The organism is Marinobacter pelagius (assembly GCF_900114925.1).
Classification (GTDB): domain Bacteria; phylum Pseudomonadota; class Gammaproteobacteria; order Pseudomonadales; family Oleiphilaceae; genus Marinobacter; species Marinobacter pelagius.
This window is the reverse complement of record NZ_FOUR01000001.1, coordinates 1-228855: the sequence shown is the minus strand read 5'-3', so window position 1 is coordinate 228855 and position 228855 is coordinate 1. Positions and strand designations below refer to the sequence as shown.

Here is a 228855-nt window from a genome sequence, read left to right as displayed (position 1 = left end):
TCATGCTCATTCTTACAGGCCGTTACGCAGGCATTACATTCGATGCAGCGCTCGGCGTCGCAAAGGAATTTTGCTCTTGCTTGTCCTTCAAGTGCCATGGTCTACACCTCTTGTTATGCCGGCATGATCGAACACAGGGTGGCTTTGGTCTCTTGCATCTGCGTGACCGAGTCATACCCGTATGTTTGAACCGTGTTAGTGGATTCGCCCAGAACGTAGGGGTCGGAGCCCTTGGGATACTTGTCCCGCAGGTCCTTGCCCTGGTAGTGCCCGCCGAAGTGGAAGGGCATAAAGGCAACGCCTTCACCCACACGCTCCGTCACCATGGCCTTGACCTTGATCTTCGCGCCCTCAGGACCATGAACCCAGACGTCGTGACCGTCACGGATATTCAGGTTGTTGGCATCGCGGGGGTTCACCTCAATGAACATCTCCTGCTGGAGTTCTGCCAGCCAGGGGTTCGAACGGGTTTCATCACCACCCCCCTCGTATTCGACCAGACGGCCGGAGGTGAGGATGATCGGGAACTCCTTGCTGAAGTCCTTCTGCTGGATGGACTCATAGAGGGTCGGCACCCGCCAGAAGGTCTTGTCTTCGTAGGTCGGGTAGTCCTCGACCAGATCCCGGCGGTTGGTGTACAGCGGTTCACGATGCAGCGGTACCGGATCCGGGAAGTTCCAGACGATGGCGCGGGCCTTGGCGTTACCAAAGGGTGCGCACTCGTGCTTGATTGCCACGCGCTGGATACCACCGGACAGATCGGTTTTCCAGTTGGTTTCCGGGCCTGCAACCGCGTCGATGGCGGCACGTTCCTCGGAGGTCAGATCGCCGTCCCAACCCAGGTCCATCAGCATCTGCATGGTGAATTCCGGGTAGCCGTCCTTGATCTCGGAGTTCTTGGAGTAAACACCGTCTGCCAGAATGTTCTGGCCGTTGTGCTCAACACCAAACCGCGCACGGAACGTCAGGCCGCCTTCAGAAACCGGCAGTGACATATCATACAGGTTGGCGGTGCCCGGGTGGTTCATCTCTGCGGTACCCCAGCACGGCCATGGCAGACCGTAGAAGTCACCATCGCAAGGTCCACCAACCGCACGCAGGGTGGTCTTGTCGAAATGGTGCTGGTACTTCATGTGCTTCTTGAGACGATCCGGGGACTGGCCGGTATAGCCGATGGTCCACATGCCGCGGTTGAATTCGAGGGTAATGTCCTCAATCGACGGCTCATCGCCATTGATGGCAATGTTGCGGAACATGCGATCGGTGAAACCGAACTTGTCCGCAAACAGCTTCATGATTTCGTGATCGACCTTGGAGTCGAACAGCGGCTCAACCACCTTTTCCCGCCACTGGAGTGAGCGGTTGGACGCGGTCACCGAGCCGTAAGTCTCGAACTGGGTCGTGGTGGGCAGCAGGTAAGCGCCTTCTTTGCGATCATGCAGCACCGCAGAGACGGTGGGGAAGGGATCGACGACGACCAGCAGGTCGAGCTTTTCCATCGCTTCCTTCATTTCCGTCATCCGGGTCTGGGAGTTGGGCGCGTGGCCCCACAGCACCATGGCCCGGGTGTTGTCCGGCTGCTCCAGGTTTTCCTTGGCTTCCAGCACACCGTCGATCCAGCGGGAAACAGGAATGCCCTTCTCGTTCATCATGGCTTTGGATTTGCCGTTCTTGTCCATGGTGGCAAACCGGCCTTTCAGCCAATCCAGGTCTTCCTCCCAGACCCGTGCCCAGTGTGCCCATGAGCCAGCAGCCAGGCCATAGTACCCGGGCAGGGTATCAGCCAGCACGCCCAGGTCTGTAGCGCCCTGTACGTTGTCGTGGCCGCGGAAGATGTTGGTGCCACCGCCGGCGACGCCCATGTTGCCAAGAGCCAGCTGCAGTACGCAGTAGGCGCGGGTATTGTTGTTACCGTTGGTGTGCTGGGTACCCCCCATACACCAGATCACCGTGCCCGGACGGTTGTTGGCCAGAGTGCGGGCTACCCGCTCGAGCTGTGCACCCGGTGCACCGGTAACGCGCTCGACCTCTTCCGGATTCCAGCGTTTTACTTCTTCACGGATATCTTCCATGCCGTAAACGCGGGTGCGGATGAACTCTTTGTCTTCCCAGCCGTTTTCGAAGATGTGCCAGAGAATGCCCCACACCAGTGCCACGTCAGAACCCGGGCGGAAACGCACGTATTCGTCGGCGTGGGCTGCGGTGCGGGTGAAACGCGGGTCGCAGACGATCAGCGGCGCGTTGTTTTCTTCCTTGGCCTTCAGCACGTGTAACAACGACACCGGGTGCGCTTCGGCAGGGTTGCCCCCGATAATGAAGATCGCCTTGGAATTGTGGATGTCGTTGTAGGAGTTGGTCATTGCGCCGTAGCCCCAGGTGTTGGCTACGCCGGCAACGGTCGTCGAGTGACAGATCCGGGCCTGGTGGTCGACGTTGTTGGTACCCCAGTAGGCAGCAAACTTGCGGAACAGATACGCCTGTTCGTTGTTGAACTTGGCGCTGCCCAGCCAGTAGACGGAATCGGGGCCGCTTTCCTCGCGGATTTGCAGCATCTTGTCGCCGATTTCGTTAATGGCCGTATCCCAGGAAATCTTCTGCCACTGGCCGTTGACCATTTTCATGGGGGACTTGAGGCGACGTTCGCCATGGGCGTGTTCACGGACCGAAGCGCCTTTGGCACAGTGAGCGCCCAAATTGAAGGGGCTGTCCCAGCCAGGTTCCTGACCGGTCCATACGCCATTCTGAACTTCGGCTTCGACGGTGCAGCCGACCGAGCAGTGCGTACATACCGATTTCTTGACGACGACTTCGCCACCCTCGGTCGAGGGCGTTGCAGCTTCAACCCTCCCCGATGTCAGCGACAGTGCCGCCAAACCACCCACTGCGACACCGGAGGTTGTCAGGAACTGACGACGATCCAGCGTCTTGGCAGCGAGAGACGAAAGCAAAGAGCCTGCACGGGGGCCTTTCGCTACCCCGTTGGTCTTCTTCCTTAACATGTCTCATACCTCTCTCATTTTTATTCTCGTTTTTTTGGAGGTGTGATCATCCAAGAGCATCACGCAACCTTGAATGAATCACGCTTCCTCAAAAGCGAGCCGATTCGAAATACTTACGTGTATGTTCGGTATCCCGTAAACCGCGGCTTTTCGGCGCGTCTGTTCTGACGACCTCCGCTGCGGCGTTCGGTGCAACCGTCATTGCCACAGCAGCCGGAGCTGCGGCAGCGGCCATTTTCAGGAAACGGCGACGGCTGTTTTCACGCTTCGGGTTGTCCATTGGACACCTCCCCCTGGGTTAAGGGATCTTCCGACCCCGGTTACTGAATCGCAAAGGCGTCGGCTTCCACGGCCATGAAGGCTCGCCCAAGCGAGCCAACCGGCGCGTAAAAGACGGCGCTTTGCGCTTCTTCCAAATCGGTAAAAAACAGTGCTGCCCACTTCGCCAGATGGGCGTCAAAGAAGGCTTTCTGCGATTGCAATCCGCTGTCGCAGGGAAATTCGCCGGTAATGATGCCCGCCATGATTTCACACAGGGTGCCAATATGGTCTTCGGGCTCTTTTACGTCGCTACGGGCTTTGATGCCCCGGGACCTGAGGTCCGTTCGCAGCTCCGCGAGGGGCTTCTCGTTCAGAAAGCCGGTGAGGTAATAACTGGCGTAGGGAAGCAGCTCGCCACGGCCGAGACCAACAAACAGGTTGTTGAACTCTCGCTCGGCATCGTAGGGGTTGGTACGTTCGGCAAGGGCGGCCAAATTTTTGCAGGCCGAACCCAGGGGCGTTTCATCACCCTGCAGTGACGCCAGCCCCTGTAACAATTCACCGGAGGGTGGGTCTGCAAGCAGAACGCCCAGCAGTTGATAGATCTGGGCCCTCGCACGATCCTCTTCGGAGACCGAGCGGGGGCACTGGATTTCCGCAGTGTTGCTCAATTCGTGTTCCTTCTAATTATTATTTGCGGTCTGTCACACTATTCTAGTACACATCCAAGAATAGTGGCCTAACCCGACTTTGATTCGCTAATAGCTGAAATGTATTTGGCTAATAGTCAAAACGCATCCGGGGCCGGAATCGTGGTTCCGGCGTCTCTTCCGACTGGCTGGTTTCATTTTCGGCAAATTGTTGCTCGGGAAGTTCCGCCGGCGTTGCCCGGTCATCAAGCTCAAGGGTGTCATCAGGCTCCGGATCCTCGGCGATTGCCGGATCAGGCTCAGCCGAGGAAATCCGCACCGGCTCGTTCGACTGGTCTTCCACGACGTCAGCGGCTTTTTTGGCTTTGTCGACAAGGCCCTCGCCGACTTTGTACAACGATGTCACGGTCTGGCCGGCCGTCGAGGCCAGGGTGTAATCCTCGTCGTAATCATTAAGTCCGTCCAGAACCGCAAGCACCGGGTTGGATTTCCAGAGCCCCCGCAGAGCCTTCCGGCGAAGGAACTCCGGAATTTCCTTGCGCATGAATCCGGTGATGTCGGTGCCGAGCTCGATGGTTTCCGGATCGGGCAGGCCGTATTTCTCGAGCAACTCGTGTTCGGGTAATGCTTCGTTGATCGCAAGCTCCTGCTCCTCCGGGGTCGGTTTGGACTCGATAACCGGAGGGGGGGGTTGTTCTGCCTGCTTGCCGGCTTCGGCTTTTTTGCGCGCCCAGCGCTGAAGACGTGACTCGGCCATTACTGAATTCTCGGCTTTTTGATGTTCGCAGGAGCACGGAATACGTCGCTTTCCTGACGTATACGCGGGTCGCCCTTGGCGCCCTCAACGCGATCGACGCGGACCTCGTCGCGACGGCGTTTCTTGAACGGCTCCTCGATGTAGTGCATGTCGATGAACTCTTTGATCCAGGCCGCCATGGATTCGGGAATCGGAACCGCCTCGACAATGCTTTCGCCACTATCGAGGGAATCCAGTGCTTCATGAGCGCTGGCTGTTACGGTGCTGACAACCCACCCGGATGGCGACTGGCCCGTTACATCTTTGTCCATAATGATCCAGACAGAAGGAACGGCCATGTTAAGGGAGACCAGATAGCCCTCCACATCAGCCCGAAACAGTTCCATTGTTACGGTACCCGCGTGGTAATCAACCACCTCTCCTTCGCGAACCATCTCTTTCCAGAACGCTTCAGGTGCCCCCGGTATGACAGCAACGGGCTTCCAGATATCCTTTGCCCAACGGGTAACGCCTGGAGACCGGCGGACGACGGCGCCCACCTTCAATTCGCGTTTCCACTGTTCTGTACGACTACTCATGGTGCTTCTCATTTTTTGTTATAGCGTAAAACTAGCAGGGCACAAACGATTATCCAATTGTCCCAAAGATAATGCCTGTGGCATGCTCGAAAAGCGATACGGATACGTATACGTATAAAAACAACGAAAGAGTCAAACTCCTGATGACGGCATACAAGACCCTACTATTATGCAGCTGCGATAAATCACAGACCTTCGATTCAGAGGCCTTGCGCAAAGCCGCGGCCGCTGAGCAGGTGGTGGCGGTTGATCAACTGTGCGGCAAGGAAATGAGTGTTGCCGCCGAGCATTTGGGCGCCAACAACGAGGTGCTTATTGCCTGCGGCCAGCAGGCGGCTTTGTTCGAACGCCTCGCAGAAGATGTTTACGCGGAGATCCAGCACTCCGCACCATTGCATACCATCGATATCCGGGATCGCGCCGGCTGGAGTGCGCCCGACGCGAAGCCCGAGCGATTGCACGCCAAACAGGCAGCCCTGATTGCCGCCGCCCAGTTGCCAGCGCCTGTGGCGCCGGCAAAGACCATCCAGTCCAGCGGTGTGTGCTGCATCGTCGGTCCGACTGAACAGGCGATAAGGATGGCGGAGCTGGTGCAGGACGAGCTGGGTGTGACCTGCATCGTGAACGATGCGGGCCCGATTCAGCTGCCATCCGCCGCTTACGACGTGGCCAAAGGTCAGTTGACGGGAGCTTACGGTGCACTTGGCAATTTCAAGCTGGAATTTGCCCACCTGCAGCCCCTGCATCCGGCCGGACGCGGTGAACTGGGTTATGAGGCCGCAAAGCCCACCGCCCGCAGCGAGTGCGATGTGTTTATCGACCTTCGTGGCGGCGCTCCGGCGTTTCCCAGCCACGAAAAACGCAACGGTTATTTCTGGGCCGACCCGAAGAAGAGTGGCGAGTTGGAGCGCATTGCCCTGACTGCCCGGGACATGGTTGGCGAATTCGAGAAAACCGTGTTTTTCCGGTTGGAAGAATCCCTGTGCGCGCACTCCCGAGCCAATAAGCCCGGTTGTACCCGCTGCCTGGATGTCTGTCCGACCGAGGCTATTTTTTCCGCCGGGGACCACATCCAGATTGATTCGGATATTTGCGCCGGCTGCGGCTCCTGCGCCGCCGTCTGTCCCACCTCTGCGGTGACCATGAACGAAACCCCGTTCGAGGCGCTTACCAAGGCCGTGGAAGTCATGGCCAAGGTTTATCGGGAGCATACCAACGAATCGCCAAGGCTGGTGTTCCACACTCTTGGTGCGGGTACCGAAGCCATTGCCAACCTCGCCCGTTACGATAATGGCCTTGCGGATGATCTCATCCCGATGGGGCTGGAGCATGTCGACCGGATTGGCCATGCGGAAATCATGGCGGCGTTCGGGGCCGGTTACGCGGAGGTTCTGATTCTGGCGGACAACGAGATCGACCGTCGGGCGCTGGCTGCGGAAGTTGAGCTGGCCCAGGCCATGCTCAAAGGTACCCATAACTCGCCGAGCCGGGTGCGGGTTATTTCCGCCATTGAACTCTGCGATGCCGGTGACAACGCCGGCCGCGTGAGCGACCCGGTCTTGCTGGTGGGCGGTCGCCGGGACATCACCCGAGTGACGGTTGCCGCCATGTCGGACAAGGTCGAAGAGCCGATTCCGCTCCCCACCGGTGCACCTTACGGTGCAATCGAAATCGATTCCGATAAATGCACGCTCTGCCTGGCCTGCGTATCACTTTGCCCGACTGGTGCCCTTGGCGATCACCCGGACCGACCGGAAGTCCAGTTCACGGAGAACGCCTGCGTCCAGTGCGGCATCTGCGACAGCACGTGCCCGGAGACGGCCATTACCCTGAAGCCCCAGCTGGATGTCTCCAAGGCGGCACTGAGTGCCCGGGCATTGCACGGTGAAGAGCCGTTCGAGTGCATAAAGTGTGGGAAACCGTTTGGCGTGGCCAGTACCATTAACCGGATCGTCGAGAAGCTGGAAAACCAGCACTGGATGTACAAGAACTCTGATAACGTGCAGCTCATCAAGATGTGTGACGACTGTCGGGTCAAGGCCCAGTTCCATGGGGACACCGCACCCATGGCGGGCGGTGAACGCCCCCGGGTCCGCACCAGTGATGATTATCTGGACAGCTGAAAACAACAGGACACACCATGGTTGAGTACACCGAAGTAGGAAAGAAGCCGAACCTGATCGGAACTGACGCCCCCCGGCCCCAGGATAAAAACCCCAGAGGGGTTGATCGGATCATTGCCATCGCCTCGGGTAAGGGTGGCGTTGGCAAGTCCACTGTATCGTCCAACCTGGCCGTTGCCCTGGCCTCGAAAGGCCTCAAGGTCGGCCTGCTGGATGCGGATGTCTACGGCCCGAGCCAGCCCCGTATGCTGGGGGTTTCCGGTCGTCCGTCCAGCCCGGATGGAAGTACCATTCTGCCTTTGAGAAACCACGGGGTAACGCTGATGTCCCTGGGCCTGATGGCCCCTGATGACGAAGCCATCGTCTGGCGCGGGCCGATGCTGATGGGTGCCCTGCAGCAGATGATGAACCAGGTGGAGTGGGGCCGGCTGGACGTACTGCTGGTGGATCTGCCGCCTGGTACCGGCGATGTCCAGATGACCCTGAGCCAGAAATTCTTCGTGGCCGGCGCGGTGGTGGTCTCGACGCCCCAGGACATTGCCCTGATGGATGCCCGCAAGGGTATCGATATGTTCAAGCGGATGGACGTGCCGCTGTTTGGGCTGATCGAAAACATGGCCTCGTTTATCTGTGATGGTTGCGGTAAAGAGCATCACCCATTCGGACACGGCGGTGCGCGGGCGGAGGCCGAAAAACTGGGTGCGCCTTTCCTGGGTGAGATTCCGCTGGATCTCGATATCCGGGTAGGTTCCGACGGCGGTGTCCCGATTGTAGTGTCGAAGCCGGACAGCCCTCAGGCGCAGGCTTTCCAGCGGATTGCCGATGAAATTGTCGCCTCTGACGTCTACGCCCGGGCTATCCAATGATCGAGTCACCCCAGTTCCCGCCGCTACTGACCGGAGAAGTGGTACCCAGGCACACCGATCCTTTTGACAAGGCTGTCAGCCGGGCCATCGCGGGTGTCGATTCCGGCACGGTTTTTTACTCCGAGCAAAGCGACACCCTGCGTGCGGCCCTGGTTCTGGCGCCGGAAACGCCCCTCGAAGAGGCGATTCAGGCGGTCTATGTTGCCCAGATAGGCCTGGCCGAGAGTCTGGGCGCACTGGCCCCGCCGGAAGTTCCGGTGCACTTTCAGTGGCCGGATCGCATCAAGGTCAATGGTGCCCTTTGCGGAAGTGTTCGTTTTGCTGCGGATGTTTCTGACCCGAAGGCGCATCCCAACTGGTTGGTCATTGGCATTGAGGTGCCCTTTATCCCGATGACTGACGAGCCGGGAGAGAATCCGAACGAAACCTGTCTGTACGAGGAAGGCTGTGTCGATATTTCGCCCATGGCATTGCTGGAAAGCTGGTCCAAGCACACCCTGTTGTGGCTGACCTATTTCATGGACAGCGGATTTGAGCGCGTCCACAACGAGTGGCGGCCACGCTGTGACACCCTGGGTAAAATGATCGACTATCCCAGGCCCGGACTCTTTGTCGGGCTGGACGAGAAAGGCCGGATGCTGTTGCGTGAGGGTGTCATGACCGAGACAGTGAGCCTGATTGAATTTGCGGAGCATGTATGAAATTGGCCCGAACCCTTCAGTTGGACATTTCTGACGAGAACGTCTTTGAAAAGCCTGCGCTCAGCGGCGAGTGGGCGATCTCCGGGGGCTTCGAATTTTCCAACTGGACCGAAGCGGATCTGAAGGGCAAGGCGCGGCAGGCCTTCAGCAATGGTTGGTACAGCATCGAGTCCGGTGGCCGCGCCAGTTTTGTGGGCGTCTGTGATATTACCGAAGCCGAACTGGAGCAGCTGCGGTTGACCCTGGCGCAAACCTTTGTCGAGATTTACGGCGCACCGGATATCGATGCGGCCTATCCCGTCGCCTGCGAAGAAATCGACCAGATGCGCAGTATGTGTGAGGACTTCGAGGACAACACCCTGCTGATGGTCAGCCGCAGGCTGACCGATCTGGGTGTTGAGGAAACCTACCGTTCCCGGGCTCCGCAGGATGCCTCACTGGAGGCGTTTGCGGTTCACGGCAGCGTTGACTGATTACAGCCCGAAGCTGCCGTAAGGAATAAACTGGACGGGGGTGCCCGGCTCTATCTGTTGGGCGCTCTCATCCAGATCCACCAGACCCTCGGACCAGGCCAGACCGGTGACCCGGCCGGAGCCCTCCGAACCAAACACCTCAACTTTTCCATCACGGACCCGGGCGCGTAACATCTCGCTGCGCCCCGGTTTCTTGTTCTTGGAAAAGTTGGCAGGTACGAGATAGCCCTGGGGTTCGAACCATTCGGCCCCTGCCAACAGCGCCATGGCCGGTGCACCAAAGCGCAACGCACAGACCCAGGCGGCAACCGGATTGCCGGGCAACCCGACCACGGGCGTGCCTTTGAACATGGCCAGCGCCAGGGGGCGCCCTGGTTTGATCGCGATGCGCCAGTTGCTGATCTCGCCATGGGCTTTCAGGGTTTTCGAAACATGATCCTCGTCCCCGGCGGAAACACCGCCACTGGTCAGGATCAGATCGCATTGCTCAGCGCCGCGCTCCAGTGCCGCTTTCACCTCTTCGGCCCGGTCCAGCGCATGGCCCAGGTCCACCAGCTCGTAGCCCAGCTGTGTCACCAGCGCGCTCAGCATCGGGCGGTTGGCGTCGTAGATCTGCCAGTCGGTAACCGGGGAACCCACGGGTTTCACTTCGTCACCGGTGGACAGCACGCCGACCCGAAGCCGCTGATAGACATCGACCGATTCAATGCCCACGCTGGCGAGCACCGAAATCTGGGTAGGGGTCAGCCGGGTACCGGCCGTCAGAATGCAGTCCTGTGCCTGAATGTCCTCTCCGGCTTTACGCCGATTGGCTCCCGCCTTTAACGTTCCATTCAGATGAAGCTGGCCATCGATGACCTCGCAATCCTCTTCCAGGACCACCGTGTCCGTGCCAGCCGGCATCACCGCGCCGGTCAGGATCCGGATCGCGTGGCCCTCGGGAACCTGCTCCATATAAGGTTCACCGGCGGCACTGCGGCCATCTACCAGGGGCATAGTGCAGGGTACCTCGGTTAAAGGTCCCGCAAACGCATAGCCATCAACCGCGGAATTGCTGCTGGGGGGATGGGCCCGAGGCGCATGGACATCGCTGGCCAGTATCCGGCCATTCAGCTGCGACAGCGGGACTTCCCGTTCCACGCCCACCACTGGATGCAAGCGTGAACGTAACCTTTCCAGGGCTTCGTCCACCGGCGTCCAGTTCACCCCGGGGGGCAGGGCAAAACAGTCGTTGCGAAGCGGTTTCATGGTGTTTCCGTTCATGGTTTTTCACGGTTCAGGATGAAGTCAGCGATTGCGGGCACATCACTTACGTCGAAAACCGGGCCCGCAAAATCGGGAGTATAGTCCGCTGCTACGGCAATGATGCTGGGGTCTTCCCGGTAAAGGGGTGAACGGGAAGACTCCTGTCGGTGCACTTCAATCTTGGGGTGTGCATGGGTCTTGAATCCCTCGACGACCACCCAGTCGCAGGGGCCCAATCGTCTCAGCAGTTCATCCAGCGTCGGCTCCCTGGCTCCCCGGAGCTCGTGCATGATGGCAAAGCGCTGACCGCCCGCCAGGATGACTTCCCGGGCACCGGCCTCCCGGTGTTTGTAGCTGTCGGTGCCGGGTTGGTCCACGTCCACCATGTGATGGGCGTGTTTGATCGAGTTGACGGTTAACCCTCTGCCGGATAACTCACGAATCAATGCGCTGGCCAGAGTGGTCTTGCCCGAATTTTTCCAGCCTACGATGCCTATAACGTTCACTTCAGATGCTGCTCCGCCCAGGCCAGATCTTCTGGCGTATTAATGTTGAAAAAGTCGCCCTCATCAAAAATCACCAGCGTCTCACCTTGGGCCTGTGTCCACTGGCGGATTTTGCGTACGCCGTCGTTCAGGGCGGCTCTCAGTTCGTGCCGAAGCGAGACCTGCCAACGGCCAAAGGTTGGCTGTGGCACCCGGCCACGCTCCGGGTCCGGCGTTGCTGCCAATACCACCGGGGTGTCGTATTCGGACAATCGTTGCACCAGGTCCAGCGGGAATGACGGGGTATCGGCGGCGACACTGATCAGCCACTCGTGGCCCTGTTCGGCCGCCCAGTCCATGCCCGCCAGCACGCCCGCCAGAGGCCCGGCATAGCCGGGGACAGAGTCGGCGACCACCGGCAACCCCAGATCGTCGAAACGGCTCAGGTCCCCGTTGGCATTCAAAACCACGGCGTCCACCTGCGGCGTGATGCGATCGATGACGCGCTGGATCAGGGACCGATCGCCCAACATCAGTCGCCCTTTATCGCCACCGCCCATGCGGTTGGCCTGGCCACCGGCCAGAATGACGGCGCACTCAGTCATGCTCTGCCCCTTTTCGACGCATTTTCTTGTCTTCATCGGGAACCTGCGACAGGTCCTGATCGAACACCAGACGGTGCTGGCCACTGAGGCAGGTGAATTTCTTACCCCGCATCCGCCCGATCAGCGTCAACCCGACCTGGCGGGCGATATCGACACCCCAGGCAGTGAAGCCGGATCGGCTGATCAGGGTCGGGATCCCCATCAGCGAGGTCTTGATCACCATTTCGGAGGTCAAACGGCCCGTGGTGTACAGCACCTTGTCGGCCGCAGAAATGTTGTTCTGGTGCATCCAGCCTGCGATCTTGTCGACGGCGTTGTGGCGCCCGACATCTTCCATATAGGCCAGGATCTGACGGCCCTGGCAGAGTGCGGTGCCATGAATGGCACCGGTTTCCATATACAGGCTCGGCGTATGGTTGATCTGGTAGGAGAGATCGTAAAACGTGCTGGTATGCACCGGCGTATCCGGCAATGACAGGCCTTCAAGGCCCGCCATCATGTCACCGAACACCGTGCCCACCGCACAGCCGGAAGTCCGGGTTTTCTTTTCCAGTTTGTCCTCGACGTCCGTGACACCGGCCGTGCGCACCACAGCGACTTCCAGCTCTTCGTCGAAATCAATCCGAGTGACCTGATCAGTTTCTTTCAGCATGCCCTGATTCAGCAGAAAGCCGAGGGCGAGATATTCCGGATGATCGCCGATCGTCATTGCCGTGACGATCTCCTGACTGTTCAGGTAGATGGTCAGGGGGCGTTCTTCGATCACACTGATCGACTTTGGTTGACCGGTTTCATCGACGCCCTCTACTCCACGGGACAGTCGGGGGTCTTTTGGATCGGGAAGTATGTGATCAATCGTCATTTTTGTTACAGCCGTTTCATGGACGCCGCAGATTGGAATATTTACGGAGATTGTCAGAGATTAGCCTATTTGCCACTCGGGAAAAACAGCTGCTTACCGGCAATAAAAAACCCCGGCAATGCCGGGGTTTTTATCACCGAGGAAAAGCAAGGGCCGGTCAGTGGCCTCTTACTTCAGAAGAGCTACTTCGCGTTGGGGAAAAACAACTGTTGTCCGTCCACCTTGAAGTCGGCAATCGCTTGTTGGCCATCCTCGGAAATCAGCCAATTGTGCCACTGCCTGGCCAGATCGTGCTTGAGATGCGGGTGCTTCTGTTCGGAGAGCAGCAGGCTTCCGTATTGGTTGAACAGCACTTCGTCGCCTTCGAAAAGCAGCGTCAGGTTCTGGCGGTTGCCAAACGCCACCCAGGTGGCGCGATCGGACATCACATACGCATCCATGGCGGCGGCGGTGTTGAGCGTCGGCCCCATGCCGCTGCCGAGTTCTCGGTACCATTCGCCCTCGGGCTCAACGCCAGCATTTTCCCAAAGGCGCAATTCGGCACGATTGGTGCCACTGTCATCGCCGCGTGAAGTGAAGGGGGCCTCGGCTTCGGCGATGGCCGCAAATGCTTCGGCGGCACTTTTTGCGTCACGGATGTTGGCGGGATCATTCGCGGGGCCAATCACCACGAAGTCGTTGTACATGACGTCGGCGCGCTCGGTGGCGTAGCCGTTTTCGACGAATCGCTGCTCGCCGGCGGTGTCGTGTACCAGAAGGCTATCGGCGTCGCCGCGGCGGGCGAGCTCGAACGCCTGCCCGGTGCCTACGGCTACCACCCGTACGTCGATACCGGTGGCCTCTTTAAACTTCGGTAAAATGGAGTCGAACAGCCCCGAGTTCTCGGTCGAGGTTGTCGAGGCCAGGGTGATGTAATCTTCGGCTTGAGCACTGAGCGCCAGGCCCATGGCAGTCACGCCTGCGAGTATCAGGTTTAACGTTTTTTTCATCTTGTTTTTTCCTTTTGTCAGGTAAGGGCATCCATCGGGCAACTACTCTTCAAAGTCATAAGAGCCGGACTAATCGACCAGCTCTCCGGCAACAAACGCCTGCGCCTCTCGCGAAACGGGCGTGTTGAAAAAGGTTTCAGCGGGCGTGTGTTCGCGCACTTTTCCACCCGAGAGAAACAGTACGTCCCCGGCAAGGCGTCTGGCCTGATGCAGGTCGTGGGTGGTCATCACGATGCGCGTTCCGCGCTTATGAAACTCGCGCACTGCGGCCTCAACGGCTTTGATCGCCGCCGGATCGAGCGCCGAGGTAGGTTCATCCAGGAACAGCACCTGGGGAGAAAGCACCCAGGCGCGTGCCAGTGCCAGGCGCTGTTGCTGACCGCCGGAGAGCACACGGGCGGGCGTATCGCTGCAGGCGGCCAGGCCAAAACGCTCCAGTGCATCAAACGCAAGCTTCGCGCGTGCCCTGCGCGGCACGTTATTCACCGACAGTGCGTGTATCAGGTTGGCCACGGCCGAGCGGCGCAAAAGCACCGGTTGCTGGAACACCATCGCCTGGCGCGGGCTCCCCTCGCTGGACCAGGACACCTGCCCCTGAGTGGGCGAGAGCAAACCGTGAGCCAGTCGCAGCAGCAGGCTCTTGCCTGCCCCGTTAGGCCCCATGATCAGGGTGGGGCCGGTGCCATCCAGGGTGAATGAGCAGGGGCCCAGCAACACCTTCTCCTCGTGGCTGAAGGTGACGCCGTCAAAGCTCAGTGCCGGTGGCGGATACAGGGCAGACGAGGCGAGAAGCGGAGCGTTCATTGAGGTCATCCTGTCCGCCTCCTGGTCAGTTCACCCACCAGATAGGCACCGGCGTTAATCAGCATGACCAGGGTCAGGAGCACAATGCCCAGCCCAAGCGCCAGGGGCAGGTTGCCCTTGCCGGTTTCCAGCACTATGGCCGTCGTCATGACCCGGGTGACCCCATCAATGTTGCCGCCCACCATCATCACCGCGCCGACTTCCGCACTGGCGCGGCCAAAGCCGGCGAGCAGAACGGTCAACAGCGCGAAACGGGCATCCCAAAGCAGGGTGGGCATCATGCGCGCCCGTGACATCCCCAGTGAAACAAATTGCTCGCGGTATTCACCCAGCATCTCTTCTACTTTCTGGCGTGAGAGTGCGGCCAGAATCGGCAACACCAGTACAACCTGGGCAATGACCATGGCGCCCGGTGTAAACAGGAACCCCAGTTCACCCAGTGGCCCGGCGCGGGAGAGCAACAGATACACCATGAGCCCGGCCACCACCGGGGGCAGCCCCATCAGGGCATTGAGCACGACAATCACGCCGCCACGCCCGGGGAAACGCCATAGCGCTACCGCGGCTCCGAGAGGGAATCCCAGCACAGCCGCGATCAGTACCGCCAGCAGCGAAACCTGGAGGGAAAGCGCCACGATCTGATACAGGGCGGCGTCGAAATTTAACAGTAGCGAGAGCGCCACATAGAACGCATTATTTTCCACAGCTGCGTCTCCTTTATCTTGAGCATCGTGGCGTTTTTAACTACGCTTTGCACAGTCTTCTGGAAAATATGCAGGATAAAACAGTCCTGTGCTTGCCCCGCACAGCAGGAGAAACTGATGCCCCTTCCCGCTTACCTCACCACGGCCGAAGCCGCCGAGTATTTGCGCCTGAAAGAAAGAAAAATCTACGACCTGGTCAGCCAGGGCGTTATTCCCTGTGTGCGGGTGACAGGAAAACTTTTGTTTCCGCGCCAGCGTATAGATCTGTGGTTGATGAACCATCTGGAGGGTGACGACGCCGTCAGCTCTCCGATCCCGCCGGTGTTGGCAGGCAGTCAGGATCCCCTGTTGGAGTGGGCCGTGAAGGAAAGCGGCGCGGAGCTGGCGTTGCTTTGTCAGGGAAGCGGCGATGGCGTACAGAGATTAGTCGACGGGCGCGCAATGCTCGCCGGTATGCATATCTGGCATGCTGAAAGCCAGCGCTACAATGACCCTGCCACTCTGGGGCTGAGCGGGATGCGCGATCTGGTTCTGATCCGGTGGGCAAAACGCCAGCAGGGGCTTCTTCTGGCGGCCGATAACCCTCACCGGCTCAAAAGACTTCAGGATATCGCGCGTCCCGGCATACGTGTTGCGCATCGCCAGCCCGATGCCGGCGTCAGCCATTTGCTGCAGGGGTTACTTGCTCGCCACCGTATCGATGCCACGCAGCTTGCATGGGCCGATCACCCGTCGCTCAGCGAGGACGATCTCGCTTTGGCCATTCGTCAGGGCGAAGCGGATATCGGCCTGGGAATCGAAGCTGCGGCCAGGCGCCAGGGGTTGGCTTTTATTCCTCTGCAGCAGGAACATTTTGATCTGGCCATGCGCCGGCGTCACTACTTTGAGCCGGCCATGCAACGGCTGCTGGCGTTTGCCGGCAGCGAGCGTTTTGTACAGCGCGCCGAGGCCCTGGGTGGTTACGACATCAGTGAACTGGGGCAGGTCGTATACAACGCCTGACTGGCGTTAACTATAAATAGACAGGTGAATCAGGAGCCTGTGAAATTGGGGTCAGAAGAAAGCCTTCTTCTGACCCCGGGGACAGGATAAAACTCGGAGCCTGCATGCCTTCAAGCCAAAGAGATTCAGTAAAAGAATTCAGCGGGGCATTGGGTGACATAGGCACCCTGCTGCCGCTGAGTCTCGGGGCTATTGGCGTGGCAGGACTGGCACCGATACCAGTGCTGTTGGGCTTTGCCGCATTCTATATTGCAACGGGGCTGTATTATCGACTGCCGATACCGGTGCAGCCCATGAAAGCAGTAGCTGCGTTGTTGCTGACGACCCAGGTGAGTTCCGGGAGCCTGGTCGCCAGTGGCGTGTTGATCGGAGCGATATTGTTGCTGCTGGGTGCAACCGGCTGGATTAACCGGGTGGCCCGTCTGGTACCGGGATCGGTACTGAGCGGCCTTCAGTTGGGGTTGGGATTGTTGCTCGCTTACATGAGCCTGGGGCTTATGGCCACGTCTTTGGCGCTGGGCGTGGTCACTCTGTTGCTCTTGGCCATTACCCTGAAAAAGTTTCCGAACTGGCCCGCTGCGCTGATAGGGCTTGGTGTGTCGGTGGCGTTGGGTGCAGTGCTGGGGGCTCAGGGGCTCTCGCTTCCAGAGGCGGATCCCGTTGCTTTCATCATGCCCCGGTTACCGGGCATCGACGAATGGCAACAGGGCTTTTCAACGTTGGTGTTACCCCAGCTGGCCCTCACGATCACCAATGCCATCGTATTGACGGCCCTGGTGGCGGGGGATTATTTCGGCGAGCAATCGAATCGCGTGTCACCAGCCCGGCTGTCGGTAAGCACCGGCCTGGCCAACCTCTTTCTGGTTCCGTTTGGTGCCTTACCCATGTGTCACGGGGCGGGAGGCGTGGCGGCACACTATCGCTTCGGCGCCCGGACTGGCCTGGCTCCCGTTTTTCTGGGAACGGGCTTGCTGCTGGTCGCTTTGATACCGGGCGGCCTCTCAATCATTGCGGCCATTCCAACCGCCGGCCTTGGCGCCTTGTTGTTGGTCGCCGCCGTTGAGCTGGCTGCGTCGAAGCGCCTCTGGACAGCCAAGCCGTCTTGCTGGCCGGTCATCGCAATAACCGCACTGGTGACTGTCTGGGCCGACCCGTTCTTTGGTCTTCTGGCCGGGGTTGCATCGGAAACGGTTCGGGCGGCCCTGGTGCGTAGACAGAAGCTTGCCTAGTGTCACCTCTGGCGGCGCTGCACTGTCGTTAGCAGCAGCGTAACTCCGCCCGAAGCCACGATCGCCCCGGCAAACGGCGCCAGTGTCGGCACCCCACCGGGGAAACTGGCGATCTGGAGCGCTTCGCTGAAACTCCCGCTCATGAGCCAGCCCGGCAGAACCGCGCCGATAACCCCAGCCACCACCCCACTCAAGGCAGCGGCCGTTGTGACCCGGGACCAGAGCCCCATCAGAATGGGAATGATGGCCGTTGCGCACAGCAGATCGGCAATCAGGAACAGCCGCAGAACCGACGCGCCCTGCAAGGCTATCACCACAACCGGCACCATCAGGGCCACCGTTATCCAGCGCGCGCCGGTGAGTGTCAGGCCCGCCTTTTCAGCGACGGCCAGAGAGGCGATGCCGTTCTGGAGAGTATCCACTGAAGATGCCACCAGAGTGACGGCCAGAACCAGCGCGACCGCGCCCAACCATTGCGGAGCTTCATTAATCAGCGCAAAAAACGGAATGGGCGGCTGCCCCAGTTCAAGCCCGGCCATGGCAGCGCTCATCCCGAGGCCGCCCACGACCGCAACCACAACGATGGTTGTGCCACCGCCGAGTAGGGCGCCTTTCCACAGTGAGCTGCTGTCCCGTGCGGCCCAGACCCGTTGCCAGTAGCCCTGATGAAAAAGGTTGGCCGCGGTTACCGCGAGCACCAGGGTAAGGGCGACACTGACTGCGCTCCAGAAGGGAATGCCGGGCAATTTGGCCGATTCTGCCACGGCAGGCAGGTGTTTCCAGTCCACGAAAAGCACGGCAGCCAGCAGCGCCATCAACAGCAATGCCTGCCAGCGATCGGTGGCCAGACTGGCCCGTAATCCGCCCCAGGTGGTGTAGACCAGTGTTGTGACCGCAACGCCGACAATGACAATCTGACCATTGAGGTCAGACAGCAGTCCGGTGATTGCGCCAATGGCCGTGAGCTCCGCGGCCAGAAAGCAGGACATGTACAAAACCGAGATCAACGAGACCCAGCGGCGCATGCCTGTGCCAAAACGTCTTTCGGCAAACTCGCTGATGCTTCGCCCTTCAGGCATCTGCCGGCGAATGACGGGGCCGAGCATGGCGAATACGATAAAAGGCAACGCCGCACCCAGAGCGTAGCCGGCGAGTGCCACCGGGCCAACAAATGCGCCCACTTCCGGTGGTGCAAACAGGATCCAGGCGCCCATGCCTGACGCCAGAAAGGAGAGGCCAATGGTGGTGGCGCCCTGACTGTTGCGGGCGGTCATGTAGTCGTCAATGCCGTTGACTGTTTGACGGGCACGCAAGCCCAGCCAACCGAACAGGCACAATGCCGCCACAATGGCGGCCATCTGGGTAATCATCATGTCGCTCTTCCTCCGCCGGAATGATCCGGATCAGGTTCCAGGGTCTGCCGAAGGCACTCTCAGCCCCGGCTGTTGCCGGGACTCCCCTGTCGACTGGGATTGTTTGTGTGGTGTTGAATGTGTGGCCCTTGAGTTAAGGGCACTAGGCATTCGTTTAAACTGTCTGCGGCATGGTAAAGGCAGGTTTTGTTCTGGGCAACTGGACGATTGGGGGATAACTTGTTGAACTGCGGGTAAGGGGGCAGTGGGTCAGGATGGACTCAGATCGCTTTTGGGCGATCTTCGGGGCGTTGCCCCGCCTTCGCTTTGCTTCGGCGCCCAAATCGCTTTCGCGATTTGTCGAACGCAGGTTCTCACCAAAGCTAACGATCAGACCGTCTTTCACAAAAAAGCCCCGCACGTGGCGGGGCTCTTTTGTGAAATATGGCCCGCCCGTCAGGATTCGAACCTGAGACCTTTGCCTCCGGAGGGCGCCTTCGCAGGTAGGCAACAACCGGTCTAAATCGGTGAAAAGTCTCAAAGATCAGATACCTAAAGCAAAAAATATCAGCCTCCAAAACCCCGATATATCAGCATTTTAAGCCAATTAACACCGAAGTGTGGCACACCTCTGTCAGGTAACCGATGTCCGGAAACAGGACATTTGATCGGTGCCCTCCAGGCACTCTAAACGGATATTTGGATCCAATTTTGTCGGGTCGGGGAGTGCAGAATTGTCAGGATTTCAGTGTCCGGAAATCGGACACGCTTTAGGGGCCGGAGAAAACTAGATCGTTGAATTAAATAAACAATAACATTCCTGCCATCATGCTATGATCAAATCTTTCGAGCACGATTCGCTCGGAGAAATGCCATCTCTGCGTGGCTTCTTGACCAGGCGAGGTCGTTTGTATTGCGACATAGTGGTGACGACTCACTGTAAGCCTTCTTCAAAAGCTTGCAGGTCTTCTTCCCTCCAACGAGTTGTCCCTGGGCCGACCTTGACCGGTCGGGGAAATCTCCCCTCTCTGACCCAGCGCCATATAGTTTTAGTTGAGACTTTGTAACGGCTACTGACTTCATCGATGGTGTAAAACATGGGCTTTCTCTCAACAGTTGGGGCGGTTTCGATTTGTTCCGCATCAAACGAACCTGTGATACTCCAGGTGACGTTGTCTGAATTGATCGATGACAGCATTGATGAATGTCTGATTGGTGGCTATGGCCTGCTTTGCCTCTAATCGTCAGACTCAATGACCAGTTCGATTGGGGGAGTGACGTGGTGGAAAGGCGATCCAGTCCCGTTGGATCTGGCGACAGATCTGATCGCCGTTGGGAGGCTTAAAGATTGATAACGACTGATATGAAGCAGTATCCAATGAAAGTCATTAGCGGTGGTCAGACTGGTGCCGACCGCGCGGCACTTGATGCGGCGATAGACCGGAATTACCCGATCGCGGGCTCGTGCCCGAAAGGGCGCCTAGCAGAGGATGGGGCGATACCGGAGCGCTACGCACTTACGGAAATCACTGGTGGCTATCGAGCCCGGACTCGAAAAAATGTTCAGACAGGCGACGGTACGCTTGTTTTCTATCGTGACGAACTCAAGGGCGGCACAGCGTTGACTGTTTCTATCGCTCTGAAGGAACGGAAACCACTGAAGCTGATTGATATTTCCGTAGTAGAGCCGGCCCTGGCCGTTAAGAAGGTCCGGGAATTTTGCATCGATAACGAGCTAGGGACGTTAAATGTTGCAGGTCCGAGGGCTTCGCAATGCGCTGGCATCTACCCCTACGTCTTTGAGGTCATTTCCCGGTTGCTAGTTGATGCGTCGGTAAGTTGATTGGGCTTAGGCTCAAGAGGCTTTTTCTGTCGGTATAGAATTGAGGCCTATAGTCTTTAGGTCAGGACTGCTAGGCGGAACCTAGCCTAACTAACCGGTGTTTGCTCTGTTGCTTCTGGAGAAAGGACTCCATTGAGGGTGAAAGCGGTGTTTCAATTGCAAAATCACCAAATGTTTCTAGGAAATAGCAGTTCCAGTATTTTTGCAGCAACCCCTGCTTTCGAGCAAATGGATGGATCCAAACCCAGCATAGTACCCAGGTGTCTTTAATCTTTCGGAAACAGCAACCTCCCATACATCTGGTTGGCATACTTTTTTGTCCATCCGTGCACATGTCTAATGCGCTGGACGTAAACAGGAAGCCTACACAATTGTTGTCATGCCCATTTGCATAATATTGAACGTTGTCATAATGCATTTCGCTTTTGAAGTAGCGAGCGAATTGCTCCAATGCTTGTCTTTCTGAAAGACGACTCTCAGGCGAGACCGCTCTCAGCCCAAGATCTCTCAAAGCGGGCCCTGAAGGGGCAACTACAGAACTTAACCACTCGTCAAAAACTGGCAACGCGATCGTGTACTTGTCGTTCATATAACCACCTGAGCAATATGGCAACCTGTGTAAGCGCCTCTTTTCATTAGCCCTTTGGGTCAGAGTCATTCCTGCCCATTGGTAAGAGGTCCCGCGAAGAACCGCTAAGAAACTGCTCCCTCGCCCCACTTGCGCAAGAGGCTCCGAATTTTTTGCACACCGGCTTTAGTTTCCATAAGGGATGCCGGATTGCGATCGCCGAGGACTTTAATCGGTGACGACAGCCACTGCTCGGCAGCAGCCCTATCCCCCTCGAATAGTTCCAGGAATTCCCGATAAACGAGATCCCGGAGTTGAGCAACCGTGTACTCTTCAGTCAAATCAAATGCCCCCCTCTGATTTCCATACCAGTTTTGCATGATCTGCCCTTGCTGCAAGCATAAAGTCAGGTTTCAAGCTGGATAGCCAGTCATAGCTGAGGATACATTGCTCTGGAGAGCATCATGAAAACAAAGTCGAGGTTTTCTTCAGTAGGTTCTTTATCCCGCAACCAACGGATCGATATCCCCAGATACCTGGCCCACTCCACTCCCTTCTTAAATCGTCGTTTTTGATCGTTTTTTGCGCAAGCTTCGAGGTATTGATTAACCAGTTTGTACTGCGCCTTACCTGCACGGTATTTTGCTTGCTCGAAAGCTTGTTCGAATAGATCCATTGCGGCTGAGTAATCCTCGGACCTGTACGCTATCGCTGCATCAATCCAGGAGGCTAACCAGGAGAGTTGGTCTTCGAGATCGTGGCTGCGCAGGTCTTGTTTGAATTCCTCCGAATCCGATGTGTTAGTAGCCGAATTGTTCTTGAGATCTAGCCCTCTGAGTAGCAACTGTTTGAAATCCTCGGTTACATTCCATCGCTTTGTCTGAGTAATTGGATACAGTTGAGATATGACAGGATAACGTCCCAGCTTCTCCGTCAGGGCATGAATGACCGGGGGCTTAAAAGGATTGGCGGGTGATGCGGCACGCAGCCTTTTGAGAGTTTCGCTTGCTTCGTGTTTTTTGAAGTAGAAAAAACTCATGTACTGAGCGTAGGCGTTATCCCAAGTGCGGGCATCGATCTCGGAAAGATCTTCCGTCCCCTTCGCATTCATCATTTCAGATTTGAATTCCGTTACCTCTGGTTTCAGGCTTCGGACAAGGTCACTACAGTCGTTCGTTAACTCGGTGAGTATCTCACGTCCATAGGCCTTGTGGATCTCCCGGCAGATCGCAGTGGATACTCGGGCCACCAACAGAAGCAGAGGGGTTGATTCCGCCAGGTCGGGATCGTCTCTTATTCCGTCTTCTCGTCCGCGAATTGATTGCGAGAAATTTGAAAGCAGTCCCGGGAGGGAGGGTAGGCTCTCACCGCTCACCCAGTTTCTCGCATTCTCCAAATTTCGTTCATAGATGAAGTTGTCAGATTGGGGTGTTTTACCTGGGTAATGAAATTGCGTTTGGCTTGAGTCTGCTTGGTGGTAAATCCACCTCATTACCCGGGCCAATGGCCAGGTGATTTCGGAGCTATCCTGAATTTCTGGTAGGAACCAATCCGGCTCTATCGGAACCAGTCCGTAGCGACAGAAAAGCCGGTGTTGTAATGAACGAAAATATGCTGACTCAATCAGCGTCACCATCGCTCGACTGAAACCGAAGTACAGAACGCTCAGATGCTTTGCTAAAAACGTCCCTTCCTCAGTAATCATGTCGTTATAGGAACGATAGAGATCACGGAGCGTGCCCGTGACCACGTCGCAAACCTCTTGGTCGGCTATTTGTGATGCCAACAACTGGTGAAATGTGCCTAGAGCTTTCTCGAAATTACCAAGCAGTAAGCCCTCCTCATCGCCAAGGCGCTGCAGTAACCGTTGAAAGCTTTTCTTTGACGTCTCATCGAACTCGTCGCTGGAATCAGATTTTCGTGGCAGCAGCCCGAAGGCATCGAACGTGAACTGAACGAGTGCGCCCTGGGTCGGAAAGCATGGATTCTCTGACATAGGGTCTCTTTGAATGATTGCCCCCACAGGGAGTGGGGGCTGTTGCGAATTACTTTTTACGTTGGCTTATTTGCTTGCTCCGGTTGCCATGCACATGGCCATTCGCAGGATTTGTTCCATTGGTGCCATAGTTTGGGTTCAGCTGGTTTGCATGGTGATTGGCGTCTTGGGTGGAGCGTTGAGCGGATTTTGACTTAGACATATGGGTCTCCTTTTGGTGATTGCGATTTCGCGGAATCACTGTATCGAGACCCAAGGCTTCTGAATGCAGGAATTTTGGCGACGATGTTTCCCCCTTTTATAACGCTCTGCGGGAGAAATGCTGCCGCAACATGCCGGCTTCGCTTGACTGAAAGCTATCGGGAAACTCTTGTTGAGTGATAGTCGTTCATGTGTGATCGCAGGGATGCCTGCGGACAAACTTACGTAATGACTCCATGCTCCAACCGGCCGATTAACGTTCGGACCTTTTCTATACCTTTCGGTGTGCTAATGAGTCCCTGAGGAGGTCGGTTGCCAAGCCCTCGCTGAGCCGTTCTCATCCATTTCATTGCAGCAAGTTCATCGCCTTCAAATAGGGCTATAGCCTCTTCTATGGCGAGCTCACGCAGTTCTTCTGTAGTTTTTGTTTCGGTCATTGGTCCGGCACTCCGTTAGCTCAGTTTGTCAGAAACACCATCCCAGCATTCCACACTTTTCGATCGATGCAAGGCATTCCAAGGGTTAAATTACATTTTTGTAATCTGGGTCAAATTACATTTTTACGGAAATTAGCCAAGAAAATGATCACCTACAGGTCGCCAGAATGACTCTCATCACTTTTGAGGAGAGCAGCATGACTGACCACACGTACACCCTGAAAAAGATCTCGCTCGATAAGCTTCAGGAATCCTCAGTACTGCGGGGAAAACACTTTCTTGAGCAGTTCGCAGCACTGCCATTCCGAATGAACGCTCTGGATGAGTTACCTGAGGCGGCCATTCTTGACTATCTCTATCGCCACCCGCTTGTGGTTCAGGCACAGAGAAAGAGTGAAAAAAGAGTCTATGTCGTAACCGGCAATCTTCGCTCTGCCGCCCTACTTTCCTGTTTGAGTCCAAAAACTCGAATTCCCGTCCTCGTGGAAGCTCCTGCAATTCCAATCGATATCTTTCTTACCGAAGTGGTCGAGAGAGAGCTGTTGAACCTCTGCCTGATGGCAATGCACGCAGGAGGTCACTCTAAAGCAGTCTCCGCCCTGTTTTCCCTCATGGGTAAGCATGGCACTGCCAGTTCGCTTTTTCCTACGAAGAGCAGGTTGGCCGTTATCTCTGGTGTGAATCGCAGAGAGATTTGAGCCGGGAATCGCCAATAATTTATCAAAAGTTACGGAGTAAATGATGTCCCCGAGTGATGCTCTTGAACGGCTGATTCAACCACCCGAAACCCGTGCTCGGATCAAAGAAGTCGCTGAGGCATTTTTGCCAATCGCAAGTCGGATGTCCTCAATTCTTGAAAAGGTGAATAGCCACACTCTTGATGACCTTCGCCACCTGTTGCCGGGCATAGTTTTGTTGTGTGAAAACATTATCGATGGTGCCGAAACCGACCATCAGTGGCATCCGACCTCCGAGGAACGGCCGAATCTTACACCGTATCCGGTCTATGCTGGGTTGCTAAACATAGGGGAGCAGGGGGCTTTACACAGCGAACAAATGTCTATTCTGGCCCATGTGTTTTTCTCAATCTGGGTTGGAGTTCCAGAGGCGCCCGAAGGCAAAGTGCCGATCTCGAACCTGCAAAAAGTTTTTCTTGAATTTCGCCGTGCTCATCTCTGGAGGGAGGGGCTTGAGAGTATTGATACCTCGGAGCCTGATAAATGCTACAAGTCTTTGGTGCGCTTAGAACGTCGCTTGAAAGTTCTTAGGGATATACGAGCTGGTCATTTATCACATACCAGACGACTACTGGGACTGTCATTACAAGAAGAGTCACTCATTGATCGGGAAGCGGGAGACGCGACTGAGGACTCAGACGAAACAGATGAGCACGAGACTTCGCTCGACAGTAACTTTGAGATGGAGCGAATTCAGGTTGATGTTGAGGAGAGTGATGAGACAGATTCCGCAGCGTTAATTGAGGCGCTCTCTTTCCCTATTCGGACTGTTGGAGACCAGGACAAACTATTCCAAACAGCAGAGCGCAATGCACTCCCATCAGATGACCTTGTTCACCGGCCCATAGTAGCCACAAGCCAAGGACCCTCAAAGCATCGCAAGTCTTGGGTTGGGAAAAACGGGGTTGCTAGAGACCGCGCAAAATCTGATCAGCTCCGACGTTCTAATCAAACGCTGACAAACCGTTGGGAGCGACCGACGGAGTACGAACTCTACGTTTACTGGTACGCGGTCACTGAGCCCGTTGATTCCGATCTTTCAGCTGCTTTGGCCCTCCTTTTGGTCCTTTTGACATCGCGAGAGCTAGATCTGATTCTGGAGACGCAACTGAAATCCCGGTTGGGTGATTTGCCGGAACGTAGGGAAAACGGGCGAATATACATTTGCTATGAGTCTGCAGTTTGGCAAAGTGCCGCCCCGCAACCAGTAAGGAAGACGCAGCTTGAAGCCGAACTGCGGCACCAATTGGTCCAGACCGTGCCGTCGGTGCGGATGCCGATTGTAGGTCCTCTTTGGGGTCTGCTGGAACGTCATGTTGGCTCTGATCCTCGTGACTGGCGTGGCGCGCTTTTCAAGAACCACGAAAAAGAGAGTGTTGCAGAACGAGCGGCTGACTTGTTTGATCGGATTAAAAAGAAGAGCGACGTCAGGCTGACGCTCAGGCGAGTTCAACGCGCGCTTTTCCACCGTTTGTCTGACGGTGCCGGTGACATGGTTACGTCAATTCTCATTGCCGGTGACCACGATGACATCAGCAGACATGCTGGAATCCATTACTACTGTGCTTATGAATCAGATCTGCAAGAACGTTACTTGCAGGCTATCTCACAGCTAGTGCCCGAATTTCGTAACACGTTGCATCCGGTAGCATTGGTGCAGTCTGATCGGCGTATCGGTTCCCCTTATTGCCCTAAGCCCCCCGTGCTGAGGCAGCTGGCGACGGATTTGAAAACGCATTTCCAGGAAACTTTGCGCCAGCCAATCGGGAAATCGACGCTTCCCGATATTCATAATGCATATACGTTATACACGGTCCTTCTGCTTTTCTTGTGCACTGGGTACCGAAGCGTTCAGGCGCCCCTATCTCGGATTACAGATGTAGATCTCAATCGCAGGTATGCTGTGATCGCGGACAAGGAAAGCGACCATTGGAGCCACTCGCGTATTGTACCTTTGACCGAAAATATCTTGAGTCACTGGGAGTATTATTTGCGCCACCGGCGCCATGTGGTGCGAATGGTCGAAGCGTATCTGGGCGAGCCTACCCCGGAGCATACCTTCTTTTTTCTCTCAACACCGACTCAGAGAATTGCGAAGCCGACCGCCGTAACGCCTGATGGGATTGAGGACCACCTTTCACCATTCTCACGTTTACCGCTAAATGTTGGGCGTCATCTCCTGCGTAGTGAGCTGATACATCGCAAAGTCCCCGTTGCATTAGTGGATGCCTTTATGGGGCACTGGGTGGCGGGTCGAGAGCCCATGGGGAGATTCTCTACGCTGTCGCCGATTGAGTACAAGAGAGTTCTGGTGCCAGTGCTAGAGGAGATCCAAACGGAACTCGGTTGGACGCCGCTGAGAGGTTTGGGCTGATGGGTGATACAAGAGCCAAAAATAAAACGCTGCACGGTGATGAGCGGCGCGAGCACGAGCGGGCAAAGCTCGTGCAGGCCGAACGTGATGCTGTGGACCGAATTCTTGCCGAGTCCTTTTCAGGTTTGGTTGCCGGTGTTTGGCCTAACCCAATCGATGAGGGAATGATCGCGCGTATTTTCGATACTGTCTGCGCTGATGTGACAGGACATGCACTGCGCATCCGTCACAATCACTTGGTGAGGCGTCTCGATGAGATCGCCAAGAAGCATAGCCTCGAAATCCCAAACCGAGATTTTATGACAGTCGTTCGAATGGATACGCCACCGATGACGCCGCGGTCCTTTGAGCATAAATCGGCTTATCAGGAGATTGAGGTAGATTTCTGGAACAGCTTGGACAGTGGGGATTTGGCTGGGAACGAACGCCTGATGCATGATGCTGGCCGATTGATATATTCCATGATTTGGTTCGGCGGGCTATGCGCCCAGAAGCGGCTCAATGCCATCTGCGAAGTCATTTGCCACGGTGTGCAAACTGCAAAAAAACAACTTGGGGCAAGGAAGTTCTATTGGGTGGAATGTGATGAAGGGGCGGCATGCACCCGTTGGTTTCCTGACCCAGTCACGCTGTGTCTCCTGCATCGCTTTAATCGTGAGCATGGTTTGAAAGCGTTTCCGAGCGCTCCAACTGATTTTCTATTGGCAACGTTTGTTAAACGGATCACATCCACAAAGAATGTTGTCTCCGAGGACAAACACGATAGGTTTCTCCGTAATTTGATGGATGCGGCTTCGACAGTAGCATCGCTCGACATCATGGGAATTGCCGGTTTCGTACAAAACGCTACCGGCGTCTCCGCCTCTATGCATCCCGACGCCTGGATTAGATTGATTACCGGCCAAATTCCAACAATCCGGCACAGCAAATCGCCCAAACCCACCTCGGAGTTGATTAAGAGGGAATCACCTTGCCCGCTTTATGGATTAAAAGGCGAAAATGCCAACGAGGCAATGGAAGCAATCGCTCAAGCGTTGGCGCTCGATAAGGGGGTGAAGCGGCTTTCCAAAAAAAGTCTGAGCTACAAGGCTCTCATGAAAATTGCCAGTGCGAATTCCTTTTCACCCATCGTTAGGGTTTTGGCCTCGTGGTGCGCTTGTTTAAGATTTTCCGTGACAGACAGTTCTCTACAACGGTACCTGTCAGAGTTTGCTGAACCACTTGTCGCAGAGTTGATTGATGAAGAGGACCTCAATGATCTGGACGAAGATGATTGGGAAGGGCTGTACGCGCAGCTGCTACAGGCCAGCTCATCAATCCAACAGCGAGCCTACCGCTCTGGCGTTCTCAGACGATTTCATCGTGACCTGGTCACACAGTACGGTTTGCCAGACACATACATTGAGGGAGTGAGCAGTAACGGTCAGGTGGATGCTGAGATATTAACGCCCGCAGAATATGTGAGGGCTATGTCTATACTCGATGATGAGCCAGACCGACGGCTAGCTGAAGCAAGACAGATTGCACTCATATTCGGCTATCGGTGTGGTTTGCGGCGAGGGGAAATCCGGCGATTGCTGCTTCGGGATTTGCAGGGATTGTATGACCCCGCCTTGGCATATCCGACTTTAATTGTTCGGGGGAATAGGTTTGGCTCCACCAAGACGGCCAACGCCAACCGGGTGTTGCCACTATGGGCTCTTCTAACTGACGCTGAATTGGATTTGGTCCGGCGTTGGTATCGCCGGCGGGTCTTGGAGCAAACATCGAAGAAACGTAACCAATTGCTCCTGTGTGAGTTGCATCAGCCAAATTTTTTGATGCCGCCTAAGGCATTGATCGAACCAGTTCAGGATGCGATGCGAATCGCCTCGGGAACGCCGGGTCTGAGTTTCCATAATCTGCGACATTCCTGTGCCACGTTTAACGCTGTGCGATTGATGGAATCCTATCCAGGAGAGCTTTTCCCCGTTGAATGGGCCTGCAGTGATGACGGTGAGATAGTCATGCCTCACTGGGGAGAGAACTGGTATGCGGTTTTGTGTGGGGAAGAGCAGTATGTGCCTGCGATCGATAAGCTCCAGTACCTAAGCTTTTTGATGGGGCATGCGTCTCCGGGGCAAACCACCCGAGTCTACACACATCTGCTGGACGTCGCGGTTGGCCTGATGCGTTGGTCGGTACCGATGAATGCTTTATCAGATAGCCGGCAAATCGAGCTCCTGGGTTTTACCCGGGCTAATTTTGATCAGCTTCGTAAACGACGAGGCCTTAAAGAGGGATCTACTCTTCCTCAAATGGCCGCCGTGTTGGGTCGTTTTAAAAAATGCGGGGAGGTGGCCGCAGACAAGTCATTCGCTGAATACCAGCCGTTGGTCTCATCAGCGGCAGGGCCCAAGCCTGAGGCACAGGAGATGCCGGAATCCCCATTGTTGGTTTATCAGGCGCTTGATCATATCTCTCAGCTCATAACGAACGGTGCAGAGTTGGAGAATGCGGTTGCCGGAACCGCAAGCTTGTTCGGATTGTCCGAGCCCTGTTTGACTCGCTGCCATAGGCGTGGTGAGTGGTTGATGGACCAATATGCACGGCATTTCAAAGAGGGGCACCTGGGTCAACGCAACGCATTTACTTTGGGCAAGCGACCGAGTGCCCACAGTATTGCTCACCGAGTTGGAGTGGGTGGAGTGGCCAATCCTGTCCAGCGCACGTGTCCGGCACCACCCAAGTTGACGGCATCGCATCCGGCCGTTGAGAAGATGTATGAAAACCTGGTCGAACTTGCTCGCTCGGACGCTAAACGCTTTGTCGCGCTTGTAGAGAACGTTGTCAATGCGGTGCAGAGGAGCCACACGCAGTTGAAATTTTCTTCGACCGAGAAGAAAGTTTTATATCTCCAGTTTCTGAAGGTTATAGGGTTTCAGAAACTTGCGTGGGTGGATGTGCGTGCGCCCGAAAACGGTCCTGATAGACAGCAAATGAAGACATATTGGAGTAAGGAGCTGTCTCTGCCCGAATCTCGTGTTCGGGTGCGTTGGGATGATCCTGCAGGCCCAAGAAATGCAATGGGTGTCGCTCAAATAGTGGTCGATCAGCCCACTAAAGGTTTTGGTGGGCGCTCTCTGCAGCATGGCATGACAGCTATTCGGTTTGTGGCATTTGTAGCGCTGATTGGATTCGCCGGACGAGTGTATGTTGATGATAAAATCCAGAAGGAGAGGGCCATCCGTGGCCGCTGAATATAGTCCTTTTCTAAGGTGAAACGAGGCGTGTCGAGGGGTTAGTCAGGTGCGTTGACGCTGTGTGCATCAGTTCTGACTGGAGTTGTGCGGCAAGCAGGTGGGATGACTGCACAACCATAGCCCTTGGATCTGGCTGTGTAGGGCTTCCGATGCGGTACATCGAGGCGATAATAAACTGAATAGTTCGCGCCGCCTCAGGAAGGTTTTGCCCTAGTCGTTTTAGGTCCTCCGCCAGCAAGCCAAGACCCTTCAAAACTACCTTTAGGTAATCGACTGGTTTAGAGTCAGAAAGCTCAATACATCCCAACCCATGAAGAAGTCCCGCAATAGCAGCCAGCCAGCGTTCCGTGTCGTTATAACCGCGGCATGCATCGAAGGATCGTATGGCTACATCAAGGCCGTGTCTTGCGAGGCTGCCTGGCTGTTGGAGGCCGTCTTCTTGCATTGCGTCATTCAAGAAGCGTAGCCCAACTGATGGTCGACCCAGTACTCGTCGAACAAAATCAGCTAACGGTTGCACCGGGCATGCGTCGATGAACAGTTCAATGTCGACCACCAGATCGGGGTAGACCAGTTGTGACTCAGGCAGATGCAGCAGTGTGTCAGGTGTGTCCAGCAGAATGACAGTGTCTGAGCGCGACACGGCGTTCCCCCGCTCACCCTCCCAGAGCACCATCTGAGCAGCACAGTCTGGGATTTGTGTGAGCTGGAGATCCCGGTGAGGTTGGAACATCACGACCTGATACTGCTCGAAAGAGTTTTCGATGGTCAGTTCCAACACCGGCAGGTCCTCCCCGTTCGGGATTTCCGTCAGGTGGGTAATGGTCCCGATGAAGATTTCTGGCTCGGTCTTCCAGGTGGTGTTGACGACAATGCTCATGCGAAGTCCTCCTGTGCGGATGTGAGGACGCGTTCCAGGCTGTTGAGCAAGGCAGGAAGCGGATCCTGCAGGTTTTCGTCGTCCATCAACCAAAGCTCGTTTTCCACCCAGTAAGTGAGAGCGGCCAGGTTCGAGCTTTCGTCGCCTTCGCCAAGGACGGCGACGAGGTGAGTTCCGTCAGGAATTTGCATTGAGAATGCGAGTGCACTGGCCAAACGACTTGCGAAAGACTTTCGGCTGATAGAAAACGGTTGAGAGTAGTTCATGAGTCACCTTCCTTCTTGGGATCAATTTTGGCGTTGAATTCGTTAATGAGCAGACGCTCGAAGGCGCTGCCATCACGACGAGTCAGATTTGGTACATAGCGGCTATAAACGCGGAAAAGCATTTCCGTGGTGGTGTGCCCCATCTGCCGGGCAATCCATTCAGGGTTCTCGCCGGCAGCCAGCCACAACGTGGCTGCGGTGTGGCGAGTCTGGTAAGGCCGGCGTTTGCGCAGACCAAGATGGCGGAGCAGCGGGTACCAAACTCTTTTTGTGACGTTGTTATGGTTCAGCGGCCCACCTGTTCTGGTACAAAAGACGAATTCATTTCCGCCAGTAGCCTTTTTCTGGTCCTCAAGTGCGTCGACGACTAGTTGAGACATCTCAACGTGACGGTAGCTACCGTCGGTTTTCGTCTGTTCGATGTCTCCGTTAACCAGGGCCTGGCGGACCAGAATCTGTCGACGTTTGAAATCGACACAGTCCCAGGGCAAACCATCGATCTCACCGGTCCGGAGACCGGTAAAGAAGCGAACGGTGTAGTAATTTCTGAAATCTTCTCGAACTGTATCCAGAATCAGCCGAACTTCTTCCAGAGAGAACGGTTCCACATCCGATCGGGGCACCTTCAGTGATTTGATCCCTTGGTAGGGTGAGGTAAACTCATATCGGTTGGCTGCCTCTCCCAGAATCATGCGCAATGGCGTCATGATGCGGTTGATACGGCTGGCGGAAAGTGGCTTTTTGCTCCGGGTCTGAACTTTGGCGAGGGACGCCCGGAACGAAAGAATTTCCTGCCTGGTGATGTGGCCAACCTCCGACTCTCCAAATTCCGGAATCAGATAGTTCTCCAGCGTTCCCTCAATCGTTGCGATGTAGGAACGGCGCCACTGAATCCTCATTTCGTCCAGCCATGTTTGTGAAAATTCACTGAACAGCGGCGTGTCATGAGCCGCCCGAGCGCGCTGCAACTCAGCTTGCCGGGTGAACTCCTGCGCCCTAGGACTGTCGGGGAAATACTTGTGGTACTCGAAAGTCCCCAAAGTGATTTCCGCTTCGATACGTTTCAGAATCGCTTGAAGCTTTTTCCGGTTAGCGGGTGTGTTGTCGAGGGCGGTCTGCTCTCGGCAACGCTTTCCGCGGTACTTGAAATCGAAAAACAACTTTTGCGTGGATTCACGCACTCGAACGCTACCCATTCATGCGCCCTCCGTTAGCCATAGGAATTGCAAGGGAGTGGTGGCCAGAGTGTTCAAACATGTCCCTCTCAATCGGCTCCCACAGATACAAAATCTTCCGGCCGCCGAACGGCCTGATGTAGTGCACACCTTCAAGCAGGACCGAATCTTTCAGACGCTCCCGGATGGTCCGAGCGTCGTAACGAATACGTTCCGCAAGCTCTTCGGTTGTAATGTATTCTGTACTTCTCATATGTAGCTCCTTTGCGCTTTATGATGCGTACACGCTACATAATATGCGAAAGATCGACGCTGTCAAGCATCTTTTGTAGATCTTGCTCAACGTTGGATGAAAGTGGGCTGCTCATTCGGTAGAATTGAGGCCTTAGCTGAGGATGCCCCAATGATTAGATTCCGCTTAAAAGAGCTGATCGCCGAGAAAGGATTCCAAGAAAATCGCAGGGTTACACTGGATGAGGTTTCGAAAGAGACTGGGATCCATAGAACGACCCTGTCCAAAATAGCGAACCAGCGTGGCTACAACACGACGACGGATGTTTTGGACAAACTCTGCAAATTTTTTTGCGTTGAGTTGCAGGAAGTAGCGGAGTACGTGGAAGAACCAGGTGTTGAGATTTAACGCATCGGAGTAGCCCGACTGGAGAAGCCCTGCTGTTCGAGAGACGAAGCCCCAAAAGATTAATGAATCGTTCCAAGGTGGGCGAGGTATCAGCTCTCGCCCACCTTGGATAAGTTGTAGCGTCATCCGCCTGGATTGACGGCCACCAATCCGCCACTCACGGAAAAGTGAATAAAAGTCTCCAGAACAGGTTTACCAGAAAGGCTCTCGATTGCCTCTTTATAGGCCTGTAGTTGCCCACTGTAATCTTGAGCGATTTCGATCCATTTCTCCTTCGGTTGTGGGTTGGACTTGTGGTCTATGACCACCCAGCCCTCACTTGTCTCGATGGCCAAGTCCACTGCTCCTAGGCGCAAGCTGCCACCGTCTAGCATCTTCAGGATCGGCAGTTCGGTATGAAGTATGGCATTTGGGTACCGGGTATTGATCCAATCTATAAGGGCAAGCCCTTGGTTGAGTATTTGCTCCCCCTGAAGAATGCCGGGGATGTTCTCATTTGCCAGACTATCCAGAATTTCAACGTCAATATCCGGTTTGGAAAGTGCCAGCGCCAAACAGTGGTGCACGATATCTCCTACCCGTTCCATATCTGGCTTTCCGTTGATCGAGATGCGAGAGCCAAAATCGTGCACCACGTTGCACGTAGCATTGCCGGTCGGTGCCTGGCTGGACGCGGACTGATAGTAATCAGCCGAAACGGTTTCGGTAAGGTTGAGTCCAGGCGCTAGCCAGTGTCTAGTTCGAACGGCCGGGGAGGCCGTTGGCGTTTCTGGTTTAATCCACGTCTTCATATCGACATTCAATGTTGCACCCGAAGGCAGCGACAGACTGCCCGTAGTTGGAGGCAGCACATTGTTGTTGATCAGCTCCAGCCAGCTTCCAATGGCATCATCTTTTCCAATCGCAGTGAGGATTAGCTGGTCCCTCGCGCGGGTGATGCCCACATAAAGCAGTTGGATGGCCTCATTGCGCGCCTGTTGTTCAGCTTCGCTCCACTCGGGCGTTTGTTGTAACTGGGCAGTCAGGACATCGTTACCCTTTTGGTCGGGGAAAGGGTTTGGCCAGTAGCAGAGTTCTCGGCCCTTCAGAGGACTGTGCCAGTCAAAAGGAAGGCCTTGACTAACAATGCGGGGGCCAAAGAGAGAAACCTTTAGCGGGGTGTCGAGGCTGTTGCAGATAACAATTGGCCACTCTAGGCCTTTAGACTTGTGGTATGTCGCAATGGTAATGGCGTCACCAGGGTTGGCGGCTTGGTTATCGCTAAAACGCTGTTCCTGATTTTTCAGCCATAAGATAAACCCAGTAGGTGTTGCCGCGAGGAATTGCGCCTGACAGTGACTTTCGTAATCGTCTACAAACTGTGAAAGCTGGGCCAAGTTGGCCAGTCGATGCTCTGTCAGTTTTGCCCCCTCATTCCACTGGCATACCGTATTGGCGACATCACCCGCCAGCAGGGCCAAGTCAAGAGCTTCTTTTGTGCTGAGTAGTCCAATATCTTTGCGGGAGTCAGCAAGTCGTTGTAGTGAGGAATGAGCAGTGTTGTTCCAGTGCCAGGACTCCTCTGCTGCAACAGCATCCAGTCGATCCTTTAGCCATTTTTCGGGGCCATGGCCAGTACTGAGAGTAAGGATTTCAGCGCTCGCAAGCGAGTCTGATGGATCAATCAGTCGGCGCAGGCAGGCCAAGGCTAAACTTACCTCTGGCGTCTCTACAAGGCCTGCTCGCTCCAAGGAAACTGGAATGCCAATTCGGGCGCAATAGCCGGCCAGCTCTGCGGCTTCCGCATTGCCGCGACACAATACCGCCAAGTCGCGCCATGTAGCGGTTCGCGGCATTTTCTGTTGTTTATCCCAGATTTCAACGCCGGCTTGAACATGTTCACGAATACCTTCTGCAAGCGCAGAAAGGGCGCGTTCGTTGCTCTTGCGACCTTCATAGGCCAGTGTCCACCAACCCAGCTCAGCGCTGGACAGGTTATAGTTGCACTGGGATGTGAGTTTTACCTGTTGTGGCTGAAGAAGATGGCCAAACGGGGCAGTAAACAGCTCATTGGTTAGTTCCACCAGGCCCGGACGAGAACGGTAGGAGTTAGAGAGTGTGCTGGTTTGCCCACCGCCTTGCTGGACGTAATTCAGAACATCCAAGGTGAGCTTCGGGTCACTGCCTCGGAATCCATAAATGGCTTGTTTCGCATCACCCACCATCAGAACGTCATCAACAAGCTCGGAAAGTTTGGAAAAGAGAGCGAGTTGTAGCGGGCTCGTGTCTTGGAACTCATCGATGATCAGGTAGCGGACTTGCTCTCTCAGTCGATTCTGAACGACAGAGTTATTGAGTGCTGCCAGGGCGAGATTTTCCTGGTCAACAAAATCGATCAAGCCTCGGGCCTTCTTGATCTCGGCGAAGGTGTCCATCGCTTTATGAACGGCCTGAAAAACTTTGCTAATGAAATCCGTGAGCTCTTGCTGAAAATCTGCAGACTTCAGTACCTGCAACCCAATGGTCATCGCCTGGGCAAAGATGGGTTCGCCCATTTTGGTGGGTCTGAGCTTGCTGACCTTGACCCAGTTTTGCCACGTGAGGGCGGGCTGTCTAAGGATTTTCTGACAGTCCTCGACCGCAGATAAAAGTCCCTTGGTCGGCTTTACCACCTGTTTTCCCTGTAGGACCGCGTCCTTTAGAGCTTGAATGAAGGTGGCCTCGTTCACACCAGCGTCCATAGGTGGCAGATGATTTTGCAGCTTGGCGATCGACGCGTGAGCAAACGTATCTGCATCGCTCGCTGGCATTGCATTGGTGCGCATCAGTTCGATGATTTTTAAAGTGTCGGCCCGCCAGTCGTCGACGCAAAGGCGATTACTCAGCTCGTTGAGCGACTTGAGTTCATCAAGGCTTAAACAATTATCTAAAGCCTCCGCGAGCACCAACTGCTTGTCCTGGTCGTCTAGTACCCGTTGCTCGGGTGAAAGTCCCAGTTCAAAGGCAAAGTCAGACAAAAAGTTTCCGAATACGCTGTGCACAGTACCAATGCGTGCTGACATAACCCCAGTAGCGAGTTCTAACTTGCCGCGCGCGATCAGTGTCTGGCTAATTCGTCCCTTGAGTTCCTCTGCCGCATCGATAGTAAATGTCACTGCAATTATTTCACTGGGCAACAGCTCGCCGCGCTCCAGCTTGTCAGCAACGTCGTTTTCGATACTGTAAGTCTTGCCGGAGCCAGCACTGGCTTGGGTGTAATTTAAGTTCATAATCAGAGCTCCTTGATGTTGCCGGTGAGGTTGCGCCAGGTGTCGACTGCCTTAAAGGTCGCTTTGTAAGACTGGGAGCTGTTTTTGCGCGCTTGCTCTTCCAAGGCAATTAGGTCAATGGCATCACCCGGGGGAAGGGAATTTCTATCCGGAGCTGCCTCACCGTAGGTCTGTTCGATATGGCCGTTTTTGAGTTGCTCTACGCGCCAACGCAGGGTCTTCTCAAACTTCTGCCAGGTAAGTTGCAGTGATGTCGGTTGATCTGGTTCGACAGCTGTTGCGGTTGGGAATACGAGAGTGTCATTGCACAGTAGCTCGGCTCGGCTCAATATGAAGTAGCCGGCGTCGGCTAACTGCCCGCTATGATTGCCTTCGGCGATGTGGGCGTAGGTCGCCAGCTGTAACGGACGGCCTGCTTTGAGTTCTTCTCGATACTTTTTATAGCCTCCCCATTTCATATCGATAATCGCAAATCGTCCGTCTTCAAATTCGCAGAAAATATCCATCGTGCCTTCTAGCTGGCTAAGAGTGTCGATGTGTTCGAAGCGACGTTCTGGCTGCAAGTTGGTGACTCCTGCGGCAACAAGCGCCTTTAGCAGTGCGTCCAACGCGTCCAGTATTTTTTGCTGAAATCTTAGCTGCTCGACCTGCATGCCCGGTTGTGCCAATGGAAGTGCGACTTTCCGTATCACCACCGGCAAGGTGGCATCCAGCCAAGAGCTGACGCTCATGCGATCAACCGGCTTGCCAGTCCAAGGGTGTTCTCTGATCCAGGCCTCGACCAAATGGTGCGCCAGGTTGCCTTTCAGTCGGGCATCAGCCGCGAGCGATTCGATTGCCCCCTCACGAATCTGAGCTGCATATTTAAGTGCATACTCATGGGGCTTAAGTGCCAGCGCCGCCAGACTGCTGTAGGACTCGGAATTGCGGGGGGCTGGAACGGCGCGGTCTGGGGCCCACCACCGCTGTGCTTGCGGCAAGGAAAACTCCTTAATGGGTTGCGCCGGAGCGTGAAGACATTGGTTAGTAAGAATCGTCTGTTCTAGTGAAGGCCAAACCTTGGTGTCAGTCAGACTGCTTATCTGGAGCTGTAAAAGCTCCGGGGTGGAGTTGGTTGAGATCAGTGTTACGAATTGCCGGGCGGCCAGCAGCGGGGCGTGCGCTCGTATTAGTGCCAACTGCCTCAGGTGAGTCTGTTGCTCGGGACCAGGCGCCAAAGGAATGCCGCGAAGTTCCGCTTGTGAGAAGGGCGGCGTTTCCACCAGTTTAGAAATCTGAGGGTTGATCCATAAGGTATGAGTGGTCGGTGCAGTCCGCAGCGGAACAACTTCTGGGCTGCTAACCACGTCAAATGCGGAAACTTCACGAGAATTGCGAAGGCTGCTGTTGCCGAGGCTTAAAACCATGGAGATCAACCGGTTCAGCTGGGTCTTGCTGATATCGGTTTCCGGCCACTCCCTCAGTGCTTGGCAAACGGAATCTGCTGCGGCGTAAGCTGCAGAATAGATGGGTTTGGCTTGTTCACGTTCCGATGTGCTCAAACATGCATTCCAGTAGCTTGCGACACGGGCCGTCAGTGATAACGCGAGCTCGATCGGCATTTTGTCATCGTAAGGGCAGATGCATAGAGGTAGCCATTCCTCTATGTCACGACGGAGACCCGTCTCGTCCAGTTCAGGGGTGTCCTGGAGGGTTGCGTTGACGAAGTTATTGATCTCCGCCTCCCAATGTTCTTGATCAAATCCTGGCAGGTCGCGGAATCGTCGTGCCAGTGACCGGCGCAAGCGTTGAAAGCGTCCGGCGGGCAGTGAAAGAAATTGGAGTAGCGCATCGGCAGGCGGAGTGCGCCAGGCAGATTGGAGCATTAGAAGCAGGAGCTGGTTCGGGGCGCGGAATGTCGAGAGATCGCCGAGGCCGGAGTCATTGCCCCCCTGTTGGGTAATGACTGTTGCCAAGCTATGTTGTCCACTGGGGGCAATGATCAGTGTTTCATTGTTGGCTTCGTGTATCGCGTATTGAGCGGCCAGCCCTTCGCTGCCGGTAGAAAGCAGACGTACTGTTCCGTCTTGCTGAAAGCGAAGAGGACCGTTGTTCTCGCTAACCAGAGCGCGCTGAAGCTTCCCCAGATCGCTGCTTGCCGGTGCCTGGGCCTGAAGGGCTTTGGGTGCTTCCGTTACCGCAACACCGGCACTTTCAAGCTGGTCGAAAAGGTGTTGATACAGCGGGGGCCAGCTAGCGCGTGAGTGGTGAAGCTCTATACCTGAAACACTAGGGCCCAGCAGCGTGAGTCGCTGTAAGAGGGCGTAAATGCGTTCGCCGAGAGAAGTGCCGTCTTTGGAAAAGCCGCTTTCCGCAGCCGCCAGGTCGACCATGCGCCCGTGGTTTTTGCTGCGCGGGTCATGGTTCCAGCCATGCAGAATCGCCCAATCACGCCATGCTAGAAGCGATTCGGCACTTGCGATCGGGTCCACGGCTAATGATTCGCTATAGAAGCGGTGACCGTTGTCAGCAGCGCTGAGCGCATTGAGATAAGCCACTGCACGTGTGGCTTGAGTTTCGTTAGGGGGGATTATGCCAGCGCGAAATTCAAGTGCGGCAATCAGACTTTGCTCGCCGCAGAGCTGGCCACTGAACAGCTCGGGTAGCTGATTGGGGAGGCGGTCGTCGTAACCGAGGCCTGCAATGATTTTCATGAAATGACTCCTGGGCTGGTTTTCTGGTTACGAGCAACTGCGTCCGTACTCGCATTGTCAATTTATCCTAGTCTGGCCATGTGTAATTGCTCAAGACAGACTAGTTATAAAAAAATTCGATTCGGCGTCTAGACTCGCAAAAATATATTTTTTGACAGGGTGACCTCCGCGGTATAGGGTAAAAACATCTAAGTACGAGGATCTGGCCTTGCTCATTCAATCCATCCCTGCATGGCAGCTGACAACTGCTGATGACTGGCGACCGGTATATCACCTGTCGCCAGCGGCTTTATTGCGTCGGGTGGGTGCTGCGTGGCCGAGCGTGGCAAGCATTGGGGCGCGCTTGCTGGATGGCTGGCGCTTCAGTGACCGGCCTGAGTCCGACTGGTATCTGAAAGAAGTCGAGCTGCGCAACCCGAGTCAACGCGATCCCGTTACCGGTGAGTATCAGGAGCTTTCGGCTTCCCCGGCTGATCATCAGCGCGCGCGACAGTACCGTGAGGCTATAAACAACGAGCGTTACTATCGCATGCGTCATGTGGGCGAAATGGAGTTGGAAGTCGACTCAGTGCGGATGGAGCAGCCATCGATAAGTGGATTAAATGCCTGCATCGAGCCGGGTGACGTGGTAGTGCGTCGGGTCGGCCATATCAGCGCTGCACTGGTCTCCTCTTATCATCGGCGTCATCCTGTTGATGCCAATATTGCGGTACTGCGTGGGCTCCCAAATCGCCAGGCGGTTTGGGTGGCGCTTTGTTTAAACCAGCCAATCTACCGCTCTTACTTTGAACAGCCCGGAGCTATCGGTTCTATGGTTCGTCTGGGGCTTAAGCAGCTATCGTCGATGCCGCTCGCGCCTCGGCCAACCTCTTTTGACAAACTCGCCGACCAGTTCTGGCAACAATACGAGCGATTGATTCAGGCTGATGATCGCCTGCAGCAGTTGCGTGAGGATGTGTCGCGTTGGGTTTCGGATAGAGTACCGGAAAGGCCGCTGATGGAGCCCACCAATGAACTGCAGGCGCAGTACTTCGACGCAAGAGATCTTGGTACCGTCTTGAGCTATGCGGCAGCTGAACAGAATCGCTTGTTTCGTGAGTTGGTCGAGGATTATCGGTGCGTTCCCTTGTCTCGCTTGGCCGAGGTCAATCCCGAAGGACTGATCGCTAAAGAACCTGTGCGTTCGATTGTCAAAATTGGAGACATTGGGGGGCAGCTGGATATACAGCTGGCCAACTCGACCTCTCAGGCGAGTCGTTGGCGTTACCACAAGCGACCGTTAAGCCCTCAGGCAGTGCTGGTCTCCAGCTTCGTGCAAGAGCCCAAAGTTGGCATGTTCACCGAGGCTCTCCCGGTTACCACTTTCGCGAGCGAACAGCTCGCGGTGTTGAATTTTTACCGTACGCCAGGCGCCTATGCGCTGCTCCTTGAGACGGCACTTGTTCGGCAGCAAATTGCGCGCTTGGCGACAGGCACTGTGCAGCGTTTCGCTCACCCAGACCAGTTCAAACAGATTGTGGTGCCGCCAATCGAAAACGCTATTGCCCTCAAGTGGCACCACCATCTTACTGAAATCCACCAGCAAAGATTGGAAGCCCGGCGTGAGTTGGTAACAATTCGTTGCGCAATGCAGCGCGTGTTTCGTCAGGTGCACCCCGAGCTGACCGACCACCCTCAGGGCGATACCCCGCAAGAGGACGATGAATGAACGACGCAGTGAACCAGGCGGCATTAGCCCAACTGCTAAAACATTTAGGCGACGAGCCGCAGACGTTGGACGAGCTCTGGCAAGCTCGACCCATGCTTTGGCAGGACTTGGGATGGGAGCAGTCTCAGCTAAAACTCTGGCTCTACTGCCAGCCAGGACTTGCAAGGACAACTGATCGCGATGGAGTTGAACGCTTTGGGCGGGAAAGCTCAGGCGCAAGGGGCGCACCGAGCCTTTCAGAGGAGATTGCCAAAATTGTCCAGAGCAACGGCAAGCCGCTGCCATTGGCGCAATTAAAAAATCGACTGCCAGCAGGCCTGCTCGCCACCGACCCTATGTTGAAGGCCGCTATTGATGATCACCCACGCCTCAAAATGATTGGGCCGATGGTTAAGCTCGATTGAAAAAGGAGAGTGCATGAGCAGCTACACCGAATTTGGTTTTTCCTACAGCGATCTGGCCGGGTATCTGGCTGCGTTAGTGCTGGAAGACCAGAAGACTAATCATTTTGGTTTTAACGGTTTTCCCGAAATCACTGTTGAGCGATGCCCGGAAGGGTTTCACTGCTATTTCGCGTTCCAAGGGCGCCGGGCAGGTCCTCTGGTCGTGTCGACAAGCGAAGCTAAGCGCAAGGTGGAGCAGTACAAGCAAGGCGGCGCGATTGATGCGGCAGACATCAGAGCCCTCCAGCCTTTTCTGGTGGCGTTAGAATCCCAATCGCTTTCCGAATAAGACTCTGATTCACAAGGAATTTAACACCGATGGCCGACAACACCGATGATTTGAATACGCGCTTCGCTGCGTTGCGTGAAAATTACCGTAGTAGGGGGTTCACCAAATTTGAAGCCCTTGAGAGTGATCATGACTTCCTGACAGCTGGCCTGGTCTGGGGAGAGGTGGAAGGGAATCTGACGCCACGGATTCTTCTGATCGCCATGGAGGAGGGGCATGGTGAGTATTTCAACGAGGCTCGACTGGATGAATTAGCTTACGAGCTGCTGGCCTCGATAGCGGGTGACGAATGGCCGGTATTCACAGAGCTGAGTGACCCCAGCAACAGCCGGTGCTATGCGCTGTTTGGGCTTGATGGCACAGACGGCACACACTCTGTGGATGAAGTGCCGAGCATCAACATCATTCGGGATTATGAGCGTCTGAACAAAGACTCCACCCTTCGTTGGTCGATGCAAATCTACACCCGGCTGATGCACAAGCTGGATGCTTTCCATGAGCAGGTGTACCAAACCGTCAAGGATCGCGTCTCCGATAAAAACGACATCATCGTCGAAGTGGCCAAGATTCTGTTCCTGGAGAGTTTCCGGGTTCACCATGAGCCTGATATTGCTTTTCCTTATGACGGACAACAGCTGACCTTCCGCGACGTTTTCGATTACAACTATGTGGCGGATAAAGGTGCGGTCGCTGTGGCTCAGATTCAGGCCGCTTTCGATCACTTTAAAGGCCACCCCGACTATCGGGTCGTAACCGACGACGGCTCCGAGAACCCCATTTTTGACGCGAAAACCCACCTGCTTTTGGAACGTCCTGAAAACTACGCCTTCTTGCTTGAGGCCATCCAGGATTTGGGCCCAGTCAAAACCAACGAAGGCAAAAAGGTTAAAGGCAAAGTGTTCGATGACCGAGGTACGCTGGCCGATGTTGCTGGCGATGTGCTGGGGCGGGTTTTCGATGTTTTCCTGCGCGCCAACTTCGAATCCAAGGGTGGCTTGGGTGTCTACCTGACGCCTAATCCGGTTAAGCAGGCGATGCTGGAGATTGCTTTCCACGACATTCAGAAAGATCAGAAAACAGTGGAAGAATTGGTGGCTGGTGAGTTCCGCTTTGCCGACCCTACTTGCGGTTCCTTTGGCTTTGGCTCCGTTGCCTTGAGTCGCCTGGACACAGTCATCGATAACATGGGCGGCCTTGCTGATCCCGACCGCCAAGCGCTGAAGCAAAAGATGCGTGATGAGGCCTTTGTTGGGGCTGATTCAGCCCCTCGCATGGTGATGCTGGCGCGGGTCAATATGGCTCTTCAGGGCGCGCCAAAGGCGAAGATCTTCTACACCGATAACTCGCTCACCACCCGTGCACTCAAGCCCAACAGCATGAACCTGATTTGCACCAACCCGCCCTTTGGAACCCCCAAGTTTAAATCGGATAAGCGGGGCAAGGAGTCCAAAGCCCATTACGAAAAGATGATGGAGCAGACTTTGGGCGGTTTCCGAGATGCGGAGCTTAAAGCGGAGTCCTACAACGCGTATTACGACCACACCAAAATGGTGTGGGAAGACATTGGTGATCTCCATACCGACGAGAATGGAGAGCCAATCTGGGCAGGCTATCGGACTGATCTCCGCAATGTCTCTACAGGCAAAAAGCCCAAGTACGAGCTTTATCCAACCACCTCCGGCCTGGCGTTGGGCAGCAAGCCCAACAAAAAAGGCGAGTGGCAACAGGTCAAGGGAGGCTCCATCGACCCTGCTGTGCTGTTTATTGACCGCTGCTTGCAGTTGCTGAAACCGGGAGGGCGGCTGCTGATCGTGTTGCCTGACGGCATTCTCTGTAACTCCGGCGACCGCTATGTGCGCGAATATATTATGGGCAAGAAGGACGAAAAAACCGGCGAGTTTGTTGGAGGTAAGGCGATTGTTAAAGCAGTGATTTCGCTGCCCGCCGATACCTTTAAGCTTTCTGGAACGGGAGCTAAAACATCTATTCTTTACCTCCAAAAGCGACACGCTCGCGACGATAACCCGGAGCAATTCCTGCCCGAACCCCAGACCGATGTGTTTATGGCTGTGGCTGAGACACTGGGGTATGTCGTTAAGAATAACGTTGAAGATTATTCGGCCGGTGTGCCTAACGATCTGGATAAGATCGTTGGGGCCTATAAGCGGGGTGATTAATGTCTGTTGATACTTTACGCGAAACATTCCATATCAACCGCATTTCGACCGCTGAGCTCGAAGACTTCTTGACTGCCCAAACCTATCGCCCAGAAGTTACAGAGGCAAGGAATAGAGTCCAATCGTTAAATCATGTGGGTTTGCAATCTGTTTGTGAAACACCAATCAGGCAGGGTAAATCCCCCAGGTACGTTGAGACTGAAGGCTTAGCTTGCATCAAACCTAAAAACACCCGGGGCCTAATTGTTGAACTAGCTGATTGCAACATGATTGACGCCAAAACGGAGAGCGAAGTTCGTAGACAGAAGCTTGAGTATGGAGATGTGGTAATCACGCGCTCGGGTTCTGGAACTATCGGGCGTGCGTCCATCTTTACAGGTGATAGTGATGTTTATATCAACGACCATCTTTTTATTGTGAGAGCTAGTAAAGCTGATGCTTTCTACGTTGGAGCATTTCTGAGGAGCTATTGGGGTGAGCGACTTTTAGAGGCAGGTATATCCGGATCTACGGGTCAGCTTAACTTGTCAAACGAGCACATCAAGCAGATCGCCCTCTATCAGCCTGATCCACTGGTGCAAAAATACATTGGCGATAAAGTTCGTCAGGCTGAGCAGCTGAGGGCTTGGGCGAAAAGCCTGGAACTAGAATTCTCAAACGCTTTGAAATCGGAGTTCGGCGAAGCTTTTGAGGATCGTCGAACAGGCCGTAAATACAGCGTTGCAAAGAAAGTGGATATCACCTATACGCTCAATCCTGGCGCTTTTGATGAGGAGCGGTTACGCGTACAAAAGTATGTCAGTGCCCTGGGTGGTGTGCTTTTTGGTGATATCGCAGACGTCTCGGGGCAAACGACAACTGATTATGATTCGGACAGTGTATATGTAGGGTTGGACGCGATAAGCTCCGGTTCTTGTCAACTATCACCGACCTCTGTCGGCGAAGCGGAGGTGTCAGGAAGCTCTCGGTTACTTCTGGAAGGGCCTGTTATTGCTAAGCTTCGTCCGTACCTAAATAAAGTCTCATATATCCCTGCCTTCCTTGCTGGTTCCGTCGGATCGACGGAATTGATGTGTATTCAACCGAAAGGCGATATCTCGGGTTGGTACCTCTACGGTTTGCTGAAATCCGAGCTTGCTTTGAAACAGCTTCGGCCAGTGGCGACTGGCGGAACCCACCCGCGCATTGATAGGCATGATGTCCTCAACTTGGTCGTGCCAATACTGAAAAATCAAGAAGAACTAGGTGAGAAACTCCAACGGGCGCAGCAGGCTTATTTCACCGCGACGGCCTGTGTGCAAGCCGCCAAGTTCCTGGTGGAGGCGCTTATAGATGGAATGGTAACCGAGCAGCACCTCATCGATGCCCAAAAAGCCTTGGAAGTTGATGAAAAGGGCTTCGACAGAGACATATTGGCACGCTTGACCAACAAAGGCATAGACAATGGTGGAGAGCCGCTCTTCCACGATCTGGACCAGTTTTACGACCTATTGACCCAAAGCCAATCAACGGATGAATAACAAGGAGCGTTGAGATGCCGCTGGATATCGCGATTAAACCTCTAAGACAATTGTTGGAAAGAGGCTCATGTCCAGCAGGCAGTGAGGCATTGAATCGGATGCTGCCAGGGCTTGCTCATCCTTGTGCAAACGGAAACAACTGGGTGATTAGCCAGCGCCTATTATTGGCTCGGGCGCAGCTTAATAGCGATTCAGAGCTGGTAGCGGCATTGCTTGCGACCGATGAGGCCTTGTGTGACGCATGGTGCACCATTATGGCTGCGCGCTGCCGAGAGGCGGGTACCCTGGCGGACCCACAGGTGCTGATTCGGTTGGTCAGTCAATTGGACGGCGCTGCAGCTTGGGTAGCGGCGCGCCTGGAGCAACAGAAGACAGCAACCATTCAACCGACGCCGTTCGTTTCACTTGAGCGCCAGTTGCTGGGTGCCAGCGCCGAGCAGAATCAGGTTTCGCCAAGTCTTACCCGGATTCTGGCCGCTGCTAGCCGGATGCGCCAATGGCAGGAGCAACCTTTGGCGGCGATCGATAAGGTGAAAGAAGATGGTTCTCGGCCAGATATCAATTGGTGCAAAGGCCGGTTAATCCAGCGCCCGGGCCATAAGGCTATCGAGTTTCAATATGTACTGAGCGGTGAGGGCTCGCGGCCATTGCCAACCAAACTCCACCATCTTGGCGATAAAAACCAGAGCCTATTGGTCTTGGAGTGGGTGCTAGCCAATCCCTGGGCTTACCTTCTGGCGCTGATCCTGTACGAACAGAATGTTTGGCAGGTGGAGAGCTCGGGTGGCCTGTTACTGGAACTTCCGCCTGGGCAGTCGCCGCAAAACCCTTCTGAGGTGCAGGTGCTGGTGGCCGGTGATGAGGGTGACGAGTTGTTGTGTGGCCATCTGGGGGAGTTTATAGGGAAGATCCTCAGTAGTCTCAATATGGACATTTTCCCCGCCGGTGTTACCGAAATCGAGTTTAACGCCGGATTGGCTCAAGTCATTGGTCAGCTGCTCCACCTGAAGGTCTGGCGTTACGTCGAGGGCCTCTCGGGTGAGCAAGGTTATTACCAGATCCACCCCGATTTTTCTGATGCCTGCTTCGGCCGAAAGGGGCAGCCTAGCTTTCACCGCTATGCTCGATCTTTGCGTCAGGCCATTCGGAGTCAGGCAAAGCAATGGCGTAGTGACCGTCGTTCGTTGGGCAGAACACATGCCTCCGCCCGTAACGCCAGTGTTGCCTGAGACCGCTGCCAACCATGCTGAATTTGGAGTGAAACGAAGATGAACGAAGTGAAAGAGGCCAACATGGCCGCTTATGCCACGAAAGCACTCAAGGAGCATCGTTGGGCAGCTACCGGTGTTTCGGACTATCCGCCCCGGGACCCCCTGGTGGGACAGAGCACGTTCTTCAATCGCTACCGAACCTTCATCAAAACCGTCGACCACGCGGAAGACAACTTTGCTCATGTATTCGCCGTAGAGGGCGAATGGGGTAAGGGTAAATCCCGCCTCGGCCATGAGCTAGTGGCGCAAATTAATGACTGTTCTAAAGGCTGGTATGTTCGCGATAAGCAGGGTGGCCTGGTGCAGGCCAAATTGTTTGACGACGAGGTTAAACGTGACGAATACCTGAGCCTCTATATCCGTTACTCGCAGGTGGCTTCGGATTACCAGAACTCCGACAACTGGTTTGGTTACGGGCTCTATAAAGCGCTGATGCCCTTGGCGACCAAAGCCTTTGATCACTCCATCCAAAGTGAGATTGCAAGGCAATCCCTTAAGCGATTGGAACCGCTGGGGTTCGACCATGAGCAACTCGCTGCCGCGCTTGAGTTGAACGAGGGCCACACGGATGAGGATCTTTACTACCACGACACGTTGGTGACCAACCTGGTGCAGCACGCCTATGACTATTTGAGCCAGTTCGGCATTAAGTACGTGTTGGTCGTGCTGGACGAACTGGAAACCGTGGCCGAGGCAGCAACTTTCGGCTTAGAGCGTGATGAGGCTTCGCAACTTGATGGCCAGGCGATCCGTTTGATCGGTAAGGCTATCAAAGAAGAGGACCCTCGCCGAAAACTACCTTGGTTACGCTATGTGGCTCTTTGTTCTCCATTGCTTGGTCAGCAGCTTCGGGAAATTCAGTCTACGGCCCGTCGCTTTGAGTTAGTGGAGTTGGAGCACAACGCTTTCGCGGATGTGTCCGACTACGTGTCTCAACTGCGCGACGACAGCCGCTTGCGCTTTGACTACCCCCCGGGATTGGTGGAGGCGGCCTATGCCATGAGCGGTGCCAACTTCGGTTGGTTTAACGTAATTATGGCCAATGTCGATTCAGTTTTAGAAAGTTACGCTCAGTCAGGGAAAGCTCCGCCGGCGGTTGGTGAACTGTTCGACGCCGTGATAGATGCTTCAGGGCGTGTGGCGAAATACGTTTTGGATGCCAACGCAATAGAGGGTATTCAGACTTCAGATCATGGCCTGAGAACCTTGGCCCGCAATCTGCTATTTGGTCAGCTGCCGGTGCCTCTCAAAGGGGCTGACCCTCGCACAAGTGAACTTCTGCCTCTACGCAACGAGTACGACGACAGCATTGTCAGTTTATATCGCCGGGTTGAGTGGCCAGAGCTGGATTGTCGCCAGGCCCTGGTGGCTGCGAAATTCCACCGCGACAAGGATGAGTGGTTTTATCCCAGTGTCGAGCAGGGGCTGAACCTCAAAGCGCTATTGCAGAACCTAAAAACCTTTGCGGTCGCTGAAACCGACCTGCCGGCCGATGGTTTATTGATCCCGCTGCAACGGAGCGAATTCCGGCAGCTGGTGACCTTGCTCTACAATCACCCTGCCGCTGAATTCGCCGCTGATGCCTTATGGTCACGGTTTATCGGCGAAGAGCACAAACTGGAGGATGACCAGGGCACGCACATTGGTCCCAGTGTTGCGATGCTGCTGAGGTTGGATCTGCGATATCGCAGCCAACAACACAACTCGATGATTTTCCGTGATCCGGATTTTGCCGCTCAGCACGAAAAGGCGATGAAAGAGGCCGGGGCCGCATGGAGCAAGAATCCACTTGAACGCGCTCAGTCACGGTTGATAGGCCTGTTCCGCTTGCTGGATCGTCAGTGGCAGTACAACGAGCCTCTTTACCCCAATAAAGAGAAGTTGGCGATTCAGATGGCGCCCCGCGGCGGCGGTCGTGGAAACGTGGGAGGCTTGCAGTTCTGTGACGGGTTGAAGCTCCATCCCAAGGGCCAGGCATGGTTCGCCTGGGTAAACAATAAAAATGACTTGCTCAAGTTGCACACGCTGGTGGCTCAGCGACGTGAAGCGGAAGGGCGTATTCCGGTGATGGCTTTCACCAGCTCGGTCGCCGTGAATGATTGGTACGTCAGTCAGGATGATGATGAGACCGAGCAGCTCAAAGATGACGTTCTTCTGTATCTCCTCAACACCAGTGAAGTAGATGTGCTGGAACGCATCGGTATTCAGCAGAGCTATGCTGGTGGCCTGATTCTTAAGGAGGAGGTGTTCACCACTAAGTTCAAGGCACGCCTTAACAGCATTCGTGACTTTGCCTATCAGAGAATTCATCAGTGGCGTTCGCGATTGAACAAGCGAGGATTGATTGCCTGGCCTTTGCGGCCAACGGCAAAAATCGGTAACGATGATCGCCAGCTCCTCTTCCGTGTTTGGAAGTTGTTGGCAGTCGATCATCCCAAACTGGGTGGCCTCCACGGACTGACGCCGGAGTATGGCGTGGATGCTGAAGATGTGAGCAGCCTCTTTGGTCGGTTGACGGTGAGTAATAAAGTGGCTGCGCAAGGTTATGGTCGCAATGAGCACGCAGGATTGTTCCGTGATCTGGATCAGCCGGCCGATGCTCAGGCAGGAATGCCCCCCTTCCTTGCGGCTATTGCCAACCCCAAGCAAGGCGAGAAGTGGACTCTGGAAAGAGCAAAGCAGCGTTGGTATTGGGGATACCTGTGGGCCGCCAATGGTCTAGGGGAAAAAAACGTTTTCGATGACTGGATGTGGTGGTGTAGCCAGCTCCATTTGCTGAAAATTGAGGACGGTGCCGCGACCAAACCTCGTTTTGTGCCAGTGCCTCGCTCAGAATTGCAGAATTCTATCGATGAGGCGGAAAACTGGCTGACAGGCACGACTGATGATTCGTATCCAGAGGTCGTAAAGCAACTGGCTCTGGTTTTTGGGCAGGGTCGTATTGCTGAGCTCTTTTCACCCGCAGGCAAAGCGCCACAAGGCACGGAAACAACCGAAGCACTTGATGCGCTCAAGCGGGCAAGGGATACGTTCGACACGCTCAAGCTGCAAGAAGAAACTCTTGGTGGCTCGCTTGATGAGTGTGTTGCTGAGTTGCCAACCATCTTGAGGCGGCGGTCGCTGATCTTGCGCGAATTGGGTAACGTGTATCCGCACCCTTTGCCGACGGTCACGCTCGACAATACCCGAAACATTAACTTGGAAGATCCGCATACCCCTTTGTATGTGAGGATCGAACGGGCCCGTTTATTTGCCGAACAGGTACAAACTTGGGCAGACACGATTCGCCAGCGCGTGGATTTTCTGCTGCGAGAAATTGAATCGGATCCACGCTCAGCGCCACCTTTCCCTCGACGACTGTTCACGCTGTCGCTGCAGACGATCTCCAATATTCTCAAGGGTGCACTGGATGGAAGCAGTGCGACTGGTACCCAGAAGAAGGAGGCAACGGGAAGCTCCGATACCCTGCTGCACTACCTGCGAAAGCTGAAGCTGGATAAAGCCTCCGAGCGAATGGAACGATTAGCTCAGGAGGTCGGATATGACATACACAGCGGTGCGGTTAAATCGCCGGATGAGATCAATGGTTACATTTTTCAGACTTATCGCGATTTTGTTGATCGGTACCAGAAGGCACTGGAATCGGTAAAGGATATCGATTCGCGTATTCGCCGAGCGCTAGACACACTGGGAAGCGATCTTCCCAATGATTATCCAAAACCGGACCATCCTGAGGGCCTGTTGAAGCTTCAGAACCAGCTTGCGCTGGTGCAGGACAGTTTTGATGACATGGATGAACAAGTGGATGCGCTTCGCGCCCACTTTGTTGACCAAACTCATCGCGGCCAATTTTCTGCCATCAAGGATGCTCCCGATCAGCTACTTAAAGCTACTCAGCAACAACTTGGTGTACTGGGAGGGAAACTGCGAGGCGATTATGAGAACGTCATCGCTCGCTACCGGACTGAACAACTTCAAAAGCTCAACACTGAGTTGCGGCCCCTGATTAACCCTCTGTTGTCAGCATTTGGGGAGGCGCCAATTGAGCCGGTTACGGAAAAGGATATCGAAGGCTATTCACTACATGACCTGGCAGTTGAGTCTGATCTGCGAAATCAGGGGTGGCAAAGCCGCGCTGAATCGTTACTTCAGGGGACGGGTATTTCCTTCTCGCGGTGGTGTGAGGTTGCTCAATCACTCATCGATGAACGGCAGCCACAACTGAGTTCACGAGAGCAGGCAGAACTGGTGGATAAGGGCATTCTTCGGGTCCAGATCACCTTTGGAGGTAAAGCGTGAACCTGTATTTAGACCCGAGTCTGGCCGCTCATCGCCACGGACGCTTTTTTGTCTCCCAGTTAGGTGCTGAGCCAATGGATGAACTACCGGGCAGTGGCTTGGTGATGATGCACGGGAAAGGTTTTCAAGGGTTGAGTGCGTCAGAACAAGAAACCCGCTGGCAATGGGCGTCTCAGCCAGGTCGTGCGCTGTTGTTGCTCCCACCGTTTCAATTAGGTGCGGTATTTGATCAAGTGGATTGGCAGATCACCTTACGGACCGAAGTGGCGAGTACTACCGATGGCATCGTACCGCAAATTCTGAGTAACGAGACAAATCAGAACCTCGTTGGAAGTGACGGTGAATTTGACCGTGCTTCGGGGCATCAATGGCGGGATTATTCGGTCAACACCCGTTACGTCAAAAAGCACCAAGGCACCGGCATTTTCGCGGCGACTTGCTTGCCTTTGTGGTCTATATCGCTACTCGACAACGCCCAAGATACTGTGGCTTGGCTAGAGAGTTTGTTGTCCTTGGCAGGTAACGCGGTAGTTGACAGTTCGGCAGAGCCTCAAGCCTCCAGTGCAGAATTAAAACCTACCGACTACACCCTATTGGTCTGTATGCAGGCTTGGGATATCCATACTGTCGAAGAGGTTTCCCAGGCATTGTCTAACGGGGCACCTTCGCTTTTCACAATACCTGAGGCTGACCTCGTCGAGGGCTTCGCTCGCTTGCGAGAGGCGGGTCTTATTGATCATAGGGGCCTGACCGAGCTCGGGCATGAGGTCTTGTACGAATCGCCTTATGGGCACTATGCGGAGCGTCTGAAGGAGGAGGCCCCTTATGAGAGAAAGTAGCCTTGCGCAGTCTCTGGCCATTGAAAGTCAGATTCGGTTGCCTGGTAGCGCCGGACGCTTGCTGAAACAGATCCGTGACATTGAATCGGTAGCGCCGATATTTCGTGATGCAGGATTGGTGAAAGCTGTACAGCGCCCTGCCACAGTCGATCTAACTGTGTCGGGGGTTGCCACGCACTCCTGTATCAAGCGGGCCTTGGGTGGATTTATCTACGCCTCAGCCGCAGTGAGGACCGACATGCTGATTGACTCGAACCGGATCAGTACTCGCGGTAGCGATTCAGTTGCTGAGCTTGATGATATTGACTTTGAGGCGCAGCGTAAGCGGCTGGATCTGGTAGAGATGCGCCAAGCCTATGCCTTAGTGGAGCGGCAACTAAAGAATGCCGAAGCTTCGCAGCTCATACTGCTGGATACACCACTGTTTATCGCCCGAGAAATGATTCCCCTCAAGCGTAACGTGAAGCACTGGCAGGAATACGAGAAAACTCGCACTGCAATATCTTCATTTTGGGAAAACTACCGAGAGCAACTTTTTCCCTGGAATCCACAGGGAGCAGTACTGGTCAGTATCCTTTCTCAGCGCTTTAGCGCCATCGTCAGTATCGCCCGCCAAGACTTGAAAACGGAGGAAGGCAGGAAGCACCTCCTTCTCACCGATGGTTTCAATCAAGCCCAAGCCAACCGCTTAGTTGATTTGGAAAGCCGTCTAAGTGGAGTGGGAGATTATCGTTTCATTAAGGGTATCTTGGGCGCATTCACTCGCACCATGGCGTTCCGTATGACTGAGAACAGGGCCCGAATGGAGCCCACCGAGCCGGTCGAATTTGGCGTGGTGGGTTTTCATTTCCGAGGAGGGCGAAGTAGTGAAATCCAGATGGCCCAATTGGCTGGAGAAGAGTCCGATTGGAACACGGAAACGCTTGACGAAGTGGCTTGGAAGCTGATGGTGCTGGATATGCAGGGGCAGCGAAAGAGCACCCCGTTACCGCAATTGTTGGGGCATCAGCAGCTGAAAATGCTGGAGCAATTTACCGCTTATTATCGCCAGGGGCTGAGTAACGCGATGAAAGAAAACCACGTCGAAGAAACCTGGCTGTCCGGACTATTTGAGGAAAATGAGCAATGAAGCACAAGGTATTAGGGAAACTAGTCGGTAATACTGGGGACGCGAACCAACTAACAATGGTTGTGGAGGATTCGTTTTCGGTTCGCCGCGGCGAATTTGTGCGCATTATGCATCGCGAAGGTCAGGATGAACCTTCGGTTCCGGTGTTAGGTCGAGTAATGAAAATTCATCGCTCCAACATGCTGTTCAACTCAGGATTTGGCGATAGTGTCACCGAACTTGAGTTACTTCCAGGAGCTAATGTAACGGGCGAAAACCTCTTTGCGAATTTGGAGCTGGTAGGTTACCGAGACCCCATTTCTCGGCAGATCAAAGTTCCCCGTCGTCCGCTGGATCCCGGTGCGCCGGTTGAAACCGTAGATTTCCAGTTCTTGGCAGATTTTTATGAGTTTAACGAGCATACCAGTTTGCACTTGGGGAATTTGATCGGTTATGAACGAGGCGAAAACACGGTACCGGTGTTTTTGGACGTGAATAAGTTAGTGACCGAGCACATGGCCATTCTGGCAATGACGGGCTCAGGCAAGTCTTATACCGTTGGCCGGATTATTGAGCGATTGGTTGCTATCAACAACGGCACTGTTGTCGTGTTTGATCCGCACGGAGAATACGGCCGGGCGATGGCCAAGGGCAAGTTGCATTTCAGTCCCGATCTTGAAGACGTGGAAGATGTGCGCGACCAAAAGGTGCTGCCGCAAATCCAGTCGATGATTGAGCGTCTTCAGGCAGCCGATGCGGGTATTCAGATTTATTCTCCGCAGCATGAATCTTTCAAACACAAGTACGCGGGTAAGAACAAACAGCTGGCTCTACAGTTTGATCGATTCGAGATGGATGATATCTCTGAAATTTTGCCAGGATTAACCGAGCCGCAGCAGCGAGTGCTGGATGTGGCCATTCGTTATTGGCGGCACAATGATCGTTCGGAACCCCGCGACATTAATCGCCTCCGTTACTTTCTTGGTGACGGAATTGAGGAAATTCGTGAGTGGGATGACCTTTCCGAGGCCGAAGCTAAGGCTCTTAACGGGCGCAGCGCGGCCGTAGCATCCATGAAATTGAGTCGTATTCTGAACGAAGCACAGAGTTTTTACTCAGCGACGATGAAAGAGCCGACTGACATTTACCAAATGATTGGGCGGCCGAACAATCGTAAAGGTCGTTTGGTCGTTGTTGATCTCCAGGGACTCAGTGATACGGCAAAACAAGTAGTGTGCGGGTTACTGAGCAGCGAGATACTGCGTGCTGCATCCAGTAAGACTGATCCGCTCCGCCCATCCTTTCTCGTGTACGAGGAAGGTCACAACTTTGCACCTGCCGGCGGTAAAGCTGTTAGCCACAGAATCATTAAAAAAATTGCGGGTGAGGGGCGCAAGTTTGGTGTGGGCTTTGGCATTGTCAGCCAGCGGCCATCTAAATTGGACCCGGATGTTACCTCTCAGTGCAACACGCTGATTACCATGCGCCTTAAGAATCCCGACGACCAGCGCTTTATTGCCAAGGCATCTGACATGGTGAGTAAAGCGGATCTGGATGAGTTGCCGAGCTTGTCAACTGGCGAAGCCCTGGTGTGTGGCCGTTCGATCCCCGCGCCCCTACTTGTCAAAGTAGGCTCAAAAGCATTGGTCCACGGTGGCGAGTCCCCCGAAGTATTGAAGGTCTGGGATAGCTTCCGTGAGTGATCTTCCTAGCCAAATCGAAACCACTCTGAAAGGTGGTTTTATAGAGTCTGCCTACCCCGTGCTCGTGCAACATGGGCTCAAAGATTCCGATGTCTTTATGCACAGCTTAGGCTGTAGTGTTTGGAATACCTTGGGTCACGAGCTGGGCTACATGGCAGTAGCGGAAGGGCCGGCCCCAGTGGCTAGTGGCGACAATATCCGCTCGGACTCGGTTTGGTATGACAAGGAAACGATTGCGCCGCGGGTGTTGATCGAGTTTGAGCGTTACGATGGCAGTGGTCGTGGTAAAGCGAAGCTGGTTGAAAAGCTCACTAACCTGATGGAAGCCTCGCTGCGTTGGGAGAACCAGCCCGACCTGTTGATACTTTCTGCTTGGAGTTCCGGGCTGGTCTCAGCACCTGATTTTCAAGAGTTAGAAGATTTATATCGACAGGGAGTATCTAACAGCAAAGGTCTTCGAATCCCGCCACCGCCATCTGGCTCACTCCTTCTTCATCGTATGGTCTTGCAACCAGGAGTTGATGGTCTCCTACGTCTAAAACTCATGAATTTTCGGTGGTCATGATGAATATTCCCAGCGCTCACTTTTTACCAGGGACCGGCAAGGAGCTTGGTAACAAGTATGTGTTACTCGATTGCCTGGGCGATGGCACACACGGTTGGGTTTACCGGTCACAGCGCCTTTCAGATGGCCAGGTGGTTGCAGTCAAGATTCCGAAGAATATTTCCTCATCGGATCGTTCGCTCGCGGAAGGGAAAGAACTGATTGGGATAGATCCTCATCCCAATGTGATCCAGATTTACGACATGGGGCGCGTGCCACCGGAGAAAGAGTGGTACGCGATTGAGATGGAATACTTCCCCAGTGAAAGCTTGGCGCAGAAGCTTGAACGGCGTTCTCATCACTTCGGTAACACCTACGACCGGTTGTTTAACATCTATGCTCAGGTACTTGAGGCCGTGGCCTATCTTGGGTCATTGGAGCATCCGGTTTCACATGGGGATATCAAGCCGCACAACATCCTCATCGGTCAGGGTGACCACGTAAAGTTGACCGACTTCGGTAGCTCGGCGTTACCAGAAGAGATCTATGTCAGAACAAGAGAGAATGGTGGGACCGTGTTGTATTCGGCTCCTGAGTTCTGTGACTGCGTGTCTAGAAAAGGGAGTTATGAGCAGCTGCTGGCAGGTGATATCTACAGTTTGGGCGTCTTGCTTTATCAACTAACGACAGGACGATTACCCCACGACACCCAGGCGCAAGTGCTACGGCACGAAACCTTTGCAAAGCCGCGCGAGATAAACTCCACCATCTGCCCGGCGTTAGAAGACGTTATATTGCAATGTTTACAGCGCGAGCCTTCGGATCGGTTCACTTCGGTTGGTGCGCTGAAAGAAGCATTTGAACGTGCTGCGGCCCAACAAAGCCGGCAAGCCCACGTCGTTCATGTGGCATCTGTGGTAACTCCATCGCGCGACTGGTCTTCAGAAGTCGTCGAGGCTTTAGAACAAACCGAATACCAAAAAGCAGCTGCGCTCGCCAACAGCGAGTTTCGCCGTTCGAAAGACCCAAACGCACTTTTGCAAGAGCTGAATGCTTTGTATCGAGGAGAGCGCTGGTTCGATTTCGAAAAGTCAGTAGCATCGCTAGACCAAAGCTTCCTTATGTTGGGCGGGACGACAGGCGGGCATATTCGTGAATTGGTCGTAAAAGTTTGGATGAAGCTGCGCAAGCTTGATCAAGCAGAGTCGGTCTTGGACAAAGCAAAAAAATTAGGTGATCAATCTTTTGACCTGAGTATGTGCGAGGCTTCTATTGAAGCGATGCAGGCTCGTTATCGTCAAGCCAGGGTTCAGTTGGAGGATCTGAACCGCGCTTATCCGATGAATCCGTTGGTCTTGAAGAGGTTGGTGCTCGTTTGTGAACAAGGCCGTGATTACGATGCGGCGGCGGGTTACCTCCGAGCGGCCTTAAGGGTGTGCCGAGACGATGGGAAACTTCAGCAGAAGCGACAGCAGTATGAACTGTTGGGGAAGTGGTGAAAGGTTGCTTTCACGATGTGTGTGCCCCGGTGTATATCTGTTTAATATGGGCAACGATCAAATAGATCGGGGGCTATCTATTGGCGATAAAATGCTTGGCACTGCCAGGGCACCATTTGGGCACGGGCGAAAAAATAGAGAAAAATTCGGTCTTTTGAGCTGGCCGTGCAAAAGTCAGGGAATTAGTGCTTAGAATTTTCGAGCACTTAAATGCAGATGACACCGACAAGGAAGATTGGGCTTTTAACTCATTGATTTGCCAAGTTAATGGCCCGCCCGTCAGGATTCGAACCTGAGACCTTCGCCTCCGGAGGGCGACGCTCTATCCAGCTGAGCTACGGGCGGATTTCAACAAGTTTGGCATGTTTGACCGTTGCCTTCGGTTCCGGATTTTTTCTCTGACCCTTGCCTCCGGAGGGCAACGCTCTATCCAGCTGAGCTACGGGCGGAAGAAATCGGGCACGGTGTGCGTCAATTTCGAGGCGCAATCTTACGTGTGATCGGGTGCTCTGTCCAGCCCTCCGGCCATCTTGATTGCATCGGCCCGGTTTCAGGTGGAACCGACTTCCGTTCTCGGGTTTTTGGGGTAGTAACGTTCGGGCAGGCGCTCGATGTGAGGAAAGAACCGGGTGTCCTTGTAGGGCATTTTCATGTAGCCGGAGACGCCCAGTCCGGCGATCTGGTCCACGGCTGAGAGGATCTCGTCGAGCAGGCGGGCAAACTCGTCTTCCCGGTCCGGGTCGAGCAGGCGGTAGTGGCTGTGGATCTTCAGGTGCCGGGGCAGGGACTCGAAGATGATCATGCCGGTGTGGTGGATGTCGTTCAGGGCCTCCAGGGCCTTGATCATGGTCTCCGGCAGTACCAGGAACTCCTCCGGGTCGGGGCCGTCCTCGAAGTAGGAGTGTACCCTGGATTCGTCTTCCACCTCCGGTGCTGCACTGACTTCGTAGCGCAGTTGCATGCCGGGATCGATCCGGAACGGCTGGTCCGGGCCGTCGCGGTCCACGTGCAGGGTGTTGCGTGCATTGAACAGGCAGCTTTTGAAGATGCCCTGACGGTAGATGGCCTGGGCCAGGCAGACCATGTTGTTCACTGCCTGGATAAAGGCGGTCTTCAAGCCGGGATCGTGCAGGTTCAGTGAGGTGTCGATGTAGACGCCATCGCTTTCCCAGCGCACGGCCAAGCCGCCTTCCACCGGGTAGCGGCCCAGCCGGCTGACGGCGGCCAGGAAGGCTTTTTCGGTCTCGCCCATGCCCTGCATGAAGTTCTTGTAGTAGCGATCCAGCTGGACGTCGTTGACGTCGCTGAGGGTTTCCGGGGCGTTCTCCTGGCGCAGGAAGGATTTGCGCGAGCTGTATACCACGGTGTCGATCTCGTGATCGGAGGCACGGGTCCACACCGGCACCATGGGAGAGATCGGTCGCTCAGGCAGGTCGATCATCACCGTGTGCGCCATTCTCGGCATTTCTTTAAGGTAGTAATCACCAGCCTTCCGGCGGGTCTCCGGGTCCGGCGACAGCATGCCGTCGAGCATGCGGGCGAATTCCATGGGTAGGCCCAGTGAGCTGGCCGGAATCGCCTGGTGGCCGAAGCGGCAGGACTGGCCGGAGGCCAGCGCATACAGGGTGCCGGCTGCGCCCTGTTCATCGAAGCGGGGGGAGGAGAGCCCGCCGTTGAGTTGTTCCTCGCCAATGAAATAGACATCCCCCAGCCGGGCGTTGGTCTGCTGCAGGTTGTCGGACATCAGTTCCATGACATTGGCGGTGATGAACTGCTGGTTGGCGTCCAGCTGGGCGAACACTGACGAGCCCCAGTCGATCAGGGCGATGTTCTCGGTTCTGGCGTCATAGACCAGGTTGGAGGGTTTGATGTCACCATGCACGATGGGGCGCCCACCCGAGCTGGCGCCGCTGCGCAGGCTGCGCAGGATGTCGGCCAGCTGGTCGGCGATGCGGATCACCAGCCTGGGTTTCAGGCGGCCTTCCCGTAACGAGACTTCCTCCAGGTTGATGCCTGCGGCCCGTTCCATCACCAGGATCGGCTGGTTGCGGGCGCGTTGGTAGGCAATCAGCCGTGGAACCCGGGGATGGCGGACCTGCTCGAGAATGAACGCCTCGTCCTCGAGCCGGTCCTGCAGGTGTTGGGGCAGGTTGATGCGGGTGAACTTGAAGACGTGTTCCGGGCCGCTGTGGCCGTGGCCCGGTAATCGGCCGGCAAACACGAAGCCGTAGGCGCCCTTGCCGATCAGTTCAATGTCCCGGTAACCCAGCTGGCGGAGCTGGGCGGCGCACAGCGCCACCCAGTCCTTGAGCTTCTTGGCATCGTCATGGCTGAGCAGATAGATCGACTGCTCTTCAGGTATGTAGAACTGCTGAAGTTCGGTCTTCTGCTCCATAACAACCCGTCAGCCCAGATGCAGCAGCATGGATTGCGGCGATTCCAGGTAGCCTTTCCAGCGGTTGCAGAAGCGCGCGATGGTGCCGCCGTCGATGATGCGGTGGTCGCCCGCCCAGCTTACCGTCAGGATCGCCCGTTCCACCACGTTGCCATTGGCATCAAAGCGCGGCAGTTTCTGGGTCCGGCCCAGGGCGACGATAGCCACTTCCGGCGCGTTGATGATGGGCGAGGCGTAGGTGCCGCCCAGGGCGCCAATGTTGGATATGGTGATGGTGCCGCCCTTGAGATCTTCCTGGCTGACCCGGCCAGAGCGCGCGGCTTCGGTCAGGCGGGTGACTTCATCGGCCACGCCCAGCAGGGTCAGGCTTTCCACACCCTTCACGTTTGGCACCATCAGCCCGGCCTTGCTGTCCACGGCCATGCCAATGTTGCAGTGAGGCTGGTAGTGGATCTCCGTCACGTCGTCATTGAGCTGGCTGTTGAGCAGCGGGAATTCCTGAATCGCCAGGGCCATGGCCTTCATGAAGAAGGGCATCAGGGTCAGGCGTGATCCCCGGGCCTCGGCCTCCGGCTTGAGCTGTTCCCGCAGGGCGAGCAGATCGGTGACATCGATGTCCTCACTGTAAATGAAGTGGGGGATCGTGGTCGCCGAGGCCACCATGCTGCGGGCCATGGCCGCCCGGACACCCCGGATCGGCTCGACCCGTGCCTCCAGTTCGCGCCCCGGTTTCCGGTGCTCGCTGTCAGCCTTGGCTGCCGGCGCTTCACTGGCCGGTTGCCTGCTTGGCGCTGACGGAGCAGGCTGCTCGAGATGGGCCAGCACGTCGGCCTTCAGCACCCGGCCATCCTTGCCGGAGCCGGCGATGTTGGCCAGGTCCAGGTTATGCTCCCGTACCAGGCGGCGCACGGCGGGGCTTGCGGGAATCCGTGGCCGGTTGCCGGTGGCGACCGGTTTGGCCGGTGCCGGCGCGCTTTCCGGGGCCGGTCTTGACTCAGCCTTGGTCTCGGCCGGCTCGTCCCGATCTCGGGGGATGAATGCAAACAGGGGGGCATGCACCCGGGCCATTTCCTGTTGCTGGTGGTACAGCTTGGTGACCCGGCCAGCCTTGGGCGCTGTGATCTCGACCATAGCCTTGTCGGTCATGACATCGACCACAGGCTGGTCTTCCTCGATCTCGTCGCCTTCGGCCACACGCCATTCCACCACCTCGCACTCGACGATGCCCTCGCCGATGTCCGGCAGGATGAAATCCTCGGTGACGTCGCCAGCGTCGGTTTTGGCCGCCGGGGCGGGTTCCGGTGTGGCTGGTTCTTCGCTGACGGTTTCCGCCGGCTTTGCGGCAGGCGTTTCGTCCTGTCCGCCCTCGCCATCCACTTCCACCAGTTCAAACAGCGGCGCGTGGACTTTCGCGATGTCGCCTTCCTTGTGATAGAGGCGGGTTACCTTGCCCTTGTACGGCGCCGGGATTTCCACCAGGGCCTTGTCGGTCATCACTTCGGCCACCGGCTGGTCTTCCTCGATAATGTCCCCTTCGGCGACCAGCCATTTGACCAGTTCGCACTCCACGATACCTTCGCCGATATCGGGCAGTATAAAATCACTCATGATTGCTCTCCTGTCCTGATATCAACCTAGAAGTCCACGCTCGACCTGATGGCCTCGAAGACCTTCAGGTGATTGGGCAGGTGCTCTTTTTCCAGCACCAGCGGGAAGGGGGTGTCCATCCCGGTGACCCGTGCGATCGGGGATTCCAGGTACAGGAAGCAACGTTCCTGGATGGTTGCTGCGATTTCGCCGGCGAATCCACCGGTCAGTGGCGCTTCATGGGTAACCACCAGGCGCCCGGTCTTGAACACCGAGTTGGCCACGGTCTCCACGTCCCAGGGCAGAATGGTCCGCAGGTCGATGACTTCGCAGGAAATGCCATCCTTCTCCGCCATGTCGACGGCCTGTTCGATCACTTCCATCTGCGCGCCCCAGCCGAGCACGGTCACGTCCGTGCCTTCCTTGAGGACTTCGGCTTCGCCCAGGGGCAGTTGGTATTCCTCGTCCGGCACTTCGCCGACGGAGGCGCGGTAGAGCCGCTTGGGCTCGAAGAACAGCACGGGGTTGGGGTCGTGGATCGCAGCCAGCAGCAGGCCCTTGGCCTGGTGGGGGTTGCGTGGCACGACGATTTTCAGTCCCGGCGTGTGCGCGAAGTAGGCCTCCGGCGACTGGGAGTGGTAAAGCCCGCCGGCAATGCCGCCGCCGTAGGGGGCGCGAATGGTCAGTCCGCCCACGTTGAACAGGTTGCCGGAGCGGTAGCGGTACTTGGCGGATTCGTTAACGATCTGGTCAAACGCCGGGAAGATATAGTCGGCAAACTGGATCTCGGCCACCGGCACGGAGCCCTGGGCCGCCAGGCCGTTGGCAAAGCCGATGATGCCTTGCTCCACCAGCGGGGTGTTGAAGCAGCGGTCTTTGCCGTATTTCTGTTGCAGGTTGCTGGTGGCCCGGAAGACACCACCGAAGACGCCCACGTCCTCACCGAAACACAGCACCCGCTCGTCGGCAGCCATGGCTGTATCGAGGGCGTTGTTGATGGCCTGAAGCATGTTCATCTGGGTCATATCAGGCACCTCCCTTGGCGTGTTCGGCGCTCTTGGGGTAGGCGTCCGGATAGCGGCGGATGTGGGCCTTCAGCTTCTCGAACTGCTCGGCCAGGGCTGGCGGCACTTCGTCATAAACATCGGTGACCAGGGTTTCCAGCGGGGGTGGCGGGCGCTTCTGGGCCCGTTTCATGGTCTCCAGTACCTCCCGGCGCATGGTTTCCTGTAGCTGTTTCTCGTCGTCCTCGCTCCACCACTTCTTGCGCTCGAGCCAGAGTCGCATGCGCAGGATGGGGTCTTTCTCACGCCAGACCGCTTCTTCGTCCTTGCTGCGATAGCCGGAGGGATCGTCCGAAGAGGAGTGGGCGGCCAGGCGGTAGCTCATGGCCTCGATCAGCACCGGGCGGTTGTGTTCTACCGCCAGGCTGCGGGCAGCTTTGGTGGCCTCGTACATGGCCAGGACATCGTTGCCATCCACCCGGATGACATCCATCTTGTAGCCATAGGCTCGGGGCGCCACACCGTCGGCGGCGAACTGTTCGGCGGCCGGGGTGGAGATGGCGTAGCCATTGTTGCGGCACAGAAAAATTACAGGCACCCGCTGGACAGCGGCCATGTTCAGGGCGGCGTGGAAATCCCCTTCCGAGGCGGCGCCTTCGCCGAAGTAGGTAATGGTGCAGTGGCCTTCGCCCGCCAGTTTCTGGCCGTAGGCGTAACCGGTGGCCTGGGGGATCTGGGTAGCCAGGGGCGATGAGATGGTCATGTAATTCAGCTTCTTGGAGCCGTAATGCACCGGCATCTGGCGGCCTTTGCCGTAGTCCAGTTCATTGCCGAACAGCTGATTCATGAACTCATCGATGGTGAAGCCCCGGTAGGCCAGGGCGCCCTGTTCCCGGTATTGCGCCATGATCATGTCGGCGTCATCGAGGGCCGCGGCACTGCCAATCACGGCGGCTTCCTCTCCGGTGCACTGCATGTAGAAACTCAGTCGTCCCTGGCGTTGGGCGGCGAGCATGCGCTCATCGAGAATCCGGGTGGTGACCATGGTCCGGTAGATGCGCAGGGCCTTGTCTTTGTCCAGCGCCGGTGCCTTGGCGCCCTTGTACAGGGAACCGTCCTGCTTCAGGACCTTGAAGGTGGGAATACGGAACTCTGCACCGTCGGTGAAAGACGGGGTGTAAACAACTCTGGATTTTGTTGTTGTCATAATCCTCTTCCTGGGGTGGTGGCCTGAGGAACACGGCTCCCCTTGTGGGGGTGCCGATCATTTAAGTGTAGACAAAACGGCAGGGTCTGGTGCGACCTTGCACAGTTGCCTGATGCTTACCTTAACGTAAACTGCAGAAATCGGGTAGTCCCTGAACAACGGTTTCGACGAACCGGTACGATCAGCTGGCGGGATACAGGCGCGAGGGCGTCAGGGTGACCAGGGTGCTCTCATTGCCTATGCCCACCTCGCCGTCCTGGATGGTGCACTGCAGGCTCATGGTGCGCTCGGCCAGGCCTGCGAGAGTCTCGGTGCCCTCCTGGGGCAGGTCGATGATGGTCAGATTATTGAAGCGGGAGAGCTTGTTGTGATTTTTCTCCCACCACAGGGAGGCCGCCCGTCCGCCATAGGTATACAGCACGACCTTCTTGGCGCGGTTGCAGGCCTTTCGCAGTCGGCTTTCGTCCGGCAGGCCCAGTTCAATCCAGAGTTCGATCTCGTCGCTGAGGCTTTTTTGCCACAGCTCCGGTTCGTCGTCAGTGCTCAGGCCACGGGTGAATTCCAGGTGCTCGTCGGCATTTAGAACAAAGGCCAGCAGCCGGACCATCATCCGTTCGTCGGTCTCCGAGGGATGCCGGGCCAGGGTCAGGTGGTGGTCCGCATAGTAGTGTCGGTCCATGTCGGCGATGTTGAGCGTGGCCTTGAAGACGGTTGCTTTGAGTGCCATGGGCGTCCTGCGTTGGTATCGATATGTCTGTTTGCGATAGTGTAATGCATTCCTTCCCGGCTGAGCGTGAACGCATGACGATGTTGCGTGGTTTTCTGGTATTGGTGCTGTTTTTTATCCTGGGCGAGTCCATGCGGATGCTGCTCGCCCTGCCGGTCAGTGGCGGTGTGCTCGGGATGGTGGTGATTACCTTTACGCTGATGGTGAAGGGCAGTGTCAGTGATGATCTGGCATCCGCCAGTCAGGGGCTGATTTCAGTGCTGGTGCTGCTGATCATGCCCGGGGTGGTCGGGGTGTTCTTCACTGCCGATCAGTTCTCGGGCCAGTGGCTGGCGGTCGCCGCAGCGCTACTGGTCGGTACCTTCCTGAGTGTGCTCACCACCCTGTTATTGATGAAGCTGGTGACGGCGAGGGGAGAGCAGCATCGTGAGTGAACTGTTTACCCGCCTCGGGGTGCTGGCGGATACCCTCGCGGCCACGCCGATTCTCGCCATCGGCCTGACCCTCGGGGCCTTCTTTGCCGGTAACTGGCTGTTTGCCCGCATTGGCCGGCCGTTGTGGCTGCCGCCGGTGTTGTTGTCCGCCTGCCTGCTGTCCGGGGTGATTGCCGTCCTGGCGCTGGATTACCAGGCCTACCAACAGGGCGCGCGCTGGCTGACCGTGCTTCTGGGCCCAGCCACAGTCGCTCTCGGCATTCCCCTGTACCAGCAGATGCACCATATCCGTGCCATGTGGCGCCCGATTGTGGTGACCCTGCCCATTGCCGCGACCCTGGCGGCGGTCTACGCCCTGGTGATTGCCTGGGCACTGGGGGCCACCCCGGAGGTGCTGGCGTCGCTGGCGCCCAAGTCGGTGACGGCGCCGATTGCCATCGGCATCACCGAACAACTGGGTGGCTCGGTGCCCCTGATGATGGGCGGCCTGCTGATCACCGGTGTGGTGGCAACCCTCTTCGTTGACCTGCTCGCGCGCCTGTTGCCGGTAAAGGATGAGAGAATCCTGGGCTTTGCCCTGGGCCTGAACGGTCATGCCATCGGCACCGCCCGGGCATTTGAGATCAGCCATACCGCCGGAGCGTTTGCGTCCCTGGGCATGGGTCTGACCGGGGTGTTTACCGCCATGATCCTGCCGTTGGTGTTCCATCTCTGAATCCTGCCCCACATCAGGTCATTCACCTGGCGAATAACCCCATGTCGCAATTTCGATTGCCGTACGGGTTTTCCGAGACTAGCTTGTTGCCCAGGCAATCGGCGCCATTTTGCGCCGATGTTCCGTGAAAATTCCTAAAACAGCGACGGAAAACGCGATGAAAAAACTGATTGCAGCATTTGTCGGTTCCATGGCCCTGGCAGCGGCACCGGTAGCCCTGTCCGCCGAGGCGACCAAGGAACTGAAAATGGCGTACGACGCCGACCCCGTGACCCTCGATATCCACGAGCAGCTCTCAGGTGGCATCCTGCAGCTGTCCCACATGACCTTTGATCCGCTGCTGCGCTGGACCAGCGACCTGGGCTTCGAGCCGCGCCTGGCCGAAAGCTGGGAGCGCGTTGATGAGAACACCATGCGCTTCAAGCTGCGCGAAGGCGTGAAGTTCCACTCCGGCAATGAGTTGACCACCGCCGATGTGAAGTTCACCTTCGATCGCCTGAAGCAGAGCCAGGATTTCAAGGCCATCTTCAAGCCCTTCAGCGGCATCAACGTGATCGATGACTACACCTTCGAGCTGGTGACCAGCGAGCCCTACCCGCTGCTGCTGAACACGGCCACCTACATCTTCCCGCTGGACAGCGAGTTCTACAGTGGCCAGACCGAGGACGGCAAGGACAAGAGCGTCATTACCAAGCACGGCAACTCTTTCGCCTCCGGGAACCTGTCCGGTACCGGGCCCTACACCGTGACCGAGCGCAAGCAGGGCGTGCGGGTCGAGTTTGAGCGGTTTGACGATTACTGGGATACCCAGTCTCCGGGCAACGTCGGCAAGATCGTGCTGACCCCGATCAAGGAGAACAACACCCGGGTGTCCGCCTTGCTGTCCGGTGGCGTCGACTTCATCGCCCCGGTGCCGCCCAATGATCTGGAGCGGATTCGCAATGACAAGAACGCCAACCTGGTGACCATGAGCGGTACCCGGATCATCCTGTTCCACATGAACCAGGAGCGGGTGGAGGCCTTCAAGAATCCGAAGGTTCGCCAGGCCATTGCCTATGCCATCAACCAGGAAGGCATTGCCGCCAAGATCATGAAGGGCTTCGCCACCCCGGCGGCCCAGATGTCTCCGGCCGGCTACCAGGGCCATAACGAGTCCCTCACGCCGCGTTTCGATGTGGCCAAGGCCCAGCAGCTGATGAAAGAGGCTGGTTACGAGGATGGCTTTACCATCACCATGATGGCGCCGAACAACCGTTACGTGAACGACGACAAGATTGCGCAGGCGGTGGCTGCGATGCTGGCCCGCATCAACATCAAGGTGGACCTGAAGACCCTTCCGAAGGCGCAGTACTGGCCGGAATACGACAACCGCGCCGCTGACATGATGATGATCGGCTGGCACGCGGATACCGAGGACTCTGCCAACTTCTACGAGTTCCTGACCTTCTGCCCGGATGCCGACAGCGGTTCCGGCCAGTACAACGCGGGCAACTACTGCAACCCGGAAATCGACGCCCTGGTGCAGGAAGCCAACGTCGAGACCGACCTGGACAAGCGCGCCGCCATGCTGCAGGAAGTGGAGCAGCGTCTGTATGACGATGCCGCCTTCGTACCGCTGCACTGGCAGGACCTGGCCTGGGCCTCGAAGAAGAACGTGAACATTGAGCCGGTGCTCAACGTCATGAACTTCCCGTACCTGGGTGACCTGGTTGTGGAGTAATTGCCTTTAATGGCAGGCCGGCACTGGAGTGATCCGGTGCCGGCCTTTTGTTTGCAAGCCTTATCCGGAAAATTTCCATGTTAGCGTTTTTGGTTCAGCGGATTTCCCAGGCGTTTCTGGTCATGTTTGTGATCAGTGTGATCGCCTTTGCCATTCAGGATGGCCTCGGGGACCCGCTTCAGGAAATGGTGGGCATGTCCGTCTCAGAGGAGGAGCGGGAGGCCATTCGCGAGGAGCTCGGGTTGAACGACCCGATGGTGGTCCAGTACCTGCGGTTTGCCGGTAATGCGTTGCAGGGCGATCTGGGCAACTCCTACTTCTACAGCAAGCCGACCCTGGAGGTGATCGCCGAGCATCTGCCCGCGACCCTGGAACTGGTGATCGGTGCCAGCCTGATCATCGTGTTTCTGTCGGTGCCGATCGGCGTCTACGCCGCGATCCGCCCCCAGGCCTGGCTGTCCAAATTCTTCATGGGCGTCAGTACCGTGGGCATCTCCATCCCGGTGTTCCTGACGGCCATCGTGCTGATCCAGCTGTTCTCCATCGGGGTGACGGTGAACTGGTTCCCGTCGGATACCGGTTGGGGGCAGTGGCTGAATGACTTCTTTACCACCGAGGGCGGCCTGCCGTCCTATGGGCGAGGCGACGAACTGACGCACCTGTTCGGCACCTGGGAGTCCGGTTTCTTCACCGGTACCGGGCTGATGCATCTGGTCCTGCCGTCGGTGTCCCTGGCCTCGATCATGCTGCCGCTGTTCATCCGCCTGATCCGGGCGGAGATGATGGAGGTGCTGCAGAGCGACTACATCCGCTACGCCCGGGCCAAGGGCCTGAGCGCCGGTCGCATCAACTTCCTGCACGCGCTCAAGAACACCATGCTGCCGGTGATTACTGTCGGCGGTGTGCAGATCGGCATCATGGTGGCCTATACCATCCTCACCGAGACCGTGTTCCAGTGGCCGGGCGTGGGCCTGATGTTCCTCGAAGCCATCACCCGCAGTGACATCCCGCTGATCGTGGCTTACCTGATGGTGGTGGGCCTGATCTTCGTGGTGACCAATACTCTGGTGGATCTGATCTACGGACTGGTGAATCCCACCGTCAAACTGACAGGAAAGAAAGCATGACAACGGCAACGGTTTCCCGCTGGGACCGCTTCCGCGAGTCCTTCTTCTGGTACAGCTTCAAGCGCGACAAGGTGGCCATTGTCAGCTTTGCCGTGCTGCTGCTGATGGTGCTGGCGGCGGTGTTTGCGCCGCTGCTGGCGCCCGCCGATCCCTACGATCTGGCGCAGATCAACATCATGAACTCCGAGCTGCCCCCGGTGGGCATGAGCGGTGCTGATCCGGCATTCCCCCTGGGCACCGACGCCCAGGGCCGGGATCTGCTATCGACCATCCTCTATGGCACCCGGGTATCCCTGATGATCGGCTTTGGCGCCGTGATTCTGCAGGCGTTCCTGGGCATCCTGTTCGGCCTGCTGGCCGGCTACCTGGGCGGCAAGGTGGATGCCATCCTGATGCGCATCGCCGACGTGCAGCTGTCGTTCTCCACCCTGATGGTGGCGATCATTGTCGGTGCCGTGTTCAAGGCCAGCTTCGGCAACCTGATGTTCGGTGAGATCGCCATCTACATGCTGATTTTCATCATCGGTGTCGCCGAGTGGCCCCAGATTGCCCGGACCGTCCGCGCTTCGGTGCTGGCGGAGAAAAAGAAGGAGTACGTCGACGCCGCCAAAGTGATGGGCTTCGGCACCCGTCGGATCATGTTCCGGCACATCCTGCCCAATACCCTGTCGCCGATTTTCGTCATTGCCACGGTGCAGATCGCCAACGCCATCATTTCCGAGGCGGCGCTGTCGTTCCTCGGTCTCGGCATGCCGGAAACCCAGCCGTCGCTGGGCTCGCTGATCAAGTCCGGCTTCGACTACATCCAGAGCGGTTCCTGGTGGATCACCCTGATCCCGGGCCTGGTGCTGGTGGTGCTCGTGCTGGTCATCAATCTGTTGGGTGACTGGTTGCGGGATGTAATGAACCCACGGCTGTACAAGGGGTAACACCATGGCACTGTTGGAAGTAAAGAATCTGGATGTCCGCTTCGCGGTGCGTGGCGGTGACCTGACCGCCCTGCGGGGCATCAGCTTCAGCCTGGACAAGGGCGAGCGGCTGGGTCTGGTCGGGGAATCTGGTGCCGGTAAATCTGTGGCGGCCTTTTCGATTCTCAACCTGATTGCCCAGCCGGGTTACATTGCCGGCGGGCAGATCCTGTTCGAAGGCAAAGATCTGGCGGCCATGAGCGAGCGCGAGTTGCGCAAGATCCGTGGCAACCGTATCGCCATGATCTTCCAGGATCCGATGATGACCCTCAACCCGGTGCTCACTATCGGTACCCAGATGGTGGAGGCCATCCTGGCCCACCGTAACATCAGCAAGAAAGAGGCGAGGGCGATTGCCCTGGACCGGCTGCAGAAGGTGCAGATTCCGTCGCCGGAGAAGCGCCTGGACCAGTATCCCCATGAGCTGTCCGGTGGCATGCGCCAGCGGGTGATCATTGCCATTGCCCTGCTGCTGGACCCGGAGATCATCATTGCCGATGAGCCCACCACCGCCCTTGATGTGACCATCCAGGCGGAGATCATGGACCTGCTGCTGAACCTGTGCGAGCAGGAAAATGTGGCGCTGATGCTGATTACCCACGATCTGGGTGTGGTCTCCCAGGTGACCCAGCGGATGCTGGTCATGTACTCCGGCCGCATCATCGAGCAGGGGCCGACCCGGGAAATCATCAACGATGCCCAGCACCCCTACACCCAGGGGCTGATCAACGCGCTGCCCCAGATGGGGGAACCGGGTGCGCGGCTGTTCCAGATACCGGGCTCCATGCCGTCCTTGAAGAATGTGCCCAGCGGTTGCCCGTTCCACCCCCGTTGTAACTTCGCCACCGAGCAGTGCAAGCAGGCCATGCCGGAGTATGTGCGCTCGGGCAATGTGGCTGTGGCCTGTTACGAAGTCGCCAACCTGATTGAGCAGGAGAAACGCATGCAGGAGGCCGAATCATGACCTCCCCCCTGGTAAGTATTCGCGCCCTGGAGAAACGCTTTGATCTGTCCGGCAGCCTGCTGGAGCAGATTACCTTTGAGGGCGGCCGCTTCCGCCGGAAACAGGAAGCCGTGCATGCCATCAATGGCGTCGATCTGGAAGTGCAGAAGGGCGAGGCCCTGTGCGTGGTGGGCGAATCCGGCTGTGGCAAGTCCACCGTGGCCCGCACGGTGATGGGGCTGCTTTCCCCCAGCGCCGGCGAGATCCATTACGGCGGTCAGCGCATCGACAATCTGGATGGGAAGGCTGCACTGCTTTATCGGCGCAAGATGCAGATGATCTTCCAGAACCCCTATGCGTCCCTGAACCCGCGCATGACCATCCAGCAGACCCTGGAAGAACCGATCCGCTTCCACCATCCGGACTGGTCCCCGACTCAGGTGCGGGACAAGATCCACGAGGTCATGCACTCGGTGGGCATCGATCCGGACTGGGGCAGCCGGTTCGGCCACGAGTTCTCCGGCGGTCAGCGCCAGCGTATCGCGATTGCCCGGGCGCTGGCGGTGGACCCGGAGTTCATCGTGGCGGATGAGCCGATCTCCGCCCTGGACGTGTCCATTCAGGCCCAGGTGCTGAACCTGCTGATGGACGCCCAGGAAAGCCGAGGGCTGACCTACCTGTTCATCACCCACGACCTGGCAGTGGTGGAGCATTTCGGCACCCGGGTTGCGGTGATGTATCTCGGCCGGGTGTGCGAACTGGCGGACACCAAAAACCTGTTTGCCACACCCCGGCACCCGTACACCCAGGCATTGCTGTCTGCCATTCCCAAGCTGGAGGATGACCGGCCCAACCACATCCGCCTGAAAGGGGAGGTGCCGACGCCGGTGAACCTGCCCTCTGGCTGTGTGTTCCACGGCCGTTGCCCCTATGCCAACGAACGCTGTCGGCAGGAGGTCCCCCAACTGATCGTCACCGACGGCGGCACACAGGTGGCATGCCACGCCGTGGAAGAGAGGCGGTTGTAACGGGTGCGCTGCGATAGGCTATGATGCCTGCAGTTAAACCCTTTTCGATACAACGTCATACCCTCAGGGAACTCCATGGAAGTACGCTGGCTGGAAGACTTTCTGGCACTTGCCCGCACGCGCCATTTCTCACGTGCTGCCGAATTGCAGCACGTGAGCCAGCCTACGTTCAGTCGGCGCATCAAGCTGCTGGAAGAGGCCATGGGCAGTACCCTGATCAACCGCCAGACCCTGCCGCTGTCGCTGACGCCGGCCGGAGAGGTGTTCCGGGAACTGTGCGAGCGCATTACCCGGGATGTCAGGGATACGAGGGACCGCATTGCGGCATTGGAAGCCGAGGCGTCGGCAAGGATCAGTGTCGGCTCTACCCAGGGCCTGTTCTCGCATTTTTACCAGGGCTGGGCGACGGACGCGGGAATCGCCGAACGCCTCCAGCTGAACCTGAAGGCCACCAGCTGGGTCGGTGAGCAATTCCTGGAAGCCCTGGAAAGCGGCGAGTGCGATCTGGTGCTGTGTTACTGGCACCCGGATCTGCCCTGGGGCGGGCGGCTGACGGCCGACAGTTTTGAGTGGCTGGTACTGGCCCGGGAAGCCCTGGTGCCGTTCAGCGTAGCTGACGAGCAGGGCCATCCCCGGTTCCCGCTGCCCGGAAGTCCCGAGCAGCCGGTGCCGCTGATTGCCTACCATAACCGGGGGTTTCTGCAGTCGGCGATTGAGGGCCACCTGGTACGCCGGAAGCTGACAGCCAACCTGTTGCCCCTGAACGAGAATACCCAGTCGGCCAGTATCAAGGCCCTGGTCAAACAAGGCTTCGGCATGGGCTGGTTGCCACAACGGATGACGGAGAAGAGCGAGCAGTTCGGCAGCCTGGTGCGAGCAGGCGATGAGCGCTGGGACGTACCCCTGGAAATCCGCCTGATCCGCCTGCGCGATGCCCGCTCGGACGATCTTTTGAACCTCTGGAAACAACTGGAAGACTAACATGCCTGATAAAGCCCTCCTGTCATTGCAGCTGGACCACCTGAAAGAGCTGCAGGCCCGCTACGAATCGGCGTTGGCGGACCAGGGATTCGACAGCCTGCTGATCGCCTCCGGCGCCGCGCCCTACCGCTATGGGGATGACCAGGCCTGGCACTTCCAGGGGTACGGCCCCTTCCTGCACTGGACCGGACTGACCGGCCGCGAGCACTGTTGGCTGTGGCTCCGTGCCGGACATCAACCGGTGCTGTGGTTGCACGAGCCGGTGGATTTCTGGCATGCCAACCAGCCGTTGGCGGAGGAACCCTGGCAGACGTTTATCGAGGTCCGCAGCAGTCAGTCGCCCGAGGCGCCGGTGCTCGATGATCCGGGCAGTCTGGCGGTGATCGGCGATCCTGCTCTGTTGGATAACGTGCCCGGGGAACCGAATCCGGAAAACCTGCTCAGGGCCCTCGATGAAACCCGGGTGCGCAAGACCCCCTACGAGATTGAATGCCTGGCCCACGCCAACGCCCTGGCCCTGGCCGGCCACCGGGCGGCCAGGGACGCCTTTGCCGACGGTGAGAGCGAATTCGGCATCAGCCTGGCCTACCAGCAGGCCACCCGGCAGCGGGAAGCGGACGCGCCCTATCACAGCATCATCGGCGTCAACGACCATGCCGGCACATTGCACTACCAGTATTACGACACCCAGCCGCCGGGCCATTCCCGCAGCCTGCTGATTGATGCCGGCGTCCGGTTCCGGGGCTATTGTTCCGACATCACCCGAACCACCGCCGGTCCGGGGGAATCCCATTTTGCCGCCCTGGTTCATGGGCTCGAGCGAGTGCAGCTCCGGCTGTGCGACATGGTGGCACCCGGTGTGGATTACATCGACATTCACCGCAAGGCCCACCAGGGCATTGCCGCCTTGCTCTCGGCCACCGGCCTGGTGACTGGTCTGGAGGACTACGAGATCATCGAGCAGGGCATCACCCGGGTATTCTTCCCCCATGGCATCGGTCACTTCCTCGGCGTGCAGGTCCACGATGTGGCCGGTAAACCCACACCCCCGCCGGAAGATGCGCCGTTCCTGCGTCTGACCCGGCAACTTGAGCCGGGCATGGTGGTGACCATCGAGCCCGGTCTCTATTTCATTCCGTCGTTGCTGGATCCCTTGCTGGAAGGGAAGGTGGGTCAGCACCTGAACCAGGAACTGATCAATCGGTTACGGGGCTGCGGCGGCATCCGGATCGAAGACAATGTGGTGGTCACCGAGACCGGAAGCCGGAACCTGACCCGCGATGGTTAAGCCCGAAACACTCCGTTGCATAAAATTGATACAACGGGGTTGCATTCTCGGATGTTAATAACAATAATTATCACTAACTTTCATAACCGTTGGTGAGTTATTGCTATGTACGTCTGCCTTTGCCACGGGGTAACTGACCGGGAAATCCGCGAAGCGGCCGAAAACGGCGTCTCGTCCATGCGCCAGCTGGGCAAGGAGCTGGGTGTCGGTACGCAATGTGGTCGCTGTGCCTCAACTGCGCGGGAAATCCTTCGCGAGAGCCGCTCGCCGGATTATCTGGCTCTGGCCAACATGCTCGCCCAGCCCGCCTGACGGGAATTCTTGCGCCGCTGTATTTTTCTCTCGCCGCGTAAGGGGCTATCCTAAGAGACTGATTCACCAAGTCATCATGGAGCCCCGCTATGAAAGGCGACAAGAAAGTCATCCAGTACCTCAACAAGGTCCTCGCCAACGAGCTGACCGCCATTAACCAGTACTTTCTCCATTCCCGCATGTACAAGGATTGGGGCATCAGCAAGCTGGCTGCCAAGGAGTACGAGGAATCCATTGATGAGATGAAGCACGCCGATCAGCTGATCGAGCGCATCCTGTTCCTCGAGGGCCTGCCCAACCTGCAAGACCTGAACAAACTGCTGATCGGTGAGAACGTCGAGGAAATGATCTCCTGCGACCTCAAACTCGAGCAGATTGCCCACACCGACCTGAAAGAAGCCATCGCCTACTGCGAGGAAATCCAGGACTACACCAGCCGGCAACTGTTCCGCAGCATCCTGGACAGTGAAGAGGAGCACATCGACTGGCTGGAGACACAGCTGGAAATGATTGCCCAGATGGGAATCCAGAACTACATCCAGCTTCAGTCATCCGCCGCGGAGTAAAACCAGACAATGGACCTGTCCTGCTTTAAAGCCTACGACCTGCGCGGCCGAGTGCCGGATCAGCTCAATCCGGTACTCGCCGAGAAAATCGGCCGCGCCTACGTGGAAGTGACCGGCGCGAAGAAAGTGATTGTCGGCTACGATATCCGCCTCTCCAGCCCGGAAATCGCCGAAGCTCTCAGCTCCGGCTTGATGGCGGCCGGCGCCGATGTGTTCGACATCGGCCTGTGCGGCACCGAGCAGGTGTACTTCGCCACCAGCCACTACAAGATGGACGGCGGCATCATGGTCACCGCCAGCCACAACCCAAAAGACCACAACGGCATGAAAATGGTCGGCCCCGAATCCCGGCCAATCAGCTCCGACAACGGCCTGAACGAAATTCGCGACCGTGTGCTCGAGCCCTTTGCCGACGCCGCACAGCAGGGCAGTTACGAGCCCCTGGAAGTGATGAGCGCCTACGTCGACCACCTGCTTGGCTACATCGATGCCGCCTCACTCAAACCCATGACCATCGTCTGCAACGCCGGCAACGGCGGCGCCGGTCTGGTGATCGACGAACTGGAGCAGCACCTCCCCTTCGAATTCGTAAAAGTGCACCACCAGCCGGATGGCCACTTCCCCAACGGCGTACCCAATCCCATCCTCCGGGAAAACCGCGCCGCCACGGCCGATGCCGTGATCGAACAGGGCGCCGCCATGGGCATCGCCTGGGACGGCGACTACGACCGCTGCTTCTTCTTCGACGAAAACGGCCGCTTCATCGAGGGCTACTACATCGTCGGCCTGCTGGCCGACCAGTTCCTGCGCAAAACCGGCGGCGGCAAAGTCATCCACGACCCCCGCCTCACCTGGAACACCCTCGACCTGGTCAAAGCCGCCGGCGGCGAAGCCATCGAAAGCAAAACCGGCCACGCTTTCATCAAACAAAGAATGCGCGACGAGGACGCCGTGTATGGTGGCGAAATGAGCGCCCACCACTACTTCCGCGACTTCGCCTACTGCGACAGCGGCATGATCCCCTGGCTCCTGGTCGCCGAACGCCTCTGCCAGTCCGGCCAGACCCTGTCCTCACTGATCGATGCCAGAATCGAAGCCTACCCGGCCAGCGGCGAAATCAACCGCACCATCGCCGATCCCCCCAAGGTCATCGCCGCGATCGAAGCCAAATACAGCGTTGGCGCCAAAAGTGTCAGCCACGTGGACGGCGTCAGCATCGAATTCGACGACTGGCGCTTCAACCTCCGGATGTCCAACACCGAGCCGGTGGTGCGCCTGAATGTGGAATCGAGGGCGAATATCCCGTTGATGGAAGAAAAAACAAAAGAACTATTGGCGGAAATGGATAGGCTTAACGAGGAAGGGTAAACAAAGAAGATCACAGCACTATCTGGGCCCAGCGCCAGCATTCTGGGGCGAGTGGGCGGGATGGGGGGGCAGAAACTGTGCGGAGCCATGGATGGCGGAGCTCAAGCGCCACAGGGATGTGCCGCAAGGAGCGGGTTTCTGACGCCCCATCCCGCCCGCTCAACCTTCTCCGCAGTCTGCCTGCCGGGGTCTTCCACCAGGACCGAGTTAAAACTCAGAGCCAGTCGTTCAGCATAATCCCGATCCCGAACCTCTCAATCCGGTGGTTATAGTCAATCAGACTCTCCCCATACCCGTTGTAATACTGAAAGAACCCCTTCAACGTCTCCCCCATCGGAAAACTGTACCCGAACTCCACAGACGTCCGGTTATCCGACCGCAGATTATTCATCAACCGCAACGAAAACGTCCGGTCCTCCGTCAGCTTGTACACCGCCTGGTAATTGGCATGGCCCAGATACCGCTCGATATCCGCATTGTCATCGTTGCTGCTTTCCGGAATCCGGTACCAGGGCTGCACCATGAACAGCCAGCGCCCGTAACTGTAGGCGGCACGACCCACGATCCGGTTCCAGCTCCGGGACCGGGGTTCCGACTGGCCATTGGACTGGTGGCTGAAGCCAATGGTCACGCCATTCAAAGTGCCCGGCCCAAGGTCCCAGTCGGTCTGATAGCGCAGAAAAATCTCTGGCTCGTAATTGGTTTCCCGGAACGGAGCCGACTCATCCTGGTTATAGACCTGCCAGAAGGATTGCTGGGTGTAGCCGAACCACAGGGTCGTGCGATCCTCCAGAAGGCCCGTCAGCAGGGGTACCTTGAAGCTGATCTGATACTTGGCCTCCTCCTTGCGCAGCTCGTAGTCGTAGCCCGTGGTGCCCAAACGCGGACTGGAAGGGAAAGGGTTGGTGTCATCGGTCCAGGTGAGAGGCAGGATATAGGTCGGACGATGGCCCACGAAACTGCCCGAAAACGAAAAGATCGCCTTTTCCGTAGCAACATACTGCTCCAGCAGTGCATTCATAACGCTGTCGTCGTCCTCGGGAAGCTCAGACTCCTCCTGGCCTTCCCCGTCCGCCAGAGGCAGCTCCTCGCTCAAGGCTTCCTCGGCCTGCTCCTGCTCACCCTCGCTGGCAGCCTGGCGCTGATCGTCGGCGCCGAACACGCGATCGAAACAGGCGAGCCTGCGAACCCCGTTTTCAATAAGCGCGCATTGCTCGGCGGACAAATCCTCGGGCGGCTCGGAGGCGGTAGGCTGGGCAAAGGCCGCAGGAGCAGTCAGGGCGGCAAGACAAACACCCAATCCGGAGTTAAGCAGCCAGGGGCGATGCGTCATGGGGTATTCCTCAGCTTGCGTTCAGGCTCAACCAGGTGTTGGTAATGCCATACACCCAGACCCCGATCAGGGTAATCGCCAACAGGGCGAAAATGATTCTGTGGCGGGTACGATTGGCTGCGTTTGCCGCCGCAACCCAGCGCAGGTACATCAGGCCGATAAAACTCACAAACACGCCCAGACTGGCAAAGGCCGGGATCAGCAGCCAGCCGGCGCTGATCTTGCTGCCGTCGGCGGTCTGGCTGGAAAACCAGGCCATGGAGCCGAGCAGAACGGCCAGGGCGGAGAACTCGAGAATCAACAGTGGCTTGCGCCAGGGATGCGGGCGGTTGCTTTCTGCGTCTTGCATGAAGCGGGTCCTGAAAGTCGTGTTGGTCGGGTTGCCGGTATGGTACCTGTATTCACAAATTCGTGCCTGATGGCTTACGAAATCGCAATTAAACCGCTTGAAATCAATTTATGATTCTGGCCTTTGGTTTTTTTGCCGGGGTTCAGTCGCTATAATGCGGCGACCAAAGATTATAACGCTCAAATGCGAGGTGCATTGTGAACATGAAGAGAGTCCTGGCTGTTGTTCTGCTCGGTTTCGGCCTGACCGCCGGCGCCGTTATGGCTAGTGTTGAAGATGAAATTCGCGCGCGCATCCAGCCGATCGGTGAAGTGTGCCTGGAAGGCGATGAGTGTGGTGAAGCCGCTGCGCCGACCGAATCAGCCAGCTCTGGCCCCCGTTCCGGCAGTGAAGTGTATGACGCCGTCTGTATGGCCTGTCACACCACTGGTGCCGCCGGTGCTCCGGTCATTGGTGATGCCGGTGCCTGGGCCCCGCGTATTGACCAGGGCATGGAGACACTGATCGACCACGCCATTAACGGTTTCAATGCCATGCCCGCCAAGGGTGGTTGTGCGAACTGCCCGGATGAAGAAATCGAAGCGGCGGTAGAGCACATGGTTTCCCAGAGCCAGTAAGTTCTCTGATTGCCGCGCAATAGCCCCCGTTAAGGGGGCTATTTTTTTCAGACTCCAAGATCCCCGAGCAGGGCGCTCAGGGTGGCTTTGCCTTTTTTCTGGTTGGCTTCCCGGTCGAGGTCTCCAAGGCCTTCCCATTTCAGGTCGTCCTCGGGCAGCTCATCCAGAAACCGGCTCGGGATGGTTTCGATCTTCTCGCCATACTGTTTGCGGGAGGCCGCGTAGGTGAGGGTGAGGGTCTCCCGGGCCCGGGTGATACCCACGTACATCAGGCGGCGTTCCTCCTCGATGTTGCCTTCCTCGATGCTGGCGCGGTGGGGCAGGATCTCCTCCTCCAGGCCCATGATGAAGACATGGGGAAACTCCAGGCCCTTGGAGGCATGCAGGGTCAGCAACTGAACCTTGTCGCTGTCGTCGTCCTCTTCGCGCTGCTCCATCATGTCCCGCAAGATCAGCTTGCTGATGGCATCCTCGATGCCGATCTCGTCCGCCGTGCCCTTGCCGTCATCGAGCATGCGCTGGATCGAGTCCACCAGGTACCAGATGTTCTCCATGCGCCGCTCCGCCTGCTTGGGCGTGCCGGAATGCTGGTGCAGCCATTCCTCGTACTCGATGTCGGTGAACAGCTGCTTGATCACCGGGATCGGGTCTTCCGAGTGCAGGCGCTCGCAGGTGCGGTCGACCCAGTGGGCAAAGCGTCGCAGCCGGTCCAGGCCTTTTTCGGTCACGTGGGCTTCCGCGCCCATGTCCCCCAGGGCCTGGAACAGGCTGACATTACGGGAGCGGGCATAGTGGCTCAGCTGCTCCAGGGTGCGCGGGCCGATTTCCCGCCGGGGCACGTTGACCACCCGCAGGAAGGCGGCGTCGTCATCCGGGTTGACCAGCAGCCGCAGGTAGGACATGGCGTCCTTGATCTCGTTTTTGGAGAAGAACGACTGGCCACCGGAGATCCGGTAGGGAATCTGGTAGGCCTGCAGTTTCATCTCAAGCAACCGGGACTGGTGATTGCCCCGGTACAGCACGGCGAAGTCCTTGAAATCCAGACCCTGCTTGAGCTTGTTGTCGATGATCTCGGTCGCGACACGGTCGGCTTCGGCATCCTCGCTTCGGCAGCGGATGATGCGCAGCTCCTCCCCGATGGTGTGGTCACTCCACAGGGCTTTCTCGAACACGTGGGGGTTATTGGCAATCACCGTGTTGGCGCTGCGCAGGATTCGCCCGGTCGAGCGGTAGTTCTGTTCGAGTTTGACGATCTTCAGGCTCGGGAAGTCTTCCTTGAGCTGGGCCAGGTTTTCCGGCCGGGCCCCGCGCCAGGCATAGATGGACTGGTCGTCATCGCCCACCACGGTGAAGGCCGCGCGCTCGGCCACCAGCAGCTTGACCAGTTCGTACTGGCACACGTTGGTGTCCTGGTACTCGTCCACCAGCATGTAGCGGATCTTGCGCCGCCACTTGGCCAGCACATCCGGATGGCTGCGGAACAGCTGCACTGGCAGCAGGATCAGGTCGTCAAAGTCGACGGCGTTGTAGGCTTTCAGGTATTCGTTGTAGCGCTTGTAGATCAGGGCGATGCGCTGTTCCCGTTCATCGGCGGCCTTGCTGTAGGCTTCCTCCGGCCCGCGCATGGCGTTCTTCCAGGAGGAGATGGTCATCTGCACGTCGTTGAGTTCATCACCGGCATCGGCACTGGCTTCGCGCAGCATCAGATCCTGCAGCAGGGCCTTGGCATCCTCGGCATCAAAGATGGAGAAGCCGGGGTGGTAACCCAGGTGCGGATGCTCTTCCCGGATCATGTTCAGGCCAAGATTGTGGAAGGTGGACACGATCAGCCCCCGGGATTTGCCCCGGTCCACGATCCGGCCTACCCGTTCCTTCATTTCCCGGGCGGCCTTGTTGGTAAAGGTCACCGCGGCAATATGACGCCCCGGAATGCCGAGTTCCTCGATCAGATAGGCGATCTTGCGCGTGATCACGCTGGTTTTGCCACTGCCGGCGCCGGCGAGCACCAGTAGCGGGCCCTCGGCGTAACGGACGGCTTCACTTTGTCGTGGATTGAGCTTGTTCACAGATTACAGACCAGAATGGAACGGGGGTCAGGAAATTCGCGTGTCATTATTCTACACCAGCAGGCGTTACTGTACCTCGATCATCTCTGGGCTATGATAGGGTTAACAGTTACAGCCTTTGCAGAGACGGATCCTTTTTGATGACATTGCCCCTGGAGACTCCGAGGCCCGATCGGTTACGCGTACTGGTGCTGACGCCACACCACGCGGACTTTCTCTGGCTGGACTCGCTGCTTTCGGGCGATTCCGAGATCGATCCGGATGTCACCTGGTGTCCGGATCTCATCGATTGCGACGATCTCATCCGCAACGCCAGTTTCGACGTCATCGTCTGGGATTGTGTGTTTCACGGCGGCAATGAAGCCGCCTTCCTGCAGTATCTCTCGGTCTCCAGTGACGACAAGCCGGTGCTGGCGCTCAGCGCCGAGCTGCCCGGTGAACGGGCATCGGAGCTTGTTGCCGAAGGGGCAGCGGACTATCTGAGCCGGCAGGGCCTCGACCGCTGGAGTTTTCCCCGGGCGGTGAAATACCTGTGGTACCGGGAGCAGCTGAATATCTCCGCCCAGGGCCATCTGGGGCGTGATGTTGCCAGCGGCATCATTAACCGGGATCTTTTCTTCGATCGTCTGCAGCAGGGCTTGCTGCGGGCGGAGCGGGGCGGCCAGAGGCTGGCTTTGCTGCACCTCAATATCGACGATTTCCGCAGTATCAACGAATCCTTCGGCTACCAGCGCAGCGACCAGCTGATGATGAAGCTGGCGGAGCGGCTGCGCCACGCCTTGCGCCGTGTGGACTCGCTGATGCGCATTGGCGGGGACGAGCTGGCGATCATTATCGAGAAGGTGGAGGATTCGCTGGATATTACCCGGATCATCCGCAAGGTGGTCACCCTCCTCGATGAGCCTGTGACCGTGGATGGCCAGCAGCTGGTGGTCAACGCCAGTCTGGGTGTCGCCACCTACCCGGAATCCGGTGACAGCGCCGAGAATCTGATGCGCCGGGCCAATCGTGCCATGTTCGAGGCCAAGCGGGATCCGGGTACCAGTTACCGTTTCTACGACCGGCAACTGCACATCTCCGCCGGCTACCAGCTACGCCTCGAAGCGGACTTGCGCAATGCTCTGCGAGGCAGGGAGCTGGAAGTGTATTACCAGCCCCGCATCGACCTGGCGACCGAGGAGGTTCGTGGCGTGGAATGCCTGTTGCGCTGGAACCATCCCCAGCGTGGCCTCGTGGGGCCGGACGAATTCATTCCGGTGGCCGAGCGCAGCGGCCTGATCGTTCCGATCGGCTACTGGGTGATCGAGCAGGCCTGTCAGCGGCTCAAGGAATCCGCGGAGCTGGGTTTCCCCGGGCTGGTGTTTGCCGTCAACCTGTCATTCCGCCAGTTCCATGACCGGAAGATGACCGAGACCATCTTCCGGATCATCTTTAACGCCAACGTCGATACCAGCCTGCTCGAACTGGAGCTCACCGAGAGCGCCATGATGCATGACCCTGAATACGCCCAGCGCTGCCTGCGGGAGCTGAATCAGCTGGGCATCAGCTTTGCCCTGGACGATTTCGGCACCGGTTTCTCCTCCCTGAGCAACCTGCAGCACCTGCCGATTTCCCTGGTCAAGATCGACAAGTCCTTTGTGGAGGAGCTGGGGCAGTCGGCAGACGCCGAACATATTATCCGGGCGATCATCAGCCTGTCCCACAGTCTGCAGATGAGCGTCGTCGCCGAGGGTGTGGAGAGCGAAGGACAGCTGGAGTTTCTCCGCCAGCAGCATTGTGACGAGGTCCAGGGCTACTATTACGCCCGCCCCATGCCCTGGAACGAGCTTGTGCAATTCCTGAACAGCCGCAGTCAGGCCGCTTGCTTGCAGAAGTAAGCCGCTGTACCTTTTCCCGTTAATTCGATTCCTATGTGATTTGCCGAGGTTGCATGAAGACGATTTCCAGCCGTATCGCGGAAGAACTTGGTGTCCGCGAACAACAGGTTAATGCCACCGTTGCCCTGCTCGACGAAGGCGCGACCGTTCCGTTTATTGCCCGCTACCGGAAGGAAGTCACCGGCTCGCTGGACGACAGCCAGTTGCGGAACCTGGAAGAGCGGCTGCGCTACCTGCGGGAGCTGGAAGACCGCCGGGCCACCATCCTCAACAGCATCGAGGAGCAGGGCAAGCTGACCGATGAGCTCAAGGCCGCGATCAACGGGGCAGACACCAAGAACCGGCTGGAAGACCTGTATCTGCCTTACAAGCCCAAGCGTCGCACCAAGGCACAGATCGCCCGGGAGGCTGGTCTGGAGCCGCTGGCCGATGCCCTGTATGACGACCCGAGCCTGGATCCCGAAGCCACTGCCGGCGCCTACATCAACAAGGACGCCGGCGTGGAGGACACCAAGGCAGCCCTTGATGGCGCCCGCTACATCCTGATGGAGCGCTTCGCCGAGGATGCCGAACTGCTGGGTGACCTTCGGGACTTCATCTGGCAGCAGGGCCAGCTCAAGGTATCCGTGGTGGACGGCAAGGAAACCGAGGGTGCCAAGTTCCGGGATTACTTCGACCATGTCGAGCCCCTGAAGAAGGTGCCGTCGCACCGGGCCCTGGCGATCCTGCGTGGCCGCAATGAGGGTATCCTGACCTACAGCATTGTGGTCGGTGACGGGGAAGACGACCGTCGACAGCCGCACCCGGCCGAGCAGCGGATTGCCGCGCGCTGGCGCATCCGGGATGACGGTCGCCCGGCCGACAAGTGGCTGTCCGAGGTGGTGCGATGGACCTGGCGGGTCAAGCTGTCCACCCAGATCGAGACCGACCTGATGGCCCAGGTACGGGAAGCCGCGGAAACCGAGGCCATCAACGTGTTTGCTGCCAACCTGAAGGATCTGCTGTTGCTGGCGCCGGCCGGCCCGCGTCCGACGCTGGGCCTGGATCCCGGTCTCCGCACTGGGGTCAAGGTGGCGGTGATCGACGGTACCGGTCAGGTGGTGGGCCATGGTGCCATCTTCCCCCATGCGCCCCAGAACAAGTGGGATCAGTCCATCGAACAGCTGGCGACCTGGTGCCGGGAATACGGCATTGAACTGGTGGCCATCGGTAACGGCACCGCGTCGCGGGAAACCGAGAAGCTGGTGGCGGATCTGTGCAAGCGCTACCCGGAACTGAAACTGGCCCGGATTGTGGTCAGTGAGTCCGGCGCCTCCATCTATTCTGCATCTGAATTTGCCTCCCGGGAGCTGCCGGACCTGGATGTCACCATCCGGGGCGCGGTGTCCATTGCCCGGCGCCTTCAGGACCCCCTGGCCGAGCTGGTCAAGATCGAGCCGAAATCCATCGGGGTGGGGCAGTATCAGCACGATGTGTCCCAGGTCCAGCTGTCCCGCAGCCTGGATGCGGTGGTCGAGGACTGTGTAAACGGTGTCGGTGTGGACCTGAACACTGCCTCGGTGCCGCTGCTGGCCCGGGTTTCCGGCCTTAACCAGAGCATTGCCCAGAACATCGTCGATTTCCGCAACCAGAACGGCATGTTCACCAACCGCAAGCAGTTGCTGAAAGTGACGCGCCTGGGTGATCGTACCTTCGAACAGGCGGCCGGCTTCCTGAAAATTGCCGGTGGTGAAAACCCGCTGGACCGCTCCTCGGTGCACCCGGAAGCCTACGGCGTGGTGGAGGCGATTGCCGCCCGTAACAACCGCAAGGTTGAAGATATTATCGGTGATTCCGGGTTCCTGCGTGGTCTGAATCCGCAGGATTACGTAACAGAACAGTTCGGGCTGCCAACGATCCGCGACATCATTGCCGAGCTGGAGAAGCCCGGCCGGGATCCACGACCGGAGTTCCGTTTTGCCAGTTTCGAGGAGGGTGTGGAAACCCTCAACGACCTGAAACCGGGGATGATTCTGGAAGGGTCGGTCACCAACGTGACCAACTTTGGCGCCTTTGTGGACATCGGTGTGCACCAGGACGGACTGGTGCATATCTCCGCCTTGTCCCACACTTTCGTCAAGGACCCGCGGGAAGTGGTCAAGGCGGGTGACATCGTCAAGGTCAAGGTTATGGAAGTGGATATCCCGCGCAAGCGCATCGGCCTGTCCATGCGTATGGATGACCAGCCCGGTGAGAAGAATGATTCCCGGGCCTCATCCGGCCGTGGACGTTCCGATAACCGTTCCGGCCAGCGCCAGAGCCGGCCGCCGAAGGGGCAGAAGCCGGCCCAGGGTGCCATGGCCGGCGCTCTGGCCCAGGCGCTTGCCTCGGCCCGGAAGGACGGACGCTAAGCTTTCAAACATCAGATTCACCGACGGCCCCGTCATGAACGGGGCGGTCGCAGCAGGAGTCAACCATGGCTGAATCCCGCCATTCGTTATTTCGGCAGTTCTCAAAATCGGAGTGGCACGGCTTTCTCAAGGGCGTGGAGAAGGAAGGCCTGCGGGTTGACCGGAACGGTTTCATCGCCCAGACCCCGCATCCGAAGGCGCTGGGCTCCACGCTCACCCATCCCCGCATTACCACGGACTACTCCGAGGCCCTGCTGGAATTGATCACGCCGGTCTGCGGCAGCACCGACGCCATGCTGGAGTCCCTGACGGATATCCACCAGTTTGTGCAGCAGAATCTCGGCGACGAGGTGTTCTGGGCGGCCAGCATGCCCTGTGAACTGGACGGGGACGAGAGCATTCCCATTGCGGAGTACGGCACCTCCAACATCGGCTACCTGAAGCATGTTTACCGTCAGGGCCTGGCGGTGCGCTATGGCCGCATCATGCAGAGTATTGCCGGTGCGCACTACAACCTGTCGCTGCCGGATGCGTTCTGGGAGAAGTGGCAGCAACTGCTGGGGGATCAGCAGTCCCTCCGGGATTTCAAGTCTGAACAGTACTTCTGGCTGATCCGCAACTTCCGCCGCCGCAGCTGGTTGCTGATGCTGCTTTTCGGAGCCTCCCCGGCGCTGGACGCCAGTTTCGTCGCCGGCGTGAAGCACGATCTCGGCCGCTTTGATGAGCGCACCTGGTACGGCGAGCATGCAACGTCCCTGCGCATGGGAGACCTGGGCTATCACAACAATGCCCAGGCTTCCCTGAATATCTGCTTCAACGAGCTCGGCACCTACACCCGCACCCTGGATCGTGCCATCCACACCACCTGGCCGCCTTACGAGGCGATCGGCACCCGCCGTGGCGATGAGTTCATCCAGATCAATACCAGCGTCCTGCAGATCGAGAACGAGTACTACAGTGCCGTTCGTCCCAAGCGCACCACCGAACGGGAAGAAAAGCCGATCCAGGCACTGGAGGCCCGTGGCGTGGAGTACATCGAGGTGCGGTGCCTGGATCTGGACCCCTTCTCGCCGGTAGGCGTGAACCGGGAACAGATCGATTTTCTCGACCTGTTCCTGCTGGACTGTCTGCTGTGTGATTCGCCCAGGATCAGTGACGCCGAATGCGAGCGCCTGGACGATAACTACAAGGATGTCGTGGCCCGGGGCCGCGACGCCAGCCTGACCCTGTGCCAGGAGAGTGGCAGGGTTCCGGTGATGGAGGCTGCCTCCGGGCTGCTGGATCGCCTGGAATCGCTGGCAGAGTTGCTGGATGACTGGACGGGCACCAGAAGCTATACGACGGCCCTGGTGGCCCAGAAGGAGAGCCTGGCGAACGGTGTGCCTTCCACGCGGGTGCTGGATGCCATGCGTTCGTCCGGCCTGGGGCACCGGGACTGGGTGATGGAAATGTCCCTTCGCCACCAGCAGGCCCTGCGGGATGAGGCGATGGCTCCGGATGTCCTGGAGGCGTTCCGGGCAATGAGTCGGGATTCCCTGGCTGAGCAGGCGCAGATGGAAGCCCACGATACCCAACCGTTCGAGCAGTTCCTGGCCGACTATCTCAGATCCTGATTGGGGATTTCGGCTACGTCACAGCCCGTTGGGGACCTGCTGCACAGAACCCGGATATCAGTTTGTCAGCAGGACCGCCCGCTGCTAGCGTCAGGTGCATCGGGATAACGGAGGATGCCGGTATGGCAAGGGACATCAAACTCGGATGGGATGTGGAGGCGCTGAACAAGGCCTACCGACAGGGCCACATGGCGGCCTCCATGGGTATGGCCAAGAGCCGCTGCCCCTATCGGGGCGAAGTGGTGATTGCCGCGTGGGAAGCCGGCTGGGATGACGCTAAAGTGGCTGCCCGGGACCAGCACAGCCGGCCCGACGATTTCTTTTCCCGCATTGCCTGATTGCTCCCGTCCACAAGCGCTTGAAGTTCCCCGGGGTTTAGGGTTAAGTGACGGGTCTCTGAGCTTCAAGTCTTCATTCCGAGGGTGTTGTTTTGGCTGGCAGATGGGTGTTTGCAGTTGTCTTTCTGGTCTGTGCCGGGTTGCTCGGCGTGGCCTTCTATATGGAACACGTCATGGGCCTTGAGCCCTGTCCGCTGTGCTGGCTCCAGCGTTTCGGCTTCATGGGGGCCGGGCTGGTCAGCCTGCTGGCGTTCCTCCATGGCCCCACCGGCTGGGGCGTTCGTGTCTATGGCTTCCTGCTGGCGCTGACCGCCGGAACGGGCCTGGGTATTGCCGGGCGCCAGCTCTGGCTGCAAAGCCTGCCGGCGGATCAGGTGCCAGCCTGCGGTCCGTCAGTGGATTACATGCTTGAGGTTTTGCCCTGGATGGAGGTGCTTACCACTGCCTTGAAGGGGACCGGCGACTGCGCCGAGGTGGTGTGGCGGTTCCTGGGGCTGAGCATTCCGGGCTGGACCGCGGTGTTCTTCTCCGTACTGGTGCTGGTCGGCCTGTTTTTCCTGTTCCGGCGACCGCAACCCCGTAGCTGGATTCGCAGCTGAAACGGTTGCGGCCAACCGTGACGTTGGGGTACCTTGAATCCCGAACTGTAAGCAATTGCACCGGGGTCAAACGCTTCGGGTAAACGAGCGGAGAACAGGCGTCATGTTGGAGAATTGCCGAAATGCCAGGGAACGCTGGGGCGGTGTCAGCGAACTGATTGATCGCTGGCTGAAAGAGCGTCAGGAGCTACTGGTCCATTACTGTGATTTGTCCGGAGAAAATGACTTCTCCCAGACCGAAGCGCTGACCGAAAAGTTCGTTCGCTTGTGCGAAGTGCTGGTGGATTATGTCTCCGCAGGCCACTTCGAAATCTACGAGCAGCTGATCCAGGAAGCCCGCGAGTTCAACGACGGTGGCCTCGAGCTGGCCGCCAAGGTTTATCCGAGGATCGAGCAGACGACGGAAATTGCGCTCAACTTCAATGACCGTCTCAATGGCCAGTCACTTTCCGAAGCCCAGATCAGGGAGCTGTTCGACGAGCTGTCGCAACTGGGCGAGGTTCTGGAGAATCGGTTCGAGATGGAGGATTTCCTGATCGAGCATCTGCACAACGCCCACGCCGGGAAAGTTGCCTCCGCCTGATTTGCGCACCAGGCGCCGGTATAAAACAGGCACCCATAAAAAAAGCCTCAGCCCGGCAGGTTGCCGGCACTGAGGCTTTTTTGTGTCCGGGGGTTACTCGGACGCAGCGTCATCCTGAGGGTTGACGGCCAGCAGTTCGACATCAAACACCAGGGTCTCGTTGGGGCCAATGCCGCGATTGCCGCCCGGGCCATAGGCCAGGTCTGACGGGATGTAGAGCTTGTAGCGGGCGCCTTCGTTCATCAGCTGCAGGCCTTCGGTCCAGCCCGGAATCACCTGGTTGAGGGCAAAAGTGACCGGTTCGCCACGTTCGCGGGAGCTGTCAAACACTTCGCCAGACAGCAGTTCGCCGGTGTAGTGGACCCGTACGGTATCCTCGGCGGACGGCTTGTCACCGGTGCCTTCCTCGATCACTTCATACTGCAGGCCGGACTCGGTGGTCTCTACACCGTCCTTTTCCGCATTTTCCGCCAGGAAGGCTTCGCCGGCTTCCTTGTTCTTCTGGGCCAGTTCGTCCATCTGCTTCTTCTGGTCTTCCTGCATCTGCTGCTGGTAGGCCATCAGGGCTTCCTGGATTTCCTCACGGGTCAGGCGCTTGGTTTCTTCATCACCGGCATGGCCGTGCTGGATGCCTTGCAGGAACTGCTCCATCTGCAGGTCCGGCAGGTCATTGCTCATCCGCTCGCCAAGCACAAGGCCCATACCGTAACTGACCTTCTGCTCGGTGGATTCCAGCTTGGGATCTTCGGGGGCTTCTGGTGGAGTGGAGCAACCGGTGACGACACCGGCCATGGCCAATGCAAGCAGGGTTTTCTTCATTACTGAGTCCTTAACGGTTTGCGTAAATGCGCGGGAGCGGCACTCCCGGATTGTCTTTATTGAAACACAGAAGGTAACGGGTTCCGGCACGAGATGCCACTGAACATGTGTTAAGGAACCCGACCCGTTTGGTCAGCTGCCGTTGCTGCCGGCAGTGGGGCCCATTGAAAAGGGGGCGCTGTAGGGGGATTGCCAGTCGGCGTCCGGGTCCTGGGTGGCAGAACCCGCTCGCGACTTGTCGGGGCGTTCAATGGCCAGTGTGTTCCACGGGCCCTGGGCAGGAGGCTGGTCGGCGTAATGCCAGTTGCCATCGGTGTCCTGCCACTTGAAGATGATTTCCGGGCCTTCCGTTGGTACCGGAGAGGGTACCAGGCCCTCGAACGCCGGAATCTCTTCCTCGGTTTCTTTATTGTCTGCTACCGGCTCGGAAACCTCTTCAGGACTGTTGATCCCGAAGAACATCAGAAGCAGCAGGAATCCCAGAGCCGGAAACGCGAGCCGGATGAGCCATTTCATCATCATGGCTGGGAGTCTCCATTGGAGAATGAGGCCAGAATGTCGGCCAGTGTATTCAGCTCGACTGCTGCATCGGTGGCCTGTTCCGGCCGGTAGGCAGCAGCGGCAAGGTTGTGTCGGATCAGCTGGGCATGTCCCGTCATATGGGCCTTGTCCGGAGTCTCAGTCGCAAGTTGTTGCCAGGCCAGCGCCAGCTCCAGCTGCTCGGCCTGCAGTTCCAGGCCGGCGACGCCTTCGCGCAGGCCCTGGCAGTGTTCATGGCCTTTCGGGAGATATCTTCGTACTGCCCGCAAAGCACCGGTTACATGCTGGCGCCACTCTGTTACCGTAGCGTGCTCCGTGCCGCTGTAGGGCCTGCCTTCAAGGGCCAGCCAGCCAGCGCATAAAATACGTGTAACGCTCCAGCCCCGATCCTGGAGCGCAAGACAGGTTCGCTGAGTGCCGGGCTTTTGCCAGAATGCCAAGGCAAAACGCCAAATCGGGTTGTCCGGTTCCAGTTTTTCCGGTAATTCCACGCCGAACCTGCCCTGACCATCTTACGCTGATAAAATGGATTTATGTTAACGATTACTGATCTCAGTTTACAACGGGGCGGTGTCTGGTTGCTAGAATCCGTGAATCTCACGGTTCAGCCCGGCCAGAGAGTCGCCATCGTGGGTGCCAATGGTGCCGGTAAATCCAGCCTTTTCCAGCTCTTGTTGGGCCAGTTGGCGCCGGAGCAGGGCAGTGTGTCCCTGCCCGGGGGCTGTCGCATCGCCCACATGGCCCAGGAGGTGGCGGCGTCAGAACGCAGTGCACGGGATTTTGTGCTCGATGGCGACCTCGACCTGCGCCGGATGGAGGCCGAGCTGGCCCGGGCCGAAGCGGCCGGCGACGATCACGCGGCGGCCAGAATCCATGGCGAACTGGATGTGCACGAGGCCTGGTCGGCGCCGCGCCGGGCTGAATCGCTGCTCCGCGGCCTGGGGTTTGCCGACGGGGATGCCGAGCGACCGGTTTCAGCGTTTTCCGGTGGTTGGCGGATTCGACTGAACCTTGCCCAGGCGCTGATGCGGCCTTCGGATCTGTTGTTGCTGGACGAACCCACCAACCACCTGGATCTGGATGCCTGCCTGTGGCTGGAGAACTGGCTCCGGCGCTATCCCGGGACGCTGCTGTTCATTTCCCACGACCGGGATTTCATGGATCGGGTTGCCTCCCACGTGGTGCATTTCGATCAGCGTAAACTGGAGCTATACACCGGCAACTACTCCGCCTTCGAACGCCAGCGTGGCGAGCGTCTGTCCCAGCAACAGGCCAACTTTGAGCGCCAGCAGGCGCGAATCGCCGAGATCCAGCGTTTTATCGACCGGTTCAAGGCCAAGGCCACCAAGGCCCGCCAGGCCCAGAGCCGGGTCAAGGCCCTGGAGCGGATGGAGCGCATCGCCCCGGCTCACATCGACTCTCCGTTCAGTTTCGAGTTCCCGGTGGCGGAAAAGGTTTCCAATCCGTTGCTGTCCATTCGCAACGGGCGGGCGGGCTATGGCGACACCGTCATCCTGGACAATATCAACCTGACCCTGTTGCCGGGCAGCCGGATCGGCCTGCTGGGCCCCAATGGCGCGGGCAAGTCCACCCTGATGGATGCCCTCCGGGGTGAAAGCACCTTGCTGGGCGGCGAGCGAACCTGTGGCGAGCACCTGGCTATCGGCTATTTCGCACAGCACCAGCTCGAGTCCCTGGATCTGGATGCCAGCCCGTTCCTGCACCTTCAGCGTCTGACACCGAAAGCTTCGGAGCAGAGCATCCGCAACTTCCTGGGCGGCTTTGATTTCCATGGTGATGAGGCCCTGAGCCCGATCCGTTCCTTCTCCGGTGGCGAAAAGGCCCGGGTGGCCCTGGCCGTGATCGCCTGGCAGCGCCCGAACCTGCTGCTGCTCGACGAGCCCACCAACCACCTTGACCTGGAAATGCGGCAGTCGCTGACCATGGCCCTGCAGAATTTCGAGGGCGCCATCGTGGTGGTCTCCCACGACCGGCATCTGCTGCGCAACACCGTCGACAATTTCTGGCTGGTCAACGACGGCCGGGTCGCCGAGTACGACGGTGATCTGGAGGATTACGAACGCTGGCTGGCTGACCGTCGCAAGGAACGGGAAGAGGGCGAGGCACCCCGGCGGGAGACCGCCGAGGCAACCGCGGCCCGGGCTGCCAATGGCGTGGGTGAAAGTGCCGACGATCGCAAGGCCCGCAAGCGCATGGAAGCCGAGATTCGCAAGAAGCTCAGCCCCTACCGGAAACAGCAGACCAGCCTCGAGAAAGAGATGGAGCAGCTGCAGCAGACGCTGGTACAGCTGGAGCAGGCTCTGTCGGACCCGGGTCTGTACGAGGAGGCGGGCAAAGCCAGGTTGAACGAATTACTCGCCAGCCAGGCCGACGCCAGCCGGCGCCTGGAAGCGGTCGAGGCGCAGTGGCTGGAGGTCAGCGAGACCGTGGAGGCGCTGGAAGAGGAGCTGGCCGGTTAGTCCGGATTGATCTTGAGAGTGAAGTCCTGCCGGGCCAGGTACTCCCGTTCGTTCTTGAGGTCGGCCAGGGTCAATGGCCGGTCATCAAGCCAGCCGTCCGGGAAGGTGACCGTCAGCTTGTCGTTGCCCGGTTCCAGCCGGAACTCCGGCGGCGGCTCCATGTTCCGGGGGTGCTGCAGCAGCACGGCCAGCCGCACCAGGATACACAGACGACGCAGGCGCGAGACATCCTCCGGATCGAGGCCTTCGAAAATGGTCGGTGCAAACTTGCGCCGATGTCCCCGCACCAGGGTCGCCAGATCCCGCTGGAACTGCTGGCTGAAGCCCGGAAGGTCCGAGTAACGGAGCAGGTAGGCCCCGTGTTTGTGGTACTGGCTGTGGGAGATGGTCAGGCCGATTTCGTGCAGCCGGCAGGCCCACCGCAGGACTTCCTCGTCCGTGGCCGTGCGCAGACCCCACTGGTGGGCAACCTGTTCCCAGGCCGCCACGGCGGTCGCCTCTACGGCGGCACCGTGGGCCTGATCCACGTGATAACGTTCCTGCAGTGCCGAGATGGTGCGCTCGCGCACGTCCTCGTGCTGGATCCGACCAACGATGTCATAGAGCAGGCCTTCCCGCAGGGCACCGTCGGCAAAGGTCATGTCCTCGATACCCAGGGACTGGAACGCCCCCATCAGAATCGCAAAACCACCCGGGAAGATGCTCTGCCGGTCCGAACGGACCCCCAGGTCGCCGAGCTTGTCGGTCTTGCCCATGTCCACCAGGCGCTTGCGCAGCTCCAGCATCCCGGCCCGGGTGATGGTGCCGTCGGTGATCTTCAGGGTTGCCAGTACGCTGGCGATCGCCTTGATGGTGCCGGAGGAGCCAACCGCGCTCTGCCAGCCCACATTCCGGTAGTGCTGGCGGATATTCAGCAGTTCCTGCTCGGCGTGGGTCACCGCCCGATCCATCTGGCGCCGGGTGATCTTGCCGTCGGGGAAGTAGCGGTTGCGGAACGACACGCAGCCCATGTGCAGGCTTTCCAGCTCCTGGGGCTCGAAGCGCTGGCCAATAATGAACTCGGTGCTGCCGCCGCCGATATCGATCACCAGCCGCCGGCCGATGTCGTCGGACAGGGTATGGGAGACGCCCAGGTAGACCAGGCGGGCTTCCTCCCGGCCGGCAATGATCTCGACCGGATAGCCCAGGACTTCCTCGGCACGGTTCATGAAATGGTGGGCGTTACGGGCCACTCGCAAGGCATTGGTGCCCACCACCTGGACGGCCTCCGGGGGCATTCCCTGCAGTCGCTGGGCAAACCGGCTGAGGCATTCCAGTGCGCGCGCCTGGGCTTCTTCGGTAAGACGGTTGTACTGGTCCAGGCCGGCGCCCAGCTGCACCTTCTCGCCCATTTTTTCCAGGGTACGGATTTCTCCGTGTACCAGCCGGGCCACCACCATGTGGAAACTGTTGGAGCCCATATCAATGGCTGCCAGCATCTCCGGCCCTTGTGCAGCGTTTTCGGCGTTGTCTTCGGCCGTCACGTCGTCAGAAATCCTTGTGAGATGAACTTGCGGGGTACTATAAGCCATCTGTCTCCGGCCTGTCAGTAACAGAACGCCCCGCCCGATTGATCGCGGTCAGCATCCTGGCAATGAATAGTGTGGGATCTACTGCTTCACATCGGGATCATCAATCGCGTAAAGTATTGCATAACTTAAGCAGGTTGAACGGCTGGCCTATCGGCAGCCTTCAGATACAGTCAACAGCACCCTTGCCGGCTCGCGCAACCGTGCGGAATAGCCATTGGCGGTGCCTGAATCAGGAAAAGGTAATGAGCGGAAATATCGTAAATGTCACCGACGCTTCTTTCGAGCAGGATGTACTGAAGTCCGACGTTCCCGTACTGGTGGACTACTGGGCCGAGTGGTGTGGCCCCTGCAAGATGATCGCACCGGTCCTCGAAGAGATCGCCGACGAGTACGAAGGCAAGCTGAAGGTCTGCAAGCTGAACATCGACGAGAACGAGCAGACCCCGCCCAAGTTCAACATCCGGGGTATCCCGACCCTGATGCTGTTCAAGAACGGCAACGTTGACGCAACCAAGGTTGGCGCCCTGTCCAAGTCCCAGTTGGCTGCCTTCCTCGACAGCAACCTCTGATCCCGTTGCTGCCGGAAAACCGCCCCTGAACAAAGTTCACGGGCGGTTTTTTATTGCCTCGAGTAAATCACGCCTCCGGGAAATCAGTCCCAGGCCTGGGACCGGTCCCGATCAGACGCCTTCTGTTCCACCCAGTGCTCGGTGTCCCCGGTAATCTCCTTTTTCCAGAATGGCGCCGAGGTCTTCAGCGCGTCCATGATGAATTCGCAGGCGGCGAAGGAATCTCCCCGGTGGGCACTGCAAACGCCTACGAAGACGATCTGGTCACACAGATCCAGGCGCCCGACCCGGTGAATCACCCTTGCCTTGCGGACATCCCAGCGCTGGGAGGCCTGATCAATCAGCCCCTGGATCACCTGTTCGGTCATCCCCGGGTAATGCTCCAGGTACAGCCCGGTCACCCCCTGGAGATCACCGCTGTCCCGAACCAGCCCGGTAAATGTCGCAATGGCTCCGGTGCCTGCGCCGCTGTCCCGCAGCGCCTGGTATTCCGCTGCCGGATCAAAATCGTCAGTCTGGACCGTAATCATCTCAACCTCCGGTTACCGGCGGGAAAAAGGCCACTTCGTCCCCGGCTTTCACCGGGGTCGACGGTTTGGCCATCGCCTGGTTCACCGCGATCATGACCGGCTGGTCGCCCTGCAGCTGGGACCAGGGGCCGCCTCTGGACGCCAGTTCGGCGAGAATGTCACCGGTGGTCAGGTTCGGTGACGCCGGCAGTTCCAGGCTTTCGGTGTCCAGTTCTTCGCGCAGGCGCGCGAAAAACCGCACAGTCAGTGTTTCAGTGCTCATAGTCAGCTCATCAGCTCCGCGAATGAGTAATAGGTCAGCTCGTCCCCGGCTTTCACCGTCGTGTTTTCCGGAACCACGGCAAGCCCTTCCGCCCAGCAGGCGGAACTCAGGACACCGGAGCTCTGGTTCGGATAGGCAACAATCTGGAGCTCGTCGCCCGATACCTCTTTCCTGGCACGCACGAATTCGCGACGAATGGATGTGGATTCCACATCAAAGCCGGCCGGCAGTCGTTCGCCCACAGGCCAGGTCTTGTGGCGTCCCTGGCATTTCCGGATATAGGGCATGCCGACAATGAGGAAGGTCACCAGAACAGTGGCGGGATTGCCCGGCAGACCCAGGATGGGAGTGCCATCAATGGCGCCGAATGCCAGTGGTTTGCCCGGCTTGATCGCCAGCCGCCAGAGCGAAAGCTGGCCCTGATCCTCCAGCACCGCCCGGACATGGTCTTCCTCACCCACCGACACGCCGCCGGTGGTGATCACCAGATCCGCCTCGGAAGCGGCGCGCTTGAGTGTTTCCCGCGTCGCTTCCCGGTTGTCTTTCAGGGTCTCGCAGAGGGTGACCTCGCAGCCGGCCTGGGCAAGCAATCCGAGCAGGGTAAACCGGTTGGAGTTGTATATCTGGCCGCCGGCGAGGGGCTGGCCCGGGTCCACCAGTTCATCGCCGGTGTTGAGTACCGCCACTTTCATCCGGGAGAGCACCGACACCTCGGCAAAGCCCATGGAAGCGATCAGTCCCATCTCCTGCGGGCGAATCGGAGTGCCCCTGACCAGGGCCATATCACCCTGCTTCAGGTCCTGGCCCCGACCCCGGATATTCTGGCCCCTGGTCACTTCGGCCTGAACCAGGATGCCGTCGTCGGTCACTTCCACCCGTTCCTGCATCACCACGGCATCGGCTCCCTCGGGGATTTCCGAGCCGGTGAAAATTCGGGCAGCGGTGCCTTCGGCCAGCGGCGTGGGGGCCTCCCCGGCGGCAATCCGGCCGGAAAGCGGGATCGGCTGACCGGACTTGAGGTCGGCCTGGCGGATCGCGTAACCATCCACTGCACTGTTGTCAGCGGGTGGCACGTCGGCCGGCACGTGCAGGTTTTCAGCCAGCACACGGCCCAGGCTCTCGGTGAGCGGTACCGTTTCCACCCAGGAAATCTCCGGTGCCCGATCCAGGATATGGGCAATAGCGTCGTCGACGGAAGTCAGGTTTTGGCCTGCCATGGGTCAGCTCCTGTTATTTGGTTGCCCGGTTACCGATGACCTGCTGCAAACGGGGGAACCCTTCGTTTGCCGGCTTGCGCAGGGTCAGGGCGGTAAAGTTGCAGGGCTGGTGTCGGCTATCCAGCTGGCTCTTAAGGATGCCCTCCCAGCCGGTGCGGCAGGCGCTGGTGGAGCCGGGCAGACAGAAAATCACCGTGTGGTTGGCCAGGCCGCCAAAAGCTCGGGACTGGATGGTCGACGAGCCGATTTCTTCGGCCGAGAGACGGCGGAACTCCTCGCCGAAGCCTTCGATGGACTTGTCCAGCAATGCCGCCACGGCTTCCGGTGTGCTGTCACGTTCGTGGAAACCGGTGCCGCCGGTGATGATCACCACGTGGACTTCCGGATCCGCGATCCACTGGGACATGATTGCCCGGATAAGGTAGACGTCGTCCGGCAGGATACGGCGGGCAATCAGCTTGTGGCCTGTTTCCACAGCGCTGTATTCAAGGTACTGGCCCGAGGTGTCCTGTTCCAGCCCGCGAGTGTCGGAAACGGTGAGGATGGCTATGTTCAGGGGTTTGAATTCGTTGGTGCTTTCGCTGCTCATGGCTGGGCTCCGCATTGTCAAAACTGGGGCTGATGGAATTTTCTCCAGTATCCGTATTGGCGGGGGATAATGGAAGAGGAGTAACCCCAGAGGGGGAGGTATCAGGCCGGTCTTGCCCCCGTTTCATGGTAATTTGGTCTAATTTTGGTCAGTGCACTTGACATTCGCGGCCAAGGTGGCCGATTATCCTTCTTGCCCGGCGAACGGTTGTTCCCACTCTACTGGCTTCAGCAAACTATTCCGGATTCCACAACACCGGCTTGCTCCATCTGGCCAGCACCTGTTTCAGCTTTTATTTGTTCAATACGTTCAGGGGCACCCCTGTCATTCCAACACTCGTTTATTTCCATTCCTGAAAATCCAACAAACTATGAATCTTACTGAACTCAAGCAGAAATCCGTGCCCGAATTGCTCGAAATTGCGCAAGAAATGGGCCTCGATAACCTGGCTCGTTCGCGCAAACAGGATGTGATCTTCACCATCCTGAAAAAACATGCCAAAAGTGGCGAAGACATCTACGGCGACGGCGTACTGGAGATTCTGCAGGACGGTTTCGGCTTCCTCCGTTCCGCCGATGCCTCCTATCTGGCGGGCCCGGATGATATCTATGTCTCTCCCAGCCAGATCCGTCGATTCAACCTGCGTACCGGCGATACCGTGGCCGGCAAGATCCGCCCGCCGAAAGACGGCGAGCGCTACTTTGCCCTGCTGAAAGTTAACGAGATTAACTTCGACAAGCCGGACAACGCCCGTAACAAGATTCTGTTCGAGAACCTCACACCGCTGTTTCCCCAGGAGCGTCTGGTCCTGGAAGCCGGCAACGGCAGTACCGAGGATCTGTCTTCCCGGGTCCTGGACCTGGTGGCTCCGATCGGCAAGGGCCAGCGTGGCCTGATCGTGTCTCCGCCCAAGGCCGGTAAGACGCTGTTGATGCAGGGTATTGCCCAGTCGATCACCCGGAACAACCCGGAATGTCATCTGATGGTACTGCTCATTGACGAGCGTCCGGAGGAAGTGACGGAAATGCAGCGTACCGTGCGTGGTGAAGTGGTGGCGTCGACTTTCGATGAGCCGCCCGCCCGTCACGTACAGGTTGCGGAGATGGTGATCGAGAAGGCCAAGCGTCTGGTCGAGCACAAGAAGGATGTGGTGATTCTGCTGGATTCCATTACCCGTCTGGCCCGGGCCTATAACACGGTGATTCCGTCCTCCGGCAAGGTGCTGACCGGTGGTGTGGATGCCCACGCCCTGGAGAAGCCGAAGCGGTTCTTTGGTGCGGCCCGGAATGTGGAAGAGGGCGGCAGCCTGACCATCCTGGCGACGGCGCTGGTGAACACTGGTTCCAAGATGGACGAGGTGATCTACGAGGAGTTCAAGGGTACCGGTAACATGGAGGTGCACCTGGACCGCAAGATCGCCGAGAAGCGGGTTTATCCGGCCATCAATATCCGCAGTTCCGGCACTCGCCGCGAGGATCTGCTGATGTCCGAGGCGGATATCCAGCGTATCTGGATCCTGCGCAAGTTGCTGCACTCCATGGACGACGATACCGCGGCCATCGAGTTCCTGCTGGACAAGCTGAAGGACACGAAGACCAACGAAGAGTTCTTCCAGTCCATGAAGCGCCGGTGATCGCCGGCCTCAAGCGCTTCTGATTTCGGGGGCGGGTGTCGTCGGGGGCTTCCTCCGGAGACACGCCGTGAACCCATCCCTGGGGGCTTGGTCTTGCCATCCCTGGCAAGACACAGTCTCCGGAGGAAGCCCCCGACGACACCGTTCTGATTTCCTGCGCGCGCCTGTTCCCGGACTTCCGAGAAGGTCCAAAGGGCGGCAAACTCCGTACCAAAAGGCCAACCTAGAGCGGAGCACACGATGAAATACAACGACCTGCGTGACTTCATTCATCAGCTGGAGAAGCTGGGTGAGCTGAAACGGATCCGCGTGGAAGTCGATCCCCATCTGGAGATGACCGAGATCTGTGACCGCACCCTGCGGGCAGGTGGGCCGGCGTTGTTGTTCGAGAATCCCAAGGGCTATGACATGCCGGTGCTGGCCAACCTGTTCGGGACTCCGAAGCGGGTGGCTCTGGGGATGGGGCAGGATAATGTCACGGCGCTGCGGGAGATTGGCAAGCTGCTGGCGTTCCTGAAGGAGCCGGATCCCCCCAAGGGCTTCAAGGATGCCATCGAGAAGCTGCCGATCTTCAGGCAGGTGATGCGGATGAGTCCGAAGGTGCTGCGTTCGGCGCCCTGTCAGGAGGTGGTGATTGAGAAGGATCAGGTGGACCTGTACCAGATTCCGGTTCAGCACTGCTGGCCCGGGGATGCTGGTCCGCTGGTGACCTGGCCGTTGGTAATCACCCGTGGCCCGCACAAAGAGCGGCAGAATCTGGGGATTTACCGGCAGCAGGTGATCGGCCGTAACCGTCTGATCATGCGCTGGCTCAGTCACCGTGGTGGTGCGCTGGATTTCCGGGAGTTCCAGAAGGCCAATCCGGGCAAGCCTTACCCGGTGGCGGTAGCGCTCGGGGCGGACCCGGCCACGATTCTCGGGGCGGTGACGCCGGTGCCGGATACGCTGTCGGAGTACGCCTTTGCCGGTCTGCTCCGGGGGTCGCGCACGGAGCTTGTGCAGGCCGGGTTGAGTGATTTGCAGGTGCCGGCCAGTGCCGAGATCGTGCTGGAAGGCTTTATCTATCCGGACGATATGGCGCCGGAGGGACCGTTTGGTGACCATACCGGTTATTACAACGAGGTGGATCAGTTCCCGGTGTTTACCGTGGAGCGGATCACTCACCGCCGGGGGCCGATCTATCACAGCACCTACACCGGTCGACCGCCCGATGAGCCCGCGATTCTGGGCGTGGCGCTGAACGAGGTGTTTATTCCGATCCTGCAGAAGCAGTTTCCGGAGATTGTGGATTTCTACCTGCCGCCGGAAGGCTGTTCCTACCGGCTTGCCGTAGTAACGATGAAGAAGCAGTATCCCGGCCATGCCAAGCGGGTGATGATGGGGGTATGGTCGTTTCTGCGGCAGTTCATGTACACCAAGTTCGTCATTGTGACCGATGACGACGTGAATGCCCGTGACTGGGAAGACGTGATCTGGGCGATCACCACCCGGATGGACCCGGTGCGGGACACCACCATGGTGGAGAATACGCCGATCGACTACCTGGATTTCGCCTCGCCGGTGTCGGGCCTTGGCTCGAAGATGGGGATGGATGCCACCAACAAATGGCCCGGTGAAACCGACCGGGAGTGGGGCGAGCCCATTGCCATGACCGATGAGGTGAAGCAGCGGGTCGATGACATCTGGGACAGCCTGGGGATTGAAATTCCGGGGTCGCGCCCTGATTGAGAAGGACAGTCATTTGCATCGGGTAGTGCTGTGGCCTTCAGGGTTGTGTTATTCGGTGGATTCTGGCGCCGATCTGCTCGGTGCCGCGGCACGGTCCGGTATTGCCGTACCGGCCGCCTGTCGCAACGGGGTCTGTGAAATTTGTGAGGCGCGATTGCTGTCCGGCGCCGCCCTGAATACCCGTAATCAACGTGAAATTTCGATTGGCGAGCGGCTGATGATGTGTCGAACCCACGCGCTCGCCGACCTGGAACTGGAGATAAGCGCCGTTATGGCAGCAGGAAACAATCAGCCCCGCAAGGTGCAGGCAAAGGTGGTGGATGTCCGGTCCATCAGCCACGACGTTTACCGGGTGGAACTGGAGATTCCCCGCCGACGGGAGCTGTCTTTCCATGCCGGGCAATACCTGTCGGTGAATCTGCCGGATGCGGATCCCTGCTATTTTTCCATTGCCAGCAGCCCCTCCGAACAGAGCATCGAACTGCACATCCAGGCCTCTCCGGACTGGGTGTCGGCGCAGAAGGTGATCGACGCCCTGACCTCCGGCCAGGATGTGACCCTGGAGCTGCCCCACGGCAAGGCCTGCCTGGCGTCAGCCCCGGAGAAGCCGGTGTTGCTGGTGGCCGCGGGTACCGGCTTTGCCCAGATGAAGAGCCTGGTGGATTACCTGCGCGAGACCAGCTTCAATCACCCCATCAAGCTCTACTGGGGCGTGCGCAAGCATGAGGACATGTACCTGCGCACCCTGGCCCAGCAGTGGGAGCGGGACTGGCCGGCGTTCACCTTCCTGCCGGTGGTGGGGGATGACGAGGATAATGACTGGGGTGGCCACCATGATCAGCTGGTGCGGGCGGTGCTCGCATCCGGCATGGACTGGAAGAACGTGGAGGTGCATGCCAGCGGGTCGCCTACCATGGTGTATACGCTGATGGATGCGCTGATTGAGGCGGGGTTGCCGCAGGAGGCGTTTTTCTCCGACGTACTGGAGTACGCACCCAGGTGAAAAAGGGGTCAGAAGAAAGCTTTCTTCTGACCCCGACTTAGCGCTATCCCCAGTTATCGGCCAGGGATGAAAATGGGGTCAGATGAAAGCCTTCATCTGACCCCGACTTGGCGTTATCCCCGGGTTTTCGGTCGGGCATGAAAATGGGGTCAGATGAAAGCCTTCATCTGACCCCGACTTGGCGTTATCTCCGGGTTTTCGGCCGGGCATGAAATTGGGGTCAGATGAAGGCTTTCATCTGACCCCTTCCTGGGTATGCCCCCAAACTCAGGCCCTCGGCATCGGCAGCTCCGGCAGCCCGTTATCCTGGGCCAGCCCCTGCATCATCAGTTTGATGCTCAGCTCTTCCTCGCCCATGTGGGCATTCAGCCGGCTCAGTTCTGCCAGGGCCTCGCGGCTGCGGCGCAGGCGCAGGCTGGTTTCGAAATACTCCCTGGCTTTGCCCCACAGTTCGTTGCGCAGGCTCAGTCTCCCCAGGGCCAGCAGGAGTTCGGGATTGTTGGGGCGGTCCTTGAGCCATTGCTCGGCGAGCAGCAGCTGCTCATCCGTTTTCTGCCCCTTGATCCGGCCATAGAGATTGATCAGCTCGTCACTCCAGTGGTTCCGCAGCACCTTGCGCAACAGGGTTTCGGCCTGGGCCTCGTCGCCCAGTTTGGCCATCAGGCGGGCGTAATCCCGGATGGTGTATTCATCCCGGCGCAGGAATCCGGGCAGCTCGTCCCAAAGGCGGGTGAGGGGTTCCAGGGCGGCTTCCGGGTCCGCCTTGCGGGCCCGTTCACATTCCTCGGCCGCCTGTTCCAGCAGGTTGTGCCAGACTTCCCGCTCCAGCTCGTGGAATTCCGTTTCCGGCAGGACATCCCGCTTACGCAGTTCCGGCAGCAGCCTGGACAGCTCCCGCCAGTCCTCGAGCCTCAGGTAGGTATTCTTCAGCAGTTTCAGTACAAAAGGATGGTGCGGTGACTGCTTGCGCAGCCTTATCAGGGTGGCGAGAGCCTGTTCCAGACGGTTGCCCGCCAGTTGCAGCTGGGCCTGGGTGATGCCGACAGCAAGATCGGAGCCCGGGGTGCTCTCGAAGGCCTGGCGCAGCAGGTCATCCACCGCCTCATGGTCGCCGGATTCGAAGGCCGCCTGGGCTGCGGCCAGGTAGTTGATCAGCGGGGTGTCGGCCTTGTCGGCGGCCGAGGTCAGCAGTTTCCGGGCCCTGGGCCAATTACCTTCGGCCAGCGCCAGCAGTCCCTGGGTGGTGCGGCGCCGGGCGCGGCGCTCGTTGCCCCGTGCGATCCAGCCAGCCACCACGCCGGTGCCCTGACGGAAGCGGCGGATCAGGTTGATGGCCACCACCGTCAGCACCACCAGTACCACAAACAGCGCGAGACCCACCCAGAAATTGGTTTCCACCAGGTAGTGGCCCAGGCTGACCCGGATATAACCCAGGTCATATTGCAGGCCCAGCGCCAGGCCAGTACCGATCAGTAAGGCAACCAGGATAATCAGCAGGAGGCGGATCATGATTCCTTGCCTCCGGCGTCGGAACTGGTCTCCTCGCCGTCGCTACCATTGCCATCGAGCCGGCCGGCCAGGCGCTGCTTGAGTAAATCGAGGGATTTGCTGATGTCCGGCAGTTCCGGATCAACGTTACGGGTGGCCAGCTCCGAGAGGGTGTCCGACAGCGCCTTCACCCGGGGATTTTCCGGGTTGTACCAGTCACTGACCGCCGTCCGGGCCTTGGCGAGGGCGCGCTCATACAAGGCCTGGTTACCGCGCAGGACGGCCATTTCCGCTTCTTCCAGCATCAGCTGGAGGTTGAGCCGGGCGTAGGCACTCTGGTCCGGTGACAGCAGGGGTTTGACCGGTTCATCCAGCCGGCGTACCACCACAACCTGGCCGAGGGTATCGGTGAACTGGTTCCAGGCCTGGGCAAGCAGGCTCGGGCCGCCTTCGGTGGCGTCCAGGGTGGCGCCGCCGTCACCGCCTACGAAGCCGGGAGCGGATTCGTGGATCAGGGCCTGATCGGTGAGCTGGTTGACGCTGTCGATACCGGCTTCCAGGGTGAGGTAAAGGCCGGTGCGGTCGACGTTTTCAATGCCTCTCAGGGCAAGCAGTTCCCGGGCCAGCTGCTGGCGTACCGGGTAGACGCCGATGTCATCGGATTCATTCAGGACCTCGTCCGCGGCCTGCAGGGCGGAGATGGCGCCGCCAATGTCTTTCTCGATCTGCAGGCGCTGGTTGGCGATGCGGAGCAGGTATTCCGCCTCGGCCAGCAGCCAGTCGGTGCGGGTACGGTTACCGGCTTCGAGCAACTCACGGGCGTTGTGGTCAATCTGGCGTTGCTGGGTGGCAATCAGTTCGCGCTGGGCGGCCAGTTTTTCCTCGAGGGACTGAAGTCTCTGGGCCTGTTGGCTGCCCCGGTCGCCATACAGGTCTTCCAGCTGGCGGGTAGCCTGTTGCAGGCTCTCGAGAGTCTGTAACGTGGCCTGGTGCGCCTGCCACTGCTGCCAGCTCCACAGAGCAAGGGCAATGGCGACGACCAGCGCAACAATCGCGAGTAACCACAGGGGCCAGAGCTTCTGGCGGCTGGGTTGTTCCCGGGGAATGGGAGCGGGCAGTTGATCGGTTGTTTCAGTCACGGGCGTCCTTACGTTTTATTTGCGGCGCCACCGTTTCTGCCATAAAGCTGTGCTGCAACAGTGGCCACGATGTCATTATCGGCAAGACTTCCTGGTACACACGGTTCTTCGAATCCCGCCTCCCGGGCCGTCTGGGCCACACGTTCGGCAGGAACGATCAGTAACCTATCGTATAGATTATGGCCGCTCTTCGCACATAGTGCGATGAGATTGTTCAAGGTTTCCCCGGACAGAGCCACGATAACCTCCGGCGCGAACTCCTCGAGGGCAAGGTTCACTTCCTTCTGAGAATAGTCCGGGCAGAATCGGCGATACAGTGGCAGCAGGGTGACCCTCGCGCCTCTTGATTCCAGGGTCTGGCGGATCAGCTCACGGCCGTCCTCGCCCCGGGCAATCAACACCCGCTCTCCGTCCGGCCGGGCCAGGGAAGGGAGTTCCAGCAGGGCCTCACTGGTCCAGCCACTCGCTGGCCGGCGCACCGACAGGCCGTGACCGGCAAGGACTGCCGCGGTGCCGGCGCCGACCGCATACCAGCGGATGCCCATGGGAATCTGGGGCCACCAGGTGTCGATTTCCTCCAGCAGCCGGCGGGCGGCGTAGGGGCTGACGGCGATAACGTGGGTGAACTGGTCCAGGTTCAGGATCGTGGTGCGGTTTTCCGGGGTTTCCGGCAGTGGCTCCCGGTCAATCAGGGGCAGGATCCGGGTTTCGGCGCCGGCGGATTCGAATGCCCGCGCAAGGCGCCCCGCTTCCGGTTCCGGCCGGCAGATCAGTACCCGCCGGCCGGTCAGGTCAGGCTGATCAGCGTGGGGTGTGACCATAGATTTCCGCCAGTACCTTGTCCGCACCCATGGCCAGCAGGTCTTCAGCGAGTTCCCTGCCCAGGCGTTCGCCCTCGCTCCGGGGTGCCCGGCCTTCCACCCGGAAGATCTGCTCGCCGTTGACCGCGCCCACCAGACCGCGCAACCAGAGCGTGTCTTCGTCTTCCAGCAGCGCGTAGGCGGCAATGGGGACCTGGCAGCCACCCTCCAGGCGACGGTTCAGTGCCCGCTCGGCGCTGACCCGGTCCCACGTGTCGGTGTGGTTCAGGGGGGCGATCAGTTCCAGCAGTTCGGTGTCGTCCACCCGGCATTCGATGCCGAGGGCACCCTGGCCGACAGCGGGCAGTGATACCGTGTCCGGCAGGCAGTAACGGATGCGGCTGTGAAAGCCCAGGCGCTTGAGGCCGGAACTCGCCAGCACAATGGCGTCGTATTCCTCGGCATCGAGCTTCGCCAGCCGGGTATTCACGTTCCCGCGCAGGACCTTGATCTGCAGGTCAGGGCGGTAGGCACGCAGCTGGGCTTCCCGGCGCAGGCTGGCGGTACCGACCACGGCACCGTCCGGGAGGGCATCGACGGTCTCGTACTTGTTGCTGACGAAGGCATCGGTCGGATCTTCACGCTCGCAGATGGCCACCAGTCCCAGGCCTTCCGGGAACTCCATGGGCACGTCTTTCATGGAGTGCACCGCCAGGTCGGCACGGCCGTCGAGCATGGCTTCTTCGAGTTCCTTAACGAACAGTCCCTTGCCCCCGATCTTGGCCAGCGGCACATCCAGGATCTTGTCGCCCTGGGTCTTGATCTTGACCAGTTCCACGCTGACGTTGTCGTGCAGGCGCTCCAGTTCGGCCTTGATGTGTTCTGCCTGCCAGAGCGCAAGGGCGCTGCTGCGGGTTGCGATGCGAAGGGTACGTTTGGACATGGCACTCACTGTCGGTTGGGAAAATGTTCGCCAAGGTTAACGCGTGACGGCAGAAATGTCCCGTGGGGAAAACCGCAGTCAGCCGGGCTGGTGCTCCTGCAACCACTGGCGCACATCGGCAGCGTGGCGTCGGCTGACTGCCAGGCGCTCGGGCCTGTCCCGCAGGATGATCCGGCTCTGCCCTTCGGTGGTGCGCTCCAGTGCCTTGACGAAGCGCACGCCCACCAGGGTGTTGCGGTGAACCCTCAGGAGTTGGTCTGGATAACTGGCTTCCAGTTCCTTGAGGGTGTAGTCGGAGACTGTCTCACCACCCAGGTGGTGGATGGTGACGTACTTCTGGTCTGCCTCGCAGTAGAGAATGTCTGCCAGGTCGATCAGCTCCGTGCCCCGGTGGGTCCGGACCGCCAGCTGGTCGTTCCTCTGTTTGTTGGTGTTGCCAGCCAGCTGCTGGCGCTGCACCCGGTTGACCCGGCCAACCCGTTCCAGGGCCTCGGCCAGAGCTTCCTTGCGCACCGGTTTCAACAGGTAGGCGGTGGCCTGGACGTCGAATGCCTGAATGGCGTAATGATCGTAGGCCGTACAGAAAACCAGGGCCGGCGGGTGCTCCAGCTGGCTCAGGCGAGCCGCCGCCTCCATGCCGTCCATGCCCGGCATGCGGATATCCAGCAACAGGATGTCCGGCTCCAGTTCGGCGACCTGCTGCAGCGTGCTGTCGCCATCGGCGGCTTCCCCGCAGATGCGATAGCCGGGCAGGGCGTCAACCAGGCGCCGGAGGCGCTCCCTGGCAAGGGGTTCGTCATCGGCAATCAGGATATCCAGGCTGTGGTTGCTGTTCGCGGTCATGGCGTCTGATCTGCTCATAGGCTTCTATTTATTACTGTTGGCTTGCCTTCCGCCGGGGCAGGCGCAGCGTCACGGTGTAGGTTTCGTGCTGGTGGCTATGCTTGAGCACCGCAGGCTCACCGAACAGCGCCTGCAACCGTGACTGGATATTCGCCAGCGCGATGCGGTTACCCCGGTGGCGGCGCTGGTCCTGTTCCGGTTTCGGATTCTGCACCATCAGGTAGACAAACTCACCCCGGGCGGAAATCTCGATCCGGACGGTACCCCCTTCCGGCCGTGGCTGGATGCCGTGGTAAATGGCGTTCTCGATCAGCGGCTGCAGGGTCAGGGGCGGGATGGCCTGGTGTTCAAGGCCGGGACTGACGACCCAGTCCACCTGCAGGCGCTCGCCCAGGCGCAGGCTTTCGATGGCCAGATAGCGCCGGCACAGTTCCAGCTCCCGGGCCAGCGGGATCAGCTGGTCGGAGGTGCGCAGGCTGGCCCGGAACAGCTCGGAGAGGTCCAGTACCGCCTCTTCGGCCTGTTCGGGGCGGGTGGCGATCAGGCTGGCGATGGTGTTCATGCTGTTGAACAGGAAGTGGGGCTGGATCCGGGCCTGAAGCGCCGCCAGCCGGGCTCCCATCTCGGCTTCCCGCTGGGCCTGCCACTGGTGCTGGAGGTAGAAGTAGCGCAACACCATGAGCACGATCAGCAGCGCCACCAACAGTTTCTTGGCAATGCCCTGCCACTTGGTGACGCCGGGCTCGGGATGCAGGACCCGGTCGGCAAACAGGCTGAACGCGAGGACATCGGCGAGTACGATGGCGACGATGAGCAGGGTCGAGCGGGTGACCGTCATCCGCGCGAGGCGGCTGCGCAGCAGGCAGATCAGGGCGGCGCTGGTGAGGGTGGTCCACTGGACGAACAGGGACAGCAGGCCGAAGTAGTTCCAGTCGATCCAGCCGGTCTCGGTCTGCACGATCGACAGCACCAGCACGAACAGTTCGCTGGTGACCAGAAGCAGGAATACGGCCCGGACCCGGCACAGGTCCGGGACAAAGAAATCATGACTGCTCACACTTTTGTCGCCGTTCAGGGGTGTCTCCTTTGCACCGGTCAGAATGCTATAATCCCGCCACATCAAATGTACCCGTTGCCCGCAGATGATGCCGGGCCGTCAGCAGGAAAGATAGACCATGACGGATCAGAAAAAGTCTGACCAGACCACATCCTCCGAAAAACCCTGGGGCGGGCGCTTCAGCGAACCCACCGATGCCTTTGTCGAGCGCTTCACCGCGTCCGTGGGCTTTGACCAGCGCCTGTACCACCACGACATCACCGGCTCCATCGCCCACGCCACCATGCTGGCGGAAGTGGGCGTGCTTACCACCGAGGAGCGGGATCAGATCATCGAGGGGCTGAAGGGTGTGAAGGCCGACATCGAGGCCGGCAACTTCGAGTGGTCCGTGAGCCTTGAAGACGTACACATGAACGTTGAGGCACGGCTGACCGATCGCATCGGCATTACCGGCAAAAAGCTGCACACCGGTCGCAGCCGGAATGACCAGGTGGCCACCGACATCCGCCTGTACCTGCGCGACGAGATCGATGTCATCGCCGAAGAACTCAACCGCCTGCAAACCGGCCTGCTGGACCTGGCCGAGCGTGAGGCCGACACCATCATGCCCGGTTTCACCCACCTGCAGACTGCCCAGCCGGTCACCTTCGGCCATCACCTGCTGGCCTGGTACGAGATGCTGGTCCGCGATGGTGAGCGCCTTCAGGACTGCCGCAAGCGGGTCAACGTGATGCCCCTGGGCGCCGCTGCCCTGGCCGGCACCACCTATCCTATCGACCGGGACATGACCGCCCGGCTGCTGGGCTTCGACCGGCCCACCGAGAACAGCCTGGATTCTGTCAGTGACCGGGATTTCGCCATCGAGTTCTGCAGTTTCGCGGCGTTGCTGATGACCCACCTATCCCGCTTCAGCGAGGAACTGGTGCTGTGGACCTCCGCGCAGTTTGACTTCATCGATCTGCCGGACCGCTTCTGCACCGGTTCGTCCATCATGCCCCAGAAGAAGAACCCGGATGTGCCGGAGCTGGTGCGCGGCAAAACCGGCCGGGTCAATGGTCACCTGATCAGCCTGTTGACCCTGATGAAGAGCCAGCCGCTGGCCTACAACAAGGACAACCAGGAAGACAAGGAACCGCTGTTCGATACCGTCGACACCATCAAGGGCTGCCTGAAGGCCTACGCCGACATGATCCCGGCGATCCGGGCCAAGGCAGACAACATGCGGGTGGCGGCCAAACGTGGTTTCTCCACCGCCACCGACCTGGCGGATTACCTGGTCAAGAAAGGCGTGCCGTTCCGGGATGCCCACGAGATCGTTGGCAAGTCGGTGGCCTTCGGCGTGGCGGAAGGACGGGACCTGTCGGAGATGACTCTGGAAGAGTTGCGGCAGTTCTCGGACGTGATCGGCGAGGATGTATTCGATGTGCTCACCCTCGAAGGCTCGGTCCAGGCCCGCAACCATCTGGGTGGCACCGCGCCGGAACAGGTGCGTGCCGCCGTCGCCCGGGCCCGCAAGCGGCCGGGCTGACCGGGGATATCCGGCGCCCGGCTCAGCCGTCCGGGTGACCGGATGATAGGCCCACCACCGCCGGTGTCAGGTCCTCCAGTGGCCGGGGATCTTCCAGATGGGAGCCCTGGCCGAAATGAATCCCGAGGGTTCGCACTCGGCGCAGGGTGTGGTCGCTTTCAATGTGGGTGGCGACCGTGGTTTTACCCGCCGCCTCGGCAATCCGGTGCAAGGCTTCCACCATGACCTGTTGCACCGGATCCTCCTCCAGTTTTTCCATCATCCGGCGGTCCAGCTTGATGATGTCCACAGGCAGTTTTGCCGCCAGGCTGTAGCTTTCCACCGAGGCGCCTGCTCCTTCCAGTGCCACCCGGCAGCCAATCTTGTGCAGGGCATCGCACAGGATGGCTACGTCGTCCGGGTATTGGGTAGCGTGCTCCTCGCGGATTTCCAGGCAAAAATATTCCGGGGAGAACGGTGAGTTGGCCAGTTCGCCTTCCAGGAAGTCCGGAAAGGTGTCATCGAGCACGCTGGTGATGGACAGGTTGAAGCCGCAATACTTGATGCGCGGCTCCAGCAGCTTGTGTTGCGACAGCCAGTCGAGGGTCTGGCGGATCACCTGACGGTCCAGGCGTTTGGCCAGGTCAAAGCGTTCTGTGACCGGCAGGAACTGGTCCGGCTGGAGCTGGCTCTGGCCATCCCGGAGCGCCGGGATGCGGCACAGGATCTCTATGTGGTCGCCCCAGGTTGCGCTGGCGACGGGTTTCAACGCCTGGTATTCCAATAGCAGCCGGTCATTGTCGAGGGCTTCTCGGATCTGTTCGAGTCGTTGGGCAATCAGGTTCTCATCGATGTTGGAGGCAATCGCCCGGGCGGTGTGAATCCGGTTGCGTCCAGAGGTCTTGGCGGTATGGCACAGGTCCGCCGCCTGGGTCAGCAGCTTTTCCGGATCCCCGGGGAATTCTTTCTCCATCACCAGCAGCCCGCCGCTGACGGTGGTCTGCAGTTTGGTGCCCTGCCATTCGAAAACAAAGCCGCGAACCAGCTCCCGGATATCGTCGGCAATCTTGCGGGCCCGGGGCTCGGGGCAGTTCTCGATCAGCAATACAAAGGTATCGCCGGATAACCGGGCCAGGGCATCCCGTTGCCGTATCCGCACCCCGAGATTGCCGGCCAGCTCCCTGAGGTAGCGGTCACAGGTGCCACTGCCAGCGGTTTCGTTGAAGCGGTTGAAGTCGTCCAGGTCCAGGTACAGCAGGCTGTCGATGCTGTCCCGGTGGGTTTTCTGCTCCAGGGTCCGGAGCAGGCGGGCCAGGAATTCCCGGCGATTCATCAGGCCGGTGACCGGGTCACGGCGGATCCGGTCACCGGCTTCGCTCTGGCTGATCCGGGTGTGGGTGTTGCGGCCAACGTGAACGGCGCCGAGGATGTCGCCCTGGGCGCTGGTCAGACGCTGGTAGTGGAATTCGTGGATGGGCAGCTCGCGATTCTGGTGGGCCAGGGGCATTTCCACCACGAAACTGCCCCGCTCGAACGCCCGCTGCCAGAGTCGTTCGATCAACCGGCGTTCGTTCGGGTGCTCCCGGAGCAGTTCTCTGAGATTGTCACCGGGGGCAGGTGTCTTGCCGAAGGTCTGGGCAAACTGGCTGGCGTAGGACTGGTTGCAGTGCAGGAGGGTCAGCCGTGTGTCCACCGCCGCCACCAGGTCGGGGGTTGCCTGACCGGTGGCTTCCAGCAGCCGATGGCAATGGTCCAGGGCCCTTTCCTGTTCCATAATCGCGGTGCGATCCACCAGGGTGCCCACCAGGCGGTGGATGCGCCCACCCTTGCGCAGCGCCCGGCCATCCAGGGTCATGCGGCACTGCTTCTGCCGTGCTGTCAGCACATTCAGTTCCAGGGAAAACGGCTGGCCGGTGCGCATGCAACGCCGGAACAGGGCCCGCACCCTGGACTGGCCCGCCTGGCAGTAGAACAGCGCCTGTTCCGGCGTGATGTCCAGGCCCGGCCGAAGCTCCAGCAACTGGTAGATGCCTTCACTCCAGGTCATCTCGTTGCTGGTGATGTCCAGTTCCCAGAGTCCGAACCGGGCAAGGTTTTCAGCGGATTTGAGCAGGCAGGGATCCACGCGGGCGGCATCGGCCAGGGCAATGGTGGCCCGGGCCGCCTGGTCGGAATCGTGGATGGCCTGTTTGAGGCTGAGCTGGGCGGTAAAGAAAAAGCCGTCCCGGTGCCGGAAGGTCACCAGGATGTACTGCCCGCCCTCGATCTGATGGCGGTTCACGGGTGCAAACGGGTCGTCCTGGCGGGAAGCCAGGATGCGATGGACCGGCTGCCCCACCAGCTCCCCGGCCTCGTATCCCAGGACGGCTTCGGACTGGTGATCAACCTGCACCACGGTGCCTTCGTCGTCGATTCTCAGCAGCGTCTGGCGACCATCCTGTGGTGTCTGGTCTGGCCGGTAGCGGCGAATCACGAATTCTTTCACGTGCGGGTAGCCTCAGGTGTCGGACAGTGGCTCCATGATACTGATACTGCCATGGAAAAGAAGCTCCGGGTCCGGTGCAGTGTCTCGCCCGCTGCCATGGGTGTCAGGTATACTGCGCCAAAGCAACTTTCCGGGGGCGCCCATGCCTTTTCGACTTTTTGCGATCTTCAGCCTCGTGTTTACCCTGTCGCTGGCAGGCTGTGGCCAGAAGGGCCCGTTGTACCGCGACCAGGGCGGAGCCACGGCCAGCGAGGCGGTCGGGGCCGTGACCGACGGCCAGGCCGAGGAAGACCGTGAACAGAGTGATAACTGAGCAACCGCGTACCCGCTTAACAAATCAGGACATTCATGGACCACTTCAACTACCGTAACGGCGAGCTATACGCCGAAGACGTCCCTGTCTCCGAAATTGCCGCGCGCTTCGGCACGCCGGCCTATATCTATTCCCGGGCCACCCTTGAGCGCCATTACCGGGCCTACGACGACGCCCTGAAGGGCCGTCCGCACCTGGTGTGCTATGCGGTCAAGGCCAACAGCAACCTGGCGGTACTGAATGTGCTGGCCCGCCTGGGTGCCGGCTTCGATATCGTGTCGGCGGGTGAGCTGGAGCGGGTGCTCCGTGCCGGGGGTGAGGCCGGCAAGGTGGTGTTCTCCGGCGTCGGCAAGCAGGAGTGGGAAATGAAACGTGCCCTGGAAGCGGGGGTACGTTGCTTCAACGTGGAGTCAGACACCGAACTGGACCGCCTGAACCAGGTGGCCGGCGAGCTGGGGGTTAAGGCCCCGATCTCTTTGCGGGTCAACCCCGATGTCGATGCCGGGACCCATCCCTACATTTCCACCGGTCTGAAAGAGAACAAGTTCGGTATCGATATCGCCGAGGCGCCGCAGGTCTATGCCCGGGCCGCGGCCCTTCCGAACCTGGAAATCCATGGCGTGGATTGTCATATCGGGTCCCAGCTGACTTCGGTATCGCCGTTCCTGGATGCCCTGGACCGGGTGCTGGCGCTGATCGATACCCTGGTGGAACAGGGTATCCGGATTCGTCATCTGGACATGGGCGGCGGCCTGGGGGTGACCTATGACCAGGAGCAACCGCCACAGCCGTCAGACTATGTGAAGGCCCTGGCGGAACGCCTGGGTGACCGTAACCTGGAGCTGATCCTCGAGCCGGGGCGCTCGATCGCCGCCAACGCCGGGATCCTGGTGACCCGTGTTGAATTCCTGAAGTGCACCGAACACCGCAATTTCGCCATCATCGATGCCGCCATGAACGACCTGATTCGTCCGGCCCTGTACAGTGCCTGGCAATCCATCATTCCGGTCCGGCCGCACCAGGACGGCGAAGAGAAAGCCTGGGACCTGGTCGGGCCGGTGTGCGAGACCGGAGATTTCCTGGGCAAGGACCGTCATCTGCGCCTGCAGGCGGGAGACTTGCTGGCGGTTCGCTCCGCCGGCGCCTATGGTTTCGTCATGAGCTCCAATTACAACACCCGCAACCGTCCCCCCGAACTCATGGTGGACGGTGACCAGGTTCACGTGGTGCGCCGCCGGGAAACCCTGGAGGACCAGCTCGCCCCTGAAAGTTGTCTGCCGGAATGACCGGGGAGCAGGAGATGAGTCAGCAGCGACGCAGCCAGGGTCCGACCCTCCGGTTCACCAAGATGCATGGCCTGGGTAACGACTTCATGGTGGTGGATGCCATCAGCCAGCCCTTCCGGCTGCGTCCGGAGATGATCCGGGAACTGGCGGACCGGAATTTCGGTATCGGCTTCGATCAGTTGCTGGTGGTTGAGCCTCCCGGCCTGCCGGACGTGGATTTCCGTTACCGCATTTTCAATGCCGACGGTTCGGAAGTGGAGCAGTGTGGCAACGGTGCCCGTTGCTTCGCCCGGTTCGTGCGGGATCAGCGCCTGACCAACAAGAAGGTCATCCGGGTCCAGACCGCCGGGGGTGTGATTGAGCTGCGGGTCGGGAAGGATGGCATGGTGATGGTCAACATGGGCGTGCCCGAACTCAATCCGCCGGCGATCCCGTTTGCCGCCGACCGTCGCAAGGATGTCTACACCGTGGATGTGGACGGCCAGACCGTGGAGCTCAGTGCGGTCTCCATGGGTAACCCCCACGGCGTGCTGGTGGTGGATGACGTCGACACGGCGCCGGTGGAAACCCTGGGGCCGTTGCTGGAACGCCACCCCCGGTTTCCGGCCCGGGCCAACATCGGGTTCCTGCAGATCCTCGACCGTGGCCATGCCCGTTTGCGGGTGTTCGAGCGGGGCTCCGGCGAGACCCTGGCCTGCGGCAGCGGTGCCTGTGCCGCCGTGGTGGCCGGCAATATCCGCGGCTTGCTCGACCAGCGGGTGGAAGTGGAGCTGCGCGGTGGCAAGTTGGTCATCGAATGGCAGGGTGAGGGGGCGCCTGTTATGATGGAAGGCCCTGCAACTACAGTGTTTGAAGGGCAGTTGCGACTGCCAGGTGACAACCATGCCCGCCGCCGCAAGAGCGGTCGTTCCAACAGACAACGGTCCTGACAGCCCGGGAGAACGCGATGACAGAGCAGACGGTCCGCAAGAAGGCCGAAGACCTCACGCCAGAACAGGTGGCCGACTACCTGAGGGCCAATCCTGACTTCTTTGTTGAGCAGGATGAGCTGTTGCGCAGCCTGACTCTGCCCCATGACAGCGGGCGCGCCATCTCCCTGGTGGAGCGACAGGTCCACCTGTTCCGCGAGCAGCGCGATACCCTGCGCCGGGAACTGGTTGAGCTGGTCTCCATCGCCCGTCATAACGACCGACTGTTCGGGAAAAGCAAGCGGCTGCTGATGCAGGTGATCGAGGCCCGAACCCTCAATGACATGGCGGCCGCCATCGATGATTCCATCCGGGGCGACTTCGGCCTGGATGCTGCCTCGGTCCTGCTGTTTACCGATCAGGACCTGCCCGAAGCGTCGCAGGGTGCCCTGCATGTGGTCGGTCCGGAGCTGGCGAGGGAGCGGCTGGGCATGCTGCTGGACGGCGAGCGGGCGGTCTGTGGACAGTTCCGGGAGAGCGAGCGGGAGTTCCTGTTCCCGGACCGGGAAGAGCCGATTGCCTCGGTTGCCCTGGTGCCCCTGCGTCGTGAGGAACTGGTGGGCGTGTTTGCGGTGGGAAGCTGCCAACCCGGCTACTTCGATCAGAGCATGGGGTCACTGTTCCTGAGTTACATCAGCGACACCCTCAGTCGACTGCTGCCCCCCATGATCCAGCGCCACACCGGCAGTGCCCCGGTGGCCGAAATCAGCGCGGAGTCCCGATAGCGTGTCAGCGGGGGCCGTCGCCACGATGTTGCCCGATTCCCTGCAGGAACCACTGTCCCGGTTCGTGCGCCACCTGGCTTCCGAGAAGCGCCATTCGCCGCGTACCTGTGACAGTTATGAGCGGGATCTGAACCGGCTCGCTCTCTGGCTGGCGGAGTCCGGCCGTGACCAGTGGCGGTTGCTGCTCAGCCATGACCTGCGCCGTTATGTAGCGGTCCTCAGCCGGCAAGGGTTGAGCGGCCGCAGCATCGCCCGTCATCTTTCGGCCATTCGCCGGTTCTATAACTTCCTGCTGCGGGAACGGCTGGTGACGGACAACCCGGCAGTGGATGTCCGTGCCCCCAAAAGCGGCCGACGTTTGCCCCGGGTGGCAGACGTGGACCAGCTCAGCCAGTTGCTCGATGCCAGTCCTGACGACCCCCTCGAGGTGCGGGATCTGTGCATGTTCGAGCTGATGTATTCCTCCGGTTTGCGGCTGTCGGAACTGGCGGATCTCAATCTTGAATCGCTGGACCTGCGAGCGGGGGAAGTGCGCGTAATCGGTAAAGGCAACAAGGAACGGGTTCTGCCGGTGGGGCGCAAGGCCGTGGACGCCATCCGGGCCTGGCTGTCGGTGCGACCGGAGCTGGCACCGGAGGGTGAGAAGGCGGTCTTCGTCAGTCGTCGGGGGGACCGGCTCAGCCGTCGCAGTATCCAGTCGCGGCTGGGGCGCTGGGGTATTACCCGGGGCGCTGACCAGAAACTGCATCCCCATCTGTTACGGCATTCCTTCGCCAGTCATATGCTGGAGTCCAGTGGCGATCTGAGGGCGGTCCAGGAACTGCTGGGCCATGCCGATATCGCCACCACCCAGGTCTATACCCACCTTGATTTCCAGCATCTGGCGCGGGTCTATGACCAGAGTCATCCTCGGGCCCGGCGCAACAAATCCGGACCCGGTCCCGACGATCAGTGACGCATCATTGCGTCCAGCTCGTCGATGATTTCGGCCCAGTCACTGTCCTCTTCCAGCCCTTCTTCCAGGAAGTGGGACTGGCTTTCCGACCAGAACGGAGCGTCCTGCAGGGCAATCTCCCGCGGGAGCGGGGAATGCCTGGCGACAAAGTCCTCGATGCTCTTGTCATCGGAGGCCAGGCCGAGTTGCTCGAACAGGGTGCTCAGGGAATGTTTACTGGTGTCCATGGAGTACTATCTCCTGGTTGAGGGTGTCTGAATGAAATCGCCAACGTTTGCAGGTATTGTTCACTGAACTTTAGCGAATCCCGGGAGGATATCCAGTGAAGGTCGTCCTTCGCTCCCTGTTACTATGCAGCCTGTTCGGCCTGTTTCAATCCCCCGTCCTGGCGGATCCTCCCCAGCCCTCGCCAGCGCCGGTGCTTGGCCAGTCTGATCTGGAGTGGCTGCAGCAGCAGGAACGGTTTGTGGTGGGCGTCCGGGGCGGGCAGGTGCCGCTGGTTTTCGATACCGGTGACGGCGTGCTGGCCGGAACCTACATCGATTATCTGGCCCGCCTGTCCGACAAGCTGGGTGTGCCGGTGGATCCGGTGGTCCTGGGTGACAGTGAACAACCCGACGCCGTCCCGCCGGAGACCGATGCGTTGCTGACCACCCATGCACCGGGAGTCCGCATCTCTGGTGGCCAGCGCATGACCAAGCCACTGATGACGCTGACCTACGGGCTGTTTGTCAGTGCCGGTGACGCCGCCATCCAGTCCCTTGCGGATCTGGAGGGTGGGCAGGTCGCCATCATCGACGGCGACACCAACCAGTATGCGATGCTCGAACCGGTGGAAGAGTTTCAGCCAGTGCCGGTGAACGGGATCGGTGAGGCGGTCAGTGCCGTGCTCTCCGGTCAGGCACAGGCGTTTGTCGGGCCGGTACCGGTGGTGTCGGACTATCTGCAGTCGGCGATGATTAACGGCATCGGCCTGGCCAGGCTGCTTGATGACAAGCAGGTGGATGTGACGCTCCAGGTGCCGGCAAAGCAGGATCGCCTGTTCCGGGTGCTCGACAGCGCAATTGCCGCCATCAGCCACAATGAGCACCGCGTGATCCGTCAATCCTGGCTGCAGGCGGATGTGCCGTCCATGGAGCGCAGTGGCGTCGAGCTGTCAGCCACCGATCTGGATTGGCTCAAACGCAATCCCAACCTGCGGGTGGCCTTCCGCTCGGACTGGCCGCCGTTCGAGTATGAGCAGGACGAAAGACCCACCGGTCTGGTGGCAGACCTGGTGACCCGGCTGGAAACCGAGCTGGGCATCCGCTTCAGCCGAAGCCTGGTCGAGGACCGCTCCCGGGCAGAACAGCAGCTGATGGAAGGTGAGGTGGACATCCTGCCCGGCCTGTCCAGAACGCCCCGCACCGAAAACGAATACCTGTTCACCCGCGCCTATCTGAATGTGCCCATTGCCCTGGTGATCCGGGATGACGGCCGGTTTATCGGCGATCTTCGGGAGTTGCGGGGTGAGCGTGTGGGTGTCGTCAATCGCCATGCCGCCCACGATTATCTGCTGATCAACCACCCCAACCTGGATCTCTATCCCATGGGGGATGTGGAGGAGGGGCTGCTGGCGCTCTCCAATGGCGATCTGGATGTCATGGTGACCCACATCCCGGCGGTCAGCTACACGGTCGCCCGCCTGGGATTGTCCAATCTGAGGATCACCAGTATTACTCCCTACCAGTACGATCTCAGGCTGGCGGTGCGCAAGGACAACCCGGAGTTGCACCGGATCCTGAACAAGGGGCTGTCAAACCTGGAGGCGTCGGAAACCGAGTCCATCTATAACCGCTGGATTCACCTGGATATCGAACAGGAAACCGACTACACCGTCGTACGCCGGGTGGTGCTGATCGCCATCGTGGTGGTGCTGATCTTCCTGTACTGGAACCGGAAACTGTCCCGGGAGGTGGACGAACGGATCCGCTCGGAGAACGCCCTGCGCCGAAGCGAGGACGAATTGCGCGCAGCCAAGCTCGAGGCCGAGCGACTGGCCCGGGAGGCCGAGGCCGCAAGCCGGGCCAAGAGCGAGTTCCTGGCCAACATGTCCCATGAGATCCGGACCCCGATGAATGCCGTGATCGGTTACAGCGACCTGCTCAGCAACAGCGTGACCGATCCCCAGCAGCGCAGTTACCTGGACGCCATCCGTGCCGGCAGCCGCAGCCTGCTGATGCTGATCAATGACATCCTGGACCTGTCCCGGATCGAGGCCGGCAAGATGCGCCTGGATTATTCGGCGGTATCGGTGCGCCGCCTGCTGAGCGATGTCCGGCATATTTTCGATCTTCGCGCCCGCGATCAGGGCATTACCCTGGAAGTGAGCGTGGATTCGAGAATGCCCGCGGCCATGATGCTGGACGAGACCCGGCTGCGTCAGGTCCTGTTTAACCTGGTGGGCAATGCCATCAAGTTCACCCACGAGGGGGGCGTGACTGTCCGCGCCACGGCAAAACCACTGAAAAACGCTCCCGACGAGGATGGCAAAACGACGGACCGCCAGTTCTATCAACTGGTAGTCACGGTCAGTGATACCGGGATCGGAATAGCTCCGGACCAGCTGGACCGGATCTTCGATGCCTTCGAACAGCAGGAAGGGCAGAATACCCGGCGTTATGGCGGCACCGGCCTGGGGTTGGCGATCAGCCGCAAGCTGGCGCGCATGATGGGTGGGGAGCTGGCGGTGGAAAGCGAACCCGGCGCGGGCTCGGTATTCACCGTCACCTTGCCGAAAGTGGAAGCGACAGTGGAGCAGGCCGAGGAGGACGGTGAGCCGAAAGAAGAAGAACGTCTGCTGGCCCAGACCCTGAGCATGCAGGAGCGCGGCTGGCTGCGGGAGCAGCTGGCCCGGGACTTTGGCGATGAGTGGAAAACGGTCCGCGAGAGTGGCGACCCGGAACAGATGAAGGATTTTGCCCGGCGGGTCGTGGCCTGGGGACAGCGGCATCGGTCACCGTCGGTCACCCGCTACGGCGAAAAACTGCTGGCGGATGTGGAAGCGTTCAATCTGGATGCGGTGAACAGTGCGCTGGAGTCATTTCCGAAGCTGCTGGGGCGGCAGGGCTGACCTGCCGCTGGTTACAGACAGTCGAACTGGGAGCGCCGGTCAAAGGCTACAGAGACCATGTCGTAGCCGGATTCGGACAGGTTGCGGATCAGGTCGCGATCCTTCAGCAGGGTCATACAGACCTTGTGGACGCTGGCCTGCAGCTGCTCGGTGGGCGGTTCGCCCGCGGCGAAGCGGAAATCCACGATCAGGTATTTGCGGTCCACCGTTGCCGCCACCGGAATATCCTCGCGGATGATGCTTTCATAGCCGATGTAGGTGGCCTGCTGCTGGGGGAAGATCTGGCTCATCAGCACATCAATGTTTTCGGCGTGTGCCACTGGCGCTGCCAGGAGGAGGCCGGCGATGATGGTGCGGGATAAGGTTCGAAGGCTCATGTGTCCACTCCCTGGTTTCCTTTTGGGTAGTGTAACAAAGTGTAACATCTCGTTACAGGCCATTATTGCAGAGTGTGTCTCTATTTACGCTGGCGGCGGCAAAAGTTTTTCAATTGTTTGCAGTCCGGATACAGTCAGTCCGGGCTGCCCGGGGCGAGCGGATCAACTATTCTTTCAAGAGCGAAAACGGTAGGGAGAGAGCCATGTTTCAGCTGGTATTCAAAGGCGAGTGTGTTGCAGGAACCGATGAGCAGACGGCAAGAAATAACGCCCGGGCCCTGTTCAAGGCCTCTGTCGAACAGGTCGAACGGATGTTCAGCGGTCAGCCGGTGGTGATACGCAACAAACTCGAGGAGGCCCAGGCCGAGAAGTACCGGGCGGTGCTGAAAAAGCACGGCATGGTGGCCTATGTGCAGCCCATGCCCGGTGCCCGGCCTGCGCCAGAGCCATCCCGTCCCGGGGCCGAGGCTCCGGAGCGCGGCGAACCGGTACCCAAACCGAGCGCCAGCGCCCCCGCGCCGGCCAGAGGTGGCGCAACTCCGGAGGTGGAACCGGGGGACCGGTTGCCGGTGGCCGGAGAAAAGGTGGATGACATCCTCGCTGGCAGCGGCCTGAACCTGGATCCCGTCGGGGTGACCCTGGCTGAACATCAGGAGGCCGAGGCACCCATGTTCGAGCACCTGGATGACTGGACCCTGGCTCCTGCGGGTTCGGACCTCGGGGTGGAGCGGGAGCTGCCGCCGCCCATGGTCCCGGATGTCTCGCACCTGTCCCTCGTCGACGAGGACGACAAGGACAAGCGTTGAGTGTATCCGGCGACAGGACCCGACCGTTGAAAACACTGCTTATCCTGCTTCTGTGCCTGCTGGCGCCGGCATCCCTGCTGGCACAAGAGCGCGAGCGTGCCCGGGTGGGTCTGGTGCTCAGCGGTGGCGGGGCCAAAGGTATGGCCCATGTCGGGGTACTCCGGGTGCTGGAGGAGATGAACATTCCGGTGGATGTGGTGGTTGGCACCAGCGCCGGTTCGGCCGTCGGTGCCCTTTATGCCTCCGGCATGCCGGTTGCCCGGATTGAGGAACAGTTCATCGAATTGGACTGGCTATCCAGTTTCCGGGATGACCCCGGCCGGGTCTACAAACCGATCCGGCGCAAGCAGGATGACTGGCGGTTTCCGGTGCTGCCCGGTCTCGGTGTCCGTGCCGACGGCCTGCACGTCGGGGGCGGAATTGTCGCCGGCCAGAACCTGGGGTTTATTCTCAACGAACTGACCCGGAATGCCGCTCTGGTGGAGGACTTTGACCGGCTGGCGATTCCGTTCCGGGCGGTGGCGACCGACCTGGCCACGGGGGAGCAGGTGGTCATCGGCCGCGGCAACCTCGCCGAGGCGGTCCGGGCGAGCATGAGCATACCAGGAGTCTATGCCCCGGTGGAGCTGGACGGCCGCCTGTTGGTGGATGGGGGCGTCGCCAACAACCTGCCGGTGAGTGTTGCAAGGGACATGGGGGCAGACGTGATCATCGCCGTGGATATCACCGATCCACTCATGGACACCGATGACCTGCGGGAGGCCTTTTCCGTGGTGGGTCAGCTCACCACCCTCCTGACCCGCCGCAACACGGAACAGCAACTGGATCTGCTTGATGAGCGGGACATCCTGATCCGGCCGGATCTGCGAGGGCACACCTCGGCGGACTTCTACCAGGCGCCGCTGCTGTTCGAACTGGGCGCGACCGCGGCTCGCAACCATGCCAGTGAGCTCAGACCATTACAGGTTTCACGCACCGACTGGACCGGCTACAAGGCGCGGATGGCCACGAGGGCGTTCAGTGCCGGCCCGATTGCCCGCATCGAGATCGAGAGCAGTCGACGGCTGGCCAGGGATTTCCTGCGGGAAAGGATTCGCCAGCGCGTTGGTGAACCCCTCGATGTCCCGGCCCTGGAGGAGGATCTCAAGCGCATCTACGGTCTCGGCTATTACGAAACCGTTTCCTACTCACTGTCTCCTTCTCCGGATGGCACGGTGCTGGTTATCCAGCCCCGGGAAAAGACCTGGGGGCCCAATTACCTGTCCTTTGGCCTTGGTTACGAGGACAATTTCGACGGCGAAACCCGTTTCAATATCGCCTCCGCACTGCGCATGACCGAACTCAACCGGCTCGGGGGCGAATGGCATACCGGCCTGCAACTGGGGACCGAGCCCTGGGTCCGGACCCAGTGGTATCAGCCCCTGGACTATGGCTATGACCGGTTCCTGGCGCTGGGTGGCGAATATTCCCGGGACAATTTCGGCGTCTACGACGAGGCCGGACGGCAGATCGCCGAGGTGGACGTGACGTTTAGATCCGCGGATCTGGCCCTGGGGATGGAGCTGGGCGGTGATGCCGAGGCGCGACTGACCTACACCCGCGGCTATGCCACGGTGGACGAGGAAGTGGGGGAGCCGGTCGCCCCGGATGACGCTATCCACCAGGGCAACCTCACACTGCGACTGGTCCATGATTCCCTGAACGATTCGTTTTTCCCGACCGCCGGGGCTTTTGCCGGCGTCAAAGCACGGTTTGAACGGGAAGATCTGGGGTCGGACCGGCATTTCGACTCGGTGACCACGCTGCTCCTGGGCACCGGAAGCTGGCAGGGCCTGACCCTGACGGGCCTGTTGTTTGCAGAGGATGTGACCCGGGGCGAGGCCGGGGTTGAGAACCATGTCCGGTTGGGTGGCTTCCGGCGCCTGTCAGCGTTTGCCCCGGGCCAGATCACTGGTGAGAGCGCCGCCATGGCTTCCGCCTACGCCAGCCAGAGTTTTGGTGGGCCGCTGATGCCCTGGTTCGCCGGTGTCGGGTTCGAGGCGGGCAACGCCTGGGATTCCCTGAGTGATGCCAGCTGGGACGGTTCGGTCCGGTCCTGGAGCCTGTTTGCGGGGGTGGATACCTTCCTCGGGCCGGTTCAGCTGGCGGGTGCCTACAACAACCAGGACAACTGGAGCGCCTACCTCAACATAGGGTTCTCCTTCACCCAGCTGTTCTATTGAGGTAGCTGGTCAGCTTCGCTGTTCATTGCCGGCAATGGCGTCCAGTACCTGCTGGCACTGTTGCAGGGCGAAACGGTGCAGGATGCCGGCAAGGCGTTCCTCGTCGCGGTCCCGGATCGCGCTGATGGACTCTTCCATGTTGGCGAGATTGTCCTCCAGAACCTGGCTGCCGCCATACTGGAAGGCAACGAAGGCGCAACGCCGGGCCGAGGGCCAGAGGTCATCAATGGCGTTCACGATGAAGTAGTTGTCGGCGTAGACCAGGGACGCCTTGGTGTATTCGATGCCCAGCTCGAGAAACTTCATCAGGTCGTTGTTCTGGTAACAGGTCTTCATCTGCCGATGCAGGGATTCAAGCCGCTCCATATCCGACGGCTGCCACTGACGCACCAGCTTCCTTCCGGTGTGGGTGAGATAGAGTTCCAGAGTCTCGTACAGGCTGCGCACAAAATAGTCGTCCAGGGTCGTGACGAACGCGCCCTTGCGCGGGACGTTGCGTACCAGGTGCCGCTTTTCCAGCAGGAGTAATCCTTCCCGTATCGATCCGTGGCTGACATTCATTTCCTTGGCCATGGAGCCTTCGTAAATGCGCTCGCCGGAGCGGAGCTGACCAAAAACGATCAGGTTTTCAATGTGGCGGGCGACCTGTTCGGTCAGAGTCTCACGGGGCTTGAAAGCGTTCATGTCGGATTATGGCTACTGCGTGGAATTGGAATTGCCCGCATATTCGCACATTCCGGTGGCCCCGAGCCAGTCTGTGGTCGGCGTCACAGCAAGGGGGCGCTCAGGCGGATGGCCCGGCACGTCAGCCGGAACAGGATCGAGCGGTCCCGGTAGTCGCGCTCGGTCATCAGGCGGCAACTTTTCAGGTCCTCCTCCAGCATCTGTTCGACACCGGACACGAACTGCCGGTCGGTGTTGATGGCGGTGATCTCGAAGTTCAGGCGCATGGAGCGGTTATCCAGGTTGGCGGTACCCACGGCGGCATAGCGGTCATCCACGAGGACCACCTTCTGGTGCATGAAACCCGGCTGATAGCGATAGATGCCGATGCCGGCCTGGCTGGCCTGTACCAGGTAGGAATAGGCGGCGAGCTTGATCAGGTGATTGTCGGGGGTTTCCGGGATCAGGATGCGGACATCGACCCCCCGGAGGGCGGCAAGCTGCAGGGCATTCATGATCTGGAAATCCGGGACGAAGTAGGGCGAGGCGATCCAGATCCGGGACCGGGCATTGTTGATGCAGTTCAGGAAAAACAGGGTGCAGGTTTCCCAGCTATCGGCCGGTCCGGTGGGCAGGATCAGCACTTCCTGGTCGCCCGGGGTGTGCTCGCCGGCGCTCCAGTCCAGGTTGGGCAACTCGTCACTGGCCCAGTTCCAGTCTTCCAGCCAGGCCAGCTGGAGGCCGCTCACCGCCGGGCCCTCGATCCGGCAGTGGGTGTCCCTCAGGGGGTCCTGGTCCATGGCGGTGCCCAGGTATTCATCGCCAAGGTTGATGCCCCCGACAAAGCCGACCTTGCCATCGCACACCAGCAGCTTGCGGTGGTTGCGAAAGTTGATCTGGAACCGCCGGCGGCGGATGTTGCCATCGCCGAACGAGGCGACGCGGGCTCCGGCGCGGGACAGTTCCCGCAGATAGCGGCGGGGCAGGAAGGCGCTGCCAATGTCATCGTAAAGGAACCACACCTCCACGCCCTGTGCCAGCTTCCGTTCAAGGATCGATTTGATGCGCTGGCCGACCCGGTCCGAGCGAACGATATAGAATTCGAGCAGGATGTAGCGGCAGGCATCCTCCATGGCTTCGAACAGGGCTTCGAAGGTGGCTTCGCCGTCGCGCAGCAGGGTGCACTGGTTGCCATCGGTGAAGGGCTGGCGGCCGAGTTTGCACAACACCTGCAATTCGTCCTGGAAACGGTCGTTGCCGGGGGCCGGAATGGACGTGGTTTGCTGTTCAAACCGGTTGAGCAGGGCGGTCAGGGATTCGTCGCCCATCCGCCGGGCCTTGACGTAGCCACCGAAGCGGTTCCGGCCGATCAGCAGGAACAGGGGGACAGTCAGGTACGGTAGACCCAACAGGCCAATGATCCAGGCGATGGCGCCCTGGGATGTGCGGTACGTCAGCAGGATCCTGTAGATACAGGCCAGTGCCGCCAGGTACAGCAGGCCGACAGCGATGGCAATCAGCGGGAAGCCCTCCATCATGCGGTACTCCCGGAGTCCGTGGTACCGGCACCAGCACCCAGGTGTTCGGCCCGGTACTGGGCCGGCGCCTGGCCGGTCCAGCGCTTGAATGCCCGGCTGAAGGCGCTGAGTTCGGAAAAGCCCAGCAGGAACGCGATCTCACCCAACGCATAATGGTCGGCGGCGACATAACGCAGGGCCTTGTCCTTGCGCACCTCCTCCACCAGTTCGTGGAAGCTCAGCCCTTCCTTCTTGAGTTTGCGGTAGAGGGTCTGGCGACTCATGTGACATTGGCGGGCCAGGGTATCAGCATCGATCCGGTCGGTCGCCATCTGCCTGGAAATCAGCCGGCGTATCTTGCGGCTGAACGAGCTGCGGGTCTGCAGCCGGGCGAGCAGGAAGTTGACCTGGCGAAGAACCGCCGAATACACGTAGGGGTTGCGGTGAGGTATCGGGTGGCTCAGATGCCGGCTGTCAAAGGCAACACGGGTGATGCCGTGGCCGAAACTCAACGGGCCGCCCAGCAGGAGTTCGTATTCGTTGGCGTAGGACGGCTTTTCATGGGCAATCTCGGCCCATTCGGCCTGGAAGCCGGGGTGGATGAAGTGCCGGGTCCGGCTCATGGCAGCGGCCAGGGTCCGGTCCATGTCCTGGCGGCAGTAGTTTTCCGGGGTATCCGGTTGCCAGGTCAGGATAGCGGTGTCGCCGCTCTGCTCGAAGGTGAGGATGACCGATTCGTTGATCAGCCGATGCAGGCGGACATACTGGGTTACCGCCTCGCCCAGAGTGTCGCAGTTGAAAAACACGTGTCCCACCAGGCCCATGCGTTCCGGGTCGACCAGCTTGCCGGCATGGAGCCCGACACCGGGGTCCCCGGTGATCTGTTCGGCATACTCCCAAAGCTCGTAGTGTGCCTCGGCAGGCACCCTGCGGTCGGGATCTTCGAGTTCGCCGGTGCCCAGCCCGGTGATACGGGCGATCCGGCTCCGGTCCAGTACACCCTGGCGCTCCAGGTAATGCACCAGCGCCAGCGTGCTGGAGGCGGCAACGCCGGGAGTCTGGGCTGTAGGGGTATCCGGGTGCGAGGAACTCACAACATTCCTTCTGAAAGTTAACAGGCTGTCATGGACACTGGTACAAAATGTCAAGCGTATGGGACAACTTGTCAACGGCCTCTGTGCCATACAACGATAGCATCATCCCATCAGGTTGGAGTAATGAATGCATACTTGATGGAGGTGTTGTATGGAACAGGAAATCTTTGTGCCCCATAGCGAGCAGGAACGCAAGAACGTGATTGCTCTCGCGGAATATCTGGACAGCATCTTCTACTGCTGATCAGACAGGCGTTCAGCCTATGACCTTAAGCCGGGTAACCCCCGGCTTTTTTTCGTCCCGACATTCGCCTGCCTTGCTCGCAGGGCTGGCAATGGTAATGTATCCGCTCCGAGAACAATCCTGTCCAATGCGGAGGCTGTCTGTCCATGAGTGTCGAGCTGAATCATCGAATTACCGGCGAAGGCAAACCCCTGATCCTGTTGCATGGCCTGTTCGGGTCACTGGAAAACCTCGGGGGGATCGCGCGCCGGCTGCAGGATGAATGGCAGATCCACGCCCTGGACGAACGCAACCACGGCAGCTCCCCGCATACCGATACCATGGACTACCCCTCCATGGCCGAAGATGTTCTGGCCTACATGGATGCCCAGGGGCTGGATAAAGCCTCGATCCTGGGCCATTCCATGGGAGGCAAGGTGGCCATGCAGGTGGCCCTGATGGCACCGGAACGGGTGGATAAAGTGATCGTGGCCGATATCGCACCGGTCAGCTACAAACCCCGTCATGACGCCATTCTCGAGGGGCTGAGCAGTCTCGACCTGTCCGCCGTGCGCTCCCGTCAGGACGCCGACAAGTTGTTGGCGGAGTTCGTCGAGACCCCCGGCGTCCGGCAGTTCCTGCTGAAGAACCTGGAGCGGGTGCCCAGCGAGGAGCAGACTGCCGACGGCCCCATGTTCCGGTGGCGGCTGAACCTGCCGGTAATCGATGCCTGTTATGAAAACCTGGCCAAAGCGCCGGAGGGGGACGGTCCCTTCAATGGTCCGGTCCTGTTCCTCAAGGGCGCGGAATCTGCCTACATCCAGGAAAAGCACCGTGACCAGATCATGCAGCTGTTTCCGTCGGCCGAGCTGCGTATCATCCAGGACACCGGCCACTGGCTGCACGCCGAGAAAGCCGATACCTTTGCCGCCCTATGCCGCCGCTTCCTCGAGAGCGAAAACTGATTCCGGAGCTCTGTGACGCGGGCCGTTTTCATGGTCAGGCCCCCGTCTGCTATGGTTAGGCCATTGTCCTGGCGGGGAAATCGGAAAATAACAACGGGCGGACGCACTCTATGAAGTGGTTGTTGATCGGGTTGCTGGTGGTGTTTCTTTTGCTCGGCAGTTTTCTGCTGACGCCGTCGCCCATTGACAGCAAGGCCTGGGAGCCACCCTCGCCGCCACCATTGACCGGGATCCTGGCACCCAACGAACGCCTTCGGCTGGCGGACCTGCTGGCCCGGGGTCAGGTCTACGGCCCGGAAGACACCACGGTCGGGCCGGAAGGCATCCTCTACAGCGGTACCCAGGACGGGTTCATCGTCCGGGTCTTTCCGGACGGTCGCGTTGAAAAGTGGCTGGAAACCGGCGGGCGGCCCCTGGGGATGGTGTTTGACCGCGAGGGCAACCTGATCGTTGCAGACGCCTGGAAAGGGTTGCTGTCCATTGCCCCGGACAAGACCGTGACCGTGCTGGCCCGGGAAGCCGGGGGCACGCCGTTCCGGTTTACCGACGATGTGGACATCGGTCCGGACGGCTCCATCTATTTCACCGATGCCAGCTCACGCTTCCATCAGCCTGACTACCGGCTCGACCTCCTGGAGATGCGCCCCCACGGTCGCCTTCTGCGTTATTCACCCCGCACCGGTCGGGCCGAGGTCATGCTGGGTAACCTGCACTTCGCCAACGGCGTCGCCGTTTCGCCGGACGGAGACTTTGTTCTGGTCAACGAGACCTGGAAATACCGGATCCTGCGCTACTGGCTGCAAGGCCCCCGTGCCGGCCGGGCCGAAGTCTTTGCCGACAACCTGCCTGGATTCCCGGATAACCTGGCGGTGGATGAGGAAGGCCGTTACTGGGTGGCGTTCCCCACACTGCGCAACTCCCAGGTCGACGCCCTGCACCGGTCGCCGTGGCTCAAGGACCTGGTTGCCAAGCTGCCGGACAGCCTGAAACCGGCGCCCCAGGAATATGGCCTGGTGGTGGCCTTCGACCGGGACGGCAATCCCGTTACCAGTCTGCACGATACCCGCGGCACTCACTTGCAGGAAATCACCTCGGTGAATCCCCACGACGGGGTTCTATACTTTGGTTCACTTCACAACGACCGTATCGGGCGGCTACCGTTGCACGCCATTCCGGGGCTCGGAGACACTGACGAATGACCGCCGAACAGAACATTGACTGGGATCTGCCGGATCCCTTCACCCTCGAAATCACCGTGCGCGAGGAGGACACCGATCGCCTCGGGCACGCCAACAACGTGGTTTACGTCCGCTGGCTGGAAGACGTCAGCTGGGCTCACATCGAGAGCCTGGGCATGACCTGGGAGCTGCATGAGGCCACCGGCAAGGCCATGGCCATCACCCGTACCGAGATTGATTACCTGGCCTCCGCCAACGCCGGGGACCGGCTCATTCTGGGTACCTGGCTGACCGGGTTTGACGGGCGCTTCCGCTCCTCCCGCCAGTTCCAGTTGGTGCGCCCGGCGGATGGCAAAACCCTGGTGCGGGCGGTTTCCACCCATGCCTGCGTCAACATGAAAACCCAGCGACCGTCCCGGGCACCGAAGGAGTTTGCCGAGATCCTGTCGGCGGCCTCGGTCAGCGGCGGCAAGGGCCTGGCCCCGGACTGAGCTTCCCCGGAGCGCGTTTTCTGCTAGTCTGAAAGCGTCTGCCTCAGTTAGCACCGATCATTACCACCGAAGTCTGGAGAGACCCATGGAATCCACCAACGAAAATAACATCGACACTTCCATGCGCCACGTGGTCTATGACCGTTTTGGTGAACGGGATGTCCTGCAGGTGGTCGAGAGCCCGGTGCCACAGCCTGAGAATGGCCAGGTGCTGGTGCGGGTTCATGGCGCCGGCCTGAATCCCATTGACTGGAAGACCCGAAAGGGGCTGGGCTTTGCGGCGCGCCAGATCGAGAACTCGCTGCCCTGGACGCCCGGCTATGATGTGGCCGGCGAGGTGGTAGCTGTCGGCGACGGAGTGACCACCCTGGCGCCGGGTGACCGGGTGATGGGCATGGTGGGGTTCCCGGCCGCCGGCGGGGGCTACGCCGAGTATGCCCTGGCCGCAGCGGATGAGCTGGCGATCGTGCCCGAGGAACTGGACCTGGTGACGGCCGGAGGTGTCCCCCTGGCGGCACTGACCGCCTGGCAGGGGCTGTTCGAAATGGGCAAGCTGGAATCCGGACAGAAGATCCTGATCCACGCCGGTGCCGGTGGTGTCGGCCATTTCGCGGTGCAGTTTGCCCTGGAGCGGGGTGCCCACGTGATTGCCACGGCCTCGGCACGAAACCGCGATTTCCTGGCCGAGCTGGGGGTTCACGAGGTGATCGATTACCACACCACCGATTTCACCGACGAGTGCTACGGCCTGGACATGGTGCTGGACCTGATGGGCGGCGATGTTGGCAAGCGTTCACTGCACACCCTGGGTGAAAACGGTGTCCTGGTGACCATCCCGACGGTAACCGCGGACGAGATTATCAGTATCGCGGAAGAAATGGGGCTGCGGGCCCACGGCATGACCGTACGCCCGGATGTCTTCCACCTGGAAGAGATTGCCGAGCTGATCGAGGACGGCGATGTGCGGGTGCACGTGGACGGCCAATTTACCCTCGATCAGGTGCGGGAAGCCCACGAAGCGCTTGAAGGTGGGCACGTCCGGGGCAAGCTGGTGCTGGACTGTCGCTGAGGGCCGGAGCCCTCAGTCCTTTTCGTTCCCGTCCCCGGCTTCTTCGGCCGCCGCTTTTGCGGCTTTCCCGCCGTTGTTTTTCTCCTTGCGTTCCTTCTGCGGCTGCGGCGGCACCAGGCTGATCAGCACCCAGTCTTCCTCCGGTTTCAGGTCCTCCATCTTGCAGACCGGCGAGATGTATCCTTTGCTGTCGAACACGAAAAGTACCAGGGCCTGGCGCTGGTATTTCTCCAGGAAATCCTCGTAGCTGAATTCCTCGCTCAGCTGCGTGGTGCGCACCGTATAGCCCTGGCTGGCCAGGCTGGCCAGCTTGGCGTAGCTGACACCGTCGAACAGGCCCCGGGTCATCTGGATCTTCTCCGCCGTCTGGTGGCGGGCCTTCTGGTCCTGGTCTCCCTCGGCCAGGCTGAACACACAGTTCTTCCCGAACCAGTCGAGGAAATGGTACGTGGCCAGTGAATTCATGTGCTTGTAGGGAGAGATGACCAGGAGCTTGCCGATACCGGTCAGGTCCAGGTGGGTCGAGGCGTGCTCGGACACCGGGTTGCCGAAGTAGACCTGAAGGTTATCCATCCGGGCCTGGCGCACGTTCTCCCAGTTGGTGTCGGCCAGGGTGACCGGCACCTCATGCTTCTTCAGGGCCTGGGCAATCATCCGGGCGACATTGTTGGCACCCAGGATCAGGAAGCCGTACTCGGCCGGTTCCGCGACCTTGAGCAGTCGTGCCACAGGGCGTGCCGTCAGGCTCTGCAGGGTAACCGTGGCAATGATCAGCATGAACACGAGGGGCACCAGGGTGGCGGCGCTTTCGTAGCCGAGCTTCTCGAGCTGGAATGCGAACAGCGCCGAGACAGCAGCCGCCACGATGCCCCGGGGTGCGATCCAGCTCAGGAACAGTTTTTCCCGGAGGTTGAGATCAGTGCCGATGGCCGACAGGAAGATGCTCAGGGGGCGGGCCACCAGCATCAGGGCGGCCAGGACCACCACCAGGCCCCAGCCCAGCTCCGCGATGGCGGCGAACTCGACCCGGGCCGCCAGGATGATGAACAGGGCGGAGATCAGCAGGACACTGAGGGATTCCTTGAACTCGAGGATACTCTCGATCGGCACCCGCTTCATGTTGGCCATCCAGATGCCCATGATGGTAACCGTGAGCAGGCCGGATTCGTGGGCCAGTTCGTTGGAAATGGCGTAGACCCCGAGCATGAAGGTCAGGGTGCCGGCATTGTGCAGGTACTGGGGAATCCAGTGCTTGCGCAGCACCAGACCGTTCAGGTAACCGGCCGCCGCCCCGATCAGGAACCCCACCAGCAGGGTCTTGCCGAAGATATAGAGCGAGTGACTGAAGACATTCCCCTGACCCCAGGAGACGATGCCCTCGAACACCAGTACCGCAAGCAGGGCGCCCACCGGATCGATGATGATGCCTTCCCAGCGCAGGATGTTGGCCAGCTTGGACTTCGGGCGGACCGATCTCAGCAGGGGAGCAATCACGGTAGGACCGGTAACAATGGAAATGGCCCCGAACAGCAGGGCAACCTCCCAGGACACCCCGAGGGCCCACCGTGCGACCAGGGTGCCGATCAGACAGGTGACGATGGAGCCGACCGGCACCAGGTTGCGCACCATCTTGCCGTGGCCGCGAATCTCTTCGTAGCGGAGGGTCAGGCTGCCCTCGAACAGGATAATGGCCACCGCCAGTGAAATCACCGGGAACAGCAGATCCCCGAATACCTGCTCTGGTACCAGGAAGCCGAAGAGCGGTCCCGCGGCGATACCGCCGGCCAGGAGGAACAGGATGGCGGGCATTCGTACCCGCCAGGCCAGCCACTGGCAGAACAGGGACAGGACGCCGATGCTGGCGAGAAGCATGACAGTGCTGAGAGGCATAGGTTTTCAGGTCCTTTGAATTACAGGTTGGCGCGTCTGGCAATACGGTTGAGCAGGCGCGACGCCGCAATAAATCCGAAACTGGCGGTCACCGGGCTGGCGGCCCCGAAGCCGGAGGCGCAGTCCAGCCGGACCGGGCCGTTGCTGGCCGGTTTCTGCAGGCACACTTCACCATCTCCCGCAGGATACGTGAGCTGCTCAAGTGAGTATACGGCCTCTATGCCAAATCGCCGCTTGGGGTTGCGGGAGAAACCGTATTCCCGCCTCAACAGATTGCGGACCTTGGCAAGCAACGGGTCCTGGGTGGTTTTGGCAAGGTCTGCCACCTGGATCTGCGTGGGATCCATCTGGCCTCCGGCGCCGCCGGCACAGACCAGAGGGATCTTGCGTCGCTGGCAGTGGGCGATCAGGGCAGCCTTGGCCTTGACGCTGTCGATGGCATCCACCACCCCGGTCATCTCGGGGGTAATCAGCTCGGCGGCATTCTTCGGGGTCAGGAAGCCAAAATGAACCCGTACCTCGGCATGGGGGTTGATGGTTCTGAGTCGATCGGCCATGGCGTCGGTCTTGGTACGACCGTACTGTCCCTCCAGCGCATGCAGCTGCCGGTTGGTGTTGGACACGCAGATGTCGTCCATATCGATCAGCGTCAGGGTGCCGATACCACTACGGGCCAGCGCCTCGGCCGCCCACGACCCGACTCCGCCGAGGCCGACAATGGCAATGTGTGCATTCCGGAATGCGTCCAGGGCACGGCGGCCATAGAGCCGCTCGATTCCCCCGAAACGAAAAGCGTAATCGTCCGCGGACATTCAGCCTCCGTGACTAGCCGGCGGTGCCGGCGCGAATCAAAGCGTGCAATTGTAACCCAGGCAGTGGAGGGAGACGAAAAGCACTCACAAAAAAGCCACGCCCGAAGGCGTGGCCTTGAGGAGGGGCCTATCGGGTCATCAGGCGGCCCAATGGTCATCGGAAAATGCCATCAGACTGTCCTTGCCGCTCTCGATGTCCCTGAGCAGCCAGTCGATTTCCGGCAGCAGCTTCTGGAAATAGAAGCGTGCGGAAATCTGCTTGCCTTCGAGCAATGGCTGGTTGCCCTCGCCGCTGGCAAGTTGTTCGCCGGCAACACCGGCCATGCGTGACCACAGGTAACCGATCACGGTCAGGGCCATCAGACGCAGGTAGGGTGTCGCGGCCGCACCGGCCTGCTCGGGATCCTTGGGAGCGTTGCTGGCAAGCCATAGAGTGGCCTGTTCCAATGCCTTGATCGCGCCTTTCAGTTCCTCGCGATGGGGTGCATCCGGATTGTCCTTGAGGTAGCCGGTCAGCGTGCCAAACAGGGTGCGCACCAGCTGGCCACCCTTGAGTGACAGCTTGCGGCCCACCAGATCCATGGCCTGTATACCATTGGTGCCCTCGTAGATGCGGGCAATCCGGCCGTCCCGGACCAGCTGCTCCAGCGGCCAGTCGGTGGTGAAGCCGGAGCCGCCGAGGACCTGCAAGCCGGTGTTGGCGTTGTTGAAGCCCTCGTCGGTCAGGAATGCCTTGACCACCGGGGTCAACAGCTGCACCAGATCATCGGCGGTCTCACGAACGCCCGCATCCGGGTGGGCCACGGACAGGTCGAGTTGATGACCGGTGAACAGGGCGAGGGCCCGCATGCCTTCGTTCAGCACTTTCTGGCGCATCAGCATGCGGCGCACGTCAGGATGCACCATAATCGGGTCGGCCGGGCCGTCCGGGTTTTTCGGGCCGCTAAGCGAACGGCTCTGCAGGCGCTCCCGGGCAAAGCCGAGGCTTTCCTGGTAGGCCATTTCGGCGAGGCCAAGGCCCTGCATGCCGACCATCAGGCGGGCCTCGTTCATCATGGTGAACATGGCCCGCATACCGTCATTGGGCTCGCCCACCAGCCAGCCTTTGGCGCCCTCAAAGTTCATTACGCAGGTGGCAGAGCCCTTGATGCCCATCTTGTGCTCCAGGCCGCCACAGAAGGCCGGGTTGCGCTCGCCGGATTCCGGCAGGAACTTGGGTACCACGAACAGGGAAATGCCCTTGGTGGTATCCGGTGCACCGGGTAGTTTGGCCAGTACCAGATGCACGATGTTGTCGACCAGATCGTGCTCACCACCGGTGATCCAGATCTTGGTCCCTTCCAGACTGTAGCTGCCGTCATTGTTGGGCGTCGCCCGGGTACGGATCAGACCCAGATCGGTGCCGCACTGGGGTTCGGTCAGGCACATGGTGCCGGTCCACTCCCCGGAGATCAGCTTTGCCAGGTAGGTCTGTTTGAGTTCCTCGGAACCGTGGGCATAGAGGGCGCTGATAGCGCCGTGGGTCAGGCCCGGATACATACCCAGGGACAGGTTGGTGGAGCACACCATTTCATCCACCACGAACTTGAGTGTGTGGGGCAGGCCCTGGCCGCCGAACTCCAGGGGCGCGTCGAGGGCGGTCCAGCCGCCGTCAACAAATTTGCGGTAGGCCTCTTTGAACCCATCCGGAGTCGTCACGCTCCGGGTTTGCGGATCGTACTGACAGCCTTGCCGGTCACCGGTCTGGTTGGTGGGCTGGATGACTTCCGCCGCCAGCTTGCCGGCTTCGTCAATCACCGCGGACATCAGATCCGGGGTGGCGTCGGCGTACTTTTCCAGCTTGTGCAGCTTGTCTGCTCCCAAGACGTCAAACAGCAGGAAGCGAAGGTCATTCGCAGGTGCCTGGTATTGCATGGACGCTCTCCTCGTCGTTTTCAGGTCAGTCAGCCTGGATGTGATGGGCCCGGGCGTCTCAGCCCGGTGCTCGTCTTCAAACTGGTGATTCATACGGCTGTTTGAACGCTTTGGTCTTCACGAATCGGGCAAAAAAGTGGCGCAACTTCATAAAAAAAACGTATCGACCTGTTGGGTTCGATCAATGGGTTTTTATGAAAACCCTTTGGTAGTCTTTTCAATCAGTTGGAGCGCACCATGAAGCAGGTTTTGATTGCAGGTGTCAGCGGGTCGATAGGCTCCGCCCTGGCCCGTCAGTTACTCGATACGGATGCCGAACGGACCGTTCTCGGGCTGTGCCGGAACCCGGAGGCTCTGCGGGAGCAGTTCCCGGACAATCAGTTGCGACTCGTTCAGTGGGACGCGGAAACTGCCAGCGTGGAAGAGCTGGGTAACAGCCTGGCGGAAATGCTGGGTCCGGATGGCGAGCTGGAGACCGTAATCTATGCCGCCGGCTTGCTGCACGACAGCCAGATTTTTCCCGAAAAACGGATCGAGGATCTTGAAGCCGGGGCGATGGCGCGCTCCTTCGCCGTCAACTGCACCGGCTTTGGTACTGTGATGCGCGCGGCCATGCCCCATTTGCGACATCGCCGGTTCAAGCGAATTGCGGCGATTTCCGCCAAGGTCGGGTCGATCGGAGATAACCGGTTTGGTGGGTGGTACGCCTACCGTTGTTCCAAGGCGGCACTCAACATGCTGGTCAGGAACCTGTCGGTGGAGTTGCCAAGGCGATGTCGACCAGTGAGCTGTGTTGCCGTGCATCCGGGGACCACCGAGTCGGGGCTCAGTGAACCCTTCCAGCAGTCGCTGGCCAGTCTGCAGGTGCACAAGCCCGGGGAAACTGCAGCCAACCTGTTGAGGGTGATCGGAACACTGGATGAGAGCAGTAACGGGCGTTTCTTCAGTTGGGATGGTAGCGAGTTGCCCTGGTGAGGTCGGATTCTGTACCGCTCCGAAGGGAAGAGCGGTACAGGTATAAGGGTAGCAACCTAACGGATAAACGGATTGAGAAGGCGGGTAAACCGGCCGGTCAGCTTCACCGGCGCGCTGAGAACGGACAGGGTAATGCAGTCCTCACAGCCAACCGCCACCGGTTTGTGTTCATCCTGCTCGTTGAGCACGACAAAGTCCCACTGATTGAAGACACCGTTCTGGTCCGCGAACGCACCCTGGAGAACAATCGTCGTTTCATTGCCCCGGTGGGTGTGAGCGGGCGCCTTGCCTCCGGCTGCCAGTTTCTGCAACACCACCTGTTCGCTCTGGCCGGGGAATTTCTCGCTGATGTCCAGCACGCTGACATCGCCCAGCTGTCGCTTCCAGGGCAGCTCGTTCAGGTTTTCCCCGAGCAGCTTCTGCAGTGCGCTCATCCTCGGCGGAGCCGGTTGCACCGGTTCGCTGGCGGGCTCACTGTCAATGCGGGACAGAATGCTGTCAAACATGCTCTCGGAGACGCTGACCTTGGGCTGCTCTTCCATCATCACGGCGCCCAGGCTGTCCAGGGTGTCTACGCGGCTCCTGCAGTGCGGGCACTTATCCAGGTGGAGCCGGATACACAGGGCATGGGGCTCGCTCAGGTTTCCTGCGCTGTACTCCATGAGGGTCAGGCTGTCGGGATGGTGCCGTGTCATACGTTCTGATCCTGCAAAATCACTTTCAACTTGTTCAGGGCCAGGCGAACCCGGCTTTTCACCGTACCAAGGGGGATATTCAGCTCGTCCGCAACCATCTGGTGGGACTTGTTCTCCATGTAAACCTTGGCAATCACTGTGACCTGCTCCTCGGGCAGATGACTCAGTGATTCGCGGATTCGCCGCTCGGACATAAGACGGTGCAGAGAGGTAACCGGTTCATCCTCGTTGTCGCCGGGGATCTGCCAGAGGTCTTCGGTCTCCACCAGCATCTCGGCGCTGGATCTCTGCATCTTGCGCAGCATGTCGATGCGCTGGTTACGGGCAATGGTGAAGATCCAGGTGGAGGCCGCCGCCTTGCGCCAGTCATAGAGACAGGAGCGCCGCCAGATCGAGACAAATACTTCCTGCACCAGCTCTTCCGCGTGGCTCGCCAGGCCGTTGGCCATGGCGTAATACTTGATCTGCGGACCAAAGTGCTCGAACAGCGCGTGGTAGGCCTCGCGGTCCTGGTGTTTGCCCACTTTGTCCAGCAATTGACTCCAGGGGTCCTTTCGGCCCTCGGGTTTTGCTGGTTTCGGATCCAGTGTTGTCACCGGACGCTCCTTGACAGTCGCATGGCTTGAGCTTGTTCTGGTCATCATTCTATGCACTCGTCGCGGGTTTGTCAGTCGCAGGATTTACGAGGGCATGAAGACACCGGATCAGTGGGACCACAAAAAATCGGAAAAGTTTTCCGTTTCTGCCGGGAGCGGTCGGCGGTAGCGGCGACCGCTATTCCTCCAGGTAGGTGTAACCTTCCAGTCCGGCGGCCAATTCAGCCAGCAGGGCCTTCTGCTGGCTTTCTGGCAGCTCGCTGGCGGAGAACTTCCGGCGATAGGCGGCCAGCAGTTGCTCCGGCTCGAAATTCACGTAGCGCAATACCTTGGCCACGGTATCGCCCGTGATGGGTTCGCCGATGACATAACCGCCCCGGTCATCCAGGCGGACGTCGACGGAGTGGGTGTCGCCGAACAGGTTGTGCATGTCGCCCAGAATTTCCTGGTAGGCACCGGTCATGAAGAAGCCCATCAGCAGCGGCCCGTCGCCATTGTCTTCCGGCAGGGGCAGGGTGGTCTCGATGCCCTGGCCGTCAACGTACTGGTCGATACGGCCGTCGGAATCGCAGGTAATGTCCTGGATGACCGCCCGCCGGGTCAGGGGGCGGTTCAGGCCGTTGACCGGCATCAGCGGGAAAATCTGGTCGATGCCCCAGACGTCGGGCAGGGACTGGAACAGCGAAAAGTTCACGAACAGCTTGTCGGCCAGCTTCTCGTTGAGCTCGTCAATGATTTCCCTGTGGGCGCGGTTGGCGCTGTCCAGGCGGCTTCTGAGTAACCGGCAGCACCGGGTGTACAGGGTTTCCGCCCGGGCCCTTTCGGTCAGTGACAGCAGGCCGTGGGCAAACTGGCTGTGCACGTCGGCCATGGCGTGCAGCACGTCGTGGTAGATCTCTGCCAGCGAGCGGGGGGATTCGCTGTCCTCAAGGCTGGTCAGGTCGCGCCACAGGTCGTGCAGGGGCGCCGGCGCCCCGGCTTCCGGTTCGGTGGGGGTGCGGTTGTCCGGCTGTTCCTGATCAATGACGTTGGTGACCAGCACCGAGTGGTGGGCGGTCAGGGCCCGCCCGGACTCACTGATCAGGTCGGGGTGCGGAATGCCCTGGCGTTCGCACTCGGCCTGAAGGACATGGACCACGTTGTAGGCGTACTCGGATACGCTGTAGTTCATGGAACAGCTGCTGCGGGAGCGGGTGCCTTCGTAATCCACGCCCAGGCCGCCGCCAATATCCACGGTTCCGATGGGGGCGCCGAGATCGTGCAGCTCGGCGTAGAAGCGGGCACATTCCTTCAGGCCGGTCTGGATATCCCGGATGTTGGCAATCTGGGAACCCAGGTGGAAATGCAGCAGTTGCAGGGACTCCAGCGCGCCGGCGGCCCGAAGGGTTTCCACCACATCCAGGACCTGGCTGGCGGAAAGCCCGAATTTCGATTTCTCGCCCCCGGTGTTCTGCCAGTTGCCCTTGCCGATGGTGGCGAGGCGGGCCCGCACGCCGATCAGCGGGGTTACCTCAAGCTCCCGGGCCTGCTCCAGGATCAGGGGCAGCTCGGACTGTTTCTCCACCACGATAAAAACCCGGTGCCCCAGCTTCTGGCCAATCAGGGCAAGACGGATGTATTCACGGTCCTTGTAGCCGTTGCAGACAATCACGGATCCGTTCTGGCGGGACAGCGCCAGTACTGCCATCAGTTCGGGCTTGCTGCCGGCCTCGAGGCCGATCTGGCCGGCGGAGGCGGCAGGCTCTGCCGCCAGCAGTTCTTCCACCACCCGGCGCTGCTGATTGACCTTGATCGGGTAGACCGCAGTGTAGCGGCCCTGGTAGCCCTGGTCCGCAGCAACACGGTTGAACGCATTGCAGAGCGTATTGACCCGGTCATGGAGGATGTCGGTGAAACGGATGAGCACCGGTAGCTGCACTCCCGACTGGCCGAGGCTGCGGGTCAGTTCGGGCAGATTGATGGCGGCCGGGGTGCGGCCCCGGTCCGGCCTGATCAGGACCTCGCCCTGCGGGTTGACGCCGATGTAACCGTCGCTCCAGTGGGCAATGTTGTAGACCTTGTGGGCAGGAGTGCCGTTGGCTTCGCTCATGCTTGCTATCCTTTCAGGAAACCGGGCCGGTCGGGTGCCGGAAATATGGGCGCCATTGTAGGGCCAACCTCCGTTGGCTGAAAGAACCGGATGTGGAAAATACGTGCTTCCGGAGGACCATAAATACTTTGGCTGCCGGGATCCCGGCCCTACAATACGCCCCTTTCAACATAGCCCATGGTGCACAGCGGGAGGCAACAGATGACAGCATTGAACGAGGGATGGTTTACCGAGGTCTTTCAGGATCAGGGTACGGCTTTTTCCCTGCAGGTGAAGAAGAAACTGCACGAGGAACAGACACCGTTCCAGAAGCTCGAGATCTACGAGACCGAAACCTTCGGCAACCTGATGGTGCTGGATGGCTGCGTGATGCTGACCACCCGTGACAACTTCCTGTACCACGAGATGATGACCCATCCGGCGCTGTTCACCCACCGGGATCCGAAAAAGGTGGTCATTGTCGGGGGTGGTGACTGTGGCACGCTGAAAGAAGTGCTGAAGCATCCGGGTGTGGAAGAAGCCTGGCAGGTGGAAATCGACGAGCGGGTGACCCGCATGTCCGAGAAATATTTCCCGGAACTGTGTGAGGCCAATGACGATCCCCGCGCCAACTTCTTTTTCGGTGATGGTATCCAGTGGATGCGCGACATCGAGCCCAACAGTGTTGACCTGATCATCATCGACAGCACCGATCCGGTGGGACCCGCCGAAGGCCTGTTCGCCCTGGATTTCTACCGGGATGCCATGCTGGCGTTGCGGGAGGGTGGCATCATCGTGCAGCAAAGTGAATCACCGCTGTTGCACACCGACACCATCATCAAGTCCATTCACGACGACATGCGCAAGGCCGGTTTCGAACACGTGCAGACCCTGCCATTCCCCCAGCCGGTCTATCCCACCGGGTGGTGGAGTTGCACCATGGCCAGCAAGGCCAATCCGTTGCGTTATTTCAGGGAGGAGGATTCCGCGAATCGCCCGTTTGTCACCCGTTATTACAATCCGGGCGTTCATCACGGAGCCCTGGCCATGCCTCAGTTCATGCTGGATGCCCTGGAGGATCAGGTCATTCCGGGGGAGGCGTGACGCAAAATTAGACACTTCCCGAGTCTGATCTAGACTTTAGGCAGTGATCGCCTTTCGATCATCAGCGTTGGATTCAGCCAGAGGAAGTTGTAGGGGAAGTCGTTATGGATGTACGCAAGGGAGAGCAGGAGCGTAACTGGTTCCGCAGTAAGCGCTTTGAAATGATCAACGGTCAGTGGTATTTCCAGACCCGGGAGGGAACCATGGAGGGGCCATTCGACAGCATGAAGGAAGCGGAGATGGAGTTGCTGCTGTATCTGCGCCATGCCGACGACGCCCTCTTCCAGGGAGTCTGAATGAAGAAGGGGTCAGATGAAAACCTTCATCTGACCCCTCCTTCACAGCGGCCTTACTGCTTGCCGCTGACAAACTCCGGATAGGCTTCCATACCACACTCGGACAGGTCCACACCTTCGTACTCGTCCTCCTCGCTGACTCGCAGGCCCATGACCGCCTTCAGGATGCCCCAGACAATCAGGCTGGCCACGAACACCCAGACGAAGATGGTGATGGCGCCGATGATCTGTCCGCTGAAGCTGACATCCCCATTGGTGACTGGCACCAGCAGCAGACCCAGCAGGCCACACACACCGTGCACAGAGATGGCACCCACAGGATCGTCGATGCGCAGCTTGTCCATGGTCACGATGCTCAGTACGACCAGGACGCCGCCGATGGCACCGAAGAGAGTGGCTGTCAGGGCGCTCGGGGTGGAGGGCTCGGCAGTGATCACCACCAGCCCGGCCAGGGCACCGTTGAGCAGCATGGTCAGGTCAGCCTTGCCGAACATCAGGCGGGCTGTGATCAGGGCGGCAACCGCGCCACCGGCGGCGGCGGTGTTGGTGTTCAGGAACACCATGGCCACGGAGTTGGCGCTGGCGATGTCGCCCAGTTTCAGGACGGAACCGCCGTTGAAGCCGAACCAGCCCATCCACAGGATGAAGGTGCCCAGGGTCGCCAGCGGCAGGTTGGCACCCGGGAAGGCGCGGATCTCGCCGTTCGGGCCGTACTTGCCTTTACGGGCACCCAGCAGAAGTACGCCAGCCAGGGCCGCAGCAGCACCGGCCATGTGCACGATACCGGAGCCGGCAAAGTCACTGAAGCCGAGGTCGCCCAGGTTGTACATGCCGAACACGGAGGCTCCGCCCCAGGTCCAGGCACCTTCCATCGGATAGATGAAGCCGGTCATGAATACTGCAAAGACCAGGAAGGCCCACAGCTTCATGCGCTCAGCCACGGCACCGGAAACGATGGACATGGCTGTGGCAACGAACACCACCTGGAAGAAGAAGTCAGAGGCGCCGGAGTAGATGGAACCACCCTCGAAGCCGTCTTCACGGCCGGCGAAATCACCCAGCACACCGGCAACGTCCACGTCGGCAATGCCGGACAGGAAGATGCTGCCGCCGTACATGATGGCGTAACCGCAGACCAGGTACATGATGCAGGAAATCGCGAACAGCGCGACGTTCTTGGTCAGGATTTCAGTGGTGTTCTTGGCTCGCACCAGGCCGGATTCCAGCATGGCAAAGCCCGCGGCCATCCACATAACTAATGCGCCGCACACCAGGAAATAAAAAGTATCTATAGCGTATTGCAGGTGAAAAAGATTGCTTTCCATTTGAAGCCCTCCGCACAAGGCTCTTCAGGTTATAGGTTTTTTGCGTTGGCTGACTGGTTGGTCAGGTCAGGCTCAGACCGCTTCTTCGCCGGTTTCACCGGTCCGGATGCGGATCGCCTGTTGCAGCTCGGTCACGAAGATCTTGCCGTCACCGATCTTGCCGGTGTTGGCTGCCTTGGTGATCGACTCGATAACCTGGTCCAGCAGGTTGTCGCCGATGGCGATCTCGACCTTGACCTTGGGCAGGAAATCCACCACATATTCAGCGCCACGGTAGAGCTCGGTGTGGCCTTTTTGCCGACCGAAGCCTTTGACTTCAGTGACGGTTACGCCTTGAACGCCAATCTCGGATAGTGCCTCACGGACATCATCCAATTTGAAAGGCTTGATGATCGCTGTCACAAGTTTCATTGCTTTCTCCTTGGTAAAGCCGTCCCAACAGTGAGGGCCCGTCGGCCGATTGTTGAGTTCGGGATGCTGCCACCTCGCACACCAATTGTGCGGATTGCGTACGGGTGTTCTAGCATCGGGTATGCCAACGCAAAAAAAATATTTTAAAACAACAAGATAAATGTTACTTGTCCCAGATTGGCGCAAAAGTATGCACCAAAACAGGGCGGCTCGCTGCCCGGCGGTCCATTTTGGAGCCATTCGCCGTGCAGCGACGGCAACCATTATATAGCTGACAGCCAACAGTATGGCAGGCCCACGTGTGTGATACACTCCCGGGACTGCTTTTTGGTGTCCGGCTAAAGCCGGAATCCGCAAGTTTGGGAATCAGTGAGGTAAAACGTGAAAGGTCCGCAGGATATACTCGCTCAGCTACAGGGCCAGTTCGGTCAGTTCGTCCCCGATATGGCCCGTGCCGCCCGGGAAGACTTTGAAACCCAGGCCCGCGCCACGGTGATGTCGGTCCTGTCACGCCTGGAACTGGTGACCCGAGAAGAATTTGATGCCCAGCAGGCGGTACTGATGAAGACACGGGAAAAGGTGGAAGCACTGGAATCCCGCGTCGCCGAGCTGGAACAGAAACTCCAGGGCAAGTAATGCCCTGTTGGTGGGCAGGATGCCCGCCGGAACGAACCATGGAAGGTGATTATGCTTGCCGTTGTCCATTCCCGCGCCAGCATTGGCGTGTCCGCCCCTGCGGTTACCGTGGAGGTCCATCTCTCCGGCGGCCTGCCCGCCCTGTCCATTGTCGGCTTGCCGGAAACCGGTGTCCGTGAAAGCAAGGAACGGGTGCGCAGTGCACTGCTGAACGCCGGCTTCGAATTTCCCGCCAAACGCATCACCATCAATCTTGCTCCGGCCGATCTTCCCAAGGAGGGTGGGCGCTTTGACCTGCCGATTGCCCTGGGCATCCTGGCGGCTTCCGGGCAGATTCCGGAGCAGAGCCTGGAAGGCTGTGAGTTTGTTGGCGAACTGTCCCTGGATGGCGCGCTTCGCCCCCTCAAGGGCATTCTTCCGGCCGTACTGGCGGCCCGGAGTGAGGGGCGGCAATTGCTGGTGCCCCAGGCTAACGCCGAAGAAGCGGCGCTGGCGAGCCGGGATGATGTGCTGGCGGCTGCCCACATCCTGACGGTGAGCGAGCATCTGTCCGGCCGGGCGCGACTGGTTCCTGTCCCCTGCGCGACCCAGCCGCAGACTTCTGACGACCGTGAGCTGGTGGCTGATCTTTCGGAGGTGCGGGGCCAACGGGTGCCCCGCCGGGCGCTGGAGGTCGCTGCTGCCGGGGGGCATAACCTTTTGTTGTTTGGTCCGCCAGGGACGGGCAAGAGCATGCTTGCGAGTCGTTTGCCCGGCATCTTGCCCATGCTGACGGATGACGCCGCCATGGAGGTGGCGAGCGTACATTCGGTGGCGGGACTGCCGGTCCGGGAAGGACGCTGGCGGGAGCCGCCGTTCCGGTCGCCCCATCATACCGCCTCGGCAGTGGCCCTCGTCGGCGGTGGCAGCAGCCCCCGTCCGGGTGAGATCTCCCTGGCGCACCGGGGCGTACTCTTCCTTGACGAGTTACCGGAGTTCGAACGGCGGGTACTCGAGGTGCTGAGGGAGCCGATGGAAACCGGCGAAATTGCCATCAGCCGGGCGGCTCGTCAGGTGCGTTTCCCGGCCCGTTTCCAGGTGGTGGGGGCGATGAATCCCTGTCCCTGTGGTTACAGTGGTCATCCCTCGATCGACTGTCAGTGCACGCCTTCCCAGGTGATGCGATACCGCTCGAAAATCTCGGGGCCTTTGCTGGACCGTTTCGACCTGCACGTGGAGGTGCCGGTGCAAAGCGGCGAGGTGTTGATGCAGTCGGGTACGGAAGAGGAACCGAGCGCCTCGGTGCGTGCCCGGGTGGAAGGTGCCCGGGCGCGCCAGCTGGAACGGGGGCAACTCAACGCCCTGTTGTCCGGGCGTGCCCTGCATGAGGCCTGCCGTCTCGATGAGGAAAGCGAACGGATGCTGGCCGGGGCCATGGAACGGTTGGGGCTGTCGGCCCGGGCGCTGCACCGTATCCTGCGGCTGGCACGCACGCTGGCGGATCTGGAGGCGGTGGAAACGGTGTCCTACGCTCACCTTGTGGAAGCGCTCGGTTACCGCCAGCTCGATCGGCAGCAGGGCCGGCACTCGGTGGTATCCGCCTGAGCCGACGGACTCTGGTAAACTGTGGCCAGAATGTTAACCAGAACCCGCAGCCTGCGGTTAAGGATTCCAGATGACTGACCAGAATGAACCGCAAGACAAGCAGGAAGCCTCGGAGTCGCCGGTAACCACCCGCCGTGGTGTCCGCAGCTTTGTGCTCCGTCAGGGGCGTATGACCGAGGGCCAGAAAAAAGCCTTTGACCGGGGCTGGGCCAAGTACGGCCTGAGCCGCGAGGACGGCATGATCGATCCCCGTGAGGTGTTTGGCCGTGATGCCATGCTCAACCTGGAAATCGGGTTCGGTATGGGCCAGTCCCTGGCCGAGATGGCCGAGGCCGCGCCGGAGCAGGACTTTATCGGGGTGGAAGTCCACCTGCCGGGCGTTGGTGCCCTGCTCAAGGAAATCGAGGACCGGGGCCTGGAAAACGTCCGGATCTACAACATCGATGCGAATGATGTCATCGATCTGTGCCTGCCGGATGCCTGCCTTGATCGGGTCATGGTGTTTTTCCCGGATCCCTGGCCGAAGAAGAAGCACCACAAGCGCAGGCTGATCCAGCCGGAGTTTGTCCAGCGTCTCCGGCACAAGCTCCGGGTAGGTGGGATACTGCACCTGGCGACCGACTGGGAAAACTACGCCGAGCACATGATGGAAGTGATGAGCGAATCGGAGGGCTTTGCCAACGCGAAGCAACCGGGTGAATTCTCACCGCGCCCGGATGACCGGCCGATCACCAAGTTCGAAAAGCGCGGTGAGCGCCTGGGCCATGGTGTCTGGGATCTGCTGTTCCACCGCACCAATTGATCAAAGGTGACCGGGTCAGCCGTGGGCGAGGGGATGTCGCCGGGCGGCCCGGATGATCACCAGGCCGGCCACGCCCAGGGTCAGGCCGGTAAACTTGACCAGCGCACAGAGCGTGGCGGAAAGGCTGACCACGTCGGTGGGCGGGTTGAAGTTGTTCAGCAGCAGGACGTTCTCGGCAACATCCGCAAGGCCCGCCGCAATAAACAGTGCCCGTACCCAGCGGGCAACTACCCGCTCCCGCACACCCGGCCGGTCCCGCATCAGGTGACGGGTCAGGTGCAGCAGGGCGAGCAGGTAGGCAGCTATAAAGACGAAATCGAGCCACAGGGAAACCCGGGCCCAGAACTGGCCGTCGGAGCGCCAGCTGCGAAGGATGGCATGGGTCTGGTCCGCGGTGGCGGCTAGCTGGAAGCTGACGATGCCCTGGGGCGCAGAACCGGTCTGCAGTGGCTGGTTGACCACCATCAACCCTCCCAGCAAGAGAGCAGCGGCGATCAGGCTGGTCTTCAGCGTTTTTGGCAGGGCTGCCCATCCGTGTGCCGGGTCCATCAGAGAAAACGCTCCAGCAGGCTGTTGAGATATCGCTGGCCAAGCGCCGTTGCCTGCAACCGGTCGCTTACCAGCAATCCTTCCTTCCGTAACTGATCAAGTTGTACCCTAACTGACTCGAGGGGTAAACCCGTTCGTTCCGCAAACAGCGATTCCGCCACACCGGCCTTGAGCCGCAACGCATTCATCAGAAATTCCAGCGGCCGCTCGTCCGGTTCAATGGTTTCCGCACCGGCGGTACGACTGCCGATGCGGTTGAGGTAGGCCTCGGGCTGGCGGGTTTTCCAGTAACGCCGGATGCTGCCATCGGCCAGGCTGACCTTGCCGTGCGCGCCGGCGCCCAGCGCCAGGTAGTCGCCGAACGTCCAGTAGTTGAGGTTGTGCCGGGAAGCCCGTCCGGGCTGGCACCAGGCTGATACCTCGTAGTCCTCGAAGCCGTTCTCCTGCAACAGGCCGGCGCCGGCCCGGTAGATGTCCCAGAGCCGGTCGTCGTCGGGCAGGTCCGGCGGACGGCTGAAGAATTCCGTGTTCGGCTCCAGGGTCAGCTGGTACCAGGACAGGTGCGGCGGCTCGTGGCTGAGGGCTTCGCGCAGGTCCGACAGGGCCTGATCCGGAGTCTGCCCGGGCAGCCCGTGCATCAGGTCCAGGTTAAAGTTGTCGAAGCCGGCGGTTCGGGCCGCTTCCACGGCACGGTGGGCGGAATCGCGATCGTGGATGCGCCCGAGCACACGCAGGTGCTCCGGGTTGAAACTCTGGATACCGATGGAAAGCCGATTGATGCCGGCTTGCCGGAACGCTTCGAACCGGCCCTGTTCCAGGGTGCCGGGGTTGGCTTCCAGGGTGATTTCCGCATCCGTCGCAAAGGCAAGCTTGTCCCGCAGGGCTTCGAACAGCCGGAAATAGAAATCGCCCGTCATCAGGGAGGGCGTGCCGCCGCCGATGAAGATCGTCTGGATCGCCCGACCCTGAACCAGCCCCAAATCCTGCTCCAGATCCTCCAGCAAGGCGGCCAGGTAGGCCTTCTCCGGGATGTCGCCCCGGATCGCGTGGGAGTTGAAGTCGCAGTAGGGGCACTTGCGCACGCACCAGGGCACGTGGAGGTAGAGGCTCAGGGGCGGGTTTACCGCCACCGGGGTAGTGGCGGACATGGCTTCAGAGCTCCGCCTTCAGGTGTTCCAGCAGCTGGGCAAGGGCACGGCCCCGGTGGCCGATGCGGCCCTTTTCGGCCCGGCTGAGTTCTGCGGCGCTGCAATTGTGTTCCGGCGCCAGGAAGATCGGGTCATAGCCGAAGCCGCCGTCGCCCCGGGGCTCGCGCAGAATCCGGCCCGGCCAGCGACCGTGGCAGATGATGGGGGTCGGATCATCGGCGTGGCGCAGATAGACCAGCACGCAATGGAACTGGGCTCCACGCTCCCCATCGGGGACGTCCTTGAGGGCGTCCAGCAGGGCGTCGATGTTGTCCGGATCGGTTGCATCCTCGCCGGCAAACCGGGCAGATCGGACGCCGGGCAGGCCGCCCAGGGCGTCCACGGCAATGCCGCTGTCGTCGGCAAGTGCGGGCAGGCCGGTCTCGCGGGCCGCGTGCCGGGCTTTCAGGATGGCATTCTCCACAAAGGTAACTGCCGGTTCTTCCGCCTCACCCACGCCCAGTTCGCCCTGGGCGACCGGTGTCAGGCCCAGGGGGGCGAGCAGTTCAGTCAGTTCGGCAATCTTGCCCTTGTTGTTGCTGGCGATGACGAGTTGCTGTGACATGATTCAGTCGCTGAACAGGGTGTGGGCAAACCGGACCGACAGGTCCTGCTGGTGGCCGGTCGGGCGTGCGGTGATATTGAAGGTCATCAGCTCGCCGGACGGATACTGGTACTCTGCGATGAAGTAGACTGCATCACCTTCCTGGATGCGTCGGAACGCCAGGAAATTGACCTGCTGGATATCGTTGCTGACCTTGCCCTCTACCTGGCCACTGACGGGTTTGAGGGTGCCGTTTTCCTGCTCCTGCATGATGGAGATATTGACGATGCCGATGCCCTTGCTGCGTTGCAGGTCGTTGGCCTCGGCCACTTCCGGTGACAGGAAGGTGCTTGGCAATACGCTCCAGTGCACCTGGTAGTCACCAAAGTCCTTGGACCCGGCGGCCTGGGCCTGCAGGCTGGCCAGGGTCAGGAGGGCCCCGGCCAGAACGGTTGTGAAAATCCGGAGTTGCTTGATCATTGCTCGTTCTCCCGTGTGATGCGGTAAATGGCGATTTCCCCCAGCAGGTTTGGCCACAACCGGGCAGACCAACTGTTCTGGTGCTGGCCGTCGACCACCCGGCGGCTCTTGATCCGGATGCCCTTCTGGCGGCACAGGGCCTCGAAATCCTTGAAGGTACACAGGCGGATGTTGGGGGTGTTATACCATTTATACGGCAGTGCTTCGGATTCGGGCATACGACCACTCAGGGCCAGGCCCCAGCGCAGCCGCCAGTGGGCGAAGTTGGGGAAGGTGACAATGCCCTCCCGCCCCAGCCGCAGCATTTCGTCCAGCACCTTGTCCGGCCGGCGAACGGCCTGCAGGGCCTGTGTCATCAGTACAACATCGAACATACCGTCATCGAAGTTGTCCAGGCCCTGGGTATCCAGGTTCTGTTCGATTACGGCCACGCCCTTGCTCATACAGGTGGTAATGTGGTCCGGGTTGATCTCCAGGCCGAAGCCGGTGGCCTGGCGTTCCCGCTGCAGGTAGTCGAGCAGGGTGCCGTCACCACAACCCAGATCCAGCACGTGATGACCGGGTTTGATCCATTGCTGGATGATCTCGAGGTCAGGTCTCATGCGCCCACCTCCCTGGCTACCCGGTCCATGTAGGCGGTGAAGATGTCGGTATACCTGGGGGTGGGGATCAGGAAGGCATCGTGCCCCCAGGGTGCGTCAATCTCGGCGTAGCTGACTTTCTTGCGGGCGGAGATCATGGCGTTCACCATTTCCTCGGAGCGCTGGGGCGTGAAGCGCCAGTCGGTGCTGAAGGACAGTACCATAAACTCGCACGTGGCCGCGGCAATCGCCCGGGACAGGTCGCCGCCGTGCTCATAGGCCGGATCGAAATAGTCCAGGGCCCGGGTCATGAGCAGGTAAGTGTTGGCATCGAAGGACTCGGAGAACCGCTCGCCCTGGTACCGCAGATAGCTTTCTACCTGGAACTCGGCGTCATAGCCGAACTTGTAGGCTTCTTCCCTCAGCTCCCGGCCAAACTTCTCACCCATGGAGGCATCGGACAGGTAGGTGATGTGACCGACCATCCGCGCCAGCATCAGGCCGCGGCGGGGCAGGGTGTCAAAATCGTAGTAGCGGCCGCCATGGAATTCCCGGTCGGAGGTGATGGCCTGGCGTGCCACTTCGTTGAACGCGATGTTCTGGGCGGTCAGCCTGGGCGTGGAGGCAATCACCACCGCGTGCCGGAGCCGGTCAGGGTAATCGAGGCTCCACTGCAGGGCCTGCATGCCACCGAGGGAGCCACCAACCACCGCCGCCCAGCACTCGATGCCCAGGCGATCGGCGAGCAGGGCCTGGCTTTTCACCCAGTCACTCACGGTAATTACAGGGAATTCCGGACCATAGGGCTTGCCGGTTTCCGGGTTGTCGGAACTCGGGCCGGTACTGCCGTGGCAGCCACCGAGGTTGTTAAGGGAAACCACGAAGAAACGGTTGGTATCGATGGGTTTGCCGGGACCGATGCAACTGTCCCACCAGCCGGGCTTGCGGTCTTCCATGCTGTGGTAACCGGCGGCGTGGTGATGGCCGCTGAGGGCATGGCAGATCAGCACGGCATTGCTGGCGTCGGCGTTCAGCTCGCCGTAGGTTTCCACCACCAGGTCATAGCTGCCCAGGCTCTGGCCGCAAGCCAGCTCGATGGGAGTGTCAAAGTGGTAAGACTGTGGGGTAACTATCCCGACAGAATCCGCGGGCAGGGAATCGGGCATCGGCGCGACAGGTTCCTGGTTCGATCCGTAAGTAACTGGAACGGCGACGGCAAAGCCATCGCCAGCCCAGCAGTTTATAGCCGGGTGGAGATGGCTGCAACCGGGAAGCGGTTGCCTGGGAACCGGGGCTAGACCACCCCGGAAATATTCACCACCTTCTGCTGGATCAGGGTCGGAGCCGGTTTGCGGATCTGCCGTTGCATGGCATCGGCCAGCTCAAGCTGGCGACGCAGGTCGGTGATGGTGGCCTGGAGTTTCTCCCGTTCGGCCCGGCCGTCCCGATCGCTTCTGACCATGTCCCGCAGCCGGCGGATCTGGTGTTCCAGCAGCTGCTTCTGCTCCATGGAATACTGCATGATCGGGAGCAGGGCCTCGTGGGGCCAGCGTTCCACGTCTTTGCGTACCCGGTTGTGCAGGGTGCGGGCCTCTCCGACCATGACATTGAAAAAGCGTCGCACCAGCAGGGATTGCTCGGTCAGCAGGTTTTTCGGGCTGATCCGGAAACGCCTGGCTTTCTTGCGCAGCTCCCGGATGGCGATGACGTGTCGGCCGGCGCGCAGTGGAATGGGTTCCAGGTGCCGGGCCCGGGTATCTTCGTTATAACGTCGGTAGATGGCGCCAACCATCTTCTCCGCCAGGTGGCCCTCACTCATCAGGTTGGTTAGGTCGGCCTCGAGCAGTTCGAAAAAGTGGTCCATGGCGCGGTTCATGCCGGCAGTGGTCCAGCTCTTCGACATCGACGCCCGGATTTTCTCGGCATGTTCCTCGAAGCGTTGTTCGCTGACCAGCCCCTTGAGCGTCTTGCCCTGGGAATCCACCAGCCGGCGACTGGAGCGAAGGGAGATTAGCTTCTTGTAGTAGAAGTCATAATCTTTCTGTGCCCGCTCCGCGAGCCTGCTCAGAGCATCTTTGTCCATGGTGGCACCGGAGCAGGCCTCGAGTTCCTCTTCCAGTGCCTCGAGCCGGGTCTGCATGGCCGCCTGGCTGTTCTGGAGCATGCCCAGCAGGTCGTTGATCAGGCTCTGGGTGATCAGCTGTTCCTTGTGCATCAGGATGCGTTTGATGATCAGCTGTTCCAGCTGGCCGATGTTGGCGCGTTCGAACAGGTCGGCATCCCGGCGGACGCGGGCAATCAGGCCCTGCTTGGCCGACAGCGGAATGACGTCGTGCTGACGGATGCCCAGGTGATCCGCGGTGTAGCTACGTACCCGCTCGATGGCCTCCCGGGTATGCTTTTCGCCTTGCAGGTCGTCCCATAGCACATCGATCTTGTTCAGGGCCGCAAACCGGCCGGCGCGGTGATCGGCATGCTCGGTGTCGATGTGTTCCTTCCAGATGGTCATGTCACTGGCGGTGACACCTGTGTCGGCGCTGAGTACAAAGATCACCGCATGGGCCCGGGGCAGCATGCTGATGGTGAGTTCCGGCTCGGAACCCAGGGCGTTCAGGCCCGGGGTGTCAAGAATGCGCAGACCACGCTCGAACAGGGGGTGGCGGATGCTGATCTGGGCATTGCGCCAGGCCGGTACCAGAACATTGCCGGGATTGTTGCGGTCATGCTCGAGCATGGCCTCGTCGAAACCCAGGTTTCTGGCCTCTTGCGGTGGCACGCTCTTGACCCGGGCAACCTCGGCCAGGACTTCCCGCATGATTTCCGGGTCGCGTTCGTCGAGCTCGTGTTTGACCCAGCGTTCCGGCTGCTTGCGCAGTTGCTGCAGGGACAGTTCCCCGGTGCGGGTCTCGATCGGAAGCAGGAGCAGGTAATTCTGGTTGGCGGTACGGTCAAAGAACAGCTCGGTCGGGCACATGGTGGTTCGCCCGGCCTGGGAGGGCAGCATGCGCTGGCCATACTCGGAGAAGAACAGGGCATTGATGAGCTCGGTCTTGCCCCTGGAATACTCGCCGACAAAGGCAATCGTCAGCTCATCCTCGATGAGCAGTTCGAGCCCGTTTCGGATGCGGGTGCTGATGTCGTCGGAAAACAGGTCGTTGTCCTGCAGCCAGAGGCGATAACGCCCGATCTGCCGGATCAGTTCCTTCTTCCAGTTGTGGTAAGCCTCTACCTGCTGCGACAGAGTTCCCTGCGGGTTCATTGGAGTTTCCTTCTGCGCGACTTCCCGGTATTCCGGCGCCCGTTTTATGCCGGGCGAGCGGACTTCAGCTATTCATGAATAAGTAGTAATACTATCCCGTCTTATGAATTCATGTGTACCTTCCCTTGTCATTTCGACGGACAGGTCACAATTTTTTGCAATAAAAAGCCGCAAAATCAACAGGTTGATTTTGCGGCCAGAATTCATTGTTTTTCGTTTCCGGGTGTTACCAAATGTATATCCGGAAGGCAGGTTACATGCCCAGACCAATGGACCCAAGGCCGGCGGCCAGTTTCATGTGATCGATCACAACCGAGATCACGTTCAAAATCAGGAACACGATGATCGGTGACAGATCCAGGCCGCCCATGGATGGCATCACATTGCGCACGGGCCGCATGACAGGTTCGGTGATCTGGGCAACCAGCTGGATAGCCGGGTGACCGCTTTGGGGAGCAATCCAGCTCACCACCACCACAGCAATGACGGCCCAGAAGTAGATTTTCACAATCAGGCTGAGTACGTTCAGTACCGCCCAGACCAGCAGCGTGATCGGATTGATCGCAGGGATGCCGCCGTTGAGTGCCACCAGAATCAGGAAGAAGGTAATCGCCTGGATGATCACTGCCAGCACCAGGGAGGCGCCGTCAATGCCGCCCCAGCCCGGGATAAAGCGGCGAAGGGGGCGTAACAGCGGGTTGGTCGCCTTGACCACGAACTGGGAAATCGGGTTGTAGAAATCGGCCCGGGCCAGCTGCAGCAGGAAACGCAGTAGCACAATCGTCAGGTAAAAGGTGGACGCGATCAGCAGGATGGTGATCAGGATGTCTGCCAGCATGAAGCTGTGTCTCCGTTATCGGTTACTGTTTGCCGGCCAGTTCTTCGGCCATTTCTTCCGAGCGCTTGAATGCGGCGCCGTAGGCTTTCTTGACCAGGTCCCGCAGGCCGCCTTCCTCGAAGGTGTTGATTGCCTGCTCGGTGGTGCCGCCGGGGGACATGACATTGCGCTTGAGCTGGGCAGGGTCGTGCTCGCTGCGGGCAGCCATTTCAGCGGCGCCGGCCATGGTCTGGATCGCCAGCTCCCGGGCGGTGGCCGGTTCAATACCCGCCTCGGTGGCTGCCGCCTCGAGCGCTTCGAGCATCAGGAAGAAGTAGGCGGGACCACTGCCGGACAGTGCAGTCACCCCGTGCAGCAGTTTTTCGTCTTCCACCCACAGGGCGGAGCCGATGCTCTCAAACACCGCCTGGACCATTTTTTTCTGGTCGTCTTTCACGTGGTTGTTGGCGAACAGGCCGGCAGCGCCTTTCCCCACCAATGATGGTGTATTGGGCATCACCCGTACCATGGGCAGCCCCCCGCCGAGCCATTCGTCCAAGGTGTCGGCGGTGAGTCCGGCGGCAATGGAGACCATCAGGGGGCGGGTATTCTGCACTACTGGAGCAATATCACGGCAAACGTCCGCCATGACCTGGGGCTTGACCGCCAGGACGACCATGTCGGCCTGCTGGGCGCAGTAGCGGTTGTCGGTGGTCACGCTGACGCCAAAGCGCTTGCGGATGGCCTGCAGATGACCGTCATCCGGGGCGCTGACCCAGATATCACCGGCTTTATAGCCGTCGTCCAGCATGCCACCGATAATGGCGCTGGCCATGTTGCCGGCTCCGATAAACGAGATAGTGGGCGATGTGCTCAAGGTTCACTCCAACGGTTGAACGGTTAACAGTTTGAACCGGATGATAGCAGGAACTGAGGGATTCAGCTCTGGGGCTCCTTGGGTGGCCGGGCTCCGAACACCGCGGTGCCAATCCGGACCCAGGTCGCGCCCTCGGCAATGGCCATTTCCAGGTCATCGGACATGCCCATGGACAGGGTGTCCAGCGGGCCGGCCTCCGGACATTCCTGCTTCAGGGATTTGAGAGCGTTGGCCAGTTTGCGGAAGCTGGACCTGAGCTCTGATTCCGACTGGTCGGGATCCGGAATGGCCATCAGGCCCCGCAGGCTGAGGTTGGGAAGTTCGCCGATTGCCGAAACCAGCTCGGGCAGCTCCTCCACGGTACAGCCGGACTTGGTGTCCTCCTCATCGATATTGACCTGCAGACAGATGTTGAGGGGCGGTAGTGACGGCGCACGCTGCTCGCTGAGGCGGCGGGCGATCTTCAGGCGGTCGACACTGTGAACCCAGGCAAACGATGTGGCGATCTGACGGGTCTTGTTGGACTGGATCGGCCCGATAAAATGCCATTCGATGCCGTCCAGATCGTCCAGTGCCTCGATCTTCTCGAGGGCTTCCTGCAGGTAGTTTTCGCCAAACGCGGTTTGCCCCGCAGCGAAGGCTTCACGCAGGTCTTCCGGCGGTCGGGTCTTGCTGACTGCCAACAGGCGCACACTGCCGGGGTCGCGCCCCGCCTGCAATGTTGCTTTTTGTATGCGTCGGGTTACGCTCCCGATGTTGTCTGCTATGCTGCTCATACTGTGAGTTTGCCGCTTCTGGATTAAAAGAAAAAGCCCTCCGAGGAACCCTATGGATATTACTGAACTGCTTGCCTTTTCGGCCAAACAGGGTGCGTCCGATTTGCACCTTTCCTCTGGTTTGCCCCCCATGATTCGTGTCGACGGCGATGTACGCCGGATCAACCTGCCGCCGATGGAGCACAAAGAAGTGCACGGCCTGATCTACGACATCATGAACGACAAGCAGCGCAAGGATTACGAAGAATTCCTGGAAACCGACTTTTCCTTCGAGGTTCCCGGTGTCGCCCGTTTCCGTGTCAACGCATTTAACCAGAATCGCGGCGCCGGTGCCGTGTTCCGGACCATCCCCTCGAAAGTGCTCACCATGGAAGATCTGGGCATGGGCCAGGTTTTCAAGGATATCTCGTCCGTTCCCCGCGGGCTGGTGTTGGTGACCGGGCCCACCGGTTCCGGTAAGTCCACCACGCTGGCGGCCATGATGGACTACATCAACGACACCCGCTACGAGCACATCCTCACCATCGAAGATCCGATCGAATTCGTGCACGAATCCAAGAAATGTCTGGTCAACCAGCGGGAAGTGCACCGGGACACCCTGGGCTTCAACGAAGCCCTGCGTTCGGCACTGCGGGAAGACCCGGACATCATCCTGGTAGGTGAGCTCCGGGACCTGGAAACCATCCGCCTGGCCCTGACCGCCGCGGAAACCGGCCACCTGGTATTCGGCACCCTGCACACCACCTCGGCCGCCAAGACCATCGACCGGGTGGTGGACGTGTTCCCGGCCGAGGAGAAGTCCATGGTCCGGTCCATGCTCTCCGAATCCCTGCAGGCGGTTATCTCCCAGACCCTGATGAAGAAGATGGGCGGTGGACGGGTTGCCGCGCATGAGATCATGATCGGTACCCCGGCCATCCGGAACCTGATCCGGGAAGACAAGATCGCCCAGATGTACTCCGCGATCCAGACCGGCGGCTCGCTCGGCATGCAGACCCTGGATCAGTGCCTCGAGCGGTTGCTGCAGAAAGGCCTCGTGTCCCGTGAGGCGGCGCGCGCCAAGGCGAAGATGCCGGATAACTTCTGAGGTAAGTAGGTAACAAAATGGAATTCGAAAAACTGTTGCGGCTGATGGTGGAAAAGGGTGGTTCTGACCTGTTTATCACGGCAGGTGTGCCGCCGAGCATGAAGGTCAACGGCAAGGTTCTGCCGGTTACCAAGAATGCCCTGACCCCGGAACAGACCCGTGAACTGGTCTATGGGTCGATGAACGACAAGCAGCGCGCGGAGTTTGACGCCACCCACGAGTGCAACTTTGCCATCAGTGCCCGGGGTATCGGGCGTTTCCGGGTCAGTGCCTTCTTCCAGCGCAATCTGTGCGGCATGGTGCTGCGGCGGATCGAGGTCAAAATTCCGCAGATTGATGACCTGTCCCTGCCGGAAGTCATCAAGGACCTGGCCATGACCAAACGGGGCCTGATCATGTTCGTGGGCGCCACCGGTACCGGTAAGTCCACCTCCCTGGCCGCCATGCTGGGACACCGCAACCGGAACAGTCGCGGTCATATCATTTCCATCGAGGACCCGATCGAATTCGTGCACCAGCACCAGGGTTGTATCGTGACCCAGCGCGAGGTGGGGATCGATACCGAGAGCTTCGAGGTGGCCCTGAAAAACACCCTGCGTCAGGCTCCTGACGTCATCCTGATCGGTGAGGTTCGGACCCAGCAGACCATGGAATATTCCGTGCAGTTTGCCGAGACCGGTCACCTGTGCCTGGCGACCCTGCACGCCAACAACGCCAACCAGGCGCTGGACCGTATCATCCAGTTCTTCCCGCCCGAACAGCACAACCAGATCTGGATGGACCTGTCCCTGAACCTCAAGGCCATCGTGGCCCAGCAGCTGGTACCCACTCCTGATGGCAAGGGGCGCAAGGCGGTCATCGAAGTGCTGATCAATACCCCGCTAGCATCGGACATCATCCGCAAGGGCGAAGTCCACAAGCTCAAGGAGCTGATGGCGAAGTCTGGCGAGGTAGGTATGCAGACCTTCGACCAGGCCTTGTACCGCTTGTACTCCGAAGGCTCGATCACCTACGAGGATGCTCTGGCCCATGCCGATTCGGCGAACGACCTGCGCCTGATGATCAAGCTTGGCGCCGATGCCGCCGGAGCCGATCAGCTCTCCACGTCCGTGGACAAGCTGTCCATCCAGGATGACTGAATCAAGATTCACGACTTCAGACTAAAGTCGTAAGTAGTTAGGGCCTCGAACCAGTAGTTTTGGCATTTGAGGCCCTTGGCCCGTGCTGCGTATACTCCGCCCCGAATCAATCAAGGAGATACCATGCACAAGAATACCAACGCACTCGTAAAGGCGATCCGCCTTGCAACCCTGGCCGCTTTTGCCGCGCCAGCCAGCGTCATGGCGGGTGGTTTCTCGCTTAACGAACAAAGCGCCAGTGCCATGGGCGTGGCCAATGCCGGCGCCGCCGCCAATCCCGAGAATGCGACCACCGTGCTGTTCAACCCTGCGGGGATGAGCCAGCTTTCAGGGATGAACGTTTCCTTCGGTGCTGCGGTTCTGGACATTGATGCCGAGGCGAAGGAGGGTTCCACCTCAGCGACGAACCAGCTTGGTATGCCGGTGACCGGTAGTACGGGCGGAGATATCGCCGATCCTGCGGTCCTCCCGAATTTCTACTATACCCACGAGATCAGTGACTCCATTGACGTCGGGTTTGGGATCCATGCTCCTTATGGCCTGGCTGCTGACTACGATAATGACTTCATCGGTCGGTACTTTGCGGATGAAACTGAATTGACGGCGATCGCCTTCACCCCGTCTGTTGCCGTCAATAATGGTGAGGGGCTCTCCATGGGCATCGGTCTGAATATCATGTATGCCGAAGGACGCCTGTCGAAGTTTCAGGATTACTCGGGTGCCTACTATCAGGCCCAGCAAGCAGCAGGTGCCGCCGGTGTTCCGCTGAATGGCGAGCCTTTTGAGCCTGGCTATGCCGATATCGAAGGTGATGATATTGGAGTCACCTTCCGCGTGGGCTTCCTGTACGAGATGACTCAAAACACCCAGTTCGGCCTTACCGCGCAAACTGGAACGGAACTGGAATTGAAGGGAGATGCGGATCTCACTAACTATCCAGTAGTTCAGCCCGGTCAGACTGGTCTGAACGCATTTCAGACCGACGTTACCCAGGATGTGAAAGTCCCTCTGGAGATTCCTGAAAGCGTGACCTTCGGTGCGCGGCATATGCTCACTGACGAAGTGACTCTGCTGGCAGGTGCCACCTATGCCAAGTGGAGTCGTTTTGAAGAGCTGGATATCATCAGCCGCGAAAGCGGAGAGGTGATTTCTCACATCACTGAAGAATGGAAAAACACCTGGCAGTTCAATGTGGGTGGTATCTGGCAAGCCACGCCCGAGTGGGCCCTGAAGGCCGGGTACGCCTGGGACGAGTCCCCGGTCGACAACTATGTGACTGCGCGGATTCCGTCAGAGGACCGTCATTGGCTGACCCTGGGCACTCAGTGGAAAGATGTGCAGAGTGGCTGGACCGTCGATGCTGCGGTAGGCACGTTGATCTTCGCGGACGATGCGAAAGTGGATGACAGGGAATACAGTCACGAGGATCCCACCGGTGCGCCGATCAGCGCGGCAAGGTACCAGGGCGAATACGACGTGAGCGCCTGGAGCGCCTCCGTCCAGATCAGCAAAGCTTTCTGATCCCCGGTTCCGAACGGGACTTTATGTGAGGCTGGCGGCCAGCGCCGTCAGCCGATCACCTGGCCCCGGTAGATCACCTGTTTCTTCCTTGTTGGCATTCCGCCATTTTCCACTCCCCCCTCAATCGCCCTCGCGCGCCGATCGTCGGCAATCGCCTGGCCTCGATACATGCGTTTCGGGGTTTCTCCATCTTCGGTGCTTCCTGAATCCCATTGCAGTTGAGGTACCTGGGCCTTGAGGGCCTCCCAGGTGCGGACCAGATGGCTAGAGCGGCTTTTGCTCGCATAGTCCGCCAGTTGCTGTTCGAGATGCTGCTCGGTCAGGTGGAGTTTGACGCCGAACTCGGAGTGAATCAGGCGGCGGCACTGGTGTACCAGTTTCAGCAGACTGGGGTTAAGGAGCCACTCTCTCTCAGATGCCAGAGTATTCATGGTTACGGCCTCGGAATGTATGTCACAACCTGGCTGCGGTTCGGTATGGCCCGAATCCGGCAACCGACACCGTTTGCGATGCGAATTTTGTGCCGTTCTTCGCAACACACCCTGTGGGGCGCCCAAGCAGCTGGTTTTCTGGGGGAGTGATGGGGCTGAAGGCCGGGTGTTAAAGTGGTTGCCGTGTCACTCGGCGGTGCAAGAGAAGGGAGTTTGCCCCGTTTTGGGGTAGGGGAGCCGGCCGGGACGGAGCCCGGCCGGCTTGTCAGGCAGCTTGGATCAGTGGGCTTCGTCCCAGTTGTCACCGACGCCGGCATCCACCACCAGGGGAATGGCCAGTTCCGCCGCCGCTGACATCCGTTTCACCAGCCCGTCCCGGACCTTGTCCAGGGCGGATTCTTTTACCTCCACGATCAGTTCGTCGTGAACCTGCATGGTCATGCGGGCGTCGTCGGCGTGCTCGTTACGCAGCCAGTTGTCGACCTCGATCATGGCCCGCTTGATGATATCTGCTGCGGTTCCCTGCATCGGCGCGTTGATCGCTGTGCGCTCCGCCGCCTGTTGCATCTGCTTGTTGCGGGCATTGATTTCGGGCAGGTACAGACGGCGACCGAAGAGGGTTTCCACGAAGCCATCCTCGTGGGCCTGTTTGCGGATGTTGTCCATGTACTTCAGCACGCCCGGGTAACGCTCGAAATAGCGGTCGATGTATTCCTGGGCCAGTTTCCGTTCCACGCCCAGCTGCCGTGACAGCCCGAAGGCCGACATGCCGTAGATCAGGCCGAAGTTGATGGCCTTGGCGCTGCGGCGCTGATCGGAGCTGACCTCCTTGAGACTGACGCCGAACACTTCCGCCGCCGTGGCCTTGTGGATGTCCTCCCCATGTTCGAACGCGTTGATCAGGCCCTTGTCGCCGGACAGGTGGGCCATGATCCGAAGCTCGATCTGGGAGTAGTCCGCGGCCACCAGCTTGTACCCTTCCGGTGCGATAAACGCCTGCCGGATACGCCGGCCCTGTTCGCTGCGGATGGGGATGTTCTGAAGGTTGGGCTCCGACGAAGACAGCCGCCCCGTAGCCGTGACTGCCTGGTGATAGGACGTATGCACACGCCCGGTGCGATGGTGAATCAGCTCCGGCAGGGTGTCGGTGTAGGTGGACTTGAGCTTGCTCAGGCTGCGGTGCTCGAGGATCAACCGGGGCAGTTCGTGCTCGTGGGCCAGTTCCTGCAACACCGGCTCGGCGGTCGATGGCGCGCCCTTCGGTGTCTTCTTGATCACCGGCAAGCCCAGCTTGTCATAGAAGATGGCCTGCAGCTGCTTGGTGGAGCCCAGGTTGAAGGTTTCTCCGGCGACCTCGTGGGCTTCTTCTTCCAGCTCGGCCATGCGTTCGGCCAGCTCCTGGCTGTGTTGCCTCAGCACGCTGGCGCTGATCAGGGTGCCCCTTTGCTCCATGCGCGACAGTACCGGTACCAGGGGCAAATCGATCTCCCGGTAGACCGAGTCCAGCTTGCCGGTTTCCTTGAGCCGGGGACTCAGGGCCTGGTGCAGGCGCAGGGTAATGTCGGCGTCCTCGGCGGCGTAGGGGCCGGCCTTTTCCAGATCAATCTGGTTGAAGGTCAGCTGCTTGGCGCCCTTGCCGGCGATGGATTCGTAGGTAATGGTCTGTTCGCCCAGGTACTCCCGGGCCAGGCTGTCCATGTCGTGGCGGGTAGCCACGGAGTTATAGACATAGGACTCCAGCATGGTGTCCTCGGCAAGGCCTTCCAGGTTGATGCCGTGGTTGGCCAGTACGTTCTTGTCGTACTTGAGGTTCTGGCCCACTTTTTTCTGTTTGGGATCCTCCAGCAGCGGCTTGAGCTGTTCCAGAACCTCGTCCCGGTCCAGCTGTTCCGGTGCGCCCATGTAGTCGTGAGCAAGTGGGACGTATGCGGCTTCTCCGGCCTCGACTGCGAAGGACACGCCGACAATCTCAGCTTCGATGTATCGCAGGCTGGTGGTTTCCGTGTCAAAGGCGAACAGGTCGGATGCCTTCAGGCGCTTGATCCAGTCATCCAGTTCATCCTGCTCGGTGATGATGCTGTAACGCTTTTCCTTCGGGGTGGCAGGGGCGTTGTTGTCAGTTTTTCCCTCCGCATCGCTTTCACTTTCCAGTTCGTTCACCCAGCTACGGAATTCGTATTCCTTGAACAGGTCCAGCAGCTGTTTGTCGTCCTGCTCACGCAGCTTGAGGTCTTCCAGGCCGAACTCGAGATCGACATCGGTCCGGATAGTGGCCAGTTCCCGGCTCAGGGGCAGGGTGTCGATGGCTTCGCGCAGGTACTCGCCGATCTTGCCCTTGATCTCGTCCGCATGCTCGATGAGGTTGTCCAGATCCTTGTAGGTCTGCAGCCATTTGACGGCGGTCTTGGGGCCGCACTTGTTCACGCCCGGGATGTTATCCACCTTGTCGCCCACCAGTGCGAGGTAGTCGATGATCTGCTCCGGCGTGACGCCGAACTTCTCTACCACGCCCTCGCGATCCATCCGGGTCTCGGTCATGGTGTTGATCAGGGTGACGTGATCGCTCACCAGTTGCGCCATGTCCTTGTCACCGGTGGAGACCACCACGTCGATGCCCTTGCTGGTGGCTTCGTTGGCCAGGGTGCCGATGACGTCGTCCGCCTCCACTTCCGGCACGATAAGCAGGGGCAGGCCCATGGCGCGGACGATCTCGTGAATGGGTTCAATCTGCATGCCGAGGTCTTCCGGCATGGGAGGCCGGTTGGCCTTGTACTCCTCGTACATCTCGTGCCGGAAGGTTTTGCCCTTGGCATCAAAGACCACCACCATTTTCGAGCCGGGAAAATCCTGCTCCAGGCGCCGGATCATGCTGATAACGCCCTTGATGGCCCCGGTCGGGTGATTCTTGCTGTTGGCCAGAGGCGGCAGCGCGTGATAGGCGCGGAACAGATAGGATGAGCCGTCGACGAGCACCACGGGTGGGGTCTTTTTGTCATTCATATAAATACGGATCCGGATTCTGATTGAAGCGTTGGTTGGCTTGTGCAACTCTGTAATGAACTGGAATTGACGAAAGGGTATCACGAAAATGAAGCGAATCGCTTACCCCGCCATACTGCTGATTGGCCTGCCCCTGGCGGCACTGGCCCAGGAAGAGGGTGCGCTGGATCAGGTTCCGGTGGAGACTCCGAAAGAGCCGGTGGTGGTGACCGATTACCAGCCGGAGGCCGAGGGGCCGGCCATTGTTATTCGCCCCGGTGAAAATGAGGTGTTCTACGAGTACCGGGTGAACGGCCAGCTTATGGAAATCAAGGTGGTTCCCGAGGTTGGGCCTGAGTATTACCTGGTGCCTGCCGATGGTGGTGGCTGGATCCGGGAAACCGAATCGGACCTGCTGGTGCCGAGTTGGGTGCTATTCCGCTGGTAACCGGTTTTTAGTATGAACATTCTAATTTTTGCCCGTATCTTGGTTAGTGAGATCTAAAGAAGGCCCGCGATTTAAGCAGTTAGCGGGCACGACGAATGTTCACGAAACCAAGGAGAGTCCATCATGGGTAAACTCAAGTCCTACCAGGAACAGATTCAGGAAATCGTAGACAAGGGCATCAACGCCGCAGAAGAGCAGCAGAAGAAAATCGCTGCCAAGCCGTTCGAGTACGCCGAGAAGCTGGAATCCGAAGCGCGCGAGTACAGCGTCAAGAACCTGCGCAAGCGCTACGATGGTTACAGCGAGAGCCTGTTTGAGCAGCTGCGTAGCCTGAACTCCCGTTTCGGCAACTTCGCTGCCGAGCTGGTGGCCAAGCTGGAGAAGGAAGCGGCTGAAGGTGCAGAAGCGGTTTCTGAAGCGGCCGAGGACGTGTCCGAGGCGGCCCAGGAAGCCAAGAAGAGTGTCGAGCCGAAGAAGCCGGCCGCTCGCAAGACCACTGCCCGCAAGAGCAGCAGCTCTGCAGCTGCCAAGAAGAGCACGGCCTCTGCTTGATCTGCATTGACGTGAAGATGGGGTCAGATGAAAACTTTCATCTGACCCCTTTTTGGTTACAGTCTCTGCCGGATCTGAATTGAAGACGGGGTCAGAAGAAAGCCTTCTTCTGACCCCATTTTTATGTCTGGCCTTTTACTGCTCGCCGGCTAGTTCCAGAGGCAGCGACCGTTCCTTGTCCGTGATCACTTCCAGCCGCTGGATATCTTTCCGATAGGTTTTTTTCAGCTCCACGATATCCTGGCGCTGGCTGGCGATATCCTGCTCGATTTCGTCAATCTGGGACTCAAGCCGCCGGATCTTGTCCAGGGTAGCTTGCGGAATGTCACGGCCTGCGCGCTCCATATCCGCGGCACGGCTCTGCTCGTTGTTGAGCTGGGATGAGATTACCTGGATGTTGCCGCGTTTGAGCTGGATCAGGCCATTCATTTCCCGCACCTTCCGGTGCATGGCTTCAACCGCCTGGTCCGGGTGGCTGTAACGCTTGAGCAGCAATTCGTCCTGCTCGCGCTGGCGTTCCCGTTCCTGTTGGCGTTTTTTCTCGGCCTTGCGGGCTGCAATCTCTTCTTCGGTTGGCGCCGGCGGGACGGTTTCGACCACCCGGCCGTTGCTGCCCAGGATGTCGTAGCCCCGCTTGGTGGCTTCCTGGGGAATGGTGTTGCTGATTACTACCTGGCCCTGTGCGTCAGTGTAACGATACATCTGGGCATTGGCCGGCAGTGAGGCGCCCATGGCCACTACCAGCAGCAATGCCGAGGAATACACAGACAGACGATTGCCCATCAGTCAGACTCCGTATTGATCACGGTATTCGGCTACCTTGTCCGCGTGGCCGGCAAACTCCGGGTTGGCCTTGAGGTAGTCGAGTACCTGTTCGAGGCGAATGATGCTGACCACCGGAATACCGAATTCCTTTTCCACTTCCTGGATGGCCGAGAGTTCGCCGTTACCTTTTTCCTGTCGATCGAGGGCAATTAATACGCCTGCCGGCTCGGCACCTGTAGCCCGGATAAGGTCAATGGACTCGCGGATGGCGGTGCCGGCGGTGATGACGTCATCCACGATCAGCACTTTGCCCTCCAATGGTGCGCCGACGATGTTGCCGCCCTCACCATGATCTTTCTTTTCTTTGCGGTTAAAGGCAAATGGTTTGCTGTTACCTTCTGTAGCCAGGGCCATGGCAGTAACCGTGGCCAAGGGAATGCCCTTATAGGCAGGGCCGAAAATGATGTCATAATCCAGCCCGCTGCGGCTGATAGCGGCGGCATAGGCTTTGCTTAGTTGCAGCAGGTCGTTTCCGGTGTTGAACAGTCCGGCGTTGAAAAAGTACGGGCTGGTGCGACCGGATTTGAGTGTGAACTCTCCAAAACGCAACACGTTCCGCTGGATGGCGAATTCGATGAAATCTTGCTGATAGTCGTGCATGACAAGGCTTCTGGCGGGAGTGGATCTTTAATTAGTGCGTAAAAACGGTATCATACACACAAACCGAATCAGGGAACACGTATGCGGGTAGTATCAATCAGCGTCAATGGCCTCGCCCAGGCTGTTGATAAGGGCTTTTTTGACTGGCTGGCCGACCAGGACGCTGACGTGGTTTGCGTTCAGGATCACCGCATGCGGGCCTACGAGATTGAAGACTACAATCTCATTCCCGAGGGCTACGAAGCCTACTTTATTGACGGCGAGAAGAACGAGCATGGCGGTGTCGGCATCTACACCCGTCATTTCCCCAAGGCGATCATGTACGGTTTTGCCAATGAGCAGGCCGACCGTGAAGGGCGTTTCCTGCAGGCGGACTTCGACAAGGTTTCTGTAGCCTGTGTGCTGGCACCTTGTGCGCTCGGGCGTGAGGAAGAGCTGATTGGCGAGGATGACCTGACTGTCCTGGATCACAAGGACGAGTTCATGGATGCCTTCGGTCTGCACATGCAGAAGACTCTGCGCAAGCGTCGCCAGTTTATCTTCTGTGCCAACCTGCAAACGGCCCATCATGTGACGGATGCCTCTCCGCTCTATCACAAGTTCGATTTTTCCGGTTTCCTGCCTCACGAGCGGGCGTGGCTGGATCGGCTGTTTGATGAGATGGGCTGTATTGATGCCTTCCGTGAGGTGAACAAGCAGAGCAATCAGTTCACCTGGTGGCCGGAGCAGGCTGAGGGTGCCCGTCGGAATGCCGGTATCCGGGTGGATTACCAGTTGCTGACGCCGGGGATTCGCAAGACTATCCAGGATGGCTGGATTGATACCTCAACCCGGTTCTCGGATCACGCGCCGGTGATCATGGATTACGACATCGAGGTTGGTTTTTAAACTTTATCTCGACTTCGGGGAAGCGCCGGCAGGGATGCCGCTCCCCAGACACGCTGCAAGCACCCCTCCGGGGTCCAGCCTGCAATCCCAGATTGCAGTCGTTCGTCTCTCGCATAAAGCTTCGCTTTATAAGCGCTCGGCCTCACCCCTGTGCGCTTGTTTCAGGCCATCCCTCGCCTTCAACAGTCTGGGGGAAAGTCGCCACACAGGCGCCCCAGACTTGTGAGTTAGCCTTCCAACGCTGTTTTCTGGATTTCAAACAACTGCTCAATACCCTGTTTCGCCAGGGTCAGCATGCTGTCCAGTTCTGACTGTTCAAATGGTGCGCCTTCAGCCGTTCCCTGGATTTCGATGAAACCGCCCTTGTCGGTCATGATGACGTTCATGTCGGTTTCGGCTTCGGAATCCTCCGGGTAGTCCAGGTCGACGACTGGTGTTCCCTTGTAAACCCCCACGGAAAGTGCCGCCACCATCTGCTTGAGCGGGGAGGTCTTCACTCGCTTTTCCGCTACCAGGTAGTTCAGGGCGTCCACCAGGGCTACACAGCCGCCGGTGATTGCTGCGGTGCGGGTGCCGCCGTCGGCCTGGATGACGTCGCAGTCGACGGTGATGGTGTGTTCGCCCAGGGCGGAGAGGTCTACTGCGGCGCGCAGGGAGCGGCCGATCAGGCGCTGGATTTCGACGGTGCGTCCGCCCTGTTTGCCGCGGGCGGCTTCCCGGCCCATGCGGCTGCCGGTGGAGCGGGGCAGCATGCCGTATTCGGCGGTGATCCAGCCTTTGCCTTCGCCGCGCAGGAAGGGTGGTACCTTGTTCTCGACGGAGGCGGTGCAGATTACTTTGGTGTCCCCGAATTCCACCAGCACAGAACCTTCGGCATGGCGGGTGTAGTTGCGGGTGATTCGGACGTCTCTGGGTTGCTCGGGCGTTCTGCCGCTTGGTCGCATAGTGTGTCCTGTAGTTGAATCTGAATGTCCGGACTCGGGTCCGGGCGGGGGTAATGAAAGGACAGCGAGTATAACACGCTCACCGGATAACACAGGTGGATCGTCCCTGCCTCTTTGGTCGGGTTCGCCGCAACTGTCAAGAGCCTGTTAAACTCCGGTGACTGCCAAACATGATGATTGGAGCCGATATGATCCGGAGTATGACTGCCTTTGCCCGGAAGGATGCCCGTGGAGACTGGGGCACCCTGACCTGCGAGATCCGCACCGTGAACCATCGTTACCTGGAGCCGTCGTTCCGGTTGCCGGAGGCGTTCCGGGAACTGGAAAACAAGTTCCGGGAGGAGCTGCGCAAGGGCCTGAAGCGGGGCAAGGTGGACATCTCCATGCGGCTTCAGTCCGCCGAGAACACCGTCCAGAGCTTTGAAATCAGTGACGAGATGGCGAAAGCGGTGAATGACGCTGCCAACCATATCAACCGGATGCTGGATAACCCGGCCCACATCAGCGCTCTCGACATTCTTCGCTGGCCCGGTGTGCTGTCGGTGCCGGAGCAGGACTACAGTGCGGCTAGGGAAGCGGCGGCGGAGCTGTTTGCCGATACCGTGGCCGAGCTGGTTACTGTTCGTGAGCGGGAAGGCGAGCGCCTGCGCCCCTTGTTTGAGGACCGGCTGGAGACCATGGGCAAGCTGGTGGCGGATGTTCGCGCCCGCATGCCGGAATTGCTCGAAGCCCAGGAGCGTAACCTGCGGGAGCGGTTCGAGAAGGCCAATGTCGAGCTGGATCCTGACCGGATCGCCCAGGAAATGGTGATGCTGGCCCAGAAAAGCGATGTGGCCGAAGAGCTGGATCGCCTGGATGCTCATATCGGCGAGGTTTCCGATACCCTGAAGCGGGATGACGCGATTGGCCGGCGCCTGGATTTTCTGATGCAGGAGCTGAATCGGGAAGCCAATACCCTGAGCAGCAAAAGTATCGATGCCGATGTCACCCGGGCAGCCGTGGACCTCAAGGTGCTGATCGAGCAGATGCGGGAACAGGTGCAGAACATCGAGTAAGGGATGACCCGAGGCGGATACCCGGACCCATGGACGATTTTCACTGGCATGCTCGCACTTCCAAGGAAGTCCTCGATCGTCTGGGTACCAGGGCCCAGGGTCTTTCGGCATCAGAGGCCCGGCGTCGGCTGAAAGACAGCGGGCCCAATCGCATTGAGCGAAACGGTCGTCGATCCTGGTACAGGATTCTTCTGCATCAGCTGGCCGATCCGATCGTCTACGTGCTGCTCGCCGCGGCGGTGCTTGCCATCCTGATTGGCAAGGTGACGGACAGTTTTGTGGTGCTCGCCGTCGTTGTGCTTAACACCACCATCGGCTTTGTCCAGGAGATGCGCGCCACCAAGGCCATCGAAGCATTGAGCCGGATGGTGCCCCAGAATGCCACGGTGCTGCGCAACGGCGACGCTAAATCGGTTCCCGCCCATACGGTGGTGCCGGGGGATGTGCTGTTGCTGCAGGCGGGAGACCAGGTGGCCGCCGATGTCCGGCTGCTTGAGGTCAATGGACTGCAGGTGGATGAGGCAGCGCTGACCGGGGAATCGCTTCCGGTGGCCAAGCAGGAAGAGCCGGTGGCGGATGACGCGGTGATTGGTGATCGTCATTCCATGGCTTTTGGTGGGACCCTGGTCACTGCCGGCACCGCGGACGCTGTGGTGGTCGCCACTGGCGCGAGCAGCGAGCTGGGGCGTATCTCCCGGCTGCTGAGTGAAACCGAAGATCTGCAGACCCCGCTGACCCGGCGGCTCGCCAGCCTGGTCAGGGTTATTTCCCTGGCGATCCTCGTGGTCGCGATTCTTATCTTTCTTGTCGGGATGTGGCGGGACAACTCGCTGCTCGACAGTGCGCTGGCCGCCATCACGCTTGCCGTTGCCTCGATTCCCGAGGGTCTCCCTGCCGTTATCACCATCGCCTCGGCCATCGGCGTACAGCGTATGGCGCGTCGCCGTGCCATCGTCCGCCACCTCCCCGCTGTTGAAACCCTGGGCAGTACCACTGTCATCTGTACCGACAAGACCGGCACCCTGACGCGCAATGAAATGACCGTCGAGGCGTTGTGGACGCCGGATCTCGAAGTGGAGGTAACCGGTATCGGATACGCGCCAGAAGGCGAGTTACGGGCCGGAGACCAGACATTGTCCCCGATGCCGGAGCAGGTTCACGACTTGTTGCTGGCAGGTTTGCTTTGCAACGACGCGGAGCTGGAGTGCAAGGACGGGCGCTGGCGAATCGTTGGCGACCCGACCGAGGGCGCTCTGGTGGTCGCTGCCGGTAAGGCGGAGCTGGACGAAGACTCGACGCGGGCGGCTTTCCCCCGGAAGGACGAGATCCCGTTCAGTTCGGAGAGCCAGTTCATGGCGACCCTAAATGACTCCGGCGACGGTGCCGACATGGTGTGTGTGAAGGGCGCGCCGGAGGTGATCGCCGGGATGTGCAAGGGATTCGCCGGAGGCCGACCAATGGCGGTGGAGCTTGTGCACGAAGCCGTGGAAACGTTGGCTGCACGGGGCATGCGCGTGCTGGCTGTTGCCATGGCAAAACCGTTGGCGGGCAAGGTGGAGCTGGAGTCCTCCGGCTGGCAGGACGAGCTTTGTTTTCTTGGCCTGGTTGGCATGTCGGATCCACCCCGCGATGAAGCCATTCATGCCGTCAGGACCTGTCAGCAGGCCGGCGTTGTGGTCAAGATGGTCACCGGCGATCATGCGGAGACTGCCCGGGCCATCGGCCAGAGTATCGGTTTGCTGGAGACCGGCGGCGAGGGTGCGCAGGTGGTGACGGGCGTGCAGATCGAGGCGGCAACCGATGCCGAGCTGCTTGAACTGGTGCACTCCACCAACGTTTTTGCCCGTGTGGCACCCGAGCACAAGCTGCGGCTGGTCAAGGCTCTCCAGGCCGGGGGGCAGGTTGTCGCCATGACCGGTGACGGTGTCAATGATGCGCCGGCACTGAAGCGGGCAGAGATCGGGGTCGCCATGGGTATCAACGGCACGGCGGTTGCCCGGGAGGCCAGCGACATTGTGCTGGCGGATGATAATTTCGCTTCTATCAGCGCTGCGGTGGAGGAAGGGCGGAGGGTCTACGACAACCTTTCGAAGTCCCTCGCGTTCGTGCTGCCCACAAGTCTGGGGCAGGCAATGATCATCCTGGTCGCGGTCCTCTTCTTCCCCGTCACCGACGGTCATCTTCTGATGCCGATCGAGCCGGTGCAGATTCTCTGGGTGAACCTGGTCGTTGCCATTGCGCTGGCGTTGCCACTGGCCCTGGAGGCCCGGGAGCCGGGCTTGATGAAGCGACCGCCGAGGCCGCCAAAGGAGCCTTTGCTGAGCCGGTTCCTGGTGGTTCGCACCTTTCTGGTCGGGGCCCTGATGACCGGTGGGGCGGCCGGGCTGTTCCTGCTGGAGTACACCGCCGATCTTTCCGAAGGGGCTGCGGTTGAGCTCGCCCGGGGCAAGGCCCAGACCATGGCGGTAACGACCATCATCCTGTTCCAGATGCTGTACTTGCTGAACTGCCGCTCTCTCACCCAGACATTCTGGCGGATCGGCTTGTTCAGCAATCTCTGGGTGTATCTCGGCATTGGGGTGACCCTGGTGCTACAGCTGGCCTTTGTCTATCTCGAGCCCCTCAACCTGCTTTTCCATACCCGGCCGCTGGACCCGGCTGATTGGCTGATGTCTGCCGGTGTGGCGTTTGCGGGGTTCCTGATTATCCTGGTGGAGAAATGGCTGTGGCGACAGAATGGCGGTGGGGAGCAGGTTGAAGATGGGGTCAGATGAAGGTCTTCATCAGACCCCTGGGCTTGAGACTCCTGGACTGGGGTCTGGCTCCGGGGCGATGGTCTGGAATGGGGTCAGATGAAAGTGTTCATCAGACCCCTGAGTAAAGACTGGCCTCGGGGTGGCGACTTGCAATGGGGTCTGATGAAATCCTTCATCTGACCCCGTCTTGCATATTCCCCCACATTCGCCGACCCTGCGGCTTTCACGTATAATCACCCGCTTTTCCAGCCCCAGGGGCGAGCAACACATCGACGTTCGGGAGTTTTCAATCATGAGTCAGGCCGGTGAGCAGGGCACCCTGTTTGTGATTTCTGCCCCCTCGGGTGCGGGCAAGACCAGCCTTGTGGCAGAAATGCTGAAGAATGATGCGAAGCTCGGCGTGTCGATCTCCCACACCACCCGCCCCATGCGGGAAGGGGAGCAGGACGGGGTGAACTACCACTTCGTCAGCCGGGATGAGTTCGAGGCCATGATCGCCCGGGGGGATTTCCTGGAGCATGCCGACGTCTTTGGCAACTACTACGGTACCTCCCAGGTCTGGGTCCGTGAGACCCTGGCCCGGGGCGAGGACGTGATTCTGGAGATCGACTGGCAGGGGGCCGAGCAGGTGCGCCGGCTCATTCCCGAATGCGTCAGCATCTTCATCGTCCCTCCTTCCGCCGAGGTGCTGCGGGAGCGCCTGACCGGACGCGGCACTGACGCCCCGGACGTCGTCGAACGCCGACTCAGGGAAGCGACCGAAGAATGCTCCCACGCGCTGGAGTTCGATTACCTGGTGGTGAATGACGATTTCCAGGTGGCACTGGCGGATCTGCTGGCGATTGTCCGCAGCCAGCGCCTGCGCATGCAGGTCCAGCAGGTCAGGCACAGGGATCTCCTGGCCGGGCTGTCTGGCAAGGCCTGATACGCGGTTTTCCTGTATACAAATTGAGCCGGTAGCAGTAAACTACGCGGTCTGCTGAAACAGTCATTTTTATTTGTCGGGGAAGTTATGGCACGAGTTACCGTTGAAGATTGTCTGGAAAACGTTGATAACCGCTTCCAGTTGGTGATGCTGGCTACCAAGCGTGCCCGCCAGATTGCGACCAAGGGCTTTGAGCCGATGGTTCCGGAAGAGAACGATAAGCCGACGGTCATCGCGCTGCGCGAGATTGCCGAGGGCAAGGTGACCCGAGATCTTCTGAAAGAAGAAGACGAGGATTGATCTCTGCGCAGGATATTTACCTATGCGCAAGTGAGAACCATTGAAATCTGTCCCCGCGGTTTTATAGTGTATCTATAGAACGTTGCTGGAAGGACCAGGAAGGACCCGGATGCGTGCATTCGGGTTTTTTTGTCCCTGAAATTCGAAAAGTGTGGAGGCGCGGTGTCGGCAGAGCCTACGGTTGAAGGTCTTGCCCAGGAGCTCAGTACCTACCTGGATACCAATCGCATCAATCAGGTGCGAAGGGCCTACTATTACGCCGAACAGGCTCACGAAGGGCAGATGCGCAAAAGCGGGGACCGCTACATTACCCATCCCCTCGCGGTTGCCCGCATCCTCGCCGAGCTGAAGCTGGACCATCAGAGCCTGATGGCGGCCATGCTCCACGATGTCATTGAAGACACCGGTATTCCCAAGGACGCCCTGGCCGAGCAGTTCGGCGAGGACGTGGCGGAGCTGGTGGATGGCGTCAGCAAGCTGACCCAGATCGAATTCCGCTCCCGGGCCGAAGCCCAGGCCGAGAACTTCCAGAAGATGACCCTGGCCATGGCCCGGGACATCCGCGTGATTCTGGTGAAGCTGGCGGACCGGCTGCACAACATGCGCACCCTCGGGCCCATGCCCTACGAAAAACGCCAGCGCATTGCCACCGAAACCCTCGATATCTATGCCCCGATTGCCAATCGCCTGGGTATGCACTCCATCTGTACCGAGCTTGAGGATCTGGGCTTCTCATCCCTGTATCCGATGCGCGCCAAATATATCTCCAAGGCGGTGAACAAGCTGCGGGGCAGCCACCGGGAAATCATCGAGGAGATTCGCGGCAGGCTGCAGGAAAAGCTGGAGGAAAGGGGATTGCCCGGCCGCATCCTCGGCCGGGAGAAGCACCTGAACAGCATCTACAACAAGATGAAGTTCAAACACAAATCCTTCCATGAAATCATGGATGTGTACGCTTTCCGGATCATCACCGACACCGAGGATGACTGCTACCGCATCCTTGGCGCGGTGCACAGTCTGTACAAGCCGCTGCCGGGCCGTTTCAAGGACTACATTGCCATGCCCAAGGCCAATGGCTACCAGTCCCTGCACACCACCCTGTTCGGCATGCATGTGAACATCGAGATCCAGATCCGCACCGAGGAGATGGAGCACATCGCCAACAACGGTATTGCGGCCCACTGGATGTACAAGAACGAGCCGTCCAATGTCACCAGCGTCAACCAGGCCAGGGTCGACCGCTGGGTGAAAGGGTTGATGGAGATGCGTGAGCGTGCCGATGATTCTCTGGAATTCATCGAGCACGTGAAGGTGGACCTGTTCCCCGACGAAATCTACGTGTTCACCCCCAAAGGCCGGATCATGGAACTGCCCAGCGGCGCCACACCGGTGGACTTTGCCTACGCCATCCATACCGACATCGGTAATGCGGCAGTGGCCTGCCGGATCAACCGTAATCTCGGTTCCCTGAGCCAGCCGCTGCAAAGTGGGCAGACGGTGGAGATCATTACCGCCCCGGGAGCGCGGCCGAACCCCGCCTGGCTCAGCTTCGTGGTCACCGGAAAGGCTCGCAGCAGCATTCGCCATGTCCTCAAGACCCAGAAACGGGCGGAATCCCTGGAACTTGGTCGCACCCTGTTGAAGAAGTCACTCAAGGGCTTTGGCACCAAACTCGCCGACATCAGCGACGGCCAGAAGCAGGCAGTGGTCAATCATAACCAGGTGAACAGTTTTGATGATCTGGTCAGTGACATCGGCCTCGGAAACCGTATGGCCTACCTGGTGGCGCGACAGCTGGTCAATGGTGCCGAAGGTACAGAGGCTGCCACGGTTGAAGCCGGGCGGCCGGCGGATCGAAGCCCGGTCACCATTCGCGGTACCGAAGGGTTGCTGGTGAAGTTCGCCAGCTGCTGCAAGCCGATCCCGGGGGATCCGGTGGTTGGTGTGATGGATTCCGGCAATGGCATGGTGATTCACTCCGACACCTGTTCCCGCCTGCCGGAAGACGACGAGGGCAGGGCGCGCCTCACTCACCTCAAGTGGGCCAAGGATATTACCGATGAATTTTCGGTCGAACTCCGGGTGGAGCTGGAGCGCCAGCGGGGCGTCATCGCGGAGCTGGCCAATGCGGTGGCCATGGCTGATGGCAACATCGAACGCATCAGCGTGGAAGACCAGAATGCCAAGTTCGGCATCGTCAGCCTGGTGGTGCACGTCAATGGCCGCCGCCACCTGGCACGGGTGATGCGCCGGATTCGCAACATCCGCGCAGTGACGCACATCAACCGTGTTCGTCACTAGGATCTCGACCAAAGGCCGGTTGACAGTTGCGGCCATCAGCGGCGAGCATTGGCGTTTTGGAAGAGAGGAATTCTGAGATCATGACCAACAAATCCGTAATCCAGACCGAAAATGCTCCCCAGGCGATCGGCACCTATTCGCAGGCGGTCAAGGCAGGGGACACAGTCTACCTTTCCGGTCAGATTCCGCTGGATCCGGAAACCATGGAAGTGGTTCCGGGGGATTTCTCCGCCAAGACCCGTCAGGTATTCGAGAACCTCAAGGCTGTCTGTGAGGCTGCCGGCGGTGAGCTCAAGGATATCGTCAAGCTCAATATCTACATGACGGATCTGGCCAATTTCGCCACCGTCAACGAGATCATGGCGACTTACTTCCAGGAGCCGTATCCGGCCCGTGCCGCCGTTGGCGTAGCAGCACTGCCGAAGGGCGTCCCTGTCGAGATGGAAGCGGTGATGGTACTCAGCTGAGGCTGTCGATCATCTCCCGGTACCCCGCCCGAAAGTCGGGGTACCGGAATGTAAACCCGCTCTCCAACAACCTCCTGTTACTGCATCGCTTGCTCCCGGCCCGGCCTCCCTTGCGGGCATCCGCCTGAGGCGGTTTGCAGGCAATCTGCTGCCTCACCCAGTCGACCACTTCGTCCAGTCTCACGGGCTCGCAATCACTCGCGATGTACACCGGTCCCAGTGTCTCTCCCGCCAGGGCCCGATCCACCAGATGAACGACGACCCGTGCCGCATCCACTTCGTGGATCCGGTTGCTGAACGGCGCTGGCGACTGGGGATTCATACGCCCCTCCATGACTTCCTCGAGGAAGCGCTGACGGCTGGGCCCGTAGATGCCGCTGAAGCGCACGATGGTCGCGGGGTGGATACTCTCGAGCGCGGTTTGTTCGCCGGCGATGATCTGCTGGCCACTGAATTTTGCCGGGGCGGTCTCGCTGGTTTCATCCACCCAGCCGTCATCGTCCTGGGCGTACACGCTGGTGCTGCTGACGAAGATCAGGCGTTTCAGCGGATGGTTCCCGATCGCGTCAAGCAGGTTGGCCAGCCCGGTGACATAGGCATTGCGGTAGCCTTCCTCGTCATAGCTGGAGGGGGTGAGGCAATAGATCACCACGTCCAGCCGGGCGGGAAGGGCGCCCGCCAGTGTTTCCGGGCGGGTCAGATCGGCGCTGATGCCGGTTACCCCTTCGGGCACCTTGCTTGCGTCCCGGCGCAGGCCGAACACCTCGGCATTCTCTAGCAAGGCACTGGCAATACTGCCACCGAGTTTCCCGCAGCCGGCGACCAGGATCCGTGGCAGATGCCCGTTTTCAGTGATTGCCATAGACAATTTCAATCCTTATGCTTGACCTCATAAATAAGTGAAACTTCGACCCGTACCTATCTGACCGGAGCTCACCATGACTCTTACCGAGTTACGATACGTCGTTACCCTCGCCCGCGAAAGGCATTTTGGCCGGGCTGCCGAGCGATGTCATGTCAGCCAGCCGACGCTCAGTGTCGCTGTCAAGAAGCTCGAGGACGAGCTGGGTATCCCCCTGTTCGAGCGGAGCAAAAGCAGTATCCGCGTGACAGAAACCGGTCAGCGCATCATCGAGCAGGCCCAGCGGGTCCTGGACCAGGTGAATGTCATCAAGGACATGGCCCAGGACGGCAAAAACCAGCTGAGTTCACCGCTGAAGGTCGGTGCCATTTACACCATCGGCCCCTACCTGTTCCCGCATCTGTTACCGGAGTTGCGCAGGGCGGCACCGGACATGCCGCTGTATATCGAGGAAAACTACACCGCCAACCTGCGCCAGAAGCTGCGGCAGTCGGAGCTGGATGCGATCATCATTGCGCTGCCGTTCGAAGAGCCGGAAGTGCTGACCCTGCCGCTGTATGACGAGCCTTTCGTGGTGCTGCTCCCGGCCGGCCACCCGCTGGCCAAAAAGGAGCAGCTCACCGCCGAGGAGCTGGCAAAGGAACAGTTGTTGCTGTTGGGGCCGGGACATTGTTTCCGGGACCAGGTGCTGGAATCCTGCCCGCCCATGGTGGAGGCGATTACCAAGCGGGTAGACAATGGCTCCCCCTCGCTGGTGACCGAGGGCAGTTCCCTGGAAACCATTCGCCACATGGTGGCCTCCGGGCTCGGGGTTACCGTGTTGCCCCTCTCCGCAGCGACGGCCATGCAGTATCACGAAGACATACTCGCCGTCCGGCCCTTTGCCCCTCCGGTGCCATTCCGGACAGTGGCCCTGGCCTGGCGGGTAACCTTCCCGAGGCCCAAGGCCATTGATGTGCTGTCCCTCGCGGCCAGTCAGTGCCGGGTGGTGGAGAAAGCGAAAACGGATAATCCGGCCGTCGCCGAATCCGCCTGAGCCCCACATGACGGCACTGGACGACATCCCCGTCACTCAGCTAAAGGGCGTTGGAAGCGCCCTGGCTGAAAAGCTCGCCAAGCTGGGCATAGAATCGCTGCAGGACCTGCTGTTCCACCTGCCTCACCGCTATGAGGATCGGACCCGGGTGATCCCCATGGGCAACCTCCGAATCGGCGATGTGGCGGTGGTGGAAGGCGAAGTGATGAAGGCGGACCTGGTCATGGGCCGGCGCCGAAGCCTTCAGGTGACGCTCAGGGATAGCAGTGGCTTCCTGGTCATGCGTTTTTTCCACTTCAACGCCGCCCAGAAGAACCAGCTGGCCGAAGGTGCCCGGGTGCGCTGCTTCGGGGAAGTCAGGCCGGGCCGGGCCGGCTACGAGTTCTATCATCCGGAATACCAGGTGAATCCTCCGCCCATGCCACCGGAAGGCCAGGCAACCCTGACTCCGGTGTATCCGCTTACGGAGGGCATCCAGCAGCCCAGGGTGAGAAATCTCTGTCAGCAGGCGCTGACCTACCTGGACCGCTTCCCCATCCGGGACTGGCTGCCAGCAGGGCTGCTGGCGGATTACCAGTTACCGGGCATCACCGAGGCGGTGAGGCTGGTCCACGCACCACCGGCTAACGCACCTGTCCATCTGCTGATGGAGGGCAAGCATCCGGCGCAACAGCGCCTGGTGATGGAAGAATTGCTGGCGCACCAGCTCAGCCTTCTGCAGGTGCGCGAACAGATCCAGACGCGGGAGGCATTGCCGCTTCTGCCAACCGGGGATCTTGCCGAACGCTTTCTCGATAGTCTTCCGTTTGCCCTGACCGGGGCGCAAAAGCATGTTGTCAGTGATATTCGCCAGGACCTGAGTCAGCCCATTCCGATGCTCAGGCTGGTCCAGGGTGACGTCGGCTCCGGGAAAACGGTAGTGGCGGCCCTGGCGGCCCTGCAGGCGATCGGTGCCGGCGCCCAGGTGGCGTTGATGGCACCCACCGAGATACTGGCCGAGCAGCACTACCAGAATTTCCGCGGCTGGCTGGAGCCTTTGGGTATCCGGCTGGCCTGGCTTTCCGGGAAGGTCAAGGGCAAGGCCAGGCAGGAAGCGCTTGATGCCGTGAGCTCTGGGGAAGCCCCGGTTGTGATAGGTACCCATGCGCTTTTCCAGGAAGACGTCCGGTTCGACCGGCTGGCACTGGTGATCGTGGACGAGCAGCACCGGTTCGGTGTTCACCAGCGTCTGGCGCTGAGGGAAAAGGGTGTCGGCGGTTCTCTCGCGCCCCACCAGCTGATCATGACGGCAACCCCGATTCCCCGTACCCTGGCCATGAGTGCCTATGCGGACCTTGATACCTCGGTGATTGACGAATTGCCCCCTGGGCGCAAACCCATTGAAACTATTGTGATTTCCGACAGCCGGCGCGATGATGTGATTGAGCGGGTACGGAGCGCCTGCCGGGATGGCCGCCAGGCCTACTGGGTCTGCACCCTGATTGAGGAATCCGAAGCGCTGCAATGCCAGGCGGCGGAAGTGACGGCGCAGGAACTTTCCGAGCGCCTGCCGGGATTGCAGGTCGGCCTGGTTCACGGCCGGCTGAAAGCCCGGGAGAAAGCCGAGGTGATGGAGCGCTTCAAGACCGGTGAGCTGGATCTGCTGGTGGCCACCACGGTGATTGAAGTGGGGGTGGATGTGCCCAATGCCTCTCTCATCATCATCGAGAACCCCGAACGCCTCGGCCTGGCCCAGCTGCACCAGCTACGGGGCCGGGTCGGGCGTGGTGAACAGGCCAGTTTTTGTGTGTTGCTCTACCACCCGCCGCTGTCGTCCAATGGCAAGGCACGGCTGCAGGCGCTGCGGGACAGCCAGGATGGTTTCGTGATTGCAGAGAAGGATCTTGAAATCCGGGGCCCCGGAGAGGTCCTCGGCACGCGACAAACGGGCATGATGCAATTCCGGCTCGCCGACTTTGAAAGGGACAAGGGCTGGATTGAACCGGTCAGGGAAATGGCTCCGTCGCTGATGAAGCACGCTGACGTTGTTAATGGATTGATTCGCCGCTGGCTCGGCGAACGAACCCGTTATGGCGACGTCTGAACCAGGGAGATCTTTATGGAACTACCCCTCGCGGTGCGGCAGGCTCTCGGAGATTCTGCCCAACGCGTGTCACTGACGACTGTCCGTCAGGCCGATTCGCTATCGGCATTGCGGATGCTTTTGCTCAGTGATGAACAGGGCAGCCTGCAGGTCATCTGTCGCAAGCATGATCTGATCGACCTCGAGCAGCTTAACCAGCAGCTTGGTCGCGACTTCCGGCTTATGGAGCTTCCGGAACAGCGGCGCATTATGGAGCGGACCGGGCTTTCCGAGCTGCCGGCGTTGCCCTCCCTGACTGAGCTTCCGACCGTCGTGGATTTCCGGGTCCGGGACCTGGAGACCGTTGTACTGGAGCTGGCCGGCGATAACCTGGCCATTGTGATGGCGGCCAGTGACTTCCGGCCCCTGGCGGAAGCAGCCTGGCACTGTTCCTTTGCCGTCGATCCTGCCCTGATTCCCGCGCCCGGAAAAAAATCCACTGGTGGCGCGGAGCAGTTCCACTCCAGCATCAAGAAGTTTACTGCCCTGAGAATCCAGCAGCGCCTGGAGGATACCCTCGAGTTGCCCCCGATGCCGGAAACGGCCCAGCGTATCGTGCACATTCGGGTAGACCCCAATGCCGTGATGGGCGACCTGGTGGATGTTGTCGAGAGTGACCCCAGCCTGGCGGCCCAGGTGGTCAGCTGGGCTTCCTCCTCGTTCTATGGTGCGGCCGGCCATGTCCGGTCAGTCCACGACGCGGTTTCCCGGGTACTGGGGTTTGACCTGGTCATGAACCTGGCCATGGGCCTGTCCATGGGGCGGGGGCTCAAGCAGTCCACCGATGGCCCCGAGAATTACACCGGCTATTGGCGGCGGGCACTCTGGCAGGCACAGTCAGCCGGCGTCCTGGCCAGCATGATGCCCCGTGGCACACGCCCCACCTTTGGCCTGGCCTATCTGGCCGGCCTGCTTCACAACTTCGGAGAACTGGCGCTGGCCCAGATTTTTCCGCCCCATCACCGACTGGTCTCCCGGGCCCAGGAAGTGAATCCCCACTTCAATCCTTCGGTGATCGAGTATTACCTGTTGGGCATCAGCCGGAATGATGTCGCGGCCCGGTTGATGGAGAGCTGGGGGATGCCGGAGGAGGTTATCCTGGCGATCCGACACCAGAACGATCCCTCCTACCAGGGGCCACACCAGGTTTACCCGAAACTGCTCTGGCTTTGCCAACAGCAGCTGGCAGCATTGGGGGTTACCGGCAGAGCAGCCGAGGAGATTCCCGAGGCTTTCTACGACGAGCTGGGCCTGCAACCGGATCGTGTTATCAAACAGTTCCAGGAGCTGTTGAAGGGTAAGGACAGTATTCTTGCCGTGACCGGGAACTCCGATACACCACCGCCCGGCCTTTGACCACAAAAAAAGCCGGCCCAATGGCCGGCAAGCTCACCCGCTTTTTGCAGAGTCGTCCTAACTTATCAGGAGAAAACAACGTAGGGCGTTACCGCCGCAGATGCTGGCACCACCCTGTCTTTAATTTAGATCAGGAAGGCAAAAAGAAAAGTCAACAGGTGGGAGGGGGAAAGGAGTGAGTGTTGTGTCAGTTTAACGGGTTTTTCGAAGCTATTGATTTGCTTTGCTAAACTTTCGGATTATCCGCTTTCCCCGTTACAAACTGTTACAAAAATGAGGTCGGACCAGTTGAAGGTCTGACTGACTAGTCGAACTGATGGTGACGGATCGCGGTTGCCGCCCGGCGGATTTCGTCGGCATGGGCCTCTTCGACTTCGAAGCGCTCTTTATCCATTTTTTCGACGAACCGGGTTTCGGTCGCCTGCCGGGCCCGATGCGTGGGCATGTGTTCCAGTTTCTCGTGGACGGTCCGGAAAACCCGGAACGGGGCCTCCTCCAGCAAATGCGGAGCCACGTGGTCCAGCAGGCCCTTGATACGCAGGCAGGCCTCGGAGTACTCGATCTGGTCCTCCTCAACGGCCATGGCGATCACCCGGATACTGCCGATCATGTCCTCACGGCGTTTTGCCTGGAACGCCTCGGCTTTCTGCTGGCGTTTGCGTCCCTCGGCGAGCAGCTTGGTCTGCTTGCGGATAAACCAGAGCAAACAGGCTATGGCAACCAGGCCGGCAACTATCAGGGTCCACTGCAGCCAGAGGGGCATGACATCTCCTTTCTCGATCAGGCGGAATGGCGTTGCTTTCCGGAACGCCAGACTCTGACAGTTACTGACTGGCCATTCAATACGGAAGTTCCGGACAACTGGTCTATCTGGTTGTCCTCCAGCACATCATTGATCGATGCGCCGGCATGGGCGCTTGCCACCGAGAGCCCGGTGCCCTGACGGTCATGGCCCCAGCCATGGGGCATGGACGCCACTCCCGGCATGATGTCCGGGGTAATCTCCACCGGCAGCACGATGGCCTCACCGGCGCCCTGGACCTCGGCAGATTCCCCGCCCGCAAGGCCCAAGCGTTCGGCATCATCCGGGTGCAGCATCAGTGTGCAACGATCCTTGCCTTTGACCAGCCGGCGGCTGTTGTGCATCCAGGAGTTGTTGCTGCGCACGTGCCGGCGACCGATCAGGCATAGCTGGTCATCCGGCTCGGACACCAGGTGCTTGTGAAGGCGGCCGAGATCCCGCAGGTAACGCCGGGGCGCAAGGTGGATGAGTCCATCCCGGGTGAACAGCCGGTCCGGCAGGGATGGCTGGAGCGGACCGAGATCCACGCCATGGGGGTTGTCCCGAAGTGCCGAGAGGGAGAGGCCCTTGGGCAGGGCATTCCACTGACGGTTAACCGGACTCAACCGCGCCAGACCCCGCAGCGGATGTCGCTCGGGCAGAATATCCATCACCAGATCAACGGCAGGCTGGAGGAGCTTCCTGGCCGGACCGGTATCGGCGCCATAGGGACCGGAGCGCAGCAGCAGATCCAGGATCGGGTCCGGGCCGATCTGCTTGAACGCGCGCCAGCCCAGTTCCGATCGCAAGGGCAACCGGCCGCCCTTGCGCTGCTGCTCCAGACGGTGGGCCAGTTCCAGGAGAATCTGCCAGTCGTGCTTCGCATCCTCCCGGGGCTCGAACAGGGCCTCGCTGTATTTGGCGTAATTGCGCACCGCAAACATGCTGAAGATCAGGTCGTAATGACTGCGCTCCAGCGCGGCGGTGGGCGGCAGGATGACATCGGCATGGCGGGTGGTTTCGTTCAGGTAATAGTCCACCGAGACCATGAAATCGAGCTTTTCGAACGCCTGCTCGAGCCGTCGACCATTGGGGCTGGACAGCACCGGATTGCCGGCCACCGTCACAAAGGCCCGGATCTGCCCGTCGCCCGGTGTGAGGATTTCGTCCGCCATGGTGCTGGCGGGGTATTCACCGGCAAATTCGGGAAGGTCGCGGACCCGGCTGCGGCGCTTGTCGAAATGCCCGTTCTGGCCACTCATGGCTCCCAGCGCCACCAGATCGATGGCCGGCTGGGTGAACAGGACTCCGCCCACCGTGTCCAGCTTTCCGGTCAGGATATTCAGGCAATAGGCGAGCCAAGTGGCGAGGCCACCGAAGGCCTGGGTGCTGGTGCCCATCCTCGAATACAGGGCGGCCTTGCGGGTAGAGGCGAGTTGGCGGGCCAGGTCACGGATCGTCTCGGCTTCGATGCCCGTGTGGCCGCTCACCGCTTCCGGTGTGTAGGGAACGGCAGCCAGTTGCAGCAACTCCAGATCCTTGACCAGACGCTCCGCGGGGCCCGGATCCACCAGATTCTCCTCGAACAGGGTGTTCACCATGGCCATCAGCAGCAGGGCATCGTTGCCCGGTCGGATGAAGTGGAACTCATCGGCCAGCTTCGCGGTTTCCGTGCGCCGGGGGTCGATCACCACCAGCTTGCCACCGCGCTGTTTCAGGGCCTTCAGCCGGCCCCGCACATCGGGCACTGTCATCAGGCTGCCATTGGAGGCCATGGGATTGGCGCCGATACAGATGAACAGGTCGGTGTTGTCGATATCGGGAATGGGGAACAGGATCTGGTGCCCGAACATCTCCAGGCTGGCCAGCATGTGGGGCAGCTGGTCATTGGACGTGGCGGAAAACCGGTTCTGGCTCCCAATGGCGCGCAGGAACGGCATGGTCGCCACCAGCGACCCATGATTATGGACGTTGGGATTGCCCAGGTAGACCCCGATGCTGTTGCGTCCATACTCCTTGCGGGTCTGATGCAGGCGCCGGGCGACCAGGTCGAATGCCTCATCCCACCCGATCTTCTGCCAGCCGCTCGCGGTCTTGCGCATGGGCTGGCGCAGCCGCTCCGGGTCCTCATGGAGATCCTGCAAGGCAACGGCTTTTGGGCAGATATGGCCCTTGCTCAGGGGATCGTTGTCATCACCCTTGATGGAAGCAATGTGGCCGTCCTTCACCTCGATGGCAACGCCGCACATGGCTTCGCAAAGGTGGCAGGTGCGGTAGTGAGTACCGTTGTCCATGGAATCTCCCGGGAATTATTGTTCTGGCAGCAGGTTTCGTTGTGCAACCAGATTATCAGGTTTGGCGGGGGAGGGGAAAAGTCAGGAGGGGACAAGGGCATAAAAAAGGCCAGTCCGTAGACTGGCCTGAAGCGGAGACATCTGAGGTTATTGCTGGGCTGGAATTTCTTTTACCGGGTTGGAAATGAAATTGAGGTACGTGCCGCCAACCGGAATTTCGAGTGGCAGCCTGATGGTTGCCAAGCCCAGACCTGGCAGTCCAAGAGCATCAGCGGTAACAAGCAATTCGTTGTCGCCACCAACCCGATTGACGTTTCTTTGTTCAACCTGCATGCGGCCGTCATCAAAGAACGTAACGTTGCCTTCCAATTTCAAGGTGAAGGGACGTCCGTACAGGTCGTGAGTTCCTCCCAGAGGAATTTCCATATCGGGAGCATCGATCAACAGATCTGCCGAAGTCACAAAAACTGGCTGTCCTTCGTCCCCTTCAGTGATTACGCCAGGGATGAGTTGATTACGTGCGCAGTCTTGTGTGCATGAAGGATCATCTTTGGCATAGCGCATTCTGAGAATCTGGGTATTAGTTATGGATTCTTCCTGCATCAATCCAAAGACGTTTGTCCAGACACTGATTGAAGTCGTGGTCAGCAGCGTTGGATAGAGATCAACAAGTATGCCCTCGAGGTCATCGCCATTGTTGGGTTTTTCCGGAGTTGGATCGTAAGTGCCCGGTCCTACAACTTCCGTGTTCAAAGCGTATGTTTGGTAGATGAATTTGTTTCTTGGACAGTCGCTGTTCTCCGTAGCCTCACAACCGACTTCAGCGAGGGATTCGCCCCCTGGAAGACCTCCAATGGGAGTCTCAAAGAGCGTTACCGTGGCACTTCCACCGATGACAGCGAGTTTGGTTGAGTTCGCGCCGGGCTCCCATCCATCAATGTCATTTCCGACGGTATGAGCCGTTTCGAAGGGCTCGAGACAGTCGGTTGCATCGCAGTCAATCAGGAAGTTCGAATTGGTATCACGCACCGGGAAATTCCGAAGTGGAGTGAATACGGTTTCCAGCTTCTCCGTACCTTCGAAATAGATGGTTAGATCATCGGCCCCATTGGCACCACCACCGTCGTCCAGCCCCTCGAGGATATCGGTCTTCAATGCGAGCTGGTTAATGCCACACACGGAAGTCGGTGTATCCAGGGTGCAGGTACTGGGTACATCGTCTTCCATGGATCGCATGGTGTAGCGATAGAACTCGCCTGGCTCCCAGGGGCTGTTCGGGAAGAAACGGATTCGTTGATTGTTAAATTCGAGGCGGCCATCAACGATTTCGCCACTGCCGATCTCAGTTTCATTCGGCTTGCCGGTTTCAGGGTTAACCGTCACTTTCTCTACTAGGAATGTGCCGTCCTTTCCCAGTCGGATCGATTCGGGATCCATTGACTGAGAAAAAACCACAGTAATAGGCCGGTCAGCAGGCATGGAGCTGACGGGAAGAAGGTCTACCTCAAGACGGGCACTGCTTTTGTTGTGCCCCGGCTCCTTGATGGAGTAGCACTCCCCCAGAGCTCCTTCGGGCAGATTCATCCGTGTGAAGTCTGTTTCACAGGGGAAGCCAGGGTAAGTCGTAAGTGCCAGAGGGGGGCGCTGCTCGACTACAGTTTCGTTTGAAGTGGTCCGTTCGAGTGTAAATTGCAAGCCCTCAGCTGAAGCAGGATTGCCAGCCATATCAGTCAATCCACTAGCACTGATTGTGTACTGAACTCCGTGCTTGAGTCCTCCAACAGGGTTTGCTACGACTGCGGTTCCATCGACATACGCTTCAAGTGTGCCGTCGGCAATCGTCAATGGGTTGCCCTCCCCAGTAACCACAAGGCCATGTGTCAGACTTTCCTCGGATATTGGCTCATCAAAGAACAGAATCACCGGATCCCCCGGGCGCTGCATGGACTGACGGGTTTCTGGAATGGCATCATCCGGTCCCGGCATCCAGCTGACCAGTTGGGGTGGTGTGCTGTCCAGCTCACGGAGCGCCTCGGCGTCGAGTACCGAATCAACATCTGTTGCGGCTTCGAGGTGGAACGCGATGGTGGAGTCAGTATATTCCTGCCCGAGCAGGTTAGGCTCGACCATGCCGATGGCATCAATCGTCAGCACACCATTCTCGACCATTGCGATGCCACGCAATTCAACGCCCATCAGGTCCTGTGACAAAGACGCGTTCGGTTGTGCTTCATCCGTGTTCATGGATACATCCATGAACAGAGTGATATGACGGGGTGCGTTCAGGTCATCGGTGTACGGATTGGGGCTCATATAGCCGCTGGCATCCGATATCATGGTGACCTTGATGTCGCCGGTGGTCTGAAGCTGCCCCGTGGCTGCGTCCAGTACTGGCACCTTGCCGCCCACGAGCACATCCAGACTGGTGCTCTTCAGCACGCTACCCTTGGCAATTCGCAGCGGTAAGGCCTCATCCGCCTCAAAGGATGGCGCATAGGCGAGTTCGGCAAACAGGTCGCCGGTTTGCTGGGATGGGCCGGCAGTGCCCTGCAGTACCGAGTTCAGGGTGACGCCATTGATGGGCTGGCCGTTCAGGACCGACTTGATCGCGTTGTCTTCATCCAGGCCGGCTGCCAGACCGGAGTCAATGGCGCTCTGCTGCAGCACCACGGTTGGTCCGGTATCCCGGGGTGTGAACGTGAATTCATTGCTGAAACGCTCTCCCTCGGGTCCGTTGGTCAGGCTGGCAAGGTTCTCAAGCTTCAACGTGTAAGTCTGATCGCTTTCCAGGATGTCCTGCTTGCCGCCGCATTCGAGGGGATCATCGGTGACGCATGGGTCAACCGTGATCCGGTTGCCTTTTACCAGAACCGTTGCCGGTACAGCTTGCCCTTCCGGATCAAGCAATTCGATAGTGCCCCCAAGGGCCTTCCAGTCCGGATGAACCGGCTGTGTCATTGTCAGGCGAAAGGTGGAGAAGTTCATGGCCTGGAACGGGCTGCCTTTGGCTGGCACCTGCCAGGCTACGTCAAACTGACCGGATGTGTTGGCCAGATCCGCGATACCGGAGAAGGACCCGCGGGTGTCGAACTGGATGCCGGGTTCGCCGACGGCATTAGGCGTTGATATGGAACGCCCGCCTTCGGCACCGAGGGGCTCACTGAAGCTGACAGAGTAGGGCGCTCCTGCCGGTAACTCACCGTCGATGACCAGTTTCAGGCTTTTCCCGCCATCGATCATTTCTACGGAAACTGGGATCTCCGTCTCCCCGGAGGTCAGTTTGATCTTGCTGGCAAGATCGTCAGTTCCATCGGTGACCGCATGAGAGAAGCGCAGTACCAGATCGGTTTTCGGGCTAACCGACTTCTGGCCATCCATGGGGTAGGAGTACACCATGGATCCGGGAGTGGTGGTTGGTTTCATCGCCTGCTCCTCACCCCCACAGGCAGCCAGCAGAATGGCGGGGACGAGTGCCAGTGTCTTGTTGTACTTCATGGCTGATCCTCTCCTCAGAACTTCAGGGTGATGGAACCGCTGACCACGTGGACATCGCCATCGGCGGTCACGTCAGTCTCGTTGCCGTCGTAATCCACCAGGGTGAAGTCACGCTCCTGCAGCTGCTGGTACTGGTAGCCCAGGTCCAGCCGCACGGGGTAGGCCAGTAGACGGGTGCGGTCGTAGGTGGCGCTGACGCCGAGGCCAATCACGATCTTGTCGGTGTCGAGGTAGTTGATCTCGGGGTTTCGGGTGGATTTGAGGGGGGACTCCTCATAGGCGACCCCGCCACGCAGGGCGAAGTTCTTGTTGAGCTGATACTCGCCGCCGATACGGGGAATCAGAATGTCGTCAAACTCGATCCGGCTGGCCGCTGTCACGGAGCCCTGGTCCTTGATGCTGTCGGCGGCAAATTCATCTGCCAGTTCCGACCAGTTCTGCTGCTCGATGCTGCCACCGATGCGCCAGTTCTCGCCCTGGTACTGGGTGCCGATACCGAAGGTTTCCGGTTGGAAGGAATCGATTGTAGAAACCGCAAGGCTCAGGCCTGGCTCCGGAATGGTCTGGGTGACGATGATGTTTGAATCAATGGTGGTCGAGGCAGAGGACTTGGTCCGGTAGATGAGCGCGGATTCCCAGCCATCCAGGAAGCAGTCGCTCTCCGGGCAGAAGGTGCTGCCCAGGTCGATGCTGGTGCCCAGAATGGTCTTCATCGCCGGCTCGGCGTTGACCGACAGCCGCTCCCGGCTGGTCTCGCCACCGAGGGTGGAGACGGCATCCAGGTTGGCAGTCGCATCCAGGGTCACCCGAACCGATGCCCCGGCCGAGATACCGCGCCAGATTGGTGTGGCGCCGCCGATATTCAGGAACAGTGGCTCCTTGCCGTACTGGAGAAACTGGCCGGTCTCGGTGGTTTCAGAGCTGAACGCGAGCATTTCCTTGCCGTACTTCTCCACGCCGGCAATGAAACCGAGATAGATCGGATGATCAAAGCGGGTCAGGGAGCCCAGGTTCGTCTTCATGCCGATCAGCACATGCTGGCTCGGGGAGTTGGAGAGCACGTCGCCGTCTGCGTTGGGGTTGGCTGAACGCAGCTCCTGTTCTGCGTGCAGAATACCTGCGGTCAGTTCGCCGCGAGTGTCCTTGGTCAGGTACGCCGGGTTGTAGTAGGTGGCGGATACCTGATCGTTGAACATCGACAGGGACTGGGCGGTGGCAACGTCAACCGGCATTACACCGTAGGTGGTGCCGAGGTTGCCCATGCTGGCAGTGGCGGACAATGAAACACCTGCGGAAACCGCAGCAACTGCAAGGGACATGGCCCGTACTGAAAACCGGGGGGTGGTTACCATTGATACACTCCGTTATCTCGTTGTTTTTGTCCGTGCGCCGGTGCTTCCTGAAGGTGGCGCCACGTTGGTTCAGGGTTGCAGTGTATGTGGCTTGTCTTTTCGGGACTTTGGCTTTTTTGACACAGATCATTGTCTGTAGAACCACGTATATGCTTGGAGGGCGTAAAATTGCCGCCACTACAAGCTCTTACCAGTGTTTGGCCGATTGTGAAATCTTCAATTGTCACGGAATGTGAGTCTGCGTGATGCAATGTCGAAAAATTTTACTATCTCTACAGGAAAGATTTTTCTTTGAATGAATAACCGATTGGAAAATATGTCTTTTTCCATGTTGGCTCGCCGCTTGCTACGCATGTGAAGAGTAAAGTGGCTGTGCAGTTCTGAATGGTTGAGGGATTGATGCCTCTACCGGAATTGCATGTCGTACAACGGAGGGAAGTAATATGAAATTCAAAGGAAGGTTCTTGTCATCGCTGCTTGCTGCCGGATGCCTGGCAGGTGCCGGTTCGGCTCAGGCAGGGATGATTACCTATGATACGTGGCTACCGGATGACGGAGCCGTTGGTAACTACATCTTTACCGTAGAGCATGATGAAGTTGGCGGGCGTTTTAATTACGATCTGACCGTTGATCCATGGAATGCCGACCCTCTCGGCCTTTTCATTGATCTTGGGAATAACACTGTCGGAGATGCAGATTTGCTGCAAGATTCAGGTGGTGTCGAACTATACGCTACCAACACTTCATCTATAGATTGCGGACCAGGTTGTAATATCAGCGGAGACGCTGTTCCTGACCCTGAAGACCCCAATGGGCTGTGGGAACTGGTCTTTCGCTTGGGAGATACGGGGGGCTCTGATTTACAACAAACGTTCAGTTGGAGCACCTCTGACTTCGAGTTAGGCTTGAGTGATTTCGGTCTAGTTGCTGTACGCTCATTAACTTTGTGCTCGGGAGACGATCTCCTTCCTGACGACGTAGATAGTTGTAATGCCAGCGACAAATCCTATAGTAGCACTCCAACAGTACCCGTGCCTGAGCCAGGAACACTTGGACTGCTTGGCTTAGGCCTTCTCGCTTTAGCAATTCGTAGAGTTAAAGCCAGCTGACCGTCAGATAAGTAGATAGGAAAGGTAAAATAGAGAAAGCCCGCTGCGTTGATCGCAGCGGGCTTTTTAGTGTCAGATAAATTGACAGCTCCTTGGGGAACACTTCTTCAATCAGCTCACTCAAGGTGAAGTGAACTGCTTATCGACTGTAAATTGGCGTGTTGTAACTGGGTCGCTAAGGTGAAAAACCAGTCTCACACCCTCATCCTGAATTGAATCATCCAGAACAGCATCTACCTTGGTTGAATCCCCCTCACCCAATGTGGTTCCGGAAAGGTCGGCTGTGTCTAGAACGTTTTGGCCATTAACCAGCTCTGCCCTTAGGAGGTTAAAGCTGCGATTGCTGGTATTGAGGATTACTGCAGTGAATTTGCTCCCGGCTTCTATGTCAGACAACGTTTCTTCTTTAGTAAGAATTTCTGCAGTGAATGAATCAATGATGACGACCTCGGAAAAGCTCGATACCACATTCAAAGTACCTTGAGCCCTGGCAGTCGTGTCGGGTACGACCGCAGAAATGATGTACTTGCCGACTAGAGTGGATTTGGCTTCGGTTTCAGCTCGCGGGTTATCGTTATCGATCGTAATTTCATCCTGTGTAAAGGTCACAGACCCTGTTTGCTCTGCGAAAAGCACATTGGTAGAACTCAGAATCCCATTGTCCTCATCATTGGCAAATACCGTAGCAGAAACCGAGGCGCCGACCGCCTCATCCTCCAAAATAGCATTGGGCGTAATCCCAATTTCCATTCTCCCCGGAGCGTCTGGTGCGGCAGCTATCGTAACCTGCGTGTTACCTGATACCGGCCCAGCAACTGCGGATATGGTTACATCGCCTGGTTCGAGCGCTGACACTATCCCCCTGTCAACAGTCGCCACCGTTTCGGTGCTTGAGATCCAGGTTACGTCTTCTGTTATGTCCCGTATGCTGCCGTCATTAAAGGTGCCTGTTGCTGTGATCTCTGCCAGTGAGCCATCATTAATGCTCGCACTGGGGGGATCGGTGACGATTTTGATCAAGGGGTTGCCAATGGTTACGGTGGCAGTCGCTGAAATACCATCGAGTTCAGCAGTAATTGTGGTTGAACCCTGACTTTGAGGTACCACTGTTACTGTATTGCCGGATCTCGTAATGGAAGCGATTGAGATATTTTCCGAACTCCAGTTTGCCTTGCCCGATACATCCGCTGTCGCTCCGTGAGTCACCAACGTTGCAATAGCTTTCACCGTAGCACTCTGGTTAAGCGCCAGGTCCAGGTTATCCGGGGCTATGGCAAGGGATATATCTTCTGCGGATTCGATGGTCACGGATTGACCCCCGCTTCCACCCCCACCACAGGCACTAAGAACAAAAACAAAGAGAAGAAGGGTTAACAACGTGCGAAAGGTGCCGAGAATGCTCCTCATGATGCCTCTCCATGGGTCTTTGACGACTTCATCTGTTCCCTCGGGGAATTACGATCAACGATCCAATTTCCTGGCTCTGGGGACTGGTTCTTGTCAGGCTCGACATAATGCCGAGTGAGCCTTGGCCGGTAATTCCTGCGTGTCGTCGGCCGTCGGTCGGCGATGTGCTCCGGTCACTTTAAAATTAGTCGATAATGATAGGTATTGCACAAGTTCAGGCGAGAATTGTATTGCGGTAGGGAGGTGGTGGGCCCAGTTGGGCGAAGCAGGATAAAGCGGAAGCATGGCTTTCGCCCTGCGAAGCGACAGAAATCTGCGATTTCTGGCTGGAATAGTCCGATGAGGTCCAGCGCGACTGAAAGGAGTGGTGGGCCCAGCTGGACTCGAACCAGCGACCAAGGGATTATGAGTCCCCTGCTCTAACCAACTGAGCTATAGGCCCGTGCAGAAATGCATTCTGGAGAGATGTTTCCGGATGGGGAAACAGAGCGGGCGCCATTATACCGGTGAGGTGTGGCGCCCGCTACTGTTGTGGAGCTTAACCGTTACCCTGGTCGTCAATAAAGCCGCGCAGGTGATCGGAGCGTGACGGGTGGCGCAGTTTGCGCAGGGCCTTGGCTTCGATCTGACGGATCCGCTCACGGGTGACGTCGAACTGCTTTCCGACTTCTTCCAGCGTGTGGTCGGTATTCATCTCGATACCGAAGCGCATCCGCAGTACCTTGGACTCCCGGGCGGTGAGGCCGGCCAGCACGGAGCGGGTGGCTTCCCGCAGGCCTTCTGCGGTGGCGGAATCCACCGGGGAGAGGGCCTGGATGTCCTCGATGAAGTCGCCCAGATGGCTGTCTTCGTCGTCGCCGATCGGGGTTTCCATGGAGATCGGTTCCTTGGCGATCTTCAGGACCTTGCGGATCTTGTCTTCCGGCATGTCCATGCGCTCGCCCAGCTCTTCCGGAGTCGGCTCGCGGCCCATCTCCTGCAGCATCTGCCGCGAGATGCGGTTGAGCTTGTTGATGGTCTCGATCATGTGCACCGGGATCCGGATGGTGCGGGCCTGGTCCGCGATGGAGCGGGTGATGGCCTGCCGGATCCACCAGGTGGCATAGGTGGAGAACTTGTAGCCACGACGGTACTCGAACTTGTCCACCGCCTTCATCAGACCGATGTTGCCTTCCTGGATCAGGTCCAGGAACTGCAGGCCGCGGTTGGTGTACTTCTTGGCGATGGAGATAACCAGACGCAGGTTGGCCTCGACCATTTCCTTCTTGGCCCGACGAGCCTTGGCTTCACCGATGGAAACGCGGCGGTTGATTTCCTTGATGTCGGCCACGTCCAGGTCCACTTCGGTCTGGACGTTATGGATGCGCTTCTGCAGCCGAACGATCTCGTCCAGGCGCTCGCCGATGGCGGCAGCGTAAGGCTTCTTGCTCTTGGCGATCTTGTCCGCCCACTCCAGGTTGACCTCGTTACCGGGGAAGGACTTGATGAAGTCCTTGCGCGGCATTTTGCAGTCGCGCACACAGATCTGCATGATGGCGCGCTCGTTCTCACGCACCAGATCGTTGGTGGAGCGAACAACGTTAACCAGTTCCTCGAAGGCCTTGTTGGCCAGCTTGAACGGCGCGAAAACCTGGCCGAGCTCGTTCAGGGCGTCCTGGGTTTTCTTGTCTGAACGACCATATTTCTCCAGCGCCTTGTTGGCCGCGTCCAGCTTTTCCCTCAGCAGCTCGAAACGCAGGCGGGTCTCTTCCGGATCCGGACCGTTGTCGTTGTCGTCATCGCTGGAGCTGTCGTCATCATCGGAGTCGTCGGAGTCGGCGTCTTCGGTGCTGGTTTCCTCCGGTGCCGCGGGCTCTTCGCTCATGAACGGCTCGGCGTCATCCGGATCCAGGAAGCCGGTAACGATGTCGCTGATACGGCCTTCGTTCTCGATGATGCGGTCGTAGGCCTGAATGACTGTGCCGGCGGTGCCGGGGAAGTGGGCCACTGCGGCCATGACATCCCGGATACCTTCTTCGATGCGCTTGGCAATAACGATCTCGCCTTCGCGGGTCAGCAGTTCCACGGTGCCCATTTCACGCATGTACATGCGGACGGGATCGGTGGTGCGGCCGGCGTCGGTTTCCACGGCGGCGAGTGCGGCGGCAGCTTCGGCTGCGGCGGCTTCGTCGGCGGTGGAATCACCTTCGGTCATCAACAGGGTATCGGCGTCGGGAGTTTCCTCGCACACCTGGATACCCATGTCGTTAATCATGCGGATGATGTCTTCGACCTGATCGGGGTCGGCGATGTCTTCCGGGAGGTGGTCGTTTACCTCGGCGTAAGTCAGGTAACCTTGTTCCTTGCCTCGTGCAATGAGGTCTTTCAAACGTGATTTTTGCGAATTGCCTGACATAGACACCCTGTGAACTCGCTTTTAAAAGGAAAAAAGTTAAACAGCCATTATAGCTGTCACGTGGTTGCTCTGCCACCGACTGTTTAGATTGTGGCCAATCGGTTAAGTTTCAAGTGCGGTTATTCCTGAGTACCGCCGCTGAGCTCCCGAAGCTCGTTGCGTTCCTCGGCAGAGAGGTTCGCAAAATTTCTCAGCAGTGTAGCCAATCTCTGCTGGCGCGAGGTTTCCGCGCTCGGACTGATCAGCTCGCGGGCCGAGGCCAGCGTGCTGTCCCGTGAGGGAATGTGTTCGATGCCATCAAACAGATGGTAGAACCGGTCCCGGGCCTGTTGATCGAGGGCCAGTGCGCCGATCAGTTTGCGGCGGTCCCGGATTCCCTTGTCCAGGATCCAGGTGGCCATCCCCATGGCCTGGGGAAACTGCCGTGACTGCCGGGCCAGTTCACTGACCTCGGTGGCCAGTTCCGGGGCTTCCACCAACGCCAGGCAGAGCGTGCTGTCCTTGTTGAGTTTGACGTCCACCCGCTCTTCGCTCGGGCGGTCCCGAAACTCGCCGTTGCGCCATTTGCCCCGCTGCTGCGGCTGGCGGTTCTGCCACTGGTTACGGCCGCCGCACAGGCGCAGCATTTCATGCCACATGGCATCCCGGAGGGTGCTGCGGGGCATTTTGTTCAGTAACGGTTCCACCCGTGCCCGGAGCTCCCCTCGGTGTTCCGGCAGCTGCAGGTCCAGCCCCTCGCCCTGCCGATCGAACAGGTAGCGGGACAGGGGCGTGGCGCCGTCAATCCGTTTCTGGAACGCTTCGGTACCTTCCTTGCGGATCAGCGTGTCCGGATCCTCGCCCTCCGGCAGCATCAGGAACTGCAGATGCAGTCCATCCGCCATCAGTTCCAGGGCATTCTCCATGGCCCGGTCTGCGGCCCGGAAGCCCGCGTTATCACCGTCAAAACAGAACACCACGTGCCGCACCTGTTTCAGCAGTGCCTGCAGGCTGTCCTGGTTGGTTGCGGTGCCAAGGGTGGCAACGGCGTAATCGATGCCGTACTGGGCCAGGGCGATGACGTCCATGTAGCCTTCCACAACCAGAAGCTTGTCCAGCTGGCGGATGGCCTGTCGGGCCTCGAACAGCCCGTAGATCTCCCGGCTCTTGTGGAAAACATCCGACTCCGGAGAGTTGATGTACTTGGCCTTGTCATCCCCCAGTGTGCGCCCGCCAAACGCCACGGTCCGGCCCCGGGTGTTGCGGATCGGGAACATCACCCGGTTGCGGAACAGATCTCTCGGGCGCCCGTAACGGTCCGATACCGTGCCGGTCTCGATCAAGGGGCCTTTCAGGTCCTGTGCCGCCGCGTCGTAAAGTGCCGTCCCGGTACCAGGGGCATAGCCCAGCTGGTACCGCTCGATAATGACGTCGTCCAGCCCGCGCTGCTTCAGGTAATCCAGGGCATAGTTGCCGGCCGGGCTACGCAGGGCTTTTTGGTAGAACTGGTTAGCAAAGTCGAGCGCGTCGGTCAGGGTCCGGGCCTGCTGCATTTCCTGGCGCGCCGCCCGGTCGTAGGGCACTTCCAGTCCAGCCCGCTTGGCGAGTTCTTCCACCGCCTCGGTAAAGCCCAGACCTTCGAATTCCCGTACGAAACTGATGGCATCGCCATGGGCGCCACAGCCGAAGCAGTGATAGAAGCCCTTGTCCGGTCGCACGTTGAAGGACGGTGTTTTTTCATCGTGGAAGGGACAGCAGGCCTTGTAGTTGGCGCCGGCTTTCTTGAGGGTGATCCGGGACCCGATCAGTTCCGCAAGGTCAATGCGGTCCAGCAGGTCTTCAACGAAGCGTTGAGGGATCAGTCCACTCATGGAGACTCCAGGTCTGCCGGCTCGTCAGTGCCGGTACTTCAGATGTTGGCCATAGCCAAAAATGCCGCCGAAGCCAGGCCTCGGCGGCATTTTGAATCGCTCTGTGCAGCCTGTTGCTGACAGGCAATCAGTGCTTTGCAGTCAAGCGGCGTCTGGCTGTAGCTTAGTACAGACGCTCGAACTTGCGCTGTTCCCGCTGAAGCTTCTTGAGATGACGCTTAACGGCAGCGGCTGCTTTGCGCTTGCGAACAGCGGTCGGCTTCTCGTAGTGCTCACGACGACGTACTTCAGACAGTACACCGGCCTTTTCGCAGGAACGCTTGAAGCGACGCAGTGCTACGTCAAACGGTTCATTCTCTTTCACTTTAACAGCTGGCATTCGAAAATCACCTACCTGATAGATTCGGTTTCCATTTGCTCCGCACGGCGATGCCTGTGCGGCTCGATACCTGGTCAGATTGGCTAAAACTCGACCAGTGCATAATTTAGGGCGGCAATGATAGCGCCTGGATGATAGCAAGGTCAATGTTTGTTCGATGAAACTGCCTTCCGGTTTCGGGTTTCTGCTAAAATGCGCTCCGTTCTCATTCACGGCAACCTGATGGGGCCTGACTCTATGCTCATTCTCGGTATTGAAACTTCCTGTGACGAAACCGGCGTGGCCCTGTTCGACACCGACAGGGGCCTGCTGGCCCATGCCCTGTTCAGCCAGATCGACATGCATGCGGATTACGGCGGTGTCGTGCCGGAACTGGCGTCACGGGACCATGTGCGCAAGCTGCTGCCCCTGTGTGACCAGGTGATCGCGGAAGCCGGTTGTACCCGCAAGGATATCGATGGCATTGCCTATACCGCCGGTCCCGGACTGGTGGGTGCGTTGATGGTGGGTGGCTCGGTGGCCCACGCCCTGGGGTTTGCCCTGGGCGTGCCGGTACTGGGCGTCCATCACATGGAGGGTCACCTGCTGGCGCCGATGCTGGAGGATAACCCGCCGGCGTTTCCGTTTGTGGCGTTGCTGGTCTCCGGTGGTCACACCCAGCTGGTCCGGGTTGATGGAATCGGCGAGTACGAGATGCTCGGCGAATCGGTGGATGATGCCGCCGGCGAGGCCTTTGACAAGACTGCCAAGATGCTGGGCCTGGATTACCCGGGTGGCCCCCGTGTCGCCGCCCTTGCCGAGAAGGGGGTGCCTGACCGTTATCGCTTCCCCCGCCCGATGACGGACCGGCCTGGCCTGGATTTCAGTTTCAGCGGGCTCAAGACCTATACCCTCAATACGGTGAACGCAGCCATTGATGCCGGGGAATTTTCAGAGCAGGTCAAAGCCGACATCGCCCTGGCGTTCGAGGCTGCGGTGGTGGATACCCTGACCATCAAATGCCGCCGGGCGCTGGAGCAGACCGGTTGCAGGCGCCTGGTGATCGCTGGAGGTGTCAGCGCCAACAAACGCCTGCGGGCCGGCCTCGAGAAAATGGCCCGGAAACTCCAGGCCCACGTGTTCTACGCCCGCCCGGAGTTCTGTACCGATAACGGAGCGATGATTGCCTATGCCGGGGCCCAGCGAATGCTGGCGGGTCAACAGGATGGCGAGCGTATCGTGGCCGTGCCCAGGTGGCCTATGAATACCTTGCCACCCATCAACGAAGCCCGCGCCAACGGGTTGGTGGACTGAGAAGGCAATCAGAAGCCGGCTTCCCGACCCTGGGCGAGCCGGATCAGGTTGTTGCGGTGCCGCACCACGATCAGGATGGTCAGTAATCCGAACAGTGGCAGGGTTTCCGGTTCGATCAGAGCGCTGATCAGTGGGCCAAAGGCGATCGCGACCAGGGAGGCCAGGGCAGAGATGCGCCAGCGCCACATCACGCCGGCCCAGATGGCTGCCATGATCAGGGTTGTGACCGGCGCCAGTGCCAGGCCCGCACCCAGGGCGGTGGCCACCCCTTTACCGCCCTTGAATCGATAGAACAGCGGAATCATGTGGCCGGTGACCGCGCACAGGGCAACCATCGCCTGCACCATCACCGAGAGCCCGGCAACGTGGGCGATCCACACCGGCAACCAGCCCTTGAAGGCATCGAGGGCGAGGGTAACCAGCGCCGGCGCCCAGCCGCCGTTACGATAGACGTTGGTGGCGCCGGGATTGCCTGATCCAAGAGCCCTCGGGTCGGGCAGTTTCCACAGCCGGCACACCGGCAGCGCAAACAGTACCGAGCCGAACAGGTAGGCAAGGGTGCAAAGTGCAACGGTGGCGACGGCGGGGCTGGTCAGATCCATGGTGTCAGTCCGGAGGCGGAGACGAGTCGGTGCAATCTGTGCGAAAATGCCGGCCCGTTTGGCACTGACCAGCCTGATCACAGTATCCGGTGGTTGTGCGCATTTCAATCAGCAAAGAGTGGAAGACCCCGGGAGATCCCCTTGGCAGACAGTGTCCTGATCGAAGGTCTGGCGGTGGAAACCGTCATCGGCGTTTATGACTGGGAGCGGGAAGTCACCCAGCAGATCCTGGTCGATCTCGATATGGCCTGGGATAACCGTGCGCCGGGCCGGTCCGACGATGTTGCCGATGCCCTGGACTATGCCGCGGTCAGTGAGCGCGTGACCCGCTGCCTGCAGGAGTTGAAGCCGCAGTTGCTGGAACGGGCGGCTGAAGTGCTGGCGGATCTTCTTATGAAGGAATTCGGGGTGGGGCAGCTGACGCTGACCCTGCGTAAGCCTGGCGCGGTACCCGCGGCCCGGTCAGTGGGTGTGCGAATCGAGCGGGGAAGCAAATGATGACGGCAGCAACCCGGGTCTACATCAGTATCGGCACCAACATCGACCGGGAGCGGTACGTGACTGCAGCCCTGGACGCCTTGGCGGACTGGTTCGGTGACCTGCAGATTTCCCCGGTTTACGAAAGCGAATCGGTCGGTTTTGACGGTTCGCCCTTCTTTAATCTGGTGGTCGGGGTGGATACTGACCTCAGCGTTGGTGAGCTGTCCCGGCGCTTCAAGCAGCTGGAGGCCGAGAACGGCCGCCGGCGCGATGTGCCGAAGTTCAGTGCCCGGACCCTCGACCTGGATATCCTCACCTACGGTGACCGCACCGGCACCATTGATGGCGTTGAACTGCCCCGTGGCGAGATTCTGAAGAATGCCTTCGTGCTGCGTCCGCTGGCGGATATCGCCCCGGATGCGGTGCATCCGGTCTGTGGCAAGCGTTATCGGGAGCTGTGGCAGGCCTACAACACCGGCCAGAAGCTCTGGCCGGTAGACTTCACATGGCAGGGGCGGAAAATCTCAGAGGCCGTTGGCTGAGCGGAATTTCCGGATCAGCTGGTCGGTGGAGCTGTCACCGGCGGTGCTGATGGCGTCCTGGCTCAGCAGTTTGGGCAGAATGCCCTTGCCCAGCTGCTTGCCCAGCTCCACACCCCATTGGTCGAACGAATCCACATCCCAGATCACGCCCTGAACAAAGGTCCGGTGCTCATAGAGGGCAATCAGGGCCCCCACCGTTTCCGGTGCCACCTTCTCCATGATCAGTGTATTGCTCGGCTTGTTGCCCGGGATCACCTTGTGGGGCGCGAGGGCCTCAACGGCTTTCTCATCCAGGCCCTCCGTCGCCAGTTCTGCCCGGGCCTCGGCCAGGGTCTTGCCCGCCATCATGGCCCGGGATTGGCTGAGGCAATTGGCAAACAGGTCCGCGTGATGGGTTGCCACCGGATTGTGGGTCTTCAGGGGAATGATGAAGTCCGCGGGAATCAGTCGCGTGCCCTGGTGGATCAGCTGGTGATAGGCATGCTGGCCGTTGGAACCGACACCGCCCCAGAGCACCGGGCCGGTCTGGTAATCCAGTGGCTGCCCGGACTCGGTCACGCTCTTGCCGTTGCTCTCCATGTCCAGCTGCTGCAGGTGGTCCGGCAGGCTGCGCAGATAATGGTCGTAGGGCAGTATGGCGTGGGTTTCGGCATCCCAGAAATTGTTGTACCAGACACTGAGCAGGCCCATGACCACCGGCAGGTTGCGCTCCAGCGGTGCTTCCCCGAAATGGCGGTCCATGGCGTGGGCGCCAGCCAGCAGGGCCCGGAAGTTTTCCATGCCGATGGTGAGGGCCACCGGAAGGCCAATGGCTGACCAGAGGGAGTAGCGGCCGCCGACCCAGTCCCACATGGGGAACACATTGTCGGCATCAATCCCGAAGTCCTCGGCTGCCGGCACGTTGGCGGTTACCGCCATGAAGTGCCGGGCGATAGAGGCTTCATCGCCGCCGTTGTCGAGGAACCACTGCCGCGCCACCTTGCTGTTCTCAAGGGTTTCCTGGGTGCGGAAAGACTTGGACTGGATCAGGAACAGGGTGGTTTCCGGATTCACCTGGCGGAGTGTTTCGCAGATATCGGTGCCATCGATGTTGGCCACGTAGTGGCACCGTATACTGCCTTGCCAGAAGGGTTGAAGCGATTCGCCCACCAGCTTGGGGCCGAGATAGGAGCCGCCGATCCCGATGCTGACCACATCCGTGAAGGCCTTGCCACTGAAGCCGGTTCTGGATGTGTCCAGAACACCATCAACAAAGGCTTCCATGCGGTTCAGGGTCTGTTGGACTTCGGCAACCACATCCACGCCATCGACGAGGATGGACTCGTTCCCCGGGTGGCGCAGGGCCGTATGCAGGGCTGGCCGGTTTTCGGTGACGTTCACCCGGGCGCCGCTGAGTAGCTCATCGCGCCGCTCTTCCAGCCGGCAGCTGTGGGCCAGGGTCATCAGTTCGGTCAGGGTCTCGTCCGTGAGCAGGTTCTTGGAGAAGTCCAGGGCCAGGCCGGCACCTTCGATAAAGTACCGGCTGGCCCTATCCGGATCCTGCGTGAAGAGTTCGCGCATGGTGATGCTTCGCAGCTTGTCCCGCCGCTCGTTCAGTGCCTGCCATTCGGGTTTCGAGGTCAGTACTGCCGGGTGTTCGGGCATCAGGGGATCCTTTTCCTTGTATGAGAGTCAGCGGGTCACCGACAGGTTGTCGATCAACCGGGTGGTGCCCAGGAAGGCGGCTACCAGGATGGTCAGTTCATGGTCGTCCGGCGAGGCCGGCTTGAGCGTCAGGCTGTTCACGATGTTGAAATAATCCGGCCGCAGGCCGGCAGCGCTCAGTGACTGCTCAGCTTCCCCTTCCAGCGTGTGGAAGTCAGTACGACCATCGGCGAGTTTTTCCGCGGTGGCTTCCAGTGTCCGGAACACGACCGGTGCGATCTTGCGTTCCTCTGCCGAGAGATAGCCATTGCGGGAACTTTTAGCCAGGCCGTCGTCCTCCCGGATCGTCGGCGCACCGATGATTTCCACGGGCATGAACAGGTCACGGGTCATCTTGCGGATCACGGCGAGTTGCTGGAAATCCTTCTCGCCAAAGACCGCGAGGTCCGGTTGCACCATGTTGAACAGCATGGTGACCACGGTGGCAACACCCTCGAAGTGCCCGGGACGGCTTGCGCCGCAATGGCCGTCACTGACTTCCGGCACGATTACCTTGGTCTGCTGGGCCAGGCCCTCGGGGTAGATCTCTTCCACAGGCGGTGCGAACACCAGGGTGTTGCCGGCGGCTTCAAGCTTTTCCTGGTCTTCGACGAGGGTGCGAGGATATTTGTCCAGGTCCTCGTTGGCTCCGAACTGCATCGGGTTGACGAAGATGGTGGTGACCACCACGTCCGCGGACTCGGCCGCTTTGCGCACCAGGGATATATGGCCCTCATGCAGGTTCCCCATGGTGGGGACCAGCCCGATGGTCTTATCCTGGCGGCGGTAGCCGCGCAGGATGGTGCGAAGTTCCTTGAGCGAATGGATGGTTCTCATGCCTTGAACGTATGCTCCTCGGACGGGAAAGTACGGTCACGAACCTGCTGAACGTAGGCTGCAAGCGCCTCCTGAACGGAGTCGGTCTCCGCCAGGAAGTTCTTCACAAACCGCGGCTTACGGCCGGGCGTCAGCCCCAGCATGTCGTGCACCACCAGCACCTGGCCGTCGGTGTCGGAGCCGGCGCCAATGCCGATCACCGGTGCCTTGACGGCCTGGGTGATGCGGGCCGCCAGCGGTGCGGGCACGCATTCAAGCAGTATGATGTCGGCGCCGGCTTCCTCGAGTTCACAGGCGTGCTCGATCATCATCTCCGCCGCTTTCTCGTCCCGGCCCTGGACCTTGTAGCCACCGAACTTGTTGACGAACTGCGGGGTCAGGCCCAGGTGGGCACACACGGGCACACCCCGTTCGCTCAGGGCGCTGATGGTGTCCTTCATCCAGTCCGTACCTTCCAGTTTGACCATATGCGCGCCGGCACGCATCAGCTCAGCGGCATTCTCCAGGGCCGCCTCCACCGTGCCATAGGACATGAAAGGCATGTCGGCCATGATCAGCGAGCCGCGGTTGCCTTTGGCTACGCAGCTGGTGTGGTACACCATCTGATCCATGGTGACCGGCAGGGTGCTGTCATTGCCCTGGAGCACCATGCCCAGGGAATCGCCGATTAGGATGACATCAACGCCGGCTTCGCTGACGATCTGGGCAAAGGTCGCGTCGTAGGAGGTCAGGGCAGAGAAGGCCTCGCCGTTCTGCTTGTATTCCCTCAGGGTATTGATGGTAACAGCCATAGAATCCTAGCCTTTTGGGTGGATGGGCGTGGACTGCGCCGTGGTTGCGGCATTCAGGTGCTAAGGGTAATCCGGGGGTATGCCTGAGGCAATAGTATCACGGGGTGGCCGGAGTCGGGGTGCGCGGGTTTCAGTTCGGGGAGAAGGGGGCGCGCGGGATTGGCGGCAGCTTGCGCAAGCCGTTGTCCGGGCAGCTTTGCCTGAGCGCAGCTACTGTGCGTCCGTCCGGCAGGGTCAGGTCGGGGTTGAGATCCAGCAGCGGCTGGAGGGCAAAATCCCGGTTGACCAGCTCGCGGTGGGGCACCACGAGGCGTTCGTCGTCAAGGGTTTCCTGTCCGAACAGCAGGATATCCAGATCCAGGGTGCGTGGTCCCCAATGGCGCATGCGCTCCCGGCCATGTGCCTGCTCGATGGCTTGCAGGTGATCCAGCAGGGCATGGGGCGCCAGGTCCGTTCTGAGCCAAACCGCACCGTTGACGAAATCGGGCTGATCCTGGGGGCCGACTGGTCGACTGGCATAGAAAGGGGACTGGGCGACCAGTGTGGTTTGTGGCAGTGCCGCGAGTTCGGCAACCGCCCGGGCCAGCTGGGCAGCGGGATTCTCGAGATTGCTGCCCAGTCCGACGAATACATCCGTGGTCATTGCGCGGCCTGGCGTTTCACCGGCTTACGACGGCGTCGCTTTTTAGGGGCGTCGCTGCCCAGTTGGGACAGCATGCGTTCCTGGCCGCGCTCATCCGCCTGCTGGAACTCGGTCCACCACTGCCCCAGCCCCGGTTCGATCTCGCCGGCCGATTCCCGTACCAGCAGGAAGTCGTAGGCGGCCCGGAACCGCGGGTGGGCCATGGTGCCGAAGGCCCGTTTGCCCTGGCGGCGTGGCAGGCGCATCTGCAGTTCCCATATCTCCTTCATGGGGCCGGAGAAGCGTTTGGGTATGGAGGTGGCCTGGACCTGGCGGCCGATGACCTTGCCGATGGCGCCGTGGAGCGCCGGCTGTACCGGGTCGCCGTTATCCTGGCGGCGACGCCACTCGGCCTGAAGGGCGGGCCAGAGCATGGCGGCAAACATGAAATAGGGGGTGACGGACTTGCCCTGGGCGATCCGCGCGTCGGTATTGCGCAGGGCCTGGCGGATCAGGTCGTCCGGCTCGCCGGCCTCGATGGCTTTCACCGTTTCCGGGAACAGCGGTGCCAGCAGGTTGTACTCATTGAGCAGGTCGTAGGTTTTCTCGCCATGGCCGGCAGAGAACAGCTTCAGGACCTCGTCAAATAGCCGGGCCGGCGGGATATGGCTGAGCAGAGGAGCCAGTTCGCGGATCGGGGCCTCGGTTTCCGGTTCGATCTCGAAGTCCAGCTTGGCGGCAAAGCGGATGGCCCGGAGCATGCGCACGGGGTCTTCCCGGTACCGGGTTTCCGGATCGCCGATCAGGCGGATCTGCCGGTTGCGGAGGTCCTCGATGCCGTTGGCAAAGTCGATCACGGTGAAGTCGCGGATACAGTAATACAGGGCGTTCACCGTGAAATCCCGGCGCAGCGCGTCTTCTTCCTGACTACCGTACACGTTGTCCCGCAGCAGCAGGCCGTGCTCGCTGGTCCTGCGATCGTCGTCGGTGCTGTCGTCATCGGCGTCGTTGGCATTGCCGCGGAAGGTGGTGACTTCAATGATCTCACGGCCGAACACCACGTGGACAATGCGGAAGCGGCGGCCGATGAGGCGCGAGTTACGGAACAGGTCGTGCACTTCTTCCGGGGTGGCGTTGGTGGCAATGTCGAAATCTTTCGGTTTGCCGCCGAGCAGGATGTCGCGAACGCCGCCGCCCACCAGGTAAGCCTCGTAACCGGATTTGTTCAGCCGATGCAGGACTTTCTTGGCCGGCTCGCTGATCACGGAACGCGAAACATTGTGCTGGTCCCGGGGGATCTCCCGTCGCTGATAGGTGCGAGGCTTTTTCCGTCCGCCGGGGATGAAGGATTTTATTCTGTCGACAAGTCGTTTAGGCATTGAAATCCGTATTTGCGGTGAGCAAAAACCGAGAGTTTAACGGTTTGGGCAGGATTTGCACACGCCAGATAATCAAAAGGCGGATCCGTTTTCACGAATCCGCCCTGAAAGCGTTGACGATCTGCATTGTTTTTATTGTTGCCGGGATTTTTCTTCGTTTTTGTACCCCACTGTGTGCCTCCAAATACGGAGGATCTCAGCAGTGCAAACGGAAAGCTTTGAATACACAGAGCGGTCAGGGACATCGGGCGAGTCTGTTAGCAGATGCAGTGTCGTCTGGAAGGCGATTCTTCTCTACATCTACAACTCACACGTGCCGTGGGACCACTAAAAAGCAAAGTACCCAAAACACTCAGTTCGCTCACGTTCTGTTTTTGTTTTTGTTACCGAACGTCTTCCTGCAGCTTTTTGTATTTGTTTTGACGCTGCGTATGCCACTTCTTGTTTTTGTTGTTGTGCGCTTAATAGATTGCAGAGTGCGTGCCAGTTTTTGAAAATTGTTGATTAACAGTACCTTACGGTTTTGGAAGAAATAAGTGTTACCCCGTACTCCCGATAAGTGTTACTGAGATCACGGTTGTTCCGAAGGGAGTGTTACCGTGGGGAACACGGGGTAACAACTGAGTGTGCGTTCATCCTTTGGTCTGGCCCGACAAAAAAGGGGGCCATTGGCCCCCTGATCAGCTACTGGTTTTTTTGCGCGGTATACCCAGCCGCTGTCGCCGTTCCCACAGGGACTTCCGGCTGATACCCAGCTTCTGGGCCAGTTCGGTCTCGCTCATCCGGTCCTGGTTCTCCAGAACGAAGTGCTGGAAATAATCCTCCAGGGAAAGGTCGTTGGCGGAGTCTGCGTCCCGGGTAGGCGTCTGCTCGTTGTTACCCTCCACCAGTGTTTCCGGAATGTGCTCGTCACCGCCTTCGCTGTCCAGATCGAGCAGGGATGGGGTGATCACATCCCCGTCACACAGGATAGTGGCCCGCTCTATGGCGTTCTCCAGCTCCCGGACGTTACCCGGCCAGCGGTGCCGCTCCAGGACTCGCATGGCTTCAGGGCTCAGGTTGAGGTTTGGCTTGCCCATCTTCTCGCCCTGGCGCTTAAGGAATTTGCCGGCCAGGCCAAGAATATCGCTCTGGCGCTCGCGCAGGGGCGGGATGCGGATCTGCATCACGTTCAGGCGGTAATAGAGGTCTTCCCGGAACTCGCCGGTGCGGGTCATCGCCTTCAGGTTCCGGTGCGTGGCCGCGATCATTCGCACATTGACCTTGCGGCTCTGGGTGGAACCGACCTTGCGGATCTCGCTCTCCTGCAGCACCCGGAGCAGTCGCGCCTGGGCCTCGGCCGGCAGCTCGCCGATCTCGTCCAGGAACAGGCTGCCGCCGTCTGCGGCTTCAATCAGACCGGTACGGGCGGACACCGCACCGGTGAAGGCGCCTTTTTCGTGGCCGAACAGTTCCGATTCGATCAGGCTCTCGGGAATGGCGGCGCAGTTCACCGAGATCAGTGGTTTCGATGCCCGTGGGCTGAGCAGGTGCAGGGCGCGGGCGGCCAGCTCCTTACCGGTTCCCGATTCCCCCTGGATCAGCACCGTGGTTTCCGTCGGTGCCACCTTGCGGATCAGGGTGAACACCTTCTGCATGGCCTCGCACTGGCCAAACATGATGTTGGCCGGATCGCTTTCCTGGGGCCTGTTGCCGGAGTCCGCACCGCTCCCGGAGTCGGTGTCGCCTGATCCCTGGCGTGCCAGGATGTTCTCGACCGCAGCCAGCATTTCATCGTGGTCAAAGGGCTTGGCAATGTATTCGACCGCGCCCATTTTCATGGAGTCGACCGCCGAGCGCAGGCTGGCATAGCTGGTCATGATCAATACCGGCGTGTTGGGCGCACGGTTGATCAGTTCGGTGCCGGCCGCACCGGGCAGGCGCAGGTCGGAGATGATCAGGTCAAACTGATCCGGTTCATGGTTCTGTTCGGCTTCCTCCACCGACCTGGCGTCGGCCACTTCATAGCCGGCATGCTGCAGCAGCTTGCGCACGGCGGAACGAATGATGTCTTCATCTTCTACAATCAGAATGCGGGGCATAACTGTTTCAGGACCTTTCGTTCTGGCTGGCAGAGGTATCGTCGGCTTCGGGCCGGTACGCCGGGAGCCTCAGGCGCACACAGGTCCCGGTGCCGGTCTCGGTATTCGCCGGGCTCTCGACCTGGATGTTGCCGTAGTGTTCCTCGACGATGCTGTACACCAGGGACAAGCCAAGACCTGTACCCTTGTTGGGGGCCTTGGTGGTGTAAAAGGGCTCGAAAATGTGGTCGAGCTGGTCTTCCGGGATACCTGAGCCTTCATCGATGACCTCGATAATAGCGGAGTAGCTGTCGCTGTTTCCACTGACCCTGATGGTACCACCCTCGGGCGATGCATCCCTGGCATTGGCCAACAGGTTGACGAACACCTGTACCAGGCGCTGTTCATCCCCGAGTACCAGCAGATCTTCGGGCACCTCATTGAGATAACGGATGCCCATGCCCTTGTCGCTGAGCGACAGCAGGTTGACGGACTCCTCCACGCAGCGGTGGATGGAGACCGGTTCATAACGGTTGGCGTGGGCATGGTTGCCGGTCCGGGCAAAATTCATCAGCGATTGCAGGATGGCAGAAATTCGCCTGGTCTGCTGCTGGATCTGGTCGGCAGTGTCCAGAATGTCAGGGTTGTCGGTCTCCAGTTTCAGGTTCTGGGCCAGCGAAGAGATGCCGGTGACCGGGTTGCCGATCTCGTGGGCGACCCCGGCGGCCAGTCGACCGACCGAGGCCAGCCGTTCGCTGTGCATCAGTTCGTCCTCGAGCAGCCGGGTTTCGGTCTGGTCTTCCACCAGGATGATGCTGCCGCCCTCGGTGTGGTCAGGGCCGCTCAGTGCCGCCTTGTGCAGGTTCAGCCAGTGCGGCTTGCCGCGCAGGTCGAGCCGGTGTTTGTACCGGTGCAGTTCCTCGCCGCGGTTGAAGTCCTCCAGCAACAGGTGCCAGTGCTCCGGAAGGGCCATCAGCCGGGCGCCCACCACATCGTCGGCGGTGATGCCGGTCAGCTCCTCCATGGCGTGGTTCCACATCAGGATCTCGCCGTCCTCACCGACGGAGCAGGCGGGAATGGGAAGATTCTGCAGGGTCTGACGGTAATGCCGGCGCAGGTTATCCAGCTCGCCCGCCAGACCGGTCAGCCGGTTCTGGTAATCCCCGAGTGCCCGTTCCACATAGCGGATGTCCTGGCCGGTGTTGCCGCGGGCGAGCGGCTTGAAGCCCAGGTGCCGGTGCACCATGTCCCGGGCCACCGAGGGACCGAGCAGGCCGGAGAGGTTGATCTCCACCTGATCGCGCAAGCGTCGAAGCTGGTAGGGGCGGTACTCGATATTGGGCAGTTTCAGCTGGGCCAGGGCCCGCTCCACTTCCCGTCTGGCCACGCCGTAGCCCAGCGGGTCGGCGAGCTGGCGGATGAATTCGGTGGAGGAACTGGCCAGCAGCTCGCGCCGTTGGGGCCGTGACAGTGCACCCATGGAACAGGCCTGGGCGGCACTGGTTTCCTCCGCCGAACTGGCGCTGAGGATGGAGAACAGGCCGAAGACGGTAACATTCGCGGTGATGCTGATGAACGTGAAGATGTGCCAGTTGCTGTAATCCGGAACCAGCGGCACGTTGAACCAGGCCAACGGGTTGATGGTGTGGGAGAAGGGTAGAACCAGGGTCGCCAGCCAGATCACGAGCCCGGTAACCAGGCCGGCAATCAGACCGCGCCGGTTACCCTCCGGCCAGTAGATGACACCCAGCGCGCCGGGCAAAAGCTGGAGCATCCCGGACAGCGAAATGGCGCCCAGGATGGCGAGGTCCAGCTCCTGGCCCACGGTTTCATGGAACAGCAGGGCAAAGAAGATGATCACCGCGATCAGCAGCCGCTTGACCCACTGCAGCCAGCGGTAGATATCCGCCTGATCCCGGGGGGTCTTGACCGGCAGCACCACGTGGTTGAGGACCATGCCCGCCAGCGCCAGGGTACTGACAATCATCAGGCCGCTGGCGGCGGACAGGCCGGCAATATACATGAGCAGCGACAGCAGCGGGCTGTCCAGGGCCTGGGCGACGCCAAGCGCATAGAAATTGGGGTCGGTGCCCACATCCAGTGCCTGGCCACCCCAGAGAATCACGGGCACCGGCAGGGCCAGGAGCAGGAGGTAAAGCGGCAGGCCCCAGCTGGCCTTGGCCAGGGATTTGGGCGATGGATTCTCGCTGAACGTCATGTGGTACATGTGTGGCAATACGAGGGCGCCGGCGAATGACATCAGCATCAGGGCGCGCCAGCTGCCGTCGTCAATGGCCAGGGTCATGGTTCCGGAGGCGGCTTTGTTCATGGCGAGCCAAAGGTCCAGTCCTTCCATGCCGTCAAAGACCTGGAACAGGATTACAGCACCAAGAGTCAACAGCGCGCCCACTTTCACCAGAGAGTCGAAGGCAATAGCCAGCACCAGCCCCTGGTGGTTTTCCGAGTTCTGGTTGCGGCGGGCGCCAAACAGGATGGCAAACAGCAACACGATCAGGCAGAACAGCAGGCTCATGGCCTTGGGCGAGGTGTCCGGGGCCAGGATGCTGGCTGAGACTGCCACTGCCTGAATCTGCATGCTCAGCAGCGCCAGGATGGCCGCACCGGAACACAGGGTCACCAGAGTGCCGGCCCACTGGCTCCGGTAGCGATAGGCAAAGAGATCGGCCAGGGAGGTCAGCTGGTAGGCCCTGGCGATACGCATGATCGGATTGAGCAGCACCGGCGCCAGAAGGAAAGCACCACTGATGCCCAGGTAATAGGCCAGAAAGCCGTAACCGGTTTCGGCGGCCATGCCGATGGCGGCATAGACCGCCCAGATACCCGCATAGACGCCGAGGCTCAGGGTGTAGACCAGGGGATGGCGCACCCATTGTTTGGGCAGCATGCCCTGTTCGGTAATCCAGGCCACACCGAAAAGCAGGAGCAGGTAAACCAGGCTGGCCAGTACCAGGCCCGAGGCACTAAAACTCATTGGGATCCCGTCGCCATTCAAGCCAGAACCCGATGGCGATCAGTCCCGCCCAGATGACATAGGGGCTGTACCAGACGTTACCCGGCGCAGTCCACCAATCCAGGATGTTGGGAGAGAAAATGTATATGGCCAGAACCAGCAGGAAGACCAGACGGTAGATGTACATCAGGCTCAAGGTCCGCACTGAAGTGTAAGAAGGGCTTTATACCATGCCAGTTAGCGGGCTGTCAGGTCGATTGCCTGCCGGCGCCAGTGCTGGCAGGCCCAGGCCAGGATCTCATCCGGGCCTGATGCCTGCAGTGACGCCGGTGGTTCCTGGCCGAGGGCGTCCAGAGCGCGGAACAGGTTCTCGGAGGCCCGGTCATCGTCAAGGGCGGGCGCGTGGGTCTGCTTGCTGAGCTTCTGTCCCTGTTCGTTGAGGATCACCGGTATGTGCAGCCATCCGGGTGGCTCGGCACCCAGGGCCCGATAGATCTGTTGTTGCTGGGCAGTCATCTCGAGCAGGTCCGAGCCCCGGACCACGTTGGTAATCCCCTGATCGATATCATCCACCACCACGGCCAGTTGGTAGGCGTAGAAGCCCTCCTTTCGCAGGATGACCGGGTCGTCGAGCTCTGCCTGAACTACCTGGTGTTGCGGGCCAAGCAGCTCATCCTGCCAATGGCATTGCTCATCGTGCAGGGCAAACCGGACGGCAAAAGGACGGTCGCCCGGCTGGAGCCTCGCTTCCCGACAGTGATGGGGGTGCCGGCCGCCATTGGCCTGGAGTTCCTTGCGGGAGCATGGGCAGCGATAGGCATGTCCGCTGGCCAGCAGCCGGTCGATGGCGTCGTGGTAGGCGTCGTGGCCCCGGGACTGGAACCGGACCGGCTCGTCCGGAAACAGGCCGTGGGCTTCCAGGCTTCGGAGAATCTGGCCGGTGGCCTCCGGAGGTTCCCGGAGCGGATCCAGGTCTTCAATGCGAATCAGCCACTGGCCCCTGTGAACCCGGGCTTCGACATAGCTGGCGACAGCGGTAACGAGGGAGCCGAAATGCAGTGGGCCCGTTGGGGAGGGTGCGAAACGGCCCCGGTAGCGTGGATTGGCCATGGGAAAGTCAGTCTGCCGGTCGCCTGGCGGTTACCGGCAGACAGCTGGTTTCGGGATCAGATGCCTGTCTGGCGCTCACGGATCTCGGCGAGCGTCTTGCAGTCGATGCACAGAGTGGCAGTGGGGCGAGCCTCAAGGCGGCGGATACCGATCTCGACACCACACTGATCGCAGAAGCCGTAGTCGTCCTTGTCGATCCGGTCGATGGTCTGGTCGATCTTCTTGATCAGCTTGCGCTCACGATCACGGGTACGCAGTTCCAGGCTGAACTCTTCCTCCTGGGTTGCGCGATCACTGGGATCCGCGTAATTTGCTGCGTCTTCCTGCATGTGGTGCATGGTGCGGTCCACTTCTTCCATCAGCTCCTGTTTCCATTGCAGGAGCAGATCCTTGAAGTGCTGCAACATCTCGGCACTCATGTACTCTTCACCCTTCTTCATTTCATAGGGGGTGAAGTTGGTAAAACGTTCGCGTGACTGTTCTGCAGTATTTGCCATTGAACCCGGCCTCTTGTTTGTACTTCACAAGAACGCTTTGCTTCCCATCGTGCAAGCCCGGAGGCTGTGCGATTGTACCCTGGATGAAGCATTCGTCCTGAATCGGGAATTTGCGGAAAATAGCAGATTAGTTACGGGGGTGCCAGCCTTGTGACACTGACTTTTGCGGAGATGACATGAAGTTTTCTGAACCTTTGGTCGAAGGCCGGCTTATTCGCCGCTACAAGCGCTTCCTTGCGGACATCCGGCTGCCCGACGGTACCGAAGTGACGGCCCATTGCCCCAATACCGGTTCAATGCGTGGCTGCCAGCCGGAAAACGCCAGGGTCTGGCTCAGCGAGAGCAACAATCCCAAGCGCAAGCTGAAGTATACCTGGGAGCTGGTGGAGACCCGGCCCGGAGTCCTGGCCTGCGTGAATACTGCGAGGCCCAATGCCCAGGCCCGGCAAGGGATTGATGCCGGCGTGGTGGTTGAGCTGGCCGGGTATGCCGCATGTCGGTCGGAAGTGAAGTATGGCGGGGAGAAAAGCCGTATCGATCTGCTCCTGTCCGGCCATGACAGTCGGCCCGATGCCTGGGTGGAAGTGAAGAACGTGACCCTGGACGAGGACGGGGCGGGGTATTTCCCGGATGCCGTCACCACCCGTGGCCAGAAGCATTTGCGGGAGCTGATGGGGCAGGTGGCGCAGGGCGAGCGCGGGGTCCTGTTCTTTGTGGTCAACCACACCGGCATCGACGAAGTGCGGCCGGCCGACCACATTGATCCGACCTATGGCCGGCTGCTCCGGGAGGCGGTTGCCGCGGGGGTCGAGGTGGTCGCCTATCGTGCCGCGCTGGTGAATGGCGAGGGTGATCCCTCGGGCAGTCTGGCGCTGACCGAGGCTATCCCGGTCAATCTGGGAGCCTGATCTGCCACTGGCCGTCCTGTTTCCGCAGCTCCAGCGCGGTCAGGGCGTCGCCCTGGCACGGACCGGCGATGCACTCGCCGGTGCCGGTCTTGAACAGGGCGCCATGGGTGGAACACTGGAGGAAGAGGTTGTCCGAATCCATGAAGCGGCCCGGCATCCAGTTAAGTTCGATGCCAAGGTGCGGGCACTGGTTCAGATAGGCCCTCGGTTCGCCGTCATCGAGAAACAGGAAGCCGGTCAGGGGCATTCCCTCCGGTTCCCGGGCCTTGACGGTCAACCGGAACTCGATGAACTGGCCCGGCTGCAGGTCTGCGGTGGAGCAGACCGGTTGCCAGGGATTGGTGCCTTCAGACATGGAAAATCTCACTGCCTTCTTAGTGGCCCTGCAGCCCGAAATGCTGACGGATACGGTCTGCCACCGCCTCAGCCACGTGCTCCTGATCGGTGTGCAGGTGAATGGTGTGTGCCTTCTCCATCGCGGTGAGTGGCTCGAACCAGTTCTGCTGGGCATCCAGCAGTTCCTCGGTGGCCTCGGACGCATCCCCGGAACGGCTCCGGATCCACTGCCGGCGCAAGTCTTCGGGCGCTTCGCAGTGCAACAGGGCGAAGGGCACGGCCTGGTCTTCGGCTACAGCGGCAAACAGGTCCCGCTCACTCTGCTTCAGGCAGGCAGCATCAACCACCACCGGAATGCCCGCGGCCAGCAGATGTTCTGACAGATCGGCCAGGCGCTGGTAGGTCCGGGTTGTGGCTTCCGGCGTGTAGAGACCTTCACCGGTGTCGGACTTGCTGTCCTCCAGTGGCCCCAGGCCATGCAGGCGCTTGCGCTCGACGTCGGAACGCAGCCGGATCAGTCCCAGTTCCCCGGCCATGGCGGCGCTGACACAGCTCTTGCCGCTGGCGGACAGGCCGGTGGTGGCCAACAGGTAAGGGTTCGGAATGATGCTGTAATCCTCGGCCAGCTGTGCATAGCCCCGGTAGCGCTGCATCAGTTCAGCCTTTTCGTTCTCACCCAGGTCCGGATTGCCCATGGTGAACAGGGCAATCTTGGCCCGGACCATGGCGCGATAGGCCTTGTACAGGGGCAGCAGTGGCAGGGCCTCGAAGTCGTCCCGGTACTCCAGGTAGGTGTTCAGTACCCGGTTGGCGAGGGCCGCTTCATCGCGGGATTCCAGGTCCATCAGCAGGAACGCCAGGTCGTTGATGACGTCGATCCAGCGGAACGGTTCGTTGAACTCGATGCAGTCAAACACGGTGACTTCGCCTTCGTACACCGTGATGTTGGCCAGGTGGAGGTCACCATGGCACTCACGGACAAAGCCGTTGTCGCGGCGCCGGGCGATCAGGTCCCGGTGCCGTTCAAAGGTGGTCTGGGTCCAGGCTTCGAGGTTGTCCAGCTGTGCCAGCAGGGCCTTGTCGTCGATCAGCGGGCGGATCTGGTCAAAATTTTCCTGCATGGCGGCGTAAACCGCTTCCGGAGTGCCGAGGGGCTTTTCTTCCGCCACCGGGGGTAGCTGTTCATGAAAGTCAGCCGCTTGCCGGGCCACGCTGGTGAGCAGTTCCGGAGTCAGCTCGTCACGTTCCTGCAGGCGATCAAAGAGCTTGTCCTGGTAGAACTGGCGCATCCGGATGGCGTACTCGAAGGGCTCTCCATCACCGCCGATAACCGGCTGTTCCGGGGTGCCGGTGATGGGAAGTACGTCCAGATAGAGTTTGCTGGCCAGGCGACGGTTGAGCCGGAGCTCTTCCTCGCAGAAGTGCTTGCGCCGTTCCAGGGTGGAGAAATCGAGAAAGCCGAAATCCATGGGCTTCTTGATCTTGTAGGCGTAGTCGCCGGTCAGGATAACCTGGGAAATGTGAGTTTCGATCACCTGGAAATCCCGGACAGGGTGGTCATACAGCGCCGGATTCTGCAGTGCCTGAATCAGCGTATTGCCGGACGTCTCGCTCACGGTGTTCTCCTCGCATTCCCTGAACTCATTGATTTTTGAAGCCCTATCATAACGGGCAGATTACAGAAATAACACACAGCGGGCCTGCCTTACCGGGGTGTCCCTTCGCTATAATCGCGCCATGGCAAAATCAAAGACTCCCCGTAAATCCTCTCGCAAAGCCCCGAAATCCAGCCGCCGGCCCTGGTTCTGGCGCCTGTTTTTCCGGGCCTCCCTGATCGGCCTGGTGTTGCTCGCCGGCTGGATGGTGTACCTGGACGCCGTCGTCACCTCCCGCTTCGAAGGCCGCCGGTTCGAAATTCCCTCCCGGGTATACGCTCGGCCCCTGGAACTGTATGACGGAGCCAGCGTCAGTACGACCGCCCTGCAACGGGAACTGGAGCTGTCCGGATTCCGTCGGGGAGACGGTAACAAGGCCGGCAGCTACAGTCGCAATGGCAATCGCTTCGTGATCAGCACCCGGGGCTTCCGCTTCCCGGACGGCGAGGAGGAGCGCCGCCGGATTGCTTTCGGTATTTACGGTGACCGGGTCGAGAATTTCCGGGTCCTGAGCGGCGATCCTGCACCAATCGTGCGCCTGGAGCCGGCGCAGATCGGTGGTATCTACCCGACCCACAAGGAAGACCGCATCCTGGTCGAGCTGGACAAAGTGCCGGAGCTGCTGCCGGCAACCCTGATGGCGGTGGAAGACCAGAATTTCTATGACCATTTCGGCATTGCGCCCCTGTCCATCGCCCGGGCCATGCTTGTGAATCTCCGGGCAGGGGAGATCGTCCAGGGGGGGAGCACGCTGACCCAGCAGTTGGTGAAGAACTTCTTCCTGACCCGGGAGCAGACCCTGTTGCGCAAGGGTAACGAAGCGCTGATGTCGGTGCTGCTGGAATGGCATTACGAGAAAGACGACATCCTTGAAACCTATCTGAACGAGGTTTACCTCGGCCAGGCGGGCACCCGCAGCATCAACGGCTTTGGTCTGGCCAGTCAGTTCTATTTCGGTGAATCCCTGAATAACCTCGAGATTCACCAGATTGCCCTGCTGGTGGGCATGGTCAAGGGACCAAGCTACTACAATCCCCGCCGGAATCCCGACCGGGCCACCGATCGCCGGAACCTGGTGATCTCCGAGATGGAAGAAGCCGGGCTGATTGATCCGAGCCAGGCGGCCCGGGCCCGGGGGCTGCCCCTGGGGGTCAGTGAACGGCCTTCCTACTCCGAGAACCGTTATCCGGCCTACATTGATCTGGTGCGTCGACACCTGGCCCGGGATTACCGGGAGGAAGATCTGCGCAGTGAAGGACTGAGGATTTTCACCACCCTTAATCCGGCCATCCAGTATGCCGCCGAATACGCAGTGGAAGAGACCGTGCCCCGGCTTGCCAGTGGTGAGGTCCGGGAAGCCCTGGAGGCGGCCCTGGTGGTTACCGCCAAGGACAGTGGTGAGGTATTGGCCCTGGTCGGCGGCAAGGATCCCGGATTCGCCGGCTTCAACCGGGCACTGGACGCTGAGCGCCCGATTGGTTCCCTGATCAAGCCGTTCATCTATCTCTCGGCGCTGGCTCAGCCGGACCGCTATACGCTGATTTCGCCAGTCAACGACAAATCCTTCGTGTTGGAATTTGACGACGGCCGCCGCTGGGAGCCCAGGAACTACGACAAGAAAGAGCGCGGTGAGGTACCCCTTCACGAGGCGCTGTCCAACTCCTACAACCTGCCGGCGGTTCGGGTCGGGCTGGATATCGGTGTCGATGTGGTCGCCGAAACCCTTCAGGCGTTCGGCGTGACGTCGTCCATCTCCCGCTATCCGTCCATGCTCCTTGGCTCGGTTTCCATGACGCCGGTCACCGTCGCCCAGATGTACCAGGGGCTGGCCACATCCGGCTTCAACACACCTTTGCGCACCATTCGCGAGGTGACCGGTTCCCAGGGGGAACCTCTGAACCGGTATCCCTTGGAGGTGGATCAGGTGGCCGATCCGGCAGCCGTACACCTGGTGCAATATGCCATGCAGGAGGTCATGCAGGAGGGTACCGGTCGTTCGGCCTATTACACCATCCCCGAGCAGTTGACGGTTGCCGGCAAGACCGGCACCACCGACGACGGCCGTGATTCCTGGTTTGCCGGTTTCAGTGGTGATCTGCTGGCGGTTGCCTGGGTAGGGCGGGATGATAATGGCCCGACCGTGCTGACAGGTGCCTCCGGGGCTTTGCCGATATGGTCGCGGTTCATGGCCGGCGTACCCCAGCATGGATTCTCCCCCGTGGTGCCGGACGGTGTAACCTATCACTGGGTCAATGCCGAACGGCAGGCATTGACCGATGAATACTGCGATAATGCCCGCTTCGTACCATTCATAACCGGGAGTGAGCCCGATCAGGAGGTTTCCTGTTCTGGTACCCTGCAGCGTCGAATTCAAGGCTGGTTTGAAGGATTGTTCCGATGAAGATATCTGTGCTGACCCGTGCCGGTGCCCTGGGCGCCTTTCTTGCTTTGGCAGGCTGTGCCAGTGGTCCCGGTTCCATCTATGTGCCGATTGGTGGCGGTGAGACCTCCAGGGCCCCGGAGCCGCCACGGACCTCCACCAGCGAGCCGGAAGAGGAGCCGGTATGGCGCAAGAGCGAGCAACCGGAGGAAGAGCCCGCGGTTGTTGAGGAACGCCGCGACACCTCACCCAGCTACCAGGACTCGGGAGAGAGTCTTTCCCCGGCGGCCCAGAGTCTGGTCAGTGAGGCTGATAACCTGCTGGCCCAGGGCAATACCTCCGGAGCCATTTCCCGCCTGGAGCGGGCGCAGCGCATCGCGCCCCGTTCGGCGGAGGTCTATTTCAAGCTTTCCGAGGCATACGTGGCAGCCGGTAACCTGGGCAGCGCCGAACAGTTCACTCTGAAGGGGTTGTCGCTGGCAGGTGACAATGCCCGTCTGCAACGGGCCGGGTGGTTGTTGCTGGCGGATATTCGTCGGGCCCGGGGGAATGTGGCCGGGGCGGATCAGGCGGAAGCGAGGGCTGCGGCGCTCTAGAAATAGAAAGGGCGCGAATCACTGTCGCGCCCTTTCCCTTATTGGGCGAAGCTCCTTACTGAGCTACTTGAGTATCAAAGTCCGCAGTTGAGGTCTCGCCCTCAAAGACCGTAACCTCTTGCGCACCTACGAAAGTCAGGTCGTCATTGGCCGGTTGCCCATCAGCGGTCTCGACGAAGTCATCGCCGCAAGAATAGCTTACCTTGTACGTGTCGGCGGGTATGAAAGCGGCGGTGTATTCGCCTCCGGTTCCATCGTAGGTAACCGGGACAACAACCAGTGGCTCATTCGCGCTGCCAATGTCATCCGGTTCAGCCTCAAGATTTTCATGCACGTAGACATTGCCAAGGAATGATTCTTCCATAACCGCGGGAGCACCGCACTGTTCGGTGATCAGTTCAGAAGTCACAGTCCCGCTGATTGTCCCCACGGTTGAATCGTCGACGAGTCTAACTACAGGCTTGAGCTTATATACGTCCGGGTTGTTCTGGGGGTTAACGATGGATTTTCGGACATCAAAGTCGATCGTCAGCGCCACTTCTCCACCGGCAGGAACCACGAAGCCGCTGGTCTGTATACCGCGAGCTGAGGGGGTGGTGAGGTCGTAGACAGCACCATCAATTTCAATAGTGTTGTTGGTGCCAACTTCCAGACGCATCCAGTTGTATTCGCCAGCCGGAACTTCTTCATCCTGAATCAGAGCTTCAACGGCACCGCCCTGAAGTTCGAGAAGGTTGAGTGGCTGTGGGAAGTCAAATTCATACCGGAGACGCTCTCCGTCTGGTGCCTGCAGTACCAGTGCCTCAACCTCGATGTTTACGGCATCGGCATTATCAATCGGTGCATCCGTGAGCCCGACGCTAACACTGCCGGTAGACGAGCCACCATCACTGCTACCACCACAAGCGGCAATACCCGCTGCCAGTGCAGATACGGCAAAAATCTGAATTGAACGCTTCATACAACCTCCGTGGGTTTTGGTTGAATCTCCCTCAATTCACGACATGAATCCGGTGAGGGTTCCGGGAATTTTGTTAACCTTTCCTCATCTGGCAGTAAAGGGCTTGCGGCTTGGTCCGCTCCGTAACTGCAACTGCGGGCCGGTCTGGTATAGACTTGCCGCTTCAACTGCGAACCACACGGGTAGTAACGGTTTTGTCGATTCTCTCCTTCAAGCCAGGTAAAAAACGGCGTTTCGAGATCCTGATCCAGCCCCATCTTGAGCCCATGTACCGTTTTGCCTTCCGGCTGGCGGGTCAGCAGCAGGATGCCGAGGACCTGGTCCAGGATGTGGTGGTCAAGCTGTATCCCCGTCTGGAAGAGCTGGAGGCGGTGGACCAGTTGCGCCCCTGGCTGAACCGGGTGCTGTACCGGCACTTCATCGACCAGTTGCGGCGAAAGGGCCGGCAGGGCGATCGGCCCATGAGCGAACTGGTGGAGGCGGACAGCCAGGCCGACTGGCTCGACAGCCTGGATGCCGAAGACACCGGGCCAATGGCTCTGCTGGAGCTGGAACGACTGGGCCCGGAGCTGGACCGGGTCATTGCCACACTTGAGCCCGACCAGCGTACATTGTTGCTCCTTCACGATGTGGATGGCTGGCGCCAGGATGAGATTGCGGAAATTCTGGACATCCCCCTGGGTACCGTGAAATCCCGCCTGCATCGGGTCCGCGCGGCACTGAGAAAAAAATTACTGCAACAGCTGGAACCAACAGCAAGCGCCGGGCGTGTGGAAAACTGAGGTGATAACTATGTCCTGTCGGGAAATCCGCGTAAGCCTTGTTGCTTACCTGAATAATGAGTTGCCAGCCCAGCACCGGGAGAAGGTGGCTGAGCATCTGTCAGTGTGCGCAGCCTGCAGCCGGGTATTGGAAGCGGAGCGGCGGCTGGGTGAGAAACTGCAGGTTCGCCAGCGCATTCCCGAGCCGTCCCGGGGGTTTGAGTCCCGGGTGCTGTCAGCGGCAACAACAGAACCGGACCGGCAGGGGCGCTGGAGCCATCGGGTGCTTGGCGGCGCTGTCGCGGCGGCGCTGGCGCTGGGGGTTTCACTGGGTGTGATTCTGAACAAGGGAGCCTCTCCCGAACCACAGCAGCAGTTAGCTGGCGAGCAGGCACCGGAGCCTGTGGTTTTCGAGCCCGTTGAACAGACTGTAAAGCTGGCATTCCGTTCGGGCCGGGCATTGGATAATGTCACCCTGACCCTTGAGCTGCCACCGAACGTGGAGCTGTCTCCATGGCCCGGTCGGCAGGAGTTGAGCTGGCAGATCAGTCTGGATGCCGGCGAGAATTTGGTTTCCCTGCCGTTGAGGGTGTTGTTTCCCGGCAGGGGAGAATTGGTCGCTCGCCTGAATACGGGGGAGCAGCAAAAGAGTTTCCGGGTCGAGATTCCCGGTGCGATTGAAAATCAGGAGGTGCCGGCATCATGAGATGGTATGTTCCGGTAGCAATGCTGGTTACGCTGTTTGCGTCCGAGGTCCATGCGCGTGAGGATCTTGATGTCACCATGCGCATGGTGCTCGATGAGCGGGCACTGACCGAATCCGTTGTCCGCGAGATCGAGTTGCCAGAACCCGCGTCCATTGAACAGCCGGACCAGGCGAGAGAGAGTCGGGGTGCACCGGGGATGGACATGGCCCGGGATGCCCGTGAAAACGGCCGGGAATTCGGCCAGGAAATGGCCGAAAAGGCCCGTGAATCTTCCCGGGAAAAGCCGGACAGGCCTGAGCTGCCTGAACAGGTCCAGGACGTTCGGGACAATCTGCCCGAAGCAGCCAAACCGCGCAATTGATTCTCTTGCCCGCCATGCCTTGGCGGGCAGCCATTTTGCAGTCTCCCTGTTATACTTGCCGCGTTATCGTTCGGTAACGCTGGCTTGCCGTCAGCCCGCCGATTCATCCCCCTGATCCGGAATAGAACGGAAGGTGTTGTTTGCTGGCTGCCTGCCTCACCCGTAAGCTGCTGCTGAGTTGCTCACTCCTGCTCGTCTCCGTGCCGTCACTGGCGCAGGACACCTCCGGGGAAGCGCCAGCGCAGGCGGATTTCCGAAAGGGTGTCGAGCTTTTCCAGCAAGGTGACCTGAAGGCCGCCCGGCAACGGCTGGAAGCGGCGCGCGCTGGCGGCCTGGATTCCATGACCCTCCATTACAATCTCGGCGTGGTGTATTACCGACTGGGTCAGCTGGATGCCGCAGAAGAGTCGTTCGCTCGCCTCTTGTCCTCTCCCCATGAAATCCTGGCACGCTATAACCTTGGCCTGATTGCCCTGGCGCGGAACGATGAAGCGGTCGCCCGGGATTACTTCCTGTCGGTCGTTGAGAGCGACGGCCCTGGCAAACTGCAGGACCTGGCCCGGACCAGGCTTTCGGATATGGGCAGTCAGGTGGCGGTTTCCGACCGGAGTCCCCGTCGCCTTTACCTGGCCGCATCGGGTGGCTACGACAGTAACATTGCCGGTCTCCCGGAGACTGCTACCACCCGCGAAGGCGGCCTGTTCCTGGATGCAGTGGTTGCCGGTAGTGTCCGTGTCCGCGGTGACAGGAACACCGGATGGGACCTGGAAGGTGCTTTTTTTGGCCGGGACTATCCGGATGACGATGACTACAACACCAAATTTCTTCAGGGCAAGCTCGCCTGGTCAGAACAGGATGCGGGCCGGAGCCGGCAACTGGGGATGGTCTTGAGCCAATCGTGGTTCGGTCCAGACGCGTTCGAGACACGCTATGGCGTGGAGGGGCTGATCGCCTGGCCCCAGTGCCCGGTCGGGCTTCCGATCGATGGCTGCGATATGTCCCTGGCTGCTGCCAGAGTGGACGGGGGAAGCTCGTTCGAGGCCTACGATGGCCAGTGGTACCGGCTGCGGGCCAGGGCGGGGCGCTGGTTCGGGGCGTGGAATCTTGAAGGCAAGTATCTCCTGGAACTGAATAACCGGAGCGATCTCAATTCCGGTAGCCAGTTTGTCAGCGTCTCACCGCAACATCATGCTGTTGAGGCGAGCGCCCGTTACAGCGTTCGGCCAGATATCGTGCTGGGTGCCATGGGGGGATTCAGGTACAGCCGTTACCAGGATCCCCATCGTTTGCTGGAAGGCGATACGTTGGTGGTTGAACGGCGCACCGACCGGCGTTGGGAAGCCGGTACGTTTGCGGAGTATGGCCTGAGCCGGCGCTGGCTTTTGCGGGGAGAATGGCTGTTCCGGGATAACAGCAGCAGGATCGACAGTTACAGTTACCAGCGCCACACATTCATGGTGACGCTGGAAGGCGTACTCTGAGCCCGGCCTTTCGGCCGGACCCGGAGCTCTGCAATTACAGCGTCGCCATCACTTTGCGGGCTGCGGCAATCGTGTGCTCGATGTCCTCGTCGGACAACGCCGCACTGGTGAAGCCTGCCTCAAAGGCCGAGGGTGCCAGGTAGACCCCTTCCTTCAGCATGCCCTGGAAGAACTTCTTGAAACGCTCGACGTCGCAAGCCATTACCTGGTCGAAGCGGGTGATGGAGGCTTCTTCGGTAAAGAAGAAGCCGAACATGGCGCCGGCACTCTGTACCGTCACCGGAATGCCTGCTTCGTCAGCCGCCTGTTTCAGGCCATCGCGCACCGCGTTGGTCTTCTCCGTGAGCCGGTCATGGAAGCCGGGCTCGGAAATGGCGTTGAGCGTGGTCAGGCCTGCTGCCATGGCCAGCGGGTTGCCGCTGAGGGTGCCGGCCTGGTAAACGGGACCCAGGGGTGAGATGTGCTCCATGATTTTCCGTTTGCCGCCGAAGGCACCGACAGGCAGGCCGCCGCCGATCACCTTGCCCAGGGCAGTCAGGTCCGGGGTGACACCGTAGTAACCCTGAGCGCCGCCCAGGGACACCCGGAATCCGGTCATTACCTCGTCAAAGATCAGGACAGTTCCGTGCTGGTCACAGACCTGACGCAATGCTTCCAGAAAGCCCGGAACCGGTGGTATGCAGTTCATGTTGCCGGCGACCGGCTCCACGATGATCGCTGCAATCTGGTCCCCCATTTTCTCGAACGTCTCCCGGACTTCGTCGATGTCGTTATAGGTCAGGGTCAGGGTATGCTCTGCCAGGCTGGCGGGAATGCCCGGAGAGTTGGGAACACCCAGGGTCAGCGCACCGGAACCGGCCTTTACCAGCAGTGAATCCACGTGGCCATGGTAGCAGCCCTCGAATTTCACGATCTTGTCCCGGCCGGTGTAGCCTCTTGCCAGGCGAATGGCGCTCATGGTGGCTTCGGTGCCGGAGTTCACCATGCGCACCATGTCAATGGAGGGCACCAGTTCACACACCTTCTTGGCCATTTCGGTCTCGATAGCGGTGGGAGCACCATAGCCAACGCCAAGGTCAACCTGGGTATGCAGGGCCTGCTTGATGCGCGGGTCGGAGTGGCCGAGGATCATCGGGCCCCAGGAGCCGATGTAATCAATGTAGCGGCGGTCGTCTTCGTCAAACAGGTAGGCGCCTTCGGCATGCTTGAAGAAAATCGGGGTGCCGCCCACGCCGCGAAAGGCCCGTACCGGCGAATTCACGCCACCGGGAATGTATTTTTGCGCCTCTTCGAACAAGGTTTCGGAGTGTGTCATGGTTCGGCTCCTGTTAATCCGATAATGAGAAAAGTGGATGATGGGCAGCGAACAGCCGCCCGAAGGCTCTTGCCTTCTGTTCAATCTGTTCCGGTGTGCCTCCGAAGACGCCACCGACCGAGGCCAGCAGGTCGGCTCCCGCCTTGATCAGGGGAGCGCCATTGTCCGCCGTTACCCCGCCGATGGCTGTGACCGGTTTGCCGAGCTGTTTTGCTTCGGTCAGGACTGCCGGATCTGCTCCGGGCGCATCTGGCTTGGTGCTGGACGAATAGAAGCGTCCAAACGCCAGGTAATCGGCTCCCTCGGCAAGTGCACGGTGAGCCAGTTCCAGCCTGGCATGACAGGTGACACCAATAATCGCATCTTCACCCAGTAGTTGGCGGGCCAGCGCCAGCGATCCGTCGCCCTGACCGAGATGGACGCCGGCGGCGCCGATGCGCTTTGCCAGTTGGGGGTCATCGTTGATGATCAAAGGCACACCGGCATTACTGCAAATGGCTTGAAGGTCCCGGGTCTGGCCCAGCCGCTCTGGCCACGGAGCGGCTTTCTCCCGGTATTGTACCAGCACGGCGCCGCCGCGCAGTGCGGCTTCCACGCATGCCCGCAGGTGATCAGGCGGGGTGAGTTTGCTGTCGGTAATGGCATACAGGCCGGGACGGAGACCTTTTTCTAGCGTTCCCACAGGATGCCCCGGTCCGGAACGGGCTGACCCTTACCCACGTCCAGGGCATGGAGAATCGCCCGGTTGACGTAATTCTGGGCCTGGGAAATGGCGGCACGGGCCGACAGCCCTGATGCCCGTCCGGCCGCAATGGCCGCGGCCAGGGTACAGCCGGTGCCGTGGTATTCGCCGCCCACGCGCTCGATCTCCCAGCGCATGGGCTCCGGGTTGTGGTTATACAGGGTATTGATGATGTGCAGGCCGGTACCGTGGCCGCCGGTGGCCAGCACCGATTCACAGCCCTGATCCATCAGGTGCTTCGCTGCCTGCTCCGGCTTTTCGCTGCCACCGAGCATGGCCAGTTCAATACCGTTTGGTGTGATCATCTCGGCCAGGGGGAACAGGCGTTCCTTCATGGCGGTGATGAGGGCTTCGTCCGCGAGGTCGCCACCGCCGGCGGCTTTGATTACCGGGTCGGTAATCACCGGAATTCCGGGCCGGGACTTGATGAACTCCACCAGGACATCGACAACCCCGGCGTTCCCCAGAGCCCCGGTCTTGATGGCATGGATGGGGGCATCCGCTGCAATGCAGTCCAGTTGTTTTCGAATCAGGGCGCTGTCCACAGGCTGGGCGTCATAGACGTTACGGGTATCCTGAACCGTCAGGCAGGTCAGTACCGGCAGGGGGTGGCAGCCGAGGGAGGTGATGGCCTGGATATCAGCCTGGATGCCAGCGCCACCGGAGGGGTCGAGTCCGGACAGCACAAGAACCTGGGGACGGGTATAGCGTTTGATGGCTCTGCTCCTTAAAACGGTTTGACGACAGCGAGTATCACCACAGCAAGCAAGACGAAGACGGGCAGCTCATTGAACCAGCGATAGAACACATGGCTTCGGTGGTTCATGTCATCCCGGAACACCTTGACCAGATGGCCGCAATAAAAGTGGTAGATGATCAGCAGGGCGACCAGCACCAGTTTGGCGTGCAGCCAGCCCTGACTGAAATAACCGGAGACATTGTAACTGATCAGCCAGATGCCAAGGGCCACCGTGGCGATCATGGACGGGGTGGTGATGCCCCGATACAGCTTGCGCTCCATAATCTTGAAGCGGTCGCGGCCAGGCTGGTCCTCACAGGCAGCATGGTAGACAAACAGTCGCGGCAGATAGAAAAGGCCGGCAAACCAGCACACCATGGCAATTATGTGGAAGGCTTTTACCCACAGCATCCGTCAACTCCGTCGGTATTGGTAGTAGCTTTCGATGTCAGACTTCAATACCACGCCGTACACCCTTTGGATCATGGGCGCGACGTGCCGCTGCACGTAGAGGGCCTCGGCATTGGTGGAATCGAATTCGTTCAGCGCTTCTTCGAGGGTCGCCTGATATTGTACCGGGGCAACGTCCCGACGGTTAGCGGGGATGTCCATAAGATCGATGGATTCCGGCATCTCGATCCCCTCTTCGGCCGCAGTTTCCTCGGTATCTTCCAGGTATCGGGCCAGGTCCACCGCCGGGAGCAGGGCAGTGGGGCCATTGCTGCCTTCTACAATCAGCCACTTGGGCTCGGACTTGAGGACCTTGCGGCCTTCCTCAATGGTGAGGTGCCGTTCTGTGCGCAGGATGTTGCGGTCCATGATGGCGCCGACAGATACCCGGCGAAGTGCCTGGATGACGGGCGAGTTCTGGTAACTCAGGCCCTGGCTCTTGAGGATGGTCAGGAACAGAGACTTCTTGCCGAAGGCCTCGCTGGTCACCAGGCTGGCCGTGGTAATGATCAGCATGGCGGGCAGGATGATGTTCGGATTGCGGGTCAGCTCCATTACCGCCATCAGCGCGGCCAGTGGGGCCTGCAGCACCGCCCCCATCATCGCCCCCATACCCAGCATGGCGTAGAAGCCCACGGAAGATGCAATGTCTGGTGCAATTTGCGCCCCCACGAGCCCCATGGCTCCACCCAGAGTCGCTCCCATGAACAGGGTCGGGCCGATGACGCCGCTGGGCATGCCGAGCCCGATGCTCAGGGAGGTTATCGCCAGCTTGGCCACGCCGGCAGATAACAATAGCCAGAACCCCAGGTTCCCGTTGATGGTTGCGTTCACCGTGTCGTAGCCGATGCCCATGGTCTCGGGGATGAATACCGCGAAGGGCACCATCAGGGCGCCGGCGATGCCGATGCGCAGAAGCACGGGCTGATGGTGGTGGCGGCCCATGGCATCCACCAACTGGATGAAGAGCGCCGCGGCAATACCGATGATTACTGCAATGGCGAGGATCCAGGGGATCTCCATCAGCGAGTTCATGGTCAGCGCCGGTACGCTGAAAGCGGGCTCCGATCCATAGACTGCCTGGGTGACGATGGCCGCGCTCACTGCAGCCAGGATGATTGGAGTGAAGCCGGCAATGGTGTATTCCATCATTACCACTTCCATGGCAAAGAGCACGCCGGAAATGGGCGTATTGAACGAGGCGGAGATGGCGGCAGCGCAGCCGCAGGCCACGAGGGTCCGGATGCTGTTGTTGGGCAGGCGCATCCATTGCCCCATCAGGCTGGAGAAAGCGGCGCCCAGGTGCACGGCCGGCCCTTCCCGTCCCGCTGACTGGCCGGTTACCACCGTGCTGACGCCGGAGACAAACTGGACGATGGCACTGCGCAACGAGATGTAACCCTGGTGGTAATTCAGGCGTTCCATGACGTGGACAATACCGACCTTGCGGTCGTGTATGGCCAGTCGGTGCAGCATCAGTCCAAGAGCGAGGGCACCGGCGAGCGGTAACAGCCCGCGAGTCAGGATATCCAGCTGCTCGAAGGATTCGGAGCCGGTCCCCGGCAGGAAGTACTCAAGGGGCCACTCGATGGCGAGTCGGAACAGCAGGATCACGCCCCCGGTGATCAGGCCAGAGAGCAGTCCCAGCACCGCCAGTTGCGGAAGCGCGTCGACACCCGAAAGCCTGCGGCGGAATACAGGGATCAGGTTTTCGGTGATCTGGTGCCAGATGTTCCGCATGATCGCAGGGATTCCGGTTCAGGTATGACAGTGCGTTAACGGGTTTGTGACAACATTGTAGCGGTCGGCCTCTGCGCTGCAATAAGTCGTTGGTTTATCATGGTAGACTACACCACCAAACTTCCAATTCCTGATTCGACGTCGCTGGAGAAAATGGTGATTAAAGTAGGCATCGTTGGTGGCACCGGCTACACCGGTGTGGAACTGCTCAGAATCCTCGCGGTTCACCCGGAAGTAACCGTCAGCTGCATAACTTCCCGCTCCGAGGCGGGCATGCCGGTCGCGGATATGTACCCCAATCTGCGCGGGCACTTCGATCTCGAGTTTTCCGAGCCTGATGCCAGCGTGCTCAAGGCTTGTGACCTGGTGTTCTTTGCCACGCCCCACGGTGTGGCCATGCGTATGGTGCCGGAGTTGATGGATGCCGGAGTGCGCGTCGTTGACCTGTCTGCGGATTTCCGGCTCAAGGATCTGGACGTCTGGGCCCAGTGGTATGGCATGCCCCATGAAACCCCGGAGTGGGCGGAAAAGGCTGTCTATGGCCTGCCGGAAGTGGTCCGTGACGAGATCCGCAGTGCCCAGCTGGTTGCCAACCCCGGCTGTTATCCAACCGCAGTCCAGTTGGGGTTCCTGCCGCTGCTGGAGCAGGGACTGGTTGACCCTTCGCGCCTCATCGCCGATGCCAAGTCCGGCGCCAGTGGCGCGGGGCGCCAGGGCAAGATCGGTATGCTGCACGGTGAAATTGGCGAGAGTTTCAAGGCCTATGGTGCCTCTGGCCACCGTCACCTTCCGGAAATTCGCCAGGGCCTGACCGGAGCCGCCGGCAGCCAGGTGGGCGTGACCTTCGTGCCGCACCTGATTCCGATGATTCGTGGCATCGAGGCGACACTTTATGCCGAGCTGAAAGATCCTTCCGGTTTCGATCGTCTTCAGGCGCTATACGAGGAGCGTTTCCGGAACGAGCCATTTGTTGATGTGATGCCCTTTGGCAGCCATCCGGAAACCCGCAGTGTCCGTGGCGCCAACCAGTGCCGGATGGCCCTGCACCGCCAGGAAGACAGCAACATCGTTATCGTTTCTTCGGTGATTGATAATCTGGTCAAGGGGGCAGCCGGTCAGGCAGTCCAGAACATGAACATCATGTTCGGCTTCCGGGAAACCATGGGGCTTGAAGCTCCGGCGTTACTGCCTTAAGGACGATCCGTGAGCGAACCACGCAAACCGGCGGAAGAGTATGTGGTCATCCGCCATCGCCCCGGGTACCGGATTCGCCGTACCGCCATCCTGTTGGCGTTCACCGTGGTCTCTGCGCTTACCGGCTATGCGGCCGGGCTTGCGCAGGGTGGTTTCCGGTTCTCGGATGTCTCGGCTTCCAACGAGGTGCTGGAGGAGGAGCTCGATGATCTCCGAAGCAACTACAAGGAGGCGCGCCAGCAGCTGGTCAACCTGGAGCGGGGCAAAGCGATCGATGCCCAGGCCCTCAAACAGGCACGAACGACCATCGTCGAGCTGGAAACCCGCATCGCATCACTGAAGTCTGATCTGACTTTCTATAAAAATATCATGGCACCGTCGGAGACCAGCAAGGGCCTCCAGGTCGACAGCCTGACCCTGGCCCCGGACTACCAGCCTGGGGCCTGGGATTTCAAGCTGGTCCTGACCCAGGTTGGTAATAACAAGAACTACATTTCCGGCGTGGTGGCAGTCAATGTCATCGGCATGCGCGACGAAGAGAAAGAAGTCATTGCCCTGCGTGATCTGTCTCAGGATATTGAGGATCTTGGCGTAAAGTTCCGCTTCCGCTTTTTCCAGAATGTGGAGGGAACCCTGGCGCTTCCGGACGGCTTCGAGCCGGTCGAAGTCCAGGTGGTGGCGCAAGCCGAGGGCCGCAAATCCTCGCAGGCAGAACGAACCTTTGACTGGGATGATTTAACGGAGAACTGAAATGCTCGGTAAGAAAAAGCAGCAAAAGCCACGCCGGCCGACTGGCCATTTTGATACCCTGGTTTCCTCACGGACCACGGTAGAGGGAGATGTGAAATTCTCCGGCGGATTGCATGTGGATGGCCGGATCAAGGGCAAGGTCGTGGCCGAAGAGGGCAGTGATGCCGTATTGCGTATTTCGGAAGTTGGCGAGGTGACCGGTGACATCGTCGCTCCCCATGTCATCATCAATGGTACGGTTAATGGTGACGTCTACGCATCCGACCACCTTGAGCTGGCGGAAAAGGCAGCCATTAACGGCAACGTCTATTACAACCTGATCGAGATGGCCATGGGCGCTACGGTCAATGGCAACCTGGTTCATCAGCGCGAGCCGGTGGGCCTGCTGACCAAGGATCGTCCGCAGCACTCTGCCGCCGCGATTCGCTCCGATGACGCGGTTGAAGAAGTCCTGGAAGATGGTGGAAAGTCCGAATAGTTGATTGTTTTAGTCAGGAATACCATAATCGCTACTTTGTAAACGATGTTTCCGGAGGCGAGCTTGAGTGTAGTTCAGCAACAGATGGCTACCCCGCTGTTTTTCAGTGACAGTGCCGTTGCCAAGGTACGTGAATTGATTGAGGAAGAGGGCAACCCCGATCTCAAGCTGCGCGTCTTTGTCACCGGTGGCGGCTGTTCCGGATTCCAGTACGGCTTTTCTTTCGACGAGAGTCAGGAAGAGGACGACACAGTTATCGAGCGCGACGGGGTTGTTCTGCTCGTGGATTCGATGAGCTACCAGTATCTGATCGGTGCGACCATCGAGTACCAGGAAGGGTTGCAGGGCTCCCAGTTTGTAGTGCAGAACCCGAACGCCACTTCAACCTGCGGTTGCGGCAGCTCCTTTTCGATCTGATTCAGGCCGGGTAAATGGCTCCCAGAACCCGGGGGCCATTTGCACCGGTTACTTCCGGAAGGTTCCCGGGTTTTCCCTCCATAGCCTGCTTTGCCAGCCAGGCGAATGCCACCGGTTCCACCCACTGGGGATCAAGTCCCAGTTCAGACGTTTCCGCCAGACGCGCGGGTGCCAGTGTTCGGGCCAGCGTACGCATCAGTTCCGGGTTGCGAGTACCGCCACCGCAGGCATAGACAGTACCCACGCCGGTTTCCGGCATCTGGTCCGCAATAGTCACCGCGGTGAGTTCCAGCAGGGTTCTCTGGATGTCCTCTGGCTTGAGCTCCGGATGGCGGGCGATCATGGTCTTTACCCAGCCGAGGTTGAACTTCTCCTTGCCGGTGCTCTTGGGCGGTGTGCGTTTGAAGTACGCATCGGAAAGCATGTCATCCAGCAGCGCCTGATCCACGTTCCCCTCTAGCGCCCAGTGTCCATCCGCATCATAGGGGCGACCGGTCTGGTCCAGGCACCAGGCGTCCATCAGGGCGTTCGCCGGGCCGGTGTCGAAACCTGTTACTACTCCGGTGCCCTGGGCAGGTATCCAGGTGATGTTGGCAATGCCGCCAAGGTTGAGAATGCACCGGCTCTCTGACTCCGATCCGAAGAAGGCCTTGTGGAATGCTGGTACCAATGGCGCGCCCTGGCCTCCGGCAGCCATATCCCGGCTGCGAAAATCACCAACAGTGGTGATGCCGGTGGCTTCGGCAATGATGGCAGGGTTACCGATCTGGAAGGAGAAAGGGGCTGAGCCGGAAGGCTGGTGGCGGATAGTCTGGCCGTGGCTGCCGATGGCCCGAATCCTATCCGGTGCCAGACCGGAGCAGGAAATTGCTCTGGAGGCGGCCTGGCTGAAAAGCTGGCCGGTCAGCGTGCTCAGCTCCCCGATTTCATCCGGGCTGGCCTGGTTCTGGCTGGCATGGATCAGTCGTTGGCGAAGCTCGTCCGGATAATTGAGACTGTGAGTTGCGTGAATCTGAACGCTGCGGTCCCGGAAGGACACCAGCACGGCGTCTATGCCATCCATGCTGGTGCCGGACATAAGTCCGAGCCAGGCTTCCATGGTCTCAGTCTTCCCGTGCCATGGCCAGCTGCTGGTAGTTATCGCGGAAGACGTCGAACTGGGCTACCCGCTGCTCGGTGACCTGCTTGAACCGGGCCATTTCGGATGCGGGGACCGGCTTGGCATCCGGGAGATCCACTGTACGGGAGTTACGCGGCGAGCCATTGAGACGGAACTCATAGTGCAGGTGTGGGCCTGTAACCATGCCGGAAGCGCCAAGATAGCCAATGGTCTGTCCCTGCTTGACCCTGACACCTTTTTTCATGCCCTTCGCCAGGCCTCTCATATGGGCGTAAAGGGTGGTGATGTTATTGCCGTGTTGCAGAATGATCGTACGGCCATAGCCACCTTTCCAGCCTGCAAAGCGAACGGTGCCGTTGCCTGCCGCTTTGATCGGTGTGCCCGGAGGCGCGGCGTAGTCGGTACCTTCATGGGGGCGAACCACGTCCAGTACCGGGTGCCGGCGCTGCAAGTTGAATGACGAGGATACTCGCGCGTTGATCGGCGTGCGCAGAAACGCCTTGCGCATGCTCTTGCCCTCAGGGGTGTAATAGTCGCTGTCACCATTGCTGTCGGTATACAGCAGGGCCAGATTCTCTTCACCCCGGTTCACGAAGCGTGCGGAGAGGATGCGGCCGGTATCGAATTTCTCTCCGTCGACGTAGAGTTCCTCGTAAACCACTTCGAACCGGTCGCCCTTACGAACGTCATACACGAAATCGATATCCCAGCCGAAGATGCCAGCCAGTTCCATGGTCAGGCGGTCATTCATGCCGGCCTCGCGAGCGGCCAGATACAGGGAGCCGTCAATCACCCCGGAAGCAAAAGCCGGACGAGCCTCGGGTTCCCGCATGTCGGTCTTGCCGCTGAAGCCTTCCTCATTACGGGTGATCTTGAGTGTCTCAAGCAGGTTTCGCTGAAGTTCGATACCCGCCAGTGCGCCTTCTTCATCGGTGGCAAAGCGGATGGTTTCACCCGCGTACAGGCGCTGCAGCTTGTCGGCTTCGCCCTCACCATGAATGACGGAAAGCATGATGCCGTCGTTGAAGCCTGCTTTCTTGAACAGCGAGGAGAGCGTGTCGCCGGATTTGATCTTGAAGGTCTGCCAGTCCAGCTGTGGTTCCACCGGCGCGGCGGCAACGGTTTCTTCCGTTGTTTCTGGCGCGGACTCTTCGGACAATTGTGGCTTTGCCGGCGCAGAGGTAATTGCCTGATCCCGCTCAGCAGTATCAGTCTGCTTGCTCTCCGCCTCGGATACTGTGCCCTGCTCAAGGTCCAGTGCATAGGACATGCGCTTGGCTTCAACGTTGCTGCTCGGACTCATCAGCACGGCAGCTGTCACCACAACGGTTGTAGCAGCGGCGAGGGTAATATGGGTCTTGGGAAACTTTTTCAGCACGTATCGCACCCGTTTTAATCGGTATTCCGGCAGGTTGAACTACCTAATTAAAGCTGTTGTTCAAGTATAGACCAACAGATTACCGTATAAAATGCATGCGGGACAGCGTGGAACATTACGGTTACTGCTCCATCCTCCGGATTTCTTGCGACGTCACTGCTATAATACGCCGCCCTGTTCACTCAGGGCTGTGTAATATTTGACCGCCTTACTTTAACAAGTGCGCGGCAGAATCGCAGATTTCTTTTGTTGAAGTCTGTAACGGTCTGAATCTTTCAACACATTAACGGGGACGTGTAGTTCATGGCATCTATAGATGAAGCGTTGGCCGTCATCAAGCGCGGCGTTGACGAACTGATTCCGGAAGAGGAGCTCGTTGAGAAGCTGAAGCAAGGTCGCCCCCTGCGTATCAAGGCGGGTTTCGATCCCACGGCACCGGACCTTCATCTCGGCCACACTGTCCTTATTAACAAGTTGCGCCAGTTCCAGGATCTCGGGCATGAGATCATTTTCCTGATTGGCGACTTCACCGGGATGATTGGTGATCCTACTGGTAAAAGTGCTACGCGGCCGCCTCTGACTGAGGAGCAGGTCCGCGAGAATGCTGTTTCCTATAAAGAGCAGGTATTCAAGATTCTGGATCGCGAGAAGACCCATGTGGTTTTCAATTCCGACTGGATGAGCAAGATGACCGCTGCCGACATGATCAAGCTGGCGGGTCAGTACACCGTTGCCCGGATGCTGGAACGTGATGACTTCACCAAGCGTTACCGCGCTGAGCAGGCCATTGCCATTCACGAATTCCTGTATCCGCTGGTTCAGGGGTACGACTCTGTTGCCCTTAAGGCAGATGTCGAGCTCGGCGGTACCGATCAGAAGTTCAATCTGCTGATGGGGCGGATCCTGCAGAAGCATTACGGTCAGGAGCCTCAGGTAATTCTGACCATGCCGATTCTGGAGGGGCTGGATGGTGTCCAGAAGATGTCCAAGTCCCTTGGCAATTACGTCGGTGTAAACGATGCGCCTGGTGAAATGTATACCAAGCTTCTCTCCATGCCGGATGAGCTGTTGTGGCGTTACTTTGAGTTGCTGAGCTTCCGGCCGCTGGCTGAAGTGGGAGAGTTCCGCAAGGCTGTAGAAGGCGGTGCCAATCCGCAGGACTACAAGAAATTGCTGGCGGAAGAGATCATCACCCGTTTCCATGGTGAGGAGGCCGCGAAAACGGCGCACAAGTCTGCCGGTAACCGAGTCGAGCTTGGTGAGATTCCGGAGAATGTACCGGAAGTGAAGGTGTCTCTCGAAGGGCAGGGTGAAATCCCGATGGCTGCCGTTCTTCGTCTGGCTGGCCTGGTAAAGAATGGTGCGGCCGCCAGGGACGTCCTCGGACGGGGAGCTGTCTATGTAGATGGCAAGCAATTCGAGGGCGATCGCATGTTTGTAGAGGGTGATGATTGTGTCATCCAGGCCGGCAAGAAGAAAATTGCAAGGGTTTTGATTACTGCGTGATCGATTTGGTTGCGCTGCAACCAGGGAAGCGGCGAATTTGGATTTTTTTCAGATTCGTCGTTGACAGTTTTCCTGAGGGCTGTAGAATGCGCACCACTTCTGAGGGACAAGCCACTGAGACACGGGCGGCCCGAGGGAGTAACTGCTTGAAAGCGCTGAAGAAAAACGATTTCAAATTTCTTCAGAAAGCGGTTGACAAGGTGGCGGTTCAGTGTAGAATGCGCGCCTCGTTTGAAGCAGTAAGCCGGACGGTTTTTAGCGGGTTTGAGAGAGTTTGAAAACGCTGAAAATTAACGGTTGACAGGGTCGGGATTCGATGTAGAATACGCGGCCTTGATTGAGCAGACGCTCAACGCTCTTTAAAAAGTTAACCAAGTAATTCGTGTGGGCGCTGGCCGAGGTATTTCGGACACGAAATATCAGGACAGTGACTCGTCGAAATTGAGTTTTGTCTTGAGCAAGAATAGAGAATCTTCGGATTCTTGTATGATT

Annotated in this window: 204 protein-coding genes, 2 tRNA genes and 1 riboswitch (1 of these 207 only partly in view); of the genes, 97 read left to right on the top strand and 109 right to left on the bottom strand. The window is 59.3% G+C overall.

All coding sequences use genetic code 11. The annotated features are described in order from the left end of the window. From fdh3B to BM254_RS01005, 6 genes are all read right to left on the bottom strand, one after another. Positions 1–98 carry the 5' portion of a formate dehydrogenase FDH3 subunit beta gene (fdh3B, locus tag BM254_RS01030; protein WP_091997654.1) on the bottom strand. Its footprint begins 511 nt before the window's first position, so 98 of the gene's 609 nt are visible here — the first part of the coding sequence; its start codon is at positions 96–98; its stop codon lies beyond the left edge, outside the window. A 15-nt stretch (positions 99–113) separates the two neighbouring features. After that, complete coding sequence (locus BM254_RS01025) at positions 114–2999, bottom strand: formate dehydrogenase subunit alpha (RefSeq protein ID WP_091997652.1); 2886 nt, start codon at positions 2997–2999, stop codon at positions 114–116. 88 nt (positions 3000–3087) lie between these two features. Further along, positions 3088–3279 carry a twin-arginine translocation signal domain-containing protein gene (locus tag BM254_RS01020; protein ID WP_091997649.1) on the bottom strand — a complete coding sequence of 64 codons (192 nt, stop codon included), beginning with the start codon at positions 3277–3279 and terminating at the stop codon, positions 3088–3090. A gap of 40 nt (positions 3280–3319) precedes the next feature. Beyond that, positions 3320–3931, bottom strand: coding sequence for a TorD/DmsD family molecular chaperone (locus BM254_RS01015; protein ID WP_091997647.1), 612 nt, complete (start codon positions 3929–3931; stop codon positions 3320–3322). A gap of 109 nt (positions 3932–4040) precedes the next feature. Further along, positions 4041–4667, bottom strand: a complete 627-nt coding sequence (locus BM254_RS01010) for a DUF3306 domain-containing protein (RefSeq protein WP_091997645.1) — start codon at positions 4665–4667, stop codon at positions 4041–4043. Then, positions 4667–5245 carry a DUF3305 domain-containing protein gene (locus BM254_RS01005; RefSeq protein ID WP_091997643.1) on the bottom strand — a complete coding sequence of 193 codons (579 nt, stop codon included), beginning with the start codon at positions 5243–5245 and terminating at the stop codon, positions 4667–4669. Before BM254_RS01005 ends, BM254_RS01010 begins: the two co-directional genes overlap by 1 nt. Before the next feature lie 209 nt (positions 5246–5454). Between BM254_RS01005 and BM254_RS01000 the strand changes: the two genes are divergently transcribed. The 4 genes from BM254_RS01000 to BM254_RS00985 are packed head-to-tail and all read left to right on the top strand — an operon-like array spanning position 5455 to position 9408. Continuing rightward, positions 5455–7368 (top strand): 4Fe-4S binding protein, encoded by a 1914-nt coding sequence (locus tag BM254_RS01000; protein WP_245777327.1) that lies wholly within the window; start codon positions 5455–5457, stop codon positions 7366–7368. 17 nt (positions 7369–7385) lie between these two features. Further along, the gene (locus tag BM254_RS00995; protein ID WP_091997640.1) at positions 7386–8234 is read left to right on the top strand and encodes an Mrp/NBP35 family ATP-binding protein; all 849 of its coding nucleotides are present in this window, start codon (positions 7386–7388) and stop codon (positions 8232–8234) included. Beyond that, positions 8231–8935 carry a biotin/lipoate--protein ligase family protein gene (locus BM254_RS00990; protein ID WP_091997639.1) on the top strand — a complete coding sequence of 235 codons (705 nt, stop codon included), beginning with the start codon at positions 8231–8233 and terminating at the stop codon, positions 8933–8935. The genes BM254_RS00995 and BM254_RS00990 overlap by 4 nt, the downstream gene beginning before the upstream one ends. Beyond that, positions 8932–9408, top strand: a complete 477-nt coding sequence (locus BM254_RS00985) for a DUF6505 family protein (RefSeq protein ID WP_091997636.1) — start codon at positions 8932–8934, stop codon at positions 9406–9408. Before BM254_RS00990 ends, BM254_RS00985 begins: the two co-directional genes overlap by 4 nt. On the opposite strand, the gene BM254_RS00980 is transcribed toward BM254_RS00985, so the two are convergent. The 7 genes from BM254_RS00980 to BM254_RS00950 form a co-directional block, all read right to left on the bottom strand. After that, positions 9409–10656: a molybdopterin-binding protein gene (locus tag BM254_RS00980; protein ID WP_091997634.1), complete on the bottom strand. Its 1248-nt coding sequence runs from the start codon at positions 10654–10656 to the stop codon at positions 9409–9411. Between the two features lie 11 nt (positions 10657–10667). Continuing rightward, on the bottom strand, positions 10668–11159 hold the full coding sequence (mobB, locus tag BM254_RS00975; protein ID WP_091997631.1) for a molybdopterin-guanine dinucleotide biosynthesis protein B: 492 nt from the start codon (positions 11157–11159) through the stop codon (positions 10668–10670). After that, complete coding sequence (mobA, locus tag BM254_RS00970) at positions 11156–11743, bottom strand: molybdenum cofactor guanylyltransferase MobA (protein WP_091997629.1); 588 nt, start codon at positions 11741–11743, stop codon at positions 11156–11158. The genes mobB and mobA overlap by 4 nt, the downstream gene beginning before the upstream one ends. Beyond that, positions 11736–12605, bottom strand: a complete 870-nt coding sequence (locus BM254_RS00965) for a formate dehydrogenase accessory sulfurtransferase FdhD (protein WP_091997626.1) — start codon at positions 12603–12605, stop codon at positions 11736–11738. Before BM254_RS00965 ends, mobA begins: the two co-directional genes overlap by 8 nt. Positions 12606–12787: 182 nt before the next feature. After that, on the bottom strand, positions 12788–13594 hold the full coding sequence (locus tag BM254_RS00960; protein ID WP_091997624.1) for an ABC transporter substrate-binding protein: 807 nt from the start codon (positions 13592–13594) through the stop codon (positions 12788–12790). A gap of 69 nt (positions 13595–13663) precedes the next feature. Then, positions 13664–14398, bottom strand: coding sequence for an ATP-binding cassette domain-containing protein (locus tag BM254_RS00955; protein ID WP_245777326.1), 735 nt, complete (start codon positions 14396–14398; stop codon positions 13664–13666). 5 nt (positions 14399–14403) lie between these two features. Next, complete coding sequence (locus BM254_RS00950; RefSeq protein ID WP_091997615.1) at positions 14404–15102, bottom strand: ABC transporter permease; 699 nt, start codon at positions 15100–15102, stop codon at positions 14404–14406. Positions 15103–15219: 117 nt separating this feature from the next. Here BM254_RS00950 and BM254_RS00945 point away from each other — a divergent pair, with 117 nt between their 5' ends. Beyond that, positions 15220–16104, top strand: a complete 885-nt coding sequence (locus tag BM254_RS00945) for a helix-turn-helix transcriptional regulator (RefSeq protein WP_091997613.1) — start codon at positions 15220–15222, stop codon at positions 16102–16104. 104 nt (positions 16105–16208) lie between these two features. Next, a complete protein-coding gene (locus BM254_RS00940) occupies positions 16209–17333 on the top strand; it encodes a putative sulfate/molybdate transporter (protein ID WP_091997610.1) in 1125 nt (374 codons plus the stop codon). A 2-nt stretch (positions 17334–17335) separates the two neighbouring features. On the opposite strand, the gene BM254_RS00935 is transcribed toward BM254_RS00940, so the two are convergent. Together BM254_RS00935 and BM254_RS17840 are read right to left on the bottom strand one after the other, a co-directional pair. Next, positions 17336–18706, bottom strand: coding sequence for a sodium:solute symporter family transporter (locus BM254_RS00935; protein WP_091997608.1), 1371 nt, complete (start codon positions 18704–18706; stop codon positions 17336–17338). Continuing rightward, positions 18696–18804, bottom strand: a riboswitch (TPP riboswitch). It overlaps the preceding gene by 11 nt. Positions 18805–19619: 815 nt before the next feature. Continuing rightward, on the bottom strand, positions 19620–19883 hold the full coding sequence (locus BM254_RS17840) for a helix-turn-helix transcriptional regulator (RefSeq protein ID WP_245777325.1): 264 nt from the start codon (positions 19881–19883) through the stop codon (positions 19620–19622). A 180-nt stretch (positions 19884–20063) separates the two neighbouring features. On the opposite strand from BM254_RS17840, the gene BM254_RS00920 reads away from it, so the two are divergent. Next, complete coding sequence (locus BM254_RS00920; RefSeq protein ID WP_245777324.1) at positions 20064–20528, top strand: putative molybdenum carrier protein; 465 nt, start codon at positions 20064–20066, stop codon at positions 20526–20528. A 70-nt stretch (positions 20529–20598) separates the two neighbouring features. Here BM254_RS00920 and BM254_RS17635 read toward each other — a convergent pair whose 3' ends face one another. The 4 genes from BM254_RS17635 to BM254_RS00905 form a co-directional block, all read right to left on the bottom strand. Further along, positions 20599–21117: a hypothetical protein gene (locus BM254_RS17635; RefSeq protein WP_139226999.1), complete on the bottom strand. Its 519-nt coding sequence runs from the start codon at positions 21115–21117 to the stop codon at positions 20599–20601. Between the two features lie 104 nt (positions 21118–21221). After that, a complete protein-coding gene (locus BM254_RS00915) occupies positions 21222–21476 on the bottom strand; it encodes an antitoxin Xre/MbcA/ParS toxin-binding domain-containing protein (protein ID WP_091997604.1) in 255 nt (84 codons plus the stop codon). 50 nt (positions 21477–21526) lie between these two features. After that, positions 21527–23092: a hypothetical protein gene (locus tag BM254_RS00910; protein WP_091997602.1), complete on the bottom strand. Its 1566-nt coding sequence runs from the start codon at positions 23090–23092 to the stop codon at positions 21527–21529. Positions 23093–23514: 422 nt separating this feature from the next. Next, positions 23515–23730, bottom strand: coding sequence for an MbcA/ParS/Xre antitoxin family protein (locus tag BM254_RS00905; protein ID WP_091997600.1), 216 nt, complete (start codon positions 23728–23730; stop codon positions 23515–23517). A 197-nt stretch (positions 23731–23927) separates the two neighbouring features. On the opposite strand from BM254_RS00905, the gene BM254_RS00900 reads away from it, so the two are divergent. The 3 genes from BM254_RS00900 to BM254_RS00890 are packed head-to-tail and all read left to right on the top strand — an operon-like array spanning position 23928 to position 30080. Continuing rightward, positions 23928–24428 (top strand): hypothetical protein, encoded by a 501-nt coding sequence (locus tag BM254_RS00900; protein ID WP_139226997.1) that lies wholly within the window; start codon positions 23928–23930, stop codon positions 24426–24428. 43 nt (positions 24429–24471) lie between these two features. Continuing rightward, positions 24472–26841 (top strand): site-specific integrase, encoded by a 2370-nt coding sequence (locus BM254_RS00895; protein ID WP_091997596.1) that lies wholly within the window; start codon positions 24472–24474, stop codon positions 26839–26841. After that, positions 26841–30080 (top strand): site-specific integrase, encoded by a 3240-nt coding sequence (locus BM254_RS00890; RefSeq protein ID WP_139226995.1) that lies wholly within the window; start codon positions 26841–26843, stop codon positions 30078–30080. Before BM254_RS00895 ends, BM254_RS00890 begins: the two co-directional genes overlap by 1 nt. A 13-nt stretch (positions 30081–30093) precedes the next feature. Here the strand turns inward: BM254_RS00890 and BM254_RS00885 are convergent, their stop codons facing one another. Genes BM254_RS00885 through BM254_RS17990 form a run of 4 tightly spaced genes read right to left on the bottom strand, consistent with a single transcriptional unit; the run spans position 30094 to position 32657 of the window. Further along, a complete protein-coding gene (locus BM254_RS00885; RefSeq protein WP_091997592.1) occupies positions 30094–30963 on the bottom strand; it encodes a hypothetical protein in 870 nt (289 codons plus the stop codon). Further along, on the bottom strand, positions 30960–31229 hold the full coding sequence (locus BM254_RS00880; RefSeq protein WP_091997590.1) for a hypothetical protein: 270 nt from the start codon (positions 31227–31229) through the stop codon (positions 30960–30962). The genes BM254_RS00885 and BM254_RS00880 overlap by 4 nt, the downstream gene beginning before the upstream one ends. Beyond that, positions 31226–32425: an Arm DNA-binding domain-containing protein gene (locus BM254_RS00875; RefSeq protein WP_091997588.1), complete on the bottom strand. Its 1200-nt coding sequence runs from the start codon at positions 32423–32425 to the stop codon at positions 31226–31228. The genes BM254_RS00880 and BM254_RS00875 overlap by 4 nt, the downstream gene beginning before the upstream one ends. Beyond that, the gene (locus tag BM254_RS17990) at positions 32418–32657 is read right to left on the bottom strand and encodes a hypothetical protein (RefSeq protein WP_091997586.1); all 240 of its coding nucleotides are present in this window, start codon (positions 32655–32657) and stop codon (positions 32418–32420) included. Before BM254_RS17990 ends, BM254_RS00875 begins: the two co-directional genes overlap by 8 nt. A 150-nt stretch (positions 32658–32807) precedes the next feature. On the opposite strand from BM254_RS17990, the gene BM254_RS00865 reads away from it, so the two are divergent. Beyond that, positions 32808–33044 carry a helix-turn-helix domain-containing protein gene (locus BM254_RS00865; RefSeq protein ID WP_091997584.1) on the top strand — a complete coding sequence of 79 codons (237 nt, stop codon included), beginning with the start codon at positions 32808–32810 and terminating at the stop codon, positions 33042–33044. Positions 33045–33166: 122 nt separating this feature from the next. On the opposite strand, the gene BM254_RS00860 is transcribed toward BM254_RS00865, so the two are convergent. Beyond that, positions 33167–36292, bottom strand: coding sequence for a UvrD-helicase domain-containing protein (locus tag BM254_RS00860; RefSeq protein ID WP_091997582.1), 3126 nt, complete (start codon positions 36290–36292; stop codon positions 33167–33169). A gap of 2 nt (positions 36293–36294) precedes the next feature. After that, positions 36295–38985 carry a PD-(D/E)XK nuclease family protein gene (locus BM254_RS00855; protein ID WP_091997580.1) on the bottom strand — a complete coding sequence of 897 codons (2691 nt, stop codon included), beginning with the start codon at positions 38983–38985 and terminating at the stop codon, positions 36295–36297. A gap of 208 nt (positions 38986–39193) precedes the next feature. Between BM254_RS00855 and BM254_RS00850 the strand changes: the two genes are divergently transcribed. The 12 genes from BM254_RS00850 to BM254_RS00795 are packed head-to-tail and all read left to right on the top strand — an operon-like array spanning position 39194 to position 56385. Then, complete coding sequence (locus BM254_RS00850) at positions 39194–40693, top strand: restriction endonuclease subunit S domain-containing protein (RefSeq protein WP_091997578.1); 1500 nt, start codon at positions 39194–39196, stop codon at positions 40691–40693. Continuing rightward, positions 40690–41097 carry a hypothetical protein gene (locus tag BM254_RS00845; protein ID WP_091997577.1) on the top strand — a complete coding sequence of 136 codons (408 nt, stop codon included), beginning with the start codon at positions 40690–40692 and terminating at the stop codon, positions 41095–41097. Before BM254_RS00850 ends, BM254_RS00845 begins: the two co-directional genes overlap by 4 nt. 13 nt (positions 41098–41110) lie before the next feature. Beyond that, positions 41111–41425, top strand: a complete 315-nt coding sequence (locus tag BM254_RS00840; protein ID WP_091997575.1) for a hypothetical protein — start codon at positions 41111–41113, stop codon at positions 41423–41425. A 29-nt stretch (positions 41426–41454) separates the two neighbouring features. Then, positions 41455–43602, top strand: coding sequence for an HsdM family class I SAM-dependent methyltransferase (locus tag BM254_RS00835; protein WP_091997573.1), 2148 nt, complete (start codon positions 41455–41457; stop codon positions 43600–43602). Continuing rightward, positions 43602–45122: a restriction endonuclease subunit S domain-containing protein gene (locus tag BM254_RS00830; protein WP_091997572.1), complete on the top strand. Its 1521-nt coding sequence runs from the start codon at positions 43602–43604 to the stop codon at positions 45120–45122. Before BM254_RS00835 ends, BM254_RS00830 begins: the two co-directional genes overlap by 1 nt. A 14-nt stretch (positions 45123–45136) precedes the next feature. Continuing rightward, on the top strand, positions 45137–46351 hold the full coding sequence (locus BM254_RS00825) for a hypothetical protein (protein WP_139226993.1): 1215 nt from the start codon (positions 45137–45139) through the stop codon (positions 46349–46351). A 39-nt stretch (positions 46352–46390) separates the two neighbouring features. After that, complete coding sequence (locus BM254_RS00820) at positions 46391–50692, top strand: hypothetical protein (RefSeq protein ID WP_091997568.1); 4302 nt, start codon at positions 46391–46393, stop codon at positions 50690–50692. Next, positions 50689–51531, top strand: coding sequence for a hypothetical protein (locus BM254_RS00815; protein ID WP_139226991.1), 843 nt, complete (start codon positions 50689–50691; stop codon positions 51529–51531). The genes BM254_RS00820 and BM254_RS00815 overlap by 4 nt, the downstream gene beginning before the upstream one ends. Further along, a complete protein-coding gene (locus tag BM254_RS00810) occupies positions 51518–52660 on the top strand; it encodes a hypothetical protein (RefSeq protein ID WP_091997564.1) in 1143 nt (380 codons plus the stop codon). The genes BM254_RS00815 and BM254_RS00810 overlap by 14 nt, the downstream gene beginning before the upstream one ends. Further along, positions 52657–54342, top strand: coding sequence for an ATP-binding protein (locus tag BM254_RS00805; RefSeq protein ID WP_091997562.1), 1686 nt, complete (start codon positions 52657–52659; stop codon positions 54340–54342). Before BM254_RS00810 ends, BM254_RS00805 begins: the two co-directional genes overlap by 4 nt. Then, on the top strand, positions 54335–54907 hold the full coding sequence (locus BM254_RS00800) for a hypothetical protein (RefSeq protein ID WP_091997560.1): 573 nt from the start codon (positions 54335–54337) through the stop codon (positions 54905–54907). Before BM254_RS00805 ends, BM254_RS00800 begins: the two co-directional genes overlap by 8 nt. Next, positions 54904–56385, top strand: coding sequence for a protein kinase domain-containing protein (locus BM254_RS00795; protein ID WP_245777323.1), 1482 nt, complete (start codon positions 54904–54906; stop codon positions 56383–56385). The genes BM254_RS00800 and BM254_RS00795 overlap by 4 nt, the downstream gene beginning before the upstream one ends. Before the next feature lie 268 nt (positions 56386–56653). Here BM254_RS00795 and BM254_RS00790 read toward each other — a convergent pair. The 6 genes from BM254_RS00790 to BM254_RS00765 all read right to left on the bottom strand — a co-directional run bounded on the left by BM254_RS00790 (position 56654) and on the right by BM254_RS00765 (position 63305). Then, positions 56654–56730 (bottom strand) — tRNA-Arg (locus tag BM254_RS00790). A 205-nt stretch (positions 56731–56935) separates the two neighbouring features. Continuing rightward, positions 56936–58780 (bottom strand): protein kinase domain-containing protein, encoded by a 1845-nt coding sequence (locus BM254_RS00785; RefSeq protein WP_091997558.1) that lies wholly within the window; start codon positions 58778–58780, stop codon positions 56936–56938. A gap of 9 nt (positions 58781–58789) precedes the next feature. Continuing rightward, positions 58790–60388: a dihydrolipoyllysine-residue acetyltransferase gene (locus BM254_RS00780; protein ID WP_091997556.1), complete on the bottom strand. Its 1599-nt coding sequence runs from the start codon at positions 60386–60388 to the stop codon at positions 58790–58792. Positions 60389–60414: 26 nt separating this feature from the next. Then, positions 60415–61392 (bottom strand): alpha-ketoacid dehydrogenase subunit beta, encoded by a 978-nt coding sequence (locus tag BM254_RS00775; RefSeq protein WP_091997555.1) that lies wholly within the window; start codon positions 61390–61392, stop codon positions 60415–60417. A 1-nt stretch (position 61393) separates the two neighbouring features. Beyond that, entirely contained in the window at positions 61394–62578 is a 1185-nt protein-coding gene (locus BM254_RS00770) for a thiamine pyrophosphate-dependent dehydrogenase E1 component subunit alpha (RefSeq protein ID WP_091997553.1), read from the bottom strand. A gap of 181 nt (positions 62579–62759) precedes the next feature. Beyond that, entirely contained in the window at positions 62760–63305 is a 546-nt protein-coding gene (locus BM254_RS00765; protein WP_091997551.1) for a YaeQ family protein, read from the bottom strand. Positions 63306–63379: 74 nt separating this feature from the next. On the opposite strand from BM254_RS00765, the gene BM254_RS00760 reads away from it, so the two are divergent. The 12 genes from BM254_RS00760 (at position 63380) to BM254_RS00705 (ending at position 74755) form a co-directional block, all read left to right on the top strand. Beyond that, entirely contained in the window at positions 63380–63739 is a 360-nt protein-coding gene (locus tag BM254_RS00760) for a CidA/LrgA family protein (protein ID WP_091997550.1), read from the top strand. Then, positions 63729–64454, top strand: coding sequence for an LrgB family protein (locus BM254_RS00755; protein ID WP_425434473.1), 726 nt, complete (start codon positions 63729–63731; stop codon positions 64452–64454). Before BM254_RS00760 ends, BM254_RS00755 begins: the two co-directional genes overlap by 11 nt. Positions 64455–64611: 157 nt before the next feature. Continuing rightward, positions 64612–66174, top strand: coding sequence for an ABC transporter substrate-binding protein (locus BM254_RS00750; protein WP_091997546.1), 1563 nt, complete (start codon positions 64612–64614; stop codon positions 66172–66174). Positions 66175–66251: 77 nt separating this feature from the next. Further along, on the top strand, positions 66252–67301 hold the full coding sequence (locus BM254_RS00745) for an ABC transporter permease (RefSeq protein ID WP_091997544.1): 1050 nt from the start codon (positions 66252–66254) through the stop codon (positions 67299–67301). Beyond that, positions 67298–68230 (top strand): ABC transporter permease, encoded by a 933-nt coding sequence (locus tag BM254_RS00740; protein WP_058339983.1) that lies wholly within the window; start codon positions 67298–67300, stop codon positions 68228–68230. Before BM254_RS00745 ends, BM254_RS00740 begins: the two co-directional genes overlap by 4 nt. A 4-nt stretch (positions 68231–68234) precedes the next feature. After that, positions 68235–69233: an ABC transporter ATP-binding protein gene (locus BM254_RS00735; RefSeq protein WP_091997542.1), complete on the top strand. Its 999-nt coding sequence runs from the start codon at positions 68235–68237 to the stop codon at positions 69231–69233. Beyond that, positions 69230–70240 (top strand): ABC transporter ATP-binding protein, encoded by a 1011-nt coding sequence (locus BM254_RS00730; protein ID WP_091997540.1) that lies wholly within the window; start codon positions 69230–69232, stop codon positions 70238–70240. Before BM254_RS00735 ends, BM254_RS00730 begins: the two co-directional genes overlap by 4 nt. Before the next feature lie 75 nt (positions 70241–70315). Continuing rightward, the gene (locus BM254_RS00725; protein WP_091997538.1) at positions 70316–71221 is read left to right on the top strand and encodes a LysR family transcriptional regulator; all 906 of its coding nucleotides are present in this window, start codon (positions 70316–70318) and stop codon (positions 71219–71221) included. A 1-nt stretch (position 71222) separates the two neighbouring features. Then, on the top strand, positions 71223–72509 hold the full coding sequence (gene pepQ / locus BM254_RS00720) for a Xaa-Pro dipeptidase (protein ID WP_091997536.1): 1287 nt from the start codon (positions 71223–71225) through the stop codon (positions 72507–72509). Positions 72510–72614: 105 nt separating this feature from the next. After that, positions 72615–72821 (top strand): bacterioferritin-associated ferredoxin, encoded by a 207-nt coding sequence (locus tag BM254_RS00715; protein ID WP_091997534.1) that lies wholly within the window; start codon positions 72615–72617, stop codon positions 72819–72821. An 89-nt stretch (positions 72822–72910) separates the two neighbouring features. Beyond that, entirely contained in the window at positions 72911–73387 is a 477-nt protein-coding gene (gene bfr / locus BM254_RS00710; protein WP_091997532.1) for a bacterioferritin, read from the top strand. Between the two features lie 9 nt (positions 73388–73396). After that, entirely contained in the window at positions 73397–74755 is a 1359-nt protein-coding gene (locus tag BM254_RS00705; protein WP_091997530.1) for a phosphohexomutase domain-containing protein, read from the top strand. A gap of 214 nt (positions 74756–74969) precedes the next feature. On the opposite strand, the gene BM254_RS00700 is transcribed toward BM254_RS00705, so the two are convergent. Both BM254_RS00700 and BM254_RS00695 read right to left on the bottom strand, forming a co-directional pair. After that, positions 74970–76088, bottom strand: a complete 1119-nt coding sequence (locus BM254_RS00700; RefSeq protein WP_091997528.1) for a phospholipase A — start codon at positions 76086–76088, stop codon at positions 74970–74972. Between the two features lie 10 nt (positions 76089–76098). Then, positions 76099–76437, bottom strand: a complete 339-nt coding sequence (locus BM254_RS00695; RefSeq protein ID WP_091997526.1) for a hypothetical protein — start codon at positions 76435–76437, stop codon at positions 76099–76101. Positions 76438–76640: 203 nt separating this feature from the next. Here BM254_RS00695 and BM254_RS00690 point away from each other — a divergent pair, with 203 nt between their 5' ends. Then, on the top strand, positions 76641–77054 hold the full coding sequence (locus BM254_RS00690) for a c-type cytochrome (protein ID WP_091997524.1): 414 nt from the start codon (positions 76641–76643) through the stop codon (positions 77052–77054). A gap of 47 nt (positions 77055–77101) precedes the next feature. Here BM254_RS00690 and rep read toward each other — a convergent pair whose 3' ends face one another. Further along, complete coding sequence (gene rep, locus BM254_RS00685; protein WP_091997522.1) at positions 77102–79120, bottom strand: DNA helicase Rep; 2019 nt, start codon at positions 79118–79120, stop codon at positions 77102–77104. A gap of 140 nt (positions 79121–79260) precedes the next feature. On the opposite strand from rep, the gene BM254_RS00680 reads away from it, so the two are divergent. From BM254_RS00680 to rsd, 6 genes are all read left to right on the top strand, one after another. Next, positions 79261–80997, top strand: coding sequence for a putative bifunctional diguanylate cyclase/phosphodiesterase (locus BM254_RS00680; protein WP_091997520.1), 1737 nt, complete (start codon positions 79261–79263; stop codon positions 80995–80997). Positions 80998–81050: 53 nt separating this feature from the next. Further along, positions 81051–83387: a Tex family protein gene (locus tag BM254_RS00675; RefSeq protein ID WP_091997519.1), complete on the top strand. Its 2337-nt coding sequence runs from the start codon at positions 81051–81053 to the stop codon at positions 83385–83387. Between the two features lie 65 nt (positions 83388–83452). After that, complete coding sequence (gene gshA / locus BM254_RS00670; RefSeq protein ID WP_091997517.1) at positions 83453–85000, top strand: glutamate--cysteine ligase; 1548 nt, start codon at positions 83453–83455, stop codon at positions 84998–85000. A gap of 122 nt (positions 85001–85122) precedes the next feature. Beyond that, entirely contained in the window at positions 85123–85338 is a 216-nt protein-coding gene (gene rmf / locus BM254_RS00665; RefSeq protein ID WP_091997515.1) for a ribosome modulation factor, read from the top strand. Between the two features lie 92 nt (positions 85339–85430). Then, entirely contained in the window at positions 85431–85937 is a 507-nt protein-coding gene (locus BM254_RS00660; RefSeq protein ID WP_091997513.1) for a disulfide bond formation protein B, read from the top strand. A gap of 103 nt (positions 85938–86040) precedes the next feature. After that, a complete protein-coding gene (gene rsd / locus BM254_RS00655) occupies positions 86041–86520 on the top strand; it encodes a sigma D regulator (RefSeq protein WP_091997511.1) in 480 nt (159 codons plus the stop codon). Between the two features lie 93 nt (positions 86521–86613). Here rsd and bamJ read toward each other — a convergent pair whose 3' ends face one another. The 3 genes from bamJ to BM254_RS00640 form a co-directional block, all read right to left on the bottom strand. Next, the gene (bamJ, locus tag BM254_RS00650; protein ID WP_091997509.1) at positions 86614–87339 is read right to left on the bottom strand and encodes a BamJ family beta-barrel-assembly machinery protein; all 726 of its coding nucleotides are present in this window, start codon (positions 87337–87339) and stop codon (positions 86614–86616) included. Between the two features lie 132 nt (positions 87340–87471). Beyond that, complete coding sequence (locus BM254_RS00645; RefSeq protein WP_091997507.1) at positions 87472–87861, bottom strand: DUF4124 domain-containing protein; 390 nt, start codon at positions 87859–87861, stop codon at positions 87472–87474. Further along, the gene (locus BM254_RS00640) at positions 87858–88370 is read right to left on the bottom strand and encodes a TIGR02444 family protein (protein WP_091997505.1); all 513 of its coding nucleotides are present in this window, start codon (positions 88368–88370) and stop codon (positions 87858–87860) included. Before BM254_RS00640 ends, BM254_RS00645 begins: the two co-directional genes overlap by 4 nt. 42 nt (positions 88371–88412) lie before the next feature. On the opposite strand from BM254_RS00640, the gene BM254_RS00635 reads away from it, so the two are divergent. Beyond that, on the top strand, positions 88413–90359 hold the full coding sequence (locus BM254_RS00635) for an ATP-binding cassette domain-containing protein (protein ID WP_091997504.1): 1947 nt from the start codon (positions 88413–88415) through the stop codon (positions 90357–90359). Here the strand turns inward: BM254_RS00635 and ppx are convergent. Further along, a complete protein-coding gene (ppx, locus tag BM254_RS00630) occupies positions 90356–91837 on the bottom strand; it encodes an exopolyphosphatase (protein ID WP_245777352.1) in 1482 nt (493 codons plus the stop codon). The two genes, BM254_RS00635 and ppx, sit on opposite strands and share 4 nt — an antisense overlap. A 335-nt stretch (positions 91838–92172) precedes the next feature. Here ppx and trxA point away from each other — a divergent pair, with 335 nt between their 5' ends. After that, complete coding sequence (gene trxA / locus BM254_RS00625; protein ID WP_014420340.1) at positions 92173–92499, top strand: thioredoxin TrxA; 327 nt, start codon at positions 92173–92175, stop codon at positions 92497–92499. 83 nt (positions 92500–92582) lie between these two features. On the opposite strand, the gene BM254_RS00620 is transcribed toward trxA, so the two are convergent. Genes BM254_RS00620 through moaB form a run of 4 tightly spaced genes read right to left on the bottom strand, consistent with a single transcriptional unit; the run spans position 92583 to position 95097 of the window. Further along, on the bottom strand, positions 92583–93029 hold the full coding sequence (locus BM254_RS00620; RefSeq protein WP_091997500.1) for a molybdenum cofactor biosynthesis protein MoaE: 447 nt from the start codon (positions 93027–93029) through the stop codon (positions 92583–92585). Between the two features lies 1 nt (position 93030). Then, the gene (moaD, locus tag BM254_RS00615; RefSeq protein ID WP_091997498.1) at positions 93031–93291 is read right to left on the bottom strand and encodes a molybdopterin converting factor subunit 1; all 261 of its coding nucleotides are present in this window, start codon (positions 93289–93291) and stop codon (positions 93031–93033) included. A 2-nt stretch (positions 93292–93293) separates the two neighbouring features. Then, positions 93294–94508 (bottom strand): molybdopterin molybdotransferase MoeA, encoded by a 1215-nt coding sequence (locus BM254_RS00610; protein ID WP_091997496.1) that lies wholly within the window; start codon positions 94506–94508, stop codon positions 93294–93296. A gap of 13 nt (positions 94509–94521) precedes the next feature. Further along, positions 94522–95097, bottom strand: a complete 576-nt coding sequence (gene moaB, locus BM254_RS00605; protein ID WP_091997494.1) for a molybdenum cofactor biosynthesis protein B — start codon at positions 95095–95097, stop codon at positions 94522–94524. A 370-nt stretch (positions 95098–95467) separates the two neighbouring features. Between moaB and rho the strand changes: the two genes are divergently transcribed. From rho to BM254_RS00590, 3 genes are all read left to right on the top strand, one after another. Beyond that, positions 95468–96730 carry a transcription termination factor Rho gene (gene rho, locus BM254_RS00600; RefSeq protein ID WP_091997492.1) on the top strand — a complete coding sequence of 421 codons (1263 nt, stop codon included), beginning with the start codon at positions 95468–95470 and terminating at the stop codon, positions 96728–96730. Between the two features lie 240 nt (positions 96731–96970). Beyond that, positions 96971–98458, top strand: coding sequence for a 4-hydroxy-3-polyprenylbenzoate decarboxylase (ubiD, locus tag BM254_RS00595; RefSeq protein ID WP_091997490.1), 1488 nt, complete (start codon positions 96971–96973; stop codon positions 98456–98458). After that, on the top strand, positions 98430–99461 hold the full coding sequence (locus BM254_RS00590) for a 2Fe-2S iron-sulfur cluster-binding protein (protein WP_425434465.1): 1032 nt from the start codon (positions 98430–98432) through the stop codon (positions 99459–99461). The genes ubiD and BM254_RS00590 overlap by 29 nt, the downstream gene beginning before the upstream one ends. A 267-nt stretch (positions 99462–99728) precedes the next feature. Here BM254_RS00590 and BM254_RS00585 read toward each other — a convergent pair whose 3' ends face one another. The 6 genes from BM254_RS00585 to BM254_RS00560 all read right to left on the bottom strand — a co-directional run bounded on the left by BM254_RS00585 (position 99729) and on the right by BM254_RS00560 (position 105794). Then, positions 99729–100970 (bottom strand): heme biosynthesis HemY N-terminal domain-containing protein, encoded by a 1242-nt coding sequence (locus tag BM254_RS00585; RefSeq protein WP_091997488.1) that lies wholly within the window; start codon positions 100968–100970, stop codon positions 99729–99731. Beyond that, positions 100967–102088 carry a uroporphyrinogen-III C-methyltransferase gene (locus BM254_RS00580; RefSeq protein ID WP_091997486.1) on the bottom strand — a complete coding sequence of 374 codons (1122 nt, stop codon included), beginning with the start codon at positions 102086–102088 and terminating at the stop codon, positions 100967–100969. Before BM254_RS00580 ends, BM254_RS00585 begins: the two co-directional genes overlap by 4 nt. A gap of 8 nt (positions 102089–102096) precedes the next feature. Then, complete coding sequence (locus BM254_RS00575; protein WP_091997484.1) at positions 102097–102909, bottom strand: uroporphyrinogen-III synthase; 813 nt, start codon at positions 102907–102909, stop codon at positions 102097–102099. Then, entirely contained in the window at positions 102890–103831 is a 942-nt protein-coding gene (hemC, locus tag BM254_RS00570; RefSeq protein WP_091997482.1) for a hydroxymethylbilane synthase, read from the bottom strand. Before hemC ends, BM254_RS00575 begins: the two co-directional genes overlap by 20 nt. 78 nt (positions 103832–103909) lie before the next feature. Beyond that, a complete protein-coding gene (locus tag BM254_RS00565) occupies positions 103910–104692 on the bottom strand; it encodes a LytR/AlgR family response regulator transcription factor (protein ID WP_245777322.1) in 783 nt (260 codons plus the stop codon). A gap of 13 nt (positions 104693–104705) precedes the next feature. After that, entirely contained in the window at positions 104706–105794 is a 1089-nt protein-coding gene (locus tag BM254_RS00560) for a sensor histidine kinase (RefSeq protein ID WP_175497179.1), read from the bottom strand. Positions 105795–105849: 55 nt separating this feature from the next. Between BM254_RS00560 and argH the strand changes: the two genes are divergently transcribed. Beyond that, positions 105850–107259, top strand: a complete 1410-nt coding sequence (gene argH, locus BM254_RS00555) for an argininosuccinate lyase (RefSeq protein WP_091997480.1) — start codon at positions 105850–105852, stop codon at positions 107257–107259. Between the two features lie 22 nt (positions 107260–107281). On the opposite strand, the gene BM254_RS00550 is transcribed toward argH, so the two are convergent. Next, on the bottom strand, positions 107282–109723 hold the full coding sequence (locus BM254_RS00550) for an EAL domain-containing protein (RefSeq protein WP_091997478.1): 2442 nt from the start codon (positions 109721–109723) through the stop codon (positions 107282–107284). 142 nt (positions 109724–109865) lie between these two features. Between BM254_RS00550 and lptM the strand changes: the two genes are divergently transcribed. Genes lptM through xerC form a run of 5 tightly spaced genes read left to right on the top strand, consistent with a single transcriptional unit; the run spans position 109866 to position 113970 of the window. Then, complete coding sequence (lptM, locus tag BM254_RS17630) at positions 109866–110036, top strand: LPS translocon maturation chaperone LptM (RefSeq protein ID WP_139226989.1); 171 nt, start codon at positions 109866–109868, stop codon at positions 110034–110036. Positions 110037–110071: 35 nt separating this feature from the next. Further along, positions 110072–111322: a diaminopimelate decarboxylase gene (lysA, locus tag BM254_RS00540; protein ID WP_091997474.1), complete on the top strand. Its 1251-nt coding sequence runs from the start codon at positions 110072–110074 to the stop codon at positions 111320–111322. Positions 111323–111336: 14 nt separating this feature from the next. Further along, entirely contained in the window at positions 111337–112251 is a 915-nt protein-coding gene (gene dapF, locus BM254_RS00535) for a diaminopimelate epimerase (protein ID WP_091999076.1), read from the top strand. Between the two features lie 17 nt (positions 112252–112268). Next, entirely contained in the window at positions 112269–113015 is a 747-nt protein-coding gene (locus tag BM254_RS00530; protein WP_091997472.1) for a DUF484 family protein, read from the top strand. Between the two features lie 40 nt (positions 113016–113055). Next, entirely contained in the window at positions 113056–113970 is a 915-nt protein-coding gene (gene xerC, locus BM254_RS00525; protein WP_425434472.1) for a tyrosine recombinase XerC, read from the top strand. On the opposite strand, the gene BM254_RS00520 is transcribed toward xerC, so the two are convergent. Continuing rightward, on the bottom strand, positions 113964–114197 hold the full coding sequence (locus BM254_RS00520) for a DUF2789 domain-containing protein (protein WP_091997470.1): 234 nt from the start codon (positions 114195–114197) through the stop codon (positions 113964–113966). The two genes, xerC and BM254_RS00520, sit on opposite strands and share 7 nt — an antisense overlap. Before the next feature lie 95 nt (positions 114198–114292). Between BM254_RS00520 and BM254_RS00515 the strand changes: the two genes are divergently transcribed. Further along, positions 114293–117082 carry an ATP-binding protein gene (locus BM254_RS00515; protein ID WP_091997468.1) on the top strand — a complete coding sequence of 930 codons (2790 nt, stop codon included), beginning with the start codon at positions 114293–114295 and terminating at the stop codon, positions 117080–117082. An 11-nt stretch (positions 117083–117093) separates the two neighbouring features. Here BM254_RS00515 and BM254_RS00510 read toward each other — a convergent pair whose 3' ends face one another. Continuing rightward, positions 117094–117459 (bottom strand): hypothetical protein, encoded by a 366-nt coding sequence (locus tag BM254_RS00510; RefSeq protein WP_091997466.1) that lies wholly within the window; start codon positions 117457–117459, stop codon positions 117094–117096. A 203-nt stretch (positions 117460–117662) separates the two neighbouring features. Here BM254_RS00510 and BM254_RS00505 point away from each other — a divergent pair, with 203 nt between their 5' ends. Beyond that, positions 117663–118265 carry a hypothetical protein gene (locus tag BM254_RS00505; protein WP_091997456.1) on the top strand — a complete coding sequence of 201 codons (603 nt, stop codon included), beginning with the start codon at positions 117663–117665 and terminating at the stop codon, positions 118263–118265. Between the two features lie 140 nt (positions 118266–118405). Next, positions 118406–120487 (top strand): patatin-like phospholipase family protein, encoded by a 2082-nt coding sequence (locus BM254_RS00500; protein ID WP_425434471.1) that lies wholly within the window; start codon positions 118406–118408, stop codon positions 120485–120487. Between the two features lie 9 nt (positions 120488–120496). Here the strand turns inward: BM254_RS00500 and BM254_RS00495 are convergent, their stop codons facing one another. From BM254_RS00495 to BM254_RS00485, 3 genes are all read right to left on the bottom strand, one after another. Further along, entirely contained in the window at positions 120497–121171 is a 675-nt protein-coding gene (locus BM254_RS00495; protein ID WP_091997452.1) for a GntR family transcriptional regulator, read from the bottom strand. A gap of 83 nt (positions 121172–121254) precedes the next feature. Further along, entirely contained in the window at positions 121255–122685 is a 1431-nt protein-coding gene (cls, locus tag BM254_RS00490) for a cardiolipin synthase (protein ID WP_091999070.1), read from the bottom strand. Beyond that, positions 122685–123761, bottom strand: a complete 1077-nt coding sequence (locus BM254_RS00485) for an AraC family transcriptional regulator (RefSeq protein WP_091997450.1) — start codon at positions 123759–123761, stop codon at positions 122685–122687. The genes cls and BM254_RS00485 overlap by 1 nt, the downstream gene beginning before the upstream one ends. Before the next feature lie 390 nt (positions 123762–124151). Between BM254_RS00485 and BM254_RS00480 the strand changes: the two genes are divergently transcribed. The 4 genes from BM254_RS00480 to BM254_RS00465 all read left to right on the top strand — a co-directional run bounded on the left by BM254_RS00480 (position 124152) and on the right by BM254_RS00465 (position 127687). Next, positions 124152–124949, top strand: coding sequence for an alpha/beta fold hydrolase (locus tag BM254_RS00480; protein WP_091997448.1), 798 nt, complete (start codon positions 124152–124154; stop codon positions 124947–124949). 110 nt (positions 124950–125059) lie between these two features. Then, entirely contained in the window at positions 125060–126148 is a 1089-nt protein-coding gene (locus tag BM254_RS00475; protein WP_091997414.1) for an SMP-30/gluconolactonase/LRE family protein, read from the top strand. Further along, positions 126145–126618, top strand: coding sequence for an acyl-CoA thioesterase (locus BM254_RS00470; protein WP_091997412.1), 474 nt, complete (start codon positions 126145–126147; stop codon positions 126616–126618). The genes BM254_RS00475 and BM254_RS00470 overlap by 4 nt, the downstream gene beginning before the upstream one ends. A gap of 85 nt (positions 126619–126703) precedes the next feature. Continuing rightward, a complete protein-coding gene (locus tag BM254_RS00465; RefSeq protein ID WP_091997410.1) occupies positions 126704–127687 on the top strand; it encodes an NADP-dependent oxidoreductase in 984 nt (327 codons plus the stop codon). 12 nt (positions 127688–127699) lie between these two features. Here BM254_RS00465 and BM254_RS00460 read toward each other — a convergent pair whose 3' ends face one another. The 3 genes from BM254_RS00460 to BM254_RS00450 form a co-directional block, all read right to left on the bottom strand. Further along, the gene (locus BM254_RS00460; RefSeq protein ID WP_091997408.1) at positions 127700–129577 is read right to left on the bottom strand and encodes a cation:proton antiporter; all 1878 of its coding nucleotides are present in this window, start codon (positions 129575–129577) and stop codon (positions 127700–127702) included. Positions 129578–129597: 20 nt separating this feature from the next. Next, positions 129598–130389 carry a tRNA cyclic N6-threonylcarbamoyladenosine(37) synthase TcdA gene (tcdA, locus tag BM254_RS00455; protein WP_091997406.1) on the bottom strand — a complete coding sequence of 264 codons (792 nt, stop codon included), beginning with the start codon at positions 130387–130389 and terminating at the stop codon, positions 129598–129600. A 138-nt stretch (positions 130390–130527) separates the two neighbouring features. Further along, the gene (locus BM254_RS00450; protein ID WP_091997404.1) at positions 130528–132303 is read right to left on the bottom strand and encodes an acyl-CoA dehydrogenase C-terminal domain-containing protein; all 1776 of its coding nucleotides are present in this window, start codon (positions 132301–132303) and stop codon (positions 130528–130530) included. A gap of 237 nt (positions 132304–132540) precedes the next feature. Between BM254_RS00450 and BM254_RS00445 the strand changes: the two genes are divergently transcribed. Further along, positions 132541–133278: an SDR family oxidoreductase gene (locus BM254_RS00445; RefSeq protein WP_091997402.1), complete on the top strand. Its 738-nt coding sequence runs from the start codon at positions 132541–132543 to the stop codon at positions 133276–133278. Positions 133279–133334: 56 nt separating this feature from the next. Here the strand turns inward: BM254_RS00445 and BM254_RS00440 are convergent, their stop codons facing one another. The 3 genes from BM254_RS00440 to speA all read right to left on the bottom strand — a co-directional run bounded on the left by BM254_RS00440 (position 133335) and on the right by speA (position 136658). Next, a complete protein-coding gene (locus tag BM254_RS00440) occupies positions 133335–133973 on the bottom strand; it encodes a ChrR family anti-sigma-E factor (RefSeq protein ID WP_091997400.1) in 639 nt (212 codons plus the stop codon). Next, positions 133970–134569, bottom strand: a complete 600-nt coding sequence (locus BM254_RS00435; protein WP_091997398.1) for a sigma-70 family RNA polymerase sigma factor — start codon at positions 134567–134569, stop codon at positions 133970–133972. Before BM254_RS00435 ends, BM254_RS00440 begins: the two co-directional genes overlap by 4 nt. 178 nt (positions 134570–134747) lie before the next feature. Beyond that, positions 134748–136658 carry a biosynthetic arginine decarboxylase gene (speA, locus tag BM254_RS00430; protein WP_091997396.1) on the bottom strand — a complete coding sequence of 637 codons (1911 nt, stop codon included), beginning with the start codon at positions 136656–136658 and terminating at the stop codon, positions 134748–134750. Positions 136659–136859: 201 nt separating this feature from the next. Between speA and speE the strand changes: the two genes are divergently transcribed. Both speE and BM254_RS00420 read left to right on the top strand, forming a co-directional pair. Continuing rightward, complete coding sequence (speE, locus tag BM254_RS00425) at positions 136860–137741, top strand: polyamine aminopropyltransferase (protein ID WP_091997395.1); 882 nt, start codon at positions 136860–136862, stop codon at positions 137739–137741. Positions 137742–137845: 104 nt separating this feature from the next. After that, a complete protein-coding gene (locus BM254_RS00420; RefSeq protein WP_091997393.1) occupies positions 137846–138037 on the top strand; it encodes a DUF6316 family protein in 192 nt (63 codons plus the stop codon). Positions 138038–138090: 53 nt separating this feature from the next. Here BM254_RS00420 and BM254_RS00415 read toward each other — a convergent pair whose 3' ends face one another. Then, the gene (locus tag BM254_RS00415; protein ID WP_091997391.1) at positions 138091–139362 is read right to left on the bottom strand and encodes an ammonium transporter; all 1272 of its coding nucleotides are present in this window, start codon (positions 139360–139362) and stop codon (positions 138091–138093) included. A gap of 72 nt (positions 139363–139434) precedes the next feature. Beyond that, complete coding sequence (gene glnK / locus BM254_RS00410) at positions 139435–139773, bottom strand: P-II family nitrogen regulator (RefSeq protein WP_091997389.1); 339 nt, start codon at positions 139771–139773, stop codon at positions 139435–139437. Positions 139774–140154: 381 nt separating this feature from the next. Between glnK and BM254_RS00405 the strand changes: the two genes are divergently transcribed. The 3 genes from BM254_RS00405 (at position 140155) to trmB (ending at position 142795) form a co-directional block, all read left to right on the top strand. Beyond that, positions 140155–140409: an accessory factor UbiK family protein gene (locus tag BM254_RS00405; protein WP_091997387.1), complete on the top strand. Its 255-nt coding sequence runs from the start codon at positions 140155–140157 to the stop codon at positions 140407–140409. A gap of 51 nt (positions 140410–140460) precedes the next feature. After that, the gene (locus tag BM254_RS00400) at positions 140461–141993 is read left to right on the top strand and encodes a YifB family Mg chelatase-like AAA ATPase (protein WP_091997384.1); all 1533 of its coding nucleotides are present in this window, start codon (positions 140461–140463) and stop codon (positions 141991–141993) included. Between the two features lie 70 nt (positions 141994–142063). Next, the gene (trmB, locus tag BM254_RS00395) at positions 142064–142795 is read left to right on the top strand and encodes a tRNA (guanosine(46)-N7)-methyltransferase TrmB (RefSeq protein ID WP_091997382.1); all 732 of its coding nucleotides are present in this window, start codon (positions 142064–142066) and stop codon (positions 142793–142795) included. Between the two features lie 15 nt (positions 142796–142810). On the opposite strand, the gene BM254_RS00390 is transcribed toward trmB, so the two are convergent. The 10 genes from BM254_RS00390 to BM254_RS00345 all read right to left on the bottom strand — a co-directional run bounded on the left by BM254_RS00390 (position 142811) and on the right by BM254_RS00345 (position 151865). Further along, complete coding sequence (locus BM254_RS00390) at positions 142811–143344, bottom strand: hypothetical protein (RefSeq protein ID WP_091997380.1); 534 nt, start codon at positions 143342–143344, stop codon at positions 142811–142813. Continuing rightward, positions 143344–144492: a radical SAM family heme chaperone HemW gene (gene hemW / locus BM254_RS00385; protein ID WP_091997378.1), complete on the bottom strand. Its 1149-nt coding sequence runs from the start codon at positions 144490–144492 to the stop codon at positions 143344–143346. The genes BM254_RS00390 and hemW overlap by 1 nt, the downstream gene beginning before the upstream one ends. A gap of 4 nt (positions 144493–144496) precedes the next feature. Further along, positions 144497–145096 carry an RdgB/HAM1 family non-canonical purine NTP pyrophosphatase gene (gene rdgB / locus BM254_RS00380; protein ID WP_091997376.1) on the bottom strand — a complete coding sequence of 200 codons (600 nt, stop codon included), beginning with the start codon at positions 145094–145096 and terminating at the stop codon, positions 144497–144499. A gap of 3 nt (positions 145097–145099) precedes the next feature. Continuing rightward, complete coding sequence (locus BM254_RS00375) at positions 145100–145555, bottom strand: DUF4426 domain-containing protein (RefSeq protein ID WP_091997374.1); 456 nt, start codon at positions 145553–145555, stop codon at positions 145100–145102. Further along, positions 145552–146157, bottom strand: a complete 606-nt coding sequence (gene metW, locus BM254_RS00370) for a methionine biosynthesis protein MetW (protein ID WP_091997372.1) — start codon at positions 146155–146157, stop codon at positions 145552–145554. The genes BM254_RS00375 and metW overlap by 4 nt, the downstream gene beginning before the upstream one ends. Continuing rightward, a complete protein-coding gene (metX, locus tag BM254_RS00365) occupies positions 146154–147302 on the bottom strand; it encodes a homoserine O-succinyltransferase MetX (RefSeq protein ID WP_091997370.1) in 1149 nt (382 codons plus the stop codon). The genes metW and metX overlap by 4 nt, the downstream gene beginning before the upstream one ends. Before the next feature lie 128 nt (positions 147303–147430). Further along, a complete protein-coding gene (locus tag BM254_RS00360; RefSeq protein WP_091997368.1) occupies positions 147431–149395 on the bottom strand; it encodes a dynamin family protein in 1965 nt (654 codons plus the stop codon). 253 nt (positions 149396–149648) lie between these two features. Beyond that, positions 149649–150233, bottom strand: a complete 585-nt coding sequence (locus BM254_RS00355; RefSeq protein WP_091997367.1) for a YggT family protein — start codon at positions 150231–150233, stop codon at positions 149649–149651. Between the two features lie 22 nt (positions 150234–150255). Then, positions 150256–151089: a pyrroline-5-carboxylate reductase gene (gene proC / locus BM254_RS00350; protein ID WP_091997365.1), complete on the bottom strand. Its 834-nt coding sequence runs from the start codon at positions 151087–151089 to the stop codon at positions 150256–150258. A gap of 62 nt (positions 151090–151151) precedes the next feature. Further along, complete coding sequence (locus tag BM254_RS00345; RefSeq protein ID WP_091997364.1) at positions 151152–151865, bottom strand: YggS family pyridoxal phosphate-dependent enzyme; 714 nt, start codon at positions 151863–151865, stop codon at positions 151152–151154. 52 nt (positions 151866–151917) lie between these two features. On the opposite strand from BM254_RS00345, the gene BM254_RS00340 reads away from it, so the two are divergent. The 3 genes from BM254_RS00340 to BM254_RS00330 all read left to right on the top strand — a co-directional run bounded on the left by BM254_RS00340 (position 151918) and on the right by BM254_RS00330 (position 155612). Next, on the top strand, positions 151918–152952 hold the full coding sequence (locus BM254_RS00340; protein WP_091997362.1) for a type IV pilus twitching motility protein PilT: 1035 nt from the start codon (positions 151918–151920) through the stop codon (positions 152950–152952). A 17-nt stretch (positions 152953–152969) separates the two neighbouring features. After that, positions 152970–154091 (top strand): PilT/PilU family type 4a pilus ATPase, encoded by a 1122-nt coding sequence (locus BM254_RS00335; RefSeq protein WP_091997360.1) that lies wholly within the window; start codon positions 152970–152972, stop codon positions 154089–154091. A 123-nt stretch (positions 154092–154214) separates the two neighbouring features. Then, positions 154215–155612, top strand: a complete 1398-nt coding sequence (locus BM254_RS00330) for an OmpP1/FadL family transporter (protein WP_091997358.1) — start codon at positions 154215–154217, stop codon at positions 155610–155612. Positions 155613–155659: 47 nt separating this feature from the next. Here the strand turns inward: BM254_RS00330 and BM254_RS00325 are convergent, their stop codons facing one another. Both BM254_RS00325 and polA read right to left on the bottom strand, forming a co-directional pair. Beyond that, a complete protein-coding gene (locus BM254_RS00325) occupies positions 155660–156043 on the bottom strand; it encodes a hypothetical protein (protein ID WP_091997357.1) in 384 nt (127 codons plus the stop codon). 279 nt (positions 156044–156322) lie between these two features. Continuing rightward, complete coding sequence (gene polA, locus BM254_RS00320) at positions 156323–159043, bottom strand: DNA polymerase I (protein WP_091997355.1); 2721 nt, start codon at positions 159041–159043, stop codon at positions 156323–156325. An 88-nt stretch (positions 159044–159131) separates the two neighbouring features. On the opposite strand from polA, the gene BM254_RS00315 reads away from it, so the two are divergent. Both BM254_RS00315 and BM254_RS00310 read left to right on the top strand, forming a co-directional pair. After that, complete coding sequence (locus BM254_RS00315) at positions 159132–159470, top strand: DUF2782 domain-containing protein (RefSeq protein ID WP_091997353.1); 339 nt, start codon at positions 159132–159134, stop codon at positions 159468–159470. A gap of 123 nt (positions 159471–159593) precedes the next feature. Continuing rightward, on the top strand, positions 159594–160022 hold the full coding sequence (locus tag BM254_RS00310) for a hypothetical protein (protein WP_091997351.1): 429 nt from the start codon (positions 159594–159596) through the stop codon (positions 160020–160022). Between the two features lie 135 nt (positions 160023–160157). On the opposite strand, the gene BM254_RS00305 is transcribed toward BM254_RS00310, so the two are convergent. Both BM254_RS00305 and pyrE read right to left on the bottom strand, forming a co-directional pair. After that, on the bottom strand, positions 160158–160805 hold the full coding sequence (locus tag BM254_RS00305) for a DUF4124 domain-containing protein (protein WP_091997349.1): 648 nt from the start codon (positions 160803–160805) through the stop codon (positions 160158–160160). Between the two features lie 3 nt (positions 160806–160808). After that, the gene (pyrE, locus tag BM254_RS00300) at positions 160809–161447 is read right to left on the bottom strand and encodes an orotate phosphoribosyltransferase (RefSeq protein WP_091997347.1); all 639 of its coding nucleotides are present in this window, start codon (positions 161445–161447) and stop codon (positions 160809–160811) included. 81 nt (positions 161448–161528) lie between these two features. On the opposite strand from pyrE, the gene BM254_RS00295 reads away from it, so the two are divergent. Then, positions 161529–162335, top strand: a complete 807-nt coding sequence (locus BM254_RS00295; RefSeq protein WP_091997345.1) for an exodeoxyribonuclease III — start codon at positions 161529–161531, stop codon at positions 162333–162335. Positions 162336–162562: 227 nt separating this feature from the next. Here the strand turns inward: BM254_RS00295 and rph are convergent, their stop codons facing one another. Next, complete coding sequence (gene rph, locus BM254_RS00290; RefSeq protein WP_091997343.1) at positions 162563–163279, bottom strand: ribonuclease PH; 717 nt, start codon at positions 163277–163279, stop codon at positions 162563–162565. Positions 163280–163467: 188 nt separating this feature from the next. Here rph and BM254_RS00285 point away from each other — a divergent pair, with 188 nt between their 5' ends. The 6 genes from BM254_RS00285 to BM254_RS00260 all read left to right on the top strand — a co-directional run bounded on the left by BM254_RS00285 (position 163468) and on the right by BM254_RS00260 (position 171083). Then, the gene (locus tag BM254_RS00285) at positions 163468–164334 is read left to right on the top strand and encodes a YicC/YloC family endoribonuclease (protein WP_091999068.1); all 867 of its coding nucleotides are present in this window, start codon (positions 163468–163470) and stop codon (positions 164332–164334) included. A 29-nt stretch (positions 164335–164363) separates the two neighbouring features. After that, positions 164364–167108, top strand: a complete 2745-nt coding sequence (locus BM254_RS00280; RefSeq protein ID WP_091997341.1) for a cation-translocating P-type ATPase — start codon at positions 164364–164366, stop codon at positions 167106–167108. Positions 167109–167382: 274 nt separating this feature from the next. Then, positions 167383–168015 (top strand): guanylate kinase, encoded by a 633-nt coding sequence (gene gmk, locus BM254_RS00275; protein ID WP_091997339.1) that lies wholly within the window; start codon positions 167383–167385, stop codon positions 168013–168015. Positions 168016–168102: 87 nt separating this feature from the next. Beyond that, positions 168103–168315, top strand: coding sequence for a DNA-directed RNA polymerase subunit omega (gene rpoZ / locus BM254_RS00270; RefSeq protein WP_091997338.1), 213 nt, complete (start codon positions 168103–168105; stop codon positions 168313–168315). Positions 168316–168477: 162 nt separating this feature from the next. Then, complete coding sequence (locus BM254_RS00265) at positions 168478–170616, top strand: RelA/SpoT family protein (protein ID WP_091999065.1); 2139 nt, start codon at positions 168478–168480, stop codon at positions 170614–170616. Positions 170617–170696: 80 nt separating this feature from the next. After that, positions 170697–171083: a RidA family protein gene (locus BM254_RS00260; protein WP_091997337.1), complete on the top strand. Its 387-nt coding sequence runs from the start codon at positions 170697–170699 to the stop codon at positions 171081–171083. On the opposite strand, the gene BM254_RS00255 is transcribed toward BM254_RS00260, so the two are convergent. After that, positions 171076–171945, bottom strand: coding sequence for an NAD-dependent epimerase/dehydratase family protein (locus tag BM254_RS00255; RefSeq protein WP_091997335.1), 870 nt, complete (start codon positions 171943–171945; stop codon positions 171076–171078). The genes BM254_RS00260 and BM254_RS00255 overlap by 8 nt on opposite strands. Before the next feature lie 76 nt (positions 171946–172021). Between BM254_RS00255 and BM254_RS00250 the strand changes: the two genes are divergently transcribed. Genes BM254_RS00250 through BM254_RS00240 form a run of 3 tightly spaced genes read left to right on the top strand, consistent with a single transcriptional unit; the run spans position 172022 to position 176459 of the window. After that, positions 172022–172981, top strand: coding sequence for a hydrogen peroxide-inducible genes activator (locus tag BM254_RS00250; RefSeq protein WP_091997333.1), 960 nt, complete (start codon positions 172022–172024; stop codon positions 172979–172981). Between the two features lie 7 nt (positions 172982–172988). Further along, complete coding sequence (gene recG / locus BM254_RS00245; protein ID WP_091997331.1) at positions 172989–175064, top strand: ATP-dependent DNA helicase RecG; 2076 nt, start codon at positions 172989–172991, stop codon at positions 175062–175064. Between the two features lie 15 nt (positions 175065–175079). Then, the gene (locus tag BM254_RS00240) at positions 175080–176459 is read left to right on the top strand and encodes an aminoacyl-tRNA deacylase and HDOD domain-containing protein (RefSeq protein WP_091997330.1); all 1380 of its coding nucleotides are present in this window, start codon (positions 175080–175082) and stop codon (positions 176457–176459) included. 304 nt (positions 176460–176763) lie between these two features. Here BM254_RS00240 and BM254_RS00235 read toward each other — a convergent pair whose 3' ends face one another. The 4 genes from BM254_RS00235 to aupA form a co-directional block, all read right to left on the bottom strand. Beyond that, the gene (locus BM254_RS00235) at positions 176764–177222 is read right to left on the bottom strand and encodes a DUF2489 domain-containing protein (RefSeq protein ID WP_091997328.1); all 459 of its coding nucleotides are present in this window, start codon (positions 177220–177222) and stop codon (positions 176764–176766) included. Positions 177223–177239: 17 nt separating this feature from the next. Continuing rightward, a complete protein-coding gene (locus BM254_RS00230; RefSeq protein ID WP_091997326.1) occupies positions 177240–179534 on the bottom strand; it encodes a molybdopterin-dependent oxidoreductase in 2295 nt (764 codons plus the stop codon). A 147-nt stretch (positions 179535–179681) separates the two neighbouring features. Further along, entirely contained in the window at positions 179682–183029 is a 3348-nt protein-coding gene (locus BM254_RS00225; RefSeq protein WP_091997324.1) for an Ig-like domain-containing domain, read from the bottom strand. A gap of 14 nt (positions 183030–183043) precedes the next feature. Beyond that, entirely contained in the window at positions 183044–184381 is a 1338-nt protein-coding gene (gene aupA / locus BM254_RS00220) for an alkane uptake protein AupA (RefSeq protein ID WP_091997322.1), read from the bottom strand. Positions 184382–184824: 443 nt separating this feature from the next. Here aupA and BM254_RS00215 point away from each other — a divergent pair, with 443 nt between their 5' ends. Continuing rightward, the gene (locus tag BM254_RS00215; protein ID WP_091997320.1) at positions 184825–185490 is read left to right on the top strand and encodes a PEP-CTERM sorting domain-containing protein; all 666 of its coding nucleotides are present in this window, start codon (positions 184825–184827) and stop codon (positions 185488–185490) included. A 120-nt stretch (positions 185491–185610) separates the two neighbouring features. Here BM254_RS00215 and BM254_RS00210 read toward each other — a convergent pair whose 3' ends face one another. From BM254_RS00210 to rpsU, 5 genes are all read right to left on the bottom strand, one after another. Further along, a complete protein-coding gene (locus tag BM254_RS00210; protein WP_091997318.1) occupies positions 185611–186897 on the bottom strand; it encodes an Ig-like domain-containing protein in 1287 nt (428 codons plus the stop codon). 365 nt (positions 186898–187262) lie between these two features. Then, positions 187263–187339 (bottom strand) — tRNA-Ile (locus tag BM254_RS00205). A 96-nt stretch (positions 187340–187435) separates the two neighbouring features. After that, positions 187436–189292 (bottom strand): RNA polymerase sigma factor RpoD, encoded by a 1857-nt coding sequence (rpoD, locus tag BM254_RS00200; RefSeq protein WP_091997316.1) that lies wholly within the window; start codon positions 189290–189292, stop codon positions 187436–187438. A gap of 119 nt (positions 189293–189411) precedes the next feature. Next, positions 189412–191142: a DNA primase gene (dnaG, locus tag BM254_RS00195; RefSeq protein ID WP_091997314.1), complete on the bottom strand. Its 1731-nt coding sequence runs from the start codon at positions 191140–191142 to the stop codon at positions 189412–189414. A 163-nt stretch (positions 191143–191305) separates the two neighbouring features. Then, positions 191306–191521, bottom strand: a complete 216-nt coding sequence (gene rpsU, locus BM254_RS00190; RefSeq protein WP_007153483.1) for a 30S ribosomal protein S21 — start codon at positions 191519–191521, stop codon at positions 191306–191308. 237 nt (positions 191522–191758) lie between these two features. Between rpsU and tsaD the strand changes: the two genes are divergently transcribed. Beyond that, positions 191759–192814 carry a tRNA (adenosine(37)-N6)-threonylcarbamoyltransferase complex transferase subunit TsaD gene (gene tsaD, locus BM254_RS00185; RefSeq protein ID WP_091997312.1) on the top strand — a complete coding sequence of 352 codons (1056 nt, stop codon included), beginning with the start codon at positions 191759–191761 and terminating at the stop codon, positions 192812–192814. Positions 192815–192822: 8 nt separating this feature from the next. Here tsaD and plsY read toward each other — a convergent pair whose 3' ends face one another. After that, entirely contained in the window at positions 192823–193416 is a 594-nt protein-coding gene (gene plsY / locus BM254_RS00180) for a glycerol-3-phosphate 1-O-acyltransferase PlsY (protein ID WP_091999062.1), read from the bottom strand. A gap of 141 nt (positions 193417–193557) precedes the next feature. Here plsY and folB point away from each other — a divergent pair, with 141 nt between their 5' ends. Together folB and folK (BM254_RS00170) are read left to right on the top strand one after the other, a co-directional pair. After that, complete coding sequence (folB, locus tag BM254_RS00175; protein ID WP_091997310.1) at positions 193558–193914, top strand: dihydroneopterin aldolase; 357 nt, start codon at positions 193558–193560, stop codon at positions 193912–193914. Beyond that, positions 193914–194438 carry a 2-amino-4-hydroxy-6-hydroxymethyldihydropteridine diphosphokinase gene (gene folK, locus BM254_RS00170; protein WP_091999059.1) on the top strand — a complete coding sequence of 175 codons (525 nt, stop codon included), beginning with the start codon at positions 193914–193916 and terminating at the stop codon, positions 194436–194438. The genes folB and folK (BM254_RS00170) overlap by 1 nt, the downstream gene beginning before the upstream one ends. On the opposite strand, the gene pgi is transcribed toward folK (BM254_RS00170), so the two are convergent. From pgi to dksA, 11 genes are all read right to left on the bottom strand, one after another. Continuing rightward, positions 194421–196082, bottom strand: a complete 1662-nt coding sequence (gene pgi, locus BM254_RS00165) for a glucose-6-phosphate isomerase (protein WP_091997309.1) — start codon at positions 196080–196082, stop codon at positions 194421–194423. The two genes, folK (BM254_RS00170) and pgi, sit on opposite strands and share 18 nt — an antisense overlap. A 27-nt stretch (positions 196083–196109) precedes the next feature. Further along, a complete protein-coding gene (panC, locus tag BM254_RS00160; protein ID WP_091997307.1) occupies positions 196110–196958 on the bottom strand; it encodes a pantoate--beta-alanine ligase in 849 nt (282 codons plus the stop codon). After that, entirely contained in the window at positions 196955–197749 is a 795-nt protein-coding gene (gene panB / locus BM254_RS00155; RefSeq protein WP_091997305.1) for a 3-methyl-2-oxobutanoate hydroxymethyltransferase, read from the bottom strand. Before panB ends, panC begins: the two co-directional genes overlap by 4 nt. Before the next feature lie 130 nt (positions 197750–197879). Beyond that, positions 197880–198392 (bottom strand): 2-amino-4-hydroxy-6-hydroxymethyldihydropteridine diphosphokinase, encoded by a 513-nt coding sequence (folK, locus tag BM254_RS00150; RefSeq protein WP_091997303.1) that lies wholly within the window; start codon positions 198390–198392, stop codon positions 197880–197882. Next, positions 198389–199750, bottom strand: coding sequence for a polynucleotide adenylyltransferase PcnB (gene pcnB, locus BM254_RS00145; protein WP_091997301.1), 1362 nt, complete (start codon positions 199748–199750; stop codon positions 198389–198391). The genes folK (BM254_RS00150) and pcnB overlap by 4 nt, the downstream gene beginning before the upstream one ends. Further along, positions 199723–199995 (bottom strand): hypothetical protein, encoded by a 273-nt coding sequence (locus BM254_RS00140; protein ID WP_245777320.1) that lies wholly within the window; start codon positions 199993–199995, stop codon positions 199723–199725. Before BM254_RS00140 ends, pcnB begins: the two co-directional genes overlap by 28 nt. A gap of 435 nt (positions 199996–200430) precedes the next feature. Then, positions 200431–201831 (bottom strand): sigma-54-dependent transcriptional regulator, encoded by a 1401-nt coding sequence (locus BM254_RS00135; protein ID WP_091997299.1) that lies wholly within the window; start codon positions 201829–201831, stop codon positions 200431–200433. A gap of 7 nt (positions 201832–201838) precedes the next feature. Then, a complete protein-coding gene (locus BM254_RS00130; RefSeq protein ID WP_091997297.1) occupies positions 201839–204802 on the bottom strand; it encodes a sensor histidine kinase in 2964 nt (987 codons plus the stop codon). Then, positions 204792–204968: a hypothetical protein gene (locus BM254_RS17715; RefSeq protein ID WP_008940627.1), complete on the bottom strand. Its 177-nt coding sequence runs from the start codon at positions 204966–204968 to the stop codon at positions 204792–204794. Before BM254_RS17715 ends, BM254_RS00130 begins: the two co-directional genes overlap by 11 nt. A gap of 50 nt (positions 204969–205018) precedes the next feature. Further along, positions 205019–205891, bottom strand: coding sequence for a tRNA glutamyl-Q(34) synthetase GluQRS (gene gluQRS, locus BM254_RS00125; RefSeq protein WP_091997295.1), 873 nt, complete (start codon positions 205889–205891; stop codon positions 205019–205021). 56 nt (positions 205892–205947) lie between these two features. Then, positions 205948–206388 (bottom strand): RNA polymerase-binding protein DksA, encoded by a 441-nt coding sequence (gene dksA / locus BM254_RS00120; protein WP_091997293.1) that lies wholly within the window; start codon positions 206386–206388, stop codon positions 205948–205950. A gap of 176 nt (positions 206389–206564) precedes the next feature. On the opposite strand from dksA, the gene sfsA reads away from it, so the two are divergent. Beyond that, positions 206565–207296 carry a DNA/RNA nuclease SfsA gene (gene sfsA, locus BM254_RS00115; RefSeq protein ID WP_091997291.1) on the top strand — a complete coding sequence of 244 codons (732 nt, stop codon included), beginning with the start codon at positions 206565–206567 and terminating at the stop codon, positions 207294–207296. On the opposite strand, the gene BM254_RS00110 is transcribed toward sfsA, so the two are convergent. Together BM254_RS00110 and BM254_RS00105 are read right to left on the bottom strand one after the other, a co-directional pair. Then, a complete protein-coding gene (locus BM254_RS00110; protein WP_091997289.1) occupies positions 207280–207651 on the bottom strand; it encodes a Rieske (2Fe-2S) protein in 372 nt (123 codons plus the stop codon). The two genes, sfsA and BM254_RS00110, sit on opposite strands and share 17 nt — an antisense overlap. A 19-nt stretch (positions 207652–207670) precedes the next feature. After that, on the bottom strand, positions 207671–209248 hold the full coding sequence (locus BM254_RS00105; protein WP_091997287.1) for a bifunctional aminoglycoside phosphotransferase/ATP-binding protein: 1578 nt from the start codon (positions 209246–209248) through the stop codon (positions 207671–207673). A 121-nt stretch (positions 209249–209369) separates the two neighbouring features. On the opposite strand from BM254_RS00105, the gene mrcB reads away from it, so the two are divergent. After that, a complete protein-coding gene (gene mrcB, locus BM254_RS00100) occupies positions 209370–211688 on the top strand; it encodes a penicillin-binding protein 1B (RefSeq protein WP_091997285.1) in 2319 nt (772 codons plus the stop codon). Further along, positions 211685–212263, top strand: a complete 579-nt coding sequence (locus tag BM254_RS00095) for a tetratricopeptide repeat protein (RefSeq protein ID WP_091997283.1) — start codon at positions 211685–211687, stop codon at positions 212261–212263. Before mrcB ends, BM254_RS00095 begins: the two co-directional genes overlap by 4 nt. A gap of 55 nt (positions 212264–212318) precedes the next feature. On the opposite strand, the gene BM254_RS00090 is transcribed toward BM254_RS00095, so the two are convergent. Beyond that, positions 212319–213224, bottom strand: a complete 906-nt coding sequence (locus BM254_RS00090; protein WP_091997282.1) for a DUF4382 domain-containing protein — start codon at positions 213222–213224, stop codon at positions 212319–212321. Between the two features lie 194 nt (positions 213225–213418). Between BM254_RS00090 and BM254_RS00085 the strand changes: the two genes are divergently transcribed. From BM254_RS00085 to BM254_RS00070, 4 genes are all read left to right on the top strand, one after another. Beyond that, the gene (locus BM254_RS00085) at positions 213419–214006 is read left to right on the top strand and encodes an RNA polymerase sigma factor (protein WP_091997280.1); all 588 of its coding nucleotides are present in this window, start codon (positions 213419–213421) and stop codon (positions 214004–214006) included. Positions 214007–214016: 10 nt separating this feature from the next. Further along, the gene (locus tag BM254_RS00080) at positions 214017–214691 is read left to right on the top strand and encodes an anti-sigma factor family protein (RefSeq protein ID WP_091997278.1); all 675 of its coding nucleotides are present in this window, start codon (positions 214017–214019) and stop codon (positions 214689–214691) included. Beyond that, entirely contained in the window at positions 214688–215053 is a 366-nt protein-coding gene (locus tag BM254_RS00075; protein WP_091997276.1) for a hypothetical protein, read from the top strand. The genes BM254_RS00080 and BM254_RS00075 overlap by 4 nt, the downstream gene beginning before the upstream one ends. A 140-nt stretch (positions 215054–215193) precedes the next feature. After that, positions 215194–216534: a tetratricopeptide repeat protein gene (locus BM254_RS00070; RefSeq protein ID WP_091997274.1), complete on the top strand. Its 1341-nt coding sequence runs from the start codon at positions 215194–215196 to the stop codon at positions 216532–216534. A 34-nt stretch (positions 216535–216568) separates the two neighbouring features. Here BM254_RS00070 and hemL read toward each other — a convergent pair whose 3' ends face one another. From hemL to BM254_RS00045, 5 genes are read right to left on the bottom strand one after another with little or no spacing between them, the layout of a single operon-like run. After that, on the bottom strand, positions 216569–217849 hold the full coding sequence (gene hemL / locus BM254_RS00065; RefSeq protein ID WP_091997272.1) for a glutamate-1-semialdehyde 2,1-aminomutase: 1281 nt from the start codon (positions 217847–217849) through the stop codon (positions 216569–216571). A gap of 13 nt (positions 217850–217862) precedes the next feature. Next, the gene (thiE, locus tag BM254_RS00060) at positions 217863–218531 is read right to left on the bottom strand and encodes a thiamine phosphate synthase (protein ID WP_091997270.1); all 669 of its coding nucleotides are present in this window, start codon (positions 218529–218531) and stop codon (positions 217863–217865) included. Beyond that, positions 218519–219277: a bifunctional hydroxymethylpyrimidine kinase/phosphomethylpyrimidine kinase gene (thiD, locus tag BM254_RS00055; protein WP_091997268.1), complete on the bottom strand. Its 759-nt coding sequence runs from the start codon at positions 219275–219277 to the stop codon at positions 218519–218521. Before thiD ends, thiE begins: the two co-directional genes overlap by 13 nt. A 41-nt stretch (positions 219278–219318) precedes the next feature. Beyond that, the gene (hemJ, locus tag BM254_RS00050; protein ID WP_091997266.1) at positions 219319–219741 is read right to left on the bottom strand and encodes a protoporphyrinogen oxidase HemJ; all 423 of its coding nucleotides are present in this window, start codon (positions 219739–219741) and stop codon (positions 219319–219321) included. Between the two features lie 3 nt (positions 219742–219744). After that, entirely contained in the window at positions 219745–221520 is a 1776-nt protein-coding gene (locus BM254_RS00045; protein ID WP_091997264.1) for a chloride channel protein, read from the bottom strand. 156 nt (positions 221521–221676) lie between these two features. Here BM254_RS00045 and argC point away from each other — a divergent pair, with 156 nt between their 5' ends. The 4 genes from argC to erpA all read left to right on the top strand — a co-directional run bounded on the left by argC (position 221677) and on the right by erpA (position 224359). Continuing rightward, positions 221677–222714, top strand: coding sequence for an N-acetyl-gamma-glutamyl-phosphate reductase (argC, locus tag BM254_RS00040; protein ID WP_091999056.1), 1038 nt, complete (start codon positions 221677–221679; stop codon positions 222712–222714). Between the two features lie 9 nt (positions 222715–222723). Next, positions 222724–223464 carry a DUF6776 family protein gene (locus tag BM254_RS00035; RefSeq protein WP_091997262.1) on the top strand — a complete coding sequence of 247 codons (741 nt, stop codon included), beginning with the start codon at positions 222724–222726 and terminating at the stop codon, positions 223462–223464. 1 nt (position 223465) lies between these two features. After that, positions 223466–223942, top strand: coding sequence for a bactofilin family protein (locus BM254_RS00030; RefSeq protein ID WP_091997260.1), 477 nt, complete (start codon positions 223466–223468; stop codon positions 223940–223942). 84 nt (positions 223943–224026) lie between these two features. Then, positions 224027–224359 carry an iron-sulfur cluster insertion protein ErpA gene (gene erpA / locus BM254_RS00025; protein ID WP_217647728.1) on the top strand — a complete coding sequence of 111 codons (333 nt, stop codon included), beginning with the start codon at positions 224027–224029 and terminating at the stop codon, positions 224357–224359. A 1-nt stretch (position 224360) separates the two neighbouring features. Here erpA and BM254_RS00020 read toward each other — a convergent pair whose 3' ends face one another. After that, positions 224361–225458, bottom strand: a complete 1098-nt coding sequence (locus BM254_RS00020; protein WP_091997258.1) for an anhydro-N-acetylmuramic acid kinase — start codon at positions 225456–225458, stop codon at positions 224361–224363. A gap of 4 nt (positions 225459–225462) precedes the next feature. Continuing rightward, positions 225463–226857, bottom strand: coding sequence for an OapA family protein (locus BM254_RS00015; RefSeq protein WP_091997256.1), 1395 nt, complete (start codon positions 226855–226857; stop codon positions 225463–225465). A gap of 303 nt (positions 226858–227160) precedes the next feature. Between BM254_RS00015 and tyrS the strand changes: the two genes are divergently transcribed. Further along, a complete protein-coding gene (tyrS, locus tag BM254_RS00010; protein WP_091997254.1) occupies positions 227161–228363 on the top strand; it encodes a tyrosine--tRNA ligase in 1203 nt (400 codons plus the stop codon). The last annotated feature ends 492 nt before the right edge of the window (positions 228364–228855 follow it).

What these genes read in the sequence shown, in the direction of transcription:
- BM254_RS01025 (WP_091997652.1), bottom strand. Translation starts at nt 2,999, where the DNA reads ATGTTAAGGAAGAAGACCAACGGGGTAGCGAAAGGCCCCCGTGCAGGC.
- BM254_RS01020 (WP_091997649.1), bottom strand. Translation starts at nt 3,279, where the DNA reads ATGGACAACCCGAAGCGTGAAAACAGCCGTCGCCGTTTCCTGAAAATG.
- BM254_RS01010 (WP_091997645.1), bottom strand. Translation starts at nt 4,667, where the DNA reads ATGGCCGAGTCACGTCTTCAGCGCTGGGCGCGCAAAAAAGCCGAAGCC.
- BM254_RS01005 (WP_091997643.1), bottom strand. Translation starts at nt 5,245, where the DNA reads ATGAGTAGTCGTACAGAACAGTGGAAACGCGAATTGAAGGTGGGCGCC.
- BM254_RS00995 (WP_091997640.1), top strand. Translation starts at nt 7,386, where the DNA reads ATGGTTGAGTACACCGAAGTAGGAAAGAAGCCGAACCTGATCGGAACT.
- BM254_RS00990 (WP_091997639.1), top strand. Translation starts at nt 8,231, where the DNA reads ATGATCGAGTCACCCCAGTTCCCGCCGCTACTGACCGGAGAAGTGGTA.
- BM254_RS00985 (WP_091997636.1), top strand. Translation starts at nt 8,932, where the DNA reads ATGAAATTGGCCCGAACCCTTCAGTTGGACATTTCTGACGAGAACGTC.
- BM254_RS00980 (WP_091997634.1), bottom strand. Translation starts at nt 10,656, where the DNA reads ATGAAACCGCTTCGCAACGACTGTTTTGCCCTGCCCCCCGGGGTGAAC.
- mobA (WP_091997629.1), bottom strand. Translation starts at nt 11,743, where the DNA reads ATGACTGAGTGCGCCGTCATTCTGGCCGGTGGCCAGGCCAACCGCATG.
- BM254_RS00965 (WP_091997626.1), bottom strand. Translation starts at nt 12,605, where the DNA reads ATGACGATTGATCACATACTTCCCGATCCAAAAGACCCCCGACTGTCC.
- BM254_RS00960 (WP_091997624.1), bottom strand. Translation starts at nt 13,594, where the DNA reads ATGAAAAAAACGTTAAACCTGATACTCGCAGGCGTGACTGCCATGGGC.
- BM254_RS00955 (WP_245777326.1), bottom strand. Translation starts at nt 14,398, where the DNA reads ATGAACGCTCCGCTTCTCGCCTCGTCTGCCCTGTATCCGCCACCGGCA.
- BM254_RS00945 (WP_091997613.1), top strand. Translation starts at nt 15,220, where the DNA reads ATGCCCCTTCCCGCTTACCTCACCACGGCCGAAGCCGCCGAGTATTTG.
- BM254_RS00940 (WP_091997610.1), top strand. Translation starts at nt 16,209, where the DNA reads ATGCCTTCAAGCCAAAGAGATTCAGTAAAAGAATTCAGCGGGGCATTG.
- BM254_RS00935 (WP_091997608.1), bottom strand. Translation starts at nt 18,706, where the DNA reads ATGATGATTACCCAGATGGCCGCCATTGTGGCGGCATTGTGCCTGTTC.
- BM254_RS17840 (WP_245777325.1), bottom strand. Translation starts at nt 19,883, where the DNA reads ATGCTGTCATCGATCAATTCAGACAACGTCACCTGGAGTATCACAGGT.
- BM254_RS00920 (WP_245777324.1), top strand. Translation starts at nt 20,064, where the DNA reads ATGAAAGTCATTAGCGGTGGTCAGACTGGTGCCGACCGCGCGGCACTT.
- BM254_RS17635 (WP_139226999.1), bottom strand. Translation starts at nt 21,117, where the DNA reads ATGAACGACAAGTACACGATCGCGTTGCCAGTTTTTGACGAGTGGTTA.
- BM254_RS00915 (WP_091997604.1), bottom strand. Translation starts at nt 21,476, where the DNA reads ATGCAAAACTGGTATGGAAATCAGAGGGGGGCATTTGATTTGACTGAA.
- BM254_RS00910 (WP_091997602.1), bottom strand. Translation starts at nt 23,092, where the DNA reads ATGTCAGAGAATCCATGCTTTCCGACCCAGGGCGCACTCGTTCAGTTC.
- BM254_RS00905 (WP_091997600.1), bottom strand. Translation starts at nt 23,730, where the DNA reads ATGACCGAAACAAAAACTACAGAAGAACTGCGTGAGCTCGCCATAGAA.
- BM254_RS00900 (WP_139226997.1), top strand. Translation starts at nt 23,928, where the DNA reads ATGACTGACCACACGTACACCCTGAAAAAGATCTCGCTCGATAAGCTT.
- BM254_RS00895 (WP_091997596.1), top strand. Translation starts at nt 24,472, where the DNA reads ATGTCCCCGAGTGATGCTCTTGAACGGCTGATTCAACCACCCGAAACC.
- BM254_RS00890 (WP_139226995.1), top strand. Translation starts at nt 26,841, where the DNA reads ATGGGTGATACAAGAGCCAAAAATAAAACGCTGCACGGTGATGAGCGG.
- BM254_RS00885 (WP_091997592.1), bottom strand. Translation starts at nt 30,963, where the DNA reads ATGAGCATTGTCGTCAACACCACCTGGAAGACCGAGCCAGAAATCTTC.
- BM254_RS00880 (WP_091997590.1), bottom strand. Translation starts at nt 31,229, where the DNA reads ATGAACTACTCTCAACCGTTTTCTATCAGCCGAAAGTCTTTCGCAAGT.
- BM254_RS00875 (WP_091997588.1), bottom strand. Translation starts at nt 32,425, where the DNA reads ATGGGTAGCGTTCGAGTGCGTGAATCCACGCAAAAGTTGTTTTTCGAT.
- BM254_RS17990 (WP_091997586.1), bottom strand. Translation starts at nt 32,657, where the DNA reads ATGAGAAGTACAGAATACATTACAACCGAAGAGCTTGCGGAACGTATT.
- BM254_RS00865 (WP_091997584.1), top strand. Translation starts at nt 32,808, where the DNA reads ATGATTAGATTCCGCTTAAAAGAGCTGATCGCCGAGAAAGGATTCCAA.
- BM254_RS00860 (WP_091997582.1), bottom strand. Translation starts at nt 36,292, where the DNA reads ATGAACTTAAATTACACCCAAGCCAGTGCTGGCTCCGGCAAGACTTAC.
- BM254_RS00855 (WP_091997580.1), bottom strand. Translation starts at nt 38,985, where the DNA reads ATGAAAATCATTGCAGGCCTCGGTTACGACGACCGCCTCCCCAATCAG.
- BM254_RS00845 (WP_091997577.1), top strand. Translation starts at nt 40,690, where the DNA reads ATGAACGACGCAGTGAACCAGGCGGCATTAGCCCAACTGCTAAAACAT.
- BM254_RS00840 (WP_091997575.1), top strand. Translation starts at nt 41,111, where the DNA reads ATGAGCAGCTACACCGAATTTGGTTTTTCCTACAGCGATCTGGCCGGG.
- BM254_RS00835 (WP_091997573.1), top strand. Translation starts at nt 41,455, where the DNA reads ATGGCCGACAACACCGATGATTTGAATACGCGCTTCGCTGCGTTGCGT.
- BM254_RS00830 (WP_091997572.1), top strand. Translation starts at nt 43,602, where the DNA reads ATGTCTGTTGATACTTTACGCGAAACATTCCATATCAACCGCATTTCG.
- BM254_RS00825 (WP_139226993.1), top strand. Translation starts at nt 45,137, where the DNA reads ATGCCGCTGGATATCGCGATTAAACCTCTAAGACAATTGTTGGAAAGA.
- BM254_RS00820 (WP_091997568.1), top strand. Translation starts at nt 46,391, where the DNA reads ATGAACGAAGTGAAAGAGGCCAACATGGCCGCTTATGCCACGAAAGCA.
- BM254_RS00810 (WP_091997564.1), top strand. Translation starts at nt 51,518, where the DNA reads ATGAGAGAAAGTAGCCTTGCGCAGTCTCTGGCCATTGAAAGTCAGATT.
- BM254_RS00805 (WP_091997562.1), top strand. Translation starts at nt 52,657, where the DNA reads ATGAAGCACAAGGTATTAGGGAAACTAGTCGGTAATACTGGGGACGCG.
- BM254_RS00795 (WP_245777323.1), top strand. Translation starts at nt 54,904, where the DNA reads ATGATGAATATTCCCAGCGCTCACTTTTTACCAGGGACCGGCAAGGAG.
- BM254_RS00785 (WP_091997558.1), bottom strand. Translation starts at nt 58,780, where the DNA reads ATGGAGCAGAAGACCGAACTTCAGCAGTTCTACATACCTGAAGAGCAG.
- BM254_RS00780 (WP_091997556.1), bottom strand. Translation starts at nt 60,388, where the DNA reads ATGAGTGATTTTATACTGCCCGATATCGGCGAAGGTATCGTGGAGTGC.
- BM254_RS00775 (WP_091997555.1), bottom strand. Translation starts at nt 61,392, where the DNA reads ATGACCCAGATGAACATGCTTCAGGCCATCAACAACGCCCTCGATACA.
- BM254_RS00770 (WP_091997553.1), bottom strand. Translation starts at nt 62,578, where the DNA reads ATGACAACAACAAAATCCAGAGTTGTTTACACCCCGTCTTTCACCGAC.
- BM254_RS00765 (WP_091997551.1), bottom strand. Translation starts at nt 63,305, where the DNA reads ATGGCACTCAAAGCAACCGTCTTCAAGGCCACGCTCAACATCGCCGAC.
- BM254_RS00760 (WP_091997550.1), top strand. Translation starts at nt 63,380, where the DNA reads ATGACGATGTTGCGTGGTTTTCTGGTATTGGTGCTGTTTTTTATCCTG.
- BM254_RS00750 (WP_091997546.1), top strand. Translation starts at nt 64,612, where the DNA reads ATGAAAAAACTGATTGCAGCATTTGTCGGTTCCATGGCCCTGGCAGCG.
- BM254_RS00745 (WP_091997544.1), top strand. Translation starts at nt 66,252, where the DNA reads ATGTTAGCGTTTTTGGTTCAGCGGATTTCCCAGGCGTTTCTGGTCATG.
- BM254_RS00740 (WP_058339983.1), top strand. Translation starts at nt 67,298, where the DNA reads ATGACAACGGCAACGGTTTCCCGCTGGGACCGCTTCCGCGAGTCCTTC.
- BM254_RS00735 (WP_091997542.1), top strand. Translation starts at nt 68,235, where the DNA reads ATGGCACTGTTGGAAGTAAAGAATCTGGATGTCCGCTTCGCGGTGCGT.
- BM254_RS00730 (WP_091997540.1), top strand. Translation starts at nt 69,230, where the DNA reads ATGACCTCCCCCCTGGTAAGTATTCGCGCCCTGGAGAAACGCTTTGAT.
- BM254_RS00725 (WP_091997538.1), top strand. Translation starts at nt 70,316, where the DNA reads ATGGAAGTACGCTGGCTGGAAGACTTTCTGGCACTTGCCCGCACGCGC.
- pepQ (WP_091997536.1), top strand. Translation starts at nt 71,223, where the DNA reads ATGCCTGATAAAGCCCTCCTGTCATTGCAGCTGGACCACCTGAAAGAG.
- BM254_RS00715 (WP_091997534.1), top strand. Translation starts at nt 72,615, where the DNA reads ATGTACGTCTGCCTTTGCCACGGGGTAACTGACCGGGAAATCCGCGAA.
- bfr (WP_091997532.1), top strand. Translation starts at nt 72,911, where the DNA reads ATGAAAGGCGACAAGAAAGTCATCCAGTACCTCAACAAGGTCCTCGCC.
- BM254_RS00705 (WP_091997530.1), top strand. Translation starts at nt 73,397, where the DNA reads ATGGACCTGTCCTGCTTTAAAGCCTACGACCTGCGCGGCCGAGTGCCG.
- BM254_RS00700 (WP_091997528.1), bottom strand. Translation starts at nt 76,088, where the DNA reads ATGACGCATCGCCCCTGGCTGCTTAACTCCGGATTGGGTGTTTGTCTT.
- BM254_RS00695 (WP_091997526.1), bottom strand. Translation starts at nt 76,437, where the DNA reads ATGCAAGACGCAGAAAGCAACCGCCCGCATCCCTGGCGCAAGCCACTG.
- BM254_RS00690 (WP_091997524.1), top strand. Translation starts at nt 76,641, where the DNA reads ATGAAGAGAGTCCTGGCTGTTGTTCTGCTCGGTTTCGGCCTGACCGCC.
- BM254_RS00680 (WP_091997520.1), top strand. Translation starts at nt 79,261, where the DNA reads ATGACATTGCCCCTGGAGACTCCGAGGCCCGATCGGTTACGCGTACTG.
- BM254_RS00675 (WP_091997519.1), top strand. Translation starts at nt 81,051, where the DNA reads ATGAAGACGATTTCCAGCCGTATCGCGGAAGAACTTGGTGTCCGCGAA.
- gshA (WP_091997517.1), top strand. Translation starts at nt 83,453, where the DNA reads ATGGCTGAATCCCGCCATTCGTTATTTCGGCAGTTCTCAAAATCGGAG.
- rmf (WP_091997515.1), top strand. Translation starts at nt 85,123, where the DNA reads ATGGCAAGGGACATCAAACTCGGATGGGATGTGGAGGCGCTGAACAAG.
- rsd (WP_091997511.1), top strand. Translation starts at nt 86,041, where the DNA reads ATGTTGGAGAATTGCCGAAATGCCAGGGAACGCTGGGGCGGTGTCAGC.
- bamJ (WP_091997509.1), bottom strand. Translation starts at nt 87,339, where the DNA reads ATGAAGAAAACCCTGCTTGCATTGGCCATGGCCGGTGTCGTCACCGGT.
- BM254_RS00645 (WP_091997507.1), bottom strand. Translation starts at nt 87,861, where the DNA reads ATGATGATGAAATGGCTCATCCGGCTCGCGTTTCCGGCTCTGGGATTC.
- BM254_RS00635 (WP_091997504.1), top strand. Translation starts at nt 88,413, where the DNA reads ATGTTAACGATTACTGATCTCAGTTTACAACGGGGCGGTGTCTGGTTG.
- ppx (WP_245777352.1), bottom strand. Translation starts at nt 91,837, where the DNA reads ATGCTGGCAGCCATTGATATGGGCTCCAACAGTTTCCACATGGTGGTG.
- trxA (WP_014420340.1), top strand. Translation starts at nt 92,173, where the DNA reads ATGAGCGGAAATATCGTAAATGTCACCGACGCTTCTTTCGAGCAGGAT.
- BM254_RS00620 (WP_091997500.1), bottom strand. Translation starts at nt 93,029, where the DNA reads ATGATTACGGTCCAGACTGACGATTTTGATCCGGCAGCGGAATACCAG.
- moaD (WP_091997498.1), bottom strand. Translation starts at nt 93,291, where the DNA reads ATGAGCACTGAAACACTGACTGTGCGGTTTTTCGCGCGCCTGCGCGAA.
- BM254_RS00610 (WP_091997496.1), bottom strand. Translation starts at nt 94,508, where the DNA reads ATGGCAGGCCAAAACCTGACTTCCGTCGACGACGCTATTGCCCATATC.
- moaB (WP_091997494.1), bottom strand. Translation starts at nt 95,097, where the DNA reads ATGAGCAGCGAAAGCACCAACGAATTCAAACCCCTGAACATAGCCATC.
- rho (WP_091997492.1), top strand. Translation starts at nt 95,468, where the DNA reads ATGAATCTTACTGAACTCAAGCAGAAATCCGTGCCCGAATTGCTCGAA.
- ubiD (WP_091997490.1), top strand. Translation starts at nt 96,971, where the DNA reads ATGAAATACAACGACCTGCGTGACTTCATTCATCAGCTGGAGAAGCTG.
- BM254_RS00585 (WP_091997488.1), bottom strand. Translation starts at nt 100,970, where the DNA reads ATGATCCGCCTCCTGCTGATTATCCTGGTTGCCTTACTGATCGGTACT.
- BM254_RS00575 (WP_091997484.1), bottom strand. Translation starts at nt 102,909, where the DNA reads ATGGTCACACCCCACGCTGATCAGCCTGACCTGACCGGCCGGCGGGTA.
- hemC (WP_091997482.1), bottom strand. Translation starts at nt 103,831, where the DNA reads ATGTCCAAACGTACCCTTCGCATCGCAACCCGCAGCAGCGCCCTTGCG.
- BM254_RS00565 (WP_245777322.1), bottom strand. Translation starts at nt 104,692, where the DNA reads ATGAGCAGATCAGACGCCATGACCGCGAACAGCAACCACAGCCTGGAT.
- BM254_RS00560 (WP_175497179.1), bottom strand. Translation starts at nt 105,794, where the DNA reads ATGTGGCGGGATTATAGCATTCTGACCGGTGCAAAGGAGACACCCCTG.
- argH (WP_091997480.1), top strand. Translation starts at nt 105,850, where the DNA reads ATGACGGATCAGAAAAAGTCTGACCAGACCACATCCTCCGAAAAACCC.
- lptM (WP_139226989.1), top strand. Translation starts at nt 109,866, where the DNA reads ATGCCTTTTCGACTTTTTGCGATCTTCAGCCTCGTGTTTACCCTGTCG.
- lysA (WP_091997474.1), top strand. Translation starts at nt 110,072, where the DNA reads ATGGACCACTTCAACTACCGTAACGGCGAGCTATACGCCGAAGACGTC.
- dapF (WP_091999076.1), top strand. Translation starts at nt 111,337, where the DNA reads ATGAGTCAGCAGCGACGCAGCCAGGGTCCGACCCTCCGGTTCACCAAG.
- BM254_RS00530 (WP_091997472.1), top strand. Translation starts at nt 112,269, where the DNA reads ATGACAGAGCAGACGGTCCGCAAGAAGGCCGAAGACCTCACGCCAGAA.
- BM254_RS00520 (WP_091997470.1), bottom strand. Translation starts at nt 114,197, where the DNA reads ATGGACACCAGTAAACATTCCCTGAGCACCCTGTTCGAGCAACTCGGC.
- BM254_RS00510 (WP_091997466.1), bottom strand. Translation starts at nt 117,459, where the DNA reads ATGAGCCTTCGAACCTTATCCCGCACCATCATCGCCGGCCTCCTCCTG.
- BM254_RS00505 (WP_091997456.1), top strand. Translation starts at nt 117,663, where the DNA reads ATGTTTCAGCTGGTATTCAAAGGCGAGTGTGTTGCAGGAACCGATGAG.
- BM254_RS00500 (WP_425434471.1), top strand. Translation starts at nt 118,406, where the DNA reads ATGGCCCATGTCGGGGTACTCCGGGTGCTGGAGGAGATGAACATTCCG.
- BM254_RS00495 (WP_091997452.1), bottom strand. Translation starts at nt 121,171, where the DNA reads ATGAACGCTTTCAAGCCCCGTGAGACTCTGACCGAACAGGTCGCCCGC.
- cls (WP_091999070.1), bottom strand. Translation starts at nt 122,685, where the DNA reads ATGGAGGGCTTCCCGCTGATTGCCATCGCTGTCGGCCTGCTGTACCTG.
- BM254_RS00480 (WP_091997448.1), top strand. Translation starts at nt 124,152, where the DNA reads ATGAGTGTCGAGCTGAATCATCGAATTACCGGCGAAGGCAAACCCCTG.
- BM254_RS00475 (WP_091997414.1), top strand. Translation starts at nt 125,060, where the DNA reads ATGAAGTGGTTGTTGATCGGGTTGCTGGTGGTGTTTCTTTTGCTCGGC.
- BM254_RS00470 (WP_091997412.1), top strand. Translation starts at nt 126,145, where the DNA reads ATGACCGCCGAACAGAACATTGACTGGGATCTGCCGGATCCCTTCACC.
- BM254_RS00465 (WP_091997410.1), top strand. Translation starts at nt 126,704, where the DNA reads ATGGAATCCACCAACGAAAATAACATCGACACTTCCATGCGCCACGTG.
- BM254_RS00460 (WP_091997408.1), bottom strand. Translation starts at nt 129,577, where the DNA reads ATGCCTCTCAGCACTGTCATGCTTCTCGCCAGCATCGGCGTCCTGTCC.
- tcdA (WP_091997406.1), bottom strand. Translation starts at nt 130,389, where the DNA reads ATGTCCGCGGACGATTACGCTTTTCGTTTCGGGGGAATCGAGCGGCTC.
- BM254_RS00450 (WP_091997404.1), bottom strand. Translation starts at nt 132,303, where the DNA reads ATGCAATACCAGGCACCTGCGAATGACCTTCGCTTCCTGCTGTTTGAC.
- BM254_RS00445 (WP_091997402.1), top strand. Translation starts at nt 132,541, where the DNA reads ATGAAGCAGGTTTTGATTGCAGGTGTCAGCGGGTCGATAGGCTCCGCC.
- BM254_RS00440 (WP_091997400.1), bottom strand. Translation starts at nt 133,973, where the DNA reads ATGACACGGCACCATCCCGACAGCCTGACCCTCATGGAGTACAGCGCA.
- speA (WP_091997396.1), bottom strand. Translation starts at nt 136,658, where the DNA reads ATGAGCGAAGCCAACGGCACTCCTGCCCACAAGGTCTACAACATTGCC.
- speE (WP_091997395.1), top strand. Translation starts at nt 136,860, where the DNA reads ATGACAGCATTGAACGAGGGATGGTTTACCGAGGTCTTTCAGGATCAG.
- BM254_RS00420 (WP_091997393.1), top strand. Translation starts at nt 137,846, where the DNA reads ATGGATGTACGCAAGGGAGAGCAGGAGCGTAACTGGTTCCGCAGTAAG.
- BM254_RS00415 (WP_091997391.1), bottom strand. Translation starts at nt 139,362, where the DNA reads ATGGAAAGCAATCTTTTTCACCTGCAATACGCTATAGATACTTTTTAT.
- glnK (WP_091997389.1), bottom strand. Translation starts at nt 139,773, where the DNA reads ATGAAACTTGTGACAGCGATCATCAAGCCTTTCAAATTGGATGATGTC.
- BM254_RS00400 (WP_091997384.1), top strand. Translation starts at nt 140,461, where the DNA reads ATGCTTGCCGTTGTCCATTCCCGCGCCAGCATTGGCGTGTCCGCCCCT.
- trmB (WP_091997382.1), top strand. Translation starts at nt 142,064, where the DNA reads ATGACTGACCAGAATGAACCGCAAGACAAGCAGGAAGCCTCGGAGTCG.
- BM254_RS00390 (WP_091997380.1), bottom strand. Translation starts at nt 143,344, where the DNA reads ATGGACCCGGCACACGGATGGGCAGCCCTGCCAAAAACGCTGAAGACC.
- hemW (WP_091997378.1), bottom strand. Translation starts at nt 144,492, where the DNA reads ATGTCCGCCACTACCCCGGTGGCGGTAAACCCGCCCCTGAGCCTCTAC.
- rdgB (WP_091997376.1), bottom strand. Translation starts at nt 145,096, where the DNA reads ATGTCACAGCAACTCGTCATCGCCAGCAACAACAAGGGCAAGATTGCC.
- BM254_RS00375 (WP_091997374.1), bottom strand. Translation starts at nt 145,555, where the DNA reads ATGATCAAGCAACTCCGGATTTTCACAACCGTTCTGGCCGGGGCCCTC.
- metW (WP_091997372.1), bottom strand. Translation starts at nt 146,157, where the DNA reads ATGAGACCTGACCTCGAGATCATCCAGCAATGGATCAAACCCGGTCAT.
- metX (WP_091997370.1), bottom strand. Translation starts at nt 147,302, where the DNA reads ATGCCCGATTCCCTGCCCGCGGATTCTGTCGGGATAGTTACCCCACAG.
- BM254_RS00360 (WP_091997368.1), bottom strand. Translation starts at nt 149,395, where the DNA reads ATGAACCCGCAGGGAACTCTGTCGCAGCAGGTAGAGGCTTACCACAAC.
- BM254_RS00355 (WP_091997367.1), bottom strand. Translation starts at nt 150,233, where the DNA reads ATGCTGGCAGACATCCTGATCACCATCCTGCTGATCGCGTCCACCTTT.
- BM254_RS00345 (WP_091997364.1), bottom strand. Translation starts at nt 151,865, where the DNA reads ATGAGCAGCATAGCAGACAACATCGGGAGCGTAACCCGACGCATACAA.
- BM254_RS00340 (WP_091997362.1), top strand. Translation starts at nt 151,918, where the DNA reads ATGGATATTACTGAACTGCTTGCCTTTTCGGCCAAACAGGGTGCGTCC.
- BM254_RS00335 (WP_091997360.1), top strand. Translation starts at nt 152,970, where the DNA reads ATGGAATTCGAAAAACTGTTGCGGCTGATGGTGGAAAAGGGTGGTTCT.
- BM254_RS00330 (WP_091997358.1), top strand. Translation starts at nt 154,215, where the DNA reads ATGCACAAGAATACCAACGCACTCGTAAAGGCGATCCGCCTTGCAACC.
- BM254_RS00325 (WP_091997357.1), bottom strand. Translation starts at nt 156,043, where the DNA reads ATGAATACTCTGGCATCTGAGAGAGAGTGGCTCCTTAACCCCAGTCTG.
- polA (WP_091997355.1), bottom strand. Translation starts at nt 159,043, where the DNA reads ATGAATGACAAAAAGACCCCACCCGTGGTGCTCGTCGACGGCTCATCC.
- BM254_RS00315 (WP_091997353.1), top strand. Translation starts at nt 159,132, where the DNA reads ATGAAGCGAATCGCTTACCCCGCCATACTGCTGATTGGCCTGCCCCTG.
- BM254_RS00310 (WP_091997351.1), top strand. Translation starts at nt 159,594, where the DNA reads ATGGGTAAACTCAAGTCCTACCAGGAACAGATTCAGGAAATCGTAGAC.
- BM254_RS00305 (WP_091997349.1), bottom strand. Translation starts at nt 160,805, where the DNA reads ATGGGCAATCGTCTGTCTGTGTATTCCTCGGCATTGCTGCTGGTAGTG.
- pyrE (WP_091997347.1), bottom strand. Translation starts at nt 161,447, where the DNA reads ATGCACGACTATCAGCAAGATTTCATCGAATTCGCCATCCAGCGGAAC.
- BM254_RS00295 (WP_091997345.1), top strand. Translation starts at nt 161,529, where the DNA reads ATGCGGGTAGTATCAATCAGCGTCAATGGCCTCGCCCAGGCTGTTGAT.
- rph (WP_091997343.1), bottom strand. Translation starts at nt 163,279, where the DNA reads ATGCGACCAAGCGGCAGAACGCCCGAGCAACCCAGAGACGTCCGAATC.
- BM254_RS00285 (WP_091999068.1), top strand. Translation starts at nt 163,468, where the DNA reads ATGATCCGGAGTATGACTGCCTTTGCCCGGAAGGATGCCCGTGGAGAC.
- BM254_RS00280 (WP_091997341.1), top strand. Translation starts at nt 164,364, where the DNA reads ATGGACGATTTTCACTGGCATGCTCGCACTTCCAAGGAAGTCCTCGAT.
- gmk (WP_091997339.1), top strand. Translation starts at nt 167,383, where the DNA reads ATGAGTCAGGCCGGTGAGCAGGGCACCCTGTTTGTGATTTCTGCCCCC.
- rpoZ (WP_091997338.1), top strand. Translation starts at nt 168,103, where the DNA reads ATGGCACGAGTTACCGTTGAAGATTGTCTGGAAAACGTTGATAACCGC.
- BM254_RS00260 (WP_091997337.1), top strand. Translation starts at nt 170,697, where the DNA reads ATGACCAACAAATCCGTAATCCAGACCGAAAATGCTCCCCAGGCGATC.
- BM254_RS00255 (WP_091997335.1), bottom strand. Translation starts at nt 171,945, where the DNA reads ATGGCAATCACTGAAAACGGGCATCTGCCACGGATCCTGGTCGCCGGC.
- BM254_RS00250 (WP_091997333.1), top strand. Translation starts at nt 172,022, where the DNA reads ATGACTCTTACCGAGTTACGATACGTCGTTACCCTCGCCCGCGAAAGG.
- recG (WP_091997331.1), top strand. Translation starts at nt 172,989, where the DNA reads ATGACGGCACTGGACGACATCCCCGTCACTCAGCTAAAGGGCGTTGGA.
- BM254_RS00240 (WP_091997330.1), top strand. Translation starts at nt 175,080, where the DNA reads ATGGAACTACCCCTCGCGGTGCGGCAGGCTCTCGGAGATTCTGCCCAA.
- BM254_RS00235 (WP_091997328.1), bottom strand. Translation starts at nt 177,222, where the DNA reads ATGCCCCTCTGGCTGCAGTGGACCCTGATAGTTGCCGGCCTGGTTGCC.
- BM254_RS00230 (WP_091997326.1), bottom strand. Translation starts at nt 179,534, where the DNA reads ATGGACAACGGTACTCACTACCGCACCTGCCACCTTTGCGAAGCCATG.
- BM254_RS00225 (WP_091997324.1), bottom strand. Translation starts at nt 183,029, where the DNA reads ATGAAGTACAACAAGACACTGGCACTCGTCCCCGCCATTCTGCTGGCT.
- aupA (WP_091997322.1), bottom strand. Translation starts at nt 184,381, where the DNA reads ATGGTAACCACCCCCCGGTTTTCAGTACGGGCCATGTCCCTTGCAGTT.
- BM254_RS00215 (WP_091997320.1), top strand. Translation starts at nt 184,825, where the DNA reads ATGAAATTCAAAGGAAGGTTCTTGTCATCGCTGCTTGCTGCCGGATGC.
- BM254_RS00210 (WP_091997318.1), bottom strand. Translation starts at nt 186,897, where the DNA reads ATGAGGAGCATTCTCGGCACCTTTCGCACGTTGTTAACCCTTCTTCTC.
- rpoD (WP_091997316.1), bottom strand. Translation starts at nt 189,292, where the DNA reads ATGTCAGGCAATTCGCAAAAATCACGTTTGAAAGACCTCATTGCACGA.
- dnaG (WP_091997314.1), bottom strand. Translation starts at nt 191,142, where the DNA reads ATGAGTGGACTGATCCCTCAACGCTTCGTTGAAGACCTGCTGGACCGC.
- rpsU (WP_007153483.1), bottom strand. Translation starts at nt 191,521, where the DNA reads ATGCCAGCTGTTAAAGTGAAAGAGAATGAACCGTTTGACGTAGCACTG.
- tsaD (WP_091997312.1), top strand. Translation starts at nt 191,759, where the DNA reads ATGCTCATTCTCGGTATTGAAACTTCCTGTGACGAAACCGGCGTGGCC.
- plsY (WP_091999062.1), bottom strand. Translation starts at nt 193,416, where the DNA reads ATGGATCTGACCAGCCCCGCCGTCGCCACCGTTGCACTTTGCACCCTT.
- folK (WP_091999059.1), top strand. Translation starts at nt 193,914, where the DNA reads ATGACGGCAGCAACCCGGGTCTACATCAGTATCGGCACCAACATCGAC.
- pgi (WP_091997309.1), bottom strand. Translation starts at nt 196,082, where the DNA reads ATGCCCGAACACCCGGCAGTACTGACCTCGAAACCCGAATGGCAGGCA.
- panC (WP_091997307.1), bottom strand. Translation starts at nt 196,958, where the DNA reads ATGAGAACCATCCATTCGCTCAAGGAACTTCGCACCATCCTGCGCGGC.
- panB (WP_091997305.1), bottom strand. Translation starts at nt 197,749, where the DNA reads ATGGCTGTTACCATCAATACCCTGAGGGAATACAAGCAGAACGGCGAG.
- folK (WP_091997303.1), bottom strand. Translation starts at nt 198,392, where the DNA reads ATGACCACGGATGTATTCGTCGGACTGGGCAGCAATCTCGAGAATCCC.
- pcnB (WP_091997301.1), bottom strand. Translation starts at nt 199,750, where the DNA reads ATGCCTAAACGACTTGTCGACAGAATAAAATCCTTCATCCCCGGCGGA.
- BM254_RS00140 (WP_245777320.1), bottom strand. Translation starts at nt 199,995, where the DNA reads ATGTCCCTGACCGCTCTGTGTATTCAAAGCTTTCCGTTTGCACTGCTG.
- BM254_RS00135 (WP_091997299.1), bottom strand. Translation starts at nt 201,831, where the DNA reads ATGCCCCGCATTCTGATTGTAGAAGATGAAGACATCATTCGTTCCGCC.
- BM254_RS00130 (WP_091997297.1), bottom strand. Translation starts at nt 204,802, where the DNA reads ATGAGTTTTAGTGCCTCGGGCCTGGTACTGGCCAGCCTGGTTTACCTG.
- BM254_RS17715 (WP_008940627.1), bottom strand. Translation starts at nt 204,968, where the DNA reads ATGTACATCTACCGTCTGGTCTTCCTGCTGGTTCTGGCCATATACATT.
- gluQRS (WP_091997295.1), bottom strand. Translation starts at nt 205,891, where the DNA reads ATGGCCAATCCACGCTACCGGGGCCGTTTCGCACCCTCCCCAACGGGC.
- dksA (WP_091997293.1), bottom strand. Translation starts at nt 206,388, where the DNA reads ATGGCAAATACTGCAGAACAGTCACGCGAACGTTTTACCAACTTCACC.
- sfsA (WP_091997291.1), top strand. Translation starts at nt 206,565, where the DNA reads ATGAAGTTTTCTGAACCTTTGGTCGAAGGCCGGCTTATTCGCCGCTAC.
- BM254_RS00110 (WP_091997289.1), bottom strand. Translation starts at nt 207,651, where the DNA reads ATGTCTGAAGGCACCAATCCCTGGCAACCGGTCTGCTCCACCGCAGAC.
- mrcB (WP_091997285.1), top strand. Translation starts at nt 209,370, where the DNA reads ATGGCAAAATCAAAGACTCCCCGTAAATCCTCTCGCAAAGCCCCGAAA.
- BM254_RS00095 (WP_091997283.1), top strand. Translation starts at nt 211,685, where the DNA reads ATGAAGATATCTGTGCTGACCCGTGCCGGTGCCCTGGGCGCCTTTCTT.
- BM254_RS00090 (WP_091997282.1), bottom strand. Translation starts at nt 213,224, where the DNA reads ATGAAGCGTTCAATTCAGATTTTTGCCGTATCTGCACTGGCAGCGGGT.
- BM254_RS00080 (WP_091997278.1), top strand. Translation starts at nt 214,017, where the DNA reads ATGTCCTGTCGGGAAATCCGCGTAAGCCTTGTTGCTTACCTGAATAAT.
- BM254_RS00075 (WP_091997276.1), top strand. Translation starts at nt 214,688, where the DNA reads ATGAGATGGTATGTTCCGGTAGCAATGCTGGTTACGCTGTTTGCGTCC.
- hemL (WP_091997272.1), bottom strand. Translation starts at nt 217,849, where the DNA reads ATGACACACTCCGAAACCTTGTTCGAAGAGGCGCAAAAATACATTCCC.
- hemJ (WP_091997266.1), bottom strand. Translation starts at nt 219,741, where the DNA reads ATGCTGTGGGTAAAAGCCTTCCACATAATTGCCATGGTGTGCTGGTTT.
- BM254_RS00045 (WP_091997264.1), bottom strand. Translation starts at nt 221,520, where the DNA reads ATGCGGAACATCTGGCACCAGATCACCGAAAACCTGATCCCTGTATTC.
- BM254_RS00030 (WP_091997260.1), top strand. Translation starts at nt 223,466, where the DNA reads ATGCTCGGTAAGAAAAAGCAGCAAAAGCCACGCCGGCCGACTGGCCAT.
- erpA (WP_217647728.1), top strand. Translation starts at nt 224,027, where the DNA reads ATGGCTACCCCGCTGTTTTTCAGTGACAGTGCCGTTGCCAAGGTACGT.
- BM254_RS00020 (WP_091997258.1), bottom strand. Translation starts at nt 225,458, where the DNA reads ATGGAAGCCTGGCTCGGACTTATGTCCGGCACCAGCATGGATGGCATA.
- tyrS (WP_091997254.1), top strand. Translation starts at nt 227,161, where the DNA reads ATGGCATCTATAGATGAAGCGTTGGCCGTCATCAAGCGCGGCGTTGAC.